At 68.0% G+C, this 230,686-nt stretch carries 211 protein-coding genes and 4 pseudogenes (1 of these 215 running past the window's edge); 113 read left to right on the top strand and 102 right to left on the bottom strand.

Features of this window, described 5'->3' with window-relative positions; genetic code table 11:
• The 23 genes from BLU81_RS34050 to BLU81_RS34155 form a co-directional block, all read right to left on the bottom strand.
• A protein-coding gene (locus BLU81_RS34050; RefSeq protein ID WP_092550669.1) for a hypothetical protein crosses the window boundary here: on the bottom strand, window positions 1-79 show its beginning. The gene continues 581 nt to the left of window position 1, outside the view; the window shows 79 of its 660 coding nt (coding positions 1-79); its start codon is at window positions 77-79; its stop codon lies off the left edge, out of view.
• A 143-nt stretch (window positions 80-222) separates the two neighbouring features.
• Window positions 223-1,647, bottom strand: coding sequence for a deazapurine DNA modification protein DpdA family protein (locus BLU81_RS34055; protein WP_197686011.1), 1,425 nt, complete (start codon window positions 1,645-1,647; stop codon window positions 223-225).
• Window positions 1,644-2,564, bottom strand: coding sequence for a Mom family adenine methylcarbamoylation protein (locus BLU81_RS34060; RefSeq protein ID WP_092550672.1), 921 nt, complete (start codon window positions 2,562-2,564; stop codon window positions 1,644-1,646). Before BLU81_RS34060 ends, BLU81_RS34055 begins: the two co-directional genes overlap by 4 nt.
• Before the next feature lie 111 nt (window positions 2,565-2,675).
• A complete protein-coding gene (locus BLU81_RS34065; RefSeq protein WP_092550675.1) occupies window positions 2,676-2,990 on the bottom strand; it encodes a hypothetical protein in 315 nt (104 codons plus the stop codon).
• 21 nt (window positions 2,991-3,011) lie between these two features.
• Entirely contained in the window at window positions 3,012-4,235 is a 1,224-nt protein-coding gene (locus BLU81_RS34070; protein WP_092550678.1) for a hypothetical protein, read from the bottom strand.
• Window positions 4,232-5,236 carry a phosphoadenosine phosphosulfate reductase domain-containing protein gene (locus tag BLU81_RS34075; protein ID WP_231953637.1) on the bottom strand — a complete coding sequence of 335 codons (1,005 nt, stop codon included), beginning with the start codon at window positions 5,234-5,236 and terminating at the stop codon, window positions 4,232-4,234. Before BLU81_RS34075 ends, BLU81_RS34070 begins: the two co-directional genes overlap by 4 nt.
• A gap of 184 nt (window positions 5,237-5,420) precedes the next feature.
• On the bottom strand, window positions 5,421-6,011 hold the full coding sequence (locus BLU81_RS51010; protein ID WP_231953638.1) for a hypothetical protein: 591 nt from the start codon (window positions 6,009-6,011) through the stop codon (window positions 5,421-5,423).
• A gap of 34 nt (window positions 6,012-6,045) precedes the next feature.
• Window positions 6,046-6,930 (bottom strand): hypothetical protein, encoded by an 885-nt coding sequence (locus tag BLU81_RS34080; protein WP_172890671.1) that lies wholly within the window; start codon window positions 6,928-6,930, stop codon window positions 6,046-6,048.
• 159 nt (window positions 6,931-7,089) lie between these two features.
• On the bottom strand, window positions 7,090-7,524 hold the full coding sequence (locus BLU81_RS34085; RefSeq protein WP_092550687.1) for a hypothetical protein: 435 nt from the start codon (window positions 7,522-7,524) through the stop codon (window positions 7,090-7,092).
• Between the two features lie 89 nt (window positions 7,525-7,613).
• Window positions 7,614-8,822: a hypothetical protein gene (locus tag BLU81_RS34090; protein WP_092550690.1), complete on the bottom strand. Its 1,209-nt coding sequence runs from the start codon at window positions 8,820-8,822 to the stop codon at window positions 7,614-7,616.
• Between the two features lie 83 nt (window positions 8,823-8,905).
• On the bottom strand, window positions 8,906-10,918 hold the full coding sequence (locus BLU81_RS34095; protein WP_092550693.1) for a DNA cytosine methyltransferase: 2,013 nt from the start codon (window positions 10,916-10,918) through the stop codon (window positions 8,906-8,908).
• A gap of 334 nt (window positions 10,919-11,252) precedes the next feature.
• Window positions 11,253-12,788: a methyltransferase gene (locus BLU81_RS34100; protein ID WP_092550695.1), complete on the bottom strand. Its 1,536-nt coding sequence runs from the start codon at window positions 12,786-12,788 to the stop codon at window positions 11,253-11,255.
• Between the two features lie 107 nt (window positions 12,789-12,895).
• Window positions 12,896-13,780 carry a hypothetical protein gene (locus tag BLU81_RS34105; protein WP_157751890.1) on the bottom strand — a complete coding sequence of 295 codons (885 nt, stop codon included), beginning with the start codon at window positions 13,778-13,780 and terminating at the stop codon, window positions 12,896-12,898.
• Between the two features lie 303 nt (window positions 13,781-14,083).
• A complete protein-coding gene (locus BLU81_RS34110; RefSeq protein WP_092550701.1) occupies window positions 14,084-15,433 on the bottom strand; it encodes a hypothetical protein in 1,350 nt (449 codons plus the stop codon).
• 137 nt (window positions 15,434-15,570) lie between these two features.
• Window positions 15,571-16,029: a hypothetical protein gene (locus BLU81_RS34115; RefSeq protein ID WP_092550704.1), complete on the bottom strand. Its 459-nt coding sequence runs from the start codon at window positions 16,027-16,029 to the stop codon at window positions 15,571-15,573.
• 47 nt (window positions 16,030-16,076) lie between these two features.
• Window positions 16,077-16,541 (bottom strand): hypothetical protein, encoded by a 465-nt coding sequence (locus BLU81_RS34120; protein WP_092550707.1) that lies wholly within the window; start codon window positions 16,539-16,541, stop codon window positions 16,077-16,079.
• Between the two features lie 103 nt (window positions 16,542-16,644).
• The gene (locus tag BLU81_RS34125; RefSeq protein ID WP_092550710.1) at window positions 16,645-17,100 is read right to left on the bottom strand and encodes a hypothetical protein; all 456 of its coding nucleotides are present in this window, start codon (window positions 17,098-17,100) and stop codon (window positions 16,645-16,647) included.
• Between the two features lie 82 nt (window positions 17,101-17,182).
• Window positions 17,183-17,575, bottom strand: a complete 393-nt coding sequence (locus tag BLU81_RS34130) for a hypothetical protein (RefSeq protein WP_157751891.1) — start codon at window positions 17,573-17,575, stop codon at window positions 17,183-17,185.
• 147 nt (window positions 17,576-17,722) lie between these two features.
• Window positions 17,723-19,615 (bottom strand): hypothetical protein, encoded by a 1,893-nt coding sequence (locus BLU81_RS34135; RefSeq protein ID WP_157751892.1) that lies wholly within the window; start codon window positions 19,613-19,615, stop codon window positions 17,723-17,725.
• A gap of 95 nt (window positions 19,616-19,710) precedes the next feature.
• The gene (dnaN, locus tag BLU81_RS34140) at window positions 19,711-22,650 is read right to left on the bottom strand and encodes a DNA polymerase III subunit beta (protein ID WP_092550719.1); all 2,940 of its coding nucleotides are present in this window, start codon (window positions 22,648-22,650) and stop codon (window positions 19,711-19,713) included.
• 133 nt (window positions 22,651-22,783) lie between these two features.
• Complete coding sequence (locus tag BLU81_RS34145) at window positions 22,784-23,371, bottom strand: hypothetical protein (RefSeq protein WP_157751893.1); 588 nt, start codon at window positions 23,369-23,371, stop codon at window positions 22,784-22,786.
• A gap of 125 nt (window positions 23,372-23,496) precedes the next feature.
• A complete protein-coding gene (locus BLU81_RS34150; protein ID WP_092550725.1) occupies window positions 23,497-23,931 on the bottom strand; it encodes a hypothetical protein in 435 nt (144 codons plus the stop codon).
• An 831-nt stretch (window positions 23,932-24,762) separates the two neighbouring features.
• Complete coding sequence (locus tag BLU81_RS34155) at window positions 24,763-25,587, bottom strand: hypothetical protein (RefSeq protein ID WP_092550728.1); 825 nt, start codon at window positions 25,585-25,587, stop codon at window positions 24,763-24,765.
• Window positions 25,588-25,972: 385 nt separating this feature from the next.
• Between BLU81_RS34155 and BLU81_RS34160 the strand changes: the two genes are divergently transcribed.
• Window positions 25,973-27,667: a HEPN domain-containing protein gene (locus BLU81_RS34160; protein ID WP_157751894.1), complete on the top strand. Its 1,695-nt coding sequence runs from the start codon at window positions 25,973-25,975 to the stop codon at window positions 27,665-27,667.
• Between the two features lie 129 nt (window positions 27,668-27,796).
• Window positions 27,797-28,276: a nuclear transport factor 2 family protein gene (locus BLU81_RS49995; protein ID WP_197686012.1), complete on the top strand. Its 480-nt coding sequence runs from the start codon at window positions 27,797-27,799 to the stop codon at window positions 28,274-28,276.
• 133 nt (window positions 28,277-28,409) lie between these two features.
• On the opposite strand, the gene BLU81_RS34170 is transcribed toward BLU81_RS49995, so the two are convergent.
• Window positions 28,410-28,598: a hypothetical protein gene (locus BLU81_RS34170; RefSeq protein WP_092550734.1), complete on the bottom strand. Its 189-nt coding sequence runs from the start codon at window positions 28,596-28,598 to the stop codon at window positions 28,410-28,412.
• Here BLU81_RS34170 and BLU81_RS48745 point away from each other — a divergent pair.
• The 4 genes from BLU81_RS48745 to BLU81_RS34185 all read left to right on the top strand — a co-directional run bounded on the left by BLU81_RS48745 (window position 28,591) and on the right by BLU81_RS34185 (window position 31,901).
• Entirely contained in the window at window positions 28,591-28,848 is a 258-nt protein-coding gene (locus BLU81_RS48745; RefSeq protein ID WP_157751895.1) for a hypothetical protein, read from the top strand. The two genes, BLU81_RS34170 and BLU81_RS48745, sit on opposite strands and share 8 nt — an antisense overlap.
• Window positions 28,835-29,821: a hypothetical protein gene (locus tag BLU81_RS34175; protein ID WP_231953639.1), complete on the top strand. Its 987-nt coding sequence runs from the start codon at window positions 28,835-28,837 to the stop codon at window positions 29,819-29,821. Before BLU81_RS48745 ends, BLU81_RS34175 begins: the two co-directional genes overlap by 14 nt.
• Before the next feature lie 848 nt (window positions 29,822-30,669).
• Window positions 30,670-31,254, top strand: a complete 585-nt coding sequence (locus BLU81_RS48750; protein WP_157751896.1) for a hypothetical protein — start codon at window positions 30,670-30,672, stop codon at window positions 31,252-31,254.
• 62 nt (window positions 31,255-31,316) lie between these two features.
• Window positions 31,317-31,901, top strand: a complete 585-nt coding sequence (locus tag BLU81_RS34185; RefSeq protein ID WP_092550741.1) for a hypothetical protein — start codon at window positions 31,317-31,319, stop codon at window positions 31,899-31,901.
• Between the two features lie 80 nt (window positions 31,902-31,981).
• Here BLU81_RS34185 and BLU81_RS34190 read toward each other — a convergent pair whose 3' ends face one another.
• From BLU81_RS34190 to BLU81_RS34205, 4 genes are all read right to left on the bottom strand, one after another.
• Window positions 31,982-32,515 (bottom strand): hypothetical protein, encoded by a 534-nt coding sequence (locus tag BLU81_RS34190; protein WP_092550744.1) that lies wholly within the window; start codon window positions 32,513-32,515, stop codon window positions 31,982-31,984.
• Between the two features lie 78 nt (window positions 32,516-32,593).
• The gene (locus BLU81_RS34195) at window positions 32,594-33,223 is read right to left on the bottom strand and encodes a hypothetical protein (RefSeq protein WP_157751898.1); all 630 of its coding nucleotides are present in this window, start codon (window positions 33,221-33,223) and stop codon (window positions 32,594-32,596) included.
• A gap of 541 nt (window positions 33,224-33,764) precedes the next feature.
• The gene (locus tag BLU81_RS34200; RefSeq protein WP_092550750.1) at window positions 33,765-35,009 is read right to left on the bottom strand and encodes an IS110 family RNA-guided transposase; all 1,245 of its coding nucleotides are present in this window, start codon (window positions 35,007-35,009) and stop codon (window positions 33,765-33,767) included.
• A 624-nt stretch (window positions 35,010-35,633) separates the two neighbouring features.
• Window positions 35,634-37,058 carry a replication protein RepA gene (locus BLU81_RS34205; protein ID WP_157751899.1) on the bottom strand — a complete coding sequence of 475 codons (1,425 nt, stop codon included), beginning with the start codon at window positions 37,056-37,058 and terminating at the stop codon, window positions 35,634-35,636.
• A 288-nt stretch (window positions 37,059-37,346) separates the two neighbouring features.
• On the opposite strand from BLU81_RS34205, the gene BLU81_RS34210 reads away from it, so the two are divergent.
• The 4 genes from BLU81_RS34210 (at window position 37,347) to BLU81_RS34225 (ending at window position 38,975) form a co-directional block, all read left to right on the top strand.
• Window positions 37,347-37,556 carry a helix-turn-helix transcriptional regulator gene (locus tag BLU81_RS34210; RefSeq protein ID WP_172890672.1) on the top strand — a complete coding sequence of 70 codons (210 nt, stop codon included), beginning with the start codon at window positions 37,347-37,349 and terminating at the stop codon, window positions 37,554-37,556.
• Between the two features lie 153 nt (window positions 37,557-37,709).
• Entirely contained in the window at window positions 37,710-38,054 is a 345-nt protein-coding gene (locus tag BLU81_RS34215) for a hypothetical protein (RefSeq protein WP_092558037.1), read from the top strand.
• A gap of 118 nt (window positions 38,055-38,172) precedes the next feature.
• Window positions 38,173-38,409 (top strand): hypothetical protein, encoded by a 237-nt coding sequence (locus BLU81_RS34220; protein ID WP_092550758.1) that lies wholly within the window; start codon window positions 38,173-38,175, stop codon window positions 38,407-38,409.
• Window positions 38,406-38,975: an Ntn hydrolase family protein gene (locus BLU81_RS34225; protein WP_092550761.1), complete on the top strand. Its 570-nt coding sequence runs from the start codon at window positions 38,406-38,408 to the stop codon at window positions 38,973-38,975. Before BLU81_RS34220 ends, BLU81_RS34225 begins: the two co-directional genes overlap by 4 nt.
• Window positions 38,976-38,986: 11 nt before the next feature.
• Here the strand turns inward: BLU81_RS34225 and BLU81_RS34230 are convergent, their stop codons facing one another.
• The gene (locus BLU81_RS34230) at window positions 38,987-39,370 is read right to left on the bottom strand and encodes a hypothetical protein (protein WP_092550764.1); all 384 of its coding nucleotides are present in this window, start codon (window positions 39,368-39,370) and stop codon (window positions 38,987-38,989) included.
• 235 nt (window positions 39,371-39,605) lie between these two features.
• Between BLU81_RS34230 and BLU81_RS34235 the strand changes: the two genes are divergently transcribed.
• A complete protein-coding gene (locus tag BLU81_RS34235) occupies window positions 39,606-40,070 on the top strand; it encodes a phage terminase small subunit (protein ID WP_444978663.1) in 465 nt (154 codons plus the stop codon).
• 15 nt (window positions 40,071-40,085) lie between these two features.
• Window positions 40,086-41,807 (top strand): terminase large subunit, encoded by a 1,722-nt coding sequence (locus BLU81_RS34240; RefSeq protein ID WP_157751901.1) that lies wholly within the window; start codon window positions 40,086-40,088, stop codon window positions 41,805-41,807.
• Between the two features lie 875 nt (window positions 41,808-42,682).
• On the opposite strand, the gene BLU81_RS48755 is transcribed toward BLU81_RS34240, so the two are convergent.
• On the bottom strand, window positions 42,683-43,417 hold the full coding sequence (locus BLU81_RS48755; RefSeq protein WP_157751902.1) for a hypothetical protein: 735 nt from the start codon (window positions 43,415-43,417) through the stop codon (window positions 42,683-42,685).
• A 610-nt stretch (window positions 43,418-44,027) separates the two neighbouring features.
• The gene (locus BLU81_RS48760; RefSeq protein WP_157751903.1) at window positions 44,028-44,660 is read right to left on the bottom strand and encodes a hypothetical protein; all 633 of its coding nucleotides are present in this window, start codon (window positions 44,658-44,660) and stop codon (window positions 44,028-44,030) included.
• Between the two features lie 248 nt (window positions 44,661-44,908).
• On the opposite strand from BLU81_RS48760, the gene BLU81_RS50000 reads away from it, so the two are divergent.
• From BLU81_RS50000 to BLU81_RS34285, 9 genes are all read left to right on the top strand, one after another.
• Entirely contained in the window at window positions 44,909-45,334 is a 426-nt protein-coding gene (locus BLU81_RS50000; protein WP_197686013.1) for a DNA methyltransferase, read from the top strand.
• Between the two features lie 28 nt (window positions 45,335-45,362).
• Complete coding sequence (locus BLU81_RS34250; protein WP_092550770.1) at window positions 45,363-46,526, top strand: SGNH/GDSL hydrolase family protein; 1,164 nt, start codon at window positions 45,363-45,365, stop codon at window positions 46,524-46,526.
• Between the two features lie 39 nt (window positions 46,527-46,565).
• Window positions 46,566-48,086, top strand: coding sequence for a phage portal protein (locus BLU81_RS34255; RefSeq protein ID WP_092550773.1), 1,521 nt, complete (start codon window positions 46,566-46,568; stop codon window positions 48,084-48,086).
• 3 nt (window positions 48,087-48,089) lie between these two features.
• A complete protein-coding gene (locus BLU81_RS34260; RefSeq protein WP_092550776.1) occupies window positions 48,090-48,407 on the top strand; it encodes a hypothetical protein in 318 nt (105 codons plus the stop codon).
• Window positions 48,404-49,357 carry a hypothetical protein gene (locus BLU81_RS34265; RefSeq protein WP_157751904.1) on the top strand — a complete coding sequence of 318 codons (954 nt, stop codon included), beginning with the start codon at window positions 48,404-48,406 and terminating at the stop codon, window positions 49,355-49,357. Before BLU81_RS34260 ends, BLU81_RS34265 begins: the two co-directional genes overlap by 4 nt.
• 201 nt (window positions 49,358-49,558) lie before the next feature.
• A complete protein-coding gene (locus BLU81_RS34270; RefSeq protein WP_157751905.1) occupies window positions 49,559-50,125 on the top strand; it encodes a C40 family peptidase in 567 nt (188 codons plus the stop codon).
• A complete protein-coding gene (locus BLU81_RS34275) occupies window positions 50,122-50,394 on the top strand; it encodes a hypothetical protein (RefSeq protein WP_197686014.1) in 273 nt (90 codons plus the stop codon). The genes BLU81_RS34270 and BLU81_RS34275 overlap by 4 nt, the downstream gene beginning before the upstream one ends.
• Window positions 50,378-51,859 (top strand): right-handed parallel beta-helix repeat-containing protein, encoded by a 1,482-nt coding sequence (locus tag BLU81_RS34280; RefSeq protein WP_092550788.1) that lies wholly within the window; start codon window positions 50,378-50,380, stop codon window positions 51,857-51,859. Before BLU81_RS34275 ends, BLU81_RS34280 begins: the two co-directional genes overlap by 17 nt.
• Window positions 51,860-51,890: 31 nt before the next feature.
• Entirely contained in the window at window positions 51,891-53,048 is a 1,158-nt protein-coding gene (locus BLU81_RS34285) for a hypothetical protein (protein WP_092550791.1), read from the top strand.
• Window positions 53,049-53,074: 26 nt separating this feature from the next.
• Here the strand turns inward: BLU81_RS34285 and BLU81_RS34290 are convergent, their stop codons facing one another.
• Window positions 53,075-53,542 carry a hypothetical protein gene (locus BLU81_RS34290; RefSeq protein WP_092550794.1) on the bottom strand — a complete coding sequence of 156 codons (468 nt, stop codon included), beginning with the start codon at window positions 53,540-53,542 and terminating at the stop codon, window positions 53,075-53,077.
• Window positions 53,543-53,776: 234 nt separating this feature from the next.
• On the opposite strand from BLU81_RS34290, the gene BLU81_RS34295 reads away from it, so the two are divergent.
• The 12 genes from BLU81_RS34295 to BLU81_RS34350 all read left to right on the top strand — a co-directional run bounded on the left by BLU81_RS34295 (window position 53,777) and on the right by BLU81_RS34350 (window position 61,666).
• Complete coding sequence (locus tag BLU81_RS34295) at window positions 53,777-54,928, top strand: hypothetical protein (protein WP_092550797.1); 1,152 nt, start codon at window positions 53,777-53,779, stop codon at window positions 54,926-54,928.
• Window positions 54,929-55,006: 78 nt separating this feature from the next.
• Window positions 55,007-55,417, top strand: a complete 411-nt coding sequence (locus BLU81_RS34300; RefSeq protein ID WP_092550800.1) for a hypothetical protein — start codon at window positions 55,007-55,009, stop codon at window positions 55,415-55,417.
• Window positions 55,418-55,429: 12 nt separating this feature from the next.
• Window positions 55,430-56,476, top strand: coding sequence for a major capsid protein (locus BLU81_RS34305; protein WP_231953640.1), 1,047 nt, complete (start codon window positions 55,430-55,432; stop codon window positions 56,474-56,476).
• Between the two features lie 17 nt (window positions 56,477-56,493).
• Window positions 56,494-56,859 (top strand): hypothetical protein, encoded by a 366-nt coding sequence (locus BLU81_RS34310; protein WP_092550803.1) that lies wholly within the window; start codon window positions 56,494-56,496, stop codon window positions 56,857-56,859.
• Between the two features lie 78 nt (window positions 56,860-56,937).
• Complete coding sequence (locus tag BLU81_RS34315; RefSeq protein ID WP_092550806.1) at window positions 56,938-57,285, top strand: hypothetical protein; 348 nt, start codon at window positions 56,938-56,940, stop codon at window positions 57,283-57,285.
• A 3-nt stretch (window positions 57,286-57,288) separates the two neighbouring features.
• Window positions 57,289-57,678, top strand: a complete 390-nt coding sequence (locus tag BLU81_RS34320; RefSeq protein ID WP_157751906.1) for a hypothetical protein — start codon at window positions 57,289-57,291, stop codon at window positions 57,676-57,678.
• A gap of 30 nt (window positions 57,679-57,708) precedes the next feature.
• Window positions 57,709-58,803: a DUF4082 domain-containing protein gene (locus BLU81_RS34325; RefSeq protein WP_092550812.1), complete on the top strand. Its 1,095-nt coding sequence runs from the start codon at window positions 57,709-57,711 to the stop codon at window positions 58,801-58,803.
• A gap of 16 nt (window positions 58,804-58,819) precedes the next feature.
• Entirely contained in the window at window positions 58,820-59,512 is a 693-nt protein-coding gene (locus BLU81_RS34330; RefSeq protein WP_092550815.1) for a hypothetical protein, read from the top strand.
• Window positions 59,499-59,819, top strand: a complete 321-nt coding sequence (locus tag BLU81_RS34335; RefSeq protein ID WP_092550818.1) for a hypothetical protein — start codon at window positions 59,499-59,501, stop codon at window positions 59,817-59,819. The genes BLU81_RS34330 and BLU81_RS34335 overlap by 14 nt, the downstream gene beginning before the upstream one ends.
• A 22-nt stretch (window positions 59,820-59,841) precedes the next feature.
• Window positions 59,842-60,450, top strand: a complete 609-nt coding sequence (locus BLU81_RS34340) for a hypothetical protein (protein WP_092550821.1) — start codon at window positions 59,842-59,844, stop codon at window positions 60,448-60,450.
• Window positions 60,451-60,491: 41 nt separating this feature from the next.
• Entirely contained in the window at window positions 60,492-60,875 is a 384-nt protein-coding gene (locus BLU81_RS34345) for a hypothetical protein (protein WP_092550824.1), read from the top strand.
• Window positions 60,876-61,000: 125 nt separating this feature from the next.
• Window positions 61,001-61,666 (top strand): phage tail tube protein, encoded by a 666-nt coding sequence (locus BLU81_RS34350; RefSeq protein WP_092550828.1) that lies wholly within the window; start codon window positions 61,001-61,003, stop codon window positions 61,664-61,666.
• A gap of 252 nt (window positions 61,667-61,918) precedes the next feature.
• Here the strand turns inward: BLU81_RS34350 and BLU81_RS48765 are convergent, their stop codons facing one another.
• Window positions 61,919-62,089, bottom strand: a complete 171-nt coding sequence (locus BLU81_RS48765; protein WP_157751907.1) for a hypothetical protein — start codon at window positions 62,087-62,089, stop codon at window positions 61,919-61,921.
• Between the two features lie 802 nt (window positions 62,090-62,891).
• Here BLU81_RS48765 and BLU81_RS34355 point away from each other — a divergent pair.
• The gene (locus tag BLU81_RS34355) at window positions 62,892-63,080 is read left to right on the top strand and encodes a hypothetical protein (protein ID WP_092550831.1); all 189 of its coding nucleotides are present in this window, start codon (window positions 62,892-62,894) and stop codon (window positions 63,078-63,080) included.
• 79 nt (window positions 63,081-63,159) lie between these two features.
• On the opposite strand, the gene BLU81_RS34360 is transcribed toward BLU81_RS34355, so the two are convergent.
• The gene (locus BLU81_RS34360) at window positions 63,160-63,687 is read right to left on the bottom strand and encodes a hypothetical protein (protein WP_157751908.1); all 528 of its coding nucleotides are present in this window, start codon (window positions 63,685-63,687) and stop codon (window positions 63,160-63,162) included.
• On the bottom strand, window positions 63,684-64,070 hold the full coding sequence (locus BLU81_RS34365; RefSeq protein WP_092550837.1) for a hypothetical protein: 387 nt from the start codon (window positions 64,068-64,070) through the stop codon (window positions 63,684-63,686). Before BLU81_RS34365 ends, BLU81_RS34360 begins: the two co-directional genes overlap by 4 nt.
• A gap of 106 nt (window positions 64,071-64,176) precedes the next feature.
• Between BLU81_RS34365 and BLU81_RS34370 the strand changes: the two genes are divergently transcribed.
• The 5 genes from BLU81_RS34370 to BLU81_RS34390 all read left to right on the top strand — a co-directional run bounded on the left by BLU81_RS34370 (window position 64,177) and on the right by BLU81_RS34390 (window position 73,078).
• The gene (locus BLU81_RS34370; protein WP_092550840.1) at window positions 64,177-64,593 is read left to right on the top strand and encodes a hypothetical protein; all 417 of its coding nucleotides are present in this window, start codon (window positions 64,177-64,179) and stop codon (window positions 64,591-64,593) included.
• 4 nt (window positions 64,594-64,597) lie between these two features.
• Entirely contained in the window at window positions 64,598-65,359 is a 762-nt protein-coding gene (locus tag BLU81_RS34375; protein WP_092550843.1) for a hypothetical protein, read from the top strand.
• A 57-nt stretch (window positions 65,360-65,416) separates the two neighbouring features.
• Window positions 65,417-70,699, top strand: coding sequence for a coiled-coil domain-containing protein (locus BLU81_RS34380; protein ID WP_092550846.1), 5,283 nt, complete (start codon window positions 65,417-65,419; stop codon window positions 70,697-70,699).
• 79 nt (window positions 70,700-70,778) lie between these two features.
• Window positions 70,779-71,783 carry a phage distal tail protein gene (locus tag BLU81_RS34385; protein ID WP_092550849.1) on the top strand — a complete coding sequence of 335 codons (1,005 nt, stop codon included), beginning with the start codon at window positions 70,779-70,781 and terminating at the stop codon, window positions 71,781-71,783.
• An 11-nt stretch (window positions 71,784-71,794) separates the two neighbouring features.
• A complete protein-coding gene (locus tag BLU81_RS34390) occupies window positions 71,795-73,078 on the top strand; it encodes a Gp37-like protein (RefSeq protein WP_092550852.1) in 1,284 nt (427 codons plus the stop codon).
• A gap of 191 nt (window positions 73,079-73,269) precedes the next feature.
• Here the strand turns inward: BLU81_RS34390 and BLU81_RS48770 are convergent, their stop codons facing one another.
• Window positions 73,270-73,938 (bottom strand): hypothetical protein, encoded by a 669-nt coding sequence (locus tag BLU81_RS48770; RefSeq protein ID WP_157751909.1) that lies wholly within the window; start codon window positions 73,936-73,938, stop codon window positions 73,270-73,272.
• Window positions 73,939-74,217: 279 nt separating this feature from the next.
• Here BLU81_RS48770 and BLU81_RS34400 point away from each other — a divergent pair, with 279 nt between their 5' ends.
• The 6 genes from BLU81_RS34400 to BLU81_RS34425 all read left to right on the top strand — a co-directional run bounded on the left by BLU81_RS34400 (window position 74,218) and on the right by BLU81_RS34425 (window position 79,873).
• A complete protein-coding gene (locus BLU81_RS34400) occupies window positions 74,218-75,180 on the top strand; it encodes a hypothetical protein (protein WP_092550858.1) in 963 nt (320 codons plus the stop codon).
• 203 nt (window positions 75,181-75,383) lie between these two features.
• A complete protein-coding gene (locus BLU81_RS34405) occupies window positions 75,384-75,911 on the top strand; it encodes a hypothetical protein (RefSeq protein WP_092550861.1) in 528 nt (175 codons plus the stop codon).
• Window positions 75,838-76,272: a hypothetical protein gene (locus BLU81_RS34410; RefSeq protein ID WP_157751910.1), complete on the top strand. Its 435-nt coding sequence runs from the start codon at window positions 75,838-75,840 to the stop codon at window positions 76,270-76,272. The genes BLU81_RS34405 and BLU81_RS34410 overlap by 74 nt, the downstream gene beginning before the upstream one ends.
• A gap of 98 nt (window positions 76,273-76,370) precedes the next feature.
• A complete protein-coding gene (locus BLU81_RS34415) occupies window positions 76,371-76,757 on the top strand; it encodes a hypothetical protein (RefSeq protein WP_157751911.1) in 387 nt (128 codons plus the stop codon).
• Window positions 76,758-76,858: 101 nt separating this feature from the next.
• On the top strand, window positions 76,859-77,833 hold the full coding sequence (locus tag BLU81_RS34420; RefSeq protein WP_092550871.1) for a LysM peptidoglycan-binding domain-containing protein: 975 nt from the start codon (window positions 76,859-76,861) through the stop codon (window positions 77,831-77,833).
• Between the two features lie 870 nt (window positions 77,834-78,703).
• Window positions 78,704-79,873 (top strand): hypothetical protein, encoded by a 1,170-nt coding sequence (locus BLU81_RS34425; RefSeq protein WP_092550874.1) that lies wholly within the window; start codon window positions 78,704-78,706, stop codon window positions 79,871-79,873.
• 859 nt (window positions 79,874-80,732) lie between these two features.
• On the opposite strand, the gene BLU81_RS34430 is transcribed toward BLU81_RS34425, so the two are convergent.
• The 9 genes from BLU81_RS34430 to BLU81_RS34470 all read right to left on the bottom strand — a co-directional run bounded on the left by BLU81_RS34430 (window position 80,733) and on the right by BLU81_RS34470 (window position 90,497).
• Window positions 80,733-81,749, bottom strand: coding sequence for a phosphotransferase enzyme family protein (locus BLU81_RS34430; protein WP_092550877.1), 1,017 nt, complete (start codon window positions 81,747-81,749; stop codon window positions 80,733-80,735).
• A gap of 32 nt (window positions 81,750-81,781) precedes the next feature.
• Window positions 81,782-82,294, bottom strand: coding sequence for a GNAT family N-acetyltransferase (locus BLU81_RS34435; RefSeq protein WP_092550880.1), 513 nt, complete (start codon window positions 82,292-82,294; stop codon window positions 81,782-81,784).
• Between the two features lie 295 nt (window positions 82,295-82,589).
• Entirely contained in the window at window positions 82,590-84,074 is a 1,485-nt protein-coding gene (gene purF, locus BLU81_RS34440) for an amidophosphoribosyltransferase (RefSeq protein ID WP_331717489.1), read from the bottom strand.
• A 2-nt stretch (window positions 84,075-84,076) separates the two neighbouring features.
• Window positions 84,077-84,913 carry a methyltransferase domain-containing protein gene (locus BLU81_RS34445; protein ID WP_092550883.1) on the bottom strand — a complete coding sequence of 279 codons (837 nt, stop codon included), beginning with the start codon at window positions 84,911-84,913 and terminating at the stop codon, window positions 84,077-84,079.
• A gap of 34 nt (window positions 84,914-84,947) precedes the next feature.
• Window positions 84,948-85,919, bottom strand: a complete 972-nt coding sequence (locus BLU81_RS34450; protein WP_092550886.1) for a hypothetical protein — start codon at window positions 85,917-85,919, stop codon at window positions 84,948-84,950.
• 143 nt (window positions 85,920-86,062) lie between these two features.
• Entirely contained in the window at window positions 86,063-87,028 is a 966-nt protein-coding gene (locus tag BLU81_RS34455; protein WP_092550889.1) for a hypothetical protein, read from the bottom strand.
• Between the two features lie 26 nt (window positions 87,029-87,054).
• Window positions 87,055-88,020: an aminotransferase class I/II-fold pyridoxal phosphate-dependent enzyme gene (locus BLU81_RS34460; RefSeq protein ID WP_157751912.1), complete on the bottom strand. Its 966-nt coding sequence runs from the start codon at window positions 88,018-88,020 to the stop codon at window positions 87,055-87,057.
• Window positions 88,021-88,031: 11 nt separating this feature from the next.
• Window positions 88,032-89,135 carry a radical SAM protein gene (locus BLU81_RS34465; RefSeq protein ID WP_092550896.1) on the bottom strand — a complete coding sequence of 368 codons (1,104 nt, stop codon included), beginning with the start codon at window positions 89,133-89,135 and terminating at the stop codon, window positions 88,032-88,034.
• A 12-nt stretch (window positions 89,136-89,147) separates the two neighbouring features.
• On the bottom strand, window positions 89,148-90,497 hold the full coding sequence (locus BLU81_RS34470; protein WP_172890673.1) for a B12-binding domain-containing radical SAM protein: 1,350 nt from the start codon (window positions 90,495-90,497) through the stop codon (window positions 89,148-89,150).
• A gap of 199 nt (window positions 90,498-90,696) precedes the next feature.
• Between BLU81_RS34470 and BLU81_RS34475 the strand changes: the two genes are divergently transcribed.
• Together BLU81_RS34475 and BLU81_RS34480 are read left to right on the top strand one after the other, a co-directional pair.
• Entirely contained in the window at window positions 90,697-92,121 is a 1,425-nt protein-coding gene (locus tag BLU81_RS34475) for a hypothetical protein (RefSeq protein ID WP_231953641.1), read from the top strand.
• Window positions 92,122-92,318: 197 nt separating this feature from the next.
• A complete protein-coding gene (locus BLU81_RS34480; RefSeq protein WP_231954858.1) occupies window positions 92,319-92,978 on the top strand; it encodes an HAD family hydrolase in 660 nt (219 codons plus the stop codon).
• Here the strand turns inward: BLU81_RS34480 and BLU81_RS34485 are convergent.
• Window positions 92,959-94,227 (bottom strand): hypothetical protein, encoded by a 1,269-nt coding sequence (locus BLU81_RS34485; RefSeq protein WP_092550902.1) that lies wholly within the window; start codon window positions 94,225-94,227, stop codon window positions 92,959-92,961. The two genes, BLU81_RS34480 and BLU81_RS34485, sit on opposite strands and share 20 nt — an antisense overlap.
• Before the next feature lie 281 nt (window positions 94,228-94,508).
• On the opposite strand from BLU81_RS34485, the gene BLU81_RS34490 reads away from it, so the two are divergent.
• The 20 genes and pseudogenes from BLU81_RS34490 (at window position 94,509) to BLU81_RS34580 (ending at window position 109,348) form a co-directional block, all read left to right on the top strand.
• Window positions 94,509-94,760, top strand: coding sequence for a hypothetical protein (locus BLU81_RS34490; RefSeq protein WP_092550905.1), 252 nt, complete (start codon window positions 94,509-94,511; stop codon window positions 94,758-94,760).
• On the top strand, window positions 94,757-95,146 hold the full coding sequence (locus BLU81_RS34495) for a hypothetical protein (RefSeq protein ID WP_157751913.1): 390 nt from the start codon (window positions 94,757-94,759) through the stop codon (window positions 95,144-95,146). Before BLU81_RS34490 ends, BLU81_RS34495 begins: the two co-directional genes overlap by 4 nt.
• A 279-nt stretch (window positions 95,147-95,425) precedes the next feature.
• Window positions 95,426-96,499, top strand: a complete 1,074-nt coding sequence (locus tag BLU81_RS48775; protein ID WP_157751914.1) for a hypothetical protein — start codon at window positions 95,426-95,428, stop codon at window positions 96,497-96,499.
• 65 nt (window positions 96,500-96,564) lie between these two features.
• Complete coding sequence (locus BLU81_RS34510; protein ID WP_157751915.1) at window positions 96,565-98,085, top strand: APC family permease; 1,521 nt, start codon at window positions 96,565-96,567, stop codon at window positions 98,083-98,085.
• Window positions 98,082-98,705 carry a GNAT family N-acetyltransferase gene (locus BLU81_RS34515; RefSeq protein WP_092550921.1) on the top strand — a complete coding sequence of 208 codons (624 nt, stop codon included), beginning with the start codon at window positions 98,082-98,084 and terminating at the stop codon, window positions 98,703-98,705. The genes BLU81_RS34510 and BLU81_RS34515 overlap by 4 nt, the downstream gene beginning before the upstream one ends.
• Window positions 98,702-99,331 (top strand): GNAT family N-acetyltransferase, encoded by a 630-nt coding sequence (locus BLU81_RS34520; RefSeq protein ID WP_092550924.1) that lies wholly within the window; start codon window positions 98,702-98,704, stop codon window positions 99,329-99,331. The genes BLU81_RS34515 and BLU81_RS34520 overlap by 4 nt, the downstream gene beginning before the upstream one ends.
• A gap of 431 nt (window positions 99,332-99,762) precedes the next feature.
• A complete protein-coding gene (locus BLU81_RS34525) occupies window positions 99,763-100,575 on the top strand; it encodes an SAM-dependent methyltransferase (RefSeq protein ID WP_092550927.1) in 813 nt (270 codons plus the stop codon).
• Window positions 100,572-100,709, top strand: coding sequence for a hypothetical protein (locus tag BLU81_RS48780; protein WP_157751916.1), 138 nt, complete (start codon window positions 100,572-100,574; stop codon window positions 100,707-100,709). The genes BLU81_RS34525 and BLU81_RS48780 overlap by 4 nt, the downstream gene beginning before the upstream one ends.
• Window positions 100,706-101,200 carry a hypothetical protein gene (locus BLU81_RS48785; RefSeq protein WP_157751917.1) on the top strand — a complete coding sequence of 165 codons (495 nt, stop codon included), beginning with the start codon at window positions 100,706-100,708 and terminating at the stop codon, window positions 101,198-101,200. Before BLU81_RS48780 ends, BLU81_RS48785 begins: the two co-directional genes overlap by 4 nt.
• 283 nt (window positions 101,201-101,483) lie before the next feature.
• Complete coding sequence (locus tag BLU81_RS34535) at window positions 101,484-102,704, top strand: tetratricopeptide repeat protein (protein WP_092550934.1); 1,221 nt, start codon at window positions 101,484-101,486, stop codon at window positions 102,702-102,704.
• Window positions 102,705-102,756: 52 nt separating this feature from the next.
• On the top strand, window positions 102,757-102,951 hold the full coding sequence (locus BLU81_RS34540; protein WP_092550937.1) for a hypothetical protein: 195 nt from the start codon (window positions 102,757-102,759) through the stop codon (window positions 102,949-102,951).
• The gene (locus BLU81_RS34545) at window positions 102,948-103,184 is read left to right on the top strand and encodes a helix-turn-helix domain-containing protein (protein WP_092550940.1); all 237 of its coding nucleotides are present in this window, start codon (window positions 102,948-102,950) and stop codon (window positions 103,182-103,184) included. The genes BLU81_RS34540 and BLU81_RS34545 overlap by 4 nt, the downstream gene beginning before the upstream one ends.
• Window positions 103,185-103,394: 210 nt before the next feature.
• Window positions 103,395-103,481: pseudogene (locus BLU81_RS51825) on the top strand (DUF397 domain-containing protein); the annotation flags it as partial.
• Between the two features lie 10 nt (window positions 103,482-103,491).
• The gene (locus BLU81_RS51830) at window positions 103,492-103,806 is read left to right on the top strand and encodes a hypothetical protein (RefSeq protein WP_307833782.1); all 315 of its coding nucleotides are present in this window, start codon (window positions 103,492-103,494) and stop codon (window positions 103,804-103,806) included.
• Between the two features lie 202 nt (window positions 103,807-104,008).
• Window positions 104,009-104,887: an endonuclease/exonuclease/phosphatase family protein gene (locus tag BLU81_RS34555; RefSeq protein ID WP_157751919.1), complete on the top strand. Its 879-nt coding sequence runs from the start codon at window positions 104,009-104,011 to the stop codon at window positions 104,885-104,887.
• A gap of 90 nt (window positions 104,888-104,977) precedes the next feature.
• Complete coding sequence (locus BLU81_RS34560) at window positions 104,978-105,826, top strand: endonuclease/exonuclease/phosphatase family protein (RefSeq protein ID WP_092550948.1); 849 nt, start codon at window positions 104,978-104,980, stop codon at window positions 105,824-105,826.
• Window positions 105,827-105,906: 80 nt separating this feature from the next.
• Entirely contained in the window at window positions 105,907-106,401 is a 495-nt protein-coding gene (locus tag BLU81_RS34565; RefSeq protein WP_157751920.1) for a hypothetical protein, read from the top strand.
• Window positions 106,402-107,155: 754 nt separating this feature from the next.
• Window positions 107,156-107,938: an NYN domain-containing protein gene (locus BLU81_RS34570; protein WP_092558051.1), complete on the top strand. Its 783-nt coding sequence runs from the start codon at window positions 107,156-107,158 to the stop codon at window positions 107,936-107,938.
• Between the two features lie 256 nt (window positions 107,939-108,194).
• Window positions 108,195-108,698, top strand: coding sequence for a hypothetical protein (locus BLU81_RS34575; RefSeq protein WP_157751921.1), 504 nt, complete (start codon window positions 108,195-108,197; stop codon window positions 108,696-108,698).
• Window positions 108,695-109,348: a hypothetical protein gene (locus tag BLU81_RS34580; RefSeq protein ID WP_092550957.1), complete on the top strand. Its 654-nt coding sequence runs from the start codon at window positions 108,695-108,697 to the stop codon at window positions 109,346-109,348. The genes BLU81_RS34575 and BLU81_RS34580 overlap by 4 nt, the downstream gene beginning before the upstream one ends.
• A gap of 111 nt (window positions 109,349-109,459) precedes the next feature.
• Here BLU81_RS34580 and BLU81_RS34585 read toward each other — a convergent pair whose 3' ends face one another.
• Together BLU81_RS34585 and BLU81_RS34590 are read right to left on the bottom strand one after the other, a co-directional pair.
• The gene (locus BLU81_RS34585; RefSeq protein WP_092550960.1) at window positions 109,460-109,828 is read right to left on the bottom strand and encodes an ASCH domain-containing protein; all 369 of its coding nucleotides are present in this window, start codon (window positions 109,826-109,828) and stop codon (window positions 109,460-109,462) included.
• 390 nt (window positions 109,829-110,218) lie between these two features.
• Window positions 110,219-111,910 carry a hypothetical protein gene (locus BLU81_RS34590; protein ID WP_157751922.1) on the bottom strand — a complete coding sequence of 564 codons (1,692 nt, stop codon included), beginning with the start codon at window positions 111,908-111,910 and terminating at the stop codon, window positions 110,219-110,221.
• Between the two features lie 377 nt (window positions 111,911-112,287).
• Between BLU81_RS34590 and BLU81_RS34595 the strand changes: the two genes are divergently transcribed.
• Complete coding sequence (locus tag BLU81_RS34595; protein ID WP_157751923.1) at window positions 112,288-112,731, top strand: hypothetical protein; 444 nt, start codon at window positions 112,288-112,290, stop codon at window positions 112,729-112,731.
• Between the two features lie 264 nt (window positions 112,732-112,995).
• Here BLU81_RS34595 and BLU81_RS34600 read toward each other — a convergent pair whose 3' ends face one another.
• On the bottom strand, window positions 112,996-114,378 hold the full coding sequence (locus BLU81_RS34600; protein WP_092550970.1) for a helix-turn-helix domain-containing protein: 1,383 nt from the start codon (window positions 114,376-114,378) through the stop codon (window positions 112,996-112,998).
• Between the two features lie 162 nt (window positions 114,379-114,540).
• Between BLU81_RS34600 and BLU81_RS34605 the strand changes: the two genes are divergently transcribed.
• Together BLU81_RS34605 and BLU81_RS34610 are read left to right on the top strand one after the other, a co-directional pair.
• Window positions 114,541-115,008: a glycine-rich domain-containing protein gene (locus tag BLU81_RS34605; RefSeq protein ID WP_092550974.1), complete on the top strand. Its 468-nt coding sequence runs from the start codon at window positions 114,541-114,543 to the stop codon at window positions 115,006-115,008.
• 69 nt (window positions 115,009-115,077) lie between these two features.
• Complete coding sequence (locus tag BLU81_RS34610) at window positions 115,078-115,872, top strand: phosphotransferase (RefSeq protein ID WP_092550977.1); 795 nt, start codon at window positions 115,078-115,080, stop codon at window positions 115,870-115,872.
• A gap of 112 nt (window positions 115,873-115,984) precedes the next feature.
• On the opposite strand, the gene BLU81_RS34615 is transcribed toward BLU81_RS34610, so the two are convergent.
• From BLU81_RS34615 to BLU81_RS34640, 6 genes are all read right to left on the bottom strand, one after another.
• Window positions 115,985-116,779 (bottom strand): hypothetical protein, encoded by a 795-nt coding sequence (locus BLU81_RS34615; protein WP_092550980.1) that lies wholly within the window; start codon window positions 116,777-116,779, stop codon window positions 115,985-115,987.
• Window positions 116,780-116,935: 156 nt separating this feature from the next.
• On the bottom strand, window positions 116,936-117,856 hold the full coding sequence (locus BLU81_RS34620) for a hypothetical protein (protein ID WP_092550983.1): 921 nt from the start codon (window positions 117,854-117,856) through the stop codon (window positions 116,936-116,938).
• A gap of 65 nt (window positions 117,857-117,921) precedes the next feature.
• On the bottom strand, window positions 117,922-118,545 hold the full coding sequence (locus BLU81_RS34625; RefSeq protein WP_231953642.1) for a phosphoesterase PA-phosphatase: 624 nt from the start codon (window positions 118,543-118,545) through the stop codon (window positions 117,922-117,924).
• Complete coding sequence (locus BLU81_RS34630) at window positions 118,532-119,734, bottom strand: MAB_1171c family putative transporter (protein WP_157751924.1); 1,203 nt, start codon at window positions 119,732-119,734, stop codon at window positions 118,532-118,534. The genes BLU81_RS34625 and BLU81_RS34630 overlap by 14 nt, the downstream gene beginning before the upstream one ends.
• On the bottom strand, window positions 119,734-120,222 hold the full coding sequence (locus BLU81_RS34635) for a hypothetical protein (RefSeq protein WP_157751925.1): 489 nt from the start codon (window positions 120,220-120,222) through the stop codon (window positions 119,734-119,736). The genes BLU81_RS34630 and BLU81_RS34635 overlap by 1 nt, the downstream gene beginning before the upstream one ends.
• A 109-nt stretch (window positions 120,223-120,331) precedes the next feature.
• Complete coding sequence (locus BLU81_RS34640) at window positions 120,332-120,811, bottom strand: hypothetical protein (protein ID WP_092550992.1); 480 nt, start codon at window positions 120,809-120,811, stop codon at window positions 120,332-120,334.
• Between the two features lie 452 nt (window positions 120,812-121,263).
• Here BLU81_RS34640 and BLU81_RS34645 point away from each other — a divergent pair, with 452 nt between their 5' ends.
• Window positions 121,264-121,884, top strand: coding sequence for a hypothetical protein (locus BLU81_RS34645; RefSeq protein WP_157751926.1), 621 nt, complete (start codon window positions 121,264-121,266; stop codon window positions 121,882-121,884).
• A gap of 687 nt (window positions 121,885-122,571) precedes the next feature.
• On the opposite strand, the gene BLU81_RS34650 is transcribed toward BLU81_RS34645, so the two are convergent.
• Window positions 122,572-126,900, bottom strand: a complete 4,329-nt coding sequence (locus BLU81_RS34650) for a hypothetical protein (RefSeq protein ID WP_092550999.1) — start codon at window positions 126,898-126,900, stop codon at window positions 122,572-122,574.
• Window positions 126,897-128,309 (bottom strand): esterase/lipase family protein, encoded by a 1,413-nt coding sequence (locus BLU81_RS34655; RefSeq protein WP_157751927.1) that lies wholly within the window; start codon window positions 128,307-128,309, stop codon window positions 126,897-126,899. Before BLU81_RS34655 ends, BLU81_RS34650 begins: the two co-directional genes overlap by 4 nt.
• Before the next feature lie 175 nt (window positions 128,310-128,484).
• Here BLU81_RS34655 and BLU81_RS34660 point away from each other — a divergent pair, with 175 nt between their 5' ends.
• Window positions 128,485-128,934 (top strand): hypothetical protein, encoded by a 450-nt coding sequence (locus BLU81_RS34660; protein ID WP_092551005.1) that lies wholly within the window; start codon window positions 128,485-128,487, stop codon window positions 128,932-128,934.
• Here the strand turns inward: BLU81_RS34660 and BLU81_RS34665 are convergent.
• From BLU81_RS34665 to BLU81_RS34715, 10 genes and pseudogenes are all read right to left on the bottom strand, one after another.
• Window positions 128,859-129,591 (bottom strand): annotated as a pseudogene (locus BLU81_RS34665) (IS6 family transposase). The gene BLU81_RS34660 and the pseudogene BLU81_RS34665 overlap by 76 nt on opposite strands.
• 309 nt (window positions 129,592-129,900) lie before the next feature.
• A complete protein-coding gene (locus BLU81_RS34675; protein WP_092551011.1) occupies window positions 129,901-130,620 on the bottom strand; it encodes an IS6 family transposase in 720 nt (239 codons plus the stop codon).
• Window positions 130,621-130,876: 256 nt separating this feature from the next.
• A complete protein-coding gene (gene eccB, locus BLU81_RS34680; protein ID WP_092551014.1) occupies window positions 130,877-132,304 on the bottom strand; it encodes a type VII secretion protein EccB in 1,428 nt (475 codons plus the stop codon).
• A gap of 4 nt (window positions 132,305-132,308) precedes the next feature.
• A complete protein-coding gene (eccD, locus tag BLU81_RS34685; protein WP_231954859.1) occupies window positions 132,309-133,643 on the bottom strand; it encodes a type VII secretion integral membrane protein EccD in 1,335 nt (444 codons plus the stop codon).
• Window positions 133,644-133,737: 94 nt separating this feature from the next.
• Window positions 133,738-137,637, bottom strand: coding sequence for a type VII secretion protein EccCa (gene eccCa / locus BLU81_RS34690; protein WP_092551020.1), 3,900 nt, complete (start codon window positions 137,635-137,637; stop codon window positions 133,738-133,740).
• A 44-nt stretch (window positions 137,638-137,681) separates the two neighbouring features.
• Window positions 137,682-138,842: a type VII secretion-associated serine protease mycosin gene (gene mycP, locus BLU81_RS34695; RefSeq protein ID WP_092551023.1), complete on the bottom strand. Its 1,161-nt coding sequence runs from the start codon at window positions 138,840-138,842 to the stop codon at window positions 137,682-137,684.
• A 29-nt stretch (window positions 138,843-138,871) separates the two neighbouring features.
• Window positions 138,872-152,470, bottom strand: a complete 13,599-nt coding sequence (locus BLU81_RS34700; RefSeq protein ID WP_092551026.1) for a toxin glutamine deamidase domain-containing protein — start codon at window positions 152,468-152,470, stop codon at window positions 138,872-138,874.
• Window positions 152,461-152,736: a hypothetical protein gene (locus BLU81_RS34705; RefSeq protein WP_092551029.1), complete on the bottom strand. Its 276-nt coding sequence runs from the start codon at window positions 152,734-152,736 to the stop codon at window positions 152,461-152,463. Before BLU81_RS34705 ends, BLU81_RS34700 begins: the two co-directional genes overlap by 10 nt.
• The gene (locus BLU81_RS34710; protein WP_092551031.1) at window positions 152,736-153,422 is read right to left on the bottom strand and encodes a hypothetical protein; all 687 of its coding nucleotides are present in this window, start codon (window positions 153,420-153,422) and stop codon (window positions 152,736-152,738) included. The genes BLU81_RS34705 and BLU81_RS34710 overlap by 1 nt, the downstream gene beginning before the upstream one ends.
• Complete coding sequence (locus tag BLU81_RS34715) at window positions 153,419-153,847, bottom strand: YbaB/EbfC family nucleoid-associated protein (RefSeq protein WP_092551034.1); 429 nt, start codon at window positions 153,845-153,847, stop codon at window positions 153,419-153,421. Before BLU81_RS34715 ends, BLU81_RS34710 begins: the two co-directional genes overlap by 4 nt.
• Before the next feature lie 248 nt (window positions 153,848-154,095).
• On the opposite strand from BLU81_RS34715, the gene BLU81_RS34720 reads away from it, so the two are divergent.
• Window positions 154,096-155,325, top strand: a complete 1,230-nt coding sequence (locus tag BLU81_RS34720) for an IS110 family RNA-guided transposase (RefSeq protein WP_092551036.1) — start codon at window positions 154,096-154,098, stop codon at window positions 155,323-155,325.
• A gap of 189 nt (window positions 155,326-155,514) precedes the next feature.
• On the opposite strand, the gene BLU81_RS34725 is transcribed toward BLU81_RS34720, so the two are convergent.
• The 4 genes from BLU81_RS34725 to BLU81_RS48795 all read right to left on the bottom strand — a co-directional run bounded on the left by BLU81_RS34725 (window position 155,515) and on the right by BLU81_RS48795 (window position 158,134).
• Window positions 155,515-156,882, bottom strand: a complete 1,368-nt coding sequence (locus tag BLU81_RS34725; RefSeq protein WP_157751929.1) for a hypothetical protein — start codon at window positions 156,880-156,882, stop codon at window positions 155,515-155,517.
• Between the two features lie 48 nt (window positions 156,883-156,930).
• Entirely contained in the window at window positions 156,931-157,455 is a 525-nt protein-coding gene (locus BLU81_RS34730; protein ID WP_092551042.1) for a hypothetical protein, read from the bottom strand.
• Between the two features lie 6 nt (window positions 157,456-157,461).
• On the bottom strand, window positions 157,462-157,755 hold the full coding sequence (locus BLU81_RS34735; RefSeq protein ID WP_092551045.1) for a WXG100 family type VII secretion target: 294 nt from the start codon (window positions 157,753-157,755) through the stop codon (window positions 157,462-157,464).
• 61 nt (window positions 157,756-157,816) lie between these two features.
• A complete protein-coding gene (locus tag BLU81_RS48795) occupies window positions 157,817-158,134 on the bottom strand; it encodes a WXG100 family type VII secretion target (protein WP_157751930.1) in 318 nt (105 codons plus the stop codon).
• Between the two features lie 349 nt (window positions 158,135-158,483).
• Here BLU81_RS48795 and BLU81_RS34745 point away from each other — a divergent pair, with 349 nt between their 5' ends.
• Both BLU81_RS34745 and BLU81_RS34750 read left to right on the top strand, forming a co-directional pair.
• On the top strand, window positions 158,484-159,599 hold the full coding sequence (locus BLU81_RS34745; protein WP_157751931.1) for a hypothetical protein: 1,116 nt from the start codon (window positions 158,484-158,486) through the stop codon (window positions 159,597-159,599).
• Between the two features lie 35 nt (window positions 159,600-159,634).
• Window positions 159,635-161,365 carry a hypothetical protein gene (locus BLU81_RS34750; protein ID WP_157751932.1) on the top strand — a complete coding sequence of 577 codons (1,731 nt, stop codon included), beginning with the start codon at window positions 159,635-159,637 and terminating at the stop codon, window positions 161,363-161,365.
• Here BLU81_RS34750 and BLU81_RS48800 read toward each other — a convergent pair.
• The 7 genes and pseudogenes from BLU81_RS48800 to BLU81_RS34780 all read right to left on the bottom strand — a co-directional run bounded on the left by BLU81_RS48800 (window position 161,338) and on the right by BLU81_RS34780 (window position 166,752).
• Complete coding sequence (locus tag BLU81_RS48800; RefSeq protein WP_157751933.1) at window positions 161,338-161,550, bottom strand: hypothetical protein; 213 nt, start codon at window positions 161,548-161,550, stop codon at window positions 161,338-161,340. The two genes, BLU81_RS34750 and BLU81_RS48800, sit on opposite strands and share 28 nt — an antisense overlap.
• A 33-nt stretch (window positions 161,551-161,583) precedes the next feature.
• Entirely contained in the window at window positions 161,584-163,458 is a 1,875-nt protein-coding gene (locus BLU81_RS34755) for a protein kinase domain-containing protein (protein WP_172890674.1), read from the bottom strand.
• Between the two features lie 89 nt (window positions 163,459-163,547).
• Window positions 163,548-163,787, bottom strand: a pseudogene (locus BLU81_RS34760) (nucleotidyl transferase AbiEii/AbiGii toxin family protein); the annotation flags it as partial.
• Between the two features lies 1 nt (window position 163,788).
• The gene (locus BLU81_RS34765) at window positions 163,789-164,142 is read right to left on the bottom strand and encodes a hypothetical protein (protein WP_092558055.1); all 354 of its coding nucleotides are present in this window, start codon (window positions 164,140-164,142) and stop codon (window positions 163,789-163,791) included.
• Window positions 164,143-165,518: 1,376 nt separating this feature from the next.
• Window positions 165,519-165,911, bottom strand: coding sequence for a hypothetical protein (locus BLU81_RS34770; protein ID WP_157751934.1), 393 nt, complete (start codon window positions 165,909-165,911; stop codon window positions 165,519-165,521).
• The gene (locus BLU81_RS34775) at window positions 165,827-166,435 is read right to left on the bottom strand and encodes a hypothetical protein (protein ID WP_157751935.1); all 609 of its coding nucleotides are present in this window, start codon (window positions 166,433-166,435) and stop codon (window positions 165,827-165,829) included. Before BLU81_RS34775 ends, BLU81_RS34770 begins: the two co-directional genes overlap by 85 nt.
• On the bottom strand, window positions 166,432-166,752 hold the full coding sequence (locus BLU81_RS34780; RefSeq protein WP_172890675.1) for a PadR family transcriptional regulator: 321 nt from the start codon (window positions 166,750-166,752) through the stop codon (window positions 166,432-166,434). The genes BLU81_RS34775 and BLU81_RS34780 overlap by 4 nt, the downstream gene beginning before the upstream one ends.
• Before the next feature lie 351 nt (window positions 166,753-167,103).
• Between BLU81_RS34780 and BLU81_RS34785 the strand changes: the two genes are divergently transcribed.
• The 3 genes from BLU81_RS34785 to BLU81_RS34790 all read left to right on the top strand — a co-directional run bounded on the left by BLU81_RS34785 (window position 167,104) and on the right by BLU81_RS34790 (window position 170,698).
• On the top strand, window positions 167,104-167,532 hold the full coding sequence (locus tag BLU81_RS34785; RefSeq protein WP_092551070.1) for a hypothetical protein: 429 nt from the start codon (window positions 167,104-167,106) through the stop codon (window positions 167,530-167,532).
• 105 nt (window positions 167,533-167,637) lie between these two features.
• Window positions 167,638-167,793 carry a hypothetical protein gene (locus BLU81_RS48805; protein ID WP_157751936.1) on the top strand — a complete coding sequence of 52 codons (156 nt, stop codon included), beginning with the start codon at window positions 167,638-167,640 and terminating at the stop codon, window positions 167,791-167,793.
• Window positions 167,794-168,394: 601 nt separating this feature from the next.
• The gene (locus tag BLU81_RS34790; RefSeq protein WP_092551073.1) at window positions 168,395-170,698 is read left to right on the top strand and encodes a hybrid sensor histidine kinase/response regulator; all 2,304 of its coding nucleotides are present in this window, start codon (window positions 168,395-168,397) and stop codon (window positions 170,696-170,698) included.
• Window positions 170,699-170,904: 206 nt separating this feature from the next.
• Here BLU81_RS34790 and BLU81_RS34795 read toward each other — a convergent pair whose 3' ends face one another.
• Together BLU81_RS34795 and BLU81_RS34800 are read right to left on the bottom strand one after the other, a co-directional pair.
• Window positions 170,905-172,167, bottom strand: a complete 1,263-nt coding sequence (locus BLU81_RS34795) for an EAL and HDOD domain-containing protein (protein ID WP_092551076.1) — start codon at window positions 172,165-172,167, stop codon at window positions 170,905-170,907.
• Window positions 172,168-172,369: 202 nt separating this feature from the next.
• Window positions 172,370-173,410: a helix-turn-helix transcriptional regulator gene (locus tag BLU81_RS34800; RefSeq protein WP_092551079.1), complete on the bottom strand. Its 1,041-nt coding sequence runs from the start codon at window positions 173,408-173,410 to the stop codon at window positions 172,370-172,372.
• On the opposite strand from BLU81_RS34800, the gene BLU81_RS34805 reads away from it, so the two are divergent.
• Together BLU81_RS34805 and BLU81_RS34810 are read left to right on the top strand one after the other, a co-directional pair.
• Complete coding sequence (locus BLU81_RS34805) at window positions 173,366-174,412, top strand: alpha/beta fold hydrolase (RefSeq protein WP_231953644.1); 1,047 nt, start codon at window positions 173,366-173,368, stop codon at window positions 174,410-174,412. The genes BLU81_RS34800 and BLU81_RS34805 overlap by 45 nt on opposite strands.
• Window positions 174,413-174,432: 20 nt before the next feature.
• Window positions 174,433-174,678, top strand: a complete 246-nt coding sequence (locus BLU81_RS34810) for a hypothetical protein (RefSeq protein WP_157751937.1) — start codon at window positions 174,433-174,435, stop codon at window positions 174,676-174,678.
• 50 nt (window positions 174,679-174,728) lie between these two features.
• Here BLU81_RS34810 and BLU81_RS34815 read toward each other — a convergent pair whose 3' ends face one another.
• On the bottom strand, window positions 174,729-175,544 hold the full coding sequence (locus BLU81_RS34815; RefSeq protein ID WP_092551085.1) for a helix-turn-helix transcriptional regulator: 816 nt from the start codon (window positions 175,542-175,544) through the stop codon (window positions 174,729-174,731).
• 97 nt (window positions 175,545-175,641) lie between these two features.
• Here BLU81_RS34815 and BLU81_RS34820 point away from each other — a divergent pair, with 97 nt between their 5' ends.
• Window positions 175,642-176,904, top strand: a complete 1,263-nt coding sequence (locus BLU81_RS34820; protein WP_092551088.1) for a serine hydrolase domain-containing protein — start codon at window positions 175,642-175,644, stop codon at window positions 176,902-176,904.
• A gap of 104 nt (window positions 176,905-177,008) precedes the next feature.
• On the opposite strand, the gene BLU81_RS34825 is transcribed toward BLU81_RS34820, so the two are convergent.
• Window positions 177,009-179,027, bottom strand: a complete 2,019-nt coding sequence (locus BLU81_RS34825) for an APC family permease (RefSeq protein ID WP_092551091.1) — start codon at window positions 179,025-179,027, stop codon at window positions 177,009-177,011.
• 121 nt (window positions 179,028-179,148) lie between these two features.
• Here BLU81_RS34825 and BLU81_RS34830 point away from each other — a divergent pair, with 121 nt between their 5' ends.
• The 7 genes from BLU81_RS34830 to BLU81_RS34860 all read left to right on the top strand — a co-directional run bounded on the left by BLU81_RS34830 (window position 179,149) and on the right by BLU81_RS34860 (window position 188,997).
• Complete coding sequence (locus tag BLU81_RS34830) at window positions 179,149-180,081, top strand: DUF389 domain-containing protein (protein WP_092551094.1); 933 nt, start codon at window positions 179,149-179,151, stop codon at window positions 180,079-180,081.
• Between the two features lie 1,199 nt (window positions 180,082-181,280).
• Window positions 181,281-181,784 (top strand): hypothetical protein, encoded by a 504-nt coding sequence (locus BLU81_RS34835; protein ID WP_092551097.1) that lies wholly within the window; start codon window positions 181,281-181,283, stop codon window positions 181,782-181,784.
• A 761-nt stretch (window positions 181,785-182,545) separates the two neighbouring features.
• On the top strand, window positions 182,546-183,808 hold the full coding sequence (locus BLU81_RS34840) for an MFS transporter (protein ID WP_157751938.1): 1,263 nt from the start codon (window positions 182,546-182,548) through the stop codon (window positions 183,806-183,808).
• Window positions 183,805-185,598, top strand: a complete 1,794-nt coding sequence (locus tag BLU81_RS34845; RefSeq protein WP_092551103.1) for a S9 family peptidase — start codon at window positions 183,805-183,807, stop codon at window positions 185,596-185,598. Before BLU81_RS34840 ends, BLU81_RS34845 begins: the two co-directional genes overlap by 4 nt.
• Window positions 185,599-185,845: 247 nt before the next feature.
• Window positions 185,846-187,768, top strand: coding sequence for a RiPP maturation radical SAM C-methyltransferase (locus BLU81_RS34850; protein WP_092551106.1), 1,923 nt, complete (start codon window positions 185,846-185,848; stop codon window positions 187,766-187,768).
• A gap of 13 nt (window positions 187,769-187,781) precedes the next feature.
• Entirely contained in the window at window positions 187,782-188,429 is a 648-nt protein-coding gene (locus BLU81_RS34855) for a DUF5825 family protein (protein WP_092551109.1), read from the top strand.
• 112 nt (window positions 188,430-188,541) lie between these two features.
• Window positions 188,542-188,997 (top strand): DUF1801 domain-containing protein, encoded by a 456-nt coding sequence (locus BLU81_RS34860; protein WP_231953645.1) that lies wholly within the window; start codon window positions 188,542-188,544, stop codon window positions 188,995-188,997.
• Window positions 188,998-189,018: 21 nt separating this feature from the next.
• On the opposite strand, the gene BLU81_RS34865 is transcribed toward BLU81_RS34860, so the two are convergent.
• The 7 genes from BLU81_RS34865 to BLU81_RS34890 form a co-directional block, all read right to left on the bottom strand.
• Window positions 189,019-189,459, bottom strand: a complete 441-nt coding sequence (locus BLU81_RS34865) for a hypothetical protein (protein ID WP_157751939.1) — start codon at window positions 189,457-189,459, stop codon at window positions 189,019-189,021.
• Window positions 189,456-190,169: a WXG100 family type VII secretion target gene (locus BLU81_RS34870; protein WP_092551118.1), complete on the bottom strand. Its 714-nt coding sequence runs from the start codon at window positions 190,167-190,169 to the stop codon at window positions 189,456-189,458. Before BLU81_RS34870 ends, BLU81_RS34865 begins: the two co-directional genes overlap by 4 nt.
• Entirely contained in the window at window positions 190,162-190,479 is a 318-nt protein-coding gene (locus tag BLU81_RS34875; RefSeq protein ID WP_092551121.1) for a hypothetical protein, read from the bottom strand. Before BLU81_RS34875 ends, BLU81_RS34870 begins: the two co-directional genes overlap by 8 nt.
• Entirely contained in the window at window positions 190,479-191,210 is a 732-nt protein-coding gene (locus BLU81_RS34880; protein ID WP_092551124.1) for a YbaB/EbfC family nucleoid-associated protein, read from the bottom strand. Before BLU81_RS34880 ends, BLU81_RS34875 begins: the two co-directional genes overlap by 1 nt.
• Before the next feature lie 75 nt (window positions 191,211-191,285).
• The gene (locus BLU81_RS48810) at window positions 191,286-191,450 is read right to left on the bottom strand and encodes a hypothetical protein (RefSeq protein ID WP_157751940.1); all 165 of its coding nucleotides are present in this window, start codon (window positions 191,448-191,450) and stop codon (window positions 191,286-191,288) included.
• Between the two features lie 246 nt (window positions 191,451-191,696).
• Complete coding sequence (locus BLU81_RS34885) at window positions 191,697-192,284, bottom strand: TetR/AcrR family transcriptional regulator (RefSeq protein WP_092551127.1); 588 nt, start codon at window positions 192,282-192,284, stop codon at window positions 191,697-191,699.
• Window positions 192,277-193,113, bottom strand: a complete 837-nt coding sequence (locus BLU81_RS34890; protein WP_092551131.1) for an alpha/beta fold hydrolase — start codon at window positions 193,111-193,113, stop codon at window positions 192,277-192,279. Before BLU81_RS34890 ends, BLU81_RS34885 begins: the two co-directional genes overlap by 8 nt.
• Before the next feature lie 186 nt (window positions 193,114-193,299).
• Between BLU81_RS34890 and BLU81_RS51655 the strand changes: the two genes are divergently transcribed.
• Entirely contained in the window at window positions 193,300-194,037 is a 738-nt protein-coding gene (locus BLU81_RS51655; protein WP_269460943.1) for a calcium-binding protein, read from the top strand.
• Between the two features lie 45 nt (window positions 194,038-194,082).
• On the opposite strand, the gene BLU81_RS34900 is transcribed toward BLU81_RS51655, so the two are convergent.
• Window positions 194,083-195,276 (bottom strand): Ig-like domain-containing protein, encoded by a 1,194-nt coding sequence (locus BLU81_RS34900; RefSeq protein WP_092551136.1) that lies wholly within the window; start codon window positions 195,274-195,276, stop codon window positions 194,083-194,085.
• A 114-nt stretch (window positions 195,277-195,390) separates the two neighbouring features.
• On the opposite strand from BLU81_RS34900, the gene BLU81_RS51660 reads away from it, so the two are divergent.
• From BLU81_RS51660 to BLU81_RS34915, 3 genes are all read left to right on the top strand, one after another.
• A complete protein-coding gene (locus BLU81_RS51660; RefSeq protein ID WP_092551139.1) occupies window positions 195,391-197,181 on the top strand; it encodes a SpoIIE family protein phosphatase in 1,791 nt (596 codons plus the stop codon).
• Between the two features lie 112 nt (window positions 197,182-197,293).
• The gene (locus tag BLU81_RS34910) at window positions 197,294-197,632 is read left to right on the top strand and encodes an STAS domain-containing protein (protein WP_157751941.1); all 339 of its coding nucleotides are present in this window, start codon (window positions 197,294-197,296) and stop codon (window positions 197,630-197,632) included.
• A gap of 106 nt (window positions 197,633-197,738) precedes the next feature.
• Window positions 197,739-198,131, top strand: coding sequence for an ATP-binding protein (locus BLU81_RS34915; protein ID WP_092551145.1), 393 nt, complete (start codon window positions 197,739-197,741; stop codon window positions 198,129-198,131).
• Between the two features lie 15 nt (window positions 198,132-198,146).
• Here the strand turns inward: BLU81_RS34915 and BLU81_RS34920 are convergent, their stop codons facing one another.
• On the bottom strand, window positions 198,147-199,040 hold the full coding sequence (locus BLU81_RS34920; RefSeq protein WP_092551148.1) for a DUF7379 domain-containing protein: 894 nt from the start codon (window positions 199,038-199,040) through the stop codon (window positions 198,147-198,149).
• 84 nt (window positions 199,041-199,124) lie between these two features.
• On the opposite strand from BLU81_RS34920, the gene BLU81_RS34925 reads away from it, so the two are divergent.
• The gene (locus tag BLU81_RS34925) at window positions 199,125-201,860 is read left to right on the top strand and encodes an AfsR/SARP family transcriptional regulator (RefSeq protein ID WP_092551151.1); all 2,736 of its coding nucleotides are present in this window, start codon (window positions 199,125-199,127) and stop codon (window positions 201,858-201,860) included.
• Here BLU81_RS34925 and BLU81_RS34930 read toward each other — a convergent pair.
• On the bottom strand, window positions 201,849-202,511 hold the full coding sequence (locus BLU81_RS34930; RefSeq protein ID WP_092551154.1) for a hypothetical protein: 663 nt from the start codon (window positions 202,509-202,511) through the stop codon (window positions 201,849-201,851). The two genes, BLU81_RS34925 and BLU81_RS34930, sit on opposite strands and share 12 nt — an antisense overlap.
• A gap of 118 nt (window positions 202,512-202,629) precedes the next feature.
• Between BLU81_RS34930 and BLU81_RS34935 the strand changes: the two genes are divergently transcribed.
• Both BLU81_RS34935 and BLU81_RS34940 read left to right on the top strand, forming a co-directional pair.
• Entirely contained in the window at window positions 202,630-203,076 is a 447-nt protein-coding gene (locus BLU81_RS34935) for an Hsp20/alpha crystallin family protein (protein WP_092551157.1), read from the top strand.
• A gap of 56 nt (window positions 203,077-203,132) precedes the next feature.
• Window positions 203,133-203,435, top strand: a complete 303-nt coding sequence (locus tag BLU81_RS34940; RefSeq protein WP_092551160.1) for a hypothetical protein — start codon at window positions 203,133-203,135, stop codon at window positions 203,433-203,435.
• 112 nt (window positions 203,436-203,547) lie between these two features.
• Here the strand turns inward: BLU81_RS34940 and BLU81_RS34945 are convergent, their stop codons facing one another.
• Window positions 203,548-204,042 (bottom strand): hypothetical protein, encoded by a 495-nt coding sequence (locus BLU81_RS34945; protein WP_092551164.1) that lies wholly within the window; start codon window positions 204,040-204,042, stop codon window positions 203,548-203,550.
• Window positions 204,043-204,284: 242 nt separating this feature from the next.
• On the opposite strand from BLU81_RS34945, the gene BLU81_RS34950 reads away from it, so the two are divergent.
• From BLU81_RS34950 to BLU81_RS34965, 4 genes are all read left to right on the top strand, one after another.
• The gene (locus tag BLU81_RS34950) at window positions 204,285-204,767 is read left to right on the top strand and encodes an inositol monophosphatase family protein (protein ID WP_092551167.1); all 483 of its coding nucleotides are present in this window, start codon (window positions 204,285-204,287) and stop codon (window positions 204,765-204,767) included.
• Window position 204,768: 1 nt separating this feature from the next.
• Entirely contained in the window at window positions 204,769-205,386 is a 618-nt protein-coding gene (locus BLU81_RS34955) for an NAD(P)-dependent oxidoreductase (protein WP_092551170.1), read from the top strand.
• A 116-nt stretch (window positions 205,387-205,502) separates the two neighbouring features.
• Window positions 205,503-206,393 carry a helix-turn-helix domain-containing protein gene (locus tag BLU81_RS34960; protein WP_092551173.1) on the top strand — a complete coding sequence of 297 codons (891 nt, stop codon included), beginning with the start codon at window positions 205,503-205,505 and terminating at the stop codon, window positions 206,391-206,393.
• A gap of 67 nt (window positions 206,394-206,460) precedes the next feature.
• Window positions 206,461-207,441 carry an aldo/keto reductase gene (locus BLU81_RS34965; protein WP_092558059.1) on the top strand — a complete coding sequence of 327 codons (981 nt, stop codon included), beginning with the start codon at window positions 206,461-206,463 and terminating at the stop codon, window positions 207,439-207,441.
• A gap of 11 nt (window positions 207,442-207,452) precedes the next feature.
• Here BLU81_RS34965 and BLU81_RS34970 read toward each other — a convergent pair whose 3' ends face one another.
• Entirely contained in the window at window positions 207,453-208,106 is a 654-nt protein-coding gene (locus tag BLU81_RS34970; protein WP_092551176.1) for a lysophospholipid acyltransferase family protein, read from the bottom strand.
• 65 nt (window positions 208,107-208,171) lie between these two features.
• Between BLU81_RS34970 and BLU81_RS34975 the strand changes: the two genes are divergently transcribed.
• The gene (locus BLU81_RS34975; protein ID WP_092551179.1) at window positions 208,172-209,143 is read left to right on the top strand and encodes an STM4015 family protein; all 972 of its coding nucleotides are present in this window, start codon (window positions 208,172-208,174) and stop codon (window positions 209,141-209,143) included.
• Window positions 209,144-209,164: 21 nt separating this feature from the next.
• Window positions 209,165-209,539 (top strand): annotated as a pseudogene (locus BLU81_RS34980) (DUF5994 family protein); the annotation flags it as partial.
• A gap of 54 nt (window positions 209,540-209,593) precedes the next feature.
• Here BLU81_RS34980 and BLU81_RS34985 read toward each other — a convergent pair.
• The gene (locus tag BLU81_RS34985) at window positions 209,594-210,568 is read right to left on the bottom strand and encodes a diacylglycerol/lipid kinase family protein (RefSeq protein ID WP_092551185.1); all 975 of its coding nucleotides are present in this window, start codon (window positions 210,566-210,568) and stop codon (window positions 209,594-209,596) included.
• A 138-nt stretch (window positions 210,569-210,706) separates the two neighbouring features.
• Between BLU81_RS34985 and BLU81_RS51835 the strand changes: the two genes are divergently transcribed.
• The 9 genes from BLU81_RS51835 (at window position 210,707) to BLU81_RS35030 (ending at window position 218,563) form a co-directional block, all read left to right on the top strand.
• Window positions 210,707-211,006: a hypothetical protein gene (locus tag BLU81_RS51835; protein WP_197686016.1), complete on the top strand. Its 300-nt coding sequence runs from the start codon at window positions 210,707-210,709 to the stop codon at window positions 211,004-211,006.
• Window positions 210,975-211,604, top strand: coding sequence for a hypothetical protein (locus tag BLU81_RS34995; protein WP_092551191.1), 630 nt, complete (start codon window positions 210,975-210,977; stop codon window positions 211,602-211,604). Before BLU81_RS51835 ends, BLU81_RS34995 begins: the two co-directional genes overlap by 32 nt.
• Window positions 211,605-211,735: 131 nt before the next feature.
• Window positions 211,736-212,446 (top strand): ferredoxin reductase domain-containing protein, encoded by a 711-nt coding sequence (locus BLU81_RS35000; protein ID WP_092551194.1) that lies wholly within the window; start codon window positions 211,736-211,738, stop codon window positions 212,444-212,446.
• A 196-nt stretch (window positions 212,447-212,642) separates the two neighbouring features.
• Window positions 212,643-213,089 carry a hypothetical protein gene (locus BLU81_RS35005; protein WP_157751943.1) on the top strand — a complete coding sequence of 149 codons (447 nt, stop codon included), beginning with the start codon at window positions 212,643-212,645 and terminating at the stop codon, window positions 213,087-213,089.
• A gap of 73 nt (window positions 213,090-213,162) precedes the next feature.
• On the top strand, window positions 213,163-214,116 hold the full coding sequence (locus BLU81_RS35010) for a hypothetical protein (protein WP_157751944.1): 954 nt from the start codon (window positions 213,163-213,165) through the stop codon (window positions 214,114-214,116).
• The gene (locus BLU81_RS35015; RefSeq protein ID WP_092551203.1) at window positions 214,113-215,426 is read left to right on the top strand and encodes an HlyD family efflux transporter periplasmic adaptor subunit; all 1,314 of its coding nucleotides are present in this window, start codon (window positions 214,113-214,115) and stop codon (window positions 215,424-215,426) included. The genes BLU81_RS35010 and BLU81_RS35015 overlap by 4 nt, the downstream gene beginning before the upstream one ends.
• Window positions 215,426-216,088: an ABC transporter ATP-binding protein gene (locus BLU81_RS35020; protein WP_092551206.1), complete on the top strand. Its 663-nt coding sequence runs from the start codon at window positions 215,426-215,428 to the stop codon at window positions 216,086-216,088. Before BLU81_RS35015 ends, BLU81_RS35020 begins: the two co-directional genes overlap by 1 nt.
• The gene (locus BLU81_RS35025; protein WP_092551209.1) at window positions 216,085-217,299 is read left to right on the top strand and encodes an ABC transporter permease; all 1,215 of its coding nucleotides are present in this window, start codon (window positions 216,085-216,087) and stop codon (window positions 217,297-217,299) included. The genes BLU81_RS35020 and BLU81_RS35025 overlap by 4 nt, the downstream gene beginning before the upstream one ends.
• A gap of 175 nt (window positions 217,300-217,474) precedes the next feature.
• Window positions 217,475-218,563, top strand: coding sequence for a hypothetical protein (locus BLU81_RS35030; protein WP_231953646.1), 1,089 nt, complete (start codon window positions 217,475-217,477; stop codon window positions 218,561-218,563).
• An 82-nt stretch (window positions 218,564-218,645) separates the two neighbouring features.
• On the opposite strand, the gene BLU81_RS35035 is transcribed toward BLU81_RS35030, so the two are convergent.
• From BLU81_RS35035 to BLU81_RS35060, 6 genes are all read right to left on the bottom strand, one after another.
• Window positions 218,646-219,098 carry a hypothetical protein gene (locus BLU81_RS35035; protein WP_092551215.1) on the bottom strand — a complete coding sequence of 151 codons (453 nt, stop codon included), beginning with the start codon at window positions 219,096-219,098 and terminating at the stop codon, window positions 218,646-218,648.
• A gap of 201 nt (window positions 219,099-219,299) precedes the next feature.
• On the bottom strand, window positions 219,300-220,544 hold the full coding sequence (locus BLU81_RS35040) for a styrene monooxygenase/indole monooxygenase family protein (RefSeq protein ID WP_092551218.1): 1,245 nt from the start codon (window positions 220,542-220,544) through the stop codon (window positions 219,300-219,302).
• A gap of 23 nt (window positions 220,545-220,567) precedes the next feature.
• The gene (locus tag BLU81_RS35045; RefSeq protein ID WP_092551221.1) at window positions 220,568-221,113 is read right to left on the bottom strand and encodes a GTP-binding protein; all 546 of its coding nucleotides are present in this window, start codon (window positions 221,111-221,113) and stop codon (window positions 220,568-220,570) included.
• 22 nt (window positions 221,114-221,135) lie between these two features.
• On the bottom strand, window positions 221,136-221,486 hold the full coding sequence (locus BLU81_RS35050; protein ID WP_092551224.1) for a DUF742 domain-containing protein: 351 nt from the start codon (window positions 221,484-221,486) through the stop codon (window positions 221,136-221,138).
• Between the two features lie 13 nt (window positions 221,487-221,499).
• Window positions 221,500-221,961 carry a roadblock/LC7 domain-containing protein gene (locus BLU81_RS35055; RefSeq protein WP_092551227.1) on the bottom strand — a complete coding sequence of 154 codons (462 nt, stop codon included), beginning with the start codon at window positions 221,959-221,961 and terminating at the stop codon, window positions 221,500-221,502.
• Window positions 221,958-223,046, bottom strand: a complete 1,089-nt coding sequence (locus BLU81_RS35060) for a sensor histidine kinase (protein WP_092551230.1) — start codon at window positions 223,044-223,046, stop codon at window positions 221,958-221,960. The genes BLU81_RS35055 and BLU81_RS35060 overlap by 4 nt, the downstream gene beginning before the upstream one ends.
• A 246-nt stretch (window positions 223,047-223,292) precedes the next feature.
• On the opposite strand from BLU81_RS35060, the gene BLU81_RS35065 reads away from it, so the two are divergent.
• From BLU81_RS35065 to BLU81_RS35075, 3 genes are all read left to right on the top strand, one after another.
• Window positions 223,293-223,796 carry a SigE family RNA polymerase sigma factor gene (locus BLU81_RS35065; RefSeq protein ID WP_092551233.1) on the top strand — a complete coding sequence of 168 codons (504 nt, stop codon included), beginning with the start codon at window positions 223,293-223,295 and terminating at the stop codon, window positions 223,794-223,796.
• Window positions 223,797-223,817: 21 nt separating this feature from the next.
• Complete coding sequence (locus tag BLU81_RS35070; RefSeq protein ID WP_092551236.1) at window positions 223,818-224,507, top strand: hypothetical protein; 690 nt, start codon at window positions 223,818-223,820, stop codon at window positions 224,505-224,507.
• 111 nt (window positions 224,508-224,618) lie between these two features.
• Window positions 224,619-227,357 (top strand): transglycosylase domain-containing protein, encoded by a 2,739-nt coding sequence (locus BLU81_RS35075; RefSeq protein ID WP_092551239.1) that lies wholly within the window; start codon window positions 224,619-224,621, stop codon window positions 227,355-227,357.
• A 121-nt stretch (window positions 227,358-227,478) separates the two neighbouring features.
• Here BLU81_RS35075 and BLU81_RS35080 read toward each other — a convergent pair whose 3' ends face one another.
• On the bottom strand, window positions 227,479-230,412 hold the full coding sequence (locus BLU81_RS35080; RefSeq protein WP_231953647.1) for an EAL domain-containing protein: 2,934 nt from the start codon (window positions 230,410-230,412) through the stop codon (window positions 227,479-227,481).
• Window positions 230,413-230,686 lie beyond the last annotated feature (274 nt).

Consider the following 230,686-nt stretch of genomic DNA (forward strand, 5'->3'; position numbering starts at 1 on the left):
CGGCGAGGTCTGCGGCGCTGCGGGCGGCGGTCAGGTCGGCGGTGTAGGCGGGGTTCGGCTGGGGCAGGTCGAAGATCACGAAGTGCCTTCCTCGAGGAGGGTTCCGCCGGGCAACGCACCCGGCGGTATGCATGTTCGTGCAGCTCAGGACGTTGGAACTCGGCCTGTCCTGGAGGTTCGGAGACCGTAGCGGCAAGGGGGTCAGAGCCCAAGCGGCCCAGGTCAGCAGAGCGACGGCAGCAGCTCGGCGAGTACGCCCGCCCACGGATCCGCGTCCTGCCCGGCGGATGCGGCCCGCGCCGCGAGCGCGGCCTGCCGTGCCGCCCACTCCCGGGCCGCCTGCGGGCAGTTGCGTTCCCACTTCACCAGCCCGTGCGGGCACAGCTCTTCCCGCCGACGGGCCTGGTCCGACCACCCCGACGAGTCGATCGAGGTGGCCAGATGCCCGACCGTTTCCAGCAGCCGCCCCTTGCCGCCGAACAGGTGCAGCCGGGTCAGCCCGGCCGCGTGCAGCAACCGCACGATCGCCGCGGCCTCCGCGCGCGGGCGGCCGAGCAACGCGCCGACCCCGACCAGCGGTTCGGCGTGCAGGTCGACGCCGGCCCGCCGGTACATGTCCAGGTGCCGCAGGTAACCGGCCGGGGTCGCGCCGGTGAGCACCGGCAGGATCGGCACGCCGGTGTCCGCCGCCCGCAGCTGGATGACCGACACCGTCGTGCGGATCTGATGCTCGAACTCGGTCAGGCCCGTCGCTGTCAGCGTCCGAGGGCTGGCGGGCCAGTCCTGCGGCGCCGCCCAGACGAGCCGGCCGATCTCCGCCGCGTACCGGCGGATGTCGGCCGCGTACCTGGCCGCCGACACCGTCCAGGTCCGGTTCTTCTCCAGGTGCCGGTACGCGCCCGAGTCGAGCACCCACGCGGCCGTGGCCACCGGCGGCGTCTTCACCGTGCGCAGCCGGTCGTAGGAGATGAGGACCCGGTCGCCTTCCCACAGGGCGCTGACATCCCCGCCGATCCACACCAGCAGGCCCGGCCCGGCGGTGTCGGTGTCCGCGGCCGCAGCGCCCGGCAGGCGAACGAACGTGTTGACCCGCCGCTGCTCGAAGATGCTGCCGCAGCCCTCGTAGACGTCCTGCACGTACACGTCGAGCGGCTTCAACGCCGCATCCAGCCGGGCCAGGTACGCCTTCGGCAGCAGCGCGTACACCTCCGCGCGCCAGCCGATGCCGAATGCAGTGGCCTGCGCGGCGATCGTGGCCGCGCTGACCGCGCCAGGAACGTCGATACGCTGCTCGTACGGCTCCAGCAACTGGTCCGGGTGGACCAGGCCGTACCTGCCGGACAGGATCAGGACCCGCGCCGGACTGCCGGACTCGGCGGTGTCCGCGGCCGCGGCCCGCTCGGCGGCCACCAAGGTGTGGTGGAACATCTGCCCCAGGTAGAGGTCCCGGGCACGCGCCGGGCGATTCCGTTTCTGCGCCCCGCAGGGGACCACATAAGTGATCCCGCCGTAGACCGGGCTTATGGCGTCGGCCGCCGTGGCGGTGTCCTGTTCGAGCCCCGACACCTCGTGCCGACGACAGTGCACCGGGTACGTCCCGGCGGTCACGGTGCGCAGCAGGTCCACCTCCGTCCGCGGCCCGCTCACGCCGCGATCGCCGGCTGCGCGCCGATGGTGGCGACGGCGCGGATCGGCGGGAGCGGAGCCGGACCGGTGATTTCGAACTCGTCGGGCCGCTTGGGGAACGGTAGCGACGGCAGTGCCACCGGGTACGCGCGCCGGGCCCAGCGGGGTCCGATCGTCCAGCAGTAGCGGTGGTTGCCTGGGTGCCACACCTTGCGGGCGCCGATCGCCGCCAACGCCACCGGGAGCCACTCCCAGCCCGGCATCCCGGCCGGCTTCGGCGGTGCGCCCATGTCGACGAGCCGGGCGATCGCCCCGTTCGCCCCCTGCTCCCCGCCGATGATCTTCTGGCGGCTCCGGTCGGGGAACACCAGGCCGCCGGGCAGCACCGTCAGTTTCCGGGCGGTGCCGCGGCCGGTGTAGACCGCGCCGAGGGCCTGATAGACCGTGCCGACGTGGCCCGGCATCAGCGGCCGGTCACCGATGCGGCGGCGCACCGGGTCGGAGAAGGCGACCACTCCGCGTACGCCCATGCGGCTGATGTCGCGAAAGACGCGGGCGACGAACCACGATTCGGCGTTCGCAGGGACCCGGTCCAAGATCACCAGACGCGAAAGCTCCACGCTCTGCTGGTAGGGCTCGAGCGCTGGGAACGGGTTGGTCAGCACCGCCGGGCTCATCGGTACGCCGAGCACGCAGGTGCCGACCAGGTGAGCGCCGTCCTCGATCAGGCCGTAGGGCAGCTTCGCGGCCGGCCAGGCGCGGCTGTAGTGGTGGGCGAGGGTGAACTTCCGTGCGGTGTCGTGGGCCAGCGGCACCACCTGGTAGCGGTGCGGCTGGAACGTCTCGTCGTCGACGTGCCGCCAGCAGTCCTCGTGCTGGTCCCAGCGCTGGCACCAGCCGTTGAACAGGTCGAGTTCCTCGGAAGAGGTCAGGTGCATCAGTTCGCCTCCACAGTCGGCGGCGCCGCGCAGCTGCTGCGCGGCGCCGCAGAACGCTGCTGGCCACCCCGGAAGCGAGGTGGCCAGCAGCAGGAACCAGGGATGGGTGAGTCAGGCGCAGGACTGCGGGTCACTGTCGTACTCGGCCTCGATCGCCGCGACGTAGGCTCGCGCGTCTCCGGTGACGGCGTACGCCCGGACGTTGTTGCCCTCGACCAGCCGTAGGTAGGTGCCGGTCGGCACGGTTGAGGCAGGTGTGACCAGCGGTTCGGTCAGCTCGTAGAGGTATGCAGCGATCCGCCAGTCAGCCTCCCCGCCGACCGCGACCGGCTCGCCGTCGTCGCGCAGCACCTCGCACAGTTGGTCGGGCAGAGCAGTGCCCCAGGCCAGGGCGTGGCGGGCGGGGCTCGTGTCAGGACTGTTCATCGCGATGGTCTCCGTTCGTGGTTAGGCCGCGAGCGCGAGCGGGAGGTGGCTGGTCCAGGGATCGCGGAACTGCGCGACGGGCGTGTCCTCGGCTTGCGCCCACACCGCCGGGAATGCGGGTCCGACCTTCGTCGGCACGCCGGCCGGCGCGGCGACCAGGAACGCCTCCCGGCTCGGGTAGGGCGGCCCAGCACGGTGGGTCCAGGCCCGGACGATCTGGTGTTCGCCTTCGGGCTGGCCACCCATGGCCAGCACCGTCGCGCGGGTGGAGTCGTAGGTGCCGACGCAAACCGGTTCCAGCGAGCGGGCTCCCTGGCCCTTCGCGTAGCTGTCCCGGTTCTCCAGCCCGGACGGCTTCGTCTTGTCGAGGCGGCGAGCCGGATAGGCGCGGCGCACGTCGTAGATCGCCCACGGCTGGGCGGCCAGGTCGGCGTCGACGTGTTCGACGAGGTCACGCAGCCCGGCGAGGATGGCGACCTGCCGGGCGGACCGCTTCTTGCCGAACAGCAGCGACCGGGGATTGATCGCCACCGCGGTGTACTCCAGCCGCAGCGCCTGCTCGGCCCGATCGGGTTCGTTCCGCCATCGCTGGCACAGCAGATCCAGCTCAGGACCAGCCTGGAACGGGCAGTACCCACAACATGATCTTGACCAGGTCACCCCGAACGCGTCCTGTAGGTACGCCAGGCACGACTGCCGGTCCCAGCCCCACTCGATCAGCGGATACCACGGGTTCCGGGCCGCGCTGGTGTAGCTGGTGTCCTTGCTCGAGCGGCGGACTTCTTCGGCGGCGAACCCGACGACGTGCCGGTACGCGGCGCCGCCCAGCGCGTCGGCGATCCACCAGTCGAGGACCTGACCCTTCGCCCGGTAGCTGCAAAATCGCCGGTGCCGGACCTGCTGCGGCACCACCCCGGCCGCGGTCTGCTCGTCGCTGAGCCGCCACCGGGTGCCGTGCATGATCATCCGGCTGGTGCTGTGCGAGTCCGACAGCACCTCGTACCCGGCGGTCTCGGACTGCCCCGCCCGGGCCAGCATCACGTAGCGCACCGCGTGCTGGGCCATCACCGGCAGCAGGTACTTCTCCATGAGCATCCGGGTGGCCGTGTACTCGTCACCAGTCATCGCGGTCAGCACGGTCAGGTCGCTCAAGTCGAAATCCCGCGACCGTGGATCAAGCAACCATCGGAGCAGAAGCGCCGCCGAATCGACGCCCATCCCCATCGACATGACCACCCGGCTCACCCGGCCACCACCAGCAGATCGCCGGGCAGCGTCGGCATGGCGGGCACTCCCCGGCCGGCGTAGCGGTCGGTGAACACCAGCCCGGCATCCACGTCGACGCCGACGACCCGGCACTCCCGGGCGTTGCTGGGGCCGCGCACCGTGTCGCCGGGCCGGATCACCCAGCCGCGCTGGTCGCGAAGCACACGTACCGGGACACCGGCCTCGGCCATCAGCGCGGCCATCGGCCGGTTCTGCTGGAACCGGTGGCCGGTGCGGGCCTCGACGGCGGCGTACCGCCGGGCCAGGCCGGGCCGCAGCCGGATCGCGGTGAGCAGATCCCGCTTCGACCCGAGCACACACATTGAGCAGGACAAACGTGACATTCCCGCGTCGTACGGCCACGCCCACGGCAGCCCGGATGCCCGGATCTCCGCCCACACCTGCTCGACGGTCCAGTGGTGCACCGGATACCAGTCGGTGACGTGGCGGCGGGTCTTGTTCGACGCCGCGGTGTTCACCGCGCACGGCGGCCGGTTCGCGCGACTCTTCGATTCCTCGGCGCGGTAACCGAACACCTGCAGAATCTGCGCCGGCCGGTCGAGCGCGAGTTCCCGGGTGACCTCGGTCAGCAGCTTTTGCCCCGGCTCTCGCTTGAAGCCTGAGGTGCACCAGCGGCGACGGGCGTCCGGGAACATGCCCCGCCGCTCGACCTCGTCGAGCAGGTCCCCGCCCGCCCGGGAACGAACCTCGAACCGCAGCCCGAAGTGCCGGGCGTGAGCCTCGGCGATCTCCCGGCAGCCAGGCCGGTCACCGAACCGGTCGACGAGCCACGGCTCGAAGCCCTCGGCGACCAGGTCCGCGTCGGCGTCGCGGGTGCCCGGCCACACCATGTCGCCGAGGTCGTTGTACTGCACGACCACTCGGTGCAGCATGCCCGCGGCCGCCGCCCGGTCGGCGCCGACGATCAGGGCGGCCGGGCCGTCCTTCCCGCCCGAATGATTGAAGATCCACTTGTCCACGTTGGTCGGGTCCGGGTCAGTGGGGCGTGGTGCTCGGTGGCCACCGGCGGATGCCGGAGCGATCAGCGACTTCCACGGGTCAGAGTTGGCAGACGACAGGGTGAGTCCTTTCGAGGAGAGGTCGGAGCAGCCTGGGGTGCCGCGCCAGGCGAGCCGGAGCGTCCTGACGCGGCGCGGAAAGTAATCAGGCAGCAGCGGGCGCCGGTGATGCGGCGATGGTGCGGTGAACGCGAGCAGCGGCTTGTGCGTCGCTGCGGGTGTTCTCGTAGGCCTTCCAGCCGCAGGTGCACAGGGCGATCGATTGGTCGGGAGTGATCCATCGCCCGCAGGAGCCGTTGCTCTTGGCCCTGTACCGCTCTTGCCGCGCGGGGTCGAGGACGGTGCGGGTGACGTGGGTGAAGGTGGCCGGGGCCGGGTGTGGCGTGAGCAGCGTCCACGGCGCTGGGTGCCCGCCCTTGCACCGAGGCTCGCAGTAGCAGGGCGTCGCATCGGTGATCCGGCCGCGCAGCCAGGTTCCGGCGCGGGTCATCAGCGCGGTGGTGACCTCGTAGTGGTCAGGGAACGTGACCGCCCAGACCTGCTGGAGCGGGGTGATCACACGGTTGACCTCGATGATCGGATCGCAGTTGAGACCGCGCTCGCGCATCCGTCCGAGAGCTGTCAGGGCGGCCTTTTTGGTGGGCCATCCGCCGGGTTTGACGGCTGGTCGGCCGACCGCGTGGGGGAAGGTGGTCAGTTGGAGCGTGTACCCGGTCGCGGCCCGGGCCAGCGGCATGCTCAGATCCTTCCTCTGCAGGACCGGGGGCGAGTCAGAAGGTGACCGCGACGATTTCGTCGAGCAGGACGCGGGTGCCGTCGGCGAACTGCACGGCTTCGGTGTCGAGACTCGTGATCTGCCCGGCGAACTTGGTGACGTAGGCGCTGCCCGTGTCTCCGGCGTACACCGTGGCGTCGCTGATGACCCAGCGTTCTTCGATCACCCGGGACAGCGCCGCGTGCAGCACTTTCTGGAAATCGCCGGGCCACTCGGGTCGGCTGGAGACGAAGCTGATGGCGCCCGGGCTGCACCGCCGTATCTCCGCTTCCTCGGCCTTGGCGATGATCGTGGGCGGTGTGGCGTGGTCTGGCTCCGGGTGCTGCGGCACGGCCAGTGAGAAGTTGACCGTGAGCCACTGGTGCATCGCGTTGGTTGCGGCGTCGCGTAGGGCCTGCTCGGTGACCGCGTCGTTGGCGCCGTTGTGCACCCGGGGGAACACGGTCTGGGTCACGTGGTCCCAGAACGCGTTGAGCGCGGAGTCGACCGCATCGCCGCCGGCGAGCGCGTGGTAGAGCTTCTCCCGCTGCGCTCGGCGGGCCACTACCTCGTGGTGCAGCGCTGCCGCCCGCTGGGCGATCTCCTCCTCGGTGTCGGTGTCGCGGACCCGGTAGACGGGCACGACATCGACGGTGTCCTGCACGATCTCCACCTCGCCCGCGACGGCGCCGCTGATGACTTCGCCGTTGAGGCGGCATCGCTGACCGGGCCCGACGAGCACCGTGTATCGAGGTGTGCCGTATTCGTCGGCAGTGACGCCGACGAATACGGCTTCGATGCCGCTGCCGCTGTCGGCGGCGATCGCGTTGACGCCCATCATGCGGATCAGCCGGGCGACGGTGTCCAGGTTGAACACCTTCGCGGGCGCTAGCTGCATCACGCGGGCGAGGGCTTGTGTTCCCGGTGTGATTGCGGTGTCGCCGGTCGCATCCGTTGGGGCACCGTTGACTGCTTCCATCGAGCGTGTCCTTTCGCGAGGTGGCGGCGGGAAGGTGTGGACCGGCCGGAGAAGGTGCGCGCCATCTCCTGCCGGGATCGGTCAGGCAGGCACGGCGGTGGTGGTCGGTGCGATGCAGCGGCGTACGTAGGGCGGAAGGTCGCAGCGCTGGCCCGGCTGGGCTCCGCAGGAGTGCGGCAGAGCTCGGAGCGCGGTGAGCGTGGTGTCCTGGTGGAAGCCGAGTTCGCGGCCGCCCGGCCGGGCACCGCGCTGGAATGAACGGCAGCCCGGGATCAGAGCGAACAGGCCGCGTCCGTCCAGCCTCGCCGCCGGGCCGGTCAGGGTGCCCCGCACGTTGATGACCTTGTGGTTCCAGGCTCGCCACCGCTCGTCGGTCCAAGTGGTGACGGTGAATGTGGACTCGTCGTCGGGCAGCAGGATCTGGGTGCCGAAGCCGGGCATGCCGAGGGCGGGCGGGCTGGAGGGATGGCACGCCCGGGGCATGGACAGCAGGTCCAGCACGGTGATCGCGATCATCGGGTGTTCCTCTCGCGTGGGTGGGGTCGTGGGCGGAGAAAAGCCGCGGCCCGCACCGTGGTGGTGCGGGCCGCCGGTGGTTGCTGGGTTCATTCGTCGCTGCCGAGCCCGTCGACGATCACGGCGATCGCCTCCGGGATTGACGAGTTCGGGATCGCGTCGTCCAGGCTGTACACGTCGTCATCGGTCAGGGACCGGCCCGCCCACTCCTGCAGCTGCTCCCGGGTGATCTCCACCGTGAGCTGGCCGAACCGGTCGACGGGGACAAACTCCGTGGCCGCCTGGGGCGTGTGCCACGAGCCGCGAAGATCGCTGGTTCCGCCGCAGGGCTGGCCGTCCTCCCGCGCCAGGTGCTCGTCGTCGGCGGGGACGAACGTCTCGTGGCACCGGCGGCACGACGCTTCGGGGATGGCCCCGGCCGGCGTCGTCGGCTGCGGTTCGGAGGACGACTCGGTGACCGCGCGGCGGTCGCCCGCGGGCTGATGGTCGACGCCCCGCAGGCGGTCCGTCCCCCGGCCGTCCCGCCGTTCGTACCAGGCGGCGGCGGACTTGGCAGCGGCGAGATCGGGGTAATGCCCGAGCCGCTGCTTCCCCGCCCGCCCCTCCTCGTTTTCGAGGTGGAACGTCAGCGCCCATTCCGGCTCGTCGTTCGGCTCGTCGAGATGTGAGCCGCTGTCGTGGGTGATGGCGTAGAAGGCGCTGGTGAACGGCGCATAGTGCCGACTGCTCTGAGCGGTGATCCTGTCGGCGCCCAGAGGGTCTTGGTCGAGCCAGGTCAGCTCCTGGACGAGGACCGGCACGCCAGGCGAAGTGAAGGTCTCGTTGTCCTCGCCGTTCTCGTCGGGCCAGATCACGACCTGGACGGGGCGGTCCTCGTAGGCCATGACCACGCCGACGTACTCGCGGCCATCCACTTCGACGGTGAGCGCGGCGTCCTCGTCGAGGTGGAAGTCGGCGTAAACGCCGTTACTGCTGGTGAGCCGGACCCGGGCCATTCTGCCGCGCACGCCGGCGGGTGCCTGTCCCGTCTGCTCGTACTCCTCGGCGGCAGCCTTCGCGCTGTCGAGGTCGATGTAGCGGCCCAGCGGTATCGAGTCGGCGTCGCCCTCGTCGTCCTCGTGGACGTAGTCGAGGTGCCACTGCGCGCGCTCGTTCGGTCGGCCGGGCCGGAATCCGCTGTCGTGCTCGATCGTGTAGTGCGCGCCGGTGTAGGGGGCGTCGTGCGGGCGCTTGCTGACGGCTTCGATCAGGTCGTCGCTGTGGCTGTCGGTCCAGGTGAGCGGGGCGGGTTTGGTCATCGGTGAGGTCCTTTCACGGGTGAGCAGCGGGTACGGGTCAGGGAAATGGCGAGGTTTCCCTGACCCGTCGGGGTTCGGGGTGGTCAGAACTGCGGGTGTGGGATGAGAACCTCGGCAACGGCCTCGCCGAGCCACTGGGCGGCGTTGCAGCTCACGGCGTTTCCGGCCTGCATCATCTGCTCGCCGTTGCCGCCGAGGACGAGGTAGTCGTCCGGGAAGGTCTGAGCTTTCAGGCTTTCCCGCGCCTTGAGCATTCGGTAGTAGGCGTCGAAGACGTCGTCGTCGTTGAGGATCGCCAGTTCGGCTTCGGTGGCGGTGACCAGCGCGTGGCGGTCGTGGGTGGTGACGGTGCCGAGCGGGTGTCCGGCAAGGTCGGCCTGGCCGTTGCCGTAGTAGGGCACGACCAGGGCGTTGTGCCGGGCGGTGGTGATGGTGGCCAATGGATCCTCGACCGACTGCGCTTCGGCGTGGTTGCGCTGGACGTCGATGAACGCGCCGGGGTACGGGGTGACCAGGGCTTCGCAGCCCTTCCCGTTGGCCATCACAGTGCGGCCGGGCCCGCCGATGAGGTCGATGGGCTCTTCGGCCCAGGTGCCGCCGACGGGGACGGACATCGGCGGGAAGACCACGGCGTCGCCCTGCTTGACGGTCTGGGCGGCGAGCGGTTCGTCGCTGAGTGCGTGCAGGCGCAGGCTGTCGTGGTTGAGCGCCACCCGGAACGGCTGGGGCGGAGTGACGATGCCGTGGTGGTCGACGGTGGTGACGGTGCCGAGCGGCTCGTCGTGCACGCCCTTGACCATGCGCCGGGGGTCCGGGTCGCTGAAGTTCTTGACGTAGAAGACGTTCGGCGGGACGACGGCGCTGAGAGTTGGTGAGCACTGGGCGGTGGTCATCGGCGTCTGGTCGGCCGGCCACGCCCGCAGGGCGCCGGGGCGTTCGTGGGTGTTCCCGGCGACCGTGGCGATCATCCGGCGGCGGCCGTACTTGCGCATCCCGGCACGGATGCGGCCCATCGTCTTCGGGGCGAGACCCTCGGGCTTCTTGGCGGTGCGGGGAAGGTCACCGATCCGAATGCCGACATCCGACCAGTCGATGGCGGTGGCAGCGGGCAGGACGTACGGCTCGACGCGCTGGCCGCACCCGCCGTTCGGGCAGGTGTACCAGTATTGGCCGTACGAGGAGTTCGGGTTGCGCCGGTAGCGGCCGACAAGGAACTTGCGCTGGTGCATCTTCGGCAGCCACGTCTGCAAGCCGTGGACCTGGCGCTCGCAGTTGAAGCACCAGGACACCGGCTTCGGGGTGACGTCCGGGCTGCGGCCGATGTCCTTGCGGACGAAGACGATGTAGAGCCGGTCACGCCATTGGGGGGCGTAGGGGATGCCGTTGCCGCCGACGTGCGCGCTGTTCACGGACGCGAGCTGGTAGTGGTAGCCCAGGCGCTCCATACCGCTGAGCCACCAGTCGAACAACTCCCAGCGCTCGGCGACATCGGGGACGTTCTCGATGATGATCGCCTTGAAGCGCCACACTTCGGTGGCGCGGATGACGTCCATGAAGGTCGCTCGGGTGCGCTCGCGGCCCTTTTCCGAGACGTGGCCGAGCATCTCGACCATGTCGAAGCCGCCGCCCTCGTAGCGCTTCGGGCCGCCGTTGCCGCCCGCGGGGCTGAGTTCGGTGCAGATCGGGGACGCCCACAGCACGTCGGCGCCGCGCGGCAGGTAGCGGAAGTCGTAGTTGTTGACGTCCGCGCACAGGTGCTCGGCGTTGGTGAAGTTAGCGGCGTGGGTGTCGATGGCGGTGCGCCAGTGGTTCGCGGCGAGCAGGAGTTCGTACCCGGCGTTACTCAGGCCGATCGAGGAGCCGCCCGCGCCGCAGAAGATGTCGACGAACTTGAGGCCGTTGCTGCGGCGTGGGGTCCACAGCTGGTTCCCTGCGGCCAGGTAGTTGAGGCGCTGTTGTTCGCGCCGGGCGACGGCTTGGGCGTCGCGGAGCTTGGTGGTGGCCACCTCCGCGCTGACCTGGTTACGGACGGCCTGACGGGTGAAGGCTTCGATCTTGCTGTTGGCGGGTTTGGCGGCTACGGCAGTCGCGGACATGTGTTGGGTGCCTCCAACGAAAACGCCGCCCGGCGATGCCGGACGGCGAGGTGGGTTCTGGTTTCGAGGGGATCGAGGGATCGGTACGCGGCTGTGTCGGCCGGGTGCAGCCATCCGGGGGCGCCCGGATGGCTAGGTGTGGTGCACGTGCCGGAACTCGCACACCAAGCGGTGCTGTCCGGAACGTCTGGACAAAGCTAGATCATGGTGCTGCTCCGGACCAAGATCTGCAGGTCAGGAGAGGGCTCCTTGCGCTGCGCACGTGGCGTGTGCCGTGCCGGTGTGGGTGTGTGAGCGCTCGCCGGCGGGCAGGCGCCTGTAGACGCCGGGGTGGTTAGATCGCCGCGCCCAGGTCCAGGTGCATCTGGCCGAACATGACGCCCCACGGGTCCGAGGTCTCGGCTACCTCGATCGGCGGCGCGTACCGGTCGCTGCGCCACAGCAGAGCCGCCCGGTCGACGTCGTCCAGATCGGCGTCGACGTCGAGCCGGTCGGCATACGCCTGCAGGTATCGGGCCGCGAGCCGGTCCCGGCCACCGCGCCACGCCTGCTGCACGTCGATCAGGTCGGTTTCGGGGGTGTGTTCGGAGAGACCGAACGCGGCGCGCATGGCGGCCTGTACCCGGGTGTGCCGCTCGCGTTCGAGGTCGCTGACCGGCAGCATCCCGCCGCTCCAGAGCAGCAGGCTCCATACCGACACCGGCACGGTCTTCGTCGGCGGTGACTTCCAGATCTCATGGGCGGCCTTCTCCGCGGCCCGTTTGGTGTCGCTGGTGTTGGCACAGGTGATGCACAGGCCGATGGTCGGGCCGACCTTGCCGTCCTCGTCAGCGTCCAGGCTGGCGGGCGCGGCGTGCTCGCCGAGGGCCATGTCGTCGTTGCCGTCGAACTGCCACAGCAGCCACCCGCATCCCCAGCACTGCGCCCGGTACCGGAACACCCGCTCCCGGTTGGTGCTGGGGTCGTGCCACACCTGCACCGGTGCTTCCTGCACCGCCCGGGTGGTGAGCCACGGGTAGCGCACCGGCACCGGTTCGATCGCGTCCGGGTAGTGCCGGAACAGGTATGGCGGCAGCCCTTCATGGCCGCGCACCGGCCGGGCCATCCAGATCACGCACGTCTTGAGCCCGTCGAAGGTGTCGTCCGGCAGGTTCTCCCATCCTCCGAAGTCCTCGACGAGCCGCCGTACGTCCTTGTGCTGGCGGTCGCGGCGGAAGGAGAAACCGTTCGGCACCACCGCGACCAGGCGGCCGCCGGGTTCGAGCATGTTCCACGCCGTCATCACGTGGTCGATCCAGAGGGCGGGTTGACCCGGCGCCGAGAACGGCGGGTTCATGACCACTCCGTCGAACAGTTCGGCCCTGCCCGGGCCGGCCGCGTACTCCTCGAACGTCGTGTCGATCACTGTGACCCGGTCAGGGTGGCCGTCCAGTTTGGCGGCGCGGGCGGTGTTCGGCTCGACGGCGACGACGTGCAGTTCGTCGTTGGCCTCCAGGATCGCCCGGACGATCTGGCCGTCCCCGGCTGACGGCTCCAGGATCCGCGATCCGGGAGGCATCCGGGCCAGGTCGCTGAACGGGCAGGTGGTGGTCAGTTGCTCGGCAAGCCAGTCCGGGGTGGGGACGTAGCCGTCATCCTTGGTCGCGGAGAAACACATGCCGGAGGCGATGACCGCGCGGAGTGCCGGGCGTGGGTCGAACTCGAAGATGAACGCGCTGCGGTTGGTCTCGTAGCGGCCGCCGAGCAGGATGAGCACCCTGGCCACGGATCTCCACACATCACCGGCGAGTTGGCCGGTGATGTGGATACGGTCGCGGGCGGTCTGAGCGTTGGCCAGCGCGGCTCGTGTCCGCGCGTCGACCTGATGCATGATAGGTGTCTCCTGGGATGTGTTGGGGAACCGTTCCAGGTGCCGCGGCCGGGCTCGGGGTGCCTCCCGACAAGCCCGGCCGCGTTGGTTCTTCCGGCGATTGGCGGTCAGCCGATGTCGTCGTTCTCCGCGCGCCAGATCGCGACCACCCGATCGGCGATGCCGTCCTGGACCTCGCTGAGTTCAGCGTGCGGGTCGTCTCGGATCTCGGCGAGCGTGTGCAGCGCGCACCGAATCTCGTCCGGGGTGAGCTGGGCGAAACCCTGTTGCGGCGGTGCGGTGGCCGCGATGCCGCCCGGCGGCTGGTTGTCGTCGATCCAGAGCGTCGCCGTGTGGCGCATGGCCTGCTCGATCCGCATGCCCTCCGCCGGGTCGACCTCGTCGGTGGTGATCTCGGGGAAGGCGGCGGCCAACTGGTTCCAGAACGCCGCCGTCGCCTCGTCGATCGCGGTTCCGACACGCTGACGGCGGGCGAGGTCGTCGTTGACCGCTGCGGCGACCAGCGCGGCGACCTCGGCGGGCTGTGCCAGGTACGGCACGGTCTGGCTGTGCCGGTCGTCGTTGGGTGGACCGTAGGACACGCTTTCGGCGGTGTCGATGTACGCGTGGCGGTGGCCCGGGCCGACGTAGTCGCAGGGCCCCAGTGTGACCGTCCACGGTTCGTTGGCATCCCGGCCGGGCCACGAGGCGTTCGGGGCGGCGTACAGGGTGGCGCAGTTGCCGCTGGAGTGCAGGATCATCGTGGCGACGTCGAACCTGCCCAACTCGGCGGCGATCACATCGAGGCCCACCTGAGTGGGTCGGCGACCCTCGTCGTAGGCGTCCCGCAGGCTGGTCATGTCGACGGGGTCAGGCTCCACGCCGAACCGGGCGGGATCGATGTTGCGGGCCAGCCCCCACAGTTGGCTGTCGGTTGGCAGTAGGGCGCAGTTGTCGGCGTGCTCGCGACCGATGCGCGTCAGCTCCTGGTGCGTGTTCTCGATGGATGCCATCGGATGCTGTCCCTTCACAGGCGAAGGGGCCGCCGTCGCCCGGCGGCCCCTTCGGTCGAAATTCGGTGTTGTGTCGTCTGGTGACGCAGCCGCATGTCGCTCGGTATCCCGCAAATCGTGCGGATGACGTCCGGAATGTCTGGACGTCTTCCGTGCGGGAGAATGCCTTGCGATTCCGCAGCTCACGTGGTCCAGGCTTGCGCCGTCAGTCCCGGTGGTTCTGGCAGCCGTCGTAGGCCAGCGTGCCGTACTGACCGTCGCGCACGTCCTCGGGCTAGGCGTCGCGGCCGTCGCCCTGTTGGCCTAAGCCTGATGCGGGCCCTGATCGTTCACTGCCGTCTCCGGCTGGGCGGCCAGCAGTGCACCGGCCTGCATCCGCCGACTGACCTCGTCCTCGACCGCGTTGATCAGATCGCTGCTGGCCGGGTCCTCAGGGTCATACTCCAGCCCGGCCTGGTGGGAGTACATATTCGCGTCGACGAAGGCGTGCAGGTGGGAGAAGCAGGTCACCGTACGCGGCACGATCCCCTCGGCAACATCCCTACGCACCTCTGCCATGACCTTGTCGGCGAATGCCGTGACCTGTTTCGGCACGGCTGCCGGCTCGCCCGCCAGAAGCCGGGCCGCGTCGGTCACTGTCCGGCAGCCCGCGAGGACCTGCCGCAGTTCCCGGACGCTCATCCCGGCCCGCATCAGGCTTTCGTCGAGGTGCGACCAGTTGCTCATGATGACGCTAGCGCCTTCGCCCGTCAGCATCCGCAGGCCCTCGATCGCCAAGCCAATGGACTCGGCGGTGATCCATTCCCCGGACCCATACACCCCCTCCGCCCGGTTGAAGGGCAGGCCTGCTGCGCGGGCGATCTGCTCGGACGGCTCTACCGGGAAGCCTTTCGCCGGGTAGTCGTCGATCTGCTGTTCGGGCAGCGACCCGTTCAACAGTGCCCGCACAATGCCGAAAAGTGCGGCCGCAGGCTGCGGATTCCAGTGGTCGCACGTCTCCAGGAGCACGGCCGTGGCCCGTCCCCGCATCTCCACAGCGGTGGCCAGGCTGTCGCTGGCATCGTCGGCGGGCAGGCCGACGGGAACCGGCGGCTTGACCCCGAGCAGGATCTCGTATGCCAGGTAGACGGCGGCTTTCGCCGCGTCGTTGCCGTCCTGCCGATAGTCGGCCTCCGGCAATCCCTTCGCACCGGTCCGCAGGCTCCGGGCGAGCTTGCGGTCCGCCTCCTCGTACTGGGCGTACATGACCAGCGCCGTGGTACGGAATCGTTCGATCAGCTCCGCGATCGGGCTGTTGCCGCCAGCCTGCCGGGTGAACCGGGGAGTCAGCGGCTCCAGCGGCTGGAACCGGTACACGTCCGCCGCGTCGCTGCCCTCCAAGTCGGCGATCTTCGCCTGGGCGGCCGGGTCCTCGATCCCGGTCGGCCCGTACAGCGTGAAACCGTCCGCCAGGCTGCCGGTGAGCAGCACCTGCCGGAGCGGTCCGAACCGGTCGACCAGCGCCTGTCCGAGGCTCGCCAGGTCCTCGCCGCTGCCGGTCATCTCGTAGTCGCCGTTCAATCGCACGCCGACCTGCCGGTAGCCGACGAATCCGCCCCGACGCAGCGGGTCGCCTTCGCTCAAGAACTCGTCGATGTAGTCGCTGCTGTTCATGGTAGTGCCTCCTCCTTCGGGCCCGAGCGTTCTGCCCAGTGCCACTCGATGCCCCGCCAGCCCTGCACGCAGCGGGGGTGACGGGCCGTCGGACGGCACAGGTCAGGGAATTCCGCGAGGTTCCTGACCGGTGGCCGTCACCCTGTGATCAGGTAGGCGTCCTTGCCGGGGATCATGTGGACGGTGCCGATGGGGTGCAGGTCCACGTTGGCGTTGAAGTCGCGCCAGGTGCGGGTGTCGGGGTTCCAGTCGCCCTCGCCGACGACCGGGACCCGTAGCTCCGGGTAGTGGGCGACAGCCCACCAGCGATCGGCCATGGCCCACGACCAGTTCCGCAGGTTGAGGCCCTCGGGGATCGGGCTGTCGCCGTACGCGGTGATCAGCGTGCTGAAGGTGTCGTACATCCACGTCCCGGTGGGGAATGGCCGGGACTCACCGCCCGCCCGCCCGGGGAACTCGCGCCAGGCGTCCTTGCGTTCGTGCTCCATGCGGCGGGCGATCTCATCGGGCACGATGACGACCTCGCGGCCGTCGGCTTTGGTGGTGATCAGGATCCGGTCGGGGGTGAGTGTCGGGACCGGATGGGTGTCCTGCACGGTGGTGTCCTTTCTTCGGGGTGGGTTGTTCGCGGGCGGGCTGGCGGTCAGCCCTTGAACATGAAGGCGTGCGGGTTCCAGCAGGAGGTCCAGGCGTGGCCCTGCGGGTGCAGGTCGGCGTTGCCGTTGAGGTCGCACCACATGCCGTTCGTGTCGTCCCAGTCGCTGGCGCCACCGATACCGGGCACCAGGTGTGAGCGGTAGGCGGCTTCGGCTCGGTGCCCGCCGGCCCGAGCCCGCTCGCGGATGTCGTAGTGGGCGGGGATGTCGCTGGCCGCGTAGGCGACCATCAGGGTCGTGACCGTGTCGTACATCCACGTGCCGGTCGGGAACTCGCAGGACTCCCCGTAGGCGTAGCCGCCGCGCTGTTCGCGCCATCCGGCTCTGATCTCGCGGGCCATCCGGCGGGTGATCTCGTCGGGCAGAACGAGCACCTCAAGGCCGAGCCAGTCGGTGGCGAAGCGGATTTGGTTGACGGTCAGCGTCGATACGGCCGCAGCGGTGTTCGGCATGGGCGGTCGGCTCCTCTCAGGCGAAGGGGTGTGGTGCCGGGAGACGGACCGGCCGCGCCCTCGATGAGGTCGCGGCCGGAGAGCGGGGTGGCGCAGTGGTGGGTCAGTCGCCCTTTACGGCGCGCTTGAAGGCGATCGCGTGATCGGGGCAGAGGTGCGGGCCGACGACGTGTAGGTCGGGGTCGACCGGGGCGTCCGGTGTCCGGGTCTGCTCGTTCCAGTCGTCGGCGCTGATGATCGGCGGCCACAGCGTGAGGCCGTGGGCGGCGGAAAACCGGTTCGTCAGGGCGTCCATGTACTGGTCGTGGCCGAGGCCCTCAGGGATCGGGCAGGCGGCGAGCGCCCACATGATGGTGGTGACGGTCGTGTACGTCCAGGTCCCGGAGGTGAACACCCTCACAGGGCCGGGCAGCGTGCCGAAGTGCGGGGACCAGCCGTCGGTGATCTCGGCGCGGATCCGTGCGGCGACCTCGTCTGGCACGAGTAAGGCCTGGTGGCCGTCACGGTCGTAGGCCACTCGGACCTGGTCGGTGGTGAGCGGGGGCCCGGGTTCGGTCATGTGGGGCTCCGTTCTGTGTGGGGGTGGGCTTGGACGGCGACCGGCCGTGACCTCGGTGGTCACGGCCGGTCGGATGGGTCGCTCAGGAGGCGGTGGCGACGGTGGCGCTCAGGCGGCCGTTCTCGCTGGTGGCCCAGCTGCCGGTGATCATGTATCCGGCATAGCGCCGCAGGATGCGCTCGGCCTGGGCCGTGGCGGTCCGCTGCCACAGCCGCAGCATGTGCGGGTCGATCTTGAAGCCGGTGCGGTCGCCGTCAATATCGACGTGCAGGTACGGGGTGCCGAGGGTGTCGAAGGTGATCTCGGCGGTCGTGGTCTCGGTTGCGGTGGTGGCGGCGGGCAGGGCGGCGATCGACATGGTGATGCCTTTCTCGTGGGTGTGGTGGGGGTTGCTCCGGCGCTGGTGGGCCGGGGGGCGGGTGACGTGTGGGCCGGGTGCCGTGCAGTGGAAGTACCGTCCGGAACGTCTGGACAAATCTAGAGCGAGGTGATGTCCCGGATCAATTTCCGCAGCTCAGAAGGGCTCTCTCGTGTTGCGCATGCGACGTGCGCATACGTGTTGTGCGCCAGTGAGCGACCGTGGGCGCATGCGTGAGTGGCATGTGCGCGCCACCCACGCCTGTCAGATCTGGAGTTCCTTGATCACGGCCGACCACAGCAGCGCGGGATCCGTGTCGTCGTCCGCGTCCGCATTTCCCGCATCCGTGCTGCTCGCGTCCGGGTGCTGCGCGACCTGCTCGCGCTGGCGGCGGACGAAGCTGTACAGCCCGTCCCAACCGTCGTGGCCGGGCACGACGTGGCGGGGGTGGTAGTTGTCGCCCGCGTCGATCAACCGAGCGGCTAGGGCGTAGTCACCGGCGGTCACGGCCTGTAAGACTCGCTCGACCACCGCGTCGGCAGCGGCCGCCCGGTCGAACGCCGCGTCGGGCTCGGGCACGAACCCAGGGTGGTCGATCGGGTTGCACTCGATGTCTACGCACTTCACGGTGTGCGCGCACACCGCGCAGCAGCCGATCCGGTCCGCCTCCTGTTTCAGCTGCACCCAGGGGCAGGTGAACAGGTGGAAGCACACCGGGCAGGTCACCCGTGCTGGTTCGAGCCCGTACACGTGGGACGAGGTGTCACCGTCGGGCAGGTCGATCCGGCCACACCAGCACGGGTTGGCGATGCCCTGCCGCCCGTTGCCGTGGTCGACCAACCTCACCGTCTCCGCCCGGACATGTCTGCGGCCCTGCGGCGCCGCATGATCAATCAGCGCCAGAGTAGGCGCGACCGTCTCGGAAGAGGACCCGTCGTGGAGCGCGATCACGTGAGACGGGCCGGGGCAGGTGTCGGGCTCCTCCATGGCCTCCCATTCGTCGCGCGCCTTCCCGCACAGCGGGCAGAACGGCAGCATGACGTAGCGGCCCCAGTAGTGGCCGCCTGTTCCTGCCTGCGGCCCGAATGCTTCCTGCTGGCATTCGGTGCACGCGGCCGGGTGCCCGTCGTGACCTTGCTCGCTGTGCCGGTAGGCGGCCACCTGCCTGCGGTAGTCGTACCGACGCCCGTAGCGCGCCCGCGTGTCGTTCCCGGCCAGGGCGAAACCGCCGTAGGCCGCCGTCCACCATCCGCCCCGACCGTCCGGCCGGTCGAGGAACCGGCTGTTGCCGTCCACGTCGACCACTCGCAGCGTGGACCCGTCGTTGGTGGACGCCTCGTTGACCTCGACGAGGCCGAATTGCACGTGCTTGACGTTGAACCCGATCGGCGGATGCTTCAACTGCCACCAGCCGTTCGCGGCCGGCGCCGCGAGTGTCTGCTCGTCGACGAGGCGCTCGACGGCCTTGATGATCGCCTCGGCGATCTGGTGCTCCCGGGCGTAGCGCTGCTCCAGAACGCAGGTGTCGCCGACGTAGACGACCGTGTAGGTATCCTGGCATTCCAGCCGTGACGCCCGTGACTCGTACGTCAGCACCCGCACCGGCAGGATGCCCACGGTGAATCCGATCCCGTCAACGCGGCGCACCGGCGCGCTCGACCAGCCGTTTTCCGCTACCCGGCCCTCCACGACCGGCAGCCCGCTGCCCCGGCTGACCCGTTCCATCACCTCGCGGGCGTGACTGACCACCCCGTTCTCGGCGGGGTGCTTCTCCGCCGGGACCGATACGACGTGGCGGTCCAACGGGGTGGTCACCGGCGGGCGGCCCTCGCAGCTCACCAGTTCACATGCCGGGTCGCCGGCGAGGTGCGTGCACCCCTGCGGCTTCGGCGGGATGGTCACCCACGCCTGGCTCGGCACGTGCCGGACCGGCGAGTGCTTCGGACCTTGCCGGTGTTCCACTGCGGTCTCGTCCACGCCGAAATACGCAGCGATCGCCCGCGTCAGCGCGCCGGTGTCGGCCCTGCCGCCCACCAGCGGCACTCTCACGTCCGCGACCGCCTGGCCACGGTCCCACGCCTGCCAGCGCACGCTACTGCGGTTGCGGGTCTCGTCGATCCCGACCTTGACCTGCACCTGTTCCTGCTCCTTCATCATCGGTCCTTCGCTCGCTCGTGGGTGCTAGGCGGGAGGCCGGGTCGTGACGCGCCCACCGGGGACGCGACACGACCCGGCCGTGGCAGTGGTGCAGGTCAGCCGACGCGGGCCGGAACCACGTCCGGCAGGGCCGTGAGGACGGCCCGGTCGACGGTCGCGTTGGCCGCCGTCAGGGCTCCGGCGGTCGCGAACCGGATGCGCAGCCGGTACGGCCGCTCCGCCTTCTCCACCTCGACGCTCGGCATGGCCGCGATCACGCCGTCCCGCTTGGCGTCGACCAGCCGGTCGAGCACGTCTTTGCGCAGCGCCCTCAACCGGGTTCCGGCCGGAAGCAGCCACACTCGCTCTCCGCCGGTGGTGCTCGGAGCCGTCATCCCGAACTTCGTCCAGTTCGACGTGCCAGTGGCGGCCGCAGCCGTCCGGGCCGGGGCCGGGCTGGGCACCGCAGCGGCTGCACGGCGCGGCGCGGGAACGGTGCGCTGCGGCTGCTCCGGCTTAGCGGCCGCCGGGCGGGGTGCCGTCTGCCGCGGCATCGGCGCGGCCGCCGCGGTAGGTGCTGCCGCCATCGCGGCGGCCACCGCCGCCTCGATCACCTCTTCCGGGTGCCCGGCCAGAGCCTCCCGCAGCCGCTGCGCCACCGGGTTGCCCTCGATCGGGGCCGCCTCCTGCTCACGCTCAGCCACCGTCTCCGGCCCGGTCTCCGCGCTGCCGTGCGTAAGCTCGTCGGCGGCGTCCGTCTCCTCGGTGTCGGCCACCGCCTCGGCGGCGATGTCCGCGAGCGCCTGCTTCTCGGTGTCGGCCGCGATCTCCGCCTCGACCTGCTTCGCCAGGATCGCCTCCTGGATCGTCTCCCACCCGTAGGTGAGGCCGCCGCCACGGAAGAGGTGGGCGGGGGCGTTCTGCATGCCCAGGTCGATGAGTTCGAGCGCTCCATCGAAGTCGCCCATGCTCAGCCGGTTGAACGCCTGCAACGACGTCGCCTTCGGGTCGAACTTCGGCTCACCGCCCACGATCACCGGCGCCTGCTCCTGTGCCTTCACCTGCTCGCCTCCCACCTCGTTCACGGCCGCCGCACCCTGCGGCGGCCACACGCCCTGTGCCGTGTGCGCCGGAATGGACGCCGCGAGAGCGCACAGCTTCATCCGCTCGGCCTCCTCCGCGCTTCGCACGGCCACGTACATCCGCTTGCCGTCGGGGGTGTCGGCGACCAGCACGCCCGTGGTCGTGTCCTCGCCGAAGACCCGGACCGCCGTCATTCCCGCTTGCACGGTCGCCTCCGTGACCATCTGCCCGCCGCTGCGGGCGGTCAGCTGAAGGACCGCCATCCACACCGGCCCGGCAGCCAACGCCGTCTGCTTGGTCTCCTTCGCCGCTGCGGCCCGGCCGCCGTGCACCTTGGCGTTGCGGGTGGTCCCGCAGACACACTTCGTGAACGGGTTGGTCTTCCTGCCGTCATCGACCGCCCGTTGGAACGGGTGCGGGGTGGTCCGGTCCGGCGCCGCCGCGCTCGGCTTCGGCACGGCGGCGCCCTGCCCGCTGATGTCCGGCTGCCCGGCCGGTTTCGCCTGCGGCCCGTCGCCCAGCATGGCGGCGCTCTCCTGAGACGCGGAGGCGTCATCGGTCGGCTCGGCCGCCGCCCCCGCCGCGTCTGCCTCGGCCGTCTCCGGGCCAGTGGTCAGCGCGGGCGGGATCGCGATGCTGTCCTTGGTCTCGCCGATCCGGATGGGCATCTGGAGGTTCGTCACGCCCGGCAGCGGCTGCCCGTCGCGGTCCAGTGGCACGGCTACGAACGGCTTGTACGGGTCGACGAACCGCAGGCGCACCCGCTTCGACCCGGCGGTCTTGAGCGTGTCGGCCAGGTAGTCGGGGTTCGCGCCGACGACCATGCCCGCGCCCACCCTCGCCAGCGCATCCGCCGTCTGCTGCCCGGCTTCTGCGACCTTCCGGTCGCGCACCTCCTTGGGGTCGCGGGAGTGCCTCTTGCGCGCCTGCTTCTCGGCCTCTTTGACCGCTGCCTTCACGGCCGCAGCAGTTTCCTTCGGTGTGCCCGTGACGAACGTGAAGTCGGAGAACGTCTCGCTCGCGGCCCCGTCCTCGTCGGTGCCGCCACCGACGGTGAATGTGTCCGGCCCGAACTCCATCAGCACCGGCAGCGCCCGGGTGAGAGCGACCTGCACCCGCTCGATGGTGCTGATGAGCGAGGCCACGTCCACGTCGACGTCGAGGACGAACGCTTTCGGCACCAGCGACGCCACCGGCGGGTAGGTGCCCCCGTCGAGCGTGCGTGTCACCACTCGCATGGTCGCGTTCTCGATGCCGAACCAGCCCGCACCGGGGCCCTTGGGGTCGTACCCGAGCGTGACGTTGGGGCTCTGGCCGATCGTCTTGGTGACCTCCGTGAGCAGCTTCGCAGGCACCAGGGCGGTGAACTTGTCGACGTCGTTGGCCCAGTCGAGGTCCCGTACGGTCACCCGGTAACGGTCGGTGGCGACCAGGTGCAGGGTCGTGCCCTCACCACGCAGGTGGATGCCGGTCAGCGACGGCAGCGTCTCGTCGGTGCCCGCGAATCTGGTCGCCTGTGCAACCTGGTCGGCCAGCGCCTTGCCGTCGACCAGGCCCATCAGGGGCGGCATGTCCGGCCGGGTCGGGTAGTCCTCGACCGGCATCGTCGGCAGCGTGTATGTGGTCTTGCCATTGGACAGCCGTGCCTGCACACCCTCGCCGGCGAACGCGATGGGACGGTCCTTGGCGAGCACCTTCACCCGTGTGAGCAGGTTGGCCGCGCTCACCAGCACCGTGCCGGGCTGCGTGCACGTCGCGCCGGGGAGCGTGACCGTCCGCGACTGGTCGTAGTCGAACGCCTCGATCGTGACGGTCTCGCCGTCGCTGGTCAGGATCACGCCCGCGAGGACGGGAACCGGCGGCTTCTTCGGGATGGCCCTGCCCACGAACGTGAGCGCGGCCAGCAGTTCTGGCTGCGGAACGACGAACGTCAGGTGGCCCTCCACGGGCGCCTGATTGTCGGTGGTGGACATGGTTGGGGAACCTCCAGATGGGTTGCGCCCGGCCGTGCCTGACCGGGCGGAACGGGATGTCGAGCGGGTTGGCCCGGCACCACTCGACGACCACCGGCCCGCACACGGGCCGGTTGTCGCCGGGCAGCGCCGGTCAGTGGTGTCGGGCGTGCAGGACCAGTTGCCGGTCGGGCAGGGCCAGCACCTTCGCGAAGTCGCAGGTGGGTGTGCCTTTCACACGGATGCCCGAGCAGCCGTGGTGGCGACAGGCGTACGAGGTGAACTGGCAGTCGCAGCTGCGGTTCACGCACGTCTCGCAGCGGCCTGCCATCGCTCGAATCGCGGCCGTGTAGGTGCCCAGGCCGGGCGCGGGCAGCCATTCGCCGTCGAGGGCGAAGCCGCAGTGCCGTGCCAGGTCGACCTCGGCGCGGGTGAAGACGTCCGTCATGTCGAAGCGCCCACGCCTGCGGATGACCGCGTTCATGTCGATGCGCCGCCGGTCGATCGCGTCGCCGCTGCCGATCTCCAGACTGGGTTCGATGCGGCCGCCGGTGCGCCGACGAAGCAGACGGGCGGCCCTGCGGGCGGCGGCGGGCAGCAGCGTCCCCGGCCGTTGCGATTCGGCGACCAGACGGGCCAGGTCGACTCGCACTCGCCACGTGAAAGAGCCGATCTCCAGGTGCAGGAGATCCAGGGTGCCCGTGTCGAGGAGGGCGTACATCTGCTCGGGTGTGTCGTTCATGGGGAACCTCCAGATGCTCACGCCCGGCCGTGCCTGGCTGGGCGGAACGGGATACCGAACGGCTGTCCGGCACCACTCGACGACCGCCGGCCCGTGCGGGGCCGGTTGTCGCCGGGCAGCGCCGGTCAGCGGCGACTCCGGTTTCGCGGGATCGCGGTGAGCACCGCGACGCCGGGGCAGGTGTTCGCTCGGTCCGGGGTCCGCTGGCCCCGACATCCGAGGTGCTCGCAGCCGTCGCTTCCGGCCCGGCATTCGCAGCGGGACACACACGTCTCGCAGCGGCCCGGCATCTCCGCGATCGGGACCGTGAATGCGTTCCGGTCCGTGCTCGTCCGCGCCCAGCTGCCGGTCGGCGCGTAGCCGGTCTTGCGGCGCAGCAGCCGGACCGCCTCGGTGGCGACCGCGCTCACCAGCGAGCCCCGGCTGCGGGTGATCACGCGGGCGAGGTCGACGCGGAACTGCACGGTGGCGAAGCCGACGGTCACGTGCAGGCACGGGTCGGTGTGTGGGTTGGTCAGGGTGGCCGTCCAGGCGTGGGCGGACACGGTGGCGCTGATCATGGGGAACCTCCTGATGATGTGGCGACGCCCCTCAGCCGTGCCTGGCCGAGGGGCGATTCGTGCGGGTGGGTGAGAGTCGGAAACCGTCACGCGCCTGCCGCGTGAGTTCCGCTCGGCTCTCTGTCCGGAACGTCTGGACAAGAGCAGGGCAGGGATCAAATCACAAAACACCCAACGTGTCAAATCTAGGTTCCAATCCGCGCATACGCGCGCAACCCGCCCACACGCGCCGCGCGCGTACATGGGCACGCCGGCGACGCCCTCACGCGCGCCCGCCGCACGCGCACCGCAGTCACGCGCGTGGACGCAAGGGTGCGCGTGGCTGATGACCAGCGGGTTCCACTCGCGCGCCTAAGCGATGCGCCGCGCGGGCACCAGTGCGACGCGCTCCACGGGCGCGCCCGCGAGCACGGCAGCGCACGCAGGCACCTCGCGCGAGCGCGCAAGACGCGCCCACCCGAGTGAATGAACGCACCGGCACGCGCGCGCGACCGCCTGAGAGGCTCGGAGACGGCCGTGCACGCCTGTCCGGAACGCCTGGACGTCAGGATGCGCGTGCGGCCCCCACGGACGCCCTGAGGCGGTCGCGCACACCTGCCGGGATCGGCCGAGCACACCGGCACGCACGCGACCGCCCGAGAAGCTCAGGGCAACCGTTCGCGCCTGCCCGGAGCCTGGACGTCAGGATGCGCGTGCGGCCCTCACGGACGCTCTGAGGCAGTCGTGCCCCACAATCGGACACGAAAAAGGGCGTGCCCCCGTACGGGAGCACGCCCTTTGCGCGCTTGCGAGTGTGGGGGTACGCGCCGTGACACGTACCCCGATCGGCCGTTAGGCGACGCTGGCCACTGCCGCGATCATCACGGCGTCAACGTCGGTGGACACCGCCCCGCCGTCGTGGCCGTAGGCGACCAACGTGCGCCCCTCTTTGCGGACGCTCACGCCCTTGACCTTCGCCCGCGACAGCGCCTGCCGCGCGGCCTTTGCCGCAGCCGCGATGGGCACACCAGCCGCAACCGTGAGCACGCGCTCACCCTCACTGGTCACGGCCACGCCACCCGCCGTGGCCTTGCGGGTAGCGGGCTTCACCGCAGCCGGGACGGGCTTCGCCGTCGCGCCCCTGCGGGTGGCGGGCTTCGCCGTCGCGGTCTTCGCCAGCGTATTCGCCTTAGCGACCGCCGCAGCGACCGCCGCAGCGATGATCTCGGCGTCGACCCCATCCGCGACTAGTGCCGCCGTAATCGTCTCCGCCAGCGTCGCGCCGGTGACGGGCTGCACCGCAGCCGGGGCGGGCTTCGCGGCCGCCCTGCGGGTGGCGGGATTCGCCGCAGCCGTCGCACCCTTGCGGGTGGCGGGCTTCGCGATCGCGGGCTTCGCCGCCGCGCCCGTCAAGTCGATCACGTCGACGCCGTGCTCAGCGAGCGTCATGATCACGTCATCGGCCGTGAACGCGCTGTCGGTGGTGGGCACCCAACCGCCGTTGTCGCGGTCCCACTCCCAACCGAAGCCGTGGCGGTTCATGAGCCGACGTGCCTGCCCGGGCTTCCCGTCCTCGCGGAGCCCATCGATCATCCACGGGAGGCCGGTCAGGATGGGCTGGCCGTCCGCTCGCAGGGCGAGGGTCGTGATCTTCGCGGTGGTGGTGGTTGCAGCCATGGTGCGCCTCCCTGGCGGGTGTGCTGTCCAGACGTTCCGGACAGCGACGTTGCGGCCCAGACATTCCCCAGAGAGACCCAATTCTGTCAAGCCCTAGGCGGCTAATTTGTGACTCACGACACAACAAAATGCGGGCAAAGGTGTACCAAAGGTGAGGCTCGCGTATAGGCCTACGCGTACGTAGGGGCGGGGGTGCCCCTGCCCCCGCGTGTACGGGTGCCGCCCGGAAGGTTCGGCATCCCGCCGTCCGGACGGGATAGAAAACTTTGAGACCCGAAATTTTCGGGGTCAACGTGTCGCCCCGGTGGCGATCGCTAAGCGGAGACGGTTCGGGCCGGGCATTTTTCGTTCGCGGACGCTCGTCCTAGAGTGCTCCAATAGCGGTGTGAACCTTGACCTTGGTGGCGAGCAGCGGTCGGAAGAGCCTGGCGGTCAGGCCGATCGACGAGAAACTGACGTTGACTTCCCGCTTCTGATTCATGTGCTCGGCGAGCCCTTCGTCAAGTGGATCCTGGTGGCACCGTTTGAGTTGCCCTCGCCGGGACAGCTTGAGGTGGCGGCAGCACTGACGCGCTTCGTTCGTGAAGGCAGTGCTGATCATTCCGGCCGGTCGGCAGACCTCGTGGGTATGCGTCTGTCGTTCTACGTGCCTGCGTGGAACGCGACGTTCGTCGAGGGCTTGCGTCAGCGTGCTGGCGGACAGCCGGCTGAGGCTGAGGCTTCCGAGGACGATCTGCAGAATGCTGTCGTCGACCTGGCGGCGCAGAGTTATGGGCAACTGCTTCTGCCTGCAGGGTTCACCGGTCCTTCGCTGTCTGCCAACCTGATGTCGCCGGCTGGTGCTCGGGTCGTGGCCGCGGTCCGGGCCGACGGCATCTTTCCCGGCGCTGACGACGACTGGGGGTCGGAGTCAATAGTCCTCGGAACAACTCTGGGGACCGCGCAGGGGCAACAGGCTGCCATCTTCGGTAACCACGTTCTGCTGGCGGCTTGGGATGCGGTGAGGCTCCGGGTTGAGGGCCCGACTTTAGAAGAGTATCTATCCGCAGTGCGGCAGATGCTGACTCAAACCCGTGCACTCTTGCGTGGGGAGGAGGTGCTCGTCCCGTCCCTTGTGGGTTTCACCGGCATCGTCGTTGATCAGGATGTCGAGGTTGTCGGATCTTGGGGCCGACTCCGCTCCGCTCGTCCGAGCGACCTCCCCTCTTTCGCGAGCAGCATGTCCGAGCGGCGCATCAACACGACTACCGAAACGGGTGAGCACATCGAGATCACCGACGCCGGTGATGTCGTCCTGGAGACCCGCATCCCTTACCGAGTTCGAATCCAGTCCCCTGACGAAATGATCATGGAGGGAACGACCACGGTCGGCCTGGAGGCATTAGTTGAGCAGGCCCGAATCTGCTTGGCGTTGTCCTGGGATGGGGATCAGATACCCGTCGTGTTGCCGACCTGGCGCCGCACGATCTCCTTCATGACCTCGAGTATCGGCTACTGGACCGATCCGCAGCACTCGGCACCAAGACATCCCACCAAGGCAACGCGGGCCCAGATGGATGCATGGGGCTCCTGGCTCGGCACTGTGGACACGGAAGCGTTGTCTCATGTCAGGCTTGCCGCAACCAGGACGTTACGCGCACTAACTGAACGACGTGTTCAGGACGACATGCTGATCGATGCAGTGATCGCCTGGGAATCGCTGTTCGGAGCCAAGACCGAGAGCACTCTTCGCGTATCCGGCGCCCTGGCCTGTCTTCTCTACCCGCCGGGGGCAGACAGAGAAGCCGCCCAGAAGAGATACAGCAAGATCTACAACTCGCGGAGCGAGATCGTACATGCGAGTCTTACCAAGAAGACGACGCCGGAGGTCATCGCTGAGAACGCCCGAGAGGCGGCCCAGGTTGCCATCCGGGCACTACGGGCGATCCTTGACACTCGACGCGACCTGATCACCCTCGACAGCGCCAGTCGCGGTCTTCAGCTACTGCTTGAGGGCTCTTTTCCGCAAGCGGCGGACGCCGAGACTCTGACGTCCGAAGCCGCCTCCGGCGATGGCTCCGCGATTGATGCCAACGGGTGAATGTTTTCCGACCGCCATCGCTCCGCTTCGCTGCTGACCGACAGGCGGAGCGAGACTGAGATCGTGCCGGTCCCGGCTGCTGCACGGCCGACGTGGCGCCGGAGTCGACTGATGGCAGAGGATGGTCGGATGACTCCCAGGATGATCTTCGCAGGAATAGCCATTTGTGCTCTGGTGGCCGGCTGCGGCGGTCAGACCGACGCCGCCGATGGCACACGCTCTGCCGCTGCGGGCGAGACTTCGGTTCCGGCGGCCGGTACTGCCGCCAGTTCCGACACGGCATCACCCACTGCCGTCGCCGTCGATGCGCAGAACGAGTTGAAGGCCGCGGTTCAGGCTTACAGCGACGCCTTTCTTACCGGCGACCCGAAGGCGGCCTACGAACTGCTGTCGCAGCGGTGTCGGAAGCGGCACTCGCTGGCCGAGTTCACCTCCATCGTCAGCGCGGCCGAGCAGATGTACGGCAGTGCGCTGCCGATTGAGACCTTCTCGGCGCAGGTGTCGGGAGATCTGGCCAGAGTGACGTATACCTACTCGGTCAAGGCGATCAATCAAGATTCTGAGCCCTGGGCCCGCGAGCAGGAGAGTTGGCGCCAGGACGATTGCTGATCGCCTGAGGTCGGACGACACCTTCCTCGCCAAGCCGTTCACCGCTGACGAACTGGCCGGCACGATCCGCACCCTCCCCGCCGCTGGCGCTCGCCGGCACCTCACGCGATGGCGGTACCCGGCGGTCTGTGCGTCAAGCGATCAGGGCCGCCACCGCGACCGCGAGGCCTAGAGCCGCACCAGAGGCTGAACCGCCGACCAACACCGCGCGGGCCAAGCGGGAATCGTCCAGCCACGACAACCAGCCAGCGACAGCGCCGACTACCACCGCTGCAAGCACCGCCACCGCAACGTACAACCCGACAACCGTGAGCTTGTCCACCGAGGATCGTCCTCTTTCGTTTGCCCGTCGGCCCGGCATCGCGCCGGGCCTGTTCCCTACGGGCATGGCCAAAGGCTCCAGTACCGCCAGCCCCAGAACAAACGGCCTTCTGACCGATCAGCCGCGCCTCGGACTCGTGAAGCCGCAGGTCACAGGACTGGCCATTCTCTCCGACGCAGCCTTTACAGCCACGAACTTCTTGGTGCGGCTGATCGGTCACGATAACTTCTTCACCCGTGAACATCCGTGATCGGAAACGCCATCGCGCCCGCGCCACCACGCTGCTCACCCACGCGAAGGCGTACGACCACGCGCAGGCCCGACTGCACCAGATCCACCACGCCGGCGGGCAAACGCCCCAGCGCTACCTGATCCGCCGAGCCCTCGTCCGGGCCCGCACCCCAGCTGCGGACCGACCTGTGGTGGCCTCACCGGCCGCGGCACTCGCCCCGATGAAAGGCTGGGCCCTGCACCTGTACCTGATCGCGATCTTCGAGGCACAAGCCCGGCTCACACCCGCCTTCGCCGTCAACAACGACAGACCGCTGCTGTACGGCACCCGCCAGGCGGCCGCCTGGGTCGACCTGCTCCCCACCATCACCGACACCGTCCCCCGTTCGGCAGGAATGCGACGCCAACTCGTCCGTGCCCTGGCCTTGCTCCACCGCGAACACCTGGTCGGCCTCCGCAGCCGCATCGGCGCACGAGGCAGGTACGAACGCTTCGAGCTTCGCCATGAGGACGGTGAATCTTGGTCGCCCGTCTACACCATCCCGCGAGGCGACTCCACCAGCGCCAGCGAGCCGCTCTGGATCCGGCCACCAGGACCCGTCGCCGGACGCACCGCGGTCGTCGCGCTTCCCGCCACCTTCTTCCTCAACGGGTGGGCGCACGTGCTGTCCGCCGCGGAGATCACCACCTACCTGATGCTCTGCGATCTTGAAGCCCGCTACCCGCAAGCTCGTGCCGGCGGGGTGTACCTGACCGATCCCCAGCGAGAGGCCTGGTATGGCATCCACCGCGACGTGTACGCCACCCACCGGCAACTATCCGCATTCGGGCTCATCGAACGCCTCGACGACCCGGACCGGCGCCCGGACGGAACGATCACCCGCGGAGCCGGCCAGCAGATGCGGCAACCATATCGATTCCGAACACTGCCCCAGGGCTTCAGCCAACCGGCACGAATCACCGTGGCCCACCACCTCACCGAACACCAATGACAGACGCCTGGACTGCTGGTACGGAACTCAAAAACGATGCTGACGTTGACGGCCGGTTCGGGTGGGTCCTTCCGCTTGAGTGCGGTGGCCGTGTTTCGATCCTCATGCCCGGGTCTGATCTTGCGGCGATCCGGGACGATCCCTCCGCGCTGACATACTGCGTCCGGGTCCGTGGGTGCTGGTGGTGGTGGCGTGATGCCATCGGCATGGCTATTCCGCTCTAGCCTGGCCGATGGGAACCAAAGTGTTAGCGGTTCCTGAGGCAACTCGATGCGGCGGGTGGTGCGTGGTCGGCGGCCCATGGCGTCTCGGAAATCTTCGAGGTCAGAGTGATCAGGTGCCCAACGCTCTCATGAAGGCCCAGATCTTGCTAAACGGATTAATGCAAATATTGCTGTTGGGCCTCGCACTAGACGCTTTAACCAGCAATTAGATAACACGGTCGACGAAACCTGTATACCCACTAGAGTTCCCGCCAGGACCTGCGGCTAACAGGTGTACTCATGTTGCCCGCTGGCTGGCTCGTGAGTGCGGCCGAAAGGGCGACCGTCCGATCGGCGACGACTGCAAGCAATCGGAGGTAATCGGTGTCGCGATCGAACCAGGCCACGTGGCGATGTGCTTTCTGCGGCAATCCGGGTTCCAAGTCGGCTGAGCATGTCCTGCCGCAATGGCTGCGGGCCGGTACGGCGCCGTTGCCCATGCAGCGCACCTCCTATTGGACCGGATTCGGGTTACGAGACGACAAACAGGCTTACGCAAGCGTGGACCCGGCGGTTCGGGAATCGCGGAACTCCATGCTCCACCAGACCACGCGCGCTGTCTGCGTGAGCTGCAACAACGGTTGGATGAGCCGCCTCGAAACGAAGGTGAAGCCCATCATGGAGTCGCTGTTTCACTCGCGACGAACCGGCAACACGTTGACCCTACCGCCGGCCGAAGCCTCGACTCTTGCTCGCTGGGCAGTAAAGACGTCCTGGACAGCAGAGCTGTCTGGTCTGGGCAATCAGAACCAAGATCAGACCTGGCTCTCTCCGCACGCTTTGAAGCAGTTCGCCTCGCGCGATGTGCCGCCAACTGTGTCCTGGGTCTGGCTCGCCTCTCATCAGGATCTCGACCGGGTCGAGCAGATGCAGGCCCATGTCGCGATTGACCGGACCAGCCCGCCTGCTCCCGGAGAGGCTGCTCGGCGTCTGCATGCCAGTGCCCTGGTCATCAACGGCATCGTCCTGGTCGTCTACAACTTCGAAAGCCGCGAGCACTTCCCGCCACCGTTCCGCCCCATGCACGGACTGCGGCTCTGGCCCCGTCCCACAGCGGTGGAGTTTCCGCCCCCTGAGGTAAGCCATCAGGAGGTCACCGGAGCGATCGCGCACTACGGGCACTGGTTTCCGCTGCACAACCGCGCTTTCGACCACAGCACGCGCATCTGATCGACGGAGCCGTCGCGGTTCACCCCCGGCCGGCGCCAGATGGTGCACTAGGCTGCCCGGCCATGACCTCCGCGTTGGCCGTCGCCGCGTTGTTTATCAGTCTCGTGGCTTTGGCGGTTGCATGGTGGAACGGCAACTCCGCCCGCCGGTCGGCAGACGCCGCCGAGGGGGCACAGCAGGCCGCAGATCGATCTGCCGACGCCGCGAAGGACTCTGCCGAAGCAGCGCGGCAGGTCGCCTCGGCGGAACTCGAACGCGATCACGAGTCGTACCGCCCCGACCTTAGTCAGGCGAAGTTCGCCTATCCGCGTAGTCGGCCGAAGCCGCCTTTCGAGTACACCTTCGTGCCGTCACGGCGCTACCGGCTGCGGGCGTACGCCGGGAAGGCGGGGGAGCCCATGCGTGACCTGACCGATGGCAACTTCCGAGCCATCACCTCGGGTGTTTCGGTATCGATCGCGGCTGCCGAGGCCGGAGCCGAGGCGCATCCGGATTTTCTCCTTCTGCAGTTTTGGCCGCCCGCGCCCGCAGCCGGGGAGGAAGTGTGGATGTGCCCGTGCGGCCGGCCGACTGAGCCGTCGGAGCAACCGCATTGGGATATGCGCGTTGAGGTGCCGCGGAAGCGGGGCAAGGTGGTGGTGTTCTGATGTCCTCTGCGGCAGTAATCACCTCCCATCTCTTACTAGTTAAGCCGTGGAGCGCCCGACGAGTTGGGCATCACGGTTCGCTACCGGCCGGGCGGAGTGAGCCTGGACTGCTGATCCGGAGCCTGCGGGTCGATCACGGTCAACCCGACCTGGGCGAAGCCCTCGACACTCGCTTCGGAGTCCTCGTCGGTCCACCAGCGGGCGATGGCGTCGCGCAGCGCATGGTCGGCGACCGGAGAGAGTCGGCCGACGTACTCAAGGAGTTCTTTCTCGTCGACGTCCCACTTGCGGCCGTACGACGCGAGGTCGGGCACGGGGGTGTCGCGGGCGATCGTGAACCCGTCGGCCAGGGACATATACACCGTGCCACCGAGTGTCGCGTCGATCGCCGTGCCGGTGAGGACGTCGGCGATGCAGGACGCCTGCGCGACGGTGAGCCGGATCCGGCGTAGCTCCAGGGCCAGCGCGGAGCGCCAAAGGCCTAACTCAATCACTGCTTGCTGGTGGTGACTGGGTGTGAACATGCGTTCGGTCCGGCCTTTGAGCCAGGCCGCGGTTTCAGGGTTGCTGATACGTGCCTGGATGCGGTTGTCAGGCTGCTTGTCGTCGACCATCTCAGTCAGTTCCTTTCAGGCCGTTAAATCGTTTAGGCAACGGGTCTCGGGTGCGAGCATTCGGGAGCGGACGGCGAGTCAGTCGCCGGTTCCCCAGACTCCGCTGCGGCCGTGAGCGTAGGCGCGCTGCTGGAGAAAACGGACCGGGTGGTCGAGCCGGAGCGCGCGGTGGGTGCGGCCGTCGTCAGGATGGTGGGTGAGCAGCCGATTTGTGGCGTCCCAGTGGTGGGAGGTGACCCGTCGTCCGTCGGGGTCTTTGCGCCAGTCGTCGCCGAGCCATCCGGTCGGTGCGTCGTGTGCCCGGCTGGTGGCGATGGCGTAGATGTCGCCCTGCCGGTCGATCTGTTTGCCGGCGGCGAGTGCTTTGGTGACGGCGGCGGGCGTGAGCCAGGTGAGTGCGGCGGTCACGGTGGTGACGGTTCCGGGTAGACGGACGGCCCAGTCGCCGGCGTCGTCGTGTCCACACAGGTACGACAAGCTAGCGCGGCGGGAGCCGTAGGCGCGACTGTAGTAGCGCCAGCCCTCGACGTGCAGCACGACCAGGCCGGCCTCACGGTCGACGAGTCGCAGCGGCAAGGTGCGCAGCGCTGACGCCTTCTCGCCGGACTCGATGCCAGTCTCGCCACCGCGGCGCGCGATCTCTGCGGTGCACCGGACGGTCAGTGCTGAGACTAGGCGGGAGGCGAGATCCGACGGCGGTGAGGCCACCTGCCGCGCCGTTGCCCGAGCCCGGCGGAGCTTTGCGATGGCGGTCTTCGATCGCGCACCGGGAAGATTGGATGCGCGAAGCGCGTCGGCGAGCGCGGCCGGCGAGTCAATCACTGCGGGACTCAGAACAGTGGTGGACACGGTCCTCTCCAGCTTCATCAGGAGGTTCTTGAGGTTGCGCGATCGGAGGGGATCAAGCAACACCATCGTATGACATAAGTCTACATTCGTCTACAGCTGTACTCGACTGGAGGGCGTGGCGGCGCTGATCGGCACGACGTACCGCGATGAGGTTGAGCGTGCTGATCCCCAACCGCGTGGGGCGGCGCGGATGCGAGTCGGGCGGTCGCCCCGCGGAGGGCTTTTGCGGAGGTCGTGCGATGTACGTCGGCGCCCCGGCTGGCGCTGGCCGGCGTGGGCTTATGTCGGGTGCCGTGGAGGTCGAGGGGGATGACCGGGCGCCGCTCCCACGTCAGAGCTCGTAGCTCGGGATTTACTCAGGCGTCTCCGGTCACCCTCCTCGGCCTCCGCAGTGATCCTGCTATTCGGGCTGTCGTGCGCGGGGAAAGGCGAGGTGTTCCTCGAAGTGGGCGCCCGCGGTCAGGCAGTGATGCAGGCCGGTGAGCAGGCGTGTGCTGACGCGGCGCAGCGCCCCGGCGTAGGTGTCGCCGGCGGCGCGGCGCTGGTCGTAGCGGGCGCGGGCGCCGGGGGATCGGGTCAGGGAGCAGAACGCCCATTGGTGGCAGACGGCTTTGAGGCGCCGGTTGCAGACGTATCGGTGGGCGACCTGGCTGCTGTTGCCGCTGGACCAGGTCAGCGGGGCGATCCCGGCGTAGGCGCGCAGACCGCGCGCGGTGGCGAACCGTCGGGGGTCGTCGCCGAGTTCGGCCAGGAGCCGGGCGCCGCCGAGGGGGCCGCAACCGGGGAACGACAGATAGATCGAGGCGTGCGGGTGTTGGAGGAACGCGTCGGTCAGTTCGGTCGTGAGCTGGTCGGTGGTGTTGCAGGCGTGGTTGAACTGGTTCAGCAGGGCGCGGACTTCTACGGCGGTGGCCTTCTCGATTTCGCGGGGTAGCCGCAGGACGGGTTGGGCGAACAGGTCGCGTAACCGGTAGGCCTCGTCGTCGACGAGCCTCAGCCGGACCGGTGCGAGGATCTTGGAGAGGCGGTACTGGGTCAGCCGTGCCGCGGCTTCTGCCGTCGGGCCGGCCTCAAGGACCGTCCGGGCTTCGAGTCGGCGCAGCCCGAAGTCGCGGCCTTCCCAGGCGATCAACGCGGTGGGATGGACCTGGTGCAGCAGCCGGCGAAGTTTCGCCTGCAACTGCTCGCGCAGCAGCTGGGACCGGTACTGGGCACGGGCCAGCACGGTGATGGCCTCGGCGACGGGACTTGTGGCCGGTAGGGGCTGGAGTTCGCCCCACTTGTCGCGTAGCAACCTCGCCAGTAGCTCGGCATCCGAGCGGTCGGCCTTCTTCCGGGTCACCGACCGGTAGGCGCGGAATCGGGCCATGTCGCTCGGCGGGATCTGGAAGACGGTCTGGCCGCGGGCGCGCAACGCCTGGACCAGCAGGCCGCCGTTGGTCTCGATCGCTATCGGGACCTGCTTGCGGCTGTGCTGGTGGCCGGCGAGCAGCCCGGACAGCAGCGTGAACAGCTCACGCAGACCATCGGGGGAGGCGGCGATCCGTAGGTGGTGCACGGTGGTGCCGTGGGCGTCGATCACCGCGGCGTCATTGAGCCGGTCGGCCCAGTCGATCCCGCAGTAGAAGCGTGGTGGCCGTTGCATGCAGGTCTCCTATCCCGGGCACGGTGGGGTGGCTTCAGCCGAACCGCCGAGATGACGCGGATCGCCGCCGAATACGACTGAACTCACCGCTGCCGGCGAAGTGCCGGTGGGAGTCATGTCGTGCGGCAGCAGGCCGCTGTTACTCGGGCAGCTGCTGAAGTGAGCACCCCCGCGTGGGCGGGGAAGAGGAGCACCGTGACCGACAGCTCGGTAGGTCACGGCAGGGACCGCTGTTCTGTGGAAGAACGCTCTCGTCCGATATGGACTGTAGCGAACGGTCCGCCGCGACTGCCACCTTGATCGGCACCCGGGTTCGGTCGCTGAGGGGCGGGTGCCGGACGCGTCGGTGATTACCGTGTGCGCGCTGGGGCGGCGGATCGGCTTGGTTCGCTGCCGCCCGGGCGATCATGCGTGCTTGGTTCGGGTGGCGTGTGGAGCCGAGCGGCGGCCATCGCGTGGGGGAGAAACCTTGCGATAGAAAGACCGCCGCCCGGCGTCCTACAGGGTAGAGATGCAGACGGAACGGCAGGTTGGCCGGACCTGACTCAACCGCCTGGCCGAACCAGTGACGCCAGGGCTAGCTGATCGGTGATCGACTCCGTCGCGCGTCGCCACCGCGGTGCTTCAGCGAAGCTGGTTGATCCGCACGCCGTCGGCGTCGACCGTGACCCGGCATCCTGGCATGCAGCCCAGCACTCTGCGGATCTGATGGTCGATCGCGTATCGGAACCGTGCTGCGTGCTCGGCTGGCGGCGACATCCTTCGGCGGGAGTCGTCTGCCCTATCCGCGGCCGGGGCGGGGAGTTCGCCTTTGTCGTTGCGTTCGCCGAAGCGTTGCCACATCTGGTCCCAGCTGTAGGTGACCGGTTCCAGGAACGTGCGGGCGTGGCGGGCGAGCCATTGGTAGAGCTCCAGGAGCCGGGCGTCGTGGGCGAGGTGATGAACGATCAGCGGGTCGAGGTGGACGGTCTCCCGGATGACCTGGTCGGTGAATTCGGCGGACAGGGTGAACTCCGCGTGGTGGGGGCCGTCGTCGCTCCACCTCCAGCCGATCATCAGGCGCCGGCTCACCTCGTAGGGATCGGCTGCTGAAGCCGGCCGGTCCATGCAGATCGTGGTGGTGAACAGCGCCTGTAACTGTTCGCGCACCCGAGCGGGCTCGTGAGCGGCGTCCTCGATGCCGTTACCGGCCAGGAACGCGTACAGGTCCCTGGTGTGCAACTCGCGCTGTCCGCCGATCAGGGCCTGCCCGCCGAGCCAGGCCAGCATCAGCCGCGCGATGTTCCCCCAGGGCAGCGTCCCGCCAGCCCGCTCCCCGGGTGCGCCGTGGTTTGGCCCGGCCGACAGGTACACGGCCGTCCCGCTGCGGCTGTCGGGGCGCAGCGGCCAGAACCTGGCCTCGTCCGAGGCGGCCTTCACCGGGAGGCCGACGTGGGTACTGATCGCCGGCACGGCCAGGGTGCGGTGCCAGGCCAGCTCCGGGAAGCGGCGGCTGGCCTCGTGGGCTCGAAGGTTCCCGGCGTTGTGTTGATGGGTGTGCAGGTGGCGCAGCAGTCTGCTCGCCTGGGCGGCGTCGTGGGCGGATGTCGTGGCGGTCTGTTCGTCGGCGTTCACCGCGGTCTGTCGCCTCCACCGTGTTCCGCGCGGCAGAGCGTCGAGGAGTTTCTGTGCCTGTTGGCCGGTGCGGATGGTGACTTTGGCCGGGCCGCGGACCAGGTCGATGTCCTGCCTGTTCGGGCACGTCGCCCGGATGCCGGGGGCGCCGTACAGCTGCTTGTTGAGTCGCCGGGGCAGCAGCAGACGCAACAGGCGATCGGCGTGTTCCGGCTCGACGACCAGACGGATGCTCGTGGGCTCGGGGCTGACGAAGCGGATGGCCCGCAGGGTCGCGGTGTCGCTGCGCAGCAACGCCCAGACGTCGTGTTCGAGTTCGGCCTGCGCCCCGGAGGTCTCCGGGATGGCGGGGCCGGTCGTGCCGAGCATCTGCTTGGCGCGGCTGTAGCTCTCGTTGGTGTTCAGGGACCTGTCGAAGGCGGCCTGGCTGTACACAGTGGATCCTTGTCTCGACGTGAACGCCCGGCTCGCCACGTCGATCATGATCGACCGTGGGTGTTGAGTGACGGTGTTCGCTGGCTAGACCACAACCTGCGTGCTTTTTCGTCCGAACGAGCGTGGCGCTGTCAGCCGGGACACACCACTACAGACGAGGCATCTGCACTACCTATGCCCGCACGCTACCGCACCCGTGCCGGTCGGCCGTCGACTGTTCACCCCATCGTGGCTGGCGGTGCGCCCACTGGTCTTGACACAGCTTGTCGTAAAACTATAGTCGTAGAAATGTCAGTGAAGCCGGTCCGTCTCATGGGCGCACACGAGATCCGTATCCGTCTCGGTGGCGTCAGCCGCCAGCGCGCCTACCAGATCACCAGCAGGTCAGATTTTCCGACTCCGATCGCCGACCTGGCCCAGGGCAAGGTCTGGCTGATCGAGGATGTCGAGACGTGGATGAAGGCGCACCGGCGCGACGCGTCCGAGGACGATATCTAGCCGTGCGCCGGCATGCCGGCGCCAATTCCTGGCGGCGAATCTCTTGACAGAGATCGCTAACTCACCCATCCTGAATATCTTCGCAGCACCATAACCAAGATCAGCGGCCCCCGGAGGTATCGGGAGCCGCTTTTTGCGTCTTCGGGGGTGGTCATGGCGACGCGACAAGGCCGAACGCCGTGGGAGGGCTCCACCCGCAGAAGGCGGCTGCCCGCGAACTGGGACAGCGAACTGAAACCAGCCGCACACCAGCGCAATCCGCAGCACATCTGCCACTGGTGCGGCAGGCCGGACGGCAACGACCTGGACCATCTCCAGCGCGGTGACGATCACCGGATCGAAAACCTCGACTGGATCCACGGCCGTAACGACGTGCTGGCCGGCCGGTCGGAACGCAACTGCCACGGCGAGAAATCCGGAGCGGAAGGCGCGGCTGCCGCCGCCGCGAAACTGCGAGCACAACGACGCCCACCGGAACCGCATCCCGCGTTCACGTGAGCCGGCCTTTCCGCCCGGCTCCCTCAGGCATTTCCCTCGCGTGCGCGAGGCGTACCGGAGCCCGGTCCCCCGCTGGTCTCTCGTATGCCTCGCGCCGCATCTCTTTCTGGAGGTCAGCGTGGCTTCGTTCGGCGACGCGGCAAAACAGCAACCCGACGAGCCGGACGGCGACTTCACGATCCTCGGCGGCACGCTGCTGGTCGAGGTCGCCGTAGACCCGTCCCGGCTGGAAGTGTTGTACGGGCAGGTCCGGGACGCGACCCGGCGTGGTGTCCTCGACGGGTACGCCGACGCGGCTGAAGAGATCGCCCGTTTCGAGCAGGCGCAGGACACCGCTGGTGGAGCCGCGCCGTGACCACGGTTGTCGGTCTGGCCGGGCCGGCCGGTGTGTGGATGGCAGCCGATTCCCGGACCAACGTCTACGACCGGCCGGTCGGCGGTGCGGTGAAGATCCTGCGGATGCCGCTCGACGGCGACCAGGTCGTGCTGGTCGGGTTCTCGGGCAACGCGGGGATGCCCGGACTCGCCCGCCGCGTTTGGCGCGAGGACCTGCGGCTCCCCACCCGGGGCGACGGCCTTCAGCAGTGGTGCGACGAGATCGCATCGCTGTTCACGGAGCCCATGGTCGCGGCGGGGATGAGTGACGCCGGCCTGCTCGACGGCAACTTCCTGCTCGGCGTCCCCGGCGCCGGGGATCTGCCGTCGACGCTGTGGACGATCGGGCATCACATGGCGATCCGGCACCACGACGACCGCGGCGCTGTCGGCTCCGGCGAGGGCCCGGCGATCGGCGCGCTCGACGCGCTACTCGCCCTCGGCACGGAGCCCAGCGCCGCGGTTCACCAAGCCTGCATGATCGCGATCTCTCGGGATCGCTGGTCCGGGCGCCCGGTCCAGCAGGAGTTCACACCAGCGGCCTGACCCGGGGATTCTCAGCCGATACCGCTCCAGGCCAGCATCCATTGCGGCTCCTCGTCGTCGGGAACCTTGAGGATCCGCGCCGCCCACCGGAGGTTCGCCGTCTCGGCGCCCAACGGCAGCTCGGCCAGGAACGCGATGGGTTCCTTCTCGGTGCGTTCGAGGTAGGAAGCCAGCACGAACTGCTCCGGTTGCCCGTCGCCGACGTCCTCGTTGAAGAGCCCGAGCAACCCGAGTTGGTAATCCGGATCGCGGTTCGCCTCATCGTCCAGGAAGCCGCTGGCGCTGGCGTCGGTGAACATGTTCTGGGCGTGCGCGGCCGTCAGCAGCAGGGTCGTCGCGTCCTCGCTGTCGTAGTTGCTGATGGCGAATCCGTAGGCGAGAACCGCGTCTCTCATCGACGTCCTTCGGTAGATGGTGATACCCGCTCATGTTCTCCGCGCGCCTACGGCGACGACGGACAAACTGTGCGACCTCGGCCGCTCGTCCAGCCGGGCCCGCTCGCTTACCTGAGCAGGCCGGTGCAGTACCCCGCTGCTCCCTTGCGCGCCCGTTGGCGCATATCAGGCCGTGCTCCCGCAACAGGACAGGCCGATTTTCTGCCCGCGATTCCCGGAATGGGAGTGAACACCGATGCCCGGACCCCCGCCGAAGGACGTGAAGCACGGCCACACTGCCCGCGCATTGGCATGGACGGAAGTCCCGGATGTGCCGTACGAGGACGGGCCGCCGTTGCCGCCGCTGGGCGGCCGCAAGAAGTGGCATCCGCTCGTCGAACAGTGGTGGGCGATCGTCTCGCGGATGCCGCACTGCGTGCTGTGGAGGCCTGAGGACTGGCACAAGGCCCTCGAACTGGCCTACGACAAGGACTTGTACTGGCGCAACGGCAACGACCGGACCACCTCGCAGGCCACCGAGATCCGCCGCAAGGAGGACCAGCTCGGGATCGGCATGGACGCTCGGACCAAGCTGCGGATCCGGTATGTGACGCCGAAGAACGACGAGCAGCCGGCGGTGGCCGCCGTGCCGCCGGCCGCCGCGAGTGGCAAGGTGCTGTCCATCGCCGAGCGCCGCAAGGCCGCGCAGAAGACTGCGTAACGGGGCGGGGCCGGGATGCCGCACCAGCGAATCCTGTCGCCCGACTACGACCCCAACCGCTCGCTCGGGTGGCTCGCCACCGCCTGGATCGAGTTCTTCGTGCGGCATGGGCCCGGTGACGTAGCGGGCCAAGCCGTCCACCACGGCCAGGAGTACACCGAGTTCATCGTCGCCGCCTACGCGGTCGGCGACGACCCGACCAACAACCACTTCCTACACGACACGATCTTCTTGAGCAGGCCGAAGGGCTGCGACAAGAGCGGCATCGCCGGCCGGCTGTGCCTGTGGGAGGCCTTCGGACCCTGCCGGTTCGCCGGCTGGGCCGAAGGCGGCGAGACCTACACCGATCCGCACGGATTCGGGTTCACCTACACCTACGAGCCCGGCGAGCCGATGGGCCGGCCGGTGCAGTCACCGTTCATCAGGATCCTCGCCACCGAGGAGAACCAGACCGGCAACACCTTCCGGACCGTTCACTACAACCTGACCAACGACGACTGCCCGCTCTACTACTGGCCCGGCCACGACACCACCAAGGACAAGGTCTTCCTCAAGGGCAACGGCGGCGGAGAGATCCGCACGTCGACGGCATCCGCCGCGTCGAAAGACGGCGGGCTCGAAACGTTCGTGGTCGCCGACGAGTCACACCTCTACGACACCACCGAACTGCTCGACATGAAGGAGACCGTCGCGCAGAACCTGGAGAAGCGCAAGCAGAACGCCGGCACGCTGCTCCTGGAAACCACGACGATGTTCGCGCCCGGCGACGGATCCGCCGCCGAGGCCACCTTCGAAGAAGCCAAGGCGATCCTCGAAGGCCGCAAGAAGCGGGGCGCAGCCCGGCTGTACTACGACCACCGGTGGGGCCACATCGTCAACCTCGCCGACGAGGTCGCCCTGCGGCAGGCGATCCGCGACGCCTATGGCGACGCCCTCGAATGGATCAGCCTCGAATCGCTGGTCAACAAGGCCTACGACTCCCGCACCTCCCCGGCCAGGTTCCGCCGCTACTTTTTGAACGCCCAGACCTCCGCGAAGGACGCCTGGATCACGGTCGAGCAGTGGGACGACTGCGGCCGTGCCGACCGGGAACTGCGCGACGGTGACCTGGTAACGCTCGGCATGGACGGCAGCGTCACCGGGGATGCCACCTGTGTTTCGGCATGCCGGGTGTCGGACGGTCACGTCGAGTTGCTCGGCTGCTGGGAGCACCCGCCCGGTGCCGCCGGCGAGGACTGGATGGTCCCGCGTGAGGAAGTCGACGCGTGCATCGCCGACGCGTTCCGCCGCTTCCAGGTCGTCGGCTTCTTCGCCGACCCCCCACACTGGACGGACTTTCTCGCGGTCTGGACAAACCAGTTCGGCGACCAGCTGAAAGTCAAGGCGAGTCTGAAGTTCCCGATCCACTGGTGGACGAACCGGCAGACGCAGATGGCCGAGGCCCTCGCCGCGTTCCGCGAGGCCGTGGTCGAGAAACGTCTGTCGTTCACCCCGTCCGACGATCGGGCGGGCCGGGTCGCGGAGCTGTCGGCGACGCTTAAACGCCATGTCGGGAATGCCCGTGAACGGCCGTCCCGAGCGGGGTTGCAGATCGGCAAGGAACACAAAAATTCGGACAAGAAGATCGATGGAGCGATGAGTACCGTTCTCGCGTGGACCGCGCGGACCGCCGCGATCGCGGCCGGCGTGAAGCCGCAGGCGCCACCGGAGCTCTACCTGCCCAAGCGGATCCGGTAACCGGGACGTCCTCGAGGAGACGAAGCCGGTCAGAGGGTAAGCCGGTCGAGTAGGTCACGCAGAGCCCTCAACCGGCGCTGCGTTTGTGGTTCCGGCGGACGGGTGAGGCTTAGCGGCCCGATCTCGTGGATGACCGCACGGAACAGGACTTCCCGGTCTTCGTCGGTGTGAATCAGGCAGCCCCAGGAGGCCCGGCCCCGTTCACTGGCCAGGGTGGCGCGCAGTTCGCGTAGATGATCGGCGGGCTTACCGCTGGACCGCGCGATCTCGTGGTCAACAGCCTCAACCAGCGCGGCGCGATCGTCGTCGTCGTCACGCAGCAGACCGGATGTGACTTTCGGCGATAGTTAGCACCCGGCCGCAGCCCACACGCTGGTCAGTGCCGTGGCGTTCGGCGATGGTTGGCACCGATTTCCGGTTTTAGTTGGCACCGGTACGGCTTTTCGGCGGTAGCTGGCACTGGCTTGCTCCGACCGGCGCCGGATGTCCGTCACCCTCGGTAGCACGATGTTGGTCGGGTCTTCGGGGAGCGAGCGCTATCTGCGGCATGAGAGCGCACCAAGGGGCAAAGAGCAATGGCTTGCGTACGACTCTGTCGGTTGCGTTCCTGACGGATTTTTAGCTTACCGTCCGTCGTCCTTGCTTGCTCGCAAGCTTTCATATCGGTCAATAAGGCAATCGGCGCACTGGCCGCTCGCGTGTTTATTGGTTTGAAAATGTTGGCGCTCCTTTTGGGTGTGCACGTTGCAAACGTCTTCACATATGACGCACTGAGTTGGCAGCCTAGCCATCATCCTTGATCCTCTCACGTCGGCGAGACCCTGGTGGCTTACGCACAATCTGCAGGGGTTGGCCGATAGAATTCAAAGCTAATTCTATCGAATGACCTCATGCAAAATGTTGACCGCGGCATTAATCGTTGACCCGATTTTCGTGTCGTCCATTTGAATATGGATTCCTTGTGCTGCAGGTGACCGAGAAAAGAGTGAACCACTGAAAACTGTAAGCGGCTGACCGTAACCCTCACCCGTGTGCCAATTCTGTGCAAGTCGCGCCTCCGTCCAGCAGCGTCCAGATCCAGCCGGAGCAGGCTGGGCTAGTAGCGGCGTCCATACGGCGAGGACCGGGCGTACCTCATGTTTTGAAAAATCTGCGGGCAGCGAGCCTCTGTCTAGATTTCCGAGGACCTTTGCGGCGGCTTTCCAAGCCAAAAACGTATGGCGCTCTATATCAAATTTCCATTCGTCCAGCCCTTGATGCCAGGACGCCCAGGCGTAGTCTTCGATCGGCCCATTTTTTGGTACCGCCTTTCCCTGGTAACTGGAAGCGGTCCAAAATTTGTATTCAACCGAAAGAAGCTCTTGGATGCCGGACTTGTCCGCTACAACGATTGCATCGTCCAGAACCGCCCTGTTCCCATTTACCTCAACCCTAGGGCGACATTTATTGAGCCGGGTCACACTCACGAATCTCTGCTGTAGGTGAGCGACCAGTAGTGCCCTGAGGATATCTTCGCCTGCCGCCTTACTCACAAGACCGACGGACGCCGTGCGCCTTCTTACCCGCTCGTCGAAATTCTTTACCAATGCTTGGATTTGAAGCTCCGGCATGTCGTTCCTCTGGCTCGGCAATATGCTCCGGAATTCTAGTTCACGTCGACCGTAGGTGGGTCCGTATGCACGCATTCTCATCGGCAAATCCCTGCTTAGGCAACCTCGCGGGCCCGTGACGGAGGGTAGCCAAGAGGCTCGTGGTTGCGGCTTCCACTGGCGCCGCATCGGCGACCGGTGTCAACAAGCCCTGAAAAGTGCCAACTAGGACCGAAAGTCACACCGGACCAGGCGATCCGGCCTTTCGGTGCGACGGTCATACCGTCGAATGGCACATGCGTTCGATCATGCGGTGTGGGGGTGTGGCGGGTCTGGCTGCTGTCTTGCTGTGACTTTCGGTTCCAGTTGGCACCTTTCGGCGTTAGTTGGCACCAGCGACCCGATGTCGCAGGAGGACGTAGGCTTCGACCCGCCCACTTGGTTACCCTGCGTCACCGCGATCGACGTGTTCGGCGCACGGATCTGTTTGATATGCAGGTGATCGTGAGGCTCCAGGATCGGGGTGCGCAGCGCCTCGATCACTCTGCATATCAGGCGTTATGCGGCCCGCCAGGGCGAAGGTGAACGAAGTTCACCCGCATAATGCCGATGTGAGTGCATTGACGTGCCACTACTGCAGGCGAACAAGTTTGAATTTTGCGAACTTTGTGCCACTAGGCCAAAGGGACCGATAGTAGTCGTTTGCCAATTTGAACGATTCGTCGACGCGATCAAGAGTCGACATTCCTCGGCGGGTGCTTGACAGCAAAGCGGCGTAGAACGACATGTCGAAGGCAGTGAGGTTGGCGGGCGTCACCTCGTCAGGAGAAGCGATTAGTATTCTTACACCGCATGCCTTCAGGGCAACCTTCCATGCGTCATTGAAGAAGGTGCACGCAGTACTTACGACGGTTTCCGGGAGCTTGTCGCCTTTCGCGCCCATGCGGGTGAAGTCGTCGGCAGTAGTATTGGTCTTCCCGTTTCCGGTCTGAATCTTTGGGCCTTGCCCATGCGCAATTATATGAAGTATGTGGACGGGTTGCTTCGTGAAGCTCAGTAGTTCGGTCTTGTTGAAAGCGCGGCTCATCGAGACATTTGCCCTAGGCATAGCCCTGCCCTGCTGGATACTATTCCGGTATAGGCCAAGAGAATTGGTGAGAAACATCGCTTCTTGGTCACTCATCAAATCTCGCATCCCACCGCACGACACGATGTGCACTCGAAGAGTCTGAACCGAAGGTTCCTTTGGGTTGGCACCCGTCATGACCTTGACCGTACTCGACCAAACGAACTGCGGTCAGCGCAATCGAGCTGCGTTGTAGACCAGTATTGGCGTCGTCGAGGTTGGGGCCGAGTTCGTCTTCATCACCTCCGCAAGGGCACTGCGCTGCCGCTGATCGCGCGGTGCCGCTGTCCGAGACGCGGGCAGGGTGGCTGAGGTTCGGTCGTGCCCGGTGTGAGTGAGTAAGCGGCGATACAGAACGTGAGCTATTCGTGATTTGAGACGAGCCGGTGTCGCACTGGTACCGCGGCCGCTGGTCGGACGTCTATCGCGACGTTCCCACCATCCCCGGGCAAGTGCGGCCATCAGCGGCGATCAAGGCCCGCGGCAGAACACCGCACACCGGCGTGATCGGCACCGGCGGCTACGAGTACGGGGCGACCCGGCTCGCCCGGTCGGTGCTGCGGGTGCGCTCGATGCACCGGCGCGCGATCCATCCGACGCAGAATCCGGTCGGCCTGCTCGACCCGCTGATCCGCTACGGGTGTCCGCCTGGCGGACTAGTCATCGATCCGTGCGCCGGATCCGCATCGACCGGCGTCGCAGCCCGCGCGGCGGGCCGCCGCGCGCTACTCGTCGAGGCCGACGAGGCGATGTGCGAGGCCGCGGCTCGCAGGCTTGCCGACCCGCAACAGCTCGGCCTGGACGCCGGATAGTCCGGCCGGTATTGGACGGGAGGTACGGATGAACATCAGCACGGACATCGCCACGGTGTCGTCGTTGCGGACCTGGCACGCGGCACTGGCCGGCCGGCACTACAGCCCGGCGGTGATCGCGGCGATCGGCACGACAGCAACAGAGGGCGTCGGTGTCACCGCGTACGGCCGTGACTACCTCGGCCAGCTCGCCACGGCGTTGCGCACCCGGTTTCCGGTGTCGCCGGAGATAGCGGGCGAGGCATATATCGAGCTGCGGCGCCGTCACGGGCAACCGGCGGTCGGCGGCGGTGCCGCGACGGTCGGCGGGAACTTCGTGTCGGCCTGGAGCGAGATGGGCGACTGGGGTTCCTACCCGTGGCCGGCGGTGCGGTCCGGTGGAACCGCGAACGGCACCACCGGATGGGGCCTGCGGGCGGTGCAGTTCAGTGCCGCCGGGCAGACGCTGACCTACTCTTTCGTCGGCAGCTCGGTGCACGTGTGGTACGGCATCCTTGCTGGTGGAGGCACGTTCTCGGTCACGATTGACGGGGTCGTGGTGGCCGCGTCGGTAACCACCGACAGCACGGTGACCGGCGGCAACGCCCGCTGGATGTCGCCAGTATTGCCGCCGGGCCAGCATCAGGTGGTGATCACCTGCTTGGCCCCGGGCAGTGCGGGAACGTACGTGCACGGGTTCGCCACGTTCCACGGCGACGAGGGCCGGGGCATCCAGGTCTACAACGGCGGGCACAGCGGCCGGGTGACCGCCGACTTCACTACTCAGTCGACCGGCTGGGCGCCGCGGCTGGCCACCATCCAGCCACACCTGGTAATCATCGAGCTCGGGTTCCAGGACTGGCGCATGAACGTGGCGGTCGCCACGATGAAAGCAAACCTCAAGACCATCATCGCGACGGTGCGGGCGAACACCACCACCAGCCCTTCCTTCGTGATCATCGGGTCGCCGAAGCTCACCAACCTCGCTCTCACCCAGGACTTCGCGCTGTTCACCACTGCCTGGCGGGAGATCGTCGCGGAGGACACCGCAGGGATCGGCGGGAGCGGGGTCGCGTACTTCGACCTGGCCGCGCGGCAGACCGCCCCCGCGACGAACAACTCCCTCGGTCTGTACGGCAGTGACCAGCTGAGCCCCACCGACAAAGGGGCTGCGCACATCGCTGACGCGTTGACGGCGTTCCTCGCCCCCTGACCGCTCGCCGCCCACCGGCAGGCGGAAAGGGGGCGGCTGTTGATCTCCACGGACGTTTCCTACTCACCCGGCTGGTACCTCAAGACGCTGTTCAACCGGCTCGGCGACAAGCAACGCCGGGACCGGCTCCAGCTACTCGACAACCACCGGCGCGGGAAAGCGCCGCTGCCGCGCGGCGCGGAGAACGCCCGCGAAGCGTTCGAAGCCTTTTCAAGGATGGCCCGCAGCAACTTCGCCGAGCTGATCGTGTCCGCACTGGCCGAGCGGATGCGGCCGGTCGGGTTCCGCACGGCCGGCGACGGTGACGTGACCGGCGATCCCGAGGTGGGGTCGCTGTGGCGGCGCGCCGGCCTGTCGGTGATCTCCGGGGACGTGCACCACGCGATGCTCGCGCTGTCGGAGTCGTACGTGATCGTCGGCGAGGTCGACGACGAGATCGACGCGGCAGTGGTCACCCGTGAAGATCCGCACCTGATGATCGGCATGCCCGATCCGTGGCGGCCGCGCAGGTTGATCGCCGCGCTGAAGGTGAAACACGACGAGGCCGACGACGTCGACCGCCTGTACCTGTACCTCGACGGGTCGGTGTTCGGTCCTGGCCGGCCGGCGCAGATCCTGGTCGCCTGGCGTAAGGCACGAGGTCAGATGGGTCCGGTCGGCGCGTTCGACCCGAGATCCTGGTCATGGGACGAACGGCGCTCCGGCGTGCTGGCGCACGACCGGATCCCGGTCGTCCAGTTTCTGAACAAGGACGAGCTCGGCGAGTACGAGCCGCACCTGGACCTGATCGACCGTGTCAATCACCAGGTGCTGCAACGGATGACCGTGGCCGTGATGCAGGCATTCCGGCAGCGCGCCGTCAAAGGCCTGCCGCTGCGATACCCCACCGACTTCCCGGACCCGGCGCTCGCCGGTAAAGAGATCGACTACTCCGGCGTGTTCGCCGCGGACCCCGCCGCGATCTGGCAGCTGCCGGAGACCGCAGAGATGTGGGAGTCCGGCGCCGTGGACCTACGGCCGCTGGTCGAAGGCGTATCCGCCGACGTACAGCACCTCGCGTCGGTGACCCGCACACCGCTGCACCTGATGCAGCCGGCCGGAGACAACCAGTCCGCCGAAGGCGCCAACCTCCAACGGGAGGGCCTGACGTTCAAAGCCCGCGACCGCATCGACCGAACCTCCGACCGGTGGACCCAGGTCGTGGGGCTGATGCTGTTGCAAGCCGGCGCCACTGACCGGCGAGCGCTGGCCCGGATGGAAACGATCTGGGCGTCGCCGGAACTGCTATCGCTGGCCGAACGCGCCGACGCCGCGTCGAAGGCCAAGGACGACATCCCCGTGCGGTCTCGGCTGACGCACATCTGGCAGTTCAGCCCCGACACCGTCGACCAGATGATGGCCGAACGCGCTGACGAACTGGTGCTGGCGCAGCAGGTCGCCTACGCGACCGCCATAGCCGCACAGGCCACCGCGGCCCCCGCCCCCGTGCTCGTGGGCGCGGCGGGCGGTGCACCGGTGCCGGACCCGCTCGCCCCGCCGACCACCGGAACGAGGACGTGATTCATGGCGGTCGTCCACATCGCCATCGGCAACAGCGACGACCGGCTCACCCCACGGCAGTGGTCGGCGCTGATGACCGCGGTCGGCGGCGCGGTGTCCCGGGCCGCCGTGATGCCGGGCGCGCGGGTGCACGGGGCCTGGACCAGTGGCAACCACCTGCCGTGGCAGAACGCCTGCTGGTGCTCCCCGTTGCCCGCCGGCCAACGGTTCGTCACGGTCCGGCGGATTCGGCTTGGCCGGCTGGCCAGCCGGTTCCGGCAGGGCCCGATCGCCCGGGCGGTCGCCGGCACCGAGTTCATCGGACCCACCGGCGGCCTGTGATGGACGTTCCCCGGCACACCGGGCGGCGCCTGGCCGAGACCGAGGACCAGCTGATCACGCGGATGCTCGGCCACCCCACGTTCCCGGCACCGTTGCGGGGCCTGTGGTACTCGCCCGCGCTGCCCGGCCCGCCGGTGCCGCAGCCGTCCCGGTTCCGCGACGCGACGAACACCGGTCTGGCCAGGCTCGGCATCACCGAGACGGACCTGGCCGAATACACCGGCCCGGGCGGCTACGACAGAGGCGGCCCGTACCTGATCGAGGATCAGGTCATCGGCGTGGACATCCGGCTCTACAACTCGGTGCAGATGACGATCCGCCGCTGCAAGATCCTCGCGCACATCGACGTCGACTCGGTGGACGCGGCGCTGACGCTGGAGGACTCCCACGTCGACGCCGGCCCGTGGTCGAACGCGGCGATCGGGTTCCAGAATCTGACGATCCTGCGCTGCAACGTCCAAGGTGGAATCACGGCCGTCAACGGGTCGTACAACGTTGTCGTGCAGGACTCCTACCTGCACGGACAGGTGATCAGTGCGGCCGGTTCCGACCATGCCGGCGGATTCCTGTGCTCCGGCGGCGGCAACATCGAGCTCCGCGGCAGCACGATCTGGTGCAGCGTCCAGGACAACGGCCACGGTGGCGGACCGTCGAACAATCTGAACCTTTTCGGTGATCTCGGACCGCTGCGCAACATCCGGGTCAAGGGCTGCTACTTCCCGGCGACCGCGGGCGGCTACTCCGTCAGTTTGGGTCACAACCCGGGCAAGCCGTACGGCGACAACCCGGCCGGCATCGTCTTCGTCGACAACGTGCTCGGCCGTGACCTGCAAACCGGCCGTGGCGGGGCGTACGGGACGGTCACCAGCTTCCTGGCGAGCGAGCCGTCGAACCTGTACGCGGGCAACGTCTGGGCGGACAACGGCCAGCCCGTACCGGTGAACACCTGAGCAACGCCCCTCGCGGCGCATTCGGCGCCTCCGGTATCGAGGCGATCACCGAGCTCGCCGCCGCAACGGCCGCCACCTGGCCCTCCAGCGCACGCCCATACCCGGCCCCCGCATGGCGGGCTCGACTAGGCGCGTATCTCGAACCCCTTCTTTCGAGCCCGCGCCTGGTTGGCGGCGGGCCTTCCTCGAGGAGACATCTCTGTGGCTGCGGCCTTTCCCGGTCCCGGTGACGTGCTGGTCATGGCCGTCCCCGGCGGCTGGCTCAAGAAGATCGTCCGGTTCTTCATTCAGCTTCAGGCGTGGCTGACCGGCACCCCGGCCCGGCAGGACCACGTCGCGATCCTGACGCACCAGGACCAGGCCATGAACTGGTGGTGCATCGAAGGCAAGCCGTCGTCGGTCGGCTACGTCCGCGCGGACAAGTACCTGCGGCACGAATCGCTGGTCACCAACGCCGAGCAGCCGAAGACCGACGAGCAGCGCGACCTGATCGTCAAGGTCGCGACCGAACTGCTCGGCACCCCCTACGACTGGGAGGCCATCCTCACCCTCGGCACGCGAGCGGCCCGGGTCAGCCGGCTGTGGGACCTGGCGGAAGCCAAGGACTGGGGCGAGAACGAGATCCCGGTCCACGTCATCTGCTCGTCGATGGCCGACCTCGCCTACGAAAAAACGGGACTCGCGTCACCGGGCGGCACCCAGGGCACCCGCTTCACCAGACCTACCGACTGGCTGGCGTTCTGCCGCGGCCGGGAGTGGACCCGATGAACGCGCCGCGCGTGGTCGACCTGGTCCACTACACCAGCTACGGCACGCCCGGCGGCGAGTATCCGAGCGTCTGCCGGGCCGCGGTCGTCACCGCCGCCGGCCAACCAGGCGAGAACGCGCGGACACCGGTCGCGTTGTGCGTGCTCAACCCGGCCGGTGCACAGTTCGTCCAGCGGGTGCTCCAGTCGGGCGCCGCCGACGGTGGACCGCACCCGGGCGGCACCTGGCACCGGCCGGGCCCCGGTTGCGTGGGTGAAGACGTTGACTGACGCCCGGCATCCGTTCGGCGGCGGCATCGCGGACTGGGCGTTCGCCGCCGACGCCGAAGGCGGTCTGGCCCTAGCCGCCGGCATGTCGATCACGTTCTGGGACGCCCGCGTGGAAGGCATCCAATACACCGACCTGGCCACGGACGCGGCCGGCACCACCACGATGACGCAGGTGGCAACCGTCGCCGTGGCCGAGGACGGCTACGTGGTCGGCGACATCCCCGTCTTCTTCGGCCCGCCCGGCGTGACCGCGATGTGGGCGTCCGCGGGCGGCGGCCCCCGGCGGCTGATGACCAGCCCCGACCACGGCCTCACGGTACGACCCGAGGTGATCGTCTCCGACCGGCTGTTCGACGCCGCCGACTACGGCGCCAAGCTGGACGGCACCACCGACGACACCACGGCCATCCAGGCCGCCATCAACGCGGCCGCCGCCCACACCGGCAACGCCCGGTCGCGGATCGTGCACGTGGCCGGGATCGCCCGGATCTCGGCACCGCTGATCCTGCCGCCGCTGATCACCCTGCGCGGCGGGTATCCGGCCCGCGCCGAGACGCCCACCCCACCGGCGATGATCAAAGCGCTGGCGACGTTCACCGGCGAAGCGATGATCCGCATGATCGACCAGGACACCGGCGGCTACAGCACCGACAGCTACGGCCAGCGCATCTGCGACCTCACCCTCGACGGCAGCGCCGCCAAGGCCACCACCACATTCTCCGGCATCCGCTCCGACGGACTGGTCCGCGGCGTGCTCCTACAGAACGTGTCGATCTTCCAGGTCAGCGACCGCGGGGTACAGGCCGACAGCGCGAACGGCCGGACCGCCTCCTCCTGGCATCTGGACAACGTGCAGGTCGGCGCTGCCGGACTCGACGGGTTCCGGCTCTCGGGCCTGACCGACGCGACGATCGTCGGCTGCCGGGCGATCGGCTGCGGCCGCAACGGCTGGTTCCTCGACGCGATGCCCAACTCGACGTTCACCAACTGCCGGTCCGAGGGGAACCTGGTCGGCTGGTACATCTCCAGCAACTGGGGCTCCAACAACGCAGCTGGCGGCGCGATGTGGGTCAACTGCTCCACCGACCGCAACACCCAGGACGGCTGGTACGTCGCCTCCACCGGCACCCCGCCGATGCTGTTCTCCAACATCTACTGCCGCCGTGACGGCCGCAACGCCGGAAACGGCGCAGGCGGCTACGCCGGATTCCGCATCGACGCGGCGACCACCCCGATCAGCATCAGCAACCTGGTGGTCTACCCCGGCGTCGACGACGACGGCGCCGGTACCAACAGCCCGCAGTACGGGCTGCGCGCCAACGCCGCGACCTGGGTGTCGGTGACCTCCGGCTACCTGCACGCCGCAGCCACCCCGCACCAGAACACCAGCGGAAACACCTACTACCACGTCGCGGCCGGGGTCGGGCAGGCCGCCGGCACCACCGCGGCGCCCGTCCGGATCTGACCACGACCGGACCCGGTGGGGAGGTGACGGCGTGACCCAGCCCAGCACCACCACGACCGGGCAGGCGCTGACGCCCGCACAGATGGCGGCACTGCTCGCGCTGGTCCAAGCCCAGGCGCGAGTGCGCCAGCAACTCACCGCGACCGCCGTCGCCGCGGTGCTCATGCCGTTCAGGGCGCTGTCCGGCGCGGACTGGTGGAACTCCGGCAAGGTGTCTGCGGCGATCCGCCAAGCCCTGATGATCATCCAGCCGGCGCAGCGCAACGCCGTCGCCCTCACCGACGCCTACCTCGCGCGCACCGCGACGATCATGACCGGCCGCACCGTGCGGCCGGCCGGGCCTATCGAGGTCACCCGGATCCGCCGCCGAATCCCCGCCGACATCGTCGAGCAGCTCGTCGCCGAACAGCGCCGCCCGGCGTGGATCGAACTCGGCGACACCTGGGACGGCCCCGCCGATACCATCGACGACGACCCGGTCTGGGCGGTCGCCGAGCAGGAGATGGAATTCCTGCCGCCGTCGCACGCCTACGGGCGGGTCGCCGACGCCTACCGATGGCAGGTCACCGCCCGCGGTGATCCGCCGGAGACCGCCCAGGGCAAAGCGATCGCCCGGCTGACCGTGGTCGCGCAGACCGACGTGACCCTGGCCGTACGCGAGCAGTACCGGCGATCCCTCGGCCAGATACGCGCCGACGGCTACCGGCGCATCCTGCACCCCGAACTGTCCGAGACAGGGCCATGCGGGCTCTGCGCGGTCGCCGCCGACCGCACCTACCGCACCGGCGACCTGCTACCGCTGCACGCCAAATGCGTGTGCGAAGTCCTGCCGATCTACGGCGACCTCGACCCCGGCCTGACCCTGAACGCCGACGACCTCGGCGCCCTCTACGCAACAGCCGGCGGAACCCGCCGCGAACTGCTGCGCAAAGTACGGGTCGTGCTCGCCGAACACGGCGAGCTCGGCCCGACCCTGATCAACGGCGACCAGCACTACCGCGACCCGATCGAGGTGGCCCGGACCCGGTCGGCCGACAAACGCGTCCGCGACCAGGCGCAACTCGACGCCCTGCTGGAGATCCACGACATCTCCAGGCACCGGGCCGACCACGGCGAGAACCTGACCAGATCATTGCGGTGGCAGCGGGAGCGGATCGCGGAGTTGCAGGTGGCGCTACGTAAAGGCTGAGCAGGAATTCTGGCGAAACAGCCTCGTTAGATCGAGTCGTTGAAGCTCCTTTGCGGCGGTGCCGGTTTTGCGTTTTCGAGGATCTCTCGCTCTCTTCTGGTTGGGGGCTTCGCGAGGTGCCCTTCTGCCGCGATCATCAGGCGCAGGTTGTAGGCGATCTGCGCTGAGTTTTCGGCTTTCACGAGGACATAGGCGCTGGGCTGATTATCGGTCAACTCTGCAGCTGCCAGCGCGATTTCATGCGGATCCTCCACATTTTTAACCTGGTAGACCGAGAGTGCGCCCGGCATCCACCCGAAAAAGTTCCGGTCACGCTCAAGGCGAATGTCTTTAGCTTGTTCCTTGGCCAGATCTCGCTGAGCCTTCAGCCGATCCCGCAGGTCCCGCCACACTGAGGGCCCCGCCACGAGCGCTGCGATGGCCAGCGCTAGTGCCGAGAAACCTCCAACGAAATCGCCAAGGTTTCCCATGAGTTCGACTGTTTTGTCATCCATGTCCGCTGACGATAGGTCATCCTCGCCTTAACAATCCCGTCGAGCAGCACCGGCCATCGCCGAGAGCCGAAACAGTGGGCGATTCCCTCGCAGAGATGTCCCGGAGTGTCCAGGCGCCAGGAACGGCCGGTCGTATACGAATCCTGAGTAACAGACCCTCACTGACTCGGTGGGGGTCTTTTTCGTGCCCAAACGGGCTTTCCTGCACATCCGCGATTCAGATTGGGATCCCACATGAAGCCCATCCCGGCGATCACCGACCTCGGGGCACTGCCGCAGCACCCCACTCTCACCCACCCCCACACGGGCTTGCCGATCACCGCGGTCGGCCGGCGCCGTGACGGCCAACCGATCTGGCCGGTGATCGGTGGCTCGCAGCCGGTCGGCGGTGGACCTGACCCGATCCCCGTCCTCGGCGCCACGCCGCCGCCTGCCCCACAGACCACACCGCAGCCGCAGCCGCAGCCGCAGCCGGTCCCGGCGCCGACCGGGCCGCCGACGCCAGTGCCGGTTCCTCCGCCGCTGGGCGGCGAGCACGGTTTCCCGCCGGGTACCCCGGTGGAGCAGATGACGCCGCCGCAGCAGATCAACTTCTGGAGGCACCACGCCCGCCGCAACCAGGACCAGCTGCGGCAGTACGCCGACTACGAGCAGATCAAGGGCGAGCGCGATCAGCTGCGGACGGCGACGCAGACCGATCTGGAGCGTGCGCAGGCCACCGCCCGTACCGAAGGCGAGTCGGCGGGCCGGCTCGCGGCCGGCCGGCAGGTCGTCGAGGCCTTTTTCACCGCCGCGGCGGCGGGCCGGCTGACCGAGGAGCAGATCGCGCAGGCGGTCGCGGGCTTGAACATCGACTACTTCATGCCGAACGGGGCGGTGGACCGGCAGCGGGTCTACGACCACGTCAACCTGACCGTCGGTTACGCCCAGCCTTTCTACCCGTACGCGCAGCCCGGCCCCGTCGCGCTTCCGCCGGGTCCAGGACCGTTGCAGGCGGTTCCACCGACGGCCTACGGCCAGATGCCCGCGCCGTACGTTGGTTACCCGCCGGCCACCGCACCGGCTCCGGCCGCGGTGCCGCCGGGTTATGGCCAGCCGGTGCCCGGATACCCGCCGCAGCCCATTCCGGGCCAGGCGCCGCCCGCCGCCCCGGCGTACGGCTATCCGGGACAGTCCGGCCATCTGTGGCCGGACCCGTACGGCGCCACGCAGCGCCAGGCGTACGACCCGTACGCGCAGGCCGCCGGTGGTCAGCCGCCGGTGCGGCAGGTCCCGGATTACGGGCAGGGCCCTAGCACGGCCGGGCCGCAGAACGGCCTGGTCGCCGGTGCCGCACGTGCGGCCGAGCGGCACGGCCGGACCCGTTCGCAGCAGACCGGCGGCTGACACCCCCTGGCCGCGCCTGGGCCGGAGTTCCGGCCCCGGGCTGATCCTCATCAGACAACTGAATAGGAGTTTCCGTCCATGGACATCAGTGTCCGCGAACTGGGTGTCTTTCAACCGGAGGACCGCTCGTGGCTGGGTGATCTCGACGGCACCCAGGCCACCCGGCCGATCACGCTGACGCCGTCGCTGTTCACCCCCGCCCTCCATTTCCCGCAGGGTGTGCTCCGGTCCGGCACCCTGCTCGCGCAGGTCACCGCCGTCGGCGCCACCCAGGGACTCTGGGGCCCTTACACCCCGGGTGCGGCCAACGGCCTGCAACTGCCGCGGGGGTTCCTCTTCAACTCGACGCCGTTGCAGGTCGGCGGCCCGAATGTGGGTGCGCCGTTGCAGGAGCGCGGCTTCGTCATCCCGGCCCGGTTGCCGGCCGGCCACGGCCTCGATGCGGCCGCGCGTACGGCGCTGGCCGCTCACTGGATCTTCCGGGACTAAGGGGGCCTTGCGTTGACCATCGTCATCGACGACATCGTGACGCCCGCCGAGCTGACGGGCTACGTGCGTGAGGTTCCCGCCCCGCGCAATCTGCTGCTGGAACGGTTCCTGCCGGTCCGGCTGGAGCGCAACATCAAGGCCCGGATCACCCAGATCAAGGCCACCAACAGGGCCGCGAAGTTCCGCAACTGGGACACTCCCGCCCCGCAGGGACGCAGGGACTCCTTCTCCAGCAGGGAACTCAGGTTCCCGCCGATCAGCCAGAAGCTGTCGGTAGGCGAGCAGGAGGAACTCGAACTGGAGATGGCCCGCACCGGCGGCGACAACCGCTCGGCGCTGGTCGACCAGATCTACGACGACGTGGACACCAACGTCAGCGCGATCTGGAATCGTTTCGAGCTGGCCCGTGGTGACGTGTTCGAGGACGGGGTCTTCACGATCCGGGAGAACGGTCTCGTCCTCGAGGCAGACTTCGGTCTGGACCCGCTGCACAAGGTCGCCCCGCTCATCGCGTGGGACAACCCGGAGACAGCGACACCGCTGTCGGACATGCGGCCGTGGATCCAGCGGTACGTCAACTCCACCGGTGAACGGCCCGGCTACATGGTCGTGTCCGAGTCGACCGTCGGCCACATGCAGATGTCCAAAGAGGTCCGCCAGGCCGCGGCCGGCGCCGGGCAGATCCCGTCGTACGTCACCGACGAGACCCTGGCACAGCTCATGCGCGTGCACCGATACCCGCAGATCGTGCCGTACGACTGCCTGCTCGACGTCGACGACGTCACCACCCGCACGATCGCCGAAGGCAAGGCGATCTTCCTGCCCGCCGAACCGGAGAGCCTCGGTTACACCGCGATCGGTATCACCGCCGAGGCGCTGATGCTCACCCGCGGCGCGAACCCGTCGCTGATCTTCGCCGAGACACCCGGCCTGGCCGGTGTGGTGACTCTCGAAGGCGACCCGCCGCGGCGCCACACGAAGGTGAGCGCGGTCGGCATGCCGATGCTCACCGACATCCGGCGGCTCATGGTCGCCACGACGTGGACCCCGACCCCGTAAGGAGCCGTGAGCAGCAGATGAGCAGCATTCCCGAACTGGCCCACACCGTTCACGTCGGCGGACGCGCCTATGCGGCGGGCACGATCCCGCCGGTGGCGATCGCCCGGCAGATCCTCAACCGGGCGGCGTGGGACGGCGGCGAGCTGCCGGACCTCGACGACGCCGAGGACACCGAACACACCGCAGGTCCGGCCGATCCGCACGTCCTGGTGTCGGCCGGGTTCGGCGACAACGCCATCCCGAAGCAAGGCGATCCGGCGTTCGAGGGCCCGCGCACCGACGGTCTGCCGACCGACGGCGGTCCCGGCCGGGCCGCCACACCCCTCCCGGCCGCCGAGACGGCGGCGCGGCCGAAGCGGACCCGGCGCACCACCACCCCGTAAGCCGGCGGGCCGAAGCCGGTGAACCCGCATCGCCGGGTGCCGGTCTCGGTCCGCCCCCGTCTCCGGAGGCACGCACGTATGGCCGACGACCCGGCCGAGGAACGCACGGTCGTCTACCTCGGCAACCACGATCCGATCGAGGTCGTCGCCGACCTCGACGACCAGAGCACGACGATCCGGCGCAGCACGCCAGGCCCGGCCAAGACCTACACCCGATGCGTGCTGCCGCCAGGCCTGGGACTGCTGGCCGCCGCCCGCGACATCACCAACCTGGCCGGCGGTGTCTGGGTCTCGCACTCCGACGCCGAACATCCGGCGTGGGTGGCCGCGTCCGGGCCGCTCGGCTCGGACCTGGCCGCGCTGCTGGGCGCCCACTGGAGCATCGAGATCCGCGCCGTCGACCTCGACCACACGCCGGGAGGTTGATCGGTGTTGCACAACGCCGGCCGCGACTGGGCGGCCAGCAGCATGTTCGACCGCAGCCCGGCCCGGGCGGCCACCGCCGACTACATCGCGGTGTCGGCCAGCACCGTGCCACCGGCCGCCGGTGACACCACCCTGGCCGGGGAGATCGCCACGGCCGGGCTCGGCCGCAGGCAGGCCACCTGGGCGCACACGGCCGGAGCCGCCACCAGCACGCTGACCGCGACGTTCGTCGCCACCGCAGCCGACGCGCTCCCGGTGACGCTCGCGAAAGCCGCGGTGCTCAACGCGGCGGCCGGGGGCGTCATGCCGTTCAGCGAGGTGCTGTCGGCACCGGCGCCCCTGAACCTCGTCAACGACGCCGTGACGATCACCGTGACGGTGACGCACGCCTAACCGCGGCGCGAGCGGAAGGAGCCCGCCGACGTGGCCGACTCCCTGTTCACCGCCGGCGTCGACGAGCCCGACGCCGACTACAGCGACGGCATCGCCAACGGCATCGCCGTCACCGTCCACTTCCCCCTGACCGCCGGCACGATCACCCACGTCCGGTTCCGGGCTCCGGCCAACGTGACCGCCGGGGTCCATCAGGCCGCGGTCTGGGAGATCACCGGCCCAGACACGAACCCGTCCGGCATCCGGCTCACCGACGTGCTGACATTCGAGTCGCTGCAGCCCGCCGCCTGGAACCTCCTCGAAATCCCCGGCGGCCTGCCCGTGGCCCGGGGCGGGCCCGGCGGCAAGGCCTACCGGGTGATCGTCTACTCCTCGCTCGGCCGGTACACCGCCCGCGGCGGCTACTTCGCCGCCCTCGGCGGGAAGACCTCACCGGGCGGGTACGTACACGCGCCCCACAGCGGCGACGATCCGGTGGGGCTCGGCGCGCTGGCGCAGGGCACCTACGGGTACGTGCCGGCCGGGATCTATGTGGCCGACACGTTCGGCGCCGCCAGCTACTACGTCGACGTGGTCTTCGAACCCGCCGCCACACCACCGATACTCACCGGCGTCGCGGCGGCGATCACCGTGACCGACGCCGTCGCCGCGGCCGCCGCCTATACCCGCACCCTCGCGGCGACAACCACGCTCACCGGCACGACGGTTCCCGCGCTGGCCCTGGCACGAGGCGGCAGCGCAGCGCTGGTGCTGACCGACAGCGTGACGGCAGCGAACGCCACCAGCGGACGGACCGCCACCGAAGCGGTCATCCTCGGCAGCGCGGCCGGACGGTCGCTCTCCCACGCGCGGGTAGCCGCCGGGACGCTCACGCTCGGTGGCGGCGCCCGCGCGACGGTGTTCCGCAGCGCCGCGGCCGCCGAGACTCTGACGCTGTCCGCGGCCGCGTCCCGCAGCGGCCACATGCTGGCCCGCACCGCAGCCGTCGGCCATCAACTCACCGCGCAGGCCCAGGCGAGCGTGCCCACGCCGGTACCGGCGGTGCCGCACACGCACCACGTGACCATGACCGTGGCCGTGCCCGGCCGTATCACCTTCACCGCCGGACCCGGCGTGACCGCATGAACGGGGGTGGCGGCAGTTGAGTGCCGTTGTCGACGTCGGAGACGCGTTCACGCTCACGTTCACCTCCCTGCCCGGCGCGGTGGTGTATGTCGACTGGCTCGACCCCGACCTCACCCCCGTGATCAACCAGGAACTCGTGCCTGCCAGCCCAGCCGGGAGCAACACCTACCCGCGCACGTTCACCGCGCCCCGGCCCGGCATGTGGACCGCCCGGTTCCTGACCGCCGGTGCCACCGACGACTACCACGTGCGCGTGGTGTCCACCATCGGGCAGCCGCCGCCACTGGCCGCGGTCGGAGACGTGGTCGCCCAGTACGGTCCCCTGTCCGACGACGAGGCCACCCTGACCCGCTATCTACTGCGGGCGGCATCGGCGATGCTGCGCCAGCAGGTGCCGAACCTGGACCCGATGGTCACCGACGGCCGACTGAACCCGAACGTGGTGGCGCTGGCCCCCACCAACATGACCTTGCGGGTGCTGCGCAACCCCGACGGGCTGCGCGCGGAGACCACGGGCCCGTTCAGCCGGACCTTCGACGTGTCGGCCGCGGCCGGTCTGCTGGTGGTCACCCCGGTCGACCTGGCCAACGTGACACCCGGCGCCGCCGCGGCGACGAGTTCCGGGTGGGCGCCGCCGTCGACGATCCGGGTCACACCGGGCATGGCCCCGCCGCCGCACTGGAACAGGGGACGTAGTGGCTGGCACTGAGACCGTCACCGTGATCCGCCCGCCCGGCAAAGACCCCTTCGGCGACCCGCTGCCCGACGGCGAGCAACGCTTCGACGTGCCGGGCTGCCGGTTCGCGCCCGGACCGTCGCGGGAGACCGGCAACAGCAGCGGCGCCGTGCAGTCCGACGGCACCGTCTACGCCCGCCGCGGCACCGCCCAGATACCCAACGGCATCGCGGCCACCGACCTGGTCCAGGTCCGCGGCATCGTCTACACAGTGGTCGGCCACCCCCAGGACTGGGGTCGCGCCGGAACCGTGATCGTCCTGCGCCGCTACACCGGCTGAATCCTCGAGGGAGCTGAACCGGATGGCACGACGCCGGCGCCGCAAACCGTACCGCGGCCCCACCCTGCTGACCGACCTCCGAAAGACGTACTACTGGGGCCGCAACCTCAAGATCCAGTTCGAGTTGCGGCGCGGAGCGATGCGCAGGCTCGCGCTCAGCGACGAACTGCGCGACGCCTGCCGGGCGGTGATCGTCGGACAGGCGCTGCCGTACGCGATCCGGGTCAGTCCCCGCGACCGGGTCAACGACGGTGACGGCACACTTCCGTACGTCGCGTCATGGCGCGTCGCCGAGGGCACGGACGTCTTCGTCGGCATGCGCCGCACCACGGTCAAGCTGATCAACGTCGCGCCGCACGCCGCCGCGGTGGAGTGGATCAACCCGGACACCGGCCGTGGTCACGGCTATCACGTGCTCGGCCGGACCCTGGCCCACCTGGACGGCCAGACGGGCACCGAAATCCGTGGCACCCCGCAACGCCCCGCGTGGAAGGCCGCCCAACACCCCCGCGGCCCTGGCGGACGGTTCGTCGCGAAGACACCCACCGCCACAACCGCCGACCCGGCCGGGGGAGACGCCGCCGCGGTCGGCAACGCCGTCTACGACGCCCTCCGGCGCCGCCGCCGCTGACCACCGCCTATCGGGCAGCACGCGGAAGGGCGGTGAGGCGTATGCCGCGCGGGTTCGCGCACATCGAGCGGACCCTGGCCGGGCTGCTCGTGCCTCGCTTCTTCGCCGGTGACGCCTCCCGGGTCGGCTCACAGACCCCCGCGGATCTGGACGACAGGCTCCCGTTCGCACAGGTGAGCAAGACCTCCGGCGGCCGGACCGCGGTCGATGACAACCCGGTCGTCGACGTCGATGTCTTCGCACTGCTGGACACCACCGCCTGGGAACTCGCGTCGGCGATCTGCGACTTCCTGCTCACCAAACCGTTCCCGCTCGACACCGTCTACTGCCCGGACGGGCCCCGGGAACTGCCCTGGCGCGCCGACGGAGCGATCCGCAGGTACGGCGCCACCTACTTCACCAGCTTGCGCCGCGTGCAGCTGTAACCGGCACATGCCCGCGCGCTGCCCGATCTTCCGCTCGGCCCGCTGGCCGGCGAAAAGGCCCACCCGCCCTTTCACCGCCCCGCGCGTCGGGGCTCACCCATGCCTCGACCCGGAGGGGACGAACCATGTCTTACGAAGACCTTCGTAACAAGAAGAACCAACTGATCCGCAGGGCCAAAGACGGCAGCGTCTTCATCGCGCGGATGAACGTCCCGCTGATGGCCACGCTGACCGCCGGCCCGACCGCGTCGCTGCTCACCCTCGACCCCGACGACTGGATGGACCTCGGGCACATCAGCACCGAGGGCGCCACCTACGACCGGGAAACCGAGACCACCGAAACCCAGTCGTACGGCAGCCGCGAATCCACCCGCACCGACGTCACCCGCGACGAGATCAGCCTCAACGTCACCGCCCAGGAGACGAAACTCCTGACGATCGGCCTGTCGACCGGGGCCGAACTCGACGCGATCAAAGCCGCGGCCGTCACCGGTGAGGTCCAGATCGCCAAGCCCTTCACCCCGCGGCTGCGGTTCTACCGCACCTTCGGACTGTTCCTCGACCACGACGACAACGGCAGGGAGATCTACTTCGCCCGGCTGATGCCCCGCGCCCAGATCAGCGAGTTCGGCTCCCAGGGATACAACGAGGACGAAAACGGCATCTCGTACCCGATGGTCTGGCGCGGCAAAGAGGACAGCTCCGTCGGATACAGCCACAAATGGCTGTGGGGCGGACCCGGCTGGCTCGCGCTTCTGTCCGACATGGGCATCCCCCAGAACACCGCCTGATCTAGCTCCAGCGGAGGCTATACCGGCGGGAAGCACCCCTGCGAGGTCGCTGGCCGGCCACCAAAGCGATGGCATGACTTATGTCTTCTCGCTTTAAGGGGTGGGGCTCGGACCTGCTTGCGCTAGGCAAGAGAGGAGCCTTTGATGGTTTGTCCAGCATGAACGCGGCGGACTTGCAGTTGAAGGCAGCGGACCCGTTGCTGGGATCCGAACAGTTCGGATCCCAGCAGCATCGATGGCTGGTCCAGGCCATCAGAGCAAGTCTGACCAGCCGTCCAAGGGGGAACCGAACAAGATGGCCATGACGGTCGGCATGGCAACTCGTCCGATCTTCAAGGCCACCCCACCGACCTTCTTCCAGTCGATCCTCCGGGCGTTCCCATCGTCACTGGGGTGCTCGGGAGTCTTGCTGTCGTTGCTCATCGAAAGTTCACCTATATGTTCAATAGAAATTGAGCATGGGTTCGGCTTACGGATCGCTTCACATGGGGCAGATCTGGATGCCGTAGGGACGCGAAGCGAGGATAAATCAGGGCTTTCGGAGGAATACGTGATTCACGTAAAAATGTTCTGACTAATTCTAAAGTGGCTGGTCACCGGGGTTCCTCGCCAGGTGAGCGCCACCGGACCGCAGTTGCGCTCGATCGCGGCGGCTGCGGCGAGCGAGACGGCAGGTCGAAAGAGAGTCCACTCGACCTCCTGCTGCCGCACGGGGTCTGGTACCTGCATTTCAGGGTTTTGTTCCTTTGGGAGAGCGCCTCGCCGAGACCTTGAAAAGCGGTGATGCGCCTTCGTTGGCGAGCAACATCTGGACTCATCGATTCATGTCACGGTCCTGGCCGCCCAAGCCTGATCGTCCTGCGCCTCAACCTCGCCCCAACCACCTGAAAAGCCGCTACAAACAGTCGGACGACCGTTACCCGAAATGGCTCAATCACCAGCGATCGGTCACTTCCTAGGCGGGAGTTTTTCAGATCTGGCCCCACTAGAGATCTACTGCGTCTCCGTCAGGCCTCTATGACTGGATGAAGCACCGACAATCCACTCGCGTAAGCCTCGAGTTCGTGACTGCGCGGCCAGGCATTTGCCCAGCACGTTCCAGAGCCCGGCGCGCCCAGGTCGCGCGGCTGCGGCGCCGCCGCAACGGCCGGCGCGGTGTACCGGGTGGGTGCACCGCTCGGACTTCGCCTGCCACCCACCCCAACCATCGTGGAGGTCTTCTGCCATGCCCGCATCCGACGGCTTCCGGCCGCGCACGTTCATCAAGGCCGGTCGCGGCAGCGAACCCGTCGAACGCCTCGTATCCACCCCCGCCGAGGAGGTCGACGCCCTGTTCGACGGCTTTGCCGAACCGGCGCCTCCGGCACCGAGAAAGGCTACCGGTGCCGGGGCAACCGCCGCGAAGGCCGACTAGCAAACGGCCCTCGTGCGCGGCCGCCCAGGCATAGGGCCCGGACGCTCCCGGCTGACGGAGTTCGACTGTCATCCGGCTGCTATCCCAGGCCGAACAGTTCCTCAAGCAGCGCTTGGGACCTGATGGGCAGCGGCTCCTCCGGAAGGCACCGCTCGCACAACTGCCGCGCGGCCCGCACTCCTGTCACGCCGACAATCGCTGCGAGGCTTCGGAGATCCATTTCGTCACAGGTGTGGGCGGAGAACGCTTTCAGCACGAATACGTGTTCCGGTATCCCGGTCATCACCCGGAGGCCGGGATGGTCGAACGCCTCCCGCAGGCCAGGAGCTTGCTCGCCGGAGACATACCGGATCGCCTGTTCCGTCAACCACGATGGCGGCAAAGTCATCGCCACAGCCACATTGTCGGCTTCTTCAAGAACAACAGTGTGCGAAATGAAACTGGCACCGACCCGCCGGGTCACACGCTGCGCGTCGTAGGCCAGGACCATCGTTGCGCCATCGACGACGAACAGGTCAGCGACCACATTGCGGCGTAGCAGCCGATCGCCAAGTGCACCGAAGGCCCGGTCTACAGCGGCTCGGACCTGTGAGCCGTCGCCGCTCATGCCGCCTCAAGATCGCGGGCGGCAAGGTAGACGCCGTGCTTGCGGAACGCGGCCGGCGCGGTCACTAAGGCCTCCATCCGTTTGGACGCGAGCGACGACGGAAACCACGGCGTCGCAAGAACCTGGCCCCGTGACCACTCCGGTGGAGCGAGGTCCAGCTGCGCGGAAAGATGCTCCGCTATCGCGGCCAAAAGCACATTCCACCGATCATCGTCAACCCGTTCGGGTTCATCCCGAAACAGGTCCGGCTGCTGCCCGACAGGCGCCCATCGGAATTCCTCGAAGAACTCCCAGACGTGTTTCCAGCGGATCCTCTCGTCGCCCTGAGACGCGAGACGACCAGCAAGATCCACCAATGTCATCGGCCGATAGACCACGATCACCTGCCCAGCGGATGTTCTGGCCGCCGCGTGGTCGATCGTACGGCGACTCCCTGACAAATGACGCAGACCCGCATGTCGATCACAACTGAATAGGGCCCATCCGATCATGAACCTCGCACCCCAGAATCCCACCAGTACGACCACCATGACGCCCAGCGCCGAGCCGGCCAGCGACAGCACGGTTGCCGGGGTCTCGACGGAACCGACCGCTGAGGTCTCACTCGACCTGGATGCCCTGAACAAGTTCGACGTCGTCGACGACGCGGTCGCCGAACCGTTCCTGGTCCGGCATCAGGGTCACGTCTTCACCTTCGCGGATCCGCGGGACTCGGATTGGAAGGACCTGCTGCAGAGCATCCGCAACCCGGTGATGGCGATGCGGTATGCGCTGCCCGAGGACCAGCAGGACGTCTTCTACGGGCTGCGCCTGGAGGCGTGGAAGATCAACGTGCTGATGGAGCGCTGGCACAAGCACTACAAGCTGCCGCAGCAGCAGGACTTCGCCAAGCTGATCGCCGGGTAGCCCGGTGAACCTGCTCCGGGAGCTCGACGACCTGGACCGGGAGCAGCCGGGGCGGCCGTTCACGCTGCGGATCGCCGACCGGGTGCTCGCCCTGCGGGCTGCACAGGCGCTGAGCTGGCGGGACTTGGTCGATGGCCTGCACAGCCTGGTCGGGTTCGTGACCTGGATCAGCCCCGACGACACCGTGGGTGAGGTGCTCGGCGGGCTGGCGTTGTGGCAGATGCAGGCCGTGGTGCGCGCCTACCGGCAGCACTATGGGCTGCCGGCGTCACCGCAGCAGGATCAGCGGCTGCTCATGCTGCTGGGAACGCCGGCCTACCGGCGGGCGATCGAGTGGGATCTGCGCGCCCTGCACGGTCTGGATCTCGGCGCGGAGTGGCGGGAGCGCCGGTGGCGGCGGCTGCTCGACTTCATCGACGGCCTGCCCTCCCACTCGCATTTCGCCGAAGCGCTGGCCGCCGACGAGGACCTGGCCGAGGCGATCATCGACGCCGACGACGGCACCCCGAAACGCCCCGTTCGCCGGTTGTCGGAGTACAGCGCCGAGGTGGAGCTGCTGACGGTGCTCACCGACCGGGTCGCCGAGTTGATCCAGGTGACGGTGGCCAGCCGTGGCGGTAAACCCCGCAAGGTCACGCCGATGCCCCGCCCGGCCAGCGCGGTGGAGAAGGTTCGGGGCCGCCGCCAGCGGCGCCGCCACGAATGGACCGTCGCCCGCGTGTACGGGCGCATCGGCCCGGACGCCCCACCACCACCGCACTCGTAACTCCCGATCCGGCGGCCGGCACCCGGCCCCGCCTCACCGACGGGAGGTGGTGCCGGGATGGGCGCGGCCAAGACGTACAGCGCGGGAACCGCGTGGCTCCAGGTGGTCCCGAGCCTCGAGGACATCGAGGACCTGCTCGGCAAGGAAGTCGGCAAGCTCGGCCGGAACATCGAGAAGACCCTCGGCTCCGCGTTGCCGCAGGGGATGGCCCAGGGCGCGAAACGGGCGCGGCCGCTCGGTGAGCAGGCCGGCATGGTGTACGGCGGCAGCTTCGGTAAGACCGCGGTCCGGCAGATCGAGAAGGCGTGGCAGGCGCTGCCCGAGCCCGAGCCGAAGATGACCAAATGGCAGTCCCGGATCAACGAGGTCCGCAAGGAGCTGCGGTCGATCCAGGGTGACGCGCTCGGCGGGAACATCGATGAGAAGGCCCTGGTGGCGCGGGTGCAGGCGGCCGCGGACCGGCTGCAAGTGCTGCAAGGCGCCGCGCGGACGGCGGGTCAGTTCCACAACGCCCGCGACGCCGCGCGGGAGCTGGAGACGTTCCTCGACGTCGCCGATGATGCCGCCCGCCGCGGCGCGGTCGCCGGGCGGGGCTTCGGCGGGGCGTTCGTCGACCAGGTCGCACGCTCGCTCGACGAGGCGATCGCGGCGCTGCCCGCCTTCCCGGTCGGCGTCGACACCGATGAGGCCCGCGACCAGGTAGCCCGGCTGCGCGACGAGCTGTTCCGGCTGTCGGCGCTGACCATCGGCATCGACATCGACCCGGACGCGGCGATGGCGCAGATCCTGCGGGTGCGCGAGGAACTGCGGGCGCTGGCCGACGACGGTGATGTGGAGATCCAGTTCGCGGCCGAGACCGCCGGCGGCAAACTCGGCCGGCTGCTCGGCGAGGACGCGCGACGGCGGGGCAAGGCCGACGCGGAGGCGTACTCCGGGGCGTTCGACACGCACCTGCGCTCGTCGCTGTTCGGTGCCCTCGAGGCGATCCCGGATGTGCCGCTGTCGCTGGACACCAGCGCGGCCCAGGCCAACCTGGCGGTCCTGCGTGACCAGATTGAGGATCTGGCGGACCGCCGGATCGGCGTGGACATCGACGCCATCGACGCGTACGCCGAGTTCCTGCGGCTGCACACCGCTTTGCGGGCGCTGGAGGCTGAGGACGTCGACCTGGACGTGCGGGTCAACGCGGCCAGCGCCGCGGATGCCATGTCCCGGTTCGCCAACGAGACCGACAATGGCTCCGGCGCGCTGCAGCGTATGGACCAGCAGGCCCGGCTCACGATGTCGCGGCTCGGTTTGATCGTCGGGCTCAGTGCGTCGTTCGGTGCGGCTTTCGTGCCGGCCGTGTTGTCGGCGGCTGCCGCGGTCGGCTTCCTCGGGGCGGCCGGGCTGGCGGCCGGGTCCGGGCTGGGGGTGCTGGCGCTCGGCCTTAACGGCATCGGTGACGCCGTCGGGGCGTTGAACCAGGCCGAACAGTCCGCCGACCGGACCGCGCAGACCGTGGCCCGGGCGCAGGCCTCGGTCCGGCAGGCTACCGAAGGGGTGGCTCAAGCCGAAGCCGGCCAGGCGCGTACACGGCAGCAGATCGCCGATTCCGCCGAAGACGCGGCCCGGCGAGTGCACACCGCGGAAGCCGATCTTGCCGAGGCGCGGCGGGCCGCCGGCCGCGACGCGCGTGACGGTGCCCGTGCCGTCGCGGCAGCGCAACGCGATGTCACTGAGGTCGAGGCCGCGGCTGTGGCGGTGCGCCGGGACCTGAACGCGGCCTACCAGGAAGCGGCCCGCAGCCTGGAGGACTTGCAGTCGAAGCTGGCCACCAATGCGATCGATCAGCGCAAGGCTTCTACCGCGATCATGCAGGCCCACCAGGAGCTGCAAGCAGTCATCGCCAATCCGCGGGCGACCGACATCGAACGCCGTCAGGCGCGGGAACGTTACGACGAGCGGGTCCAGCAGTACAAGGATCTGCAACAGCAGGGCAACCGGCTCGGCCAGGACCTCGCGGCGGCCAACCGCAAGGGGCTGGAAGGCAGCGACGAGGTCGTGGCCGTGCGGGAGCGGATCGCCGCCGCCGATCAGCGGGTCGCCGATGCTCGGGCCCGGCTGACGCGCACGCAGGAGCAGGCGGCCGAGTCGCAGCGGCAGGCCGGAACCCGGATCGCGGCCAGTCAGCAGCAGGTCACCGACGCCCAGCGGGCGCAGGCCCGCGCGGCGGTCGACGGCGCGTACCAGGTGCAGCAGGCCAGCGCCGCGATCCGTTCCGCCCGGGCGCAGGAGGCGCAGGCCTACACCGACCTCGGTGCTGCCGGTGGCGAGGCGGCCCGCACCCTGACCACGGCGATGGCCGATCTGACGCCGGCCGGCCGGGAGTTCGCCGGGTTCATCTTCGGGCTCAAGGACGAAGCGCTCGCGCTACGGGCAGCCGGGCAGGAGAACCTGCTGCCCGGCCTGCAGGAGGCGATCACCCTGTCCCTGCCGTACCTGCCCGGTTTGGAGGACTTCATCGGCCGGGTCGCGGGCAAGGTCGGTGACCTGGCGGTGCAGTCATCTCGGGCGTTCGGCGGTGCGACGTGGCAACGCTTCTTCGCCTTCGTCGGTCAGGACGCGGTACCGCAGTTGCAGCAGATGTACGACATCGGCTCGGATCTGACCGAAGGACTGCTCGCGCTGTACCTGGCGCTCGTGCCGTTCAACGGCCAAGTCGGTGGTGGTCTGGCATCGCTGGCACAGGACTTCGCCGACTGGGCGAACAACCTGGACCGCACGCAGGGCTACCGGGACTTCCTCGATTACGTGCGTGAGCAGGGCCCTGAGGTCGTCGAACTGCTGGGCAGCTTCGCCGAAGCGGTGGTCAACATCGCCGAGGCGGGGATGCCGCTGGGCGCTCTGATGATCGACGCCACCAACGGGGTGCTGGAGTTCGTCAACGCGATCCCCGGACCGGCGTTGACGGGGCTGGTCAGTATGCTCGGCTTGGCGGCGGCCGGGGTGATCGGCCTGTCGGCGGCGATCCGGGTCGGGAAGTTCAAGAACGAGTTGTCGGAGATCTTCGGCCCGGCGATGCAGTCGATGGTGCAGCGGTACGCCGTCGACACCGGCCGGGCCACCACCGAGACCGGGAAGCTGCGCACCGCGGTGGCCACCGCGGGTGGCGTGGCCAGCGCGGCGGGCAACAAGTTCCTCGACGCCGGCCAGCGCATGGCCGGGGTGGCCAGTGCCCTGGTCGGGCCGTGGGGCCTGGGCATCGCGGTCGCCACCGGCGCCGTCATGTACTTCGGCGCCAAGACCGCCGAACAGCAGGCGAAGGTCGACGGCCTGACGTCGGCGCTCGCGGCGATCAACGACGAGTTCCGGGACCTCAAGGCGCAGGGCGTGCCTGCAGCCGACGCTACGGCCACCGCGATCCGCCGGGCGGTGGAGAACAACCCGCAGCTGCAAGAAGCGGTGGTGGCCCTCGACGAGATGGGCGTCAGTTTCGCCGAGATCGTCGAGGCGGCCTCCAGCGGTGACCCGTCGCAGATCGTGGCCCGGCTCAACGAGGAACTCGCCGAACAGGCCGCGATCGTCAACCAGGGCGGCCGGTACGGGGCGAAGGAGAACGACGCCGCGGTCAAACGGATCCAGAACATCCAGGATCTCAAGGACGCGTTCGTCGCCAACGCGCAAGCGATCGGCCTGGCCGCCCGCGCGCAGGACGTGCTCAACACCGAGAACAGCGAGCACAACGCGATCCTGCAATTCCGGGAGCAGCACCCGGACGCCACGCCCGCGCAGATCCAGGCGCAGACCGGCGCCTACCGGGCCAACGCCGATCAGATCGACGACCTGACAGTGCTGCTCAACGCGTTCGCCGCGGGCCAGAACGACGCGACGATCAAAGCGGACGCGTTGCGGCGGGCCATCGACGATCAGAGCGGTGCGCTGATCTCGGCCGAAGAAGCCGGCGACACCTGGAACGCGCAACTGCTGTCGCTGAGCGAATCGGTGGACAGCAACGGGCGCAGCCTGGCCATGAACACCCGCGAAGGCCTGGCCAACCGCGACGCCCTGCAAGCGGCGGCGAAAGCCACCCGCGACCTGTATCTGGAGGAGATCGCCTCCGGCAAACCGATGGCTGACGCCACCAAGGCACATCAGGACCGGATCGGCGCGCTGCGGGAGGAGGCCAAACGGCTCGGGATCGCCGGCACGGAGACCGACCGGCTGATCGACCTGTACGGCGAGGTCCCCGACGACGTGCAGACGATCTACACCACCAAGGGGTTCAAGGACGTCTACCTGGAACTCGCCCAGCTCAAGTTCATGCAGGACTCCCTGAACAAGGGCTGGTCGGTGGAGAAGGCCCAGAAAGAATGGGAAATCCGCAAGATGTACCTCACCGGGGAGGGCGGTCCGCCGTTCCCGAATCTCCCCGCGAAGGCAGACGGCGGCCGGATCACCGGACCGGGCAGCGGCACGTCCGACGACGTGCTGCTCTGGGGCTCCAACGGCGAGTGGGTGCATACGGCCGCCGCGGTGAACTTCTACGGCGACGACTTCATGCAGGCGATCAACACCATGTCGCTGCCGAAACAGTGGCTGCCGGGATTCTCCACCGGCGGGCGCATCGGCGAGGACCCGCTGCCGCGTTACGCCACCGGCGGCAAGGTGATGACCTGGCCGGCCGCGATCGACCTCACCAAGACGCTGATCCCGTCGCTGCAACAGGCCACCGCCGCGCTGGGCGACGCGGCCAACGGCCTCGGCTGGCAATGGCAGATGAAGGTGCTGCGCGCAGCGTTCCCCGGCCTGGCGTTGTACTCCGGGCACCGGGTGGACTCGCGTACCGCCAACGGCAGTCTCAGCTGGCACTCCCGGGAGGGCGTCGACGCCGATGGCCGCAAGGTACGCGGCCGTGCCGTGGACGTCCCGCCCCGGCAGGACGTCTTCGACGCGATCCACCGCCGCTACCGGGCGAACACCAAGGAACTGATCTGGGGCGGTGACCCGGACCGCAACATCTACCACGGTAAGACGCACCGGTTCAGCGACTCACTACTCGCACAGCACGGCCCCTACCAGGGGAAACGTGGCCCTTCACCGCACATTCACTGGGCTTTCGACCAGGGCGGATGGCTGATGCCGGGCATGCCGAGCATCAACAACCTGCGCGAGCCGGAACCGGTGCTGACGCCGTGGCAGTGGGACGCCATCGAGGCGTACGTCGGTCAGGGCCTGGCCGGCGCCGGAACCGGGCCGACGTACCACTTCGCCTTCACCGACACCACGCTCACCCCGGAGCGGCTGTCGGCGATCCAGCAGCGCCAGGACGCGCTCGCCCGGGTCGGCCGCCCCCGCTGAAACCCCCTGCCGATCGGCAGCCCGTCACCCCCGCAGGTGACGGGTCCGATGTCGTCTCACGAGCCGGGGGAGGCGAGCGGTGCCGATTCTCGCCGGCGGTCTGTCCACCACCCCCGTGGTGGAAACGCCCAGCGTGGTGCAGCCGGTCTGGTCAGAAGACCTCGGCACGATCGCCGCGACCTGGATCGATCCCGACGGCACCGAATGGCCGCTGTCCAACCCGGATCTGGGCTGGTTCACCATGGACGGCCCGGCCGGATGGGGCTCCACACCGCTGGAGATCGTGGTGGACCCGCTGCCCCGCGGCGGCGAACAGGTGCGTTACATCCGGTCGAAGTCGCGGCGCATCCAGTGGCCGCTCTACATCGGCGGCGACGACCACGCCGAGTTCGTCACCCGGTACCGGCAGCTGATGCACGCCTTCACCGCGACCACCCAGCGCGGCGTGCCCGGATGGCTGCGCATCGGCCGGACCGGGTCCGGCCGGTACCGGCAGATCGCCGCGTACTACGAAGAAGGCTGGGAGGGCGAGTCCGGGCAGAACCACCTGTTCGCCAAACCGGTGGTGCAGCTGTACTGCCCGGACGGGTTCTGGTCCGGCGACACCCCGGTCGTGGCGGCCCGCACGTTCGAGGCCAGCAACCCCGACCCCGACGACCTCGTCACCTTCTACCGGCCGTTCATGTCGGTGACCAGCTCGCGGCTGGTATCCGGCGGAGACGACGGTAGCGGGGCGCCGTCCTCGACGACGGTCGTCAACGACGGCCAGGTCGAGGCATGGCCGGTCTGGAAACTACGGGGCCCGTTCGACAAGCTGACCTGCGTCAACCTCACCACCGGCGCCCGGTTCTCCCTGACCTACAACCTGGCCGCCGGCGACGCCATCACGATCACCACGAACCGGCCCTCCGTGCGCGACCTCGCCGGCGTCAACCGTTCCCGGTTCATCGACTGGCTCAACCCGCTCGGCACCGAGTTGTGGCCGCTGGTCCCCGGCGCCAACGAAATCGCCTTCATCGCGATGGGCGCCGGTGCAGGCACCGGCGTGGAGATGACGTTCACGCCGCGCTACGAGACCGCCTGATCGGGGGTGCGATGTCATCCCCTCTTCCGGTGACCGGCCCGGCTGCGGCCCGGCTGCTGCGCGCCGACTACACCGTCCTGGTCACCGACCCGCAACTGACCGTACTCGGTGATCCGCTGCACGAATGGAGCCGCCTGCAAGCGACCCTGCGGTGGAAAGAACCGGGCTCCGGACAGATCGTGCTACCCGCCCACAACTACATCCGCGACCAGCTGATGCCCGGCTGCCGGATCGTCGTGATCCGCCACGTCCTCGGCCGGTCGTCGGTGCTGCTGGCCGGGCCCATGGAACAACGGCTCCGGGAACGCGCCGACGACGGCGAGCACGGTGGTGTCGGCACGCTCACGGTGTCATTCGCCGACGACACCGCCCACCTGGCCGCACGCGTGGCCTACCCGGACCCGACCAAACTGCCCAAAAACCAGACCAGCGACTACTGGACCTACAGCGGCAACCCCGAACAGGGCATGCTGACCCTGGTCGACACCCAGGCCGGGCCCGGCGCGCTGGCGGCCCGCCGGGTGCCGAAGCTGCAGGTGGCCCCGTTTTCGGGGATCGCCGGCACCGGCACCATCGCGCTGGGGCCGACCTCCGACGTGGCACCGCGAGAACGCCTCGAACGACTGACCGACGTGCTGCGCCGCATGTGCACCCTCGGCGTCGGCACCGGCCATCCCGACTCCCTCGGCTTCCGCGTGCGCCAGACGCAAATCAACGGCGCCGACACGCTGCTGTTCGAGCCGGTCAGGTCCCGCAATCTCGCCGGTGACGTCCACTTCTCGTTCGCCATGGGCAACCTGCGGTACTACAGCTTCGAACTCGGTGCCCCGACCCTGACCCATCCGATCGTCGGCGGGCAAGGCGAAGGCGTCGACCGGTTCATCGACGAATTCCCCACCACCGACCCGGCACAGCTGGCATGGGGCCGGTGGGAAGGCTACGTCGCCCGCGCCGGAGCCAGCCCGCGCGCGCAGCTGCAGGCCGCCGCGACCGAGGCGTTACAGGAGGCCGGCCAGTCCGGCCGCCTCGCCTCATCCGCGGCCGACACCGTCGACCAACGATTCGGCGTGCACTACTCCGTCGGCGACCTGGTCTCCCTCGAACTGGACATCGGCGAAACCGTCAGCGCCCCGGTCCAAACCGTCTCCCTACAAGCATGGCCGACCGCGGGTGAGGTCGTCGGCACCACCATCGGCGACCAATCGGCCCGCTACGAGTCAGCATGGATTCGCGAGATGCGACTGATGGACCAGCGCGTCGGCACCCTCGAACGCTACGCACTCACCGCCGTGTGAACCGCGTGATTCCGATGACCATGGGCGGCCACCCCGACGGTTCAGACTCCCTCCGCCACGGCTCAAGAGATAAGAACTGCGACGGCCCAAAATCGGCCCCGCCTCACTCACATCTCATGCGCAGCGTCATCGTCAATGCTGCCAGCGGCATTGACGATGGACCAGGCGTCGGTCAGATCCTAGGATCGACGTCAGACCGAAATCCTCGAAGCGACTTCCTCGATGCGGTGCGTCGCCCGGAAGTTGCCTCTACCAACGCGCTCGACATGGCCACGCTTGACCATGCGGGCCACAGCGGTACGCACGACGGCTTTCTTCAAAGCAATTTCTTCGAGGCTTAATTGCTCGCTTCTCTGCGTACCAATCAGATCATCGACGGTGAAGGTGCAGCCGCGGTCGGCAGTCAGCACCTTTGCGATTCGCATAGTCCAGGTAGGGGTTTCATTTGCCTCATCGGGTACGGGTGGAACTCGTTCGACGTTCAGTGATGGCATCAAAAACTGAATGCCACTTGAATGCAATTCATACCTTGCCCTCGGCGCGGTGGAATCAAGTCGGCGACCGTTGAGTAACACCTCCTGGCTATCCCGCGGTCGCGCGCTTTCGCCGCACCTGCCGACCCGGGAGACCTCAGTATCCCTTCGCTGACCCGCATCGCCTACCCCTGCAGCGATGCAAGCATCCCGGGCTTCCTTGAGCACCTCGAGCTTGATGCGAGCCGAAGTGGTCTGCTCTTTCAGTTCCGCTGCTGTAGCTATTACGCGTTCGAGTTTCTTCTGCGCGCTCTCCAGATCTCGCGCAGCTTTGTCGCATTGGCGCTGAAGGAATGTGACTAGCGATCGACTCGACGAGGAAGGCATGCTGCACATTTTATTGACGGTCTCTGTCGCAGGATTAACCCGACACTCCGACGTGGCGTTGCGTGGCATCTCCGGCCCGGTTGTGTGGATGCCTTGATTGGTCGCCACGGTTCGTGAACGCCGCTACCTGCTGGGCACAACTGGAATCAGCAGACCGACAGCAAGTTCGGTCAAACCACTGTGTCGGGTCATCGTGGGCGGGGATCGGCCGGCGAACCCGAACTGACCGACACCGCCAGAACCAAACTGCGACGACACAACTGAATATGGAGGCCCTCGGTGGCCGAAAAGTCCTTTCCGTATGCCGGTGGCGGCGGGGTTACCGACGCCCGTTACGAGGCGCTGATGGCGGGGGTCACCGGCAACGGCCGGGTCGCGTACAACCCCAACTCGACCACCCTGAGCCAGGGCCTGGTGTACGCCGATTCCACCGGCCGGCAAATCAAGGTCCGCGGCGGCCAGGCCGCCCTGATCCGGGGCTTCCGCTGGGAGACCGACAGCGAGGGGCTGCTCCAGCCGATTGAGGCGAACACCTCCGGCCAGCCGCGCCTGGATCTCGCGGTGCTGCGGCTGAACCGGGAGACCTACACCGTCAGCTTCCGCATCGTGAAAGGGCTGCCCGCGGCAACGCCGGTGGCGCCCGCTGTCAGCCAGCAGACCGGCACGACCGGCGTGTGGGAGCTGCCGGTCGCCACGATCCGGGTCACCAGCAGCACCACGTCCGGGCTGCCGTCGATCGGCGCCACCGACGTGACCGTGATCGACAACTTCCTGGCCTCGCCCCCGATGACCGGGCATTCCTCGAGGCGGCCGCCGGCGGCATGGGGTGGCCTGTGGACCGAGTACGACACCGGCAAGACCTTCATCGGTCGCGGCGGCGCCTGGCACCTGATCGGCGAGAACGGGGCCTCCACCCGCATCTGGGGGCCCGTGCACTGGAACGCCGCCTCAACGTTCATGTACGCCCAGCGGCGTAACGGGTGGGTGGAGTTCCACGGTTTGTTGTTGTTGTACGCGGGCGGTAAGAAGGCCGCGGGCAGCGACGTGACCATCTGCACGCTGCCCGACCAGTTCCGGCCGATCGCCGACCGCACCCTGCTCGCCTACATCGCCGGTGCAAACCTGGCCCGCTGCTACCTCGACGCCTCCGCCGGGCGCATCGCCCTGAGCAACTACGCGGTGGCCCTGGAAAGCGGCGATTCCATCGCCATCCCTCCGGCCTCCTGGATCGCCGCGAACTAAAGGCGGCACCTACTGGGCGCCCCCGCTACTCGTCACGGTCGTCTGACGCCGTCGGCCCCGTGTGGCGGCTGGACGGGCGTCTCGGCTTCTCACCTTGTGACCTGGCCGGCCTGCTTCTTCACGGGCCGGTCCCCTCTTTCGTGATCGGAATCAGATCCATGGACACCGCGCACTGCACCACGTGCTCCTGCGGTCGAGGCGGAGTGATCCGCTGGCGGCCGATCGTCGCCGTGCTTCTCTTCATGTCCGGCTGGGACACCGTCGGCCTGCTGATCGGCGAGCAGATGTTCGCCGGCCCCAGCTACGACCTGCTGCGTGACCTCGTCGACGAGGTCACGGTCGCCGGGATCACCCTCGGCGTACGCGTCTACGGCCTACTTCTGCTGGCCATCACCGGCTTGGTTACGTGGGCGCTGCTGGCCCACCGCTACCGGCACGGCAGCATGTCGAGGCCTCTGCGGCTGGGCCTGTCGGCCTTGGCCGCCTACTGGGTGTCCTGGTGCGCCGGTCTGGCGATGACGTTCATCGCCCACGGCCAGATCTACGCCTGGGGCGCCATCGGAAAGCTCGTCGGCATCGCCGCGATCGCGGTGCTGGCAGCACGAGTCCCGCCGCCGGAACCTGCGGTGGACTCCACAACAACGGGGAAGGTGAGACGTGCGGTGGGGGCCCCTGCAATGGCTGCGCAACAGCGCCGAACGGAGCGGCCTCATCCAGCTTCTGGCTCCTAGCCTGGCCGCCGACACGAGCCTGCTCGACAAACTGGCCGTCCCGGTGATCGGCGCGATCGGCGTCATCACCGTCGCCGTGATCACCCTCATCGGCACGTACCGGTCCAGCGGCCGCACCGCACAGGTCCAGCGCGACAACGAACTGGATCAGCGCGCGGACCGGCAGAACGAGCGGCTGATGCAAGAGCTGGTCCGGGTGACCGCCCTGCTGGAGATCCGCGAACGCGAACGCGACGCCGCCGTCCAGGCTCGCGACCAGGCCCGCGAGACGCTCGGCGAATACCGGGAGAAGTACGCCGCCCTGCGGGTGCGCGTCCGCCACGCGGGACTCGACCCCGACACCCTCGGCGAGAACCTCTAACCGGCGCTCGCCTCCCGCATTTCACGCCCGGACCGACACGGTCCGGGCGTTTTCTCGCGCCCCGCATGCGCGGGGCCAGCCCGAAGGAGAACTGCTGCATGTCCCGTCTCAAGGCGTTGCTCACCAAGTACGGCAAGGCCCTCGTGCCGGCCGCGATCGCCGTGGTCACCGCCGCACAGGCGCCGCTGACCGACCACCAGATCAGCACCCAGGAGGTGATCGCGTTCCTGATCGCGGTCAACGCCACGTTCTCGGTCTACGTCGTCCCCGTCCTGCACTACCGGTACGCCAAGACCACGGTCGGAGTGTTCAACGCCGTCCTCATGGCGCTGGCCACCGCGGTGATCGGCGGCATCGACTGGCACGACGCCACCCAGCTCGTTCTGGCCGCGCTGATGGCGCTCGGCGTGAAAGTCGCCGACGCCGAGTCGGTCGGCAGGCCCGTCGACGGCGAGATCGTCGACAGCCCTGTCACGGCCCTCTGAAAAACACGTCCCCTCCGCATTGTGGCTCTCGCGTTGACCGGCCTCCCCGGCGGCGCGAGGGCCACCTTCTTCTGTTCACACAACTTCATAGGGAGCACCTCATGGGTCTGATCGCCACCGTCCTGTGGCCTGGACTGCACGCGCTGGAACCGGCGTCCAAGCTCGGCGGCATTCTGGCGCGCAAGCGCGGCTACCACGACAGCCGCGGCCATCACTTGCAGGTCGGCCGCACCAACGACTACTCGATCCGGATGCCGCTGGACCTCAAAGGTCCCGATGACGAAGCCGCCGCGATCGACTGGACCTTCCCGGACGCCCAGGCCGGCGACTTCACCACGATCAAGAAGTACAGCGCGCGGCTGCTCGCCGCCGGCCGGGCGAACGACCCGCGCACGTACGCGATGCGGGAGTTCTTCGGCAACGCCGACCTCGACCGCGACGTCGAGGGATGGGACTTCGTCCGCGACGAGACGTCCTCCTCGGACAGCTCCCATCTGTGGCACATCCACATCAGCATCCGCCGCTGCTACGTCAACAACAGACAGGCGATCGACGCGATCCTGTCGATCCTGCGCGGCGAGGCCCTGGCGGTGTGGCAGAAACGGTGGGGAATCGCCCCGACCGTGCCGGCCCCGGCCAAGCCGGCACCGAAGCCGGGTGACACGTACACCGTGAAGACCGGCGACACGCTGTCCGCGATCGCGAAAACGTACCGGACCACCGTCGCCGCACTGAAAACCCTCAACCGCCTCACCAGCGACAAGATCATCGTCGGGCAGAAGCTGCTGCTGGTGACGCCCGCCCCGGCAGTACCGGCCGCTCCGAAGTGGCCCGTCGGCGAGCACGACTACTTCCGGCCCCAGGCCAACGCGCCGTACTCCGCGACCGTCGCGAAGTGGCAGGCGCAGATGACCAAACTGGGCTGGGCGCTCACCGTCGACGGGCGCCTGGGCCCGAAGTCGGGCGCCGCTCTGCGGCAGATGCAGAAGCAGGTCGGTTTGGCCGCCGACGGCCTCCTCGGCAAGAGGTCGTGGACGGCCACCTGGACCTCCACGAAAGCGCGCCGCAAGAGCTGACGGCCACCCGCTACCGGGCAACGACACGGGCGAGATGGCCGCCCGGCCGCCCGGTGACACCTGACGGTGTGCACCCGACCGCTTAGCGGGGTGCACACCGTCAACACCGCGTTGAGATGCGCGAAGTGGGAACGGTTCCGGCGCTGCGGCCATGTCGGCGGAGCAGGGGCTTTCCCGCTGCATCGAGCAGCGCTCTAAGTGTGCGCGACAGCAAATGCGAGCAGCGTTATGGTGACCCGCGAACGAGCAACATATTGGCGTGGAGTGTCGCCTAAAGGCGGTAGCCCGCCGCCCATATACGCATGCCCGCATTCACATCCGAAGGCCATAGGCCGAAGGGACTGCCGATGCTCCTGAATCAGGAAGATCAGACGGAAGCTCTCGTTCCCGCGTCGGCAGGAACGAGTGACGACCGTTCTCCGGTAGTCGAGGTAGTGGCCGGCTGGGACTCCGCCGACGACGGCTCGGACGTGATCGTGGCATGCCGCTCCGCCACAGGAAACTGGTACCTCGCCGACACGAAAGCCTCCATCAGCGCAGCCCAGGTGGCACGTCTCGCTGGCCGCACCGCACCGCTCTGCGAACCGTACTGATCCTGCCGGAACCCTCTTCTTCGCCGCCCGCAACGGGCTTCCGACTTCCCCGTACTGCCCCAAAGGGTCCCTGACGATCCAGCACACCCCAGTCCTCATTCACAACTGAATAGTCCAACCGAACCGGAGGGCCTTCGTGTCCCAGCCGTGCTTGGTATGCCACTACCGCAACGCAGAAACGGTATGCGCCGACGACCGTCATCTACTCGCGAAACAACTATCCGACATCCCCCGGAAACTCGTAGCCCTCGCACTGCAAATCATGCCGGGAACCGACATGGACAGTCCCCGCGTCGCCACCTCCCGCGTCGAAGCCCCCCTCCCGGTACGGCTCGACGCACTGTCGCTGCTGGCGGCCGGCAGCGAGCAAGTCACCAGCCCAATGCACCCCTTGATCCGCCGATGGTCGGTCACCACCACCATCCACGTGCAGACCGTCGTCCGCGGCGAAACGATCACCGAACAGCGACGCATCCCACAATGGTTCAGCGAGCCCGTTTACGACGCCGACGGCAAACCGGTCCTGGTTCCCGACGACGACCAGATCGGCTCCATCCCGCCACGGGAATGGCTGGACATGACCGTCCGCGCCTGGCGCGCCCAGCTCGGCCACCGCGTTCCCGCCCGAACGTCCAAGGCCATCACCGCCCGACTCGGCGGCAAACACCCGCCGGTCACCATCTGGCCGGCACCCCGACGTCCACGCTCTCGCCCACTCACTCGGCGGGAACAAGTTCAGGCGGCCCTGCACCTGTTACACACTCCGGCCGGCCAACACACCTTCTGCCTGCTCCGAACAATCCAGGCCAGCCTGCACCGCCCCCAACAGCCCCCGCCGCCCGTCGAACCGATCGATCCGCTGGCGGCCGACATACAGCACCGCTTCGGCACGCCGGCCACGTCCCAGTCCGTCACCTGGGACGTGAAGTATCTGCTCACCTGGTTGGACACCGCCTGCGACCGTGACCTCGGTATCGCCGAGTTCGCCGCCGAACTCGGCGCGGTCACCGCCGAACTGGCCCGTGCCCTCGGTGAAGAGCCGGCCCAGACACGAATCGGCCGCTGTCCGGCGTTCCTCCTCGAGGAACACCCCACCGGCCACGATGAGCCACCAGCCGTGTCCCGCAGACCCTGCGGCGCCGAACTCCGGCATGAACCCGGCTGGGCACAGGTCCCCTGCCCGCGCTGCCACAGCGTGTGGGAGGTACGCGGGCCTGCGGCGATCCGCACCGCCCGCGAAATCCGCCGAGTCTGGCCCATCGACCGGCACCGCCGATACACCGCCGACGAAATAGACGGACTGCCCTACCCGCGCTGCCCCACATGCTCGGTCCAGGTCACCGTCCGCTGGCGCGAAGTCACAGATCCCCGCGACAAGACGCGTACCTGGCAGCCAGCCTCTGCCCGCTGCGAGAACGGCTGCGAAGCCGCTGGCAGAACGCTGTAACCGATCCACCACGACCTCAACGCAGATCCGACCGAGACCCGAGGACTTCGATGATCGGACGCTGGCACGGCAACGACTTTCTCATCGACCAGGAGGCAGCCGCCGTCATCGACGCCCGCGGCCTGTCCAAGCACACCGTCAGGACAAGACTTGCGGGCTTCGCCACTGCCTGTGATGTCGCGACCCGAGCTCCCCTGTACGACCACGAGGAGGCGGCTCACATCCTTGGCACCGTACGTCCTCGCCCCGCACGCCGCGCGACCGCGCAACGAGCACAGCGAGTCGGGCCATGAAGAAGGGGGTGCAAACCCATACGTAGGCGATCGCAGATTCCACATCTGAGCGTCATTCCTTCACCGCCAAGCCCTCCGCCGCGATGATTCCCACAGCGTCGGGCCACCACCACATCGGCTCGGCGACAGTTTCCCGGTACGGGACGGCGCTTCCCCGGTGTCGGCGGGTACGTGTGGCTGGTCGACTGGTACGACCACTACAGCAGTTGTCAGGCGTGGGGCCGGAATACGCTCAGGTGCCGCCCAGTGACGTGCTCGCACACTCCGTGCGGCCAGTAGCCGCCCGCGGCGTTGGTATCGACGGTTCCCCCGAGGAGTTAAAGCACCGCCTGGCCCGCCGGATAGATGCTCGACGTTCATGGGCTCGCGATCTAGACGTTGACGGTGGCGCTCGTAGCCGATGATGTCGGTCAGCTCGTCGAGCTTGGTCTTGCGGCTCTCCACGATTGACACCTTTTCACGTCGCCATCGTCCCGCTGCGACGCAACGCACCTGCGGCACCCTCAACCACAATTCCCAACGTTATAGCAAATTCGGGCATTGCTTCTTCGGCATCAACGTTTGTCTCATCGCAGTGCCTCCCGCAGCTTCTCGTCGTAGGCATCAGCCCGGTTCCATAGTGCGGACACTGCCGCATGGCGTTGCTCGATGTAATCCGTCAGAGTCGGCATCGACATCACTGGTCCCGGTGCGACCAAATCCTGAAATGGTGTCACCGAAGCGGTGGTATAGCATCGGGCGGCTTGCGCGACCGCCATCAGGTCGGCCACAGGAATCTCATCATTTGATTCGCGGTAGGCAATAAGGAACTGAGCCAGAGCGTCGATGTGCGCGTCTCCGGAGAGAATTGCAGGAACGGCGCAGCCGATACGCGCCAACTCCCACCAGATCGGCCATCGATAGGGCGCCCGAAAGTCAATGAGCGCCGGGCCGATCCTGGAGCGGAAGATGACATTGCGTTCGGTGCAGTCGCCATGCAGAACTTGTATCGCCGGGACAGGCATGTTCCGGAGCGTCTCGGCGACTAAATTAAGTCGCTGCTCGCGCCAGTTCAGAACCTCGTTAGCACGGCTTCGCAGTGCGCCACTCAAATGCCCCGCGCCGTGAAGGCGGATCTTCATGTCCGTCATCGCATCCCGAAGACGCGGGAGGTCACACCATCTGCCACCTGAGTGGCTGACCGGGCCTGGCCAGTCTGCCAGCCGTCGGTGCGCGCGACCGAGAAGCGTGCCCGCGCCTTCTAGTGTGTTCCCGTCGAGTGTCACGTTCGCGCCGTTGTGGCCTTCGACGAAAGACCACACGGAGACAGCAGGGCCACGCCCGATATGCAGGAACTCTCCGGATCTGTCGGGTATCGCTTCTGCGGTGGGTATCCCGCCCTCGTGCACGAAGCGGGCGATGCTGATTGCTGCCCGTTCGTCGGCAAGGTCTAAGCCAGGCGGGTAGATCTTGATAAATAGGCGATCGGTGCCGCCGTTATCGACAGTGAAGTTCACGGTCGAGAGGCCACCAGGAACCGGTGTTAGGTGTGGATTATTTAGCCCGTAGGAAAGAGATAAGACTTCCTTCGCGTATTGGCGCACGGGTTAATCGTATAGGCGTTGGATTGCGCTACCTAGTCATCGCGGGCACTTGTACGCTTAAATTCGTAACGCTCTTGCGGCAACCCGTATTGCGTGAAGGTCCCGGTGAATGTCGCGCCTACTCGCGACAGGAGCCTACGGGAGCGCAGGTTCGCTTTCTGCGTCGTGGCAATCAGTAGGTCCTCACCGGTGTGCTCGAAGAACCAGCCTCGAATCAGGTCCACTGCTTCACTGGCCAGCCCTCGCCCCCAGTACGAATACCGAAACTTGTAAGACACCTCCCACGGCCCGCGCTTGCGCTCGATACTTCCTTGCCCGGCTACCTCCCGGGTGTCCAGGGCAACGACAACGAACGTTCCCCAGCCCGGAGCCTCGATCCTGCGGCTGGCGTAATCCCTGGCAACGCTGGGCTCGACAGGCCCCTTCAAGTAGCGGCAGACACGAGGATCCGTCGCCATCTCGATCAGCGCCGGCTCGTCACCCAGCGCAGGTGCTCGCAGCAGTACCTTCGTGCCGGTGAGCGGATCCACCAACCAATCGATCATAGGTACATGATCACAGAAGTTCGGCCTAGCTATATCGTTTCTCCCTGAATGAGGTGTCGCAATCGCCGCCAATGCAGAGACCGGCAGCGAGCGCTTCCCAGATGATGCCGAAGCTGCTGAATTCAGCGAGCCGATAGCACGGGATCAGATAAGAGTTTGGTTGCGCCTTTCGATCACCGTCAGGCACTGCGGCCTGGTTGTGGTGGTGACCGTCGCCGAGGCACGGAAAAGCTGTACTTGCCGTCCGGGAGGGATCGCGTGTGCCCGGCCGCGGACAGTCCGGGCACACGGACGGTCATGGACGGCGAGATGCTGTCGGGACGGGGACGGGGTAGTCGCCGGTCATGCAGGCGGTACAGAGTCCGGCCGGCTGTGGGTTGATCGCTTCGACCAGGCGGTCGAGGTCGAGGTAGACCAGCGAGTCGACGTCGAGGTCTATGCGGATCTGCTCGATGGTTTTGGTGGCGGCGATGAGGGTGGTGCGGTCGCCGGTGTCCATACCGTAGTAGCACGGCCATCGATAGGGCGGCGACAGCACCCGGAGGTGCAGCTCAGTCGCGCCGGCGTCGCGGAGCATACGAACGGTTTTACGGAACGTGCTGGCCCGGATGAGGGAGTCTTCGACGACCACGAGACGGCGGCCGGCGATGTTCTCGACGATCGGACCGAATTTCAGCCGCAACGCGGTGTCGCGGCGGGCCTGGGTGGGAGCGATGAACGACCGCCCGATGTACGGGCTCTTGATCAGTGCCAGCCCGTACGGGATGCCGGACTCGGTGGCGTAGCCGAGTGCGCCGGAGATCGACGATTCGGGGATCGGCACGACCAGGTCGGCCTCGACCGGTGCCTGGCGGGCAAGGGCGATACCTGCCCGGCGGCGGGCGGCGTCCACGCTGGTGCCGGCGAGGACACCATCGGGCCGAGAGACGTAGACGAACTCGAACGTGCACAGCCGACGTTTCTGGACGTCAGCGAAGCGGTGGCTGTGCACGCCGTCGTCGTCGATGACGACGATCTCACCCGGCGAGATTTCACGTTCGACGGTGGCGCCGACGACGAACAGTGCCGGGGTTTCGGAGGCCAGTACCCAGCCGCCGGTTTCGAGGCGGCCGAGGAACAGCGGCCGGAAGCCGTGCGGGTCGCGAGCGCCGATCAGCCGGGTCTCGTCCATGATCACCAGGGAGAAGGCGCCTTGCAGCTGGGGGAGTACAGCGGTGACGGCATCGACCAGGCTGCCGTGACTGCGCGTGGTGAGATCGGCGGCCAGCATGGTCGCGACGACGTCGCTGTCGCTGCCGAAGACTTCGGCGGGGTAGCGGGCGGCGAGTTCTTCGGTGTTGACGAGGTTACCGTTGTGCCCGAGGGCGAAGTAGACGCCGCCTGCGCCGCGGGACACGGGCTGGGCGCCGTCCCAGGCGCTGGCGCCGGTGGTGGCGTAGCGGGTGTGCCCGATCGCCATGTTGCCGGGCAGGGCTTGGAGACGATGGTCGTTGAAGATGCTGGCGACCAACCCCATATCTTTGTCAACCAGGATCTTGGTGCCATCGCTGACGGCGATGCCAGCGGATTCCTGGCCGCGGTGTTGCAGTGTGAAAAGGCCGAGATAGGTCAGGTGGGACGCGGATTGCTGCGGGTCACGGACGCCGAAGACGCCGCACGCCTCTCTAGGGCGGTCACTGGCTGCCACTGGCGCTACTCTACGGATCGGTTCGCCGCCCGGCGAACCGGCGGCGGTCACGTCCGGGTGGTTTCCCTCGACCTGACGGGTCATCTGGATCATGGTCAACTCCGGGTGGCCGTGAAGACGTAGACGCACCGTTCCTGCTCGGGTAGGCCGGCCGCTTCGCGGCTGACGTCGTCGGCGGCAGCCTGCACGTCTTTGACGGGAATACCAGGGAATACCTCGGCGGCGGTCGCCGGCACGCTGAAGAACGACAGCCGTTCCGCCGGGGTACGCCGCAGCCGCAGAATGTCGCCGCAGCGCACGGTGAACCCGGCGTCGCCGAACAAGGCGGTCAGGGCCTTCTCCGTGAGGACCTCCCGGTCTTCCTGCCGGGCCTCGATGGGATGGCCTCGGTCGCAGAGCCGGCCGATCAGCAAGTCCATGAGGGTGTCGCCGGGTTCGACACGCAGCGGCCACACGACCGGATCGGTAGGGACGAAGACGGTGTCGTACAGGCTGAACACGATCGTGACGTCGTCGGCGGCCACGGCCTGAATCCGGGTGAGCAGGGCGGCTTTGTCGGCGACGTGGAACAGCGAGTTCGCGCACACGATCAGGTCGAACAGGCGGCTGGTCAGGGCGGCCGGCGGGTCGGCGGCGGCCAGGTCCGCTCGGTGATAGTCAATCGCGGCCTCCTGGGCCGTGGCGGCACGGGCCTCGGCGATCATCGCTGGCGAGGAGTCGACGCCGCTGATCGCCGCGTGGGGATACATGCGCCGGAACAGCCGGGTGGAGTTTCCGGGCCCGCATCCGTAGTCCAGGACGCGGCGCGGGTCGGCAGGCGCGACGGCGGTCAGGGCGATGCCGATGCGGGCGTGGGTGGGATACCGACTGGTGTGTCTGCTGTAGTCGGTGGCACTGCCGTCCCAGATGGAGGCAGCTGTCTGCAGGGCCATGATCGAGAGTGCCTTTCCGTCGGTCGCGAGCGGGTCAGGGAATGACGTGGCGGGCCTGGCGCAGGTACAGGTCCTCGATCATGCGGAGCTGGTCCTCGGCGGGATCGGGGAACCGGCGTGTGCGCCAGGGACGGCCGGTGGCGTCGAGGTCGGCGAACGATCGGGTGATCCGTTCACCGACCTCGTCCTTACGTCGGGTGACATCGGGGTCATCGCAGAGGTCGAGAATCTGTGCGACGGTCGCCGGATCCTCGGTGGCTTGCCCGGCGGCCATCTGCCGCTGGTAGACGGCGGTGGAGAATCCACCGATATGGTGCATTCCGTCCAGATCGACATGGATGGCAGGCCAGTTGCAGAACTCCAGCCCTAGGGTGAGGACCTTCGTGGGGGTGTATTCGTCGAAGAGCAGCAGGTTCTGCCGTAGGTAGTCACGGAAGTCGGGGGCGAGGGTGTCGAGCATCGCCCGGGTGTATCTGTCCGGGGTGGCCCGGCATCGGCGGCTGACGTGGTCGAACGCCTGCCGTAGGTAGATTCCGAAGTATGAGCAGCCGAGCGTTAGGCCGTATTTGTTGTATGTGTGGTGGCCTGCGGCGCGTCGGTGTGCCTCCGTGATCATGGTGTCCGCGCGGGTCGCCCAGAGCGGGATGCCGCTGAACACGGCCTCCCCCTGCGTCAGGAGGGACATGACCATCGGAGTGAAGTCGGCGGTGACGACGATGTCACTGTCCATGAACGCGAAGTAGGGCTCGTCGGTGAAGGTGTCGGCCAGCAGACACAGGGCCTTGCCGTGAGGGATGACGTCGACGGATTGCAGGTCGTGGACTGACAGCCGGTCGCTGGTGTCGGCGATCCGTTGCAGCAGCGCGGCCTCGGCTGTCGAGCAGCCGTTGACGACCAGCCGGTACCGCCAGTAGGTGTGCTCGGTGAACATCGGCGCGAACCGGCCGAGAGCATTCACGGTTCCGCGCGTATAGATGATGTTGACGGTCGGGGTTGCGATACTCACTGGTGCCCTCCGGGACGTCTAACGGGTGGAGCCGACATGTTGTGAGGGCTGCCAGCTGACGCAGTATCTGACGCCTGCGATGACCCGGCACGGCCATCACAGGCGTCAGACGGCGCAAGTACTCGCAGTGGCCTGCCGACCGGTCAGGCTGCCACCAGATGGGCCTGACGGGCGTAGAGGTCCTCGACCACGCGGATCTGGTCCTCCAGCTCATCGGGCAGTCGCTGGCCTCCGCGCCACGGCTCACCGGTCTCGTCGATGCTCGCGAACGATCGCATCGTCCGCTCACAGACGGCGAGTTTGCGGTCCATGTGGCCCCGGTACTCGTTGAAGCCGAGCATCGTCCGGATCGCCGCCGGCCCGGCGGGCTTCTGACCGGCGGACACCTGCTCCTGGAACGTCGCCATGGAGTATCCGCCGATGTGGATCAGGTCGTCGAAGTCGTTGTACGCCGTCTGCCGGTCGAGGTAGACGAAGCCGGTGTTGAGCAGCTTTCCGGGCGTGTAGTCGCTACGCCACGCGTCGCGATCCTTCAGGAATCCGCGGAAGCCGCCGTCGATGCCGCCGAGGTTCGCCGCGGTGTACTTGTCGAGGGTGACGGCGCAGCGTCGCTGGACCTCGTCGAGGGCGGTCCGGCGGTACACGGCGAAGTAGGAGCTGCCGAACAGCAGACCGGCCGGGGTGCGGATGTGCGGACCACAGACCTCCTGACGGTCGGGGGCCAGGACGGTGTCCTGCGGCCGGGCCCACAGCGGCGTGCCGCCGAAGATCGCGGCGTTGTCGTCCAGCAGCGCTGTCGCCGTGGCGGTGAAGTCGCCGGTGCACACGATGTCGCTGTCGGCGATGCCGAAGAACTCGTCACCGGTGAACGTATCGGCGAGCCGGCACAAGGTCTCGCCGTGCGGTACGACCTCGCCGGATTCCAGGTCATGGACCGACAGCCGGTCGCTGACTGCGGCGATGCGGTGCAGCAGGGCGACCTCGTCCGGGGTACAGCCGTTGGCGACCAGCCGGTACCGCCAGCCGGTGTGGCCGGTGAACAGCGGCGCGAACCGGGCGAGCGCGGCGACGGTCCCGCGCGTGTAGATGATGTTGAGGATGGGGGTCATGGGATGTCCTTCCAGGTGGGGTCGGGTCAGAGTTGGTGGTGAACGGAAGCGAAGGCGGCACACAGCGAATCGAGGCCGGTGTCGTCGATACGCAGGCTCAGGTGCCCGGCGAGCCCGGGTTCGGTCAGGACATTCGCGCTCAGCTGGGCTTGCCGCAGCAGCGCGGCGGTCTTGTACGCCTCGGCGGCGGTGAACAGGACCACGTGGCCTTGGCTCGGGGCGACGGTCACGCCGGCGGCCGTCAGTAGGTCGGTCACCGCGATGCGCCGCCGGCGGATGATCGAACGGTTGGCGGCCACGGTGCTCGGGTCGGTGAGGCTGGCCGCGGCGGCGACCTGGCCGAGTCTGTTGACGTCGTAGCGGCCTACCAGGGGCCCGTGGGTACGCATGACGTCGGGGTGCGCCACGACGTAGCCGACCCGCAGCCCGAACAGTTGATGCGCCTTGGAGAACGTGCGGGTGACCAGGATTCGGGCCCTGGAGTTGACGGCATTGCTGATCGCGGCGGTCAGGTCGTCGTCCTGGTAGTCGCCGTACGCGTTGTCGAGCACCACTGCGGTGTCCGGGCCGAGCCGGGCGGCCACATCGACGACCTCGTCCAACGGCACGGTGGTGCCAGCCGCCGAGTGTGGGCTGTCAAGCAGGACCAGCCGGGTACGGTCCGAACACGCCAACGCGATCGCGGTCAGGTCGTGCCTGTAGCCGTCGCCGAGCGGAATCGTCCGGGTGTTCAGCAGGTAGTCCGCGGCGTTCTGCCGGTACGGCGGCCATGACCCTGCGGAGCAGACGATCCCGCCGCCGTGCGGGCCCTGCCGGGCAATCATGGCGTGTAGCAGCGCGGCGCTGCCGGGCCCAACCCGCACAGCGTTCTGTTCGACCGCGAGCTGGGCGGCCACTGCGGCGCGCAGTGTTTCGGACTCCGGTTCCGGTGGCAGCCCGGGATCCGGACAGCCACGGATTGCCTGCAGCGCGGCCGGGGAAGTCCTCAGCACGTCTGCGGCGTTCACTGCCGGCCTGCCGGGGTGACGGTCAGCGGCAGCAGCGGCCGGGCCGGTGCACCGGTCAAGTCGAGACCGTTACGGTCCAGGAACGTGGCGAACGACCCTTCGACCAGGCGGGTCCCGGCTAGTTCCCGGGTCAGCGGCGTGACGCGAGCTGTCATCTGCTGGTCGTCGAGGTCCGCCGACAGGTGCACACCGTTGCGCTCATCACCGTTCGGGCACGGGGTCACCCACCCCTCGACGGACAGTTTCAGCCCGTAGAAGCCCTCCTGGCAGTAGACCGGGCAGCCGGTGCACCGGTCACCGCGGAACGTGGACTCGTGACTGTCCTTGATGCGGATCTGCATGCCGGCGGAGTCGAACCAGCGGATGACGCATCCCTTGCGGAACTGCTCGACCGGCGGCCCGAGCAGTTCGGTGAGCCGGTCGGTGATCGTGTCCATCGCCACGAACTCGGCCCGCCAGAAATCCCTGGTCGACGGCGTGTAATACAGGTCGAGCAGCGAGATGTAGACGGTGCCGCGGCCGACGTCAGCGTGTAGGTCGGCGATGAGCGCGATGATGGCGGGGATCTGCTCGACGGTGCGACGCATCACCACCACGTTCACCCCGACGGGCAACCCCGCCTCCAGGCCGAGCCGGATCGCCGTCAGCGCCCGGCCGAAGTCCTCCGGCTTGCCTTGGGTGAGCTGCTGGGCAAGGACGGGGTCGGCGGCGTCGAGCGAGACTTTCAGCAGGTCCAGGTTCGGCGCGAGGTCGTCGAACATGTCCGGAAGGTGCAGGCCGTTAGTGGTCATCTCGGTGCGAGCGAAGTCGCGGCGGCCGGCCACGACGATCGCCGGCAGGTCGGATCGCAGGGTCGGTTCCCCGCCGGTCCAGGCAACAGCGTTGACGATCCCCGACGCGGCAACCGCGCGCTGCGCCCGGATGTAGTCGGCGGTCGAGAGCCGGTTGCCGCGCAGACAGGCGGGCACATGGTTCTCCATGCCTGCCTTCTTGGGGCAGTACAGACAGGCCAGGTTGCACTGGTGCGCGACCGCCGCGCGCAGGAACCGCAGGTTCTCGGCCGGCTTCGGATCCGGCCGGGGCAACAGGAGTCGGGCCATCAGAGTGCCGCCTCACGCATCGATGTACGGGGACAGTTGCCGGTTCGCGTCACGCACGATCTCGGTGTACGCGGGGTTGTGCAGGCCGGGGATCTGGGCCTGGTAGTAGTCGACGTCGGCCCACCCGGACAGGCTCGTCGGATGTTGCAGGCCGCGGCGGGCCAGCATTTTCGCCAGCGGGGTGCCCGGCCACGGCTCCAGGAAGTGAATCTTGCACTGGTGTCGTGGATCGAGGTCCTTGATCGCGAACGCGCAGTCGATCGTCTGCTGGTAGTGGCCGGGCTCGGCGTCAGGCCAGCCGACGATGAACGTGAACATGCCCCGGATCCCGACGGCGGTCAGACGCCGCACCATCGTCTCGATACCAGCCGGGTCGTACCTCTTGTTCGAGAGGCGAATCAGCGCCGGGACCGGGGTTTCCATCCCGATCAGCACCCTGCACAGTCCGGCATCCGCCGCCGCCCGCAACTGCGTATCGGGCATCTCCTGCAGATCCGCCGGATGCAGACTCGACGCCCACCGCAATCCGACCCGGGCGCGGAACCTCTGCGCGAACGCCATCGCCCGCACCGGATCGTGGAAGAAGTTCGGATCGTGAAGTTTGATCCCGCCGGCCCGCGACCGCCGGGCCATCTCGGCGAGGACCTCCACCGACCGTTCGACCGGGTGGGTGTACCAGGAATGCCCGGACGTCTGCGGCTCGGTGCAGAAGGTGCACCGGCGCAGGCATCCTTCCGACGTCACGAAGCTAGTGGTGCGCGCATCGATGGCTTCGTCCGCGTTGACGTACGGCTCCCAATCGGTGATCAGGTCCAACCGCGGGTCCGGGTCATCGGCGATGATGGTCTGACCCGTGCCGTGGCCACCAAACCGCGGAACGGTGACCAGGTGCCCGCCCTTGACGAGGATTCGCGGATCGTCCGGGCCTGGTGGCCCCGCTGTCCCGGTCAGCCGGCCCAGCAGTAGTGCCAGCCCCGGGAAACCGCCGGTGCCCGGAATCACGGCGTGCGCCGGCGATTGAGCGAGCGTCTCGGCCGGGAAGAGTGTGGCGTGCGGTCCGCCCCACACCACGTACGCCCCCCGGTCACGGGCGATCGCCGAGGCTTCCAGCGCATCCCGCAGGGCCGCACCGGTCAGCGCGGTGACCGCCAGCACGTCGTCAGCTCCCAACGCTTGGACCCGGGCTCGCCAGCCGTCGTCGGCGCGGGCGTCGATCAGATGTGCGCCCAGGCCAGCCCCGCTGGCGGCCGGAGCCAGGTAGCACGCCCACCAGGGAGTCCACGTCTGCTCCTTCCCACCAGCGTTGGCGTAGTTCGCCTTCGCCATGGTTCGCGGCTGGAAAAACCACACATCGCGGATCACCGCGAATCTCCTGTCACACGCATCCCTCGACCCTGGCCTCACACCCGCAGCAACGGCAGAGACAGGACCGGTGCTCTTGGTGCGCACTGATGGCTGATGGTGTGGTTGGTGCGGATCACCCACCCTTGCGCGCGAACCGCTACCGTCTGCATTGGACATGCCATGTCGAATCGGGCCGTTCCACCAGAGGACGTGAATCGTGGCCAAGGAACCCCTGTCACCTGCCAACAGCAACCTGAACGAGTTGCTGCACCAAGCAGGATGGCGGCCTGAAACCCTGGCCCGACGGCTCAACGCGGCGCTGGCACGTAGCGGCTCCAATCGCCACATCCACGAAAAGACCCCATACCGATGGATCCGCGGCGGAGAACTGCCGCACGGTGAGGTCCCCGACCTGGTGGTTCAGGTCCTGGCCGGCGCCCTGAACACGGATGTCACCTACGAGCAGGTGTGGGGCCGTCCGCGGACCCGTGGGCCCGCGCCACTGAGCGCCGATCACGGCAGCGATCTACCCTGGGACTCAACTGGCCTGCTCAGCCTCCTGGGGGAACCCGTGCCCACCCGCCGCACCGTTCTCGCGGTGACCGGCGCCGCGATCACCGGCCCGGCCTGGACCGCCCTCGAACACCCGGCCCCCACATTGAAGTCAACCGCCGACGAGGCCGGACGCGTCACTCCACCCCTGCTGAAAATGATCGACGGCATCGTCACCCAGGCACAACAGCTCGACGACCAGCAAGGCGGTGCCGCGCGTGGCTACGTCGCCGACCAATTCAGCATCCTCGCCCGGCTCATGAGACGCGCCTCGTACGACGCCGCGACTGGCCGCCGTCTCGCCGCAGCCCTAGCCCAGCTCGCCCAAACCAGCGGATTCATGGCCTTCGACGCAGCCGACGACGGCCAAGCACAACGCTGGTATCTGATCGCTCTCCGCGCCGCTCACGCCGCCGACAACTCCGCACTGACCGCCAGCATCCTGGCCCTGATGTCCAACCAGGCCGCCGACCGCAGTCACCCCCTCGACGCCCTGCAACTGGCCAACGCCGCCCAGCACGCCGCCCGCCACACACCGCCCGTCGTGCGATCACTGGTCGCGACCCGAAGCACCCTCGCCTACGCCGCCGCCGGCGACCTCACCGGTTTCAACCACATGCGCGAACAAACCCTCAACTTCCAGAACAACCCCGGCGATGAACCCGGACCGCCATGGGCCGAATACATCGACCACATCGAACTCGACGCCATCACCGGCCGCGGCCTCGTCGTACTCGCCGAACACCTACCCCGGCAACGCGCCGACCTACTGCGCCAGGCAACCCACCTACTACACACACGCGCCTACACCCCACACGACGCCACACCACAACGCTCAGCCCTCCGCCACGGCGCCTGGCTCAGCCTCGCCCACCTCGCCGCACTACGACAAAATCAGCCGACTTCCACCACCGACGACCTCGACCGCTCGATCAAAGCCACCCGCCTCGCCATCACGCGAATCCCCGCTGTTAGCTCCGCCCGCAGCATCGCCCTACTACACCGTGTCGCCGCAGACGTCGAACCTCTTGCCCGTCGTTCTCCAGCCGCACATACGCTGCTGCGCGACCTACGCTCGGCACTCCCCTGACGGATGGTCCATCCTGCACAACGATGTCGCCCTTCCTCGTGCCAGACGACGAGGCCCGGCACGAAAGCGCCACCATGACGGTGCCGCGCAGGCGACCCCCCATGGACAGGGTGCCGACCGATCCGCAACAAGATGGAGTGGCATTTGCGACCGGTCTGGCCCGTCGGGTCGCCGTGTCAAAGGTTAGGCTGCTCGACGTGATCCAAGCGGTGGTCTTCGACGTCGGTGAGTGTCTCGTTAATGAGGCGCGAGAGTATGGCACTTGGGCTGACTGGCTCGGAGTGCCACGACATACCTTCTCCGCGGTGTTCGGGTCGGTGATTGCGGGCGGGCTGGACTACCGGGAGACATTCCAGGTGTTCCGACCCGGTTTTGATCTAACGGAGGAGCGCGAGAAGCGCGCAGCTGCTGGTCAACCGGAGTGGTTCGACGAAGAGGATCTTTACCCTGATGTCCGGTCGACGTTGTCGGCCCTTCGCAGTGCGGGGCTCTGGGTAGGGATCGCTGGGAATCAAACCGTACGAGCAGGTGGCATCCTCCGCGCCCTCGATCTGCCAAACGACATGATCGCCACTTCTGACGACTGGGGCGTCTCGAAGCCCGACATCGCCTTCTTCGACGCGGTGGCGGCGTCGATGCCCTGCAAACCGGAAGAGGCCCTCTACGTGGGTGACCGACTGGACAACGACATTCTTCCCGCGACCACTGCGGGCTTCAAGACGGCATTGATTCACCGGGGGCCGTGGGGGGTCATTCAGAAGAACAACCGTCAGGCAGCCCAGGTGCCGACGATGCGGATCGACTCTCTAGCGGAACTGCCTGACCGGATCGAGGCGCTCAACCTCGCAGCGCGTTAAGGGTCGCGCTCCAGCCGTAGAGCCGGTCGTCAATCGATTGAACCTCGTCGCTGTCGGCCCAGGGTTGGAGGCCTTCGCGAACCTTCCGGACGCGTTCCATGCCAGTCGCATACCAGGTTATCGCGAGTTGATCCAAGGCTTCGTGAAGGCGCTTGCACGATTCCATAGGCTTGGCGGCGGCTACCTCCACGGCCGCTAGGTCGGCCAGGACTACCGCACGTTGCTTGCTTTCGCCGGCTTCCAGACCGGTGAGGGCCTCGGTGAGGGAGTCTCGTGCTTGAGACCAGCGCCCCGCGAGAAGCTGGATGTTGCCCTTGAAAGCCACCAGCCGGGCCCCGGAGAACCAGGTGAACCACTCAGGGGAACGGCTCTCATCCTCAGATGCAAGAGCGGCTTCGGCGCTGGCGATCGCGGCAAGCGCTTCGCCAGGCTGACCACAGCGAGTGTGGCATTCGGCCTCGACGGCATAGATCCACGCCACGAATTCGGCGGATGCCGATCCTCGCCGGGCATAGGTTCGTGCAGCACGAAGGCGATTGGCCGTCTCCGCCGGGTGATTGGCCCACCCGGGGATGAAAGCTGCGTGCGCAAGGATGGCCGAACCCAACAGCGAGTCGTTGGCTTCTCCCGCAGCCTGCAAGGCGTGGACGAAAGTTGCGTCGGCAGCGTCGGGCTGGCGAAGGTCAAAGAACTCGATCCGACCGGCGATCAGGAGCGACTCGGCCAAAGCGAGCGAGACCACCCGACGAGGCACCCCACTTGTCTCCGCGAGCAACTGGAGGCCTAACCGCGTGTGTTCCACGACGGCGGGGTGCAGGTGATCTGGCTGCACGGTCGAATACATCCGGCGATGGGCAGCGGTGATCATGCTGTAGTCAGCGCCAATCGTGGCTGGCTGCACCGGCTTCGATGCCTGCGGAAGTGGTGAACCCAGAACCGTATGGCCGACTTGGGCAGCGCTGGCGCCGCGGCCAATAGTGGACTCCCGCACCTCCCACGGCGGCGTGAAGCCGAGCCGCTCCACCGGGAGCTGGAGAACATGAACGAGGAGACGCTGGTGCTCGGTGCGAGGCCACGGCGGGGTATTCGACTCCCACCGTCGAACCTGGCGAACGCTCACCTCCATCTCGCTCAGCCCGATCCGAGGTGCCGCTCGATTCAACGCATCCACGAACGCCTGTTGCGAGGAATAGCCAGCATGTTGGCGTGCAGCCTTGAGGGCGGTGTTCCCGTGAGGGTGGCGGCTCATCGTGTTCTCCCATCCTTGCTTGTCTCCGAAGCATAGAACCAGAGGACTCATATCGGCCGTGGTGACAAGTTCAAGAACGAGAGATGGGCTTTAAGTCCCTTAAACGTCCTCCAAAGGGCCTTCTAAAGCACAGCAGGGTCAGTCATGGTCTAACGATGCGTAGCGACGACAGCACGTATTACTCGGTGCCAGTTGAGCTTGCGCCGGGTGGGGCGCGGGCTGTCATTGACGAGCTGGCTCCGGCCGGATCCCTTGACTACGTCCCTGCAAGGAGGTGGACGATGGAGCGTCGCATCCCATCCAGCACTCAGGAGATCGCCGGGGCGACCCTGACGATCAGCACGATGGGCGGCTTCTCGGTAGAGATCGACGGCCGGTACATCGGGTTCATGCACGCCACCCACGGCGCCCTGTTCAACGCCTACCAGCGGGTGCCCGGCGAAAGGGGCAACTGGCTCGGCCGGCACTCCAAGGAAGGCGCCGTGCGCGCCATCATGCGGGCCAACGGCCTGGTGCCGACGGAGGTGGCGTGATGGGGCTCCGCGACTATCCCCCAGCCGCGCAGATCCACCGCCCGGACTGCCCCGGCATCTCACAGGGGACTCTCCCGGAGCTGACCACGGCGGAGATCGCCCGCAGCCACCCGAACGCGGTCATGCACAACTGCTACCACTTCCACCAGAACACGGCCGGTGTCGTCGAGCCAGTGGTCTACCCCCCACACGACTACAAGCCGTCGACGAACAAGCCGGCCGACGCGCGTCGGCCCCTGTGCGCGACGTGCCGGGGCACCCACGGCGACCAGCAGGTGGAAGGCGCTGGCCTGCTGCTGCCGACCCGGGGCCAGCGGATCCTCCTACCGGGTGAATCGTCCGGCGGGATCCCAGGCGGCGGCCTCATCCTGCCGGGCAACCGCTAGCGCTGGCTGAAGGACCGACCAACAAACTTTGGTTTACGGCGTATGGCGGCATGCAGACCTTGCGCGTGATCGGTGACGGCTTCTCGCTCAGTCCACTGTGGACTAGATCGGAAGTCACGTAGCTCTTAAATTACTGCAAAAGTTACAAACCCCGCGGATGGGCGATTCAGCCGTCGCGGCGAATCTGTCAATCCGTACGGCCTAGCTGTCGTCACGCCCCGACAACTCACGGCTGCCGGAACATCGTGCCCGTTTTCTGATGGAAGGGAATGTGCGGAATTGAGTACGGATACGGTCACGGCCCAGCAAGGACTGGCGGGTGATCTTTGGCTTGCCATGCACGACACCATGGCGCGCGAAAAAGCGGCCCTGCCCCCTCAGACGCGTTGTATGGCGCTGGCCGGCGCCCTCCTGGTGGAACTCGTCGACCTCGGCATGGTGGGAGTGGGCTCCGAAATCCTCGGCACGCAGCCTCCAGCTGAGCCCACCGACGACAACGGCCTCTCGCTGTACGTGATCCCCCTTGAGGATCGCTCGACCGATCCCATAGCCATCGAGGGATACGACAGCCGAGGTCATCTGGTCACCCTCCGGCCCCGCACGGCATGGGATCTGGTGGGCCGTCCCCTGGACCCAGCGCTGCGCGAGATGTACGACAGCATCCTCCGCGAAAGTGGCGCGGCGGGCGGGCCCGGACACCGGCAGGCTTCCGGGACGCCGTCGTTCTCTGCCGGTGTCAGCCAGTACAGGACCGACGGGTACGCCGACCGGCCACAGCACCGTCGGCCCGTCCCGGCGCCGCGGGCACCCTCGAATGCCGAGACCCCGGGCCGGGGCGGGCTGGCACAGCGCCCACCGGCGGCGGTAGGGCGCCATTCAGGCCCTTCGGTGGGGGCCTCTTTGCCTGCGGTTGTGCCGGTGCGGGTGCTCCTTGAGGGGTGGGCGGCCGGTGGCCGGTCAGAGAACCTGGTCGTCAACCGTCTGATCCAGGCCGGGCTGGTCCGACTCGAGACGCAGTACCGGATGCTGCACAGCGATCGGCAAGTCATCGTGCCGCAGGACTCGGTTGTCTCCGGGCGGCCGATCACCCGGATTACCGGCGGTCTGCACGCCGCTCGGGCGGTTCCCGGTTCGGGTTTCGACCGTCGGACATCGCGCGGGCTGACCGCCTACGACAAGAAGCTGGGCGGCCTCTTCGCCGCCGCAGGTCTGTTCGACCTTGAGCGCACGAGCCTGACCGTCGACGAGATGCGCTCGCTACGGCAGCAGCTACGGGACGACTTCCCGCCGGACCTGGCGAGGCTGCTGCGGCAGGTCCACCTCGCCATCAAAAACCTGGCCGTCATCCGCTGAGTCAGCGCCGGGGAGACGCAGCATGCGCTCTTCCGGCCCACCCCCCTTTGTTGCAAGGAGTTCTGGTGTCCACCCCTTCTGTCCCCCTTGTCGGCACGCTCGCCGCCGAGGTAGCCCGCAACCGCCTCGGAGTCCCCGGCGTGGTGGGAAATCAGCTGTCCCAGATCGCCCCCGGAACCGTGATCTACGGCGTGGTTCCTGCCGTGATCGCCGCCACCGGTCTGATCGGGGTGCCGATCGCCATGGTCATCGTCGCGGCGGCGCTCTACCTCTTCCTGGTCGGCTGGCTCGCCATGGGCCGCTACATCCCGAATCCCGGCGCTTTCTACGCCTACATCGCGCTGGGCCTGTGGAAACCCCTCGGCGTCGCGGCCGCCTGGCTCGCCCTCGCGGCATACGTCAGCTTCGCCATCGGCTCCTACATCGGTTTCGGCTTCACCTTGTCAGCCGTCCTCGACGCCGTAGCCGGTTTCAGCGTCCCCTGGTGGGCCTGCTCCCTCACCATCGTGGTGATCATCGGGGCACTGGCCATCCGCTCGTTGAAAGGCGCCGCCGTTTTTATCATTGGCCTCGTCGTTTTCGAGACGTTGGGCGTGATCATCACGACGGTGGGCGCCGCGGCCGCGCCCGGCTTCCGCCTCTCCCTTGCGGCGATGGACCCGACACTACTGACGGCTGCCACCGCCGGCAGCCTGGCTGTCACCGCCATCATGAGCTACGTCGGCTACGAAGCCGCCGCGACCTACCTGCGCGACAGCCGCGACCCCGAGCGCACCGTGCCCCTGGCCAGCAAAATCACCCTCATCACCACCGCCCTTCTGTACTGGATCGCCTCCTGGGTGCAGGTCTCCGCCGCCGGCCCCAAAATCCTCGACCGCGCCAAAAACGAAGGCGTGGACATGTTCTCCAACAGCGCGGCGGTCACCCTGGGCAGCTGGGTCGTCGTCATGAACGCGATCCTGTTCTCCACCAGCCTGTTCGCGGCCAGCTTCGCCTTCCAACTGGTCGGCCCCCGCTACCTGTCCGTTCTAGGCCAGGAGCGGGTGCTGCCCGCCTTCTTCGGCAAGACGATCAACGAGGCCCCGCGCAACGCGTCGCTCACCGTGAGTGCTGTCGCCGCGGTCGTGATCACCGGATACGCCCTGGGCGGACTCGATCCCCTCACCCAGGGATTCCTCTGGCTGGGAACTACCGGCGCCATCGGCATCATGCTGCTGTCCGCGACGGCATCCGTCGCCGTCGTCGCATTCTTCGCCCGTGACCGCCGTGGTGAGACCCTGTGGCACCGCGTCATCGCCCCCGCTGCCGCTGCGGTGGCGCTCGGCATGGCCGGGTACTTCGCGCTGACCAACCTCGGCACCCTCTATGGCCCCGGCTCTGAAACCATCGCCGCCGCCGTGCCCTGGGTCCTGCTTGCCCTTCTTGTGCTGGGTGTGCTGTGGGGCCTGCGTCTCCAGGTGCAGCAGCCAGCGGTCTACGCCAACATCGGTCTGGGTATCGAGGCGAAGAACAGCGCCTTCGACGAACTGTTCGCCCCTGGTGTCACGACGGCCGCCGCAACGGCCGGACCGGCGGCCCACCGATGACCCGGGCCGTAAAGATCGCCGCGGACGCCGGGCAGGTCCGGGAACTGGGTATCGGCCGGCTCATCGCCGAAGCGTTCGACCACATGGACGCCAACCGCTACCTCGCCGGCGACGACCCCGCCGAACGCCTGGCGGTCATGAGCCTGTACTTCGGCATGCTCGCCGAACACGTCGCCAGCGGTGCCGGCCAGGTGCTCTACATCGGTGAGGGATCCGCCTCCGTTGACGCGACTGCGGTGTGGTTCGACCTGACCGTCGAGCCGCCGCCCTTGCCCGACTACGAGCAGCAGCTCGCCGCGATCACCGGTGACCACCTGCCCCGGTTCCAGGCATTGGACGAGGCGCTCAACGGCAACCATCCGCAGGAAGACAAGCACTGGTACCTGGCATTCCTGGCGGTCAGGCCCGGCCGCTGGCGTCAAGGACTGGGCAGCGCCCTCATCGCTCACACCCACGCCGAACTCGATCAGGCCGGCACGGCGGCCTACCTCGAAGCCACCGACCCCGAAAACGCCAGGCTCTACCAGGACCACGGCTACGACCCCGTCGAACCGTTCGAGATCAAGGTCGGCCCCGTGACGTTCTTCCCCATGTGGCGCACACCGCAAGGCGCGGCATGACCACCACAGCGACCATCCAGACCGCCGGGCCCGCCCACCTGCACCAGGTGGCCGAGATCCTGGCCGCCGCATCCCACGCCGGGGACCTCGCCGACTGGCTGGTGCCCCACCACGCCACCCGCGCACGGATCTTCCCCCGCTACTTCGAGATCCTCGCCGAGCACGCCCTGACCCACGGCCACGTCCACGTCGTGGACGACGTTGGGGTAGCCGTCTGGTACGCGCTGGACGCGTACCAGTACGTCGACATCGCGGACCTCGACCGCCGCCTGGCCCAGGCTGTCGGTGATCACCTGCCCCACTTTGTGGCGCTGGACCTGGCGGTACAGGCCTATCAGCCGGACAGCCGCGCCCACCACTACCTGGCGGCGCTGGCTGTCCGCCCCGGCCAGCAGGGCCACGGCACCGGCAGCCTCCTGCTCCACCACCACCTCAAGGAGCTGGACGACACCCGTGTGCCGTCATGCCTGGTGGCCACCGGAGCCCGCAGCGTGACGCTGTTTCGCCGCCACGGCTACACCAAACGGCCGCCGTACCCGCTCGCCAGCGTCGCGGCCCCCTTGCTGTTCCCGATGTGGCGCGACGCCCGGTCCGCTCACGACCCCCCGTCGAAAGGTCCCACCTAGCGGACCGGTCCGGTGGTGCCGCCGAAGGGCCCACCCCCGCGCCCGAGGCGGCACACCACCACCCTTGTTCCCATCCTTGCGACGACACCGAAACGGAACCGCCCATGACGATCCCCACGACAGCGCCGTCCACCGGGCCGCCTGCCGCGCCGGTCGTCGCCTCGGTCCGCAGCGCCGTCGCCCTGAACAAGCTCGGCCCGGGACCGGACACCAGGCCGGGCCGCCGCCGGCAGCCGAACCGGAGACCAGCTACTGGCGGGTTCCCAGGCACGCCCGCCCCCAGCGGGCTGCCTGGCGGGAGCCGGGTGCGCTCTGGCGGTAGCGCACCCGGCATCTCGCCCCGAGCCGCGCCGCCATCGTGGCCGGCTGACATCTCCTTGGATCCCACCGGCCGCCGCCAGCGGCCTGACCCCATTGATGAGGGAGACCCGATGACGGGCGCCGACGCCGAACTGCTGCGCACTGATGTCCCGCACGCCGCCCGTGTCTACGACTACATTCTGGGCGGCAAGGACAACTTCACGGCCGACCGCGCCGCCGCCAAGCAGATGGTCACGGCCGGCGGCCCACTACTGCCCATCTCCATGGGCGCAAACCGGCGCTTCATGGCCCGGGTGGCCCGGTTCCTTGCCGCGGAGCAGGGGATCCGGCAGTTCTTGGACATCGGCACCGGCCTGCCCACACACCCCAACCTGCACGAGGTGGTCCAAGCCGTACGCCCGGACGCCGACATCGTGTACGTCGACAACGACCCCCTCGTCATGGTCCACGCCAGGGCACTACTGGCCCCCGCACACCAGGCCACCGGACGCCTCGCCTACCTGGAGGCCGACCTCCGCACCCCCGACGCGATCCTCGGCTCGGACCGGCTGCGAGACACGCTGGACCTCACACAGCCAGTCGCGGTCACGATGATCGCCGTCCTGCAGCTGGTCGACGACGACACCGCCCGCCGGGTCATCGACCACATCATGGCCACGATGGTGCCCGGCAGCGCCCTGGCCATCTCGGCGGTCGTCAGTGACTGGGCACCTGATGACGTCCGCAGGATCGTAGACGCGGCCCACGCCAGCGGCCTGGAGATCCACGCGCGCACGAAAGCACAGGTGGAGGCCCTATTTGCCGGGCTTGAACTGGTGGAGCCCGGCGTTGTCCCCGTCCACTATTGGCACCCCGACAGCGCAGAGGTGCTCCAGGCAGACCAGCCAGTCGGCATGTTCGGCGGGATCGCCGTCAAGCCATGATGCTGCCACTGGAGGATCACGACGCCGACGTGGACTGGCTCTACGACGAGTTTCACGGGTGGCTGCCCAGCCCCGGCCACCCGACCGCGTGCGCCGCTTCCCCACACCCGATTCCGGTAGCGGTGACCAGATGACCACGTCGATGAGGTGGGCCGACGAGAACGACCCGGTCGCCGGGCGCATGATCTTCGTGTCGGCGACTGCCGGCATACGGGACCAGGACACGCTCGTCAGCGCCTGGAACCTCTACCAGGGCGGCTGCCTGCCCCAGCTACGCAAGCGCCTGGACGGTCACCCCCAGCACCGGAGCCGGGTCCGGCTGGTGTCCGCCGAGTACGGCCTGCTGCACCCGGACACCAGCGTCCCGCCGCCGAGCATCCGCGAGATGACCGAAGAGCTGGCCGGCCAGCTGCGTCCTCAGGCCCGCACGATGCTGCTGGAGGAGTTCGGTCGGTACGGCCTGCCCCGGGAAGTAATGCTGCTGGTCGAGTTCCCATACCACCACGTCGTCAAAGACATCTTCCGGCTCCCTGGTATGACGCCGAGGACCAGCCTGGGCATCCCCCACCCCGCCGAGCACTGGACGCTGATCGCGGCCGTCCTGGATCGGTGGGGTTGGCCGTGATCCCGACACAGCCGACCGGGCCGGACAGAGGACCGCTGCCGCCAATGCCCGACGGTCCGCTCAAGCCGCAGCTGCACCAGCCACACGTCGGCTACCCGGCCTCACGGGTGCTGCCCGTCCGGCCGGCACACCTACGGCGACTGACCCTCAGCCCAGAAAACGGGGTGGTGAAGTCATGACCTCGACCCGCCAACGACCACGCTGGCCCCGACCGTTCCAATGTCCGGTCCCGCGCACCCGTGTCGGGATAGCACCGCGAAACGAGGCCCTCGGCACCCTGTCGATGGCGCTAGCCGCCGCCCAAGGCCACGCCGCCGCGGGCCGGCCCGCCGACGCCGTCGACCTGCTCCACCCGCACCTGCACGACCGGACGTTCACCCGGACGGCGCCGGACGCGGTCCTGATCGAGGCCTGCACCCTGTACGCCGCGTTGGCCGTCGACAGCGACCGGCTCCCCGCCGCCGAGTACGCCTACCGGGCCAGCCGAAACCTGCACCCAGACCCCGGCCACCCGCGCAGGCTCGACGCCGCGACCGCCTACGCCACCGTCCTGCACGAGACCGGACGCCTCACCACAGCCATCGGCGTATACCAGCACCTGCTCGGCGTCTTCCGGGGCCTGGAGCAGCCTGCGGACATCATCGCGGTAGCAATGAACCTGGGCCGCTGCCTGCACGCCGTCGGCCGCTGCCCCGAGGCCCTGCATCACGTGGGCACAGCCTGGCGTCTGTGGCAGCACACCGACCTGACCAACACCGAGTTCGGTATCCAACTGCTGGACACCTACCTCAAACAGCTGAGCGCCTGCCGCCAACACCGCGACCTTCAAACCCTGGTGCACCACCTTCAGCGGCAGGCCGTCTGGCGTGCGTTACTCACCGCAGATCCCGACCTGACCCGCCACAGAATCTTCATCTCCGCCCATCAGAACACCGTCTGCACATACCAGCCCCAACCCCCGGACCCGGTCGCCGGGCACAGCGAACACCACAACCACCTCGGGCGGCTGCATCACCCGGACACCGACCCGGCAACAGCCCCGACCCGGACAACGAACCTCCAAGGCCCCACCGAATGGGCCTACAACCACCAGAACGGTGAGCATCCGCTGGCGGACACTCACGCCGCCTCCCCCGGCAGCGCGCTTGCCGCACCCCCCACAGAGCCGCTGCTTCCCACCAGCCACCCCGATGATGCCGACCAAAACGGCTCCGCCTATTACGGCGATGCTCGCCGTGAGCCCTCACTCGTTGGCCACCCCACCATCGACGTCGCCACGGCGATCAGCCGCGCGCTCGCCACACCGCAAGCCCAAGCGATGCTCCGCCACGATCTTGGGCACCCCGCCGGAACCGCCACCGACCGATGGATGACCGCCATGGTCGTCGCCTACGTCGCCTACCAGCGGACCTTGCGCGTCTCGCGGGCCTCGCCGTACACCGCCGCCGTCGTGCTGCCCGTCATCGTGGCCACCCTGACCCTGGCCCTGGTCTGGCCACGATGACGCAACGGCCCACACCAGATTCCACGCCCGCTCCACCACCGCGAAGGCCGCCATGCTCCTGTCGGACACCATCCTGCAGCCCCGGTCACGGCACACCGGAAAGCCGCGCCGCCTGGCCACCCCGGTAACCGGCAACGCCCTCCTGGCCGGACTCACCACCCCGTCCTACCTCGGCACCGGCATCGACCGCGCCGGACGCCCCGGTTGTTCTGACCAGCCCGCCACCCCGACAAAGGGAATCCCATGAGCATCGAGAACCCGAATCCGAATTACAAGCTGACAGAAGAGGAACGTAAACGCCTCAGCAAAGTCCTTGCTGACGGATACGCCGCCGGCGGGTCCATCAAAGCACTGGCCGCGTCCATCGGGCGCAGCTACGGCACCGTCCACAAACTACTTACAGAAGCAGGCGTCAAGAAGCGACCACGAGGGTTCCAGAAATCCGGCCGCCAGCACTCCAGTACCGGCCCTGCCAGTTGACGCCCCGCCCCAGAACTCCGGGCCAGGTCTTCAGCACCAAGGACGACCCCACCACCGTCTGATCCGATCCGCCCTGGAAGCACCGCTGGCGCCGATGCCGGCCGGGCAGCGCCGCTGGTCAACAGCACCCGGCCACGACCGTCCACCCGCTTCGCCGCGGCGACACCCGTCCCTGCCCACCCATCACCACACACATCGAGAGGCACCGACATGGAAAGTACTTCCGGCCCGGCATGGCGAAAGAGCAGCCGATGCGGGACGAGCACCTGCATCGAGGTCGCCCCGGTGAACGAACAGGTGTGGATCCGTGACTCCAAGACTCCGGAGGCCGATCCACTCCAGGTCAGCCGCCGTCCTCACCGTACTGAGCTCACACACCGCGCTGGCCTACGCCGGAACCGGCGCCGACCGTGTCGGCCGTAAAGGCGCCGCGTTCGCGCTCGGCAGCACCGCCGCCGGCGGCCACACCACATACATGCTGCTGATCGACCCGGACACCGGCTGGTTCCTGGCCTACGAACAGATCCTCACCGCCGGCCCGACCGCCCTCGACGTCGAACTCCCGGCCGTCCTCAGCTACCGCACCTACCTCCAGGCCGAATCCATCACGAAGATGCCCTGACCCGTTGGCAATCCACACACCATGCACATCGACGTCAGCCTGACCGCTGCAACCCCGCGACCATGAACCCACTACTGCCCGGCCGTAACGGCAGTGTCCGCCCGTGTTTCACCAGCAGAACGATTGTCTATTTGCCCGGATGTCGATGCTCTCGTGCTGGGGGCAAGAAATGTCCGGCCACCCTGATCTTGGAGACGGTTTCGTGACGACCCTGCTCACCATCAACACCCTCGACCTCTACGGCAGCGACGCGCAAGCTGATCAAGACCGGTACGGCGCGGTGGAGGACCTGATCCGTTCCTACGATGCCGACGTCATCGCCGTGCAGGAGGTGATCGCCGACGGGGCCAGCGTGGTGGAGAAACGGGTGGGCGCCGAGGCCGGGTTGCGGCGGCTGGCCGCCGCGGTCGGCCGTGACTGTGAGGTCGACGGGCGGGCGGCGGTCGCGGCGGGCGGGATCATCCACCATCCCGGGCTGTTGTGGCGTGCCGGGATCGAACCGGTCCCGGGCAGTCTGCACACCCTGCAACGTGACGGCGCGGGGATGTGGCACGGTGCGGTCAGCGTGATCCTCGACCTCGGCGGTCTGCGCGTGAGGGTCGGGTCCTGCCAGTTGTCGCCGTTCAGCCCGACCTGGCGGCGCCGCGACGCCGAGCAACTGCTGCGCCTCTTTAACAGCGACGCTGTCCCGGGCCTACTCGGCGGTGACTTCAACGTCATCGGCGGTGACTGCGTCTACGACCCCGACCCTTACGAGAACATGCCCTGGCATCCCGACCACGCCTACCAGCTCACCGACCACGGCGCCCCCGACCGCAGCGCCGCCCATCTGCTGGAAGCCAACCACTTGGGCCGGATGCGTGACTGCGCCCGTCTCACCGGCACCTGGTGGGCGGCGACCACCGGCCACCACCCGGCAGACCAGCATCCGCCGCGGCGCCTCGATCGCTGGTACGCCACCTGGGACTTCCCGGCCGATGCCATCGCCGGGTTGGCCGTCGCCGACGTCGAGCAGGTCGGCACCACCACCGATCATCTGCCCGTCCTGCTCCACCTCGACCTCGACGCACTCTCCCGGTGACCCATCTTCTGGCGCGCGTCCACGTCTGCTCGCCACCACAGTCCCAGCACATCACGCGGCACATACCCCGCGGCTTTCAGGGAGGACAGCATGCTGATCGAGGTCGCCGTCCAGAATCTTCAGCACGGCGCGGTCAAGGACGAGAGCGGCCACCGCCGCGACCGGTGGCCCTTGCTCGCCGAACGGCTGCGCCGGGTCCGGCCGGACGTGCTGATCCTCAACGAGGCCCGCGACTGGAACCGGGGAGGCCGCGAGCCCTTGGGGCGGGCGCAACGCGATCTCGGCATGATCGCCGCACCGATCCCGCCGTCGGCCAACGACCTGCCGACGATCGTGCTGTACCGGCCCGACACGATGGGCTTCTGGGTGCACTGCAACGACGCGTTGAGCCTGTCGACGGCGCACGGATTCGTGACCGTCTCCTTCGCCGTCGACCACGAGCTGCCGCCGATCACGTTCGCCGGCTGTCACCTGTCGCCCTACAGCTCCGGCCAAGCAACCGCAGAGATCGAACTGATCGCGACCCGCGCCTACAGGTACGGGCCCCTCGCCGTGGTCGCCGGTGATCTCAACTTCCCGCCCGAGGACGGCCCCGACCCGCTCTACGACGTGATGCTGCCGTTCAACCTCGCCTCCCGCACCATCGTCGGGCCCGACGGCACCCGTCGCCCCAACCGGCAGGTCGCCCACGCCCTCCGCGCCCGCGGCTACCACGACACTGCCTGGGAGCGCCACCAGCGCACCGGCTACGACCGGTATCTACGCCGAACCTCCCACGACGACCGCATCGACCGGATCCACGTCAGCACCCCCCTGGCACAGGCGGTGACCCGATACGAGCTCCTCGACCAACCGGAGGGAGCCAGCGACCATCATGGCGTCACCATCACCATGGACACCGATCTCATCGACCGCACCGATCTGTGGACATACCGGTGACTCGCCGACCGTCTCACCATCATCGGGCGGCCATCAACTCACGCACTACGCACGTCCTGCTGGTGACTGCCGGTGTGATCGTGTCCGGGCTCGCAGGCTACTGGGCGGCGGGGTCGCCGCCCGCGCAGATACCCGCGTCGTGCCCGCTGATCACGGACGTGGTCCTGCGGATCCTCGCGCCCGGCGCGACACTCACCCCGTCCGACGATCTCACCGATCCTCATCACGGCAGCCGGCAGTGCGATGCCGACCTGGCGTCCGCGGCCACGGGCATCCGCGGTCACCTCACGCTGAGGATCCAGACGACCGGCTACGGCTACGACGCCTCCTGGCGCACCCGGCAATGCTCCAAGATCCACGCCACCATGAGCACGACGAAGCCGGACGATCACCGCTGCTCACGCGCTCTGCCGTCGATCAAAGGCGTCGCCCGCGTCGCCGCACTCGCCTGGATCAATGACACGTGGGAGGTCAAGATCGACTACAGCGTCGCCGGCCCCGACCCACTGCCCGAGTACGCCGAATACGCCGTGCAGCATTTACTCTCCACCACCGTGGGAGCTCTGCCCCGATGAGACATCCACCGCCCGATCCCCTCCATCAGGGCTCTCTGCGACTACGGCGGTAAACGAGATAGCAGTGACCTGGCCGGAGGAGCCGCTGAGCCTGACCGGGCTCGGCGAGATACGGACTGCCGGGCACCCTCACAAATCCAGGTTTCCGCGCCCGAGCACGACAGGGGGACTCGTGCGCGGTGTATGACGGCCCGGGGCGGCCCGCCCCTTCTTATTCAGGGGCGGGCCGCCTATCTGGGTTGGGCGGATGTCAGTGTCGTCGGCGGTTGTAGGCGCGCAGCACGACTTCCGTTACCCCGAGTGCGATCCCTGCAGCAGTTCCCGCTGCTGTAGGGGTCGCACTCCCGCCCAGCGTCAGCACGTAGCGGGCCGACATCTCCATCGCGGAGACGACGCCATCGACGATCTACGCCTGTTTTGGAGGTGAGCGACTACCTGCCGGTCAGCGCTCTGCGGCGAGCCCCGGCGTCCAGGGAGCAGGGACGGTCCGGCCGTGACCACAGCCGGAAGCCGCAAACCGGTTCACCCGGAAGCGTGACGCCACCACGCTGCACACCGGCGCCCGTTCACAGGCTCGGGTAACGTTCGCACCCATGACGCGCATATAGACGCTAGGCGATCTTCAGGGTTGGTGGGCCGGTGCAATTTGGCCGGTGTGAGCGGCGACCTGATGTGAACGACCGGCTGCGGTCGTACGGTGAAAGGTCTGGGTATGGATGACGGGAACAGCCCACGCACGTCGATCCAGCGGTGGATGAGACCGAAACCGTTCACCGAGTACTCGGCCGAGGCCCGGGTGGCGGTGTTCCTCGACTTTGAGAACCTGGTCTGTGGTGCTGGCAAGGGCTTGCCGGGTCAGAGCGATCCGATCCCGGCCGCAGCGCTCACTCTGCTGTGCCGCGGGTTCTACGGCAACGCCTCGATCCGCAAGGCCTACGCCGACTGGGCCAACAGCGGCTTCGGCCGCTACCAGCCGGCACTGGCCAATAATGGCGTCGACCTGGTCCAGATCGCTCACCAGGGGATCTCGGGTAAGAACGCCGCCGACATCAGGATGGCCGTCGACGCGATGGAAGTCCTCATCACCCACCCCGACGTGGACGTGTTCATCCTGGTCACCGGCGACAGCGACTACTCCCCACTGGTACACCGGCTCCGCGAGTTCGGTAAACACGTCGTCGGGGTCGGCACCCAGGCCAACGCCAGCCAGCGACTGGTGTCGGTCTGTTCGGAGTACAAGTACTGGGGCACCATCGTCGCTGAGGTCGAGCCGGCCGCCCGGCCCGCCGTCAGCGCCGCGTTCGACATCGCCGCCGCTGAAGCGCTGCTGGTGCGCGCGTTCGAGCAGATCGGCATCGCCACCCCGACCGCCGGCACGGTGAAGAACAAGATGCTGGTGCTCGACCCTTCCTTCGATCAGGCGAACTACGGGTGCCGCACGTTCCGCGATTTCCTCACCCGACTCCCGCACCGGGTGGCGACTGCCGGACGCTCGGGTAGTGACATCACCATCCGCCTGATCACCACCCCCACCTGATCGATGGCCCACCAGCAAAACTGACCAGCCCCGGCTCCGACCAGCACACAACACAGTGGAAGGACTTCTCAGCCGCCGGCGGCCCCGCCGACGTCATCCACGGCGGTACCGGCCCGTGGTTTCGTTCGTACACCGCTGACCGGCCCGCTCGGGAACCGGCAGCCCTGCGGACATCGGCCGGTTCCGCCGGTGCCGGTTCGGTGGTGCGCGGGGGCGGGATTGCCACGGCCGGGCCGGGTAGGACAGGGTGTCAGGCGTGCATTCGACACAGCGGCTGAAAGCCGTCCAGGCAGTCGTGGCGGACGCGAATCGGTTTCCTCGCCTCGCGGTCGCTGGTCTGGACACCCCGGCGGGGACGAACGCCCTGGCCAGTCTGATCCGGCTGGTCACCTGCGGCTGGGATTTGCGGACCATCGACGGCGTGCTGCAGCAGATCTCCGGATCGGCCGCCGGCAGTGTGCGTGACGCGCTTCAGGGCCTGGCGCACCTGGCGCACTTTCCGCCCGGCGAGGCCCTGAAGTGGATGGACCTGTGGCCGGGCGCCGTCGACAGCCCGTCCCTGTGGGAGGAACTCGCTAGGACAATGGACCTGTGGCGGCTTCTCGCCCCCGCAGGGCTGGCCCGTACCGCCGTAGGGCAGGGCATCAGCGTCGACGAAGCCGACGCACTGCGTGACCGCGGCGAACTGCACCGGGTCGCGAACGCCACCCTCCTGGCCGTGCAAGCCGAACAGCCTGATCGCGACGAGGACGGCTGGTGACCGACACACCAGAAGACCGGTGGAAGACGGCCAGCCTGCGGGCCTGGATCATGGCCTCGGCGGGATCCCTACCGAGCTACCACCTCGCCTACACGTTCGACCACGCCCTCATCCGAGACGTCCTCGCGCTGGTCATCTACGCCCGCGCCACCCGCGACGAGATCCCGGCCGCCGACGTGACCATCGGCCAGATCACCTGGCACCTCCTGCACGACGATGTGACCACCCTGCTGACCCAGACCGACCTCACCGCACCTGAGGTAGCCGACGGCCCCGCCGACACCCTCCACTGGCTCGGCCGCTCCTACGACCCGCAACACCCACCCGACATGCCCCACGGCCGAGGCCTCGGCGGCACCGGCCTGGAGATCGGCCTGCACGCCACCCACTCCGCCATCGGCACGATCCTGACCGACCGCCACGGACACGGCCCCTTCCGGCAAGGAGACCGGGTCCTGATCACCGGCGGCGAGCATGCCGGAACCCTCGCCGTCATCCGGACAGCGGGCTGGTACACCGACCACGCCAACCAGACCATGATCACCGACCCGCCGGCCGGGTACGCCGTCCACGTCCCCGGCCGGGTCGGTGACCTCCACATCGACCTGCAGGACCTGACCGCCGACACGAACACCCCGACGCCGGCCTAGCCCACCCCACGACCGCCGCACCCACCACGAGGGCGCATCCGTCGGCATCCCCGATCGGGCGCGGCGCGGCAACGTCCCGTTCTCCCCTGCCACCGTCTCCGCTTTCGTTCATCACGCCGTCACCAGCTCGATCTCGATGGCGAGCACACCAAGCTGTTCCTTCTCCGCGAGGTAGATGTCGCGGATGTCGGCGAGCTGATCCTCACGACTCGCGGTGGGATTGACCGAGACCGCGGCCTCGTTGTCGAACATCTCGTCGAAGTTGGCGTATCGGCCGACTCGCACGATCCGGGTCAAGACCTCGTCGTTGCGGCAGGTGAACCGCAACAGATGACCGGCTGCCAGATCGTGGTGCTTCGGGTAGGCGACCCGGACCTCGATGGTCTTCTGCCCAGCGGCGATCAGGTCGAAATACTTCCGGTAGACGGCCATCTCGCGGGCGCGTGGCAGCTCGGCAAGATCGGCGGGACGTTGCTTCATAAGATTTCCCAGTTCAGCGGTAGTGAACGACCGGTAGAAGTGTTTCGCATCGCCGAGTAGACGGTGCCCAGCCAGATCAGGGCGTCCACGTAGGTGTCGACGGAACCGGGCCGGCTCGTGGTGTCGAACATCCACGGCTGGACGCCGGTGTGAGCAGGGCTGCCCGCCGGCGATCAGCCGTTGAGAGTCGGCATCCCCTTCAGCAGCGATCCGGTCTACCTCGCCCTGGAGCGCGTCAAGTCGCTCGGCCGCCTCGCGGATCCTTCCGGTGCCGCCGCCCCGCCGTGCCCAGGTGAGTCGGCCTTTCACCGCGCTCACCCACCCGTAGGGTGCCTTCTATCCACCGGCAGGCACTCACACCCACCTGACCGGGCGCCTACCGGTCATCGGTCACCAGCTGAAGTCGGCGCCACCGATGGGTGTTCCCGGGATCGGCTGCTGCGGCGCGAGCGCCTGCAACTGCACGATGCCGCTGGTCAACGCGGCCGCGAGGTGGGCATCGTCGGTGTCGAGGACGGTGTCGAACACCGAGCGGACCTCCGGGGCTGTGTGATAGCGGGCCCGGCCACGGAGCCTGCGCCACACCTGGCCGGGCGTGTACTGGCCGCGGTCGAGGCCGTGCCGGGCGAACCATAGATCACAGCCGGCGCTGTACGCGGACTGCACCAGGGCGCGGCCCGGATCGTTCTCGGCGCACAGCAAGTCGTAGCCGTGCGCGTCGAATCGGTGCGGGGCATCCGGGGCCCCGGCGACGTGGAACTGAGCGTTGATCCATGTCGCTCCGGAATGCACCGGGAACGTCGCCGTGGACAAGCCGACGACACGGCATTCGCGCGCCGGGACCTCCTCGAGGTCGCCGGCATCCTCGGCAGGCGGCAGCCACCACGCCCGGTCTCCCAGCCGCAGCCCACCGCCGTCGATCAGCCATTGCCGTCCCACCAGTGCGGTGACCCGAGAAGGCTCATACAACAGACGCGCCGACCCCGAGTCGTCCCAGCCCTCGCTGCTGACCGTCATCACCGCGGCCCGGCGCAGATCATCTGCCGCCGAGGTAGGCGCCAGCATCACCTCCAGCCAACTCGCCAGGCCCGGGCTCGTCAGCCGCAACCCGACATCGGCCAGGTCGACCTCGTCCGGTAGACGGTCCTGGTCCCGGCACAACGCGGTCAGCACCAGCGCGATCAGCAGATCCGAGCCGTCCACCGGCACGAGGTGAGATTCCGGCGGGCCGGCCTGGGCGGCATCGACCAGATACCCGGCCCGCGCCCACGCCGTATCCCACAGCGCCCCGACATCGATCGGCGGCCGGACCGCCACCGCCGGGACACGCCGCCGAGCCGCAACGACCTGCGCCCGGTGTTCGTCGGGCACCGCCCCGACCCTCACGATGCCGCCGACCGGATCGAGCGGCCTGGGCTGCGGTGCCGGCTGATCCGCATCGATCCCGCCGATGAAGGCATTCTCCTCGTCCATCACCCGCCATAGGTGCAGGAGCGCCTCGGAGACGACCGGCCGCTTGATGCCGGGCGGGCGCATCGCCAACAGGATCCGCCCCGCCGCACGAACAGCCTCGGCCCAGCCCGGGTCCACGCCGTGCAGCGTGCACAGCAGCGCCCGATCGGGGTACTGCCAGGAACTCGGCATCCACACGGTCAGGTCACCGGCCTCCGACATCTGCCCGTACCAGCCGCCCAGAGCCGGTACCTGTGACATGCCGTCCGGTACCAGGTCCCGGCCGGTGAGCTCCTGCGCCCCGCGGGCCTGCATCGTCTCCGACAGCACGTCCACCAGGCGCTCGTCGCCGCCTCCCCACCTGCCGGGAGACAGCACCACCTGCCCGACCGGCGCCGCCGGCCGCCAGGACAGCATCGGCAACCCGTCCGGCGCCACCGACGTCTCCCACACCACCAGCGATTCCGGCCCGTCCGCACCGGCAGGCCCCGCCCCCGGCCCGACGGCACACGACTGCCCCTCGACTGCCCACTCGGGCAGCTCCGCCCACGGCCGTACCGGCGCCGAGGCGCACCGCTCATGAACACGAGCCAGCCACCAACGCGCCAACACCAGTTCGCGCGGCCTCACCGGCGACATACTGCTGTCCCCGCCGTCACCACCGGCCACCTCAACACGGCGAAACAACACAGCACGCGTCGCCCCGCCCGACGCATCACCCAGACAACCGCACTCCGGGCAGCGGAACCGGGCCCCCGCCACACTCCTCAAGATCAAATCCCGTCGGGGCAGACTGTCCCCCAGATACTCGATGATCTCGTCAGCGATCACAGCAAACCCACCTCACCCGCCGGGCATCGACCGGACACACCACGAGGCCACGAGGCCGACGACATCATCAAAGTCACCACGATCCACCCCGCCCGTCAACGATCGGCGCTGCCGCCCGGCGACACCCAGGCCAAGAATGGCCCACCGCACCAACACCACCAGTTCACGACAAGACCTTGCTGAGGAACCCGGCAGGGCAACACCCCCGCCGAATACACCCGGCCCGCCCCGGTAAGGCCCTGCGCACCCGCCTCGCGGCTGTGCCGGCCGGCACGCTGACCGCCGGTCCCGCCCTGGCCGCCACGACCGCGGTCATGCTCGACATCGACGGCGACCAGCCCGGCCAACTGTGGACGACGCTGACCACCAGCGTCCGACAAGCGATCACCGACGTACTCGGCTCCAAGGCGGTCGCCAACCCGCCCGGCCCACCACACATCACCCTCGCCTACGGCATCGGCGACACCGACTCCGGCCCCATCCAAGGGGCACTACGCCACCGAGCACGGCCCGCCCGCGCACCACTGACGATCGACGCCGTGTACTTGGTCGATGTCATCCAGGACCCGCAGCAGGCGGTATACCACTGGTCAACGGTCACATCCTTTCTACTCGGATAGCCGTGTGAGCAGCAGGTTCTGCAGAAGGCATCGATCTTCGGACCCCGCCCCGGCAGGGCGGCGTCCCGCCCGGGCAATTAGCTCATCCTGCGTAGGGCAGGACCGTTGGAGTGCCGTGCGCCTCACCGTAGAGCCGCCGCAGGCAGGCAGTTTCGTGCTGACTCTCTGACGGCTATCGCCGCGCCGAGTGCGCCCCGGCCGCGAGCGGTAGCCGTCGGCGTGGTGATCCGGGGACTGGCTTCCCGGGTTCTTGCCTTGGCTGGGTCAGTGGACGCCGATTCGGGTGGCGAGGTTGCGCAGCGCGGCTGGGGTGGGTGTGGGGGAGTGCAGCAGGGTGGTGACGAGGTCGCGGACGCTGGTCCGGTCGACTTCCTGGGGGGCATGGCGGTAGGCGGCGAGGACGGCGTGGGCTGCTTTGTCGGCGCGGCCGTGAGCTGACCATGCGCGGGCGGTGTCGACGAGGTACCGGCCATGGCGTTCGGGGGTGGGCAGCAGGGCCGGGTTGATGCTGGCGGCGTGTTGTAGGGCGGTGCCGGTTTCGCCGAGCGTGGTGTGGACGCTGATGCGGTACATGGCGACGGTGGTAGCGGTGAACGGGATGAGGCCGGCCGGTGGGTGGTTGTCGAGTTGGTCAGCGGCCGCGCCGGCTTCCCGGATGTAGGTGTCAGCGGCGCCGGGATTGCCTGCTTGGGCAGCTGTGTAGGCGGCGGTGCACATCAGGTTGCCGTAGGCGGCCAGAGTGACCGGGACGGGGGTCGCGTGCAGGATGTCGAGTTGTTCCGCGGTGCCGGTGAGTAGATCGAGGGCGGCCGTGTGGTGGCCGTCGCGGCGCATGGTGATGGCGAGGACGTGGGTTGCCGCGGTGATCGCGGCCTGGTCACCGGAGCTGACTGCTGCGGTGCGCCCGCGGTCCGCCATGGTCAGGGCTATGGCGTCGTCGCCGTGTTTGGTAGCCGCGCTGGAGGCCACTTGATAGGCGTGAGACAACAGTGCGGTGACCCTGTCGCGGATCTGGCCGGTACTGGCCGCGGCGGTGGCGTGCAAACCGGCGATGAGAGCGGGCAGCCCGGCTATGACAATGCTGTATCGGGCGTCGCGGTAAGCGCGGTCGGCGGCCCGCACGCTGGCGGTGGCCTGGTCGATGGTGAGCGGCTCGGCCGGCAGATGGGTGGAGATTAGAAGCTGATCGAGGCGGGGTTGGCCTTGTTCGGCCGCGGTGGCCGGGAGGCTGGAGCTGGCCACGGTGGTGAGGGCTGCGGCGCCGGCGCCGGCCAGGAACGTACGTCGTCGCATCGGATCACCGTCCTCTTTCCGCAGACTAGCCGGATCCGGGTCGGGTTGGGCAGTGGGCGCGGCGTGTCGTCCCCCGGTGGAGGAGAGCCCGACAAACTCGGCGGGAACGCCGAGCAGACAGGCAAGTCTGCGGCGTACTTCCACCTGGTCGATCGGGTGTTGGCCGCGCTCGATGCGCGACAGTGTGGAGGCCGAGGAGCCGTACACCCGGCCGAGTTCCTCCAGCGTGAGACCGGCGGCCTGGCGTGCCAGCCGGAGGACGGTTCCCGGTTTCTCGTCGTGGACGGCCTGTCTCAGCTCGGCGGATACCCACACCGCATGTGTCTGTGCGACGAGCGGGGTCGCTGCATCCATCTCCGGGACGGTAGCGGGTGGGGCTGATCGAGGCACGTGCGCGGATTTGCAGCTTCTGCAAACCGATGTCACGTTCTGCAATCGCCATGTCGCTCATGGTGGTCGATGGGGGTTGATGGATGCAGGCCACGGCACCCCGCCGGAACCTGACAGGAGGATCTGATGTCCACTCTCAGCACCGCCACCATCACGACCCCCGCTCTGGTCGGCGGGAGGTCGCTGATCTCCGCCGGACTGTTCGCCCGGCTGACCGCCCGCATCGCCGACGAGCACCCCGAGCTGGCGACGGACATGCCGGCCCGGATCATGGACCAGGCCCTGGCATTCCTCGGCACCTGCGCGGTGGCGACCCGGCCGGTCGGCCCGAGCGAGACGGTCGATATCGGGTGGCACACCTTCGTCCTCTACACCGCCGAGTACGCCGAGTTCTGCACCCGGGTCGCGGGCCGGTTCATCCACCACGTGCCGGACGACGACCCGACCGTGTCGCCCGTCCAGGTGAAGCTCGCCGACGTCGTCGCCGTCATCACCGCGGCCGGCTACCGCGTCGACCCCGGGCTGTGGCCGCTGGAGGCCCGCAGCGACTGCTCGCAGTGCCACGCTGGCTGCCACGACACCCCCGTCAAGTAGCCTCCCGGCCGGTGGGGGCGCGGCGTAGCCTGGTCGACGCCTTGCCCCCACCGCGACGGAGGACTCGCTGTGCCCCGGTTCCACTGGCATCAGCTACCGCCCGCAGCCCGCTCGGCAGTCGAAGCCCGGACCGGGCCGGTCGAGCGGGCGCTGGCGGTACAGGCCGGCTCGGTCGCCGACATGACGGCGATCCTGCACACCGGGCAGGGCGAGGTGTTCTGCAAGGCCGTCCGCGAGACCCACCGGCTGGCGTGGCTGCATCGCCGTGAGGCCGCATTCAACCCGCACCTGCCGGAGTTCGCGCCGCGGCTGCGGTGGCACGTCGAAGCAGTCGGCTGGATCCTGCTCGGTTTCGACAGGGCACCCGGGCGCCATGCCGACGTGACGCCCGGATCGCCCGACCTGCCGCGCTTGGCGCAGACCCTGACCAGGATGGCCGCCACCCCGGCACCAGACCCTCCGGTACGAATCCAACCAGCGACGACGCGATGGGCGGACTACGTCCCCCCGGATGTCGTCGACGGTGACACCCTCGTACACACCGACATGAACACCGCCAACTTCCTGGTCGACCCGACCTCGATCGCGGTAGTCGACTGGGCAATGCCGTGCCGCGGAGCATCCTGGCTCGACACGGCGCTCATGACCGTCCGCCTCATCTGCGCCGGCCACACCCCACAGCAGGCGGAACAGTGGGCAGCGCAAGTCCCGGTATGGCGGGACGGCCCACCGGATGCCATCACCGCGTTCGCTGGTGCGTGCGCCGTACGCGGCGAGGAGTGGGCCGACCGGTCACCGGCGCCGCACTTCCGGAGGCTTGCCGACGCCAGCCACGACTGGGCCCGCTATCGGCGTCAGCCGTGAAGGTCCAGGCCCTTGAACGCGCCCACCCGCCCGAGCGGTACGCCCGCGACCATCGCGGCCAGGAGCCAGTGCAAGTTGGCCGCCCAGGTATCCGGAGGCAACTTTCCGAAGGCTATCCCTGCGCCGGGATGTGCCAGGGGCAGCGGGTTTGTTGCCTGGTCGTGCAGTACGGACACGACGCGGGTTCCGGGATGAAGCCCGGGGTCAGCACGGCGCGCAGGACTGTCGCGGTGCCGGCGGCGAGCAGTTCGTCGATGTCGGCATCCTGGTAGCGGCGGTTGTTGTTGGTGCCGTACCAGCAAAAGCCGATCCCGTCCATGACTCGGAACACGGCGAAACTGTCGGTCGCCACGACGCTACCGGTCAGCAGACCGGCAGCAGGTGGAGGCACGGGCGCGAGGGTGGCTGCCGATAGCGGGGAGAGGGCGGCCTCTCCGGCATCGGTGAGCCGGGCGATGCCAGCAAGGCCGTCCGGGCCTGGCGGGTGGACGAACCCGGCATCGATGAACGACTGGATCTGGGCAGTCATGATCTTCGTGGTGGTACGGCTGTCAGGCTCCCGGCACTCCCATCGGTGCTCGCCCTCGCGCACGAGCGCGTAGGAGACACGATGGTGCTGGACGGCGGTGAGTAGTCGGAGGTCGGCGTCGCTCGGCGAAGCCAGAGCCGTGTTCCCGGCGTCGGTGATCCGGGCGGCGCCGGACACGCGCGGCTTCGGCTCGTGGACGAGGCCGGACTCGATCAGGAAGTGCATCCGTGAGCCAGGGATCCTCTTATCTGCGGTGCTGTCCGGGTCTCTACGCTGCCACAGGTGCCCACTGCCGCGGATAGCCGGCGAGTAGAAGACCCGCTTCTGTTGGATGGCGGCGAGCAACTGCTGTTCGGCCGCGGTGAGCGCGCGGGTCATGATGCCTCCTGCGGGGACAGCGGGATGGGAACGTAGAGCGCGGGCTCCCCGTGACTGTCTCTCCGAGACGTGTCGGTATCGGTCACCGGCTGGGCCAGCCGGCAGCCGGTGCGGAGCATCTCACCGCTGCCCCCGGAGACTTTCGGAGCCACGATGTCAGGGCTGCGGCGGCTGGGCGCTTTCGCGGGCGGAGGCCAGATTGCGGGCGATCGTGACCGCCGCGTACCGGGCGGCAGCCGTCGAGATCGGCGGATCCATGGTCCCGATAGCCCGGGCATAACGGCTTTGCTGTTCCAGCGGCAGCTCCGCCAGCATCCCGGTGATGGCCCGTTGCACATGGCCGTACGCGTCACCGGGCGCCGGCGGCAGCGCCGGATCGTCGTCGCCCGGGAATCGCAGGCGAGGATCGTCGGGCGTGATCGGTATGGCCAACTGCCGGGCCTCGGCCATCACCGTGACCGCTACCCGGCACCACCAGCCCGTGAGCGAGGCCAGAGTCGCACCGTCATCGGGGCGGGCTCCCAGCGCCGCCAGCACCCGCTCCCCGAGGTCGTGATTTCCGGCGGCGAGCGCGGCCACCACGATCTGGGCCTGCGACCAATTAGCCCGTTCGGCAGGGGTCGGCGGCGGGTGTGCCGCGGCGAGAAACCCAGCGATCGACTGCACCGATTCCAGGCCACCCAGCAGCGGCAGCACCTGATCGCTAACCCTCAATGCCAGTGTCAGAAGCGTCGCGCGCTGATCGGCGCCGTTAGTGACCTGGACCGTGTCGACTGCCACGGCCGACAGCACGCTGAATCCTGCACGGGCCGCAGCCACCAGTCGCTGTGCGGCACCGTCGAACGGCTCGCTGTCGGCGCCGACGATGACGATCTCGTCGGCCCAAGCCGCCATCAGCGACGCGACCACCGACGCATTGAGGCCCTGACCTCTACCGCCGACGCCCGGCAACCGCCACGCCTCCCGCAGGACCCGCTCGTCACGCGGGCTCATCTGCACCGCATGCAACAGATGCGCACCCAAACGCTCCACTGCGGCCATCAGCTCAGCCATCGCTTCGTCGTTCACGTCGGGCATCCTGGTCACCTCCGCAGGTATCCCAACCGCGCCCTGAACTATTGCTCACGGGCTGACCCAATGACTTACGACCATAGGGGAAGCAGCACTCCGGTGGCGAACATACCGACTACGGCGCCAGCAATCACCTGGCCGACTGTGTGATCCCGGATCTCAACCCTCGACCACATTACTGCTGCGGCTATCACCGCGGTGGGTAGCAGCCACACCGGGTGGAAAAGGACCACAGTTGCCACGGCGACGCCAGCGGCAACAAGTGCGTGGATAGAGATCTTCCACTTCAAGGCCAGGGTAATAGGTGTCGCAATGGCGAGGGCAGCCACCATGCAGGCGATCAGCGCGAGCAGCTGACGTGGTGCATCCGCCCAGGCAAGCAACACGGTTCCCGCGGTCGTGGAACCCACACAAACGAGAAGTGGAAGGCTACGACGGTCACGTTCGGGGACGTGATGGTTGCTCCACTGGCCGCGCTTCACCCCGCGGATGATGTAGGTGATCGGTAGGAAACTCGCTGCTGCAGCGGCGATTAGTCCCCAGAGCGCAGCCTTTTGTGTAGATGGGGCCGTATGCCAGGCGGTCGAGAGGAGGATCCCGGCAACCAGTACGGCCGGCGACAACAGGTTGGTGATCAGTTTTGCGACACGGCGGCGAAGTCTGATGATGGGGACTGGGGCGTTACGAACGGGCACGAGCGCCGTCCCGGAGGCTGGCAACGATGGGTGAGCAGGTGTAGGCCTGTGTGACCTTGGCCAGCCACCTAGCATCGGTTTCGTGATCATCAGCCGCGCTTTGGTCGATGATGTGAGTTCGCTCCGCAGGGACGGGCTGACGCTGGCTGGTAGGGGTGGTGGCCATGTAAGTGATGGCATGGGCGATTGCCGCGGCATCACTTACGGCGCGGATACTTTCGGTGGTCAACTGCTCTCTTTCGGCGCGAGCAGCGGCCTTAGCGCCGATACCGGCATCGGTGTAACGGTTTAGATCCCCAATTCCGTCACGGATTTCGATCACTCGGCGGTACAACTCAAGGTCGATCTGTCCCGGAAGTGGTAGACGGCGGGGCGGTGTGAGATTCATGTCTGCGTTGACGTCTAAGATCGCCTGCCATAACGGCTCTAGCTGTCGGTGAAGACGGTACCTACGTGGCCAGCGCCAAGTGTCGAGGGTGAAACGCGTGATCGGGGCGACGGATACGCCGGCAGCAACCAGGACGATCCCCAATACCGTCAGATAGAGGGACGTGATGTCTTCACGCCAAGGCGGACTATTGGAATTGATCATAATTACGATATAGGCGGCCTTCTGTAACACATATGCCAGCCCGACACCCGATCCGGCGGTGAGTAGGCGAATCCCGAGCCGTAGCGGGGATGGTTCGAGCTGGCGAGCGTAGCGCATTGACATTCGCAGGATGTCGGTCATCGCCAGCGCCAGATACGCGAGATACCCGAGCATGTAATAGCGGATAGCCGGGTTGGTCGCATATCTCTCGGCGAAGTCACGAGGTGCTTCGACGTCGAAGTTCCCAGTGCTGAAGGCGATACCCATGAGGATGAGCGCAAAGCCGAGGATCACCCATCTGCAGGCGACCCGCCGAAAAGCCCGGTCCGGGCTGTTGAGATGCAGAAACACCGATTGGATGCTTGCTGCCGCGACAAGGGCAAGGATGTGCATCAGGTAGCGAGCCACGTTCGGTACCAGCAACACGCGGTCGATAGCGGTGTAAATGGGTTCCCAGTTGATCAGAACGGCTGCGCTGAGTGCTGCGAGCATGACGCAGATGTGCCGGAGTGACGGGTTGCGGGGGTCGCGGCGTAGCTGCATCAGTTTCTGAGCGAGGCAAATGAATGCGACTAGAAATGCGCTGACGGCGGCCATCACAACCACCCCCGGTCGCCGCCGAACGTTGCCGAACATCGGTCGAGGACCGCATCGGGGGCGTCTGCGCGTCCGAGGGGGCGGGGGACGTTGTATCGGCTGCGGGCGGTGTCCACGATGACAGAAGCGAGCACCTCAGCCTCGTGCTCGGCGGGGGTGGGGTAGCGGCGTGTACGGCCCAGCACCCGTTGAACCATGGCAGGATCCAGGCTCAGTAATGGCAAAGTGTCGGCATCGATTTCGAGGTTTCCTCTGTGATTGCAGAGGATGTGCGACAACTCGTGCGTCAGGATGTGATCCTGTACATAACCTGGCGCATTGCTGTCAACGACAACCAGGTCGCGGTTTGCTGTCGCAAGCCAAAGCCCGCACGGAGCCGCAGCCAGGGACGTGTCGAGTTCGATGACCTGGATGCGCCGTCCGCGCCGCTCGGCGATGTTCTCTGCAAACCGGCGTGCATCGTACGGTGCTGGAATCGTAATGTCCAACTTCTGTAGCATCGTCCTATACCGCGCGAATGCTCCCCGAGCCATCGGTTCTGGTATCCCCCCCTGATCCATCTCGCACCTGCAGAATTCGACGGTCCGCACCCGCGGTTTAGTTGGCATCTCCGGCCCGCTCGTCGTTATGGCCGGAATCTCCCAGCTCGCGTGCTTGCTCCAGTACCACTGCCACGAACTGAAGCATCGCGGGGGACAGGCCACGTGCCTTGATCGCGAACTGTGCGACCGTGGGATCGCTCATTGCCTCCTTGAACTCCACGGCGGCTTTGAGCTGTGCCAGGTCGCGGGCGACGCCGTCAACATCTCCTTCGCCGAGTAGGAACGCGGCGGGCACTCCGAAGAACTTGGCGATGGCGACGAGTTGCCGTATGCCGGGATTGTCACGCTCTCCAGTGCGCAGATAGTGGATGTAGCTGGAGGTCACGGGCACTTTGTCATCCTGGTTTCCGGCGATGGCATCAGCCACGTCACGGACCGAGTACTTGGGCTTGCCGTGCGGCCGGACGGTCTCAAACAAGTAGTTCAGTCTGGCCTGCAATGTTTTGAGGTCTGGCCGGCTGATGGCGTCGCTCATGGATCCCCCGGTATGGCTGTTCACTGCTTGGAAGATCGAGCATCGTTCATATTGAGCCAGTTGACAATCCCGATGGACGGCGGAATGCTCCTTTTGCTGTCAACTGGCCATGAACGCGGTTGGCGGCGTCCGGCTTCTAGTGGACACACGCTCGGCGTCGATGCCCTCGGGGGAGGCTGCTCGGCGAGCCGGTGCCACCTGGCCGGGCGGGCTTGGCTGTGCTTGATCGATCCGTTCCGGGTGGCATGAGTCAATCGGTGGCGGTGGCCGAGTTGTCGCGGGGCCAGCGGTCCCTGCGGGCCGAGGTGGGGAAGTTCGGGCTGGACGGCTACGATCATGAATGGCGAATCGAACATGCGTTCTAATTTTGCAGGGGATGCAAAAAGGATGTAGCGCGCATTCGTGCCACAGGGCCATGATCATCGTCACTGGGGAACGATGAGGTGCACAGCGTGAAGTACCAGAATTCGCGGACGTCGACAGTGAGGCCGGGAGAAGGTGGCAGGGCTGGTGTGGGGGTCGGCTGGAGTGGGGTGCGGCGCAAGTCGGTCGTAGTCATCCGTGGTGGCCTGGTCGGGTTGTCTGGTGCCCTCCTGGCTCTCGTGGGATTGTGGTTGGATGGCCGATATGTCCAGGTTGCCAATTCCGGGCTGTGGGTGACTGCGATTGCCGTGCTTGCGGCGGCGGGCATGCTCGCCCTCTGCGGCTTGCAGGCATACCGTGATCATGTGGCCGCCACGCGTGACGCGCACTGGAACGCCGAGGTGTACAGGCTCTCCGATCAGGTTCAGACCCTTGCTGTCACGATTCGCGACCTTCACATGCAGGTGGCGCATCCCGATGGCGCCTGGCGTATGGCGATGAAGGTAGAACTCGGCCCGGTTGAGAAGCATCTCAGCGCGATCGAGGAACAGGGCAGGGTCGGATGTCCAGGCTGTGGTGACGAGATCGCGAAGCTGAAAGCTTCGTTGAAAGCCCTTGAAGCGCTGGTCGTTCCTGAGACCGCGATATACCTGCGGGGCTTCATGGACGGTCAAGGGGATGGCAATGATCCAAACCCGGAGTTCAGCTAGCTCCCATGCGGCGCTGTTCCGGTAGTGGCGCTGGTAGTTGAGCTATGGTGGTCACCGAAGAACATGCAGGGCTACGTGAGGTAGTTTTCGCAGGTTATGGTCCTTGAAAAGCCTTTGGTGGCCCGAGGGAACCCCTACCAGGATCAACTACGGATCAGAAGGTTAGGGGTTCGAGTCCCTTCGGGCGCACAAACGATCAAGGCCGTGACCTGCGGAAACGTGGGTCACGGCCTTTTTGTTTCCCATTTTCAGCCCCGAAAATCCCACTCTATGGAACCGTGGTGATCGGATGGTGATCGCGTGTCGCAAACGTGTTCCGTCCATAGTGGATTCTGTTGCTGAGCAGGACATTCCCCACGCGAACCGCGGCCCGACCCGCAACCCGAACCAATTACTGTGCGTGATCGATGCGGAGTGTTAGTCATTCCGCTCAGGCTGCCACCGGGCTGTTCGTGCCGTGCCTGGCGCGAGCCGGTGGCCGGGCCGTAGGGCCGGGCCGTCTGCGGGTGCCCGGGGTAGTTGTCGCGCCGCCGCACACCGGGGTGTGTCCGGTGGCGACGGCGGTCGCCGTGGATCCGGATACGAGGGTAGTCTTCGCACTCGGGAGCCCGGCCCGAGACGGCTCGATCGTAGGGGTCCATGAGTGACACATGGCGAAGATGCGCTACGAGGCGGCCCAGTTCCCTGTCAGGGTCGTCCCTGCAGGCTTCGCAGACTACGGAACAGTCTTCGGATGAGCGGTTGGGGCGGAAGACCTCGCAGCGGCTTCACCGGCAGGTTTCGGACGGTTGCTCCAGGCGGTACGAGGTCGAGACGTGCGAGGAACATCTCGGCGTCACCGGCCGCTACGAGTCCTTCGTCGCACCAGGCGAGGGCCGACACGGAGATGTCGCCTGCAATATGACGAAGGCATTCGCCATGCCAATCCCATACCCGTATCGTGGCATCTTGGCCGGCGGAGGCCAGCAGGGCACGGCCTTCTGGGCCGGGCACCACCTCCAACGCCCGGATCCATTGGGTGTGGCCGGTCAGTGGGGTGCCGACGGCCCGACCGGTCACCGGATCCCACAACCGCACCATCCCATCGCCGGCGGAGGCAAGTAGGACACGGCCGTCCGGGCCTGGTAACACTGCCAACGCCCAGATCGTGTCGGTGTGGCCGGTCAGGGGGGTGCCGACGGCCCGACCGGTTGCCGGATCCCAGATCCGCACCGTCCCATCGCTACCGGCGGAGGCAAGTAGGGCACCGCCGTCCGGGCCTGGTAACACTGCCAACGCCCAGATCGTGTCGGTGTGGCCGGTCAGGGGGGTGCCGACGGCCTGGCCGGTCGCCGGATCCCACAACCGCACCTTGGCATCGTCACCGGCGGAGGCAAGTAGGACACCGCCGTCCGGGCCGGGCAACACTGCCAACGCCTGGATCCTGCCGGTGTGGCCGGTCAGGGGGGTGCCGACGGCCCGACCGGTCACCGGATCCCACAACCGCACCTTGGCATCGGAGCCGGCTGAGGCCAGCAGTGCTCGGCCATTCGAGCCGGGCACCACCGCCAACGCATAGATCCATTTGGTGTGGCTGGTCAACAGGGTGTTGATGGCCTGGCCGGTCACCGGATCCCAGGTCCGCACCGTCCCATCGTTACCGGCGGAGGCCAGGAGGGTGCGGCCGTCTGGGCCTGGTAACACTGCCAACGCCTGGATCCAGTCGGTGTGGCCGGTCAGAGGGGTGCCGGCGGCCCGACCGGTTGCCGGATCCCAGATCCGCACCGTCCCATCGTTACCGGCGGAGGCCAGGAGGGTACGGCCGTCCGGGCCGGGCACCACAACCAACGCCCAGATCATGCCGGTTTTACCAGCCATCATGGGAGCGCCGACGGCCCGACCGGTTGCGGGATCCCAGATCCGCACCGTCCCATCGCTACCGGCGGAGGCAAGTAGGGCACCGCCGTCCGGGTCGGGCAACACTGCCAACGCATGGATCCAGCCGGTGTGGCCGGTCAGAGGGGTGCCAGCGGCCTGGCCGGTCGCCGGATCCCACAACCGCACCTTGGCATCGGCGCCGGCGGAGGCAAGTAGGGCACCGCCGTCCGGGCCGGGCACCACCGTGAATGCGGCGATCGGGCCGGTGTGGCCGGTCAGGGGGGTGCCAGCGGTCCGGCCGGTTGCGGGATCCCAGATCCGCACCGTCCCATCGGCGCCGGCGGAGGCAAGTAGGGCACCGCCGTCCGGGCCGGGTAACACCGCCAACGCCTGGTCCAGGCCGGTGTGGCCGGTCAGGGGGGTGCCGACGGCCCGACCGGTCACCGGATCCCAGATCCGCACCGTCCCATCGGCGCCGGCGGAGGCAAGTAGGGCACCGCCGTCCGGGCCGGGCAACACCGCCAACGAGACGATCGAGCCGGTGTGGCCGGTCAGGGGGGTGCCGACGGCCCGACCGGTCACCGGATCCCAGATCCGCACCGTCCCATCGGCGCCGGCGGAGGCAAGTAGGGCACCGCCGTCCGGGCCGGGTAACACCGCCAACGAGACGATCGAGCCGGTGTGGCCGGTCAGGGGGGTGCCGACGGCCCGACCGGTCACCGGATCCCAGATCCGCACCGTCCCATCGCTACCGGCGGAGGCCAGGAGGGTACGGCCGTCCGGGCCGGGCAACACCGCCAACGCCCGGATCGGGCCGGTGTGGCCGCGGATGGGGAGGTGGTGTGGTTGTTGGACGAGGTGAGCCCACCGAAGGGTGAAGGTGCTACTAGGGGTGGTCGGTTCGTGGGTGAAGTCCGACACGGCGCTGTGGCGGGCTGCCGCCAGCTGTCGGATGGCCTGCCGGTTGCCGGGGTCGTTGTGAGCGATGAGGGACCGGGCCGTGTAGGTGGCGGCGACGGCCGTGGGTAGCGAGCTCAACGAGCCTGTGGCGGCGGCGGTCACGCTGTCGAGGTCGAGGCGGTCGAGGATGCCGAGGTGTCCGTCGAGGAGACGCAGCCCGTCCCGGCCGGCGAGGGCAGCGTGGCCGGCGAGGTGATGGGTCAGGTAGGGGTTGAGCTGTTCCGCGTCGGGGTCGGTGTGGGTGAGGAGACCTGCGAGGACCCGGCGGTGTCCCGTGGGCGGGGGTGGGTCGGGCAGGTTGAGGAAGTGTTCCTGGAAGGTGCGGTGGGCGAGGCGATAGACGGTCTGGCCGTGGTCGTGGTCGACCATGAGGTAGGCCGCCGCGTCGTGTAGGAGGCGGTCGATGCTCTCGGGCGCCGGTGTCTCGACGTCACCGAGAGCACCGGCGACACGGGTCCATATGCCGTCACGGATGGGCAGTCCCCGGCCCAGCCCGATCGCCAGGGCGTGCAGGAGTGCCGGGTGGGCGGGGTCGGCCTCCGACAGGCGAGCGACGGCCTGCGCGAACAGGGTGCGGTAGTCGCCGCCGAGCAGCCGGGCGAGGTCGTCCGCACCGGCGGGCGTGGTCAGGTGGGGGCGTGCTGCGATCTCATGGACGGCCAGCCGGGCGTACAGGAAATGGGGTGATCTCCGGACGATCGTCGCCGCGACGTCGTCGGGTATCGAGTCGGTGCTCGGTAGGTGCGTGAGCCGTCGGTCGACGTAGCGGCGTAGCGCCTCGGGGTCCCGGACGACTTCCAGCACGGTCACCTCGACGTCACCGCCGTCGAGGGCGTCGATCAGGTCCTGGTCGGGTGGGGTGGGTAGGTCGGGTCCCTCCCGTGTGGAGCGGCGGGTCCCGACGATGAGCCGGGTGTGTGGCATCGCCGCGAGTGTGGGCAGGACGGTCTGCGCGATCGCGATGGGCTCCTGCGCTTCGTCGAGGGCGTCGATCAGGATGGTCGCCGGTCCACGCCCGGACAGGGCCGTCTGCAACCAGTCGAGTTGTTCCTGCAGGGTCTCCGCCGATTCGGGTCGTCCGAGGTCGAGGTCGTCGGCGATGCGTCGGATGGTCTGACCGGCGGTCAATCCGGTCAGGAGCAGTGCGGTGTCGAAGACCCGGGGCGGCGGCAGGTGGTCGTCGGGCGGTGGTGGGATGAGGTGCTGTCGGATCAGGGCGGCGACCAGTTCGGGATTCGTCTGGGCGACGAGTCGTCCGAGTAGGGCGGACTTCCCGCTGCCGGGGGCGCCGGTGACGACGTACATGCCGCGGTCGGCGGTGTGCAGCCACCCGGCGAGGTCGCGTTGTTCCTGTTCACGGCCTTCGAAGTACCAGGGCAGCTCGCCGGTCTCGCCGCCCTGCGCCTTGGGTACGAAGTGGCGGAGTTCGTCGGAGGGTAGCTCGGCGAGGAGTCGTCTGAGTTCGTCGTCGACCTCGACGGTGACCGGCGGCGCGATGGTCATCGCGGGTGCCCGGGTCAGGACGTTTCGGCGGGGGATCGACAGGAAGCGCACGATACCGTCGGATTGGAGGGCTTCTTCGAGTTCGGCGCCCAGTGCGTGTACGGCGATCGTGGGGTCGGCGCGGAAGGTGTTGTCCAGGACGCTGCGTAGCCTCCTGGTGAGTTCGCCGAGCCTGGTGCTGCCCCGGCCGGAGACTCCGACGAGCAGGACCCGGGTCGGCACCGGTCGCATGCGGCTCAGCTCGGCGTTGAGCAGGTTGACGAAGTGCGCCGCCTGGCAGGCCTCGATGAGCACGATCGTCCACCGGTCGTCGTCGTGGTCCTGTCGCTCGGCTATCGGGTGTGCGAGTTCGGCGGGTTTGAGGCCGTAGACGCCGACGTGTTCGGGGCTGCCGTGGTGGGCGAGGGCCGCGTCGGTGCCGTCAGACCAGCCGTGGCCGGCCCAGTAGAGCACCGTCGCCGGTTCGGTGTCCTGCCTGGCCCAGCCACGCAGCCGCTCTGCGACGGCGTCGCTGTCGCGTTCGTCGGCGGGGACGTCCCAGGGCACGGGCCGGCCGCCGAAGTCGGCCAGCAGCCGGCACAACTCGGTGATCTCGGCGTCGACGTCGAGGGCCCGCCATGCCGGATCCCGGTATTCGGGGATGCCGATCGGATAGATCGTCACCATCGTGTCGGAGGTGGTCTCGGTGTCGCTCACGGTGTGCCGTCCTGCACCGGCAGGGTCGGGTCGGCGGCGAGCAGGAGGCGTTCGACCGGGCTGTAGCCGCTGCCGCCGATCTCGAGCCGGTACATGCCGGGGCCGGGCACGGTGATCACCGCGCAGAGGGTGCCGTCGCGGGCTTCGATCGGGGCCAGGTCGAGCTGCCGTCCGCCGCCCGCGTCGAAGACCCGGCAGGTCGCCTGGCGGGGCCGGGTGATGCCGGTGATCGTCGCGGCGAACTCCTCGTTCGGAAGTACCAGATCGGGTGCGTCCACGCCCAGATCACCGGCGGCCATCGGCGGCCCCAGCAGATCGGGATCTTGCTCGGTGATCACCGCGCGGACATAGGCGCTCGCCTCGTCGGTGCACGCCAGGGCGCCGTGCTGCTGGGGCAGGTAGTTGTGGCTGCGACGGCTGGCGTCGGCCAGGGTGGCCGCGCCCCGGTACACGGTGCCGTCGCCACCCGCATCCTCCCAGCGCAGACCGTCGAGCCGATCGACGAGCAGGCGGTTCTCGGCCGTGACCACGCCGTCGGTGATCGTGAAGCTCTGTGGTGTGGGCTGGGCGGTGCCGACCACGCAGCGGTGTTCGGGCAGGGATCTGCCGGCGAGTTGTTCGTGCAGGCTCGCCCCGTCGGCGGCCAACGCCGGATCGGCGCCGATATCGACCAGGTCGGCGTGAGTGGGACGCCGGCTGGTCGGACCGTCGTTGAGGCAGCGGTAGACCGGCAGCAGATCGTGCAGGCCGGGCAGGGACGCGGCGAGCCGGCGTACGCCTTCGTCCGCCCGCTCCTGCCAGGCGTAACGCAGCGGCCGGCGGGCCGGCAACGGCACGGGCGCACCACGACCCGTGTTGATCATCGTGATGGCCTTGACGGAGCCGTAGAACGGGGTGCCGAGGGTGATCGTGTCCCGCACGTCGTCGGTCACGCCGGGGATCCGGGTCAGATATCGGGCGAGCAGGCCGCCCATGGAATGGGCCACGATCACGATGCGTGCCGCACGCCCGTCGGGATGTTCGCGACGGGCCTGCTGGTGCCGTGGGTCGGCACGCCACTCGGCGAGTGTGGTCACCATCCGCTCGGCCAGCAGCCCCGCATTGTGAGCGACCGGCAGCCGCCAGTCGTACGGGAATTCGACCACCTGCACCTCCGGGTGATGCACGACTGTTCTGACCGCCTTGACCAGCCGCTCGTACGGCACCGTGCCGCCCAGTCCCCGTGCGAAGGCAGGCACGCTCAGCAGGCCCGTGGCCTGGACCCGTCCGTAGCGGCCAGCGCGTTCGGCGTCGGTCAGGTGCAGATCCGCCAGGCCGGAACCCGTCGTCCACGCCCTGACGTACCAGGACAGGTCATTGAATCCCCACAACGCGGCGCCAGTCGTGGTGTCGGTCAACCGGCTTCCCATGATCCCCGGGACGATGACCACCAGATCGTGTGAACGCGGACCCTGATGCTTGTCGCAGTACTTCGGAGGCCTGCACTCGTCGCAGTACTTCGGAGGCATACAGCAGCACGATAGTCACGATGCCATCCCGATGTGTCACGACTCAGGGTGAAACCGGCCGCCCGGACGTCGACTCATGACCACACTCGACCGGCTGGAAACGACGGCCGCGAACGGCGGCAACCGCTACCTGCTCACCGTCGCGATCAACGACTACCACGACGACGACACCGCCTACACCGACAGCGTGAAGAGGCAACTCGCCGCAGTCCGGGCATTCTTCGCTTGCCCGGATCTCGGTACGCGGGCGATCTCGCCCCCGCAGCCCACCGCCACCCTGCGGTCCCGGGCGGATCTCGACGCCTACATCCACACGGTTGGGCTGCGGCGACTCGCCGAGAATGACGTGCTCGTCCTGTACATCGCCGGCCACGGCCTCGAAGGCGCGTCCACCGGCGCTGTTGCATTGTTCGATCGAGAGACGTGTCCGGCTTGGCCAGGCGGTGGTGGTCAGATCGCGGTAGCGAGTTCGGCCAATGCGGCGGCCACGCGGTGCCGGGCTGGGGTTTCAGTGGCGATCTCGTAGTGTCCGCGGCGGAGGTTCTGGACGAAGGCATGTCCGGCGATCACGGTCTGGGCGATACGGTCGGTGCGTAGTCTCCCGCATCGATCGGAGACGGTGTTTGAGTCGGCTGTGATCGGCTTCGACCGGGTTTGTTCGCGTACTGCTCGACGTGATGCCAGGCGGCCGGGACCAGATCGGCGAGCACCGCCGGGTAGACGGCTGCGGCGTAGGTCACCACCTCGACCGGCACCACCTTCAACGCCTTCAGGGCTCGGGTCAAGAACCGGCGAGCCGCGGCAGCGTCGCGGCAGCGTCGCGGCGGGCCGATACCAGCACGTCGATGACCTGCCCGTACTGATCGACAGCCCGGTACACGTACCGCCAGACGCCGTTGACCTACACGTACGTTTCATCAACGAACCAGCGGTCACCCGGCGAACGTCGGGCGAACCGTGCCGCATCGGCCAGCAACGGCGTGAACCGCTGCACCCACCGATACACGATGACGTGATCGGCTTCGACACCCCCTTCGGCGAGTAGTTCCTCGACGTCGCGGTAGGACAGGTTGTAGCGCAGGTACCAGCGCACCGCCACCACGATCACCTCCGGCGGAAAACGAGACCCGGAGAACGCCGAAGACGGAGCAGACCACGAACGCGACCGGGCTGAAGACCTCACCGATCAACAATGCCTGAACACTCGGCTGAGCCGACACCGCGGCACCCGATCGCTCAATGCAACAGCGCCCATCTTGGGCCCTGATCGCTCACCGGATAGAACCGCTACCTCGATCGTTGCGGCACCGGGTGGCATCCTGTGGGTCGTGAGGCCCAAATGCTCCTTGTACGTGGACGTCGGCTACCTGCTCAGCGCCTCAGCCGTCCGGGTGACGGGGACGTCGCTGCGGAACGGGATTCAGGTCGACTACGAGGGCGCTGTTGCATTGTTCGATCGGGAGACGTGTTCGGCCTGGCCAGGTGGCGGGAGTCAGATCGCGGTGGCGAGTTCGGTGAACGCGGCGGCCACGCGTTGCCGGGATGGGGTTTCGGTGGCGATCTCGTAATGTCCGCGGCGCAGGTTCTGGACGAAGGCGTGTCCGGCGATCACGGTCTGGGCGGTGCGGTCGGTGCGTAACCCGCGCATCGGTCGAAGTCGCTGTTTGAGTCGGCTGTGATCGGCCTCGACAGGGTTGTTCGCATACTGCTCGACGTGATGCCAGGCGGCCGGGACCAGGTCGGCGAGCACCGCCGGGTAGACGGCTGCGGCGTCGGTCACCACCTCGGCCGGCGCGACCTTCAACACCTTCAAGGCGCGGGTGAAGAACCGGCGAGCCGCCGCCGCGCCGCGCCGGGCTGATACCAGCACGTCGATGACCTGCCCGTGCTGGTCGATGGCCCGGTACACGTACCGCCACACGCCGTTGACCTTGACGTATGTCTCATCCACGAACCAGCGGTCACCTGGCGAACGCCGGGCGAATCGCGCCGCATCGGCCAGCAGCGGAGTGAACCGCTGCACCCACCGGTACACGGTGACGTGATCGGCTTCGATACCGCGTTCGGCGAGCAGCTCCTCGACGTCGCGATACGACAGGTTGTAACGCAGGTACCAGCGGACCGCCACCACGATCACCTCCGGCGGAAACCGGAACCCCGTGAACGCCGACGACGGAGCAGACCACGAACGCGACCGGGCTGAAGACCTCACCGATCAACTGTGCCTGACCGCGCGGCCGAGCCGGCACCACTGCACCCGATCGCTCAACGCAACAGCGCCCGCTCGGAAGCTACGAACCCCCGTAGCAGTACTAGCCGCCACACCACCGAATACCGCACCAACGACCGTCATCACCGGTCGCGCTTCATCACGCCCACCAACGACCACTCTCTGTAGCGAACACGGTGGTCACCGTCATTTACGTGTCAGGGTCCCGTGGGGATGCCGGCCTCAGCGATCCGCATCGTCAGCCAGGTGAACTGCCCCCGGTGTCGATCTGCTCGGTACGGGCCGCTTCCGGGTCGAGGCTCGGGCCGGACGGCAGCATCGCCAGCACCGTCGTCGGTACCGGAACCGTGGCCACCCCCTCGTAGCCGAGTGCGGCCACCACCTCGGCGCTCGGCAGCGGATAGCGGATGCCGAGATCGGTGATCAGGTATGTGGTCCCGCTCGGTACCCCGGGCGCTGCCTGCCCGGCCACCAGGACTCCGGAACCCGGCGGCACCTGCACCATGTCGGCCACCCGCGAGTCGGTGGCGCCGGTGGTCACGCCCGTGACTGTGGCACTGTCGACGGTGGACAGCGTCACGGTGGGGCCGCGGCCGGCGTCGAACGTCATCCGGGCACACCACGACCGGCCACCGGAGAGTCCGGTGGCCAGTTTCGGTGGGGTGTCGGGCAGGCCGGCCACCGGCAGCAGGGTCGCCGAACGGGCGGCGCTGACCACCGCGGCGGCGCTCACCGGGATCGGTTCGGCAACCGCGCCGGGGTAGGCCTTCGCGGTGCCCGGATCGGTCACCACCAGCCGTGCCACAGTCGGCGTGATCGGCAGCAACCCGTCCGCGAGAACGAGGTAGTACTCGGCGGCGGCACCGGGCACGGATGCCTGCAGGACCTGACCGATCCGGGTTTTGCGGGCACCCACCACGGGGCCTTTCCGGCCCCGGCCAGGAACCTCCGGGACGCTTAGTTCCGGGCCGGCCTCGAAGGCGTTCAGCCACGAGCCGGGTACTCGGCTGGGTGAGGCGCTGCCGTACCCGAGGGCCAACAGCACCGTGTTGTTCTTGATGGCGAGTCGCTGCCCGCGGTAGATCAGGTAGCGCTGCGACGCGCCGTCGACCACGAGAGCGGCCTGATCGTCCGGCAGATCGACGGCTGCCCATCCGGCATCGACGGCGATCACGGTGTCCGGCTCGGTCGCGGTGGCGCCGGCGTTGAGGCAGACGAGCCAGGCCCCACGCCGGAGAGTTCCCGAAGCCGGAAGTTGGTCGGGGGCACCGGAGATCCCGATCGCCCGGCCGTGCGGCACACCTTTGAGGGAGGCAGCCGAAACAGTCCGGATCTGTGCCTCCGCGCCACCGGCCGCCAGCCGAGCGGAGGCGTAATTCAGCGCTGGGCGCAGGGTGCCGTCCAGGAAGACGTACCGGGTGCCGGTCTCCTTCTCCACGATGATCGAGTTGGCGGTCTGCCAGGAATTGTCACCGCCACCCCGGGTGAAGCCGAGAAGGCCGTAGATCAGCAGCATGAGCAGGGACAGGCCCAGACCTATGAGCCCGCCGGTGGCGGTCCGCCGCATGGGTCGTTCCGGCTGGTCCGGGTCGGCGCGCAGGATCGCCGAGATCAGCCGGGTGATGACGAAGCCGTGTGCCTGGAGTTGATCGCGCTTGTTCTGCACGGACTCAGCCCGCCAGCCCGCGGACGAACTCGTAGCCGCCCATGATGGCGATCGCCAGCGGTATCACCGCGATCGCGGTGAGGGTTTCGGCGATGTCGGCCAGGCGGCCCCAGTACGGCGACACCCGGTCGGTACGCCGGGACGACCCCGTCACCAGGAGCACGCCGGTCGTCACCGCCGCGGCTGCCAGCAGGCTCCGAACCGCCTGACCGCTGTGTGCCGCGGTACCCATCACCAGGATCGCCGCTCCGACAAGGCCCGGCACCGCCGCGGACAGCCGCTGCCAGGTCGCTGCCAGGCTTCGCGCCCGCAACAGTAGCCCGCCACTGACCACACCGAGGAGTGCCCAGTTCAGGAAGCCGCCCGTCATGCCCAACGGGATGAAGCCGCCGACACAGATCAGCGCGACGGCACCCGCGAACGCGGTCAGGTACCGGTCCGCGGCGGCTGCCTGTGCGACGATCTGCGGCTCCGGGTGCGGTTCGATGTCCCGGCTGAGGTCTTCACGTCCGGACGGCAGGGCCGGCACGCGTAGCCGGACCATCCGGGTGACCAGGTTGGGGATCAGCACGCTGGCCAGGAATGCCGTCGCTACCACGTCGGCCGCGGCGGCAGCCGCGGTCAGGCCGGGCCAGACGGTCAGCAACCCGGCGAGGGCGCCGGCCGAGGTCACCGCCAGGACCCCGGCGAAGAACGGGGTCGAGGCCCCGACCGTGATCGAGACCAGTACGGCGGTGGCGGCGGCGAGTGCGCTACCGGCGAGCAGGCCCCCACCGGAAGCGGCCGGCGCGGCACCGGACAGGCCGGGCAGCAGGGACCCGGTCAGCCCGGCGAACGCGACCGCGGCGGTGCCGGTGACCGTGGCGGCGGCACGGTCACCGAGCGCCCGGGAACACGCGCCGGCAACGATCGCCAGCGCAATCGCGAGCACCGCGGCGGTGATCACCCGTGGGGCGCTGCCGGCCCCGGTGGAGGCGGCGGCCAGTCCGGCGCAGAGGACGACGGCACCGGCCGCGATCAGCAGCCGCCGGCTGTTGGCGGGTTGCCAGCGGCCGGTCAGTCCCTCGACGGCGGTGCTGACCCCGTCGACGATGTCGTCGAAGTCGATCGGGGGCAGCACCGCTTCGACGGGCCGCAGATGCAGCAGTTCACCATCGTGCAGGCCGAGGTCAGTCGGGGTTTGTTCGTCGGCGAGCGGCTCTTCGCCCAGACGTTGCAGCACCCATCGCCCGGTCGTCACGTCACCGGCCGCACCGCGTGCCAGCAGTACCGGCAGCAATTGCGCCAGCGGCAGGTCGGACGGCACCGCTACGTCCGCTCGGCCGGCCGGCGCCACCACGGTCAACCGGCATACACCGGACGAAACGGCATTTATCAAGTGGCACACTCCATGATGAAGAAGACGAGCGGGGGAACGGGTACGGTCACGACGGCTACCCGCCGGTCGCGGCGTCGGCCACCGGGACCGCGCCGGTCTGGACCAGTTGGACGCTGCGCCGGGTGACCAGTTGGGCACGCCCAGGCGGAAGCAGACGCGGGCCGGCCTCGCCGAGGAACTTGCCCTCTTCCCGGGGATAGGAGAAGAGCATCCCGGGATTGCCGAGCTCCCACATCCGGCGCAGCAGCGGATCCATCATGCCGCGCATCGCGCCCGAACTGCTGCGGGCCACCACCAGGTGCATGCCGATCACCGAGCCCTGCGCGAGCAGGTCCTGCAACGGCTGCAACGGTCCGGCGCCGGCACCGGCGGCCAGGTCGTAGTCGTCGATGAGCAGGAACAGTCGCGGCCCGCTCCACCAGTCCCGCAGCCGCAGCCGGTCCGGGGTGACGTCCGCTCCTGGCAGCCGGGCACGCATCGACACGGCCGCGTTCTCGGCGAGCTCGGCCAGCGCGTCGGCGTTTGTGGCGTACCCGATCCGGTATTCGGCAGGGACCGCGTCGTAGAGCTCGCCGCGGAAGTCCCCGAACAGCACACGGGCCTGCGCCGCCGTGTATCGGGTGGTCACCGCCCGGGCGATCAGGCGCAGCAGGTTCGTCTTGCCGGTCTGCTCATCGCCGAAGACCAGCAGGTGCGGCGACTGGTCGAAGTCGTGGTGGACCGGAGCGAGCCGGTGCTCGTCCCAGCCCAACGGCACCCGGATGTCGCCGGCCGGCTCGGGCAGCGCGGTGACCGGCAGGTTGTCGGGTAGCAGCCGAACCTCCGGTGCCCGGGAACCGGTCCACGCGTCGTCCATGTCCTCGACCAGTGTCCGGACCGCCGACGACAGGTCGTCGGCGGAGGTGACCCCGTCCAGGCGCGGCACGGCCGACAAGAAGTGGTAGCCCTGCGTCGTCAAGCCCCGGCCCGGCGCGGCCGGCACACCCGCCGCCGCCCGGCCACCGACCTCGGATTCCAGCACGTCACCGAGGCGTAGCTCGAACCGGCTGCCGAGCAGGTCCCGCAGCGACGGGCGGATCTCCGACCAGCGGGTCGCGGCAAGCATCAGGTGAATACCGAAACCGAGGCCCCGGGCCGCCAGTTCGAGAACCCGGGGCTCCAGGTCTTCGAACTCCTGCCGCAGGGTGGCCCAACCGTCGATGACCAGGAAGACGTCACCGTACGGGTCACCGGCCCCGTTCTGCTCGGCCCGCAGCCGCCGGTAGTCGGCGACCGACTCGATACCGTTGGCGCCGAAAACCTGCTCGCGGCATTCGAGCAGCGCACTGAGCTCGGCCACGGTCCGTTTCACCCGGTCCCGGTCGAGCCGGTTGGTGACACAGCCTACGTGCGGGAGACCGGCCAGCCCGGCCAGTGCGCCACCACCGAAGTCGAGCAGATAGAACTGGATCTCGGCCGGGGTGTGGGTCAACGCCAGCGACGCGACCAGCGTACGCAGCATGGTGCTCTTGCCGCTCTGCGGTGCGCCGGCGACACCGACGTGTCCGGCCCCGGCGCTCAGGTCGGCGATCATCAGCTCGCGGCGTTGCTCGAACGGGCGGTCGACGACACCGATCGGGGCAGCCAGTGACCCGATCGTCCAACCGGAAGCGTGCAGCCCCCGGGCCGCGGTCTGCACGATGCCGGGCAGCAGGGTGTCCAGGGTGGGTGGTTCGGCCAGCGGCGGCAGCCACACCTGCCGGGCCAGCGGCCCGCTGCCGACCAGTCGGTCGGTCAACACCTCGATCAGGCTGGCGCCGTCGGCCGGGGTGGACGGCTCGGGCTCGGCGGTGGTTTCCACGGTGGCGGGCCCGGCGTACGTCGTATCGAAGTCGACGATCTCGCGGCGTACCGTCGGCGCCGCCCGGCGGGTCTCCGGGCCGGGACAGGGGCCAGAGACATAGCTCGCCTTGAACCGCACCAGCTCCGACGTACCGTGCTTGAGATAGCCGTTGCCGGGAGCCGACGGCAGTTCGTGGGCGTACGGCACCCCGATGATCGACCGGCTCTCCGAGGCCGAGAACGTCCGCAGTGCCAGCCGGTACGACAGGTGGCTCTCCAACTGGTGGATGCGCCCCTCCTCGAGTCGCTGCGAGGCCAGCAGCAGGTGCACGCCGAGACTGCGGCCCAACCGCCCGATCATCACGAACAGGTCCAGGAACTCCGGTTTCGTGGCCAGCAGCTCACTGAACTCGTCGACGATGACAAGCAGCGTCGGCAGCGACGACAGCGATGCGCCACCGATCCGGGCCTTCTCGTAGTCTTTCAGCGAACTGAAGCCGGCGTCGCGCAGCAGCTGCTGCCGCCGGATCATTTCCCCCTGCAGGGCGTCCTGCATGCGGGCCACCAGCGGCAACTCGTCCGCCAGGTTGGTGATCACCGCCGAGGTGTGCGGCAGGTTCTCCATGCCGATGAAGGTCGCGCCGCCCTTGAAGTCGGCGAGTACGAAGTTCAACGTCTCCGAGGAGTGCGTCGCTGCCAGTCCGATGACCAGCGTCCGCAGCAGCTCACTCTTACCCGAACCGGTGGCGCCGATCATCACCCCGTGCGGGCCCATCCCACCCTGGGCCGACTCCTTCAGGTCGAGGACCAGCACCCGGCCGTCCGCGCCGATCCCGAGCGGCACCCGCAGGTTGCCCCACCGGCCGGTCGCCTTCCACAACGACCGTACGTCGTACGTCCGGGCATTGCTGATGTCGAGCAGGCGGGTCAGGTCCAAGCTCGTCGACAACGGTTCGTCGCCGCCGGCACCGCCGGACGCCGAGCCGATCCGGTACGGAGCGATCCGGCGGGCCAGCATCTCCGCCCGCAGCCGGCTCAGAGTGTCCGGCCGGCCCAGTGCCTGACCACCACCGGCCATCCCGATGTGCTCGGCGTCGATCTCGAGGTGCAGACCCGGCGGCAGCGGGCCCGACGTGTCCGGTGTCCGTAGCTCGATCAGCACGGTGTTGCGGACCCCGCCCTGATACCACGGCGTCCGCACCGGAGGCGACATCCCGTCGGCGACCACCACCATCATCGGTTCAGTCGCACTCGGTACGGCGTCAGACTGGAAGGCGACACCACGTTCGACCAGATCCGCCCCGATCAGGCGCAACAGCTCATCCTCGGAGGTCGCGAACAGCCGCATCGGTCCGGCGGCGTCCCGTCGGCTCGGATGCCCGGTGTGCGGCAGCCACTTGGCCCACCCCCACGGGTCGTCGGGTCCGGCCGGGTTCAGGAACACGATGCGCAGATCCTGCGGCGCATGGAAGGTCGTCAACTGGGCCAGGACCGCACGTACCCAGGCTTGGGTGTGCTCCGGGTGGCCGGTGACGGTCAGCGCCGGAAAACCGCCCAGCCGCAGCGCGGTCGGCAGGTCACCGGCCGAACCGTGGGCCCGAATGAACCGGCGCAGCGCACCGGCCGACAGCGGCTCCAGATCCTCGATCGGCTTGGTCTGCGGCGCGACCAGCCGCAGAGCCGTCCGGTGCACACCCAGACCGATCCGCACCTCGGCGAAGTCCGGGTGTTCGGCACGCCGCTCCCACAGCCGGCCGGTACCGGCCAGCGCCAACAGATCGGCCGGATCCGGGTGCACGAAAGTCGCCGCCACCCGCTGCTGCTGGATCGCCTCCCGGGTCTTCGACCGGATCTGCGACAGGTAGCGCAGGTAGTCACGGCGCTCCCCGGTGAGCCGGCGCTTGCGGTCGGCACCGCCGCGGCCCAACTGGACGAGGGCCATGGCCAGCGTGGACACCGCCATCATCCCGGACGACACATAGGTGGTCACCCCACCGTTGCCGCCGGTCATCATCAGAGCGGCGGCACCGGCGCCAAGCCCCATCGGCAGGTACCCCACCATCGACGACAGCTCGGCCTGAGCTACCTCGGGCAGCTCCGGCGGCTGCTGCAGTTCGAGTTCGCCCCGGGGCATCGGGGGAGCGGCCGCCCGGGGTGGCCGGTGGAACGCGACACCGCTCACGACGAGATTTCCTTTCCAGATCCGGCTGGGCGCCAGCGTCGGCGGCGGCCCTGGGCCAGTAGTCGACGGCCAGCGAGCGCGGCGCCCGCCAGCAGGACGGAACCTGCGGCGACGGCGAGCGCCGTCACCGTCGCCGGCGGCAACGCTCCGGTAGCCGCCGCAGCGGGAACGACGTGCGGCTTCGGGGCGCCTGCGGCCGCACCGGCTTCCTCCGGTAGAACAGCGGTCACCGCTGCATAGGCGTTGACCACCCCCCACCCGTACTCGCTGTCGGGCAATGACCGGGCCGGATGGTCCGCGGTGGCCTCGAGCCGATGCCGGACCTGTGCTGCGGTCAGGTCCGGATGGGCGGCGCGCACCAGTGCGGCCACACCAGCGACGTACGGCGTGGAGAAGCTGGTGCCGCTGGCCACCAGATGTCCCGGCCCACGCGGCCCGGTGCTGACCACCTGTACGCCGGGAGCGACCAGATCCACGTCACTGCCGGTGCCGGAGAAGGCGGCCCGGGCGCCGTCCTGGTCGACCGCACCCACCCCGAGCACGTCCGGGTAGGCGGCCGGGTAGGCGACCGGGTTGCCGTTCGCGGCCTCGTTGGCGACCGCCGCGACGACCAGGACGTCGTGTTTCTCGGCGTAGGCCACGGCGGCTCGCAGCGTTTCGCTGGAGACCACGGCGGCCACCGACACGTTGATCACGTCGGCACCGTCCTTGGTGGCGCGGACGATGCCCCGGGCCAGGCCGGTGGCGTTCCCGCCCTGGCCGGAGTCGCTCTGCCGGTACGGCACGATCGTCACGTCCGGAGCCACTCCGGCGAACGGGGTGCCCTTCACCGGGGCGGCCCCGATGATCCCGGCCACGAACGTGCCGTGCCCGACACAGTCGGTGTCCGCGCCCGCCCGCTGGCGCAGCACATCGAACCCGTTCGCGACCCGGCCGTTCAGCTGCGGATGCGTTCCGTCCACACCGGAGTCGACGACCGCGACCCGCACACCCTTGCCTCGGGTCACCGGCCAGGCCCGCTGCACCGCCATCCGGGTGACCGCCCACGGCTGAGCGGTGGCGACAGTCACGGCCGGCGGCGCACACGTACCCCCGCCGGGCTGTTCCAACGGCGGCACGTCCGGCACCGCCGGTGCGGCCGCGAGTACCAGTCCCATGACCAGTCCACCCGCTGTCAAGGAGTAGCTCAAAGCTCGTACCCGCCATCGTCGTCGCCGTCCGGCGGGAACGCCACGGAGCCGGCTTCCCGGCGCTCATCCTCTGCACGGGCCATCGCAGGGCTCTTTGTGGCAGGTTCCTCCGTGGTCTCTGCGGGTGACTCGCCGGCCGGAGGCACCGTCGTGTCTTCGGTGCCGGACCACCCGGCACCGATCGGGTGCCCGCTCGGGCCGAGAACGATCGACCAGACCGCGGTGACCCCTTCGGTGTGGATCGGAACATCCGAGGCCGCGATCCGGTTCTGCGCATCGACCCAGAGGATCTCCCCCTGATGGTTCACCGCGTTCCATGAGTGGCCCGACGATCCGGACGGCTGCTTACCGGCCGTAATGATCACCGCGGCGGCACCGTGCCCTGCCGCCCGCAACTCGTCGGCGAGCGAGCCGAACATCTCGACGGCAGTCGATCCGGGGTTGATCCGGAACGTGCCGCCGAGTGTCTGTTCCTGCCTGCGGGTGCTGTCCTTCTCGCCGCTGACCTCAGCGGTCCGTGCCCCGGAGACCGCCGGCTGCCCGAACCAGGTCGAGACGAACGACAACGCGGTGTCGGCACAGTTGTTCGCCCGCCCGAAGACGGTCGGGCCGCCGTCGTTGACCAACTTGTTCCAGGTACCCAGACGAGGATCCTGATGCCTGAGCGGCGTGCCGGACTCGTCCCGGGGCACCGCGTTCTCCAGGGCAGACTGGTCGGCGGACGACGGCCTGGTCAGGTTGCCCGACTCGAAGCCCGAAGCTCTCTCGAACGTCGAAGCGGCGCCGGTCGTCGACGGCGGCAGTTCGCTGCCCTGGTCGATTCGGTCAGGATTCGATACGGGGCGGTCCGGGGATCCCGTGGATAGGACGCCCTGATACCGCCGGAACATCTTGAGTCGCTCGCCCTGCTCGGCCGCGAGTCTGAGCCACCCGGCGCCGGCCTCGGCCCTCTTCGCGACGAGGTCGCTGATGGAGCCCTCTTTCAATTTCAGCGAGTGCCGGGCCTTCTTCAACTCCTCCGCGGCCGCCACGAAGGCTGCGGCCTGTTTCGCCAGCGCAATTTCACCAGTCTTGATCGTCTGGAAATCCGCTACCCGGGCGGCGTCACCGGTGCTCGCCATGTTCGCCGACCCGACACCGAGGATCTTTTCGGCGACATCCAGGTCTGCACGCAGGGAAATCGTCGTGGTGTGGGGGACTTCGACAGGTGTCTTCCAGATTCCGCCGAGAGAGCCCTCGATCTTGACATCGCATTCGTAGTGGAGCAACGCGGACGGACTCTCGGGTTTGGTGTTCGTGGACGAGGCACCGGCAGTCCCCGAACCCATTGCGGCTTCGGTGGAACTCGCCGTGAAACCAAGACCGAGGAAGCCGGCCGGGAGGTGATCGCGGGAATTGGCGGGGTTCCCTTCCCCGACGTACAGCGGCACCTCAGAGTCGCTCTGCCAACTGGTACCGGTGTTGCCGCTGAGGCCCGAGCCCTGACCCGCCGCATACTCGCGGTAGACCTTGCTGCTCACCCCGCCCAGACGGACCTTCTTGGGAACGAGTTTGACCTTGAAATCCGACCCGGAACTACCGATGAGGCCCGTCGCCCGCATCTTCGGAAGTGCAAACCCGCCCGGCGCCAGCATCTGCGCGACAGCGGGTAGGAGCTTCTCCGCGCCCAATGCCTGACGGAGCTGCTCCACGTCGAACATTCCCAGGCGTAGGGCAGCGGCCCGGTCGACAGCCTGGTCTTGGATCTCGGCGACGTCGCTGATCCCTTCGGGAACGAAACGCGCCGGCACGGGCAGACCCCGGTCGGTCTGCAGAATGGTCCCCGAATCCTCCGCCGAGATCACGTACTCCGACGTTGGCTGCTTGCCTGCGGTCGAATCCACGCCGCTGGCCGGACTCCCCTCGGGACTTACAACCGGGCCGGCGTCCCCGCTCGGCCCCGAGTCGCTGGCGCCCTCGGTGATGAGCAGGTCGTCGGCCCACCGATCCTGGACCAGCCTGCCAGAGGTCTGGAACAGAACCACCTTCTCATTGCTCTTCGACTTGATGGCCTGGATCTGATAGGTCAGCGTGGATTCCACTCGCGCCTTGACTCCGCGAGCCGAGCTGACCTGGGTGACGAAATCACTGTTGCCGTTATCCCGCGAGGTGTTCTGTACCCGCGATACCCCAGACCCGAGGCCACCGCCCGCACCGACATCGACGTATTTGCTGCTCACGCCACCTGGTGCCGAGTCTCCCCGACCACCGTCCCGTGCGGTTGAACCGTTCTCCGCACCTGTGTTTCCGAAGAAACCGGCACCCGTCGCGGCCAGCCTTCCGCCCTGCGATGATCCGCTGTGCTTGCCTCCGCCTTCTTCCTTGGCATAGGTGACCTTCACATCGATGTCGTCGTTGTTCGCAACGAGGCCGAGCAGCTTGGGATTACCGTCCGAAACGGCAACCAGCCGGACATCGCTGTAGCCGAACGTCCCTTCCAGAAGTCGTGGCTCGAGCTGGAAAAGGGAGATGCCGCCGTCAGTGATCGCGGTCAGATGTTGAGTCAAGCCCTCGGCGGACAGCAGGTCTCGCAGGATCTGCCGTTGGTGCATGTTGTCATTGAAGTGCGGATTGTCGATGATTGACTTCAGTCGACGGGCAAGCGGGTGGCCGGCAGGCGGCTGGCCCGCAGGCCGCTTGAACATCTTCTCGTGGATCGGATCTACGTGGTGGACCACGAAAATACCTTGACCCACCTTGCTCTTGCTGTTCGCCGCGTCCGCGTCGAGGTCCAGGGTGACGCTGTGCTTCGGAGTCGGCAGCAATCCACCGGAATCATCGGAATCACCGGCGAGCCTCTGCACAAGAACCTTTTTGTTGCCGTGCTGGTCTGAATCCGGGTTCTTTTCGTCGCCGTGCTGGTTTGAATTAAGGTCCTTTTGCAGTTCTAGCAGTTGGTCGTACGACAATCGCAACTGCACGGCCTCGCGGATGGTGGATCTCTCCGTAACAGAACGATGACTTTGGGGTCGGAGACTGTGCGGGAAGAGGCTGTAGATCCGGTGATTGAACATCATTTCCGCGCCGATGCTGACATCGGCATCGAAGCTGACCAGGTAGGACGCCGTCGTTCCGGACCGGTTGTTCGAATTCCTCTCGATCGTTCCGGCCAGGCTCTCCCCCTTCTTGGTGCCGACGTTGCCATCCAGTGTGTAGGTGTTGCTCGCGAAGGCGATAGTGCCGCCTCCCGGAGTGTTTTCGACACCGCCTTCGCCGACCTGCCCGGATGACCTCCTGTCGGGGACCTGCCGATGCGCGCCCGACGGTCCCCCGAAAATTCCGAACCGATGATCGGAGATGCGAACGCTGTCAACCTCGTGCCCGCCGATCGACGCGCTCTCGGTGGAAATCATCTGTCGGTCGACCGGGACGACCGTCGGGTTACGGAGCCGGGCCTTGACCGCAAGATTGATCTTGGCACCCTTGCTTGCGCCCGCGACATTGTCGATGATCCATTTTCCGTCGATCATGTCTCGGAGGGCGCCCCGCTGTTCGGCTTCGCCCAACCGGCTCTGCAAGGCTTCCCAGAGAGGCATGCCCGGTTTGATGGCGTCAGCCCGGCGTAAGCCGTCGAGACGCCGCGCATTGTCCTGATCGCTCGTGAACTTGCGCAGGACGGACTCCGCCGCGTCCGAGATCCGCTTGGCTCCCGGGAAGCTCGAGACCTCCAGCCACTTGAAATTCGTCAGCCCCGGTTCATCGGGCTGGTCGAGTTTGCCGAGACTGAGCCTGCTCTTCTCCACATCTGACACGACAGGCGGCGCCTCTGTTCCGGCGTCGTTCTCCTCCTTGGCTGAGGCGCTGGTCATCACGCTGGCCTGATCGAACAGGGCGACGACTGGGTATTCGGCCTCGAACTCATATTGAGTCGCTTTGTTGCCTCTGGAGTCAATGAAAATGACCGCAGTGTCCTTGACGTATGACTTTCGGGCCTCAGGAATTCCGTCGCGGAATTCGATCGAGCGGACCAGGCGACTGACAGATTTGTTGGCGAAACGGGGAGTGACTCGCTGTGGTGTCACCGTGACGGAAATTTTTAAATTGTTGGAGAACGCCTCAGAGTTTTTGGTCCCACCGTTGAGAAGCATCTCGCTACCGGTGATCTGCGAGCCGCTCAGGTCAGTGCGCTGATAGCGGTATCCAGCGCCCGCGGAGCCCCCTGCGGATTGTCGGAGTCCGGCGCTTCCGCTCCGACGTCTGACGCCGCCGGCCGAGGCGCTGAGTCCGGCTGAGAACTGCCGACTCCTAGTATATTTGTACTGAACCGCACGCGTTTGCGAAGTTCGTACGGCATAGTTCGTTTCAGTGCCATCGCTCCTGAATCCATCTACGAATTCGGCGCGTACATGAACAATGACGTTTTTGGGGCCCCAGGTGCCCGGCCGCGAGATATTGGCGGTCATTCCCTTCCCGAGCAGTGCCGACATGTTCTGCCTCAGGGAGAACGGCGACAGAATGCCGTTCAGCTTTTCCAGATTCCGTTGCCGGATGCCCAGATCCCGCAAACTTTCGGGTTTGGGCTCCCCGGAGCCGTCGAATACTGGAAGAAAATCGCCCTCGAGTTTTCCGATGGCGAACTTGACATCGTCGAACACGCCCTGGAATTCGGTGAGGTTCTGCACGGCATACCGGCCACCATCCTTCGCGAACTCCGGAACGGTGAGATTCTTCTCGGGGTCGGCCGCACGCTCGGTGGCGTCCAGTTTCCTCTGGGACTCCTCCAGCTTCTCCATGGCTGTGGCGAACTCGTGCTCGGCCGAGTCGGCTTCTCTGCGGGCATCGTCAGCCGCGCTGCGCTCTTTCTGGGCCGAGCTCTGCAGCTGAGAATACTTTTCATGTGCAACTCGAGCCTTTTCGGCGACCAAAGCGAGCTGCGATTCCGCGGCTTGGTATTCATTCTGTCGGTCGTCGACCCGTTTTCGAGCCTCCGCCAGGTTCTTCGCGGCCTCGGGTTCCACGGACTCCGTCCCGCCGTCAGGCACCTCGGACTTCGCGTGAGCCAACTCCCGACGCGCCGCAGCCTCCTGGTTCAGGGCTACCGTGTGATTCCAGCGGGCAGCGTCCACATCCTTCTGGGCCGACTCTGCCTCCTGCTGAGCCGCCGTTGCCTCCCCCAGCGCCGACTCGGCGGCGCGCTCGAATTTCTCTGCAATCGCACTCTGCGTCTCGCCGGCCGTCGACTTGGATTCCCAGCCAGTTTTGGCTAGTTCGTGTTCATGTCGATTCTTGTCGTTTTCGGCACCAGCCGCGATCGCGTCGAACGTCTTGCTAGGCAGACGGCCGATGACGTCGACGTCCACCACGATCGGAGTTTCCAGCCCGGAGGTGGACTTGATGGTGAGACGTAGCGTGGTCTTGGCTTGAACGTTGTCGACGTCCTTGAGCTCGTAGCCGAGTCGGTCGACGCTGGTGCGTGTCTGCGTGACTGCCTTCGTCATGTTCATCCCGGCCTGGCCATTGACCTGGAAGGATGCGGCCGCAATCGTCGACTGTTCGAATCCCGGGCCGACGTAGACGGAGGCGTCGACCCCGGTCTTGTAGCTCTGACCGGTTTTGTCATACGACGAGGTCGCCGGCTGCCATCTGATCGTCGTTTTGCCCGCTGCTCCCACGGCTTCCACCGCGATGGGCTCAGCGGTCATCTGCAGTATTACGCCGCGACTGCCGAAGATTTCCGGAAGGGACCATTTCAGGAATTTCTTGTTCCGAGCGATCGGAGCCGTTTCTGTTCCACCGCCGAGCAGCCGGGTCACGTTGCTCTCCAACCGCGCCTGGGAGAGCTCTTGTCGAAGGGTCTCGGCACCCTCAGACCCGTGGTCCACCAGATTTTTCTCCCGCAGTTTGTGGAGCGTGTGCTCGACGACCTCATTCCAGGTCGTCGCCTTGTCATCGATATGTGCGCCGACCACTCTCTCCGCGGTAAAGTATTCGAAGAAATCCGCGGTGTATTTCTGGAGGCGTATCCCTTCACGGGGATCGGACTTGACGGGTTCCTGTTCGGTTTTGGTGGCCCGCTCTATGTCCTCGAAGGTGTGGAAGACAACGTCAGCAGCAGCGGTTACGGGATCACCCGTCAATCTCGGCGAGAGACTACGAGCATCCGAAACAGTTACTTGAAAATTACTGGAAAGGGTAACCAGTTTCGAGTTCTTGCCGCTGCGTAGGGTGCGCATGTCGGCCTGCTTCGAGCCATGCTCGGTCGATGTCGGCTGTCCCACCGCGAAGCGCCTGTTACTTAGAGTGATGGCGCCACCGCCCATCACCCCGTGCGTCGCCGGGTCAACGAACCGGGCCGTCAATTGCCCGCCCTGCGAATCGCTGGCGGCGCTTTTCTCGTTGCTCGACGCGTCGACGCGGGTGTCAAACTTCGATGATTCTCCGCTGTCTCGGACGTCTTTGGCCTTGCCGTACTCGGGTTTCGCCTCGATATGGATCTCGAATTGCCCACCCAAATACTCGGCGTCGAAGGATCGACCCCCCGAGGCAAAGAGTGATCGCCATTCATTCTTGATGACATCTCTGAAATTCGGCGCTCGCAGTTCGCCCGGGACGAATTGCGGATCCCTCGCCGCCCCGCCCTTCTTTGCGAGCAAAGTGGTAAAGGCTGATGGAACGGCATCGCTGATCTCGTCGGCGAGTTTGTCGAGACCATCGATCCTCTCGAGGTTGTACAGCAGGTCATGGTGATCCCGATAGAAGCCCGGCAGCGCCTCGCCGGATCCAACGTCGGTGTTCGCCGCGGGCGGCACGACAGCCTCAGGCGCCGACACCTGCTCGGTGGTGGACCTGCGCGTGCCTTCGGTCTCCTTCACGGGCGGCGAGTCCTGAGGATGGCCGGGGTCGGCGTTTCCAGCGATCGGCCGTGCGTCGGCGTCGAGCACGATCGCCCACACCCCGGTGATCCCGGCGGTATGGATCGGGGCCGTCGGCGATACCAGCCCGGTTTGCGCATCCAGCCACACGATCGTGCCACCGTGATTGACCGCGTTCCAGGTGTGCGAGGTAGGCGCATCCGGCTGCCGCCCGGTCGTGATGATCACCGCGGCTGCGCCGGGACCGCCATCGAGCAGCTGCCCGCGGAGCGCATCGAATTGTGCCGCCGCGTCGCCGCCGGGCATCCGCCGATAACTTGATCCGAGCACCCGCTCCTGCCGGGCCGTACTGCCGGTCTCCGCTCCGGACGGCTCCGTACGGGAGCCGGCAGCCGTCGGCTGCCCGAACCAGGTCGACAGAACCGACAACCCCAGGTCGGCGCAGTTGTTGGCCCGTCCCGGTACTTCCGGCCCGCCATCGTTGACGTAGAAGGCCCAGTCGGTGCTCAACGGATCCGGGAAACGGGCTGGCGAGCCGTCCGACGCCTTCGGCAGGGCACCGACCAGGGCCTCATGATCTGCCTGCGAGGCATGTCGAATCGAGGTCGGCCGGGACGCAGACACCTCCTCAGCCGAGACGAACCTTGAATTCGTGCCGAGGACGCCGGCGTTCGGTGCGTTATCCGCCAGTACATCGGCGTTCACTTGAGACACGCCGTCAGCCCGGCCCGGGGCTGTCGCCGTTGCGGATGCCGGCGTCGATCCTTCCGGCGCGGCGGTCGTCGCTCCCGAGGTGCCTTCCGGCAGCTTCTTCTCCCACTGCGCAAGCAGCCTGCTGGTCCGGCTTCGCGAACTGGTGCCCGGCACAACCGGCAGGGTTCCATCGTCCTGAGCCACCGGTCCAGGCCCCGGTTCTTGTTGGTGAGCAGCAGGCCTCCCCATCGATGGGCGGCTCGGCACGCTGGTGCTAGGGGGAATCGGCGGAGCGCTCGGTGCCGGGGTGGTGTTTTCTCGGTTCGACTGTTCCTGATGTGTCGACTGTTCCTGGCGTGTCGATTGCTCCTGGCGTGCGGCAGCGGGTTGTTTTTCTTCATTGTCGTCGGGTTCGGCCCTGGGAGGCGTGGGTGCGGTCGCCGTGTGACGATCAGTATCCGGGTGTGAAGCGGCGCCTGTGTGGCTCGACGTACCGACCGGTCGAGTTTCCTTTTCCGACCTGTTCGGGTCGAAACGGCGGATTCGTTCTGCGAACGAGAGTGGTTTGCTGTCGACGTCACTGGAAGGATGCGCGGGAGCCGCCGTGGTGGATTCCCGGGTCGCTGCTGCAGGATTCGTCCTACGGGCCGGCTCGGATGATTCCGATGGGCGGCTCTGCCCGGTGCTGCCGGTGCGCCACTGTGCCAGACGGTCCTGTCCCAGTTGGGGAGCCGGTCGAGCGGTCTCCGTTACTGGACGGGTGGAGTTCGGGGCTGTCGAGGGCTGGGCTGGTGTAGTGGATGGTTCGAGCGTGGCGATCCAGTGCAAGCCGGTGCCGTTTGCGCCGCTTTGGAAGATCTGTACTTCCGGGGGAGCGCCCTGGCGCCCTGCCAGCAGATTGATGCTCTTCTGGAAGGAAGATTTTACGTTATCCCAGCTTTCTCCCGACTTGGGAATGTAAAGCATTCCCCGGAGGCTGTCGACCGGGATACCGTGGGTGATCACCTCGGAGTTGGTTGATGCACCCCTGTCTATAACTCTGCCGCGGAAATCCCCGAGCCTCTCGGAAAGTCCTCCGATTTCATCCTGCGAAATGGGTGGCCGATTCGTGTTGTTGTTGGCATTGGTGGACCCATCCGAGACGAGGAAGTCAACGAAAAGGGTATTGCCGTCCGGGCCGTCAAGGAAGGACGCCGGACCGGCCAGAATGGCCATGTAACGCCCGACTGGTCCGTCGCCGACGTTGTAGAGCGGGGTGGCCACCTGAGGGTGCAGATAGGACCAGCAGGTGCCCTGGTGATTCTCGGTACGAGCAAGCTCGACATCGAATTTCTTCGCATCGAACGTGCGGACCAGCAAGCCGTCGCCGTTCCACTCGGCGAGGGCATCCGCCGCTGCGGGGGGAATCGGCCGCCCATCCGACCCCACCGTGATCGCCGGCGCTGCCTGAGCGTCCTCGCTCTGAACACTCTCAGTGGCGACAACGGAATCCGGACTACTCGACGACACTTCCGGCTCGACCGCAGGCGCCGTGAAACCGTCAGTCGACGAGGGCGGCAAAGCATCGACCGATGCAAACCCCTCAGTCGACGAGGGCGGCAACACCGATCCGGAGCCACTTGCCGTACTCGAAGACGATCGCTGTGTCGGGGCTTTCTGGAACTTCCTGCGTGCCTCTTCGAAGGCTGTCCCCCTACTGGGAATCAGCAGCTCATCGCTCCTGGCCGAGACTGACGACGATGCGCTCGCCGACCCCGACGTATCACCGGCGGACGTGACACCCGGCCGGTGAGGACTGCCATCCAAGTCAACAGTTGGCTCCCGGCCTTGCTGCGAGGATCGTTGCCGGTCCGGCACCATGGACTGAGCGCTCGGTGCCGGGGTGGTGTTTTCTCGGTTCGACTGTTCCTGACGTGTCGACTGTTCCTGGCGTGCGGCAGTGGGTGGTTTTTCTTTACTGCCATCGGGTTCGGCCCTGGGAGGCGGGGGTGCGGTCGTCGTGTGACGATCAGTATCCGGGGGTGAGGCGGCGCCTGTGTGGCTCGACGTACCGACCGGTCGAGTTCCCGCCCCCGGCCTGTTCGGGTCGAAACGGCGGATTCGTTCTGTGACCGAGAGTGGTTTGTCGACGTCAGGGGAAGGATGCGCGGGAGCCGCCGTGGTGGATTCCCGGGTCGCTGCTGCAGGATTCGTCCTACGGGCCGGCTCGGATGATTCCGATGGGCGGCTCTGCCCGGTGCTGCCGGTGCGCCACTGTGCCAAACGTTCCTGTCGCAGTTGGGGAGCCGGTCGAGCGGTCTCTGTCGCTGGACGGGTGGAGTTCGGGGCTGTCGAGGGCTGGGCTGGTGTAGATCGTTGCCGGTCCGGCACCGTGGACTGGCTGTCCGGAGGCGGCTCGGCCGGCGTCAACTTGATGAACGGTTCGAGATTCTGACCTTTTGGATCAGATTTGAAAACATTTATCACGTCAGGAATCGGCTGGCCGGATTCCTTGAGGCGTATCGCCAAAGCGTCGACATTCTTCTGGAATTGGTTCTTGACCGAATCCCAGCTCGAATCTTCCTTCGGCACGTACAGCAGGCCACGGAAACCCTCCAGCAGGGGGAAGCCGTGGGTAACCACCTCGGAGTTGCTTTCACCTCCGGCAGCTTGCACTTCATTCCGGAGTTCTTCGATCTTTTCGGTAAGATTGAGGTCAGCCCGTGGAATAGCCGTCTTTGGTGCCATCGTATTCGAGGACTGGTCTGTGGCGTCGAAGGAGACGAACCGAGTGTCGTCACCCGGACCGTCGAAGAATACCGCTGGATCAGCCAGGATTCCCATGAAGCGGCCAAATGGTCCGGAATCGTCCCCGGTCTTGTAGAGTGGAGTCCTCACCGTAGAGTGCAGATAAGACCAGCAGACGTTTCTGTCGGCCGCATGGCCGAGCTCGACTTTGAATCTCTTCGCATCGATCGTACGCACCAGCAGGCCGGAATTGCCCCACATCTCAATGACGTGCGGCGGCGACGTATCCAAAACCGACTGGCCATCCGAGCCCGCGATGGTCACCGGAGCGTCCTGCTCGGCCTCGCTCGCGACTGTCGAATCCGCACTACTCACCGCGGCAGGCGTCGAGGCAGGCTCGGTTGGTCCCTTGGTCGAGAAGGGCAGCGACGCCGGCGAGAAGTCCCCGACCTCTCTGCCCGGCGCCGGGTTCGCGGACTGCCGCTGGATCGGGTGCGAGTCGGCGTCGAGTGGGATGGCCCAGACGTCGGTGACGCCGTCGACATACAGTGGGCCGCCTGCGGAGACCCGCCCGGCCTGCGCGTCGATCCAGACGATGGTGCCGTCGTGGTTCACGGCGTTCCAGGTGTGTGAGGACGGTGCTGTCGGCTGTTTGCCCGTCGTGATGATCAGGGCTGCCGCGCCGGGCCCGGCCGCGATCAACTGCTGTTGCAGGAGGTCGTACTTCGTCGTCGGATCGGCGCCCGGTAGACGCTGGAAGTCGGTGCCGAGCAGTTCCTGTTGCCGGGTGGTGCTCCCCGGTTCCCCGCCGATGCCGTTGGTGCGGGAGCCGGCCACGGTAGGTTTCCCGAACCACGTGGACAGGACGGAAAGACCCAGATCAGCACAGTTGTTGGAACGGCCCGGAACGGTGATGCCACCGTCGTTGACCCGTTTGGCCCAGTCGGAAGCGAACGGGTCGGGGAACCGCGACGGCGCGCCCTCGGCATCCTTCGGCAGAGCCTCGACGAGGACGGCGTGGTCCTGCTGCGAAGCGTCCTGGATCTGTGACTGCTCCCGGGACGCCTGCACCTCGGTGCCCGAAGTGAACGCGGGCGAACTGTTCGGAGTCGTCTCATCGTTGGCGCCCGGCCCCGTCATGATCGGGGCAGGTGACGAGGTGGAACCGTCGGACGACGGTTCGCTCACCATGCTCTGCGGTGCTACGGAGGACGCGTCCTCCGGGTTCACCAGACGCACCCCCATGGGCTCCGCGGACGTGCCCGTCGTCCTCGTGCGTCGGGTGCCCAGGGTATTGGCCAGAGCGGCGGCAACGGCCGGGCCGGCTTGCGCGACGGCATACGCGACAGCCGCGATGGTCTGCCGGTCGGCGGCCTCGTCGACCAACGTACGGGCTTGGCGTTCGGCCTGCTCGCGGGCGGCGGCGTCGAGAGCAGCCAGCCCACGGCTGACCGCCTCCGGATCGGTGGTGACCGCTGAAACTGCGGGCGGAACCGGCGCGGAGTCCGACGATGTGGCAGTACCGGCCGAGCCCTTCGCCGGTGACGCGGTGGAGTTGACCACGGCAGGCGTCAGGTTGGGGCCGGCCGTAGCCGAGGTTCCGCTGGCCGGTACGGCAGTGGACGGCGCGTTCGTCGGCGACGCCGTGCCGGGCGTCGCGGCGGCCGGTGACGCCGTGCCCGCCATCGGGGTGGCGGACGCGGGTGTCGAAATCGTTGGTGTGCCCGCCGCGGCGGGCGTCATCACGGAGGCTGCCGTGGGGGAGGATGCGACAGCGGAAACCGGCGACTGGGGCGAGGTCACCGTGCTGACAGACGTCGGGCCGACGGGGGAGACCGTTGTCGACGTGGGCGTGACGGCCACCGTCTGCGCAGGTGAGGAGATCGTTGTGGCGGAAGCGGTGGGGGTGGCCACGGGAGTAGAAGCCACGGTCGCCGGGGCGGTGGCGTGCGGTGTTGTGCCGTCGGTGGCGGGCGCAGACGTGGCTTCCGAGGCCGGGGCGACGGCGACGCTGGTGTTGACGGTGGTCGGAGTCGCGACGGACGCCGAGGTGTGATGTGTCTCGGCTACGCCGACGGCCGCAGCGTTGGTGTTATTCGACGGCTGCACCGGCGTGTTGATGCCGAGCGGGTCCTGCGCGGTGGGTGTGCCGTGCGAAACCGTGACTACCGGCGTCGTCGCGTGGGTGACGGTGGCAGTCTCGGTGCGCGCGACCGTGTCCGTGGTGTTGACCGGCCGGGACACACCGGTGACCGGATTCGCGGTACCGGCGACAGCGGTCCCCGGGACATCACTCGCCGCGGTTGCTCCGACCTGAGTCTGCGGCACCGATCCACCCGGTACGTAGACCTGCGGAACGTCCGAGGTATCGAGGGTGGTGTCGCTGCCGCGCGTCGAGTCGCCGGAGCCCATGGTGGGTACGGTCGGAACCCCGCCCGCCCCCGGGATGTCACCGATGTCGGTGACATTCATGTCGGAGATGTTGCTGGTGGCGTTGGAGTTGCCACCCCCGGCACGGCCCTTAACGCCGTCGAAGACACCCTCGGTGGCGCCCGCGGTGAACGCGCTCCAGTCGGTCTCGCTGCTGCGGTTGACCTTGTCGACTGCCAGGCTGGTGAGAAGTTCGTGGGAGCCACCCTTGACGACCTCGGTGAGCACCTTGCCTTCGAGTTGCGGGGCGAGCTTGCTGATGCCCGCGCCGAGGCCGAAGCCGATGACTCCGCCGACCGCACCGGCGATGGCAGCACCCTTGGTCTTCTCCCAGTCCCAGGACGTACGGTCGCCTTTGAGGACCTGGATCCCCTGCACGGCGGCGTCCAGCGCGACCTGGCGGATCACACCCTGCAGGATCGCCTGGAAAAGCTTCCTGAGGATGGCCTTCACCGTGAACCTGGCCGCGGTCTGCATCGCGGGGATCGCCGCGGCCGACGCGCCGAAGGTGAAGAACGAGGCGGACAGCGCCGCGACGATCGACTGCGCGAGCAGGATCAGCGACCCGATGACCATGTACTTCGAGTATTCGACCTCGAGCGCGGTCTGCCGGGCGAGGTTGCCGAGTTCTCGCGAAGCGTTCACCATCGCCGGAAGCTTTGCGCCGAGGTCCTTCATGAACTTGCGGTACTCGTCGGCGGCCATCCCCTCGATGGCGGTCAGCACGGCTCCGGTGGCACCCGAAAGCGCCGGGGCCAGCCCGTTCAGCTCCTCCGCCGCCTGGTCCCATACGGCACCGAGGTCGCGGAGCTCTTCCTCGTCGCCGAGCGGCCACTCGTCGCCAACGATGATCTTGAAAAGCCACCGGACCTCGGAAGGGATTTCTAGGCCCACGTCGTACCCCCGGCGTACTGCTCGGCGATCTCCAGGGCTGCCATCGGCGGCCACACCGACAGCTCACCCGAGGCTCGGTCGACGACCAGGCAGGCTGTCCCGACCGACTCCGGCGGCCGGTTCGGATCCGGGCGAGGCGGTTCCTCGATCCAGATGACGAAGCCCTGGTCGAACTCGTGGCAACCGAGCTCGACCGGACCCAGTTCCGGCTCCGATTCCTCGATCCACCAGGCCGCGATTTCCAGCGCCTCGCCCCGATCGACCATCACGCACCACCCAATGACTCACGCAGGGCCACGACCTGCTCAGCTGTACTCGGCACGAGTCGCTCGACCCGGGCCACGGATTCTGGGGTAACTGCACCCACCGCTGCCTCGGCCACCGGCGAGTCGGAACTCTGGTGAGTGGCGGACACGTACACCTCGGCCGGTGTGAGTGGTGCGACGGCTTCGGGCCTGGTGTATGACAGGTGGCCCATGGGTTCGCTGGAGAGGGTGCCGGTGGCTGTTGCCATCTGTTCGTCTGCAGTCATTGGCCGTGATATCGACGCATAACCGGTAGCGCCAATACCGGAGAAGGTGCCGGTGGCTGTTGCCATCTGCTCGCCCGCAGTCGTTGACCGCGATATCGACGCGTAACCGGCGGCACCCCCGGAGGCCAGCTCGACGGCGTCCTGTTCGGCACGGTCGGCGCCCTTGGCCATGGTTCCGATACCGTCGGCGACGCTGCCCAGCACCTCGACCAGACTCTTGAGGCCTTCCCGCATGGTGCCGGCGGGTTCGGAGTAGTTGCCCGCGAACGCCTTGCCGATCTTGTCGTCACCCCAGCAGCCCTCGAGCCGGGTCAGCTGGGTCTCCAGGGTGCTCCGGGTGCGTTCCACAGCACTGGCGATGCGGGTGAACTCCGGCTGGGTGTTGCCCAGCCGTGTGGTGTCGACGCCGAGTGTGGTCACGGCTTGCCGTCCGGTCCGGTGCCGAACATGCCGAGCATGTCGCGGACCATTTTCGGCATCGGCGGCTCTTCGGGCAGCATCTGGGACCAGTCGCCGTCGGCCCGGGACAGGTCGAGGTACTCGTCGCCCTGGTAGCGACGCATCACCTCCTGCATCTGGCCGGCCGCTTCGGCCCGAGCCGCGTTGATCGTCTGTTTGACCGCCGCGGCCAGTTCCAGCGGTGCCATCCGCCGGTAGGCACCGCTGGGGAACGACAGATCCTGGATCTCACCGTGGGCGTCGACGGTCACCTTGACCGCGTTCTGGCCGGCAACCGCAGTCGCGGTGATCTCCTTGATTTCGCGTTGCATCTCGCCGAGTTCGGCTCGCTGCCGGCGGTACTTCTCCAGCAACTCGGCGATCTCACTGTCGAACGGTGTGGTCACTAGTGCACCCTCTTCCGTGCGGGCCCTTGGACAGGGCTTGTGGTAGGAACTAGGCGGAAGCCGGGGTGACGGCCTAATGTGGTCGCCCCTCGTGGGCCTCGATGACACTGCCGCCCCCGGCTTCCCCGGAACCGCTGATCGATGACAGAGGGACGCGCCGTAGAGCGCCGGTTAGTGACCACTCGACTGTCGGTTCCTTCGCCTCCGCCTGGCTCCTGCCTCGTGCTGCGAGCAGGAAGGCGACGGGGTTGTCGCTGGAAGATGGACCGCTGTTCTTCGTCGGGATCGACTGGGCCACCACCGAGCACGCCGTGTGCGTGCTGGACCGGGCCGGCCGTAAGGTCGCGGCGTTCACCATCGAGCACACCGCCGCCGGGTTCGCCCGGCTGACCGCCCGGCTCGACAAACTCGGCGACACACAGCTGACGCCGGTGGCGATCGAGCGTCCGGACGGGCGCCTGGTGGACGCCCTGCTGGAAGCCGGGCACCCGGTGATGCCGGTCAAGCCGAACGCGATCAAGACCTGGCGCGAGGCCGAGGTGCTCTCCGGTGCCAAGTCCGACCCGGGCGACGCCCACGTGATCGCCGACTACCTGCGAGTACGCATCCACCGGCTCCGTCCCGCGGTGCCGTACTCCGGGCCCACCAAAGCGTTGCGGACGGTGACACGGACCCGAGGCGACCTGGTGGACGCCCGGGTAGCCGCGGTCAACCAGCTCGCCGCACTGCTGGACGCGCACTGGCCCGGCGCCAAGGGGATCTTCGCCAGCCTGTCCTCGGCGATCGCGCTGGCCTTCCTCACGAAGTACCCGACCGCCGCGTCGGCGGCCTCGCTGACCGAGACACGGCTCGCCGCGTTCTGCGTCAAGCAGGGCTACTCCGGCAAGAAGCCCGCCGCGGTCCTGCTGGCCCGCCTGCGCTCGGCGCCGGCCGGTACCACCGATCCCGATCTGGGTGAGGGAGTACGTGCGGCCGTGCTGGCCCAGGTCGGCGTGATCAACGCGCTCAACACCGCGATCAAGAACCTCGACCGCACCATCACCGAGAAGATGGACACCCACCCCGACGGGAAGATCTTCCGGTCCTTCCCCCGCGCCGGCACCGTCAACGCCGCCCAGATTCTGGCCGAATGGGGCGACGCCCGCGCCGCGTTCGACCACCCTGACGCCATCGCCGCGCTGGCCGGGATCACCCCGGTCACCAAGGCATCCGGCAAACAACGAGGCGTGTGGGCCTGCAACAAACGGCTCCGCCAGGCGATCACGACCTTCGCCGACAACAGCCGCCACGCCAGTCCCTGGGCCGCCGACATCTACAACCGGGCACGCGCCAGCGGCAAGGACCACCCCCACGCCACCCGCATCCTCGCCCGAGCATGGGTACGCGTCATCTGGCGCTGCTGGAAGGACCACACCGCCTACAATCCGGCCCTGCACGGCGGCAACCAACACCACACCGAACAGCAGCTCGCGGCCTGATTTAGATCGAGAGGTTGACACAGGGGGTGTCATCGCGGGTCCTTCCGGCCTTGGTGGTGCTGACACACGTCGTGGCTGTCCCGCCGAATCGGACAGGACAGCCACGGCACGTGACGCGATCAGTGCGTTGAGTCGGCGGCGGCGGCGGTGGGGATCAGGTCGTTCACCAGGTGGTGGTGCGAGGCGATATCAGGACCGGCCGATCACATCGGGTGGCAGGTTGGGGTCGGCGCCCCAGACCTTCTCGTCTTCGACCAGCCAGGTGCTGCGTTCGCGCTCCTGCTCGCCCTGGCCACCGGCGCCACCCATACCCGGCATCATGCCGCCGGGCAGGCCCGCGCCGTAGCCGGCCATCCCGCCGGCCATCCCGCCGGCCCCACCGGCACGGCCACTGCCGATGCCACTTGTGCCGAGACCCCCGCTGCTGCCCGTACCGAAGGAGCCGGCCCCGCTCCCGTACGAGCCGGTGCCATTCGTGCCGGAATATCCGGCACCGGAGCCGCTTGAGCTGTACGGGTCGTAGGTGGACGCACCAGTCGAGACGGTGCTCGGATCCCAGGCCGGCAAGCTACTGTTTCCGCTGCTCCAGTTGGCGGGTGTGCCCGAGTCGAAGGACCCCGCGTCCCAGCCGGTCGGGGTGCCGCCGCTGCTCCAGTTGGCGGGTGTGCCCGAGCCGAAGGAACCCGCGTCCCAGCCGGTCGGGGCGCCGCCTCCGGTGAAACTGCTCGGGTCGAAGCCGGTTCCCGAATTCGTGCTGCTCGGGTCGAACGATCCCGGGCTGCCGCTGCCGCTGCCGTCCCACGGCGTGGGGCCGAACTCGGAGTCGTCGCCGAGACCGAAGCCGTCCGAGTCGCCGAGTTCATCCGCCGCTTTGTACTGTTTGTCGTTCCAGCCGGACGGGTCGAACGACGGGTCATTCGAGTTCGGTTGGCTGACCGGATCCAGAGCCCCGGAGGCGGTGCGGATCTTCGTCTGCGTGTTTTTGTAGTCCTGCTGAAGCGCGCTGAAGACCTTGCCCATGTCGTCGTTCAGCAGGGCGACGATCTCCGGCCGGGACGACACGGTGACCGTGCCGTCCGAGTTGTTGCCGGCACCGGCGGTTACCGCCTGCTGTGCATGAAAAACATCGATGGCATTGAGCGTCTTCTGTGCCGAGTCCAGCTTGTTGGCCGCGTCGACCAGCGCCGTCACCATCGAGTTCTTGCCGCCGTCTGGGTCTGTACTGCCCATCTTTCCAGGCCATCCGGTAATGGACTGGTAGAGCTTCTCCATGACCTTGGCGTGGGCCGTCATCCGCTCAAGGAAGGCGTCGGCGGCGGTGCCCTGCCACACCCGGTCGGGGCCGGCGATGCTTTTCGCGGACTTATCGAAGATCGTGTGGCTGCGCTGCAGGATGTCAGCGGCCTTCTGGAAGGCGACCGCGGCTTTGAACAGGGATTCCGGCTCACAGTAGCCGTCGACCTTCGCATCGCCTTCGGAGTGACCGCAGACTGCCGCCTTGATCACCTTCCAGGCCGCATGGTCGTTGACTTCGCCGCCGTCATACCCTTCGGGCACATTGATGACGCTGACCAACGCTCTACTCCTTTCGTCCGGGGACCCGGCTCAGATCCTTTTCGTTCCGGCCGCAGTCTCGTCGAAGTCGCTGAGGGCGGCCCCCAACGCCTTCACGCCAGCCTCGGAGTTGAGTTGCTCGGCCGTCGAGTAGTCCTTGGCCAGTTGCTTCAGCGCGGCGACAAGCTCGGTCAGCGCGGGCGACATGTTCCGAAAGGCGTCGACGTAACTCAGAATCGAGCCGTGTTCGCTCTCGATCTTGAGTTTCAGCTCCTGGCTGGCCCGGAATCTGCCGGGGGCCACCTTGACCTTGTCGAGTTCCTGACGTACCTCGTCGACCTGTGACACCAGGCTGTTGACCTGTTCCGCGAACCAGATCAGCGCACGGCTGTCCACGGAGATGCTCGCGTCACCGGAAGCTGCCGAGAATGTGGGGACAGAAGTGTCCGTCGCGGGTTTCGGGGCCACGTAGCTTCCCGGTGTGGGCTGACCGTCCCAGGACTTGGCGTCCGGCTCCTTGTCCTTGTCATAGATGTCGCGCCAGGTGTTCGGGTCATTGAAGTACATGTAGGACATGACGGGTCACCGAGTCTGGAAGAGTCCGGAACCGTTGGTCTCCATGCGCTGGTAGTTCTCGGCGATCTGGGTCAGAGCGACCCGAGCATTCTGCAAGGCCTGCGGCATCGCTGCGGCCGATGCGTCCCACGCGGCCTTCGCGTGCGCGTACGCGGCCTTGGTGTCACTCTCCCAGCCGGCAAGATTTCTCTTGCTGTTCTCGTCGAGCGTGGCGAGCATGGCCCGGATCTGGTTGTCGATGACCTCGATCTGCTGCAGAACGGCGTCGGCGCGGCGCGGGTCGAAGGTGTACTCAGCCATGGTGCGGTCTCCTAGTGGGTACGTGCGGCGAAACAGCGGCAGGGGTAGGCGGGCCGGGCGACTAGATGCCCAGGCCCTTGGTCGCGGCACCGGTCGCCAGCTGGGTTGCGACCTCGCTGGTGGCACCGTATTTGCTGCCGACCTCTTCCAGCCGGCCACGCATACCCTCGAGCTGGCGGATGACGTTCTGGAACTGCTGCCCCCAGTCCTGCAGCGACCGGTTGAACGCGGTTGCGGCGGCGCCGGTCCAGGAGACGCCGAGCGTGCTGATCTGGCTCTCCATCTCGGCGAGCTGCTTGCGCGAGGTGCCGATCGCGCTCACGAAGTCCTCGTGCGCGCGCTGCAGGTCCTCGACGCGTACGGAAATCGGTGTAGTCAAGGTGACTCCTCGTTGGATGGGCGGTCGCCCTTTCGGCGGACGCAGACGATGAGAACAGAAAACGCGAATAGGTTTCAAGATGCCGGATGGGGGTACCACCGGGTAGCAAACCTGCAGTAAGTGGACGAGGTTGCGTAGTGGCTGCCCAGCCCGCTGGCGGAACCTGAAAAGGCATCGAAGATCACGTCGAGTGGATGCCTGCAGCAATCCGACCTCAATCGGACATCTGACAACATCGCGAAGGTCTGCACCAGACCGGAAGGTCTCTGCCCGGCGACTGGCATGGCCCCGTCTCGGCTCCCCGGCGTACTGCCCTACGATGCAGTTCGTCGACGTCCGGAGCGTGTCCATGTACAACACTGGCGAGCCACACCGCCGCGGCGTGGTGCCGCCGGTATCGCCCTCCAATCCGTCCGGTCCGACGCCGCTCGCCGCCCAGCGCATCGGTCGCCTTCTCGCCATCGGTGCCCAGGCGGAACTGGAATCGGTGCACACCCTGCTGACCGGTGTACGGGTGCCGGAAGCCGCCCTGTGCGTGATGGTCCTGGGCCAGGACCTGATCGACGCCGGTGTGCTTGCCGCCCACTGCCGCAACGCGGTCACCGACGGCTCCGTCGTGATCCTGGTTCAGCCGCGGAATCCGGGACAGCCGTCGGTACTCCTGGCCGACCAGTTGTCGCGCCTGCTCGACCGGGAAGTGTGGGCGGCCGACGGCCCGGTGACGATCATCCCGGGCGGTTCGCTCTACGTCGCCGACCCCGGCACCGACTGGTGGGCTCGGCCACCGCGGCACCCTGCCAAGGCACGGGGACGCCGCTTCCCGGTTCCCCGCTGGCAGCAGGTCGCGGTCACCGCCGGTCCGGAGATCGTCGAGATCCCGGCCGGATGGTGGCTGCCCGGCCCGCCGGTGACCGGTTCCGACGACCTGCCGTTCGCCGTCCCGCAGAACGACCGGCTGTTCACCGTGTTGCTCGGCGACGGAGCACCGCTCGGCGAACAGACACTGAATCTGATCGCGACCCTCCCCGCCGATCTGCGCCAGCGGTTGCTGCTCGCCCCGTACGGCGCGAGTGCCGCCCGGGTCGCGGCCCTGGCGCAGCAGGTCGCCGAAACATACGGGCACCCGGTCTCGGCGGCGACCGGCACTCCTCTGGTGCACCCCGACGAGCGGGTACACGCCACTGTGCTGGCCGGTTCCGAGGCGTGGTGCCGGCTTGCCGAACGGCTGGTGTACTCGCCGCAGCAACCACCAGTGGTGACCGCATGGACGCCGCTGTCATCGGATCTACCGGCGGCCGGTCGGGCGACCTACCCTTTGGCCGACGGCTGGGAAACCGAGGTGACGGCCTTCGGGCTGTGGCTGCGGCCCCGGGACGTACCGGCCGGAATCGCCGCCGCGGTCCGGTCCGTGCCCCCGGACGAGCAGCACCTGCTGGTCCGGGCCGGGGCCTCCGGGGGTCCCTGACGACCGCCCAGTTCTGGGCCGCCGCCCGGGAACTGTTGGACGGCCTACCGGCCGAGACCCGAGCCCGAGTCCGGCTGCAACTGCCGGCCGACACCGCCCCCGGCCAGGTGGCTCTGGCAGCCGAGGCGTTGCCCGCCGATATGCACGCCCACCAGGCTGGCTCCGACCCAGGCTGGTGCGCCATCGCCGACCTGTTCGGGCGCTCCGACTCGACGATGGCCATGACGCGGCCCCGCATCGCGGCCGGCGACGGCGTGCAGGTGGCTCGACCGATCGCGCCGGGAGTGTTCCGCTTCGACGCCGAGTCCAGGACGACCTCGCTGTTCGCCCCGGTGACCGAGCCGGCCATGCCGGACGCGGCGATGACCGTGACGCCGCGGACGGCCCCGGTCACCTTCGTGCCCCCGGGCGTCCCCGCCGCCGGGTCGGCATCCGTCGCACCGTCGCGGTCCGGTTCCGAGGCGAACTCCGGGCCCCGAGAGCTCCCGGGGCCCGCCGATCCATTCGCGGCTCCGGCCTCCCGCGGTGGGGCGGCGTCGACGGACAACCCGGCCGATGCGAAGGGCTCCGGAACACCGGCGCCTCGTCCCGGCCTAGACCCGGGGCACTCGATGGCCCTCTCGGCGTTCCGAAAAACCGAGAAGCCGCTGCCGGCTCCTCGGCCCGCCGTTCCCGAGCCGACTCGTCTCCACCCGGACATCGCACTCGCCCCAACCACCACACCAGCCCCTACCCTCGCGCCCACCGCGCCCTTCGGCGAACCCGAAACCTTCCCTGCCCCCGAGCCCTCCGACACGCTCACGCCAGTCCCGGCTCCCGAGCCCTCATCGACCCCGATCGCCGCGCCCGGTCCTCGCGTGCCCACCGACGCGCCAGAGAACAGCCCAGCCGCAACCCCGGAGTCGCCGCCTGTTCCCGTTCCTCCGGCCCCGCCGATCGCCGAATCCGCTCCCGCAGCCGAAACCCCACCTGCCACGGCGCCGGTGACCGAAAACCGCCCGGCCGTCCCGTCCTCCCCTGGGGCACCGATGCCGCTCCCGGACCGGCTGCGCTCGGCCGACCACCAGAGCCTTCCGGCCGAGCGGGAACGTCTGCGGGCCGCGCTGGCCTGGCGATTCGATTCACACGTGCGGGCGGTCACCCGGATGCTGGCCCGGCTGCCCGGTCTGCGGCCGACCGCCGACAAGGACGAGGCCCTGCTCACCGATCTGACAGCGGTACGGGCGGTCCTCACCGGCGACCGTTCGGTGGTTGATGAGGCGCTGCGCGGCTCCCGTCCCCCAGTGGACCCCGCGTTGATCTCCTGTCTGATGGCCGGTCTGCTACGCCTGCCGACCTGCCGCGCGCCGGTCTACCGCTATCAACCGGCCGCAGGAACCGATTACGTCACCGGTCAGGTGCTCGTCGAACCCTCGTTGCTGTCGGCGCGTGCATTCCCGCGGCAGACGCCCCCAGACCATCAGGAACTGGTCATCTGGTCGACCACCGGGCGTAGGGTCGAAGGGCTGGTCGACGCAGACCGGGCCGACGAGGTGATCTTCGCGGCCGGTGCCCGGTTCGCGGTGCTGGCCACCGAGCCGGGCCGGGTCTACCTCAGCGAGACCACCTCGGGCACTCCCGGCGATCGGGAACGGCGCATCCTGCAACGTCTTCAGCAGTACGTCACCCGGCGCCCGGAGCCGACGCAAGCCGCCGAGCACGGTGCTCTGCTGCTCGGCCTCGACGCCGGAGGGATGCCCTATCCGGTTCCGGGCATCGAGGCCTGAGCGGTGAGGACGGCCAGGTAGTTCGCCGGGAAGACGTGCTTGGTGAACTGTTTTCGGCTGTCACCGAGCACCACCGCCCCGGGCACCGGCGTCGTTCTGGACAGGTCCCGGTACCCGCGGCCACCGGCTTCGGCCCGGCGGCCGCGTTTCGGTCCGGACCCGTGCCGACCTCGCGTGGATGCCACGGGGCTTCGGGTAGCCGTACCCCGGCGTGATCCTTAATAGGTCCACTTCTGGTGGGCGGCGCCGGTGCAATCCCAGATCTGGGCAAGGGCACCGTCGGCGGTGCTCGCTTCGGTAACGTCCACGCATTTGTACGCCCACAGGCTGACCAGGTCGGACGAGGTGTTGTAATCCCACTGCTGGGCCACCGCGCCGGTGCAGGTGGCCAGGGACAGGGCGGAGCCGTTGTCGGTGCTGCCGATCTGGACGCATTTGCCGCGGACCCGGAGGGTGCCGTCGGCTGGATGAGTGAAGCGCTGACCGACAGCGTCGTTACAGGTCCAAAGCTGGATCCGGCCGCTGGTACCGGAAGCCTGCAGGCATGTCCCGGTGCCGATGCTCCGGAACGGGCTTCCGGACGCGGTGGGCGGCGCCTCCGTGGTCGTCGTGGCCGTGGCGGGCTTGGAGCTGGGCTTGGTACTGGGCTTGGTGCTGGGCTTCTTCGTCGCCCCGGACGAGGCGGCCGAGCCGGTCGGGCTGACTCCGGGGGCGGCGGTGGCGCTGGGGCGGAGGGGCCGGGACTTGGTGGTGGCCGGCCGTGGCGTGCCGGCGCTGTCTGCCACGCCGGGCGTCGAGGCTGTCCAGGCCGCTTGCGGCTGCTGCCGGTCCGGGTCATCGTTCATCAGGGGGTACGCGATGAAACCGGCCATCAGCAGCAGCGCCGCTGCCTGCAGTCCGGCAAGAACAGAGAGCCTGCGTGCGCGAGGACGCTCTGGCTGCGGAAGCTCCCTGGTGGCCGGCTCGGTCCCGCCGGGTGGGGGGCCTGCCGGGTCGATCGGCGCCACAACGGTCTGCGCGGCATCTGCGGGCGCGGGGCCTTCGAGCGCCACGACGACGTCCGTGGTCACGGGCGTCGAAGCGGTTACCGGGACCGGGACGGACAGCGCCGCGGGTGCGTCGGTGGTGGCGGGATTCGGGGTGGAGGTGCCGGAGAGAAGGGCCGCGAGGTCGACGGCGACCGCCGGTGAGCCGGGTTGGGTGCCGACCGGCCGCCGCAGGATGGCGAAGGTGGGTTCCGTGTAAGGAGGCACGTCGGCGGGCGGTGGGGAGCCGGGAACGGTTGCCGCCAGGAGCAGGCTTTGGGCAGTCTCGGCGTCGGCACGGCGAGCGGGATCGCGCTGGAGCAGAGCGGTGAGGGCGTGGCGGAGGACGCCCGCCCGTTCGGGCGGGTCCGGCAATTCGGTGGCCAGGGCGGCCAGCGTGGCCACCGGGGACGAACGGACATAAGGCGGACGGCCCTCGACTGCGGCGTAGAGGGTCGCACCGAGGGACCAGAGGTCGGCGGCGGGGCCGATCTCGCCGTCGAGAGCGCGTTCCGGGGCGATGTACTGCGGGGAGCCGAGGATTACGCCGGTACTGGTCATGGCGGCGTCACCGGCAGCGGTGGCCAGGCCGAAGTCGGTGAGTACCACCCGGCCGTCGTGGGCGAGCAGCACGTTGCCCGGTTTCACGTCACGGTGCAGCAAGCCGGCACGGTGAGCGGCCATGAGTGCGGCCAGCACGCCCAGGCCGACGCGGGCGACCTCGTCCGGTGCCATCGGGCCGTCGGCGCGAAGCGCGTCGAAGAGCGAGCGGGACGGGACTAGTTCCATGACGATCCACGGATTTCCGCCGTCGAAGATCACGTCGTGGAGGCGGACCACGTTGGGGTGGTCGAGGGCTGCGATCGCGCGTGCCTCACGGATGGCACGTTGCCGAAGTGCCTGCAGCTCCGGCTCGATCAGCCCGGCCGGCGGAACGAGTTCCTTGATCGCCACGTCGCGGGCGAGCAACTCGTCATGGGCCGCCCAGACGCGGCCCATGCCGCCTTGGCCGAGTTGACCAACCAGGCGGTATCGTTCAGCGATCAGCTGGGGGCGACTGTCGGGCACTTCGGCATGATATCGGCGGCGCAGTTGCGTTGTTCGATCGGGCGACGCGTTCGGCCTGGCCTGCGGTGGTTCAGATCTGCGGGACCTGGTGTGTCGAACTGTTGGGTGACCTCGACGGTGTATCCGTCGGTGGCGAAGGCATCGACGACCGCGTGGACCGCGACGGCGAATTCGTCTCGGCGTTCCCATGCGGTGAACAGGTCGACGTCTTCGCTGGGCCGAGCCAGGATTCCGTGGGCCTGTACGGCATAGCCGCCGGCCAGGGCGAATCCGTATCGGCCGGCTACACGTAGCCCGATCTCGGCCAGTCGGAGATGGACGGGATCCACCTCAGCCGGCCAGCCTTTCTGGAGGTGCCACCAGTTCGGGTAGACGGGCCTGCCACAGCAGTCTGAGCCGGGCGGGCAACCACAGGGTTGGCCACAGCCGCATTAGCGTGGCGCCATCGAGCCAGCGGCGAAGGTCGGCGTCGGTGGCGGCCTGGTTCAGCACCGTCTGGTACATCACTTGGAGATCACCCGGGTCGTTCAGGTCATAGGTGCTGTCCCCGGACCAGTCCAGCCACCGGTCCAGGGTAACCAGGCCGCTGGTCGGACCGCGCAGGTCTGCCAGGCTCTCGGCAACGGTGTAGCTGCGCTGGTCGACATACCGTGCCCCAGTCGGAGCACCGCTCATTCTCGCCATGACCACACCTCCCAGCTTCGATCCTACGCGGCGGGCAGGCCATTCCAGCGGAGCAACTCAGTCCTTGCGGCTACCGCGCTGCCGGGCTGCAACCGGGTTCCGTGCGCATCGGTCTTATATCACCCTGAGTAATGGTTATTAGGTCAGGATGCCAGCGACCGCTGGCATTCGAGTCGAGGAGTCGCAGCTCGCGTGGTGCCTCGTGGATCCCGTTCGTGGTGGGAGATTCTGGCGGCAGGACTGCCTCGCCGCTACCCTTGATTCTCATTATACGAGATGCCTGGATTGACAGTATCCGATTCTTGACGAGTAGCACTAAATCGGGCACCATTTGGAGGTACTGAAGCCGTTGCTCGGAGATGTCGAAGTGGTCCTGAGCGCTTCTGATTGGGATGCTGACTACGGATCAGAAGGTTAGGGGTTCGAGTCCCTTCGGGCGCACAAACGATCAAGGCTGTGACCAGCAGAAACAAAGGTCACGGCCTTCTTCTTTCCCATTTTCGGCTCCGATTTTCCCACGAAGTAGGACCGTGGTGATCGGATGGTGATCGCGTGTCGCAAACGTGTTCCGTCCATAGTGGAATGTGGGGTTGGGCAGGACTTTCCCCACGCGAACCGCGGCCCGACCCGTAGCCCGCACCGATCACTGTGCGTGACTTCTTCGGGATGTTTGTCATCCCGGTCGGCTGCCACCGGGCCGTGCATGCCGTGCCTGGCGCGAGCCGGTGGCCGGCACAGGGCGAGCCGTCTGCGGGTGCCGGGACAATGTCGCGTCGCCGTAGTCCGGTGTGTATCCGGTGGCGACGGCGGTCGCCGTGGATCCGTATGCGAGGGAGCTGGCGTCACCGCGGTGTGGTGATGGCTGCGGACGGTGGGCAGCCCGTCCGGCTGTGCCGCGAACATCCGTTTCACGAGGCTGCCCCGGGCGGGCCTGCGCCGGATCCGGCGCCAGGTGGGTTGCCGCCGGATCGTGCTCGAGTACGTGGACCACTTCAACAATCGCCGCCCGTATCAAGGCCGTAACAGTTGCCACCGATCCACGACCAGGCCGTCGTCATCGCCATGGACGCTTCGGTGCGGCGCCGGCAACGCCTCGGCGGCGTGATCAACGAGTATCGCCGGGCAGCCTGATGCGATCTTCAAGATGCCAGCTCACAGCCATGTGCGGGATTTTGGCACGGTACACGCGCTTCAGCCGAGAGGATCCGTGTCGACACCAGCCCCGTAGTCTCGGTGATCAAAGATGACCGTGACCAGCGTGGATGAGGTTTCGGCACCCACAACCCGCACAGTCATGCTCCGTTCCGTGGGAGCCCGGAGGTGAGATTCCTTCGGGCGACCCGACCCTCGCGGCGTGGTGTCACGGAAGCGCATATCTATTGATCCTGTTTGATGTTCAGGGTTCGAAGGAAGGCGAGCAGGGTATCCTCGACGGTTATCTCGCGACCAGAAAGGGAATGGCGAACCGCCTCCCGGTCAACCTCGAAACCGGCCTCGCGAGACCATTGTTCGATCAGAACGAGAATTTGCTCGACGGTCTGTTCCAGTGGGGGAATTCCGAATTCCTCAGCAACTGCGGGATGCAATCTGGTGTGCCAGTATGTTCCAGCCGGGCTGTTGGCTTGAATGTCGGCCAGATCGCTGTCGAATACGAAAACCTCCATCGCTGGAGCGCCGGTGGCGTTCACCAGTTGTTGCAAGAGGTTGTCGGGATCCCCGTCGAGCCAGGCCACGCGCCAGTTGTTCGCGAATTCCACTTCGTCGAGCACCGGCACACCGCCCAGGGCCGGCGACGTAGCAAGTGATGTCGCCGAGCGCGCAACGAATATTGTTCCAGAGAAGCCCATCGGATTATCAGCCACTTCGGTGTGCTCTCGAGCGGCCAGACTGTGCTCTGGTCGATGGGCCCGGTTCCTTCGGTACTGCCCAGGTGGTAGGCAATGAGGTAGCGGGCGGGGACCCAGAGCAGCCAGCACAGGATCGGCCAGGCCATGCCGTAGAGCAGGATGCGGGCCAGTGTCGCCTGGACGCCGGCCGGGACCTCGGTGGCCGGGGTCTGGTGGCGGCGGATCGCGGCGTGCAGGCTGGGTAGGGTGCGGGCGGCGCCGATCAGGTAGCGCCGCCGGGCGGCGGGATCGGCGTGGGCCATCGCCAGCAGGTCGCCGGCCCATTCGCCGCGTTGGCGTGCCCGGAAGTCGGCCGGGAGCAGCAGGCACAGCAGCGAGACGACGGTGTTGTCGACGGGACGCAGACCGGTGGTCGCGGTGGCGGGCGTCGATTCCATGGCGCTCACCAGGCGAGCTTTTCGGTGGCGGGCCGAGACTTGCTCCGCCGGGCGGCTCTGGCCAGTGACTCCTGAGCCGCCGTGACGCCGGCCGGGGTGAGCTGGTAGTAGCGGCGTCGGGGGCGTCCTTCGGCGTGTACGTCGATGTCCTCGTCCCGGCTGCGCAGCCACCCGGCCGTCTCGAAGGCGACCAGGATCGGGTAGATCGTGCCCGGTTCGAGCCCGGCATGGTGGGCGAGGTCGAGGCCGTAGCGCTCGAGGGCGGGGTCCTTTAGCAGGGCCTGTAACACCAGAACCCGTGGCGTGGTCAACCGTAGAGCTGCCATGTCCGTACTCTATACAGCTAGTCCTAGTTCTATATAGGGGCTATTCGCGTCACCGGCGCGGTGGGACTGCCGTCGTCGGCGCACGCTCGGGCCGAACCGGCGCGCGATCCCCTGCGCGACAGGAACGTCACCGGCGGGCATCGGTCATCCGCGCACACGACAGTGGACAACACCGTCGACACTGCAGACCTCGGGCGGCAACTTCCGAGCCGGACTGCGTATTCACGAATGTGATCATCGCTGACCGGCTCAGCGACGGTCCGGACGTGGCGGAACCGGAGAAGCCACGGCACAACCTGCTGGGCACTGTGCCCAGCGCTGATTACTCGAAGCGAAGGAACAGGAAATCTGATGCGTCTGCGTACCCACGCCTTCGTCGCGCTCACCAGCGCCACGGTGCTGGCCTTGACCGGTTGCAGCTCGTCGACCGGTGCGTCGACAGCGGCACCCGTGACCAATCAGGCGCCCGCCGCTACGGGTGGGGCCCCTTCCTCCACCCCGACCAGCGACCCCGGCGACGGCGGTTGCCCGGCTCCGGCGGCCACTCTCGAAAAGCTGATGAAGCTGGACGCCGGTTTCCGGATCGACAAGTCCAGCATCAAGTGTTCCCAGGGCTGGGCCGTCGCCGGCATCATCGCTGCCGACAAGGCCCAGCAGGGCGACGGGCAGTTCCTGTTCAAGTTCTCCGACTCCACGGAGACATGGACGTCGAGGGGCGAGGGAAGTTCATTCGACTGTGCCACGTACGACATCCCGAAAAGCACCGGCTTCTGCAGCTGAGAGACATCCCAGGAACTCGACTGCCGAGCAACGGCTTCGACGAGGTGGGGTCGTAGTCCAGCAGAAGAATCGACGGACATCGCTGACCAGGGAGAGTAGGCCGCGGTGGGCGGGCAGCTCTACGGGCCGGACGGGCTGGGCGAGCTGCGCGGAAAACCGAAGCGGGTGGAACTGTCGAAAGCAACGCCCGACCCGGCGGTGGGCCGCGAACTGTGGGCGCGATCCGAGGCGTACACGGGCATGACGAACAAGATGTTCTGACTATTTCCGTATACCGCTGGCTGGCCCGTAACTTTCGATGATCGGGTCGGCCGGGACGGGTTCGCTTCCTCCCGTCCTCCCGTTGTGCGGTTGAACGAGACCTGTCGGAACGCGGAGCCGCCACACTCGTCCGGTGGTCTCGCTACTCGATCGATTTTGCGATGGTCGTCCTCTTCCCGCGGGATCCGAGGTCACCTCACGAATGGCGGCTGCCGTACTGGGAAGGGTCTATTTTCGACTCAGTCCCGGTCCCGCGGGGCCGTGCGCTGACCGCTTGAGAGCGGCCGGCTCAATGTGTTTGGCGTTAAAAGCACTTTCATGCCACAGATTATGTTTGTAAGGGCCTGCCACGTTTCGCCGGACCGATCCGTTCGTCCTCGTCGGGGTCCTTGCCGTTCTTGCAGGTGTGCCCGTCACCTACACCTACTGAGCCATCCCGGTCCAGTCGATCAGGTCATCGGTTGCGGGGTCACCGCGCAGATCGGGCCGACGCCAGGGGCAGGGTGATGCGAAGTCGGCCGAAGAGCGCCGCCGGGCTGCCACCCGGTGTTAGGTGGTGGGTAGCTGATGAGTCTGCTGTTCACCAAATGGGGATGACCTCGTGAAGAAGCTGCCGGACAGGATGGGCGGTGCAATCGACAATTTTGTCGAGGCCCGGCCTGCTACGGGACACGCGTTGCTGGTGGGCACGGCGGTGGCAGCGGTCACCGCTTTGGCGGTGACCGACATCGTTTTCGGTGTCGACAACGCGGCGGTGGGTCTGCTTGCGGTCGGTCCGTGTCTGGCTGCGGTGGCGGCGGGTTCACGGGCGGTCGCTGGGGTCGGTGGATATGCGTTGCTGTGGTCGATCGGCCTGACGTGGGGTGCCGGCGAGACGATGATTTCGGCGCTCCACGTGCAGAGCGGTGTGGCGCTGGTCGGGGCCACGGTGCTCAGCGTGATCGTTGCTCATCGGCGTCAGGTGCTTCAGGCGGCTGCGGCGAAGGCTGAGGCGGGACGCCGGATGCTGGCCGCGGTGGTCGAGTGTTCCGACGACGCGGTCATCGCGATGAACCTGGAGGCGACGATCGAGTCGTGGAACTCCGGGGCGCAACGGATGTTCGGCTACCGCGCGGACGAGGTGATCGGCACGAACATCGCGATCATCACCCCCCGTGCGGGGATGACGAGCCTGCCGGCCCTGTTCGCCCGCATCCGACGCGGTGAGGTCACCGGTCACTATGAGACCCGGGCGGTGCGCCGCGACGGCACCCGGCTGGACGTGTCGGCGAGTTTCTGGCAGTTACGAGATGCCACCGGTGCGGTCTGCGGCGCGGCGGCGAGTTGCCGCGACATCACCGAGAGCAAGCGTGCCGGGGAAGCCCAGCGGGTGCTCGCCGCCGTGGTGGACGGCTCCGACGACGCGATCGTGGCCAAGACGCTGGACGGCACGATCACCGCATGGAACCCCGGCGCGCAGCGCATGTACGGCTACCGCCCGGACGAGGCGATCGGCCGCAACATCACCCTGATCACGCTGCCGGAAGAAAGCGCCGAACTCGTCGGCATCCTGGCCCGGCTGGCCGACGGGGAGCACATCGACCACTACGAAACCCGGCGGGTACGCAAGGACGGCACCGTACTCAACGTATCGGTGAGCATCTCCCCGATCTGCGACGACAACGGCACGGTCACCGGTGCCTCCGCGATCACCCGTGACATCACCGACCGGATGCGGGCGGAGGCCGAACGCCGCGACCTCGCGGAACGCTCACAGCACGCCCAGCGGCTGCAAAGCCTGGGACACCTCGCCGGCGGGATCGCCCACGACTTCAACAACCTGCTCGCGATCATCCTGAACTACAGCGCCTTCATCATCGACGTCAGCGACACCGGCGATGCCGTCCGCGCCGACGCGCAGAAGATCCGCACCGCCGCGGAACGGGGCACCGCGCTTACCCGTCAGCTGCTCGTCTTCGCCCGCGGCGAACCCGCCTCGACCCGGCGGTTTGACCTCAACACCGTCGTCGCCGACGCGCAGAACCTGCTGGAACGCACCATCGGCGCGGACATCACCCTGATCGCGAGGCCGGCATCGCACCCTGCAGTGATCAACGCGGACCGCGGTCAGATCGACCAAGCCTTGCTGAATCTGGTCCTCAACGCCCGCGACGCGATGCCCGACGGCGGCACCTTGATCATCGAGGTCGGCACCACCGACCTCGATGACACCGCGATCGACCTGCAACCAGCCCTGCCCTTGGGCTCGTACGCACGGGTGCTGGTCAGTGACACCGGTGTCGGGATGAGTCGTGAGGTGACCCGGCACATCCTCGAACCGTTCTTCACCACCAAACCCAAGGGCCGGGGCACCGGTCTGGGCCTGGCTACTGTGTACGGCATCGTCACCCAGGCCGGCGGCGGGCTCAACATCTACTCCGAGGTCGGCATCGGCACCACCATCCGCCTCTACCTGCCCCTCGCCGACAACCCCGCGACCTCCGCCGAGACTGCCGAGCCCGATCTGGCACCGGACGGCACCGGGCAGGTCATCATGGTCGTCGATGACGAAGACGCCCTGCGCGCCGTGATCCAACGGGCCCTGAACGCCCACGGCTATGCGGCGCTGACCGCGAGCGGCGGCGCCGAAGCCCTGTCCTTGCTCGCCGACCACCACGTCGACCTGCTGCTCAGCGACATGATCATGCCGCACATGTCCGGACGCCAACTCGCCCAGCAAGCCCGCCAACGGTTCCCGGACCTGCCGGTGCTGTTCATGTCCGGCTACAGCGACGGGCAGCTCACCGACCAGCAACTGATCACCAACGCCGCCGAGTTGCTGCAGAAGCCCTTCGTCACCGCCGACCTGCTCCGCGCCGTCCACACCTGCCTCACCGGCCAACACCCGACGGCCGGCATCCGCTGAGCGGCCCGGCACCCACGCTCGGCCACCCCCACGGCGCCGGGATGGACCCCGGCATCGACTGCGCCGCGGCCGCCTGACCCACCTGGCGGGCACAGCGCCGCCGAACGACAGGCCAGAATCCAGCTACCGGCACCTCGCCAAGCTCGATATCTGCACCCAGCTCGGCCGGCGCGTCAGCAGCCCGTGGTCCCAGCGTCTGGCGTTCGTCAGTCTTGAACGGCTGACAGAAGCTGATTGGACCAGCGCAGTAGGTGCAGATAGGTCGGTCCGAGATCGGTCAGCGGCACCGGGGCCTCCGCCAAGGCCTCGATGTCGCCCGCTTCGTAAGCCTCGACAGCGTGCAATACCCGGTTGAGCGGGCTCTCGGCATCGCCGCGCAGAGCCGCCGCGACCTCGTCGGCCAGGGGCATCTGGTCGGCGAGGTCGGCTCGGGGCATGCCGAGCAGATCAGCGACGCCGGTGAGCAGGCCGAACAGGAAGGCCGTTTCCGGTACGACCGCAAACGTTGATGCCAGGCGGTGGCAGAACCGGCCACGGACCAGGGCCTGGGCCAGCTGGTCCTCGGAAGCGCCGGTGACCTCGGTGGTGATCATGAGGGCGGCCCACTGACGGATGCGGGCGATCCCGAGCAGGACCACGGCCTGCGGTACCGACGACAGGCGTTGCGGGAGGCCGGCTGCGGCGCTGTTGCTGGCGCGCAGTACGCGCATCGCCAGTGCCGGGTCGGTACAGATGAGCTCGCAGACCCGCTCCATGTCCGCTTCGGCGGCGTACATCAGCGCCAGCAGCTCCAGCCGGCGCAGGTTCGACGTCGACAGGGTGGAGGTCGTCAAGACGTGCGGACGGCTCAACGCGTACCCCTGCCGCAGTTCGCACCGATGCCGATCGGCCAGGGCGAGGTGCTCATCGGTCTCGAGCCGCTCGGCGACGAGCTGGATCTGCGGATACTGCCGGCAGACCGCGACGGTGTGCTCCAGCTGCGAGAGGTCGCCGTCGAGCATGTCGAGCTTCACGTACGACGCCATCCCGAACAGCTTGTCGTGGCCCAGGCCCCACACGAAGTCGTCCAGCGCGATGCGGTACCCGGCCTCGACCAGGGCGGTGACCCCGTCGAGCACCTTGTCGTCGATCGTGATCGACTCCAGGACCTCCAGCACCACCTGCTCCGGCCCGAACGGCAGAGCCAGATCACCGACGAGAAATTCTCTGGTCATGTTGATGAAGCACAGCCGGTCGCGTACCACCTCGGGCAGGCCGAATTCGGTGAACGTAGTGACGATGACCTGACTGGTGGCGTACGTGCCTCGTTGGGAGGCCTCCACCTCATCCATCCGGCCACGGAACAACAGCTCGTAGCCGACCACGACGCCCTGAACATCGAAGATCGGTTGCCGGGCGACGTGTACCAGTTGGGTGATCCCCGCAGCCGGATGGCACGGTGTTCCGGAACTGCCAGCTGTGCCCTGCATGTTTTAGTCTCCCGCCGATGCAAGGTGGCTCACGCGGCCAGCCCTCTCCTCATAGCTTGCCTGATCGCGACGATGTTCGTGGCACGTCGGACGAGCAGCTAAAACGATCCTCAGGGCAGACCGCTGGCCGAGGCGGCGCAGAACCTGCACCAGACATCCGCCGACCGGGTAGGCCCTGTCGATTTCGGGACCTCGGTAACGGCTACTGCACCCGCCCACCCGAACCCGAGTTCATCGGTGCTGTTGAGCCCGATGACCTCGGTTGTCGCTTCGCCGTACGACGACCGTGCTGGTCTTGGCCGTATCGCTCGACGAGCGCGTTGCCGATCGAGGCCAGGTGGTCTCGCACACCCGGAGGGCCGGTCACCTCGATCCATTCGACCAGTCCGGCAAGCTCGCCGGCGAGTATGTATTCGTCGTTGCCGCGGATCACGACCTCGATGCGGCCGTCGGTTCTGGAACCTCCCACCTCGAGCCGACTGCCGAACCCCATCCGGAGCACGCCTATCCCGTGGGGCGCGCATACCGCCTGAGCCTCGAGGGGTGTTCGTTTGCGGTCGACCTCGTCCGCGATTGCGCGCCAGCTCTCGGCAAGGTCGAAGTCCTCGGGCCGGTGCACGGGATCGCCGGTCGGGTCGACAGCGGACACGCGGTCGATCCGGAAGGTCCGCCGACCGGCCTCGGTGGTGGCGACGAGGTACCACGACGGGCCTTTGGCGACGATGCCCAGCGGATGGACGGTTCGCTCGGTTTCGGTACCTTCGCGGTCGACGTAGCCGAGCCGGACCTGGACGCCGCGGATCACCGCGTCCTGGAGGTCGTCGAGGAAGCGAGGCGGTCGGGGTTCGATCCGGCTCGACCCCCATCGTTGCGGATCCATGACGAGCGACGACGCTGCCGCCTCGGCCTGCAACCGGAACGGCTCCGGCAGGGCATGGACGAGCTTGCGCAGCGCCGCTTTCACCGCCGGCGTCACGGACGAGGCAGGGCCGGCGACAAGGAACAGGGCGCGGGCCTCACCCGCGGTCAACCCGGACAGGTCGGTGCGGGCGCCGCCTACGAGGCGCCAGCCACCGCCTCGGCCCTGCATGGAGTACACCGGGACGCCTGCCATGCCAAGGGCGTCGAGGTCGCGGCGGGCGGTGCGCTCGGAGATCTCCAACTCTCGGGCGACCTCCGCCGCGGTCACCTGCTCGCGATGTTGCAGCAGAAGGAGGATGGCCATCAACCGGTCGGCTCGCACTCCGACAACACTTCCGCAAAAACCGGTCAGGAGGTGACCGGTTTCGGTCGGCAAGATGCCGGCATGACAATTGATTTTCCCGAGCCCACCCGCGTTTCGGTCAACGGTGTGGAACTCGAAGTCTTCGAAGCCGGCCGGCAGAACGCGGGGAACCCCATCGTGCTCTGCCACGGCTGGCCGGAGCACGCCTTCTCCTGGCGCCATCAAATGCCCGCCCTCGCGGCAGCGGGCTACCACGTCATCGTCCCGAACCAGCGGGGTTACGGCAACTCGTCCCGCCCGGCCGAAGTCACCGACTACGACATCGCACACCTGTCGGGCGACCTCGTCGCACTGCTCGATCACTACGGCTACGACGATGCCACCTTCGTCGGCCATGACTGGGGTGCAGCCGTCGTCTGGGGCCTGACCCTGCTGCACCCGAACCGGGTCAACAAAGTGATCAACCTGAGCCTGCCGTACCTTGAGCGTGGAGAAATGCCCTGGATCGAGGTCATGGAAGCCGTGCTCGGCCGCGACTTCTACTTCGTCCACTTCAACCGGCAGCCGGGCGTCGCGGACGCCGTGTTCAAGGAGAACACGTTCCAGTTCCTTCGGAACCTGTACCGGAAGAACATGCCCCTCGCAGAGCCCCAGCCGGGAAATGCGTTGATCAACCTCGCCAGAGCGAAAATTCCACTCGGTGAGCCCGTCATGAGTGACAGCGAACTGGCTGTCTTCGTCTCCGCCTTCGAATCGACAGGGTTCGCGGGCGGAATCAACTGGTACCGCAACCTGGACCGCAACTGGCTCCTGCTGGCGGACGTGGACCCGATCATCCGGCAGCCCACCCTCATGATCTACGGCGACCGCGACACGGTCGCGAGGGCTGAAAGACTGCCGGAATTCGTGCCGAATGTGGACGTTGTCAGTCTGGACTGCGGTCATTGGATCCAGCAGGAGAGGCCGGAGGAAACGACCGAGGCGATTCTGAAGTGGCTGGACCGGCGGGATGCCGCCTAGCGTTCCTGCAGGAGATATTGATGACGGCGTACAAGGGGCGTGCCCAGCGGTTGGAGCTGGAGGTGTACGCGAACGGCAAGTGCCGCGACGCCGGCGCGGAGTACTTCACGCTCGCAGCGAACGGTCGCTCGCGGGTGACCCTGGGCCCGCCGCACGACAAGGGACTGCGCCTGCGAATCCGGTCGTCGTACGTGCGGACCTCCTCGGGCGACACCCTGAACGCCACGACCATCGGCAGCTGGGCGTACGTGACCTTCACTTCCTAGCCCCAGGGCTGCGAGAGGGCTCGACGGGCTGATGAGCGGGCGCCCGCTCATCAGCCCGTGATGTCGCCCAGCCGACCGGAGGTGACCAGGTTGCTCAGGTCCTTGCCGTTGCGTGCGGTGAAGACGAGCATCCGCTGCCGCCGGTCGTGGCTGAAGATGACCTCGCAGTCGAAGTCCACCCGGCCCGCCGTCGGGTGCAGCAGTGACGTGGTCTCCTGACGGCAGAGGCGTACGTCGTGGTTGTCCCACAGGCCGCGAAATTCGGTGCTTTCGGCCAGCAGCGTAGTGATGATCTGCTCGGCCTCGGTCGGATCGGGTTCGAGGTCCGCCGCGGCCCGGACGCTGGCGGCGAAGGTCGCGCTCTGGGCCGCGTGGATGTCTTCGGGATAGCTGCTGCGTTCCTCCGGCATCATGAACCACCGGAAGTAGCCGCTTCGGGCCAGACCCGTGTATTGCGTCTGGTCACCGAAGAATTCCAGGCAGAGCCGGTTCTGCAGCAGGGTGTGGGCCAGGTTCGAGATGACCATCGCGGGATTCCTGTCGAGCGCGTTCAGCACTCGGCGTAGGCCCGGATCGACCCGGTCGAGTTCCTCGGTCTGCTGGGGCGGGTTGTGGCCGATCAGGTGGAACAGGTGGTCGCGCTCGTCAACGGTCAGGTCAAGTGCCCGAGAGAGCGCCGACGCCACCTCCGGTGATGGTCGAGGGCCGCGCCGCTGCTCGAGTCGGGTGTAGTAGTCGATCGAGATGTAGGCGCGCTCGGCGACCTCTTCACGCCGGAGACCACGGGTTCGGCGGGTTGTGCGGAGAGCTGGGGTGAGGGCCGCCCGGCGCTGTCGCAGGAAGTCTGCCAACTCGTCGCGGTTCACTTCGTGATCTTAGGCATGAGCCAAGGGACTACCGATCCCTGGTACGTCCCCGCACCGGATGGCACCGTTCGGTGTCTTGCGAATGAGGAGAGATCGAGTGGGGCTCAGAGTTCAGGTGCCGTCGGACATGGTCCGTGGTGATGTGGAGCATGGATACGGCCCGGTCGCCGATGCGTTCCGGCGCAACTTCGAGCAGGGGCGAGAGATCGGCGCTGCCTGTGTCGTCTATCGCGACGGCCGGAAGGTTGTCGATCTGTGGGGCGGTTACCGCGACGGTGTGACCCGCGATCCGTGGGAACACGACACGATGGTGCCGGTCTTCTCAACGAGCAAGGGTGTGTCGTCGATGGCGGTCGCCGTGCTGCACGCCCGCGGGCTGCTGGATTACGACGAGAGGGTGGCCACCTACTGGCCCGAGTTCGCAGCCGCCGGCAAGGCCGAGGTCACGGTTCGTCAGCTGCTGTCGCACCAGGCGGGCCTACCGGTGATCGACCGCCCGCTCAACCTGACCGACCTGTCCGGCTCGGCGACCCTGGCCGCGGCCCTGGCCGAACAGCGGCCGGCGTGGACACCGGGTGAGCGGCACGGCTATCACGGGCAGACACTCGGCTGGTACGAGAGCGAACTCGTCAGCCGGATCGACCCGCAGGGCCGCCACCTGGGCCGATTCTTCGCCGAGGAGGTGGCCGCGCCCCTGGACCTCGAGTTCCACATCGGCCTGCCGGAACACGCCGATCGCAGGCGCATCGCCCGGATTCACGGCTTCCGGACCTGGGAGATGATGCTGCACATCACCGCGATGCCACCAGCCTTCGCCTTGGCGTTCTCGAATCCGTGGAGCCTGACCGCCCGCGCGTTCCAGAACCCGCGGGTGCTCGGCGTCCCGGAGAACATCAACCGGCCCGACGTGCAGGCCGCGGAGATCCCGGCGGTCAACGGTATCGGCCAGGTGGGATCGATCGCGCGGCTCTACGGCGATGCCGCCGCCGGTGGCGCCGGGCTCGGGCTCACCGCGTCGACGCTCGACGCACTGAAGAGCCCAGCGGAAGCGCCGTCCCGGGGACTCGCCGATCAGGTGCTGCGCCTGCCCTCCCAGTACTCGCTGGGATATGTGAAGCCGTTCCCCGCCTTCCGGTTCGGATCCTCCTCCGGCACAGCGTTCGGGACGATGGGCCTGGGCGGCTCGTTCGGGTTCGCCGACCCGGACACGGGTATCGGCTTCGCCTACGCCATGAACCGGCTCGGCTTCCACCTATGGGACGACCCGCGCGAGGTGGCGCTGCGCGAAGCCCTGTTCGTCGACGTGCTCGGTGAGATGCCGCAGCGACCCGACGCCACGAGGGCGCGCCCTCGGCGTTGAGTGGCGTCTCATCGGTCACGACGCCGGTAGTGGTCGGTCACCAGTCCGGCTGCGTAACGGTCGCGGCAGCCGTCGGCTCTCAGCGACGAGATCTGCGGGCTTGCTCACGCGCCGACGTGGATGCCGGGGCGGCGGTCCTGCTCGGGCTCGTGCTCCCGGATGATCTCGCGGGCTACGGGTGCGGTGTCGCCGCGACCGAGCAGGAAGTACCGGAACATGTGCACCACCGGGCTGCCTTCGGCCCAGGCGAAGTAGCAGTGCGGGCGTACCCCGGTGCTGTCGCGCAGCGCGAGCAGGATCGCGGCGATTGCGTTCGGTGCGGCGGGAGCTTCCGCACGTAGCACCCGGTGACCGTCGACCTCGACGCCGCGGATGGTCAGGGTGTCGCTGAACGCGGACGGATCGACGACGTCGATCTCCAGGAAAATCACGTCGGCGCTGCCGGGGACCGGGTTGTTACTGCGCTGTTCGCGTTCCTTACCGGCGTACTCGGCGGCGTCGCCGGCCTGCCGACGGTTGGCGATCAGGTTGATCCGTTTGTCGTGGGCGAGGGTGTCGGTGATGAACCGGCGGGCGTTGTCGTCGAACTCGATGCGATCGGCGCGTAGTTCGGTGGTGCGTGACACCCGGGAGATCAGCGACACGACGACGATGCCGGCGATGAACATCGCCGAGATGGTGATGCCGTCGGGCTTGTCGATGACGTTCTCGACCAGCGCATAACTGAGAATGGCGGTGAGCAGCCCGAACCCGATACCGGCGAGGTGCTGTCGGGCGCGGAGGACGGTGATGGTGACCGCGAATGCTCCGGAGACCATCATGGCGAGGATGCCCGTGGCATACGCGCCGGCCTGCGCGTCGACGTCGGCGTCGAACGCGATGGTGATGGCGATGCTGATGATCGTGTAGACGATGACGACCGGCCGCACGGCGCGGCCCCACGCCGGGGCCATGCCGTAGCCGGGCAGGTAGCGGGGCACGATGTTCACCAGCCCAGCCATCGCCGACGCACCGGCGAACCACAGGATCAGCACGGTACTGATGTCGTAGACGGTGCCGAAGCCCTCACCGAGCTGCTCGTGGGCCAGCCACGCCAGGGCGCGGCCGTTGGCGCCGCCGCCCTCGGCGAACTCGGCGGCGGGGATCAGCAGGGTGGTGACGAAGCTGCTCGCCAGCAGGTACACGCTCATGATCAGCGCGGCACCGGTGAGCAGTTTGCGGGTGTTGTGAATACGTGAGCGCAGCCGCTGCTCCTGGTCTGCGCCGCTGGCGGAGACCAGCGGCATCATGCTCACGCCGGTCTCGAATCCGGACAAGCCGAGTACCAGCAAGGGGAAGGCGAGCAGGGCGGGCACGATCAGGTCACCGGCCCCGCCGCCGCCGGAGGTGAGTGCAGTGGTCCACGCCGACCAGGTACCGGGCGTGGTGACGATCTCGGAGACGCCGACGGCGATGATCACGGCGTTCAGGCCGAGGAAGATCGCGACCAGCGGGATGGCGACGCTGACGGCTTCGCTGAAGCCGAGCAGGAACACCCCACCCAGCAGAAGTAGCAGGACCACGGTGAGTGCGACGGCGTGACCGTGCAGGAATTGCGGGGCGTGGGGGTTCTCCAGTACGTGCAGGCTGGCATCTGCGGCGGAGAGGGTGATCGTGATGATCCAGGAGGTGGCGACGAAACCGAGTAGCACGAGGACGAAGATCTTGCCGCGCCAGAACGGCAGCAACCTCTCCAGCATGGCCACCGACCCGGCGCCGTGTGGGCTCGCCTCGGCTACGCGCCGGTACATCGGCAGCATTCCGAACAGGGTCAACGCCACGATCAGCAGGGTGGCCAGCGGGGACACGGCACCGGCTGCGGCCGCCGCGATCGCCGGCACGTAGGCGAGGCTGGAGAAGTAGTCGACGCCGGTCAGGCACATCACCTTCCACCAGGCGTGCTGTTCGGCGTGCGCCTCGCCGGCGGCCGGGCCTACCGGCTGCACCTGGTGCTTGAGCAACCATGTCGGCAGGGCTCCGTCACGGTGTTCCCGCTGCGCTGGCGTATCCACGACCGCCGGGATCGCGTACGCGGGTTCTCTGGGCTCGGTGCTGGACGCCCCTATCTCGTCGCTGGTTTGCATCGCTCGCTTCCCCGTACTGGTGGTGGCGTGGGTAACAGTCAGGTCGGCGAGTGGCGCCCGCCGTGGCCGGGGCGGTGCGGCCATAGACTTCCCGGATCGTGAAGATCGTAAGGGGCCGTCCATGCTGCATGTCAGGGTCATTGCCCCGCCGTCGGTGAGCGTACGCGTGCAACAGCAGTTGACCGGTGATGAGGCGGTCACCCACCTGATCGTGCTGCCCGGTGCGGCGAAGGCCCCGGCTGGTGACGTGGTGGAGTTCGATGTCGTCCGTGAGGGCGCCAGCAAGGTGCTCGACGGTCTCCGGGCTCTGGGAGTCGACCGTGACGGTGCCATCGTCGTGGAGAAGGTGGACGCCACGCTGTCCGCCGCCGCCGATCGAGCCGCGCGCCGTACGCCGGGGCTGGGTGTCGACGCGGTGGTGTGGCACGAGATCGAGCATCAGACGGGCGAGGAGACCGCTCTGTCGGCATCGTTCTTGACCTTCATGAGTGTCGCCACGGTCATCGCCGCCGTCGGGGTGCTGCTGGACCAGCCCATTCTCATCGTCGGGTCGATGGTTGTCGGTCCGGAGTTCGGGCCTCTCGCGGCTATGTGTGTCGGCCTCGTGCAGCGTAAGTTCACGCTGTTCCGCCGGTCCGTGCTCGCGTTGGCGGTCGGGTTCCCGGTCGGCATGCTCGTCACCGTGGGCGCGGTGTGGCTGCTGACCGCGGCCGGGCTGGTGGACAAGTCGATGCTGCTGGAGCCGCGCCCTCTGACCGATTTCATCTGGCGCCCCGACGCCCTGTCCTGGGTGATCGGGTTCCTCGGTGGTATCGCCGGCATCCTGTCACTGACGTCGGCCAAGGCCGGAACCCTCGTCGGGGTGCTGATCTCGGTGACCACGGTGCCTGCCGCCGCCAACGCCGCCGTGGCTCTCGCCTATGGCGTACGCGAGGAGGCGTACGGATCAGCTCTGCAGTTGGCGATCAACCTCGCTGCGATCGTCGTCGCCGGTGTTCTCACTCTCTTGGTGCAGCAGATCGCCTGGAAATGGCCGAGACGCACCGCGAGGTGATTCGATCAGCCGCCTGCGTTGTCATGGTGCGGACATGCGGCCCTCGCCCGAGCGCCTGATCGCCTGGCCAGGCGACACCGCGACAACCGATCGCTCAGTGCAACAGCGTCAGTCGAGGCTGGATCGTCAGGCGCCGGCGGGAAGCCAGCTGGGCGTACCGTTCTCATCGACCACGACCAAGCCACCCGACCCGTCGTAGCGTGCGGCATACGCGTGCCTGACGGTCCGCAGCACCCGATTCTCGCCGACCTGCGTCACCCCGGCGCCGAGGTCCTGTCCCGCCGGCTGGAATCCGTGGGACCGGCCAGGTGACCGCGGTGGCGGTCCGGTCCTGGGTGCAAGTGGCAGGAATCCGGGATTCGCGAGGCCCGATGGGGCCATACGCTTGGTTCACCTGCCAAGGAGAACCAAGGAGCGACACCCATGTTCGGTACGACCGCCGGCTGCCTTGTCCGTCGTGGACTTGTCTTTTCCGCACTGTGCGGGACTCGCACGCCGGGTGCGTGCAGCAGCCAGGGCGCGGTCGCCGGATCAGACGGGTCATCGACGGCGTTCCCCACCGTGGCCTGAGCGGCCGGCGCCGGTGTCGGTGGCCCGCCGACCGGCGCAACCCCCACGACCGGGCAGCGGTACGGCCTCGGTGAAGCCACCGGAACGCCGTCCAGCCGCACGCTACCGGGTGACCGGCACGATCACGGTCCGGGTGATCACCCCCGAGTCCGGTGTGCAGAGCCAGTCTTCTTTATTCGCCGCGCTGCCCACCTTCCTTGGCCAACAAGGACAACAGCAACCTGTTCGTCCAACACCGTCCAGAACGGCAAGATCACCGCGCTGAAGAGCCCGTGCCTGGCCCTGGCCGGGACCTCACGGACGGTGCTTTTCGCTGTCTGCGACGAACCCGCGTAACGCTTGCAAAGAACCCCCGTTCAAGATCAACACTATCGATCTTGAACCACCCCTAAGGATATGAGGACATGAAAACAGCTTCGATGCGACTTGTCGTAGGTGCCGGCCTGCTTACCGTTCTCCTCACCGGATGCGCGTCCGTCACCGGAACCGCGGCCTCGAACGGCTCGGCTCCGGCGGCTGGGTCGGGATCGGCCGGGTCGGGGTCGGCGGGGTCGGGGTCGGCCGGGTCGGGATCAGCTGCGATCGCAACCAGTGCGATTCCGGCCGAAGCCTTACTCCAGCCAGCCGACTTGCGCGGCGCCACCGCCGAGCCGCTGGCGAACGGCGAACACGCACACGTACGGCCGCTGCGCCCCTGTGGCACCAAGCCGTACCCGAGTGACAGCACCCGGACCGACGCGGTGGCGGTGCAATACACCGTTCCGGGCATTCCGCAGGGTGCCACCCCGTTCACGGTGGTGGAGTTCGTCGGCAGGCACAAGACCGGTGGGGCCGCCGCCCAGTTCACTGAGATCCGTGCGGCCCTGGCGAAGTGCCCAGGAGGGCTGGGCAAAGACCAATTTAAATGGACCGTCGTCGAATCCGACAGCGACTCGGTGCTCGTGAAGATCGAGCAGAAGTTCAGCTACGGCGACCAGGAACCCGCCGTGGTCGCCCAGTACGCGGCGCTGTCGATGGTGAACAACTCGGTGGTCATGGTCGCTGACCTGGGCTGGGAGAACACGGGCGGCTCGGAGGAACTGGTCCGCGAGTTTATCGTCAAGGCAGAGAAGCGAGCGGCCGCCATCAAATGACATTGCTGGGGTACGGGTCCGGAGCCCGTACCCCAGCAATGTCTTGTTGTCTGGTTGAGCCCTTTTCGGCCTGATCTTGCAGGTCTCCGGGTAGGCCAGCAGATCGACCAGCAGATCGACCAAGACCCGATGCCCCGACCGGGAGCCTCGCCTGAGGGTCAGAAGGGCCTGAACCGCGGAAGCGCGGATCAGGCCCTTCTTGCTGTCGGGCCTTATCGGGCGATGGGTGTTCCGGGACGGACCGGGTGGCGGCGGGCGCAACCGGATCCTGGTCTGCCAATAGCTCCCGGATCCATCGCCGGCGGCTTCGAATGCCTTAGGTCTCACGCCTGGAAGCGACGGTAGCGCGGCCCACCACGAAGATCAACCGCGTTCAATGCGAATGATGTGCCTAAGTGATATTGACTCCGTCGTCGCCGACTTTCGCGGCAAGATGTCTGAATGGGGCGTTCCGCATCCTTCCGACCCTGAATGCGCCTGTATCTGGCGCCCGGATAAATAGCGATTTGCGGCCCTCAAAGATGTTCCGCAGTGAGTCGAGCGGTTCCGGCTGGTTGTTCCAAAAACGCAGGCCACAGTGGATCCTTGCCAGTGTGTAGGCGCGCTGTTACTGTACGAAACATCTTCACCGGAAGAGCTCGTCTAATGTTTCTGTCTACGCGTGTTCATCGTCTAGTCGACTTCACATGCGCAGTGACAAAAGTCCGAAGACGCCGATAAGCCGCCCCGGGAATTCTTATGCAATCAAGGCTTGTACGCTGATGGCCACCACATCCGAAAACACATTATCGCCGCATCGCGCACGCGATTTCCGGCTTTATTGGATCGCCGGCGGAATCGACGCGCTGGGCTCCCATTCGTCCAGCATCGTCCTGCCTTTGGTGGCCATCGCCGTCACCGGTTCGCCCACCGCGGTCGGCGTGGTCGGCGCTCTGGCGGTGGCCGGCCGGCTCGTGGCGGCGCCGGTCACCGCGGTGCTGGCCGACCGGCTGCCCCGTCGGACCATGATGATCGCCGCGCTGTTGACGGCCGCCGCCGCCACGGGTGTCATCTCCGGCGCGCTGCTGACGGACACCCTGGTCATCGGCGTGCTGGCGGCGGCTGCCTTCGTCGAGGGCGCCGCGCAGTCCGGATACGAGTCCGCCGGCGCGGGCGCGATCCGCCGCCTGCTTCCGGCCGACGACCACCGCGCCCTGGCACGGATGGAAGCCCGCAACCATGCCGCCCAGATCCTCGGTCCGTTGCTCGGCGGAGCGCTTTTCCAGGTGGCGCGCTGGCTGCCGTTCCTCGCCGACTTCGTCTCGTACGTCATCGCGGCGGTCTGTGTGGCGGCCATCCGCACCGATCTCACCCCGCACCGGGAGGAACGCACCTCCTTCGTGGGCGACCTGCGCGCCGGCCTCCGGTTCGTGGCCGGCCAACCCTTCCTCCGGTTCGTCACCGTGTGGGCCGCCGGCATCAACTTCGCGTTCGCTGCCCTGATCTACGCCGTCATCCTCATCTCCGACCGCCGGGGCGCCTCGCCGGTGTCGATCGGTCTGGTGTTGACGGTCGCCAGCGTCGGCGGGTTGCTCGGGGCGCTCGCCACCCCGCGGGTGGTGCAGCGGCTCCGGCCCGCCGCCACCATCGTGGTCGCCTCCTGGGCGATGGTGGCGTTCGTCGCCGCTCTGGTGGTAGCCCAGCAGACCTGGAGCTACGGCCTGCTGATCGGCCTGGTGTTCCTGCTGAGCCCGCTGGCCGGCGTGATCCTGCAGGCCCGCGCCATCATGGTGACCCCCGACGACCTGCAGGGCCGGGTGGCCACGGTCATCGGCACCGTCGGCGAGGTGCCACAGATGTTCGCGCCCTTGCTGGCGGCGGTGCTCGTGGCCCATGTCTCACCGGCGGTGGTGGCGCTGAGCTGCGCGGCACTGCTCGCGGTGCTCGCCGGATACGCCACCGTCAATGTCGGGCTGCTGCGTACCGACGCCGCACCGGGTGATCCGGCCGACGCCGAACCGACGTCTGAGGAGGACCCGCGATGAGCCGCACGTTCCGGCTCTACTACCCGGTGCTGCCCACGATCGCCGAGCAGACCCCACACCGGGCGGTGTACGTGGGTGAAGCGGAGGACCGCTGTCAGATCTTCGCCTGGAACCGGCGTACCGGGACGACTCGCCAGCTCACCGCCCGGCGCGCGGGCACCACCCGGGCGGCGCTCGACCCCGCCGGGGAGACCGTGTGGTGGTTCGACGACGACCTCGCTGGTACCGGCCGGTGGCAGCTGGTCGACTTCGCCGGATTCACCGGCCCCCGGCTGGCCCTGCCGGAGACGGCGTCCGGTCGGCCCGCCGGTCTCGCCATGGCGGCTGACGGCACCGCGGTGATCGGGCTGACCGGCGAGCGGGGGCTGACCCTGCACGTGCGCCACCCGGACGGGAGCCATCGCGTCGCTCGGAGCCTGGACGACTACGCGTACGTCGTCGACGTGGACGCCGCCGGCCAGCTCATCGTCGTGGGCGCCGATCCGGCCGGCGCCGACGCGGTCACCGTCTACACCGCCGACGGAGAACAGTCCGCGGTACTGGCGGGCGGCCAAGACCGCCGCGTGTGGGCGCTCGGGTTCGCCCCAGGCACGTCGCGGCTGCTGCTCGTGGTGGAGGCCGACGGCGACTATCGGCTGGCCACCTGGACGCCGGGGGACGGCTTGCGGCACCACGACGCGCACCGCTTCCCGACCGAGATCACGGCTTGCTGGTACCCCGACGGCGAACACGTCCTGGTACGCCAGGACCGGCACGCCGAGAGCCGGCTCTACCGGGTCAGCCTCGCCACTGCCGACCAGGCCCCGATCGCCGTGCCGACCGGCAGCGTGCTGGACGCGGCCGTGTGGCCCGACGGCGACGTGGCGTACGTCTGGACCGACGCGGCCACCCCGCCACAGTTGTGCTCCACCGGCGGCATGGCGCTGCCCGCCGAGGACGGCGCGGGCCCCCGCACCGGAGCCGCGCCGGCGGCCCGCCGCCGTGACATCTGGGTGCCGGGTCCCGGCGGCGACATCCACGCGCTGGTGACGACGCCCGCCGACCGTACCGGCCCGGCGCCCGCGGTTTTTCTCGTGCACGGCGGACCCTCCGAGCATGCGCGTAACGCCTACGACCCGGTGGTGGACCTGCTGGTGCACACCGGCTGCGCCGTCGTCCGGGTCAACTACCGCGGGTCGAGTGGCTACGGCGCCGCCTGGCGCAGCGACTTCCCCGCCGGGGTGGGACATACCCAGCTGGAGGACCTGGCTGCCGTACGCCAACGATTGGTCGACGACGGGGTGGTGCTGGCCGATCGGACAGCGCTGTGGGGTCACTCCTGGGGCGGCTATCTCACGCTGTTGGCCGTCGGTGTTCAGCCGGACCTGTGGCGGCTCGGGATCGCGGTCACCCCGATCGCCGACTACATCGCGGCGTTCCACGGGTCCAGCCCGGCCGTCCGTGCCCTCGACCGGAAGCTGTTCGGCGGCACCCCGGACGACGTACCCGAACGCTATCTCCGCGCGTCCCCGGTCACCTATGTCGACCAGGTGCGGGCCCCGGTGTTCCTCGCCGTCGCGACCGACGACGTGCGTTGCCCGCCGGAGCCCGTCGAACAGTACGCGGCGCTGCTGACGCGGCGCAGTGTCCCGAACCGCCTGTTGCGCTTGCACGCCGGTCACGAGGACGTCGACGCCCGCAACCACGTCGCCCTCATGCAGGCGGTGCTGCCGTTCATGCAGCGGCACTTCGATGGTGTCCGGGATGAAGGTACGCCGATCGCGCTGGCCTTGGCGCGACCGGCGGGCTGACCCCGGCCGGCCTGGCACTGCGAGACCCGGAGAGGAGGAACAGCATGCGCAAGAGCGTCGTCGAGAACGACCCGATCAGCGGCAACCGGGAACAGCTCCGGTCGAAGCCGTCGGTCACGATCAGCGTTTCCATCAAGTTCTAGTCAGGACACGGCGTGCGGGGACCGGATCTCCCGCCCCGCACGCCGTCGCCCACCTTGGTCGCACCGACCCGGCCGCCCCGCGGCCGGCACAGCAGGAGGATGACGTGCGGATCGTGCTGGTCAACATGCCGTGGGCGTCGATCGACGTCCCGTCCTTGGCGCTCGGAATCCTCACCACGAGCGCCCGCCGGCACTTCCCGGACGCCGAGGTGGAGGTGATCCACGCCAACCTCGACTACGTCGACTGGGTGGTGGACCGCACCGAGTTCTCGGTCAACGACTACCACTACTACTCGCTGTTCACCTACTTCGCCGGCTGCGGCGACTGGGTGTTCTCCGCCGCGCTGCACGACGATCCGGAGTGGCGGGTCGCCGAGTTCATCGAGCGGGTCAGCGACCAGATGTCCGACCACGAACGGGATCTGACCGTCGGACTGCACCGGCTGGCCCCGGCCTTCATCAGCGAGCTGGCCGAGCGCATCGTCGCCGCCCGCCCGGACGTGGTGGGCTTCACCTCCACGTTTCAGCAGAACACCGCCGCACTGGCCGCCGCCCGGTACGTCAAGCGGCTGGACCCGTCGATCGCCACCATCTTCGGCGGCGCCAACTGCGACGGCGCCCAGGGCGCCGCGATGCACCGCAACTTCCCGGCGGTCGACTTCGTGGTGCGCGGCGAGGGCGAAGCCGCCTTCCCGCAGGTGTTGTCCGCGCTCGCTCGGCAGCCGGGAGACGACACCGATCCGTTCGCCGCCGTCGAGGGCCTGTGCTGGCGAGACGCCACCGGTCGGTCGGTGGCCAACCCGATGAGTAGCCGTCCGCTGCCGCCGGCCGGCATCGTCGCGCCGGACTACGCGGGCTACTTCGAGCGGCTGGCGTCCTCGCGGGCGCAGAGCTGGGTGGAGCCCAAACTGGTGGTCGAGGGCGCCCGCGGCTGCTGGTGGGGCGAGAAGCACCACTGCACCTTCTGCGGACTCAACGGCTCGTTCATGCAGTTCCGCAGCAAGGAAGCCACCCAGTTCCACGACGAGATCGTCGCGCTCGCCGAGCGGCACCAGGTGCTCGACATGTTCGTCGTCGACAACATCATGGACATGGGGTACGTCCAGACCCTGCTGCCGCGCCTGGCGGAGTCCGACTACGACCTGCGGTTGCAGTACGAGATCAAGTCCAACATGCGAGGTGCCCAGGTGCAGGCCCTTGCCGACGCGGGACTGGTCAGCGTGCAACCGGGCATCGAAAGCCTCAACGGCCGGGTCCTGAAGATCATGGACAAGGGCGTCACCGGCTGTCTCAACGTACGAATGCTGCGTGATGCTGAGACCAGCGGCATCACCGTGGCCTGGAACTATCTCTATGGCTTCCCCGGTGAGAGCGACGACGACTATCTCAGCGTGATCGCCCAGATGCCAGCGCTGCACCACCTCGCTCCGGCTGACGGCGCCTCACGGATCGCCATCGAACGGTTCAGTCCGTATTTCAACCGCCCCGAGCTGGGCTTCGCCGATCCGCGCCCGGCCGCGCAGTACCGGATGAACTACGACCTGCCCGAGTCGGAGCTGATGGACCTCGCGTACATCTTCGACGTGGCTCCGCAGGGCATCGGCGGACGCACCGAGACGCTACTGGCCGAAGCGGTGGCCGAGTGGCAGTACGAGTACGCCCGCAGCCGGCTCACCCACCACGACCTGGGCGACGAGATCGTGCTGATCAGCCGGCGACGACACTTCGACTGGCGGGTCCACCGGCTGACCACGCCGCTGGAGCTGGCACTGTTCCGGCTGCTCGACCAACCGCACAGTCCGGCCGCGGCCGCCCGGCGACTCGACACCGCCCCGGAGACCGTCGACGCCCTGATGGATCAGTGGCGCCTGCTCGGCATCGTCTTCACCGACGGCAGCCAGTTCGTGCACGTGGCGCCAGTCGCGATGAACCAGCATCTGCTGCGCATCGACCACCTGCACCCGGAGCGCAACGACGGCGAGCCGACCGAACCCACCGGCCGATCCGATGCGCTGACCGCAGTCTGAAGGAGCACCGAAAATGACCGTCCACCACGCCGCCCCGATCTCCGTGCACCTGGCTCGCGACGCCGACCCCGACGGCGGGCCGCGGATGGCGTTGGGCACCGTCGATCTCGTCGAATCGCCCGGTGAGGCGGCCGCGGCGTGGTTCCGTGCGGGAGTACGCCACGTGACGCTGTCGTCCGCCGTGGACCTGACCGACCCCGACCCGGCGACACTGGCCGGACTGCTGCTGGTACGGGAGGCCACCAGCCACGGCATCTCCGTCGACTGGCGGCTCGTGCTGCCCGGCGACGGCGCGGACTGGCGGGTCTACTCGCACCTGTATCCGCCGGCCGACCTGCGTACGGCGGCACCCGGCGAGGACTTTGAACACCTGGCCGAGTGGCGGCGCACCTTCTACATCGACAAGTGCACGTACCGGCACGGACCTGGATTCGTCCAGGTCCGGGATCGGCGGACCGGCAAGCTGAACCTGCTCACCATCGACGATCCGGCCTACCTGGCGGTTCTCGACGCCACCCGCGACGGGGCACCGATGGCCGCGGTGGATCTCGACATCGCCCGGGACTTCGCCGCCGAGGGTTTGGTCGCCAAGATCGCCGACATCCTCGTGTGGTTGCCATACCGGCTACGCCGCTGGCCGCTGCCCTCCATGATCGTGTGACGACCGACCTCGGTCGTCGGTGAACCTTCGATCAGGAATGGAGAAGTAGGGCCACGGCATTCCCGTTGGCTTCATCGGGACACCGTCGGCGACGATGAAGGAGCGGACTCCAGTGAGCCCAACCTCGAAAGCCAGCAAGAATGGCCTCTCCGAGGTCGAGCGCGCCGCAGTCAAGGATCGCGCGGCAGAGGTGCGGTCGCAGGCGCGCCGGGCGAAGAGCGCTGACAGGTCGGCGGCCGACGAGAGTGACGTGCTGGCGAAGATCGCCGAGATGGCGCAACCGGACCGCGGAGTGGCCGAGCGCCTGCACGCGATCATCAAGGAAACCGTTCCGGAGCTGGCGCCGAAGCTGTGGTACAGCCAGCTGGCCTACGCCCTGGACGGGAAGGTGATCTGCTTCTTTCGCAGCGGCCAGACGGACAAGGAACGCTACTCGACGTTCGGCTTCTCGTCGGCGGCGAAACTCGACGAGGCCCGCGGCTTGTGGGCGACGTCGTTCGCGCTGTCGGAGCTGAGCGACGAGGGCGAGGCGATGATTCGGTCGTTGCTGACGAAGGCCGTGGGATGAGGATGCTGCTGCCCGGCGTGATCACGTTCGGCGCGGCTGATGTCCGACGGTGGTCCGGCGGGCGGCGACTCCGGTGACGACGAAACCGCCGAGCGCGTCGCCCACGGCCAGCGTCACGCCGAACACTCCAGCTGCGGAGATGCCAGCGATGAGCGTGACGGCCACCAGCGCGATGAAGACCGCGCCCAATCTCAGCCATGTCAGGCGGAGCGTGGCACGAGCGAGACCGCGTCCACCTCGCAACAGGGCGATCATCGCGAGAAGCGCGAGTACAGCCCCGACGGCGGCTGATGCCCCCATCACCATGAACGGGCCGGTCTGCTCGACTGTCAGGGCGCCGCTGCGGTACGACTGCCATGACGTCGCGCCGATCGCAGCGAGCACGCCGTCGGCCAGTGCGGCCACGATGCCCACAACGGCGAGCAGCGTGGTTCCGCTGTGTGCGGTGCGGGCCGCCATCATGCGGTACCCGCCGGCGGCCAGTGCTTCTGGAAGAAGGAGCTGTCGTCGAACTTCTGCCGCAACGTAGTGTTCGCCGACGTACAGCAGCCTTTCAAGGTTTCGCAGCCGACGATCAGCGACAGCGAGGCGGTCACCGCCGCGCCAGCTGCGATGAATGGTGCCGCGGGCATACCGAGGATCGTGGCACTCGACGCGATCGCGCCGAGAATGCCGATCACGAGCGCGACAAGCGCCCCGGCCAGGCTGCTCCAGAACACCAGGATCCCGAGATGCACCTGGCCCAGCGCCGTCGCCAGGCCGTCCGTGATCGTCATCTTGATCTTCTCCAGCGCGGCCTTCTGCAACGGCAACATCTGCCGGTACGCGTCTGCCGCGTCACCGTCCCAGTTGTCATCGACGGTCAGCAGCCCGGCATCAGCGGCCTGGACCTGACCGCTGACCGGCACACCGACCCGGTCGCTCCAGGCTTGCGCCGCGTTCGACAAGGCTGACGGTGAACCCATGTTGGACAGAATGATCTGAAGGTTCTCCCAGATCCGCTCCATGAACGCGCAGAAGTCGTCCCAGCCCTGCCGGATCGAGGACTGCACCGGCTCGGGGATGAATCCCAGTTTGTTGTTGATCGAGTTCTGTAGTTCGACGGTCTTGCCGTCGATGCGGCTGATGGTCGAGTTGATGCGTTCCAGCAGTACGGCTTCGGTACTACTCACGGGGATCCCACACTCCTTCGAGCTCTCGGGCCGCCAGATCATCGTTCGTCTCGTACAGATAGGCGACCTTGTCCAGCTTCAGGCTCAGCCCGCTATAGACCTCGCTCGCCTCCTCCAACAGGGTCGCGGCCTTACGTTGAAGCTCGGCGTACGTATCCAGCAGCCCACTCGGCAACGCCGCCCACGACAGCTCGTTCGCGCTCAAGGTCAGCTGGCTCGCCTCCATCGCGGCTTGCCGAGTCACTGCGGAGACCTGCTCCCACGAGGCGGCATCACGACGAAGCGCCTCCAGCGCAGCTTGCAGAGTCATCAGCTCGCCAACCCGAATCGCCGGACGATCCCGAACGGATCCTGCATCGTCCACTGCGCCTCGCCGAGCGGGCTGTCCGCGATCAGCTTCTCCACCCCATGAAGAGCGACTTTCTCGTACGCCGCACGAAAGGCCGCCGCGATCTGCCGGTTCAGATTGGCATCGTGAGCGTCCCGAAGCCACCTCCGATCGAACCGCACGGCCACGACCTCACCGCCACCGGTCACCTCCACAGCCACCTCGTGATGCCGGCTGCGTCCGGTGTGGATCGCCTCCACCGTCTGTCGCAGCTTGCCGGATACCTCGTCGAGGCCCCGCTCGATCGACTCGACCACCTCCAGCAACGCCATCAACGCGGCCTCCCGATCCCCATCGAGGAGCGATCCTGACGTGATCGATTCGATCTGTTGGTGCACGTCACGAGTGGTGGGGCCCTGTGTCACGGCGGGCTCGACGTACGCCGCTCCCCACGCGGTCAACCGACGAACCGCGGCTTCCCGGACCGCGTCGACCACAGCTGATCCCAGGCGCTCCTCGGAGACTCGTGAACGCCAATCGCTCGCCACGATCACCGACGTGACCCGGCCGTCCTCATCCAGCGCCGTTGTCACCGACCCGGTCGAGTCCGTCCCGGGTCCGCCGGATGCGCTGGCCGCTAACCGGGCCCGGCGGAGCAACTCCTCACCGTCATCCCGCAGGCCGACCAACGCCGCCAATCGGTCGTCGAACATCGGCCACCCCCGCTTCGGCGATCTACACCCGTCGAACTGTCGCAATTTTGGATACCCCGCACAACGGCACCGGGTTCAATCCTCGCGGTTGATCAGCTTCGCCTTGTTCTTCGGAGCGCTCTCGAGCGACAGGGCCGGCGCGGTGTTGCCCGCGGCATCCCGGAGGCGGAGTTCCACCTGGGCGGTCGGAGTGGCGATGACGCGCGGATCCCAGGAGAAGAGCGGTGTGGGTGAGGCCAAAATCCCATTGACCCATCATTCGGTACGGGTGATCGGCGACCCGGTAGTCCAGGGTGGCCGTGGAGCCGACCCAGCCCGCGCCATTGTCCACCCCGTTCCTTCAGCGCTGGAGAAATTGCTCCACTGGCCGTAGGCGGGAAAGTCGACCAGGGCGTCCCCTACCGCCTCCTTGCCCGGAGTCTCTGTCGACGGTGGCAGTGATGACATAGCTCATGATTCGCTCCATTACCTCGGGCCGGGGTCGGCTTAACGGGCGGACAGTGGAGCGGGCAGTTTGGCTTTGAGTCCCTGGTCGATGAAACCGAGAATCCAGGTGAAGCTCTCGTCGATGTCGGCGGCGATCTGGAAGCTGCCGTCGGCTTCCAGGGTCGAGAATCCGTGCAGGATGCTGCGCAGCATCCGCAGGGCGTGGATCTCCTGGTCGGGTTCCAGGTGGTACCCGTGCAGCATGGCCGTCCAGGAGGCGAGCACCCGCTGGACGGCGGGGATGAGCGGGTCGTCGGGTCCGGTGACGCTGGCGAAGTTTCCGGCCGCGTAGCGTCCGGGGTGTTCCAGCACGTACGTGCGCATCGCGTGCGCACCGGCGGCGAGGGCTTCGCCGCCGGATCGGCCCTGCGTGGCGTCACGGATGGCGTCGGCTAGCTCGTTCATGGCCAGGACCGCGATCCGGTGGGACAGATCGGCCTGGTTGGTGACGTGTTTGTAGAGCGAGGGCGTCCGGACGCCGAGACGTTCGGCGAGCAGAGCCATGCTGAGCGCGGGGAAGCCGATCTCGTCGGCCAGCGCGGCGCCGGCTGCGGTGACCGAGGCCTGATCGAGTCCGACTCTAGGCATTGGTCAGCGTCCTGGCGAGGAAGGGCAGGGACAGCGCGAGGACCTTGTCCGGGGTCTCGGCATGCGGGTAGTGGCCGGCACCGTCGATCATCGCCAGCTCTCCGAGCCCGCGGGGCAGATCGGCGATGATCTTCTCGGCTTCGGCGCGGGGGTCGGCCCAGTCGGGGTCGAGGGTGCCTTCAATGATCAGGACCGGGCACTTGACGTTGGGCAGCTGCGCGCCGGCGTCGCCCGGACTGGTCTTGCACATGGCCTGAAGTGTCTTCATCCGACCAGGCTCGCTCATCTTGGTCTCGATCCGCGCCAGTTCGTCGTCCCAGTCGAAGGGCTTGTTCGGGTACGCCAGGTCGAGGTACTTCTTCCAGCTCGACATGCTTCCCAGAGCCATGGTCATCCCGAGCTGCGTGCTGCCGGCGCGGTAACGCTTCACCCGGAACAGCGCGCCCAGGGACACCGACTGCTCGCGGGTGAACGGCGCCAGCTCGATGACTCCGGCGATGAGATCAGAAGCGGTGGCGGCCGCGATCGTGGCGGCGCCGCCGCTGATCGATTGCCCCATGATGACGGCCGGGCCGCCGAGATGACGCACCAGGGCGACCAGGTCGCCGGCGATGTCGGTACGGCTGTAGCCGTCCCACCCGAGGCTGGAGTCCCCACAGCCGCGAATGTCGAGGTTCGCCACCCGGTAGCCGGCCGCCACCAGGCCGGGAACGATGAAGCGGTAGGAGTGGCGGCTGTCACCCATGCCGTGCGCGAGCACCACCAGCGGCCCCTCGCCAGTCACGTCATACGCAATCTTGTTGCCGGCGATGTCCAGGTACTCGGTCATGATGCCCTCCAGCGGCTAACGTTGTTACTCATTAAGTTAATGCCATTAGCCAGAAGTGTCAACATCGTCTCTGCCCGGCCGGTGCCGGGCGTGCCGCGCGGCCGACGGTGTGACACGAAAACGGGAGACGAACCCGCCTCATGTCCTCATAGGATTTGCATATCAGCAGCTAGGGACGGGGATTCAATGTTCAGCATCAGTCGTAAGAAGCTGGCCGCGATCGGTATCGCGGCGGCCGCCACGTCCGCCTTCTTCGCCTCGCCGGCGCAGGCCGCGTCGGCTGCCAAGGCCGAGGTGGCGGGCACCGTTGTCCGGTTCACCGCCGCTGCCGGTCAGGCCAACTCGCTGACCATCACGGTCTCCGGCCGGACGGTCACCCTGAACGACACGGTCGCCGTCAAGGCCGGCAAGGGCTGCAAGGCCGTCGCGGGGGACAAGACCAAGGTCAAGTGCACCACCGCCAAGAAGCCGACCCGAATCACCGTCGCGCTCGGTGACAAGAACGACTTCGTGCAGAGTCACGCCTCGGTTCCCCTGACCGCCAACGGCGGCTCCGGCGACGACACCGTCTTCGGCGGTTACGGCAAGGACACCCTGACCGGCGGGAACGGCGTCGACGACGTGCAGGGCGGTCCCGGCAACGACACCCTCCGTGGCGGACATGGCAACGACCATGTGGAAGGCGGCCCGGGCAAGGACAAGCTGTACGGCGAGGCCGGCAACGACGACCTGATCGGCGGCGACCTCGACGGCGAAGGGGCCGACAGCGGCGACACCATCTACGGTGGCGCGGGTAACGACTTCCTGCTCGGCGGTTACGGTAACGACACCCTCTACGGCAACGCCGGTAACGACAACCTGGTCGGTGGCTCGGGCAAGGACAAGCTGGTCGGCGGCCCCGGCAACGACACCAGCACCCAGTAACGACCGTCCGGGGCCGGCGCGGTGGTGGCGCCGGTCAGAACCGGATCAGCGTCGGTAGGTCCGGGTTGGGCTGTATCTGACGTTGCCGGCTCGGTCGTACGCGCGGATTCGGACGGTGAACTTCGTGCCGTACTTCTTCGGGTTCACCGTGAACGCGTAACCGGCCGTGCTGTCTGTCTGTACGACCTTGCCGTTGATCAGCAACTGCACCTTGCTGACCCCGTACACATCGCTCGCCTTGGCCTTGATCTTGAACTTTGTCTTGACCTGGGCTTTGTTCTTCGGCGCGCTGGTGATCGATATCGTGGGCCTCTTGTGGTCCACGATCAGGGGCCGCGTGAGGGTGGCCTTGTTGCCGGCCGCGTCGTAGGCGTGCCATCCGAGCGTGTACTTCCCGTCCGGCGCGTCCCGGCTGTCGATCGTGACCGTCCGGGAGTTCTCCTGGATGTAAGTGATGGAGCGTTTCGCTCCGAACAGCGAGGCTTCGAACCCGCTAAACGGGCTGGCGTCCCGGTAACCACCGAGGGAGACCTTGAAGGCTCCGCGGATCGCACTGCCCGCGGTGGTGGTTCCGGTGATCACCGGCCGGTCGTTGTCGACCGTGACGGTCCTGGTCGAGGTCGACACGTTGCCGACCTCGTCCCACACCCGGATGGTCATCGGGGTTCTGCCGTTCGGGACCGTGATGTTCCAGCGCAGATCCAGGCGCTCGCCGCGGCGGGCATCTCTCGACGAGATCACCTGCCCGTTGACGATCAGCTCGGAGCCGATGGCGTAGACGTCGTCGGTCGCATCCACGGTGAGCTCGCCGCCTCGGCCGATGTAACCATCCCGCCGCGGGAAGACGACAGTCGGGGACGGGGGCTTGTTGTCTACCCGGACGTGCTCGCCGGCCGTCGTCGACGAGCCGGTCGCGGTGGTCGCCACGGTGTACAGCACCATCTGGCCGTCGAATCCGGCGGTGTCCCAGTCGATGAGCCAAGGCGCTTCGGTGTCCGTGCCGATCACCCGGCCGGCGGCGTAGACCGTCAGGCTGGTGACACCGGACAGGGACTCGTCCGGGAACGTCTCGAAGGTCACCGGCGTGACGCCACCGACCGGGTACTTGAAGACGCGGGCGAACACCCTCGGCGCCGCGTCGGCGGCTACGGCGGGCACCGCGGAGCCGAACGAGGCGGCCAGCACAGTCGCAGTGACGAACCCGGTCCACCGGAACGCGATTCCCAAGACATCCCCCATGATCGCTTCGACGGCAGCCTATATCAGCTCGGCCGGGGCGGATGAGAGAGCGGTGTCCGGTACTCGTGGATACCATTCGGGGGTTGTTTGTCCCGCTGATGGTGCAGGAGTCGTGTGAGCTTCGAGGACGGGTCGGCGTTGCCTGCTGCGGATCGACTGTCGGCGCTGGCGCGGACGGAGCTGACGGCGTCGCCGGATCCGGCGTTCGATCGGTTCGCGGGACTGGTGCGCACGGTGTTGCGGGTGCCGGTGGTGCTGGTCAGCCTGGTGGAAGCCGGGCGGCAGGTGTTTCCCGGAGCGTGTGGGCTGGGTGAGCCCTGGGGGCAACGGCGGCAGACTCCGTTGTCGCATTCGTTCTGTCAGCATGTGGTGGTCAGCGCGGCGCCGTTGATCGTCGAGGACGCCCGTACCGATCCGCGGGTGGCCGGTAATCTGGCGATCACCGATCTGAACGTCGTCGGGTACGCCGGGATGCCGTTGACGGACACGACGGGGCAGGTTCTCGGATCGTTGTGTGCGATCGACACCGCCCCGCGGCGGTGGACCGAGGACGAGCTGGCTCTGCTGGCGGACTTCGCGGCGGCGTGTTCGGACATGCTGCGGCTGCGGATCGCCAACAGTCTGTTGCACCAGCGGGAGGAGCAGGCCACCGCGTTGCGGGCGTCGGCGATCGCGGCGTCCGAGCGGACCCGGCTGTTGTTGCGTGCCAGCGTCGAGCTGGCGGACACCGGTACCGCCGATGATGTGGTGAGCGTGGTGCGGCAGCTGGTCACCGGCACCCTGAACCCGTCCTACGTCGGGGTGTCGTTGCTCGATGACACCGGCCGGGTGTCGCTGCAGTCGGGATTGTCGCTGCCGTCGAGGGTCGCCGAGCGGTGGGATCTGTACGCGGGTACGACGGTCACCCCGTCGGCGGCGGCCGCTCGCAGTGGGGTGCCGGTGCTGCTACCCGACCTGGCGGCGGTCTACGAGGTGACGCCGGAGGCGGCGGTCACGTTCGAGGAGATGGGCTGGCAGTCCGCGGCGAGTGTGCCGCTGCCCGGGCCGGCGGGGCCGGTGGGCGCGCTGACGTTCGTCTGGGACAAGCCGTACACCCTCGACGCGGCCGAGCAGGCGGTCCTGGCGGCGCTGGCCGGTTACGTGGCGCAGGCGTTGCGGCGTGCCGACTACCTGTTCTCGCGGGAGAACGTGGCGATGGTGTTGCAGAAGGCGTTGTTGCCGGATCTGCCGGATGCGGCTCCGTTCGAGTTGGCCGCCCGGTACGAGCCGGCGGCCCGTGGGGAGCATGTCGGCGGCGACTGGTACGACGCGGTCCGCCTGCACGATCAGCATCTGGCACTGGTCGTCGGGGACGTCAGCGGGCACGACATGCGTGCCGCGGCCCGGATGGGCCGGCTGCGCAGCAAACTGCGCCTGTTGCTGGTCGACCGGCGTGAGTCCCCATCGGCTCTGCTGCACCGGCTGGACACCGCCAGCCAGGCGCTGGGAGATCGCATCACCGCCACCGCCGTGCTGGCGTACCTGAACACCGACCCCAGCGGGCACGGTCATCAGCTGCACTGGTCCAACGCCGGGCACCCCAGCCCGCTGCTGATCACCGGGGCCGGCGCGAGCGTGCTGGACGGCCGTGATCCGCTGCTCGGCCTGCGCAGCACCGCCGCCCGGACCAGTCACACCCGGCACCTGCCACCGGGTTCCACCGTCCTGTTCTACACCGACGGGCTGATCGAGACCCGCCGTGATGCGCTCGACGAGCGGGAGCGACGCCTGCACGAATCGGCGGCGGCTTACGCGCGGGCGCCTCTGACCGAGTTGCTCGATCACCTGTACACGGCGTTCGCCGGCGATGATCACGAAGACGATGTCGCGATGATCGCGGTCCGCACGCCTGACTCCCGCGATTGATGCCTCCCGTCCTGGTAGGCAAGTATCCATATTTCGGGCGAGTAGGGTGGTCTGATCCAAGCGTCGCGGCGCCGACAGGCCGAGCGCACTATGGCGACGCAAGGACATCCACGTGGTTGAACTTCCGTTATGGTCAGCAGCCGTCACCATCCATCAGGGCACCCGGACCGTGGCGTTGACCGGGGAACTCGACCTGGCCGCCGCCGATCAGCTGCTGCACCTGCTCCGCACCGAGCTCGACACCGCCGGCACCGCCGTGGTCGTCGTCGACCTGGCCGCTGTCTCGTTCCTGGATTCGGCCGCGCTTGCCGCTTTTGTCGGCGCCTACAACCACGCCGATGCGGCCGGCCTCCGATTTCAGCTGGTCAACCCGGTTCCGTCGGTACGGCGGGTGCTTGACATCAGCGGTGTCTACGAGGTTCTTGTGCCGTCTCTCGCCGGCGACGACTGATCAGGACCGGAGATTTCGATCAGCTCGCCCGGTCGTCACCGCACGTCGTTTCGACGTCGCGTGGTGGGGCACCAGGAACGTCGGCGGCGAACAAAGGGGCATCCGGGTGACAGCCAAGACTCTGTGCATGCTGTTCAAGCAGGGTGAGCCTGCCGCGCCGATGCGTTCGACCGCGCGCGCCGCGCTGACACCCTGGCACTCGGCGGACCAGATCGACGACGTCCTCGTGGTGGTCTCCGAGCTGGTGCAGAACGTCTCCCAGCACACCGAGGGTGGCGGGACCCTCGTCTTGAACTGGGACGACCACAGCATCACCGTCGAGGTCAGCGACGACGACCGCCGGATGCCGCTCCAGCGGCCTCCGGACGACCAGCGCCTCGGCGGCCGGGGCCTGCTTCTGGTGGACGGCATCTGCTCCAGTTGGGGTGCCACCGCCCACGACCACGGCAAGACCGTGTGGGCACGGGTAACGCCAGCACGGATGCCCGTGCTGGCGTGACGGTGCGGAGGCTGATTACCAGAGGCGCCAGGAGTAGTTGGCGTTGCGGGCCACCACGATCGGGCTCTCGCCCTTGGTCTGGGTGATCCAGCCGCTCTTCTCCGCGCGCTTGTTCCAGTAGCGCGACTTGTACTTGCCCGACGCCTTCTTGTAGATGGCGGTGTGGGTCAGGCCCTGTCCCTGATGGAAGACCACCTTGTGGCCCGCGGCGAGGTAGCCGGCCGCGCTGCCGCTGGTGGAGACCGAGCTCTTCCAGGGCACGATCTTGTCGCCCTCGGAGCCGATCAGGGTCCAGTCGGTGCCCTGGGTGGACTGCGGGTTCTTGTTCAGCCACTTCAGGAACGAAGAACCGGGGCGCATGTCCTTGGCCTGCTGGGTGTTGTAGCTACGTGCCCAGTTGGTACCGGTGTGCGGGGTGCCGATGGTGACGACGTCCTCGATGTAGAGCGCCGGCGGCCAGTTCTTCGTCTTCTTCTGCACGCCGGTGATCGCGGCCCGGATGATCAGCCCGCCCATCGAGTGGCCGACGGCGTCGACTGAACGGCCGTTCTTGGTGTAGCGGTTGTAGATGTCCCAGGCCAGCTTGCGGCCGAGCTCCTTGATGCTGACGCCGTTCTCGTAGCTGCCGATGCGGCTGTTGCAGTTCTTGTCGCCCTTGTAAAAGGCGACCGTGTTCTGTTCAGCGGTGGCACCCCGGGCTCGGTACGCCTTGATGGCGGTGTCCCACTGCTTGCAGTCGGCTTTCGGGTGACCGGTCGCGGAGATCTGGATGCCGTGCACCCAGTAGATCGGTTCGCCCAGGCCGTCGTTGCGCTTGGGCGGGGCGGCCAGGGCGGGCGAGGCCGGCGCCAGGATGAGACCGGACGCCGCCACCAGGGCCGCCAGGAGAGCGGCAAGACTCTTGCGCATGTGAAACCTCTCGGATGCGTGTTCCTCGACGCATCGAAGAATGAGGTAGTGATGTTGGCGGAATGTTAGAGGAAGATCAGCGAGGTGACGGGGGAGACGGTGGTGCGTGAGTTCCGGCTGCTCGGACCGGTGGAGGTGTGGGCGGACGGCCGCCGCCTCGACGGTGGTCCCCCGCAGCAGCGGCTCGTGCTCGCCGTCCTGCTCGCCGCCGCGGGCCGGGTGGTGCCCGCCGAAACCCTGATCGCCCGGCTCTGGGACGACGAGCCGCCCGCGGCCGCCCGCCGGGCCGTGTACGTGCACATCGCGCGGATCCGCCGGGTGCTGCGCGAGGCAGGTGCCGACGGCGCGCTGGTGGGGGCCTCCGGTGGTTACCGGCTGGACGTGGACGCCGGCGAGGTCGACCTGCTGCGCTACCAGCGGCTCACCGGGCAGGCCCGGGACCGGGACGATCCGCGCGAACCGCTGGCGGAGGCACTGGCCTGCTGGCGCGGCACGCCACTGGCCGGTGTCCCGGGCCGGTGGGCGGAGGACACCCGCAAGACCTGGTCGCGCCTGCACCTGGACACCACGATCGCGTGGTCCCGGGTAGCTGATCCGTCGCCGGCCATCGACCTGCTGACTCCGCTCGTCGAGGAGCATCCACTGGTCGAGCCGCTGGCTGCCGCGCTGATGCGGGTGCTGCACCGGGCGGGCCGGACGGCGGAGGCTCTGGACTGCTTCACGCGTACGCGAAAGAAGTTGGTCGAGGAATTGGGTCTGGATCCGGGCAGTGAGCTGGCCGCGACACATCAGATGTTGTTGTCGGTTCCCACGCCGGCTCCGGCGGTACGGGAGCGGCCCACCCAGCTGCCGCCCGACATCTCGGCATTCGTCGGGCGGAACGCGGAGATGGACGCGCTCGGGGCCGCCGCCGATCAGTCACTGATCGTCATCTCCGGCACGGCCGGGGTGGGCAAGACGACGCTTGCGGTGCATTGGGCGTCGACCGTGGCCGACCGCTTCCCGGACGGGATTCTGCACGTCAACCTGCGCGGCTTCGACCCGAGCGGCACCACGAAGACGCCGGCGGAGGCGATCCGCGGTTTTCTGGAGGCGTTCGACGTGCCGCCCCAGAGCGTGCCGGTGACGCTGCCCGCGCAGACGGGGCTCTACCGGCGGCTCGTGGCGGGGCGGCGCGTGCTGGTGATGCTGGACAACGCGCGCGACGCCGAGCAGGTGCGGCCGTTGCTGCCCAACTCCCCAGGGTGTCTGGCCGTCGTCACCAGCCGTCACCTGCTGCCCGCGCTGGTGGTCACCGACGGTGCCTATCCGCTCTCCCTCGACCTGCTCAGCGCCACCGAGTCGCGGCAGTTGCTGACCGCCCGCCTCGGCGCGGAGCGCGTGGACGCCGAACCTCGGTCGGTGGACGAGATCATCGATCGCTGCGCGGGGTTGCCGCTGGCCATGACCCTGATCGCCACCCGTGCCGCGGTGCACCGGCGCTTCGAACTGGCCGATCTGGTCGGGCAGCTGCGTGCGGCGGGCGACCGGCTGGACGCGCTGTCGAGTGTGGACCGCAGCATCGACGTACGCACGGTGTTCTCCTGGTCCTACGACGGGCTGAGCGAGGGCGCGGCCGAACTGTTCCGCCTGCTCGGGCTGCACTGCGGCCCGGACATCACCGCCCCCGCCGCGGCCGCCCTGCTCGGCAGCGACACGCGCCGGGCGAACGTGCTGCTCGCCGAACTCGCCGACGCGCACCTGATCGTCGAGCACATCCGGGGCCGGTTCGGCATGCATGACCTGCTGCGTGCCTACGCCGCCGAGCGTTTCGACGACGACCCGGCCGGACCGCTACGGCGGGTGCTCGACTACTACCTGCACAGCGCGTATGCCGCGGACGGGTTGCTCTATCCGCACCGTGACGAGGTGGCGCTGGACCCGCCGCGCGCCGGTGTCACGCCGCAGGTCTTCGACACCGACCGGCAGGCGGCCGCATGGCTCGACGGGGAGCGTCCCGTGCTGCTCGCGGCGATCACGCAGGCCGCGTCGGGCTATGAGGCGCAGGCGTTCCGGCTGGCCCTGGCCCTGGTCACGTTCCTCGACCGGCGTGGGCACTGGGACGAGATGATCGCCGCGCTGAGCCTGGCCCTGGATGCTGCCCGCCGTCTCGGCGACGCGGTCGGTGAGGGGCACTCGCTGCGGGTGCTCGGCTGGGCGTACGCCCACTCCGGCCAGTACGAGAAGTCGGCCGGCCTGACCCGAGACGCCCTCGCGGTCTTCGAGAAACTGGACGACCGGGTCGGGCAGGCCCGCGCTCACCGCGACCTCGCCCAGGCGTTCTGGCGGAAGGGCGATCACGCCGGCACGCTGCATCACCTGAGCCAGGTTCTGCGGCTGTCGGCGACGGCGGGGCTGCGGGCCGGGCCGGCCTTCGCGCTCTACGTGCAGGCCTGCGTGCGGTTCCTCTCCGGTGACCAGCCGCAGGCTGTCGCGCTGTGCCGGGCGTCCGTCGCGGAGTACCGCGCGCTCGGCGACCGGATCGGCGAGGCGGTCGCCTGGGAGGGCCGGGGCATGGCTCACGCCGGGGTCGGCCACCACCGGTCGGCGCTGATCTGCTTCCGTCGCGCCCTGTCCCTGCGCCGTGGCGCGAACGATCGCCTGCTCATGGCCGACAGTCTGCTGCTGATCGGCGACACGCACGCCGCGGCGCAACGGCCGGGCGACGCGCGTGCGGCCTGGCTGGCCGCCCACAAGATCTTCAGCGAGCTGGGCCATCCCGACGCCGAGCGGGTCGAGGCGAGACTGGGACAGGTGCGGTCTCTCCGATCAACGCTGTGATCTGTTGGGCTGTCGAATCTGGTCGGTGTGGGCGGTGACGGTGTCGATCTGCTCGCTCAGGCCGGGGTGATCCTGCAGGTGCGATCGGGCCGCGGCGAGCAGAGCGGGTAACGCGGATGCGTCTCGGTCACCGAGGGCGCCGTGCAGCCGGGCGAGTGTTTCACCGGCCGCGGCGTCCAGGTCGGTGAGCGCGGTGATCTGACCGGCCAGTCTGCGCAGGTCGGCGGTGTTGTCGTTGGCCCATCTGGTGACGGCACGGTGCCCGGCGCGGCGGTCGCGTTCGGCCTGCACGCGTTCGTCACGGGTCGCCCCGGGCTGATCCGTGGAATCGGCGGTGCTGCGCAGATAGCGGCGTTCGGCGGCTTGGCGGCTCGCGACGCCCAACGCCGTGGCGAGAGCCTGCCAGGAGACTCCGGCGGCCCGGGCCGCGGCGATCAGGATCGGTTCCAGGGTGGCGAGTTCGGTCTGCGTCTGACGCAACAGGACGAGGGCATCGAGCAGGCCGGCAGGGCTCACCGTCGTCTCGTCGGCAGTGCTCTGTGCGATCTCGGCGGCCGTGGCGGTCAGCACTGCCACGGCCGCGCCGAGATCCATCGGGTCGAGGCTGGGCGCTGGTGCGGAACCTGAGCTGCCACCTGGTGACTCGGTCATCCTCATCCTTCTTCGCGTCATCTTTTTGTTGACGTCTTGCTTGTCATCGTCGCGATGACGTGTTAGAAAAAAGGTATCGCGCATTGACCATCAAGTCGAGATTGCAGGAGGTGGGATCATGTTGATGCGCAGCGAACCCTTCACCGAGGCCAGCCGGCTCGCCCAGCAGCTGTTCGGTGCTTCGAGCGCGGGGACCTGGTCACGGCCGACCGGGATGCCCGTCGACGCGATCCGCAACGGCGACGAGTTCGTGATCGCGTTCGACCTGCCCGGTGTGGACGCCGACGCGATCGACATCGACATCGAGCGCAACGTGCTCACCGTGCGAGCCGAGCGCCGCCCCATCGACCTGGGCGAGCAGGCCGTCACGCAGTTGACCGAACGTCCGCTCGGCGTGTTCTCCCGCCAGCTGTTCCTCGGCGACGCCCTCGACACCGACCGCATCGACGCCGCGTACGACAACGGTGTCCTGGTGCTGCGGATCCCGATCGCCGAGAAGGCCAAGCCTCGCAAGGTCAACGTGGTGGGGCGGCAGCAGAGCGAACAGAAGGTGATCTCGAGCTGACCTGAGATTCCTCAGCTCTGCTCTCGGACGAGTCGGATAGGGCGGGTGGTGACGGCATGAACAGCACTTTCGCGATCCAGGCCAAGACTGCGCTGTCTCCGGAATGGGACCACGGCTTCGACGAGGCGTTCACCGACCTCATCGCCAGTGACCCCGATCTGGTCCAGGGGGAGTTCGACGCTCTGATCGGCGCGAACTTCACCGAGCCGCCCGAACCCCCGGTACCACCCGCCCAGCCCACCGGCGACGGCCGGCCGCAACCACCGCGACCCCGGCCTGAGGACGCGAAGGACGCGCCGGCCGGTACGACGGACCCGGCCCCCACCGAACCCGTCACGCCACAGCGATCACCGCCCTGACACCCGTCCCCTGAAATCCGCCACCCGGTTCTTCGGGTGGCGGATTTCGCGGTTCCGGTCCGGTTGCCCCATCTGGCAGCCGCGTCGTGCGGCTTCGGATCGACCGGAAACGTCAGGTGGCCGGAGTGACCGTGCCCGGGCCGGCGACGGCGACGATGCCGACCGGTTCGCCGTCGAGCACCAGGAGCGCCCGGGTCGGCGGCTGCGTGCCACCGGGTTCAGCGGCCCACCCGCTGATCGCCTGCTGCGCGTCGGCGGACAGTTCGGTCCGCCCGTCGGAGCTGGTGATCGTCACCGCCCCCTTCGGTCCGTCGACTGTGGTGCAGATCGCCTTGCCGGCGTACTCGACGTACCACGAGTCGAAGTCGCACGGCATCGCGAGATCGCCGAACCAGCCGTCCTTCTCGCCGGTAGCCGCCGGTGTGGTCAGTTCATCGTCGATGAGATAGGCCTTCACCGTGGCGGGGCCGGCGGGCGGTTCAACGGCTTTCGCCGGCCGGCCGAGCCACAGCACGGACGCGGTGATCAAGGCGGCGACCACTGCGGTGCTCTGGACCAGGGTGGACTTGAGCCGGGATCCGGCCGGGGCGTCAGCGGGAGTACTCATCGGGTCGTCTGTCCTATCGCCTGGTTCGGGTGCCTTGATGACAGGAATGACGCTACGGATGCCGGGACACCTGGACATCCGACCGCGGTGCCCATCGATCGTGGTACTGCGGTACCACCTGTCCGGCGGCGAACCTTGTTGCGGTCCAATGCTCCGATCGTTCGAGTCAGTTGCATCTCGGTCAATCATTACGTAACTAGAGTGCACTGGACTTAATTGTTGGCGGGCTCGAAAGTAGACGCATGTCCAACGAACTACTCGAACAGGTCACGGCCGTGGTTCGCCGAGCCGGCGAAGCGCTGCTCGACGGGTACGCCGAGTCAGCGCGGCCAGCGAACAAAGCGGAGATGGCGACGGTCGGTAGACAGCTGGAGAAGACGGATGTCGACGCGGCGATCGTCACGATGACCCAGCCCCGCACCCGGAACCGTCGCCTCGGTGACGCCGCGACGAACCTGCTGGACACGGTCCTGTTCATCCGTTCCACGGTGCCCAGCACGTTCCCGCTGCTCGACCTCGCCGGCGGTCACGTCGACGCCTACTGGCAGTACGAGTGCGACCTCATCGGGGTGGCCGCCGGCGTTCTGCTCGTCACCGAGGCGGGTGGCGTGGTGACCGACCTGACCGGTGAGCCCTGGCGGCCCGGCCACACCGACATCCTCGCCGCGGCTCCCGGACTCCACCGGGAACTGCTGGCGGTCCTGCAAGCGGAAGGCGCTCACTGACATGGAACTCACCATCCTCGCCGCCTCCGGCGCGACCGGCCTCGAACTGACCCGCCAGGCGCTGGAACGTGGCCACACGGTCACCGCGATCGCGCGCACCCCCGGCCGCATCACCGTCGCGGATTCGTCCCGGCTGATCCGGGTGGCGGCCGACGTCCGCGATCCGGACTCCATCGCCGCCGCTCTGGCCGGGCAGAAGATCGTGCTCTCCGGACTCGGCATCGCTAGTGGCGACAAACCGGGCGCGCTCACCGACGGAGCCCGCGCCGTCGTCGCCGCCCAGCCGGAACGTGCCATCTGGCTCGGCGCCTTCGGTACCGGACCGTCCGCTCAAGCGGCCGGTGCCGCCACCCGCACGCTGCTGAAACTGATGGGCGCCGAGCTGGTCGACAAGGTCACCGCGGACGCGGCCATCCTGGACGCGGGTGGGACGGTGTTCCACGCGGGCCCGCTGTCGAACGGGCCGCTCAGCCCGACCCGGCGCACGGTCGGCCTTGCCACCCCGCCGCAACGCTTCTTCCCGGCACGTGTCAGCCGGGCGACCGTGGCAGCCGCGATGCTCGACGAAGCCGAAGACCCGGCGTACCCGGGCGGGGTCGGTCTTCCGCTGGAACGTTAGGCGACCAAACGAAACGTGGGCGACCAAACGAAACGTGGGCGGAGCGCTTCGGCTCTGAGAAGGGTGTGCTGGCAGCCCACCACTCGCTGCCTGGATCGGGCCTAGCCTGGAACGTTGTGGACAACCGTGACGAGGTGAAAGCCTTTCTCAGCTCCCGCCGGGCCCGGATCAGCCCCGAGCAGGCCGGTCTGAGCAGCTACAGCCGTAACCGGCGGGTGCCCGGGCTGCGGCGCAGTGAAGTCGCCGACCTGGCCGGAGTCAGCGTCGAGTATTACGCCCAACTGGAACGCGGGAACCTCGCCGGCGCGTCCGACAGTGTGCTGGACGCACTTGCCCGCGCCTTACGTCTCGACGAGGCCGAACAGCAGCACCTGGCCGACCTGGCCCGGGCCGCGGGGCCCGGTGGGCGCGCGCGCCGTAAACCGTCGGCGCGGCAGGTGCGGCCGAGTGTGACCCGCGTGCTGGATCTGATGACCGGTATCCCGGCGTTCGTCGGCAACGGGCGCGGTGATGTCCTCGCCGCTAACGCCCTGGCCCGAGCGCTTTACGCGCCGATGTTCGGGAACTCCACCGGCACTGCCAACCATGCCCGTTTCGGGTTTCTGGACCCGGGCGCGCGGACCTTCTGGCGCGATTGGGATCGCATCGCCTCCGACACCGTGGCGATGATGCGCACCGAGGCCGGTCGTGACCCGTACGACAAGGCGCTGACCGACCTCGTCGGCGAGTTGTGCACCCGCAGCGAGGACTTTCGCATCCGGTGGGCCGCCCATGACGTCCGGCTGCACCGGACCGGTGTCAAGCAGTTCCGTCATCCGGTCGTCGGCGACCTCGACCTGAACTTCGAATCCCTGCAACTCACCGAGGACCCCGGCCTGACGATGACGCTGCTCAGCGCCCCGGCCGGGTCAGCCGGTGACGACGCCCTGCGGCTGCTGGCCAGTTGGGCGGCCACCGGGGGTGGGCTGCCGGTACACCCTGCAGCAGTGACTCCTCCGCCCCTGTGAACAGGCGTTTCCTGGAACACGGCACCGGCCGGTGCCGTGCTTTTGCGGAAAATCAGGAGCGGTGACGATGAAGAGCGCACACCTCGGCGGACTCGAAGTCTCCCGGATCGGCCTCGGAGCGATGACCATGGCCGGCGTCTACACCAGCGAGGGAAACCTCGACAAAGCCGAGTCCATCCGTACGATCCATCGCGCTCTTGATCTAGGGGTGACCCACATCGACACCGCCGAGATCTACGGGCCGTTCCTCAGCGAGGAGATCGTCGGCGCGGCGGTCAAAGGCCGTCGTGACCAGGTGAAGATCGCCACCAAGTTCGGCATCGTCTCGCACGCCAACGGCGGCCCCGGCGTGAACGACAGCACCGCCGCCAACATCAGGACCGCCGTCGAAGGGTCGCTCAAGCGGCTCGGCACCGATCACATCGACCTGTACTACCAGCACCGCGTCGACCGCGGCACGCCGATCGAGGAGACCGCCGGTGCGGTCGCCGAGCTCATCAAGCAGGGCAAGGTGCTGCATTTCGGCCTGTCCGAGGCGTCAGCGGAGACGATTCGCCGCGCCCACGCCGCACAGCCGGTCTCCGCTCTGCAGACCGAATACTCGCTGTGGACCCGGGACGTGGAGGCCGAGATCCTGCCGCTGCTGCGCGAACTCGGCATCGGGTTCGTGCCGTACTCCCCGCTCGGGCACGGCCTGCTGACCGGGCAGATCCGCACCGTCGACGACTTCGCCGACGACGACTGGCGCAAGACCAACCCCCGATTCGCCGGTACGAACTTCCAGCGCAACCTGGCGATCGTCGACGAGGTCACCGCCATCGGCGCGGAGATCGGTGCCACTCCGGCGCAGACCGCGCTCGCCTGGATCCTGACCCGCGGCGACGACATCGCCCCGATCCCCGGCACCCGCCGCGTCAACCGGGTCGAGGAGAACACCGCCGCGGACGGCATCACCCTCACGACCACGCAACTCGAACGCCTCGACGCGCTGCGACCGGCGGCCGGAGCACGCCACGACGACGCCAACATGGCGGCGATCGACCAGTAAGCGGGGGTCGCCTATGCGGTCCGGTCCGACGGTGGCAGCGGGGCGACGGCGCGGAGTTCGGTCGTCAGCCTCGCGGCCAGGTTCAGGGCGGACTCCCCCGGTGGGGGCGGGGTGGGTTCGAAGAACGTCACCTTCAGCCGGGGACGCCGGGGGAACCGGGTGATGTCCACGGTTCCGGAGACCGCCGCGCAGACGATCCGGGCTTCCGGTACGGATTGAGCCAGGCGCCCGACACCGCTGCGGGCCCGCAGCTGCTTGCCCTGGGAACGGCTGCCCTCCGGGAAGATCCCCAGGCAGCCGCCGTCGGCGAGGCACTGCACCGCGGCGTCCAGGGCGTTCGTGTCGGCCTCGCCGCGGCGTACCGGAATCTGCCCCATGCCGTTGAGGACCCTGCGGAGCAGCGGGTTCTTCCAGAGCGACGCCTTGGCGAGGGCCTGGATCTGCCGGCGGCGCCGGGCGGCGAACGCGATGACCACCGGGTCCCACGCGCTGTCGTGGTTGGCCGGGACGAGCGTCGCGCCGTGCGTCGGCAGGTTGTCCAGGCCCACCACCTCGAGACGGCCCCACCAGCGGACTATCGGCCCGGACACGGCCATGACCGCTCGGTAGACCGGCGAGATCCGGCCGGCGTCGTTCGGCGCTGCGGTAGAACGGTTGGGCTCCATGACTCACTCTCACGTACGGGCGGCGGGCTCGGCATTGTCATACGTCGTTGTTACCGTGCCGTGCTATGGACAACGACGACCATCTTCCCTCGTTCGCCGGGCTACCCACCCTGGAGTACTACGCCGGCCTGGACACCCCCGACCCCGCCGCGGTGGCATGGCGCCTCAGCTGGGGTGGTCTCTGGACCGATGGGTGCCCGTGTTCCACCTGCGCGGCCGACCGTCGCCGCCGCCCGGAGATCGCCGGGCTGACCTGCGGCATGGATCTGGACGGCTTCGTCGAGCAGTGGGGAGACCGCGTCACCGCCCTGATCATCTCGGACGGTGACGACGACGCCCCCGACATCGAGCGGATCGCCGCGGCGATCGCCCGGATGCCGCGGCTGCGGGCCCTGTTCGTCGGTGACGTCATCGACCAGGAGGCCCAGATCTCCTGGGTCCACCAAGGCGATGTGACACCGCTGCTGGCTGCCGCGCCTTGGCTGGAACACCTGCAGGTGCGCGGCTCCGATGGCCTGGAACTCAGCGCGGTCCGACACGAGAACCTGCGCCGTCTGACCTTCGAGGGCGGCGGCCTGCCCGGTCCGGTGGCCCGCGCGATCGGCGCCAGCGACCTGCCCGCCCTGAAACACCTGGAACTGTGGCTCGGCACGGAGAACTACGGCGGCAGCGCCACCATCGTCGACGACCTCGCCGGAGTGCTGGCCGGTGAGCGGCTTCCCGCGCTGCGCTACCTGGGACTGCGTAACGCCGAGCTGGCCGACGAGGTCGCCGCCGCGGTGGCGTTCGCCCCGGTGGTGGCCGGTCTGGAGGAACTCGACCTGTCGCTCGGCGCCCTCTCCGACTCCGGTGCGGCGGCGCTGCTCGCCGGGCAACCCTTGAGTCATCTGCGCCGGCTCGACCTGTCGCATCACTTTCTCGCCGACGACACGGCGGCCTGGATCGACGAGGAACTGCCCGGTGTCGACGTCGACACCTCCGATTCCCAGCTCGAACTCGACGGTGGTTCGGACCGCTACATCAGCGTCAGTGAGTGAAGCGCGGGCCCTCATCCCTCCCGAGCCACCGTTCTGGACGGGGCGTGGTGGCCCCGATCGGCGAACGTGGTCACCGAACTTCCCGAGTTGGTGTCAGCCCTCAGTGGACTTCGAGGTGAGGTCACGCATGTGCTGCTCAACGCGGCCGAATGGGATCTTCCGCATGACCAGCGGGCGGCCATCGACAACAAACCGGTGCGGCTCGGCTGGCACACGGCCCAGCCGGCCGGGCTGCTCACCATCCTCACCGAGTTCGGCGGCGACCGCTTCGACCTGCTGGTCATCCCGCCGGACGCGAGCCCGGCGTCGGCCGACACCGCGCTGACCGCAGCCGCGGACGGCACCGACCGGCGCCACACACCCGAGTTGCTGGCCGGGATCGAGCACCAGAACTGATCGGCTGATTGCCGAGTCCTCGGCTCTGGGCCTCGCCGAGTGTTTCGGCGGGGTTCAGCGGGCCCGATCGAGACGGTCGGCGGCGGCGTCGGCGTCGACGCTGAGGTCGGGGTGGCCGGCCGGTTCCGGTACGCACAGCCAGAGCGCCTGCGGCATGACCTCGACGGTCAGCCGGTCACTGGTCTCGATGAGGTCGCCGTCGAGCTGACGGGGCTGCGGCCGGCTGCTGATCACCTCGATCCGGCTGCCGCGGAAGACCTCCAGCGCGGGGATCCGTTCGCTGCGCCGGATCAGCCCCCACCCCAGGGCCACCCAGGTCCGCAGCGTGTTCGGCGTCAGGATCGCGATGTCCAGGACACCGTCGTCCGGCTGCGCGTCACTCAGCAGCCGCAACCCGCCCTGCAGCCGGCCCACGTTGGCGACGAGCACCGTACGGGCCCGCCGGCGCATCGGTTCGCCGCCGTCGATGCGGATGGTGACCCGCATCGGCCGGTCCTTCAGATGCTTCACCGCGCCGAGCACGTACGCGGGCCACCCGATGTGCTTCTTCGCGGTGTCCGAGGTGGCGTCGAGCATGCGCGCGTCGAAACCCATGCCCGCCATCACCACGAAATGCCGGCCGTCGAGAGTGCCGACGTCCAGGCGCCGCAGTCCGCCTTCCAGCGCGACCGCGAGGCCGGTGGCCAGATCGGTGGACAGGCCGAGGTTCGCCGCGAGCAGGTTGCCGGTGCCGGCCGGCAGGACGGCCATCGACACCTCGGTGCCGGCCAGCGCCGACACCGCGGACATCACCGTTCCGTCACCACCGCAGACGAAGACCACCTCGGCACCCGACTCGACGGCTGCGCGGGTCTGGCCGAGTCCGGGGTCGTCCTCGGTCGTCTCGAACCACTCCGGTACGGGCCAGCCGGCCTTCGACAGCGTGTCCTCGACGGTCTGCCGCAGCCCGTCGAGGTCGTCGATCTTCGCGGGGTTGACGACGACCGCCGATCGGGGTGCCGGGTTGGTATGGCCGGTGATTACCGTCATCGTGGTGGCTCGCTTTCTTGGCATCGCGACGAACGGGCACACCGGGTCGCGGGAGTCCGGACGGCCACGGTGCGCTTGCAGTACCCCACCGCCCAAGCGGCAAACGGCACCGCCCGACCGGCAACGGCACTGTTGGAGGTGACCCGGCTGCTCGCCGGTCCGGACGTGGTCGACCCGATCGCGGTCGTGGTCATCACCATGTTCGACGTCGACGACTATGTGGACACCGCGTTGCAGTCCGGGGCCAGGACGGGCCGACGACGATCGGGCATCCCGGCCGGACGGGCGGGCAGCCGTCCTGGACGCCCTGCGAGGTTTCGCCCCGTGCGGGATGCTGCTGGTGAGCCTTCCCTGGGGGGATTGTCACGCACCTGTCTGCTGCTGGTCCTCGGCACCCGGCCCGGCGTTGAACAACGAAGCACCGACGCCGAGTCTTGACCGTTGCGACGATCCGGGTGCGGCTACCCGGACGATCGCCGCCAACGGGTCGTTCTCGTTCACCGACACCACGTCGGCCGGTGGCACGGTGACCTATCGGGCCGCCTACGCCGGGGACGACAGGCACGCCGCGGTCACCGGGACCAAGGCGGTCGCGGTCTCCCGGACGGCCACGACTCTGTCGCTGACCAACAACGGCAGGACTTACGCGTACGGCAAGGCGGTCACGTTCACGGCGCGGCTCGGTGCCACGTACAAGAACCGGACCGTCGAGATCTGGGCCGACCCGAACGGTGCCGACCAGGGGAAGCGGCTGCTCAAGCGGGCCGTGGTGAGCAAGACCGGAAACGTGGCGGCGAGCCTGCGGCTGACCCGTGACACCAGGGTGTCCGCGGTCTTCACCGGTGACGCGCGAACCGCGCCGAAAACCGTGACGGCGATCGTCGGCACCAAGGTCAAGATGTCGATGAAGCTGTCGAAGTACTACAAGACCGGCAAGATCGGCAGTACGACGTACCGCTACTACCGGGTGAAGACCAAGGCGAAGTTCACCGTCACGACGTGGACCCCGTACCAGTACCTGTCCTTCACCAAGTGATCAGCCGGGGCGGGCCGGCTCATCGGCCCGTCGCGCCGCCGAGTTGCAGGCGGTAGGTCTCGCGGACGAAGTCCAGGTGCAGATTCCGGTGACGTCCGGGGACGATCGCACCTGCTCGGCGTAGACGGGGCGTGTGGACGTTCGCGGTTCTGCTGCGCCCGGACGGTACCGGCGACTCCCGGCACGTCCACGAACGGCTCGCCGTCGGTGACCAGGTCCGGGTCGCCGGGCCGAAAGCGATGTTCCCGCTGGAGGACGCCGAGCATCACCTGTTGCTGGCCGGTGGCATCGGCGTGATCCCGGTCCTGACCATGGCCGAGCATCTGGCCGCGCAGGGCAAACCCTTCTCGCTGGTGTACGTCGGAGGAGGGCGCGAGCGCATGCCGTTCCTCGACGGGGTGGCCGCTCTGGGCGAGAGCGCCCGGGTGGTCGACCGTGCACAGTCGACGGATCTCACCCTGGCGAAGGTGGTGGAGCGGGCCCCGGCCTCGGCCCTGGTCTACGCCTGCTGGCCGTCGCAGATGATGGACGAACTGGGTGAACTGGTCACGGGCGGGCGTCTCCGGACGGAGTCGTTCGTGTCGGTGTCCGGCACTCCCGCCGAAACCGAGGGTGGGGCCTTCGAGGTCCAGTTCGGCGTCGGCGGCCCGGTTCGTCAGGTTCCGGCCGACACCCCGATGCTCGACGTGCTGCTGAAAGCCGGCGCGGACATCGATGCCATCGGTGTCCCGGCCATCGCGGCCCGCGCACCCCGTTACCTCAAGGCGGGTGGCACCGCGGTGTTGGTCGGGATGCCGGCCATCGCCGGGCGTCGCCGGTTTCTTGTCGGCGGCGCCCGTTGATCTTGTGGGGCCTTTTACACGGGTACTACCCCCGAGTGCACATCTTTGTGACGTAGGTCACAAGAAGTGGGGTGGAGATGATTATCGATGGTTCCTTACTCTCGACTCAGGATCGATCCTCAATTGCAACGCCGGCGAATCTTCGCCTGGACTGGTGATTGCCTCTTCAGGAACTTTAAATCGGGGAAGGTTCCATATGGACTTGGGCAAGCGTGTTCGTTTGCTTTTCGCCCGTTTGGTAGCCCTAGCAGCGCTGACGTTCGGCGGCATCGCCGTTCTTGCTCAGCCTGTCTCGGCGGCCGACGTCGGCGATGGCTATCTGTCCTGCAACTCCGGCGAGATCTGTTTCAAGAAGAACTGGGACAGTGCCCAGTATCGATACATAAAGCACTTCTGGTACGGCCAGCAGCACGGTGGATACAACTGGGGAGGCGAGAGCGGCTACTCCGGTGGTGCGATATCGTACGACGTCTCCATGGTGTGGAACCGTGACACCTCGTGCACCGTGTACATGACCGACGGTTACGACAACTGGTGGTCGTACGCTCGCTCCTCCAGCGGCTACGGATGGGTCGGTTACCTCTACAACGACTCCAACTGGGCCCACACGCGCTGCAGCACCACGCGGCCGTTCGGTACCTGACAAGTAAGCGTGGGGGCGGACTTTCGGGCCCGCCTCCACGCTCCATCCCCCTCCCACAGACCACAGAGGACCCATGCGGAACCATCGAGTCGTGGTCGCGGCGCTCGTCGCGGCCCTCACGGTCACCGGCGTGACTGGTTGTGAGTCCGAGTCCGGCGCGGAGCCCGGCTCCGGGTCCGGCGATGGCAAGAAATCGTCGGCTGACGGCAATTCCGGTCAGGCGTTGACATTTGACCTCTTTCTCGGTGACAAGATGGACTTCGTCGATTACGCCGTTCGGGCGATGACCGCGAAATGCATGTCCGGCGCCGGATTCCCGCAGCTCCAGCAGGCCGGCAACAAGCAGTACAACGGCTTCAGCGCAATGTTGATCATTGATCGGGCGAAATTCCGCGGTTTCGCGAACGAAGAAGAGGCGCGAACCGTCGGATTCGGGCAGGGGCAGGACGCCGAGCCGGCCCCGGTGGTGAGCAGCGACCCCAGTTTCGACAAGGCGCTCAAAGAATGTGATCAGAAGTCCGACGCCGCTCTCAGCAAGGACAGCCGGGCCGTTCTGGACGCTTACGGGGACCTGGGCAATCAGCTTTCCGGCGGCCTGGCGGTCTGGATCCGCAAGTCGGTCCCGGCCGCGATGGAGACGCAGCTGGACTGCCTCGGCAAGTCCGGCTTCACGGTCAAGGACCGGGCGCTGTACCTGCGCCAGCCCTACAACGTGCAGCAGTTCGGGGTGCCGGCCGGGAAGCTGGACGGGACGCCGTACGACTGGGCGCCGACGAAGAAGCGTGGCACCGTCGAGGTCGGCCCGGCTAAGCCGGCGCTGAAATACCTCCCGAGCGGCAAGGAGTCCGAGCTGGCCGTCGCCTGGTTCCGCTGTGACCAGGAGTCCGGCCGGGTGGAGAAGCTGCTGGAGGGCGCTCACCAGGTCGAAGCCGAGGTGGTGGCGACGAACCAGGACAAACTGGCCGAGCTCAACCCGAAGATCGAGGCCATCGCGAAGAAGGCGGCCCAACTCGTGGGCAAGGCATGATCGAGGCGGATCCCGACGGCCTCGGGCCGACCGTGGTGATCGAGCCGGCGGCACTCGCGGACGTCCGGTCGCGAGACCGGCGTCGGGTGCTGATCGCCGGTGCCACGGTCGCCACCATGGTGCTGCTAGCCGGCGCCGCGGTGCTGTTGGGTCCGCGTCTCCAATCGCCGGAGCAGCAGGCCGCCGAGGCCGCGCCGCCACCGGCCTCGCTGGTGACCGCCGAAGCCGAGACCCGGGTGCTCGTCGAACCGATCGTGCTCCGTGGCTCGGTGGTGCCCGGCGCCAGCGTCAAGCTGCTGCCGCCGTCCTCGCTGACCGGCGCGGACTCGGTGGTGACCGCGGTGAACGTGCGCAAGGGCGACCGCATCGCCGAGGGCGTCCAGATCCTGGAGTGCAAGGGCGCTCCGGTGGTCGCGCTGGAGCTGCCGTTCCCGTTCTACCGGGACATCATCGGCGGGAGCACCGGGCCGGACGTGCTGGCGCTCCAGCAGGCGATGCGGCGACTCGGCTACGCCGCGCCCCGGAACTCCAAGATGGACGCGGCGACGCAGCGGGCCCTGGTCAAGTGGTGGCGTGCCCTCGGGTACGAGGCGCCGAAGATGAGCGACACCAGCGGTGCCGGTTCCGCGGACCCGGACGACCCGGCCACCGGGACCGAGGACCCGGCCGTCGCGGAGAAGACGGAGCCGACCGCTGAACAGAAGCGGCAGGCCGCCGAGGCCGCACTGGCAGCCGGCGCCTATCTGCCCCGGGCGGCTGTCATCCGGATCACAGAGAGCGGCCGGGTCAGCAAGGTGAACGTGAAGCGCGCGGACATCCTGACCGGGCAGACCAAGCCGTTGCTGGAGTTGAACGGCGCGGCGTCGACGTTGCAGGCCACCGTCACCAAGGAGCAGGTCGGCCTGGTCACGGTCGGTCAGCCGGCGTCGGTGCTGGACGAACTCTCCGGCAAGAAGGTGAAGGCCGAGGTGTCGAAGATCGGCAGCACGGTGGTCACCGACGAGGCGAGCGGCACGACCGGATTCGTCGTCCGGTTCGCCTTCACCGGAGCCGCGATCACCGCGGAGGGCCGGAGTCTGCGGGTCGACTTCTCCTCGGGAGCCGACGACACCCCGAGGCTCGCCGTGCCGGTGACCGCCGTCTACTCCCGGGCGGACGGCACGACCTTCGTGAAGGTGAGTACCGACGGCCGGACGGAAACCGAGGTGACGGTGGAGACCGGGCAGACCGGCGGAGGCTGGACGGCCATCGAACCGTCCCGGGCCGGCGCGATCACCGAGGGCACTCCCGTCGTGGTCGGCCGCTCCTGATGCTGGAGTTGACCGGCGTGGCCCGCACCTACGCCGACGGCGCCCCGGTCTATGCCCTGCGTAGTGTGGACCTGTTCATCAGCGCGGGCGAATATGTCGCGGTCACCGGGCCGTCCGGCTCGGGCAAGTCGACTCTGCTGAACATTCTCGGACTGCTGGATCAGCCGACCACCGGGAACTACCGGGTCGCCGGGGTCGAGACGACCGCGCTCGGTGAGGTGACCCGGGGTGCTCTGCGCGGCCAGTTGTTCGGGTTCGTCTTCCAGGCCTTCCACCTGCTCGCCGGACGTTCCGCGCTGGAGAACGTCGAGTTGGGCATGCTGTACGGCCCGTGGTCCGCGGCCGAACGCCGGTCCCGGTCAGTGGCCACCCTGGACCGGATGGGGCTCGGCCCCCGAGCCGGTGCGGACCCCCGCAAGCTCTCCGGCGGCGAACGGCAACGGGTGGCCGTGGCCCGGGCCATCGCCGGCAGTCCCCGCGTGCTGTTCTGCGACGAGCCGACCGGGAACCTGGACAGCGCCAACACCGAGAACGTGCTGAGCCTTCTCGCGGACCTGCACGCCGACGGGCTCACCGTCGTGGTGGTCACCCATGACGTCGAGGTGGCGGCGCGCGCCGAACGGCAACTCGTGGTCAAGGACGGTCTGGTGCACGAGGGATGAGCCACCAGAAGAGTTATCTCCGCGAACTCGGGATCGCCCGCCCGCGACTGCGGATCCGGGACTGGTTCACCGAGACGGTGCTCTCGCTGCTGCGTAACCCGGGCCGGTCGGTGATGACGGCGACCGGCACCGTACTGGGCGCGGCCGCGTTCGTCGCCACCCTCGGCATCTCGTCGACGATCTCCTGGCAGGTGAGCGATTCGTTCGACGTGCGCCGGGCCACCGAGGTCCGAGTGGTCCCCGGCTCGCCGAGCGTGGGTACCGGCTGGCTCGACGCCAAGCGCCTCGGCACACTGCGCGGGCTCAACGGGGTGACCGCCGCCGGCCGCCGGATCCTGCTGCCGGAGATGCCGTTCACCCGCCGGGTCGGTGATCCGCCGGTGGCCGCGAAAGTCATCGGAGCGGACCCTGGGGCGATCGCCGTGATGGGCCCGCGGCTGGTGGTCGGGCGGCTGCCGGACGACTTCCACGAGCGGAGTTCGCAGCGGGTGATCCTGCTGGCCAAGACCGTCGCCGACCAGATCCACATCGACGGCATCGGCATGGCGGTCTTCCTCGACGGCCGGCCGTACACCGTCATCGGCATCTTCGACGACGTCGAGCGCCGGCCGGAGGCGCTGCTCGCCGGGATCGTCCCGGCCGGGCTGGGGGAAGGCCTGGTCCGTGAGGGGCAGAACATCGAACGGGACGTGGTGATCAGCACGGCACCGGGCGCCGCCCAGCTCATCGGAGGCCAGGCACCGTACGCGTTACGCCCGGAGTCGGCCGCGGACCTGCGCTCGATCGCTCCGCCGGATCCCCGGACCCTGCGGCGTGAGGTGGAGGGGAACGTGACCCGTTCCAGTCTGATCCTGAGCGGGATCGCGCTGGCCATCGGCGCGGCGTCGATCGCGAACGCGGCCACCGCGTCGATCGTGGCGCGGACTCCGGAGATCGGGTTGCGCCGGGCGATCGGGGGCCGCCGCCTGCACATCTTCGCCCAGCTGCTGGGCGAGACCACCGCGCTCGGCACGCTCGGCGGGGTGCTGGGCGTACTGCTCGGTGTGGTGGTGACGGCCGGTGTGGCGCTCGCCAACCGGTGGACCCCGGTGCTGGACCTGCGCTATGTCGCGGTGGCTGTCGCGGTCACCGCCGGGGTGGGCCTGCTCGCCGGTCTGTGGCCGGCCATCAAGGCGGCCCGGATCCAGCCTGTCGCGGCTCTTCAGCGATAGCGGATCGGGTGGCGGTGGAAAGTTTTTTCACCGCGATGAACTCTTTTGGGAGCGCTCCCGTATTGCCAGGCGCAGGCAAATGGTGAAGGCATACGGGAAGGCGCAGGGGTCAATGTACAACAGGTCCCGTTTCAATAAATCTCGCTCCAACACGCGCCGCTGGCAGGCGGGTGCCGTGGCTGGGGTCGCGGTCGCCATCGTCGGCGTCGGTCTCGGTGTGGCGTCGGCCGCGGAGGCCGTCCCGACGGTCAACTGCCCGGGCGTGCGGATCAACGTGGCGGTACCGGCCCAGGCGCAGGCCGAGGTGCAGAGCAACCTCCAGCTGCTCAACACGCAGATCAACGAGGCCAACACCCGACTGAAGAACACCGTCGGCCAGGGTGGCCCCGCCTTCATCCAGAACGCCATCCTCGGCCCGCTGGCAGACAAGCGCTTCGCGACCATCAACCGGATGGAGACTGCGATCGGCCGCAACGCCGCCAAGCCGGACCTGAACGCCGAGGGCCTCAAGACCTGCTCGCTGAACCAGGGTGGTGGCGCCTCCGCCGCACAGCCGACAGCAGTGCCGACCGCCGCTGCCGGTGGCGCGACCGGTGGTAACGCCGCCGCCGGCGTCGGTGTCATCAGCTGCCCGCAGGTGGCCGTGAACGTGGCCGTGCCGGAGTCGGCCGCCGACGAGGTGCGCCGCAACCTGGAGCTGCTCAACACGCAGATCAGCGAGTCCAACACTCGGCTGAAGAACACCGTCGGCCAGGGTGGCGCAGCCTTCGTGCAGAACGCGATCCTCGGCCCGCTGGCGAGCAAGCGGTTCGCGACGATCAACCGGATCGAGACCGCGATCGGCCGCCGCGCCGCCAAGCCGAACCTGAACGCCGAAGGCCTGCAGACCTGCAAGGTGATCACCAGCGGTACCGCTCAGGCGCAGGGCACCCAGATCAACGTCGCGAACGCCGCCGCTCTCGCGGCTTCGGCCGGCAAGATCAGCTGCCCGGCGGTCAAGGTCAACGTGGCGATCCCGGCTCAGGCCGCCGCCGAGGTGCAGCGCAACCTGGAACTGCTCAACACCCAGATCGCCGAGTCCCAGAAGCGCCTGGAGACCTCAGTCGGCCAGGGTGGCGCCGCCTTCGTGCAGAACGCGATCCTCGGCCCGCTGGCGAGCAAGCGGTTCGCCACGATCAACCGGATCGAGACCGCGATCGGCCGCAACGCCGCCAAGCCGAACCTGAACGCTGAGGGCCTGCAGACCTGCACGGTCGTCAAGTAACAGTCGTCGGCAAAGAATCTCCGGGCGCCCCCGCCGCAGCGGGACGCCCGGAGATTCTGCTTTTCACCACACGTGCCGAGGCTCAGCCCCGGCCGATGCCGCCGACCTGCGAGATGACGTTCGACGCGTTGACGCCGCCGCTGTTGCTGCTGTTGCCGGTGCCGATCAGCGTGTTGCCGACATTGCTCAGGATGAACTGGTTGAGCACCGAGATGTTGTAGACGTACTGGTTCGTCGTGCTGCTCTGGTGGCCGGGACGGTTCTGGATCGGCTGCCGGCCGAAACCGGGCTGCCGCCGGTCCTGGCCGAACGAGGGCCGCCGGTCCTGGCCGAACGATGGCTGCCGATCCTGGTGGAACGAGGGTCGCCGGTCGTGGCCGTAGGACGGCTGCCGATCCTGGTACGACGAGGAGCCGCCGTTGCAGCAGGGCCGTCCGTGGTCGCTGGGGGTCGCGGCCGACACGGGGCCGGCGAGGGCGAGGCTCGCGCCGGTGGCGAGCATCAGGCCTGCGGTGTAAACGGTGACACGACGCATGATGATCCTTACGGGTGAAAAATCATGGATTGGGTCCGGTTTGCCCGACGATGCTGAGCTTTCATAGGTGGAAAACGAGGCATCAAACCGGTGGTTTACGGTGAATCCATGAAATGTCGCCTTTCGAGGGACCTTTGACGACCAGCCGTAACGACGACGGGGGCAGGCCACTGTGGCCTGCCCCCGTCGTACCGGAGAAGATCAGTTGACCTCCGCCAGGTAGGCAGTCGCCTTCTCCGGATCGACGAACCAGTTGAGGAAGTCGTTCGGATCCACGAAACCGGCCGCGAACCGGCGGGCGATCCGCTCGTTCTGCGACGCGGCGCCGAGGATCTGCTGCACGTGCGGCGGCAACGGCTGCACCATGGCGTTGGTCCAGCCGGTGACGGCCTGACCGTGCGCGGTCCAGAAGCCTTCGAACGTGTCGGTCATCCATTGCTCGTCGAACGGCTGGTCACCGCGGGCCAGGATCGCCTTCAGATAGTGGTGTGCCGCCTTGGCCGCGGTGTTGCTGCCCTGACCGGTGATCGGGTCGTTGGCGATGACCACGTCCGCGAGACCCAGCACCTTGCCACCACCGGGCAGATGCGCGACCGGACGGCGGACGGTCGGCGTGTACCGGCCGTGCAGGGTGGCCTTCGCATCGGTGAGCCGCACGTTCCCGGCCCGCTCGTGCACCCACGGCAGGTATTCGCGGATCAGGCCCAGGGTGAGCGCGAGATGCTGCTCCGGAGCCATCCGGCCCTGGTGCCCGGCCCAGCGGTCCACCGGGCCACCGGGGACGGCCTCCCAGAACAGGATGTCGCACGGCCCGGTGTGGGTCAGGCCGGGGATCACGAACAATTCACCGAGCCCGGGTACGGCGTGGAAGCCGACGTGCGGAACCGGCCACTGCGGGTCGGGTTCCAGCCCGTGCACGTAGGCGACGGCCAGTCCACGCTGCGGCTCGGCGTACGGCGAACGGCTCGGGTCCCGGTCGAACATCGCCACCAGATCACCCTTGCCGGCCGCGACGACGGTCAGGTCGTACCGGCCGATCTGGGTCAGCGCGTCCAGGTCCTGGGTGGTGACCGCGTTGTAGATGACGTCGACACCACACTCCTCGGCGTCCTGCAGCCAGCGGGCCATCTTGATCCGCTGGTCGGTGGACTGGGCCGGCTTGTCCAGCGGCGCGGTGATCTGCAGGGCGAGCTGGCCGGGCGGAGCGGAGAGGGCGACCCGCAGACCGTTGATCGGCGGCGCCTCGTTCTCCCAGTGATTCAGGCCGTACGCGCGTTCGGTCTCCAGCGACATGTCGAACATCGCCTGGGTCGAGGTGACCCAGCCGTTGCGGATCTCGTCGGGGGTGCGCGCCGACATCAGGGTGACCTCGTAACCCTCGGCCCGCAGGCTGAGGGCGAGCTGGAGGCCGGCCTGACCGGCCCCCACGATGAGAATCTTGCGCAAGGGGGTGCCTCCTGTGTGCTGTGCTATCCGATGGCCTGTTTCGCCGCGTGATCCACGACGGTCAGCAGGGCCTGCGCGACGTGGCGGGCGCTGCGGATGTCCGCGGCGATCAGCGGGACGTGCGACGGGAGCGTGAGGGCCTCCCGAACTTCGGAGAGTTCGTGCGTGGCTACCCCGTGGAACAGATTGACACAGACGATCCACGGTACGTCCGTGTCGTTCTCGAAGTAGTTGACCGCGGCGAACGAGTTCTCCAGGTTGTTGGTGTCGACCAGGACCAGCGCGCCGACCGCACCCCGGACCAGGTCGTCCCACATCGGCCAGAACCGGGGCTGGCCGGGCGTACCGAACAGGTAGAGCACCAGCGCCTCGTCGATGGTGATCCGGCCGAAGTCCATCGCCACCGTGGTGGTGACCTTGTCGATGCCGGGATCGAGACGGTCGATCTGGGCGGCCGCCGCGGTCATCCAGGACTCGGTGCGGATCGCCGGGATCTCCGAGATGGCCTCGACCGCGGTGGTCTTGCCGACCCCGAAACCACCCGCGATGACGATCTTGGCCGAGGTCATCCGATCCGACACGGGTTTGCCGTCAGGTGAGTCGGACAAGGCCGGCACGGAGTCTCTCCAGAAGCGCTAGATCTTGTGAGGGCCGGGCTTCGTGCACCACCAGCTGACCGATTTTGAGCAGGTCGCTGATCAGCACCCGGGTCAGGCCGAGGGGCAGCCCGCAACTCGCCGACAGTTCGGCCACCGAGCACATCCGCCGCGCCTGCTCGTAGAGCGTCCGGGACGCCGGGGCCAGGCTGGCGGCGAGCAACGGGTCGTACCGGTTGCCGGTGGACACCAGCGTGTGGATCAGCAGCGGGCTACGGCTGCCGGTCCGCCCACGGGCGGTCATGTAGGGGCGCACCTTCCAGTGCAGCCCCGGCCTTCGGGCCATGCGGGGCCTCCGTTCAGCGGGCCGGTGCGGGCAGGGTGTTCTGATGCAGCGCGTTCCGGGTCTCCGGGGTCAGCGCGTGACCGACGGCCTGACTGAACCTGGTCATGGCGTACCCGAGGTGCCCGATCTGGGTCTGCGGCTGCGCCGACACCAGCAGCGCCGCGACGAACTCGCCGGCCGGATCCTCGATCCGCAGGAAGGCCAGGTGACCGTGTGGGTAGCGGATGCTCAGGTTCTCCGGGGCACCGAGCCGCAGCAGGCCGCCGAGCTGGCCGGTGATGCCGAGGAAGCCGGCGGCCAGTGCCGCGACGCTCTCCGCGTGCTCCCGGCTCAGGTGGCCGGACGAGGCGAGCTGGAGTCCGTCGGCGGAGACCAGGACGACCGCGGTGATCGTCGGCACCTCACGGACGAGTTGGCCGATCAGCCAGGAGACATCCGGCTGCCCGCCGTCGGTGTTGGATCGGAAGTCGGTCATAACGGTCCTTCGGTCTGCCTGGGAAGCACGATGCTGGGTGGGGCCTTGGCGCGCGCGGCGTCGACGCCCGCGTTGAAGTCGGCGGCGTCGTCGTGCCAGCTGGTCTGATGGACCCGCGTGGTGGTCGGGAGCGGCGGCGGGTCGATGCCGCGGACACTGGCCGGCACCCGGCGGGGCATCACCGGTTTCAGAGCCGGCAGCGCCATGGTCACGTCGTTGGCCGGCGTGGGCCGGACTTCGTGGCTGATCAGCGCGGTCTCCGGGGACGGGGAGGTCGGGCGCGGCGTCGCGCCGAGCAGACCCGCGTCGATCAGCAGCAGGGCGACCGTGCCACCCGGCTGCCGGGGCACCAGCCGGACCCGCAGCCCCCGGTGCCGACGGGTGAGCACGGCCGCGACGGACAGGCCCAGGTGCGCCGGCCGCAACTCGTCGGCGGCCGGGCCGTCCGCACCGTCCAGCAGCCGTTCGATCCACGGCAGGTGCGCCGGGTTCAGGCCGATGCCGTTGTCCTCGACCCGGATCACCACGTCACCCTCGCCGGTCAGGTGCGCGGAGATGGCGACCGGTTCGGTCGGCGGGGAGTAACGATCGGCGTTGTCGATCAACTCGGTCAGGATCCGGATCACGTCGTCGGCGGCCACCGCGGCCACCGCGAGATCGGCGATCGAACCGAAGTGCAGGCGCTCGTAATGCTCGACGGCGGCGCCGGCCGCGTGCGCGATGTCGTGCAGTGACGTGATCTGCTGGTCCGGATCGTCGAGCGGCTCGCCGGTGAGGACCCGCAGGTTCTCGGCGAGGCGACGGACCCGGGTGACCGAATGATCGATGCGGAACAGGATTTTGCGCCGTTCGGCGTCCTGTTCACGGAATTCGGCTTCCCCGATGTGGTGGACGGCCTCCCACGTAAGAGTGAGCAGCCGGAGTGCGAATTCACCGGCGACCGGGCGCCAGGGATCCGGTGCCTTCTCCTCGATGGGTGGCGTCGGCTCGTCCGGTTCGTCCGGCTCAGGTGCGCTGGTGACGGGAACGTCCTGGACGGGTTGCCGTCGGCGCCACCAGGTAGTCCAGCGGCCTGCCCCAGGCATCGATTTCTCCCCAATCAGCCTTCTGTCGTACCGCAACGGAAGAAGATCACCGACTACGAAGTCTGTACCGTACCCGCCGTATTGCCACGATGGCTATCCGTCATATTGACGACGCCGCCCGCCCGCCGGAAGCGGAAAATCCGGCCCGCGCGGACGTCTGCCGCGGATCGATGCAACCCGGAGCGGCGGTTTCCCGTAGGAGGGGCGACCTGAACCGAGTGGGATGAACGAAAGGCGGGTGACCGGGTGAGACGGGCTTCCGAACGGGAACGTGAGTTCACCGAGTTCGTGACGGTACGGCGCGCTGCTCTGGTGCGCACGGCCTCGCTGCTGGTCTCCGGGGACACGGCCAAGGCCGAGGACGTGGTGCAGACAGCCCTGATCAAGCTGTATCTGGCGTGGTCGAAGGTGCGCCCGGAGACGGCCGACGCGTACGCGCGGAGATGTGTCGTCAACGCGGCCACCGATGAGCATCGCAGTCTGTTCCGCCGCCGTGAGCAGGTGCGTGCGGTGCTGCCGGAGGTCGCCGTCGACGCGCACGACGGTTCGGACCGGACCATGTTCGGACTGCTGGCGACGTTGCGGCCGAGCATGCGGGCCGCGGTCGTGCTGCGGTACGTCGAGGGACTCAGTGTCGCCGAGACAGCCGATGCCATGGGCTGCAGCGAGGGCAACGTCAAGAGCCAGAGCGCCCGTGGACTGCAACGGCTCCGCGAAATTCTTCCCACTCCTCTGCACCGCGTCGCCTGACGCCCCGAGAAAGGAACACTCATGACCGACGTACAGGACATCCTGCGTAATCTCTCCGTCGCTCCCGGCCAGAGCGGCCCGGAAGTCGTCGCCGCCGATGTGGCCCGTGGCCGGCAGGCGGCGTCCCGTCGCAGTCGCCGCCGGTTCGCCTTCGCCGGAGCGTTCGTGGCCGTCGCGGTCGCGGCCACGGCGGGTGTCGGCCAGTTCGGTGGCTCGGCCGATCCGTCCGGGTCGTCGCAGGCCGCACCGGCCTCGCAGCCGGTGGTGCCGGCGCGGCTCAAGCTGGTCTCCTACACCGGCGCACAGCCGGTCGGGTTCAAGGTCAGCACGGTGCCGGACAGCTGGCTGGTCGTCTCCTCCGACACGTCGGGATTCGTGGTCGAGCCGCCCACCCGCGGCGAGCTGCCCGGCGACGCCGGCGGTGGCCTCAGCCTGGAGGGCCGGATCGCGGTCTCGCTGCAGGGCCTCTCGCACTTCCCGGACGAGTCGCCGATCAAGAAGGTGGACATCAACGGCCGTACCGGAGAGCTGGGGCACCCGCTCGAAGCGCCCGGCAAGCTGTCCGACACCCGCTGGCTGTTCTTCCCGGACGCCTCCGGCAAGAGCGTGAACGTGCAGGTCCCGGGCGATGTCGACCTCAGTGACGAGCAAGTCATCGACTTCGCCGAGGGCGTCTCGGTCACCGGCGACGCGGTCGAGATCGGCGGCTGACCGGAAAGGTTGCAGTGCGGGCGAGATAGAGACATTTAGCATTTTCGCTGCTCGGCAATGCACCGATCGCTCCCTACGAACGTCGAGATATCGAGTCGAGGGAGTGACGCGATGCGAGAAGTTCCCGCAAAGGTCGTGGCCTGGTTCCGGAGATGGCCACGATGGGGCCGGCGGACGCTGGCGGCGGTGATCGTGGCGCAGCTGGCGCTGGGCCTGGCCGCCGCCGGATATGTGGTGAGCGTGGACCTGCCACCGGATCCGGCGCCCCCACAGGCCTCGGTGCTGTTCTACCGCGACGGCCGGACGGTGCTGGCGCGGATCGGCCTGACCGACCGCACCGACGTGACCCTGGACCGGGTGCCGTCCGGTGTCCGGCAGGCGTTCCTCGCCGCTGAGGACCGCGGGTTCCACGACCATCACGGCGTCTCGGTGCGTGGCCTGATCCGGGCGCTCTGGTCGAACGTGGTGAGCGACAGCGGTGAGGGCGCCTCCACGATCACCCAGCAGTACGTGCGCAACGCGTACCTGACGCAGGAGCGGACGGTCGGCCGCAAGGCCAAGGAGGCGGCGCTCGCGGTGCAGGTCGAGTTCCGGTTCGACAAGGACCAGATCCTCGAGCGCTACCTCAACACCATCTACTTCGGCCGGGGCGCCTACGGCATCGAGGCGGCGGCCCACGCCTACTTCGGGACGTCCACCGACCAGCTGACCACGTACCAGGGTGCGGTCCTCGCCGCGATGGTCAAGGACCCGACCCGGGGCGACCCGGTGGTGGATCCGAAATGGACCAAGGACCGCTGGCAGTGGATCCTGCGGGCGATGATCGAGGCGGGCTGGCTGCCTGCGGGGGCGGCCGACCGGACGCCGTACCCGGCCGTCGCCCCGGAGTCGGTCACCGCGGCCACCATCGGCGGTCCGATCGGCCTGATCGCCGACCGTGTCGAGGACGAACTGGTGGCCGCGGGCATCACCCGTCAGCAGATCCGCACCGGTGGCCTGAACATCGTCACCACGCTCGACGTCACCGCGCAACAGGCGGCCGCCACGAGCATCGGCACGGCCCTCGCCGGTCAGCCGAAGGAGCTGCGGCCCGCTCTGGTGGCGATCGATCCGCGCGACGGCGGGGTGCGCGCCTACCACGGCGGTGACCGTGGCCGTGGCTTCTACGACGACGCCCTGGCCGCCCGGCCGCCGGCCTCCACCTTCAAACCGGTGGCCCTGGCCGCGGCCGAGGAACTCGGCATCGGGTTCCAGTCGTACTACAACGGCACCTCACCGCGGTTGTTCACCGGCCGGGGCGGCGCGCCGCTCTACAACCAGGACAACCTGCAGTGCCCGGTGTGCCCGCTGGACCTGGCGATGGTGCACTCGCTGAACACGCCGTTCTACGCCCTGGCGGAGAAGGTCGGACCGAACCGGATCCGGGACCTGGCACTGCGGCTGGGGGTACCGGCGAAGTACGGCGACCAGGCCACCATGGTCGACCTCAAGGGGGAGCTGACTCCCGGCCGGACCCGCGCCGACATCGCCATCGGCCGGTACGCGATCACGCCGGCCGACCTGGCGACCGTCTACGCCACTCTGGCCGGCGGGGGCACCCGGGTGGACCGGCACTTCGTCGAGTCGGTCACCGTGGCCGGGGGCGGCGTCCTGCACGAGCACGAGGCGGAGCCGGAACGGGTGCTCGACGCGGGCGTGGCAGCCGACGTGGGTGCGGTGTTGTCGCAGGTCGTCGACGAGGAGGGCGAGGTGCCCGGAATCGAGGCCGCCGCGAAGACCGGTTCCCAGCAGTACGGCAACACGTCCGACTCGTCCGACGCGTGGACCGCCGGCTGGGCTTCCGGGCTCGCCGCGGTCGTCTGGGTGGGCCGCGAGAAGCCCGGCCCGATCCGGACGAAGAAGGGCCGGAGCATCAACGGCGACGGGATGCCGTACGACATCTTCAAAGGTTTTCTGTCCGGTGCCCTCACCGGCCGCAAGACGCCCGCTCTGCCGCCGGCGTCGCACGTGGGACGGATGGACACCGGCGATCTGGAGACGATCGAGGGCGACGTCGACATGGAGCCCGGCCGGATCTACCCGGGCCCGCAGAAGGGTGACCTGGTCGACCGATCACTTGCCGTGGGTTCCTGGTCGGAGCGGACCGACCGGCTGACCAGCGCCCTCGGCAAGTACACCGCCACCGGTCTGGACTTCTCGGTCTCCTTCGTCGACCGCAAGACCGGGCGGCGGTACGACTACCGGGGCGACCGTGCGTTCGAGACCGCCAGCGTGGTGAAGACGCAGTTGCTGGCCGCGCTGTTGCTGCGGGCACAGGACGAGGATCGGGAACTCACCGCGGCCGAGTCGCGGTGGGTCCGCAAGATGATCGTGGCCAGCGACAACGCCGCGGCGGTGAAGGTGTACGACAGGATCGGTGGCGCCTCGGGACTGCGGGAGCAGCTGACCCGGCTCGGCCTCGACGACACCGAACCGAACACCCGGTTCGGCTTCAGCACCACCACGGCCAACGACCAGACCCGGATGATCGCCGCGCTCACCAAGGCCGACAGTCCGCTGACCGAGGACTCCCGGACGCTGATTCTGGGCCTGATGGGGCAGGTCAACGCCGACCAGACCTGGGGTGTCAGCGCCGCCTCCTTCGAGGGGGAGCAGACGGCGCAGAAGAACGGCTGGGTGTCGCGCACCGCCGAGGAGGGCCGCTGGATCATCAACAGCACCGGCCGGATCAGCGGCGAGAAGACCGACGTCGCGCTGTCCGTGTTGTCGCACGGTCACCGGAACCAGCCGGACGGTATCGCGACCGTCGAGCAGATCGCGGCTCTGACCCGCAGCCACCTGGGTTGGTGAGCCAGAAGGTGTCCAGGAGCCGGCGCAACGTGACCGGCTGCGCTTCACCGGCCGACGCGGGCAGCACCGTCATCGCTCTGGCCACCACGTCCGCTGGTCTCACCACCCAACCGTACGACGATCACCAGCCGCCGACGCCGGACAGGACTCGCTCCACCGGGACCGGTTTACCGAGGTAGAAGCCCTGACCGTAGGGGACTCCGCAGGCGACGAGAGCGTCCCGCTGAGCGGCCGTCTCGATGCCCTCGGCGATGACCGTGCAACCGTGCTGTTGGGCGAACTCGACGAGGGCCCGTACCGCCGCCTGCCTGGCAGTCTGGTTCTCCAGGCCCGGCAACGTCGCCATGTCCAGTTTCAGGACAGCGGGACGCTGCGACTCGATCAGGGCGAGCGTGTCGTACCCGGAGCCCCGGTCGTCGACGGCGATCCGGATGTCCCCGCCGAGCTGGGCGAGTCCGGCCGGGTCGGCGGCACCGACCTCGACGATCAGCGGCCGGCGGGAACCGGCGAGCAGCGGCGCCAGTTCGTGCGGGCGGGCCAGCAGGTCGGCGGAGACGTTGACGGCCAGCCAGGTGCCGTTCGGCAGAGCCGCCGACGACTTGACGGCCGCCTGGAGCAGCGCGGCGTCCAGAGCGACCTGCACACCGCGCTGTGCGGCGGCCGCGAGACTGTCGCGCGGGTTGCTGCCGTCGGCGAAACGGGTCAGCGCCTCGTAGCCGACGACGTGGCCGTTGACCATGTGGTAGACCGGCTGGAACACCGTGAAGAAACTGAACTCCTCGAACAGGTGCGCCCGGCTGGACGACGACTTCGCCCGGTCGGTGGTCCAGTCGCCGGAGTCGGTGCGCTGCAGACGCACGGTGACCTGCCCGGCGGTGGCGCCGTGTTCCTGCCGGTAGTGCAGCACCTGGGCCCAGTCGCCGGTCGCGGGAGCCTTCGGGGTCTGCGCCGCGGGCGTCTTCTTCGCGGAGCGAGACCGCCGGGACCGCTTGGGGGCGACCGGGCGGACCAGCCAGTCCCGCATGTGGGTCAGCAGGTCCACGATCGTGTTGCCGGGACCGACAAACGCGATCATGGCGTACGCCGACAGAGTCAGGTTCAGGGTGGCGAAGACCAGGTTGTTCCACTGGCCGAGCTGGACGTCACGCCACACCGTGTAGACACAGAAGACGATCAGAGCCAACGGCAGCAGCAGGTACGACGTCGCCGCGGTCGTCCGGTCGCGAACCTTGGGCGTCCGTTTGAACTGGCTCTTCTCGCCGGTCAGCAGCTGCAGCAGCGAGGCGATGCTGCCGGACATGTTGACCGGCAGCAGGATCAGGTTGAAACCGTAGATCCGCAGCATGTCCGAGCGCTTGTAACCCAGGGCCTTCAGGTCGGCGGCCATCATGAAGAAGTACGGCACCGAGACGAGCAGCAGGATCGGGTTGAGCAGTTCGGCGTTGAACGGGTACGCCAGCATGATCAGCAGGCAGACGGAGCTCCAGAAGATGGATGCCATGTAGTTGACCCGCAGGAAGTATTCGCCGAACCGGTTCTTGTCCGAGCGCTGGGACTTCGCCCGGAACTGGTCCTTGAGCCGGGACAGGATGAGCAGGCCGCCGTTGGCCCAGCGCTGCCGCTGGATGGCGAGCGAGCCGAAGTCCGGCGGGGTGGCGCTGTAGGCGAGGCGTTCCGGGTAGTTGTGCAGGGACCAGCCGTGCACACCCAGGTCGATCGTCGATTCGGTGTCCTCGATGACCGTCCGGTCCTGGATGTATCTCTTGATCTCCCAGTCACCCTCGTAGGAGACCTCGCAGATCTGGTTCAGGGCCTTCTTGCGCAGTACGGCGTTCGCCCCCACCCAGAACGTCGCGCCGTAATGGGTCATGCCCTGGTGCACGATGTACTGGATGTCGGTGGTGGCGCCGGAGATCCGTTCGATCCGGGTCGCCGAACCGGGGTAGGCGCTGTACGGCGTCTGTGCCACCGCGTGCCGCTCGTAGGCGCCCTGTTCGAGCAGGTGCACGAGCCGCAGGGCGTACTCCGGCAGCAGAACGCTGTCCGCGTCCAGGGTCAGGACATAGTCCGGATCGGGTACGACCAGGTCGGCGCGGTTCGGACCAGCCGTCACCAGCGCGGTCCCGAGCGGGGTGCCGACCTCCTGATAGGCACCACCCATCAGCCCGATGTAGCTGTTGAGGTTCATCGCCTTGTTCGGTTCGTGCGACAGCGACACGTACTTCTTGCGCTCGAAGCTGGTGACCGTGACGTCGAAGATCGCGAGCAGGCGTTTGTGCAGCTGGTTCATCCGGGCGAGCGGCAGCGTGGCGTGCTCGTCGGCGCCGGTGTTGAGCGCGCCGGAGATCTGGCCCAGGTCCGCGGCGAGCGGGTGCAGGATGTGCTCGACGAAGAACGTGTCGGTGTGGTCGACGATCTCCTGCCGGGCACCGAGGTCGTACAGCCAGTCGGCGGCGAACCGGTACTCGGCGGCGAGCCGGCGCATGTCCTCCAGCGTCACCAGGTGACCACCGCGCAGCCGGACCTGCTCGTCGAAGCTCGTGTACGCGGCCGAGACCCGCTGGTACGGCACCCGCAGCTCGCCGTCGATCATCGCGGGCAGCGCCCGGGCGGCCAGCAGCATGTCCCGCGCGGAACGGGTCTTCGGCTGCCGTGGGTCGTCGATCAGCAGGGTCACGCGCAGGCCGGGATACTCCTGGAGTGCCGCCGACAGCAGCGTGGTGCGGTTGGTCCGCTCGTCTTCCTGATATGACGGGACCAAAACCGTAACGCTGGGGGTTTTCCCGCCGATGAACTCGTCGAGCATGATCCGCGGCGACCGCTGGTGACCGCGGGCCCGGTAGAAGTAGCCGATCCGGGTGATCAGGTAGGCGATCGCGGAGGCCGCCAGCCCGGTGACCACGAGCATGTACACGATCGCCTCGATCGCGAGCTTCACGGTGTAGGCGTGACCCGCGATGAACTGCTGGATGACCGTGTAAGTGAGGTAGCACGCCCAGACCGTGATGGTCACCACGATCGCCAGTCGACCGCGGGTGATCCGGCCTTCGGACACCGGAGGCGGCACGATCGGATGAGGGTCGGTCCGCTTATCGGACCCCCATTGGCGTTTGGCTTCCCTGCGAGACATGCGCTTTAGGGCCCTTCGGTGCTGATTTGCGACGGGCGCCCGGAGGCGGTGCCCGGCGGAATTGTCGTAGCGGGACCGGTAATTCACGCTCCGTATTCCGGATAGGACACGTGGTGCCCGCGTACCCCACCCGTCCGCCGTTCGCCCGATCGCAAAAGTCGTCACAGTGCGCAAGCGTTTGACGACTCGAAAACGAAAG

The sequence above is a fragment of the Actinoplanes derwentensis genome (assembly GCF_900104725.1).
Lineage (GTDB): Bacteria > Actinomycetota > Actinomycetes > Mycobacteriales > Micromonosporaceae > Actinoplanes > Actinoplanes derwentensis.

Coding starts and splice junctions, on each gene's coding strand:
- BLU81_RS34620 (WP_092550983.1), bottom strand. CDS start 117,856: ATGCCCGACGTGAACGACGAAGCGATGGCTGAGCTGATGGCCGCAGTG.
- BLU81_RS34955 (WP_092551170.1), top strand. CDS start 204,769: ATGGAACTCACCATCCTCGCCGCCTCCGGCGCGACCGGCCTCGAACTG.
- BLU81_RS48750 (WP_157751896.1), top strand. CDS start 30,670: ATGAGCCGCCTCGAAACGAAGGTGAAGCCCATCATGGAGTCGCTGTTT.
- BLU81_RS34350 (WP_092550828.1), top strand. CDS start 61,001: ATGTCTTACGAAGACCTTCGTAACAAGAAGAACCAACTGATCCGCAGG.
- BLU81_RS34455 (WP_092550889.1), bottom strand. CDS start 87,028: ATGACCCCCATCCTCAACATCATCTACACGCGCGGGACCGTCGCCGCG.
- BLU81_RS34105 (WP_157751890.1), bottom strand. CDS start 13,780: ATGGCATCCATCGAGAACACGCACCAGGAGCTGACGCGCATCGGTCGC.
- BLU81_RS48785 (WP_157751917.1), top strand. CDS start 100,706: ATGACCACGTCGATGAGGTGGGCCGACGAGAACGACCCGGTCGCCGGG.
- BLU81_RS34235 (WP_444978663.1), top strand. CDS start 39,606: ATGCCCGGACCCCCGCCGAAGGACGTGAAGCACGGCCACACTGCCCGC.
- BLU81_RS34560 (WP_092550948.1), top strand. CDS start 104,978: ATGCTGATCGAGGTCGCCGTCCAGAATCTTCAGCACGGCGCGGTCAAG.
- BLU81_RS34930 (WP_092551154.1), bottom strand. CDS start 202,511: ATGACCGAGTCACCAGGTGGCAGCTCAGGTTCCGCACCAGCGCCCAGC.
- BLU81_RS34065 (WP_092550675.1), bottom strand. CDS start 2,990: ATGAACAGTCCTGACACGAGCCCCGCCCGCCACGCCCTGGCCTGGGGC.
- BLU81_RS34805 (WP_231953644.1), top strand. CDS start 173,366: ATGTTGCAGCAGAAGGAGGATGGCCATCAACCGGTCGGCTCGCACTCC.
- BLU81_RS34795 (WP_092551076.1), bottom strand. CDS start 172,167: ATGCAGGGCACAGCTGGCAGTTCCGGAACACCGTGCCATCCGGCTGCG.
- BLU81_RS48755 (WP_157751902.1), bottom strand. CDS start 43,417: ATGCCGGAGCTTCAAATCCAAGCATTGGTAAAGAATTTCGACGAGCGG.
- BLU81_RS34825 (WP_092551091.1), bottom strand. CDS start 179,027: ATGCAAACCAGCGACGAGATAGGGGCGTCCAGCACCGAGCCCAGAGAA.
- BLU81_RS34380 (WP_092550846.1), top strand. CDS start 65,417: ATGGGCGCGGCCAAGACGTACAGCGCGGGAACCGCGTGGCTCCAGGTG.
- BLU81_RS34585 (WP_092550960.1), bottom strand. CDS start 109,828: ATGAAGCAACGTCCCGCCGATCTTGCCGAGCTGCCACGCGCCCGCGAG.
- BLU81_RS34840 (WP_157751938.1), top strand. CDS start 182,546: ATGGCCACCACATCCGAAAACACATTATCGCCGCATCGCGCACGCGAT.
- BLU81_RS34735 (WP_092551045.1), bottom strand. CDS start 157,755: ATGGCTGAGTACACCTTCGACCCGCGCCGCGCCGACGCCGTTCTGCAG.
- BLU81_RS34275 (WP_197686014.1), top strand. CDS start 50,122: ATGAACGCGCCGCGCGTGGTCGACCTGGTCCACTACACCAGCTACGGC.
- BLU81_RS34535 (WP_092550934.1), top strand. CDS start 101,484: ATGGCGCTAGCCGCCGCCCAAGGCCACGCCGCCGCGGGCCGGCCCGCC.
- BLU81_RS34210 (WP_172890672.1), top strand. CDS start 37,347: ATGTCAGTGAAGCCGGTCCGTCTCATGGGCGCACACGAGATCCGTATC.
- BLU81_RS34880 (WP_092551124.1), bottom strand. CDS start 191,210: ATGTTCGACGACCGATTGGCGGCGTTGGTCGGCCTGCGGGATGACGGT.
- BLU81_RS34830 (WP_092551094.1), top strand. CDS start 179,149: ATGCTGCATGTCAGGGTCATTGCCCCGCCGTCGGTGAGCGTACGCGTG.
- BLU81_RS34420 (WP_092550871.1), top strand. CDS start 76,859: ATGGGTCTGATCGCCACCGTCCTGTGGCCTGGACTGCACGCGCTGGAA.
- BLU81_RS34975 (WP_092551179.1), top strand. CDS start 208,172: ATGGACAACGACGACCATCTTCCCTCGTTCGCCGGGCTACCCACCCTG.
- BLU81_RS34515 (WP_092550921.1), top strand. CDS start 98,082: ATGACCCGGGCCGTAAAGATCGCCGCGGACGCCGGGCAGGTCCGGGAA.
- BLU81_RS34855 (WP_092551109.1), top strand. CDS start 187,782: ATGACCGTCCACCACGCCGCCCCGATCTCCGTGCACCTGGCTCGCGAC.
- BLU81_RS34100 (WP_092550695.1), bottom strand. CDS start 12,788: ATGCATCAGGTCGACGCGCGGACACGAGCCGCGCTGGCCAACGCTCAG.
- BLU81_RS34920 (WP_092551148.1), bottom strand. CDS start 199,040: ATGCGCAAGAGTCTTGCCGCTCTCCTGGCGGCCCTGGTGGCGGCGTCC.
- BLU81_RS35025 (WP_092551209.1), top strand. CDS start 216,085: ATGAGCCACCAGAAGAGTTATCTCCGCGAACTCGGGATCGCCCGCCCG.
- BLU81_RS48760 (WP_157751903.1), bottom strand. CDS start 44,660: ATGACGGGTGCCAACCCAAAGGAACCTTCGGTTCAGACTCTTCGAGTG.
- BLU81_RS34250 (WP_092550770.1), top strand. CDS start 45,363: ATGAACATCAGCACGGACATCGCCACGGTGTCGTCGTTGCGGACCTGG.
- BLU81_RS34295 (WP_092550797.1), top strand. CDS start 53,777: ATGAAGCCCATCCCGGCGATCACCGACCTCGGGGCACTGCCGCAGCAC.
- BLU81_RS34865 (WP_157751939.1), bottom strand. CDS start 189,459: ATGATGGCGGCCCGCACCGCACACAGCGGAACCACGCTGCTCGCCGTT.
- BLU81_RS34090 (WP_092550690.1), bottom strand. CDS start 8,822: ATGACCAAACCCGCCCCGCTCACCTGGACCGACAGCCACAGCGACGAC.
- dnaN (WP_092550719.1), bottom strand. CDS start 22,650: ATGTCCACCACCGACAATCAGGCGCCCGTGGAGGGCCACCTGACGTTC.
- BLU81_RS34490 (WP_092550905.1), top strand. CDS start 94,509: ATGGAGCGTCGCATCCCATCCAGCACTCAGGAGATCGCCGGGGCGACC.
- BLU81_RS34570 (WP_092558051.1), top strand. CDS start 107,156: ATGAGACCGAAACCGTTCACCGAGTACTCGGCCGAGGCCCGGGTGGCG.
- BLU81_RS34415 (WP_157751911.1), top strand. CDS start 76,371: ATGTCCCGTCTCAAGGCGTTGCTCACCAAGTACGGCAAGGCCCTCGTG.
- BLU81_RS34520 (WP_092550924.1), top strand. CDS start 98,702: ATGACCACCACAGCGACCATCCAGACCGCCGGGCCCGCCCACCTGCAC.
- BLU81_RS34355 (WP_092550831.1), top strand. CDS start 62,892: ATGCCCGCATCCGACGGCTTCCGGCCGCGCACGTTCATCAAGGCCGGT.
- BLU81_RS34845 (WP_092551103.1), top strand. CDS start 183,805: ATGAGCCGCACGTTCCGGCTCTACTACCCGGTGCTGCCCACGATCGCC.
- BLU81_RS34985 (WP_092551185.1), bottom strand. CDS start 210,568: ATGACGGTAATCACCGGCCATACCAACCCGGCACCCCGATCGGCGGTC.
- BLU81_RS34095 (WP_092550693.1), bottom strand. CDS start 10,918: ATGTCCGCGACTGCCGTAGCCGCCAAACCCGCCAACAGCAAGATCGAA.
- BLU81_RS48770 (WP_157751909.1), bottom strand. CDS start 73,938: ATGCCTTCCTCGTCGAGTCGATCGCTAGTCACATTCCTTCAGCGCCAA.
- BLU81_RS34545 (WP_092550940.1), top strand. CDS start 102,948: ATGAGCATCGAGAACCCGAATCCGAATTACAAGCTGACAGAAGAGGAA.
- BLU81_RS34900 (WP_092551136.1), bottom strand. CDS start 195,276: ATGGGGGATGTCTTGGGAATCGCGTTCCGGTGGACCGGGTTCGTCACT.
- BLU81_RS34215 (WP_092558037.1), top strand. CDS start 37,710: ATGGCGACGCGACAAGGCCGAACGCCGTGGGAGGGCTCCACCCGCAGA.
- BLU81_RS34345 (WP_092550824.1), top strand. CDS start 60,492: ATGCCGCGCGGGTTCGCGCACATCGAGCGGACCCTGGCCGGGCTGCTC.
- BLU81_RS34705 (WP_092551029.1), bottom strand. CDS start 152,736: ATGGTCGATCGGGGCGAGGCGCTGGAAATCGCGGCCTGGTGGATCGAG.
- BLU81_RS34615 (WP_092550980.1), bottom strand. CDS start 116,779: ATGACCCGCGCGCTCACCGCGGCCGAACAGCAGTTGCTCGCCGCCATC.
- BLU81_RS35015 (WP_092551203.1), top strand. CDS start 214,113: ATGATCGAGGCGGATCCCGACGGCCTCGGGCCGACCGTGGTGATCGAG.
- BLU81_RS49995 (WP_197686012.1), top strand. CDS start 27,797: ATGACTCCCAGGATGATCTTCGCAGGAATAGCCATTTGTGCTCTGGTG.
- BLU81_RS34465 (WP_092550896.1), bottom strand. CDS start 89,135: ATGGCCCGACTCCTGTTGCCCCGGCCGGATCCGAAGCCGGCCGAGAAC.
- BLU81_RS34745 (WP_157751931.1), top strand. CDS start 158,484: ATGTACAACACTGGCGAGCCACACCGCCGCGGCGTGGTGCCGCCGGTA.
- BLU81_RS34525 (WP_092550927.1), top strand. CDS start 99,763: ATGACGGGCGCCGACGCCGAACTGCTGCGCACTGATGTCCCGCACGCC.
- BLU81_RS34485 (WP_092550902.1), bottom strand. CDS start 94,227: ATGAGCCGCCACCCTCACGGGAACACCGCCCTCAAGGCTGCACGCCAA.
- BLU81_RS34435 (WP_092550880.1), bottom strand. CDS start 82,294: ATGATCGATTGGTTGGTGGATCCGCTCACCGGCACGAAGGTACTGCTG.
- BLU81_RS34605 (WP_092550974.1), top strand. CDS start 114,541: ATGTCCACTCTCAGCACCGCCACCATCACGACCCCCGCTCTGGTCGGC.
- BLU81_RS34150 (WP_092550725.1), bottom strand. CDS start 23,931: ATGATCAGCGCCACCGTGTCCGCCCACGCCTGGACGGCCACCCTGACC.
- BLU81_RS34785 (WP_092551070.1), top strand. CDS start 167,104: ATGCGTCTGCGTACCCACGCCTTCGTCGCGCTCACCAGCGCCACGGTG.
- BLU81_RS34135 (WP_157751892.1), bottom strand. CDS start 19,615: ATGATGAAGGAGCAGGAACAGGTGCAGGTCAAGGTCGGGATCGACGAG.
- BLU81_RS34425 (WP_092550874.1), top strand. CDS start 78,704: ATGGACAGTCCCCGCGTCGCCACCTCCCGCGTCGAAGCCCCCCTCCCG.
- BLU81_RS35060 (WP_092551230.1), bottom strand. CDS start 223,046: ATGCCTGGGGCAGGCCGCTGGACTACCTGGTGGCGCCGACGGCAACCC.
- BLU81_RS51655 (WP_269460943.1), top strand. CDS start 193,300: ATGTTCAGCATCAGTCGTAAGAAGCTGGCCGCGATCGGTATCGCGGCG.
- BLU81_RS48780 (WP_157751916.1), top strand. CDS start 100,572: ATGATGCTGCCACTGGAGGATCACGACGCCGACGTGGACTGGCTCTAC.
- BLU81_RS34120 (WP_092550707.1), bottom strand. CDS start 16,541: ATGCCGAACACCGCTGCGGCCGTATCGACGCTGACCGTCAACCAAATC.
- BLU81_RS34540 (WP_092550937.1), top strand. CDS start 102,757: ATGCTCCTGTCGGACACCATCCTGCAGCCCCGGTCACGGCACACCGGA.
- BLU81_RS34310 (WP_092550803.1), top strand. CDS start 56,494: ATGAGCAGCATTCCCGAACTGGCCCACACCGTTCACGTCGGCGGACGC.
- BLU81_RS34340 (WP_092550821.1), top strand. CDS start 59,842: ATGGCACGACGCCGGCGCCGCAAACCGTACCGCGGCCCCACCCTGCTG.
- BLU81_RS34145 (WP_157751893.1), bottom strand. CDS start 23,371: ATGAACGACACACCCGAGCAGATGTACGCCCTCCTCGACACGGGCACC.
- BLU81_RS34780 (WP_172890675.1), bottom strand. CDS start 166,752: ATGGCAGCTCTACGGTTGACCACGCCACGGGTTCTGGTGTTACAGGCC.
- BLU81_RS34200 (WP_092550750.1), bottom strand. CDS start 35,009: ATGCAACGGCCACCACGCTTCTACTGCGGGATCGACTGGGCCGACCGG.
- mycP (WP_092551023.1), bottom strand. CDS start 138,842: ATGGGACTGGTACTCGCGGCCGCACCGGCGGTGCCGGACGTGCCGCCG.
- BLU81_RS34730 (WP_092551042.1), bottom strand. CDS start 157,455: ATGTCCTACATGTACTTCAATGACCCGAACACCTGGCGCGACATCTAT.
- BLU81_RS34390 (WP_092550852.1), top strand. CDS start 71,795: ATGTCATCCCCTCTTCCGGTGACCGGCCCGGCTGCGGCCCGGCTGCTG.
- BLU81_RS34360 (WP_157751908.1), bottom strand. CDS start 63,687: ATGAGCGGCGACGGCTCACAGGTCCGAGCCGCTGTAGACCGGGCCTTC.
- BLU81_RS34230 (WP_092550764.1), bottom strand. CDS start 39,370: ATGAGAGACGCGGTTCTCGCCTACGGATTCGCCATCAGCAACTACGAC.
- BLU81_RS35070 (WP_092551236.1), top strand. CDS start 223,818: ATGACCGACGTACAGGACATCCTGCGTAATCTCTCCGTCGCTCCCGGC.
- BLU81_RS35045 (WP_092551221.1), bottom strand. CDS start 221,113: ATGACCTCGGCCAAGATCGTCATCGCGGGTGGTTTCGGGGTCGGCAAG.
- BLU81_RS34315 (WP_092550806.1), top strand. CDS start 56,938: ATGGCCGACGACCCGGCCGAGGAACGCACGGTCGTCTACCTCGGCAAC.
- BLU81_RS34290 (WP_092550794.1), bottom strand. CDS start 53,542: ATGGATGACAAAACAGTCGAACTCATGGGAAACCTTGGCGATTTCGTT.
- BLU81_RS34655 (WP_157751927.1), bottom strand. CDS start 128,309: ATGGGAAGCCGGTTGACCGACACCACGACTGGCGCCGCGTTGTGGGGA.
- BLU81_RS34060 (WP_092550672.1), bottom strand. CDS start 2,564: ATGCACCTGACCTCTTCCGAGGAACTCGACCTGTTCAACGGCTGGTGC.
- BLU81_RS51010 (WP_231953638.1), bottom strand. CDS start 6,011: ATGCCGCTGGCCCGGGCCGCGACCGGGTACACGCTCCAACTGACCACC.
- BLU81_RS35010 (WP_157751944.1), top strand. CDS start 213,163: ATGCGGAACCATCGAGTCGTGGTCGCGGCGCTCGTCGCGGCCCTCACG.
- BLU81_RS35055 (WP_092551227.1), bottom strand. CDS start 221,961: ATGACCGACTTCCGATCCAACACCGACGGCGGGCAGCCGGATGTCTCC.
- BLU81_RS48765 (WP_157751907.1), bottom strand. CDS start 62,089: ATGAGCAACGACAGCAAGACTCCCGAGCACCCCAGTGACGATGGGAAC.
- purF (WP_331717489.1), bottom strand. CDS start 84,074: ATGATCCAGATGACCCGTCAGGTCGAGGGAAACCACCCGGACGTGACC.
- BLU81_RS34765 (WP_092558055.1), bottom strand. CDS start 164,142: ATGGCGAGAATGAGCGGTGCTCCGACTGGGGCACGGTATGTCGACCAG.
- BLU81_RS34600 (WP_092550970.1), bottom strand. CDS start 114,378: ATGGATGCAGCGACCCCGCTCGTCGCACAGACACATGCGGTGTGGGTA.
- BLU81_RS35020 (WP_092551206.1), top strand. CDS start 215,426: ATGCTGGAGTTGACCGGCGTGGCCCGCACCTACGCCGACGGCGCCCCG.
- BLU81_RS34190 (WP_092550744.1), bottom strand. CDS start 32,515: ATGGTCGACGACAAGCAGCCTGACAACCGCATCCAGGCACGTATCAGC.
- BLU81_RS34640 (WP_092550992.1), bottom strand. CDS start 120,811: ATGAGCGACGCCATCAGCCGGCCAGACCTCAAAACATTGCAGGCCAGA.
- BLU81_RS35075 (WP_092551239.1), top strand. CDS start 224,619: ATGCGAGAAGTTCCCGCAAAGGTCGTGGCCTGGTTCCGGAGATGGCCA.
- BLU81_RS34660 (WP_092551005.1), top strand. CDS start 128,485: ATGACCACACTCGACCGGCTGGAAACGACGGCCGCGAACGGCGGCAAC.
- eccCa (WP_092551020.1), bottom strand. CDS start 137,637: ATGCCCCGGGGCGAACTCGAACTGCAGCAGCCGCCGGAGCTGCCCGAG.
- BLU81_RS34445 (WP_092550883.1), bottom strand. CDS start 84,913: ATGGCCCTGCAGACAGCTGCCTCCATCTGGGACGGCAGTGCCACCGAC.
- BLU81_RS34125 (WP_092550710.1), bottom strand. CDS start 17,100: ATGACCGAACCCGGGCCCCCGCTCACCACCGACCAGGTCCGAGTGGCC.
- BLU81_RS34810 (WP_157751937.1), top strand. CDS start 174,433: ATGACGGCGTACAAGGGGCGTGCCCAGCGGTTGGAGCTGGAGGTGTAC.
- BLU81_RS34885 (WP_092551127.1), bottom strand. CDS start 192,284: ATGCCTAGAGTCGGACTCGATCAGGCCTCGGTCACCGCAGCCGGCGCC.
- BLU81_RS34110 (WP_092550701.1), bottom strand. CDS start 15,433: ATGAACAGCAGCGACTACATCGACGAGTTCTTGAGCGAAGGCGACCCG.
- BLU81_RS34370 (WP_092550840.1), top strand. CDS start 64,177: ATGAACCTCGCACCCCAGAATCCCACCAGTACGACCACCATGACGCCC.
- BLU81_RS34965 (WP_092558059.1), top strand. CDS start 206,461: ATGAAGAGCGCACACCTCGGCGGACTCGAAGTCTCCCGGATCGGCCTC.
- BLU81_RS34875 (WP_092551121.1), bottom strand. CDS start 190,479: ATGACTCTGCAAGCTGCGCTGGAGGCGCTTCGTCGTGATGCCGCCTCG.
- BLU81_RS34935 (WP_092551157.1), top strand. CDS start 202,630: ATGTTGATGCGCAGCGAACCCTTCACCGAGGCCAGCCGGCTCGCCCAG.
- BLU81_RS35005 (WP_157751943.1), top strand. CDS start 212,643: ATGGACTTGGGCAAGCGTGTTCGTTTGCTTTTCGCCCGTTTGGTAGCC.
- BLU81_RS34300 (WP_092550800.1), top strand. CDS start 55,007: ATGGACATCAGTGTCCGCGAACTGGGTGTCTTTCAACCGGAGGACCGC.
- BLU81_RS34260 (WP_092550776.1), top strand. CDS start 48,090: ATGGCGGTCGTCCACATCGCCATCGGCAACAGCGACGACCGGCTCACC.
- BLU81_RS34950 (WP_092551167.1), top strand. CDS start 204,285: ATGTCCAACGAACTACTCGAACAGGTCACGGCCGTGGTTCGCCGAGCC.
- BLU81_RS34085 (WP_092550687.1), bottom strand. CDS start 7,524: ATGATCGCGATCACCGTGCTGGACCTGCTGTCCATGCCCCGGGCGTGC.
- BLU81_RS35035 (WP_092551215.1), bottom strand. CDS start 219,098: ATGCGTCGTGTCACCGTTTACACCGCAGGCCTGATGCTCGCCACCGGC.
- BLU81_RS35050 (WP_092551224.1), bottom strand. CDS start 221,486: ATGGCCCGAAGGCCGGGGCTGCACTGGAAGGTGCGCCCCTACATGACC.
- BLU81_RS34945 (WP_092551164.1), bottom strand. CDS start 204,042: ATGAGTACTCCCGCTGACGCCCCGGCCGGATCCCGGCTCAAGTCCACC.
- BLU81_RS34970 (WP_092551176.1), bottom strand. CDS start 208,106: ATGGAGCCCAACCGTTCTACCGCAGCGCCGAACGACGCCGGCCGGATC.
- BLU81_RS34940 (WP_092551160.1), top strand. CDS start 203,133: ATGAACAGCACTTTCGCGATCCAGGCCAAGACTGCGCTGTCTCCGGAA.
- BLU81_RS34630 (WP_157751924.1), bottom strand. CDS start 119,734: ATGGCCGCCGTCAGCGCATTTCTAGTCGCATTCATTTGCCTCGCTCAG.
- BLU81_RS34185 (WP_092550741.1), top strand. CDS start 31,317: ATGACCTCCGCGTTGGCCGTCGCCGCGTTGTTTATCAGTCTCGTGGCT.
- BLU81_RS34890 (WP_092551131.1), bottom strand. CDS start 193,113: ATGACCGAGTACCTGGACATCGCCGGCAACAAGATTGCGTATGACGTG.
- BLU81_RS34155 (WP_092550728.1), bottom strand. CDS start 25,587: ATGGCTGCAACCACCACCACCGCGAAGATCACGACCCTCGCCCTGCGA.
- BLU81_RS34240 (WP_157751901.1), top strand. CDS start 40,086: ATGCCGCACCAGCGAATCCTGTCGCCCGACTACGACCCCAACCGCTCG.